This window comes from Bradyrhizobium sp. AZCC 1577 (assembly GCF_036924575.1).
GTDB lineage: Bacteria > Pseudomonadota > Alphaproteobacteria > Rhizobiales > Xanthobacteraceae > Bradyrhizobium.
The window spans coordinates 171,487-399,902 of the sequence record NZ_JAZHRQ010000001.1 but is presented as its reverse complement, the minus strand read 5'-3'; the positions used below and the strand labels follow the sequence as shown (position 1 = coordinate 399,902).

Here is a 228,416-nt window from a genome sequence, read left to right as displayed (position 1 = left end):
TATCCGCGTTCCACCAGGCGTTAACCTCTACCGTCGTCCGCGCGAAATCGACGGCGTTCTCCAGGATGTTGCCGACGCCATACAGAATCGCCGGGTTCCGGGCACCGACAGGTTCCCGGGTGGCTGCGACAGCAAGCCGCACCCTGATCGTGACGCCAAAATCGCGGTGTGGCGCCACCACTTCCTCGATCAGCGTAGACAGCGGCATGAGGTCGAACGGCGCCCCGGACGAGGATAGCTGGGTGATCTTGGCGAGGATGTCGCGGCAGCGCTGCGCCTGCTCGCGCAGGGTCTTCAGATCGGAGGCCAACTGGTCATTGCTCTCGACAGTCTTTTCCAGCTCCCGCGAAATCAGGAAGATCGTCGACAGCGGCGTGCCGAGTTCATGCGCGGCAGCCGCGGCCAGCCCGTCGAGCTGGGTCAGATGCTGCTCGCGCGTCAGCACCAGCTCGGTTGCGGCCAGCGCGTCGGAAAGTTTGCGCGCCTCCTCGGTCGCCTGGAATGCATAGAGACTGGTGACGCCGATCGCGAGCACGATCGAGAGCCAGACGCCGAACAGATAGATCGGCGGCAGCACCAGCGGGTCTTCGCTGTCCCAAGGGAGCGGCAGATGGAAGAACACCAGCGCCGAGGCGCAGGCGACCGCCAACAGCCCGAGGCCAGCCGTCATCCGGATCGGCAGCACCGTCGCCGAGATCAGGACGGGGCCGAGGAACAGAAATGAAAACGGGTTCTGCAAGCCGCCGGTCAGGAACAACAGCGCGGCCAATTCGACGATGTTGAGCGCGAGCAGCGTCGCCGCATAGACCGGTTCCAGCCGTTGCATCGGGTTGAAGGCAACCTGCAGCGCAAGATTGAGCAGCGCCGAGATCCCGACGACGGCCACGCAGGCAACAACTGGAAAGTCGAACTCCAGTCCATGCGCCACGATGAAGATCGCGGTGAGCTGGCCGAGCGCCGCCAGCCAGCGCAGCCGGAGGATCGTATCGAGACGGACATAGCGGTGCGGATGGCGGAAATCGGAGGCTGCGACGTCGGACATTGCTGGAGTTTAGCTGTCGCGGCGCGCGATCACAAATTCGTTGGATCGCGTGGGGGAGGGCCTCATGGCCACAAAGTTCAAAGCCTTGCGCTCATCCCCGCGATGGCCCAATGAACGGATTGCATGACGACAGGTGACGCCACGCCAGCGCAATCGCCCGCGGCCGGGCCGCAAGGTCCCGCCGCGATCGAGGTTGCGCATCTGATAAAGCTCTACAGGACCACCCGAGCGGTCGACGATATCTCGTTCCGGATCGCGCGTGGCAGCGTCACCGGGCTGCTCGGCGGCAATGGCGCCGGCAAGACCACGACCATTGCCATGATCATGGGGCTGGTGCTGCCGACCTCGGGCCGCGTCCAGGTGCTGGGACACGCGATGCCGGAGCAGAGCGCCGAGGTGCTCGGGCGGATGAATTTCGAGAGCCCGTATGTCGACATGCCGATGCGGCTCACGGTGCGGCAGAATCTCACCATTTTCGGCCGGCTCTATGCCGTGGAGAATCTCGCCGAGCGCATCGAGCAGCTCGCCTCGGACCTTGACCTGAAAGATTTTCTCGATCGCGCCAATGGCAAGCTCTCGGCCGGGCAGAAGACCCGCGTCGCGCTGGCAAAGGCGCTGATCAACCAGCCGGAGCTGCTGTTGCTCGACGAGCCGACGGCCTCGCTCGATCCGGATACCGCCGACTGGGTGCGGCAGCATTTGCAGAACTATCGCAGGACCCATGACGCGACCATCCTGCTGGCCTCGCACAACATGCTGGAAGTGGAGCGGCTGTGCGACCGCGTCATCATCATGAAGCGCGGCCGCATCGAAGATGACGACAGTCCCGACCAGATCATGGCGCGCTACAACCGCACCACGCTGGAAGACGTGTTCCTCGACGTCGCGCGCGGCCGGGTGGCGGAGACCGCGCCATGAGCGCTACCGCCACCCATCACGGGATTTCCGCGCACCGCATCCAGGCGATGGTGCTGCGCTACTGGTATCTCCTGATGTCGTCGTGGCCGCGGCTGTTGGAGCTGATCTACTGGCCGGCGCTGCAGATCATCACCTGGGGCTTTCTGCAGAACTACATCGCGCAGAACGACAATTTCTTCGCGCGCGCCGGCGGCACGCTGATCGGCGCCGTGATCCTGTGGGACATCCTGTTCCGCGGCCAGCTTGGCTTTTCGATCTCATTTCTCGAGGAGATGTGGGCGCGCAACCTCGGCAACCTCATGATGAGCCCGCTGAAGCCGATCGAATTCCTGATCTCGCTGATGATCATGAGCCTGATCCGGCTCGCGATCGGCGTGATTCCGATGACGCTGCTGGCGCTGTTCTTCTTCGATTTTAATTTCTTCGCGATCGGCCTGCCGCTGATCGCGTTCTTCTGCAACCTGATCTTCACCAGCTGGTCGATCGGGATCTTTGTTTCCGGCCTCGTGCTGCGCAACGGGCTGGGCGCCGAGAGCATCGTCTGGACGGTGATGTTCGGCCTGATGCCGCTCGCCTGCGTCTACTATCCGGTCGCGGTGCTGCCGGCCTGGCTGCAATGGATCGCGTGGATGCTGCCGCCGACCTATGTGTTCGAAGGCATGCGTACGCTTCTGATCGATCACGTGCTCAGGATCGACCTGATGGTCTGGTCACTGGCCATCAACGCGGTGCTGTTTACCGCTTCCTTTGCGATCTTCCTCGCTCTTTTGCGCAGTGCCAAACATCACGGATCTTTGCTCGGGGGTGGCGAATAAGTCACAGTTTCCCGTGGTTTTCCGGGGTTTCTACGCCTTTTGGCGCGTGGACAGGCCCCTTCGGCGCATTGACGCATTATTTTGCATTCTGCACTATGCTGCGGCGCAAACAGAAGGTCAGAAATAAAATGCCGATTGGTGAGTTTGGCGGCGCACCGCCGCTGGTGGCCGAAGGCAGTCCGGCGCTCACGACGCCGATGTACTGGATGTACGAAATGGGCCACGCGTCGCTCAATCCGGCACGGGCCGTGACCGACGCCACCAAGATCCTGTTTCAAAACCCGCTCAATCCGTGGTCGCACACGCAATTCGGCAAATCGATCGCGGCGGCCTGCGAATTGTTCGAGCGCACCACGCGCCGCTACGGCAAGCCCGAATGGGGGCTCGACTTCACCGAGGTTAACGGCATCCATACGCCCGTCGAGGTCCGCACGATCTGGGAAAAGCCGTTCTGCCGTTTGCTGCACTTCGATCGCAAGCTGACCCGGCCGCTGCGCGCGCCCCATCCGCGCGTTTTGATCGTGGCGCCGATGTCCGGCCATTACGCGACGCTGCTGCGCGGCACGGTCGAGGCGTTCCTGCCGACGCATGAAGTCTACATCACCGACTGGTCCGACGCGCGCATGGTTCCCCTCACCGAGGGCCGCTTCGATCTCGATGACTACGTCGATTACGTCATCGAGATGCTGCATGTGCTCGGTGGCAACATGCATGTGATCGCGGTGTGTCAGCCTTCGGTGCCCGTGGTGGCGGCGGTCTCCGTGATGGAAGCCGTGCGCGATCCCTTCGTGCCGCTGTCGATGACCTTGATGGGCGGCCCAATCGATACCCGCCGCAACCCGACCTCGGTGAACAACCTTGCGGCCGAACGCGGCATCGACTGGTTCCGCAACCATGTCATCACCAAAGTGCCGTTCCCGCATCCCGGCGTGATGCGCGACGTCTATCCGGGCTTTTTGCAGCTCTCGGGCTTCATCAGTATGAACCTCGACCGCCACACCGACGCGCACAAGGCGCTGTTCAACAATCTGGTGAAGGGCGACGGCGACATGGTCGACAAGCACCGCGAGTTCTATGACGAGTACCTCGCGGTCATGGATCTGACGGCGGAGTATTACCTGCAGACCGTCGATCTCGTGTTCGTCAAGCACGCGCTGCCCAAGGGCGAGATGACTCATCGTGGCACGCCGGTCGATCCATCAAAGATCCGGCGCGTGGCGCTGATGACGGTGGAAGGCGAAAACGACGACATCTCCGGGCTCGGCCAGACCGAAGCGACGCACGCTTTATGCCCCCATATTCCCGATCATCGCCGCGTCCATTACGTGCAAAAGGGCGTCGGACATTACGGCGTGTTCAACGGATCGCGATTCCGTTCCGAAATCGTGCCGCGCATCTCCGATTTCATGATGTCGGCGACGAATACCAATGAGTCAGCGGCTAAGATCAAGCCAACATTGGTCCGTGCGGCCGAATAGTGCGCCGGCGGCACCGATTCCGTGTCGCCCATAAGTTGCTGGGAAGATTCAAACAATCCGGATTTCGGTCGAATCAAGGGGTGAGTTCAGACTCACTCCTTGAGACCGCTTTTGACGTCCGGTTCCAACCGAAATTTTGAGTTCCAGGCCCATCCCCTAGGGGCGATTCGTCGCCAAGCCCCTGTATATTGGGCAAATGATTTGTTTTTTGTGCCGAGCAATTTAGATGCGATTTCCCTGGCGGCGGATATGGCAGAATCCGGGCGAACTCCTGCTCCCCGGACTCCAAGAAATGGCTACTCGCGCCCTCCTTTATCGGCGGCCCGCCGAACCCGCGACTCTTTTGGTCAAACACTGCTCGCAAGTCTTTGCGATCAGGCTGCGCCGACATCGGCGGGCGCGGCGTTACACCTTACGCATTCACCCAACCGATCGCGAAGCCATCCTGACGATGCCGCCGCGCGGCACGCTCGCGGAAGCCAAGGACTTTGCGCAGCTTCACGGCGGCTGGATCGCCGCCCGTCTCGGCCGTTTGCCGAAGGCTGCGCCCTTTCAACCCGGCACGATCGTACCGTTGCGCGGCGTGCCGCATCGCCTGGTGCATCGCGCCGGCGAACGCGGCACGGTGTGGACTGAAACCCGCGACAGCGGCGAGAGGATTCTGTGCGTGGCCGGCGGCTACGATCACATGGACCGGCGCGTCCACGACTTCCTCAAGCGCGAAGCGCGCAAGGATCTGCACAAGGCATCGCTCGCCTATGCCGCGGAACTTGGCGTGAGGGTCAGGCGCGTGTCGATCCGCGACCAGTCGAGCCGCTGGGGTTCGTGCACCTCGGCCGGGTCGTTGTCGTATTCCTGGCGATTGATCCTCGCGCCGCCCTATGTGCTGGACTATCTCGCCGCCCATGAGGTCGCGCATCTCGTCGAGATGAACCATTCAGCCAGGTTCTGGAGGGTCGTCGACCGCATCTGCATTCATGTCGAACGCGCCAAGCGCTGGCTCGACACCCACGGCAACGATTTGCATCGCTATGGGGTAGAGGATTAGGTCCCGTCGCCCCTGCGAACGCAGGGGCCCATAACCACAGCAGTTCGTTGCGCGTAAAGGCGTCTACCCCATCGCCTACCCGACAGGCCGCGGCGTATGGATCCCTGCTGGATCCCTGCGTTCGCAGGGACGACGGATTGGTTTGCGGCTCGCTACCTTCCAAACAGCCGGTCCACCAGCCAGCCATCGAGTCCTGCAGCCGCCTCGGGGCGCGCATTTGGATTGGGGGGCGGCGCGGAGGTTCGTGCCGGCGCAGGCCGATATCCGCCGCCTGATGGGACCGGCGCGGACTGCGGCGGCTGTGCACTGACCTGCGACGCGGTCTGGAACATGTTCGACAAAAATCCGCCCCGCTGCGCGTTCGGCAGGCCTGCCACCGGCACGCCCTGATGCGCGGAGCGCATGAAGCGGGTCCACACTTCCACCGGCAGGCCGCCGCCGGTCGCCTTCTTGGTCGGCGAGTTGTCGTCATTGCCGAGCCAGACGCCGGTGACGAGATTGGCCGTGTAGCCGATGAACCAGGCGTCGCGGAAATCCTGGCTGGTGCCGGTTTTGCCGGCGGCCATCCAGCCCGGAATCTCCGCTTTCCGCGCGGTGCCCGAGAGCAACGTCTCCTGCATCATCGCGTTCATCATCGCGACATGGCGCGGCTCGATCACCTGCCCGAGCGGGTCGGCCGTGCGCCTGTACAGCACTTTGCCCTCGTTGGTGCGAATCTTCGTCACCACATACGGGGACACGCCGAGCCCGCCATTGGCAAACGGCGCGTAGGCGCCGACCAGCTCAACGACCGAGACTTCAGAGGTGCCGAGCGCAATCGAGGGATTGGCCTCGAGTTTTGATGAAATCCCGAGCCGGTGTGCGGTCCGCACCACGTTCTTCGGCCCCACTTCCAGGCCGAGCCGCACCGCGACCGTGTTGAGCGACATTGCCAGCGCCTGCGTCAGCGTCACCGAGCCGAAATATTCATGCGTATAGTTCTCCGGCCGCCAACCTTTCAGGTCGAGCGGCGCGTCCTGTCGGATCGTTTCCGGCGAAAGCCCGCCCTCGATCGCGGTCAGGTAGATGAACGGCTTGAACGCCGAGCCGGGCTGGCGTTTGGCGGTGACTGCGCGGTTATACTGGCTCTCGGCGTAGTTCCGCCCCCCCACCATGGCGCGCACCGCGCCGTCGGGCGTCATCGCCACCAGCGCGCCTTGCGTGACATGGAACTTCACGCTCTTGGCCGCCAGCTCGTCGATGATCGCGGCTTCCGCCACGCTCTGCAGCTTCGGATCGATCGTGGTCTCGACCACGATGCTCTGGTCGATCTGGCCGACGAGATCGTCGAGCACTTCGCCGATCCAGTCGGCGACGTAGTTGATGGTGCCGGCGCCGGCCGGCTTCACGTTGTAGGAGGGATGTCCGATCGAGGCCTTGGCCTGGGCGTCGCTGATGAACTTGGCTTCCGCCATCGCCGCGAGCACGATTCCGGCGCGCGCTTCCGCGCCTTCGGGGTTGCGGTTCGGCGCCAGCCGCGACGGCGACTTGACGAGGCCGGCCAGCATCGCGGCTTCCGCGACGGTGACGTTCTTCGCCGACTTGCCGAAATAGCGCTGCGCCGCGGCCTCGACGCCATAGGCGCCGGAGCCGAAATAGACGCGGTTCAGGTAAAGCTCGAGAATTTGGTTCTTGGAATGCTTGCGCTCCAGCCATAGCGCGAGCTCCACTTCCTGCAGCTTGCGCGCAATCGTCCGTTCCTGGGTCAGGAACAGGTTTTTCGCGAGCTGCTGCGTCAGCGTCGAGCCGCCCTGCGAAACGCCGCGATGCAGGATGTTGGCGACCGCCGCGCGTGCAATACCCACGGGATCGATGCCGTAATGCGAATAGAAGCGGCGGTCCTCGATGGCGATGAACGCCTTCGGCAGATAGGGCGGCAGATCCTTCAGCGCGACATTGGCGCCCGGCGCTTCGCCGCGCGAGGCCAGCACGCTGCCGTCGATGCCGACAATCTGGATGGTCGGCGGGCGCTTTGGAATTTCCAGCGACTGGATTGCCGGCAGATGCGCGCCGACCCAGACCACGACGCCGATGATCGCGATCGCCGCCCACAGGCCGAGCACCGCGCCCCAATAAACGAGACGGCCGAACCTGAAGCGGCGTTTCGAGCGCCGCTTCGCGCCGCTTTTGGCGCCACGCGGCTTGCGCTCGCGCGGCGGCTCGTCCTCGTCGTCTTCGTGCTTGCGCTTCGGCACTGGCTTTTTCGGTTCGTCGTCGTCGGTGGCAGCCGGAATGCGATCCTCGGGCGAGAGACGCAGCTCCGCGAGCGCTGCCGGAAGCCCGAACAGCGGCTCCTTGCGTCCGCCGCTCCTTTTCCGTCCCCACGCCATGCCAAACGCCGTTCACACCCGTCTCGCCGCACGCTAGCGGTCGCTGTTTAAGGGTCGGTTACGGAAAGGTTAATGCGGGATTAGGAGGTGCGGCGGGGCCGTATTAGGATTGACGCAAACGGCAGCGTTCTAAGGAGAAAGCGGCATGGGCCACATCGATCCCACCAAGGAAGTGTTCGCGCAATTCAAAGCCAATGACCGGCCGGGTCCGATCCACATGCTCAACCTCGTCCGGCTGCGCGTCGAGGCGGCCTATCCCGACGGCCGCAAGGCGACCGGCGCGGAAGCCTATGCTGCCTATGGGCGCGAAAGCGGCCCGGTGTTCGAACGGGTCGGCGGACGGATCGTATGGCAGGGCAGGTTCGAACTGATGCTGATCGGGCCGCAAGACGAGCGCTGGGACCATTGCTTCATCGCCGAATACCCTGATGTCGCAGCGTTCGCGGAAATGATCCGCGATCCCGTCTACCGCGAGGCGGTGAAGCACCGCCAGGCCGCAGTCGAGGATTCCCGCCTGATCCGCCACGCTGTGCTGCCGGCCGGCAAGACGTTCGGGGAGATTCCGAAGTGAGTGCCCACCCTACAAAAAATCGGCGGTCCCCGAAGGACCGCCGATCGCTCTTCCGCCGATCGTTCTCTTCGCTCAACGGGCCGCCTAACCCGCCGCGCCCTTGTCCTCGAGGATCGGGCCGAACATTTCCCAACGCTCGCCGTTGAACTTCATCATCTGCAACTGCTTGTTGACGCGGTAGTCGGTCGGCGTGGTGCTGACCGAGATGCCTGGCAGCAGCAGGTCGAGCTGAACGTTCTTCAGGTTGGTGGCCTGTTTCAACACGTTCTCGCGGGTCAGATTGTCGCCGCATGCCTTGAGCACATGGATCAGCAATTGCGTGGTCATGTAGCCATAGGAGTTGAAGCTCGAATCCTTGTCGCCTTCAGGATAGTACTTCGCCATGAACTCGAAATACTTCTTCATGCCGGCGTCGTCCTTCCAGGTCGGATCGAGCGGATCCTTACCGTAGTTGACACTGATCACGCCCTTGGAAGCCTCGAGGCCTGCCGGCTTCATCACCGCGCCGACCGAGGTGGCGTTGATGTCGAGGATGTGCACCGGCTTCCAGTTGAGCTCGGCGATCTTCTTGATCGCCTGCGCCGCCTGCTTCGGTGTCGACGCCGAGAAGAACAAGTCCGCGCCGGCGTCCTTGATCTTGAGGATCTGCGAATCGATGGTCGGATCGGAGACTTCGTAGGAAGCTTCCGCCACGATCATCTTCGCCGCCTTGTCGCCGAGGCCGGCCTTGATGCCGTTCAGATAGTCCTTGCCAAGGTCGTCGTTCTGGTAGAGCACGCCGATCTTGGCGTTCGGATGTTCTTTCAGGATGTACTGGCCATAGATGCGCCCCTCGACGAAGTAGTTGGGGTTGAAGCCCATCGTCCACGGAAAATTCTTCGGATCGGTGAACTTCGACGCGCCGGTGGCCGCGAATAGCTGCGGCACCTTCTTCGCGTTCAGATACTTTTGAACCGCTGCGTTCGAGGGCGTACCGAGAACCTGGAAGGTGAGCAGCACCTCGTCGCTCTCGACCAGCTTGCGTACCTGCTCGACCGCTTTCGGCGGCGAATAGGCGTCGTCATACTGAATCAGATTGATCTTGCGGCCGTTCACGCCGCCCTGATCGTTGATCATCTTGATGTAGGCCGCCTGGGTCTTGCCGATCGTGGCATAGGAGGAGGCCGGTCCGCTGAATGGATTGGTCTGGCCGATCTTGATCTCGGTGTCGCTTGCGCCGGTGTCGTATTTTTTCTGCGCCGACGCCGTCGAGACCGACAGCGCAAGTGCGAGCGCCGTGCCGGTGGCCAGATGGAAAATACCCTTCCTCATAATGCTGCATTCCTCGTGTGTTTTATGATTGGCGCTGATCTGTCCGCCGGCCGGTCCGGCCGCACGGATGTCGTCGCTGCCACAATAGTGGCGGAAGCCATGTTGCAATGCAAGGCATCCAAAAGCCGGGTTTCGGGCGTCAGGTTCCGTCTGCTCAAAAAGAATCCATTGCTTGTGTCAGCCGCAAAATGATGCACGGCCGCGCGGCCGTTGCGTGGCCCAAACAAGCAAAGGCCGCCGGCATCGTGTGATGCCGACGGCTGCTGTCTTGAATCGGGGCAGGCGCTAACCGCTGGGTCCGGTATCCTCGATGATCGGGCCGAACAGTTCCCAGCGCTCGCCGTTGAACTTCATCATCTGCATCTGCTTGTTGATGCGGTAGTCGGTCGGCGAGGTGTTGGTGACCATGCCAGGTAGCGACAGGCTGCCGGTGACGTTCTTCAGATTGGCGGCCTGCTTCATGATGTTTTCGCGCGTGAGGTTGTCGCCGCATTGCTGCAGGATCTTCACCAGCAATTCCGCGGTTCCATAACCGTAGACGTTGACGGTATTGAGCTTGTCGCCCTCCGGGTAATATTTGTCCATGAAGGCGAAATAGGCCTGGATGCCGGGATCGTCTTTCCACTGCGGATCGCCCGGATCCTTGCCGTAGTTGGTCGAGATGATGTCCTTGGAGATGTCGAGACCCGCCGGCTTCAGCGTCGCCGAAACCGGGCTCGCATTGATGTCGAGGATATGGACCGGCTTCCAGCCGAGGTCGGCGACCTTCTTGATCGCTTGCGCCGCAAATTTCGGAGTCGAGGCGTCGTAGAGCAGGTCGGCGCCGGCGGCCTTCAGCTTGACGATCTGCGAGTCGATGGTCGGATCGGTCAGCTCGTAGGAGACTTCGGCGACGATCATTGACGCGGCCTTGGAGCCGAGCCCTTCTTTCAGGCCCGTGACGTAGTCGCGGCCGAGATCGTCGTTCTGATACAGAATGCCGATCTTGGCGTTGGGATGATTTTGTAGAATGTATTTGGCGTAGATGCGCCCTTCCGACTGGTAATTGGGATTGTATCCCATCGTCCAGGGAAAGTTCTTGGGGTCGGTGAATTTCGAGGCGCCGGTCGCGGCGAGGAGCTGCGGCACTTTTTTGGCGTTGAGATATTTCTGCACGGCGGCGTTCGAGGGCGTGCCGATGATCTGGAAGGTGAACAGCACCTCGTCGCTCTCGACCAGCTTGCGCACCTGCTCGACGGCTTTCGGCGGCGAGTAGGCGTCGTCATACTGGATCAGGTTGATCTTGCGGCCGTTGATGCCGCCTTTTTCGTTGATCATCCTGAAATAGGCGGCCTGCGTCTTGCCGATGCCGGCATAGGCCGAGGCCGGGCCCGAGAACGGAACGGTCTGGCCGATCTTGATCTCGGTATCGCTCGCGCCGGTATCGTATTTCTTCTGCGCGTTGGCGGGTGACGCCAGTGCGATCGCGACCGCCGTGCCTGCGATCAGATGAAGAACGCCACTTCTCATATAGTTGCTCCCTTCCCTTGATCTCGACCGATGATCCTGTTCCGGTCATCCGTTCGGAAGGCCGGACGTCATCGTTGGGAGCGAGTGTGGCGGAACGGTTTTGTCAATGCAAGGCAGTACGGGAGAGGCCGTTACGCCGGCCAGAGCAGCACCAAGGCGAGCGCCACGGGCGCCGCCTGCACGCTGAGGATCCGGCCAACCGGCAGCGGAATTCGGGTGGACACTAATACGCCGCAGGGGAAAAGTGCGGATCGCTTGCCGATATCTTTGTAGGGATGACGATGCCAGAGAATTTCAACCTCGACCGCCTGCCAACGCCGATCGGCACGGCGCTATTGGTCACCGATGCGGACGGCCTGCTCCGCGCGCTGGACTGGGAAGACTATGAGCCGCGCATGAAGCAGTTGCTGCGTCTGCATTATGGCGAGGTGAATTTGAACAACGGGCGGGCGCCGCGTGGTTTGCGCGCCGCCTTGACCGGCTATTTCAAGGGCGACCTCGACCGCCTCGCGGCAATCGAATGGCGCGTCGCCGGCACGCCGTTCCAGCAGAAGGTCTGGAACGCGCTGCCGAAGATCGCGGCAGGGACGACGATGAGCTATGGCGCGCTCGCCGCAAAACTTCGGATGTCGCGCGCCGTCCGCGCCGTCGGCCATGCCAACGGTTCGAATCCGATCAGCGTGGTCCTGCCCTGCCACCGCCTGATCGGCGCCAATGGTTCGCTGGTGAAGTACGGCGGCGGGCTGGAGCGCAAGCGCTGGCTGCTCAAGCACGAGGGCGTGGAGATTGCGTGCTCGGGAACAGGAAAGGCGGATCGGCTGGGCGCGTTGCGCTCGGCGTCGTCACCCGTTTCAAGTCAATCGGGGTCACGGGGCGCGTTTCGCATGTCGCGAAGGATATAGATGAATACAATCAGCAGAGGCCCCCACGCCAGTAACGCGCCCACCAGCATCGCATTTACTGTTGCCATGCTGGCTCCTCCGCGATCACCGGCACGATAGATGGTCTCTGTGCGCCGCAGATTCCGGCACCTGGTAGAGCCACTTCCAATAGGTCCGGTTGCGCTCCAGTTGACGCTTGTAGATCTCTCGGCACTTCGACGAACAAAACTGCTGGAAGTACCAGCTACGCCGGACCAGCCCGAAGGGTCGCTTGCATTCCGGATTTCCGCAACAATTTTTCATGACGCAATCTCCGCATCGGCACGCCGTAACCAGCGAATGAAACTCTCGTGGCCCTTGTCGAGACAGAAGCGCCCGCAGTAGCGCTCGCGCGCTGGATTTCGCAGAGAGATGATTTTGGGGCCTTCGCTGTCACACTCGGAGCAACGCGGTTCTGTACGCATGGCGACCTCCTTCCGGGGAATTGCCATTTTCCGATCAAAATGTGTGATGCTTTGCGCCCTTCGTTTCTCGAAGGGTGATGCGAAGTCTGGCGTGGTCGGGGCTTGTCTGCAATTCGTCCAGATGTTTGGCGAGATCATCCTTACGTATGCTGGCTCGCCCTGGAGCGTTTTCCAGCGAAGTGGACACCGGTTCGCGTCAAGAAAACGCGTCAAGACAAGAATCTAGAGCCCGGTTCTGATTCAATCAGAACCGAGAGGCTCTAGGGCCGGATCGGTTCATTTGGTTGCCGCCGCGCCATTTGGCGCCAGCGCGGCTTCGAGGCACTTGATCAGCGCTTCCCCATCGCACGGCTTGCTCAAGAAGCAGGTCGCTCCCGCCTTCATGGCCCGGGCGCGGTCGCTTTCGACCGAAAAGGCCGTGACGAATATGAAGGGAAAGCGATGGCCGGTGGCGAGTAGATGAGCTTGCAGCTCCAGCCCGCTCATGGCGGGCATTCTGACATCCGTTATCACGCACGAAGTGTCATTCAGATGCGGCGATTGCAGGAACTCCTCGGCCGATGCAAATGAATGGACGACGTAACCAAGCGACCTGACGAGATTATGGGTCGCGGCGCGAACCGACCCGTCGTCGTCGATGATTGATATGGCCCGATTGGACAAGGCGATCCTTTATCTGGAGACGACCAGAGGATGTCTTTTGCTGTGCCGCCGCGTCTTGGGAGAGTGCGCTGCAAATCAGCGAGGGAAAATCATACTTAGGTTTGCGACCGGCCGGATGCAGGCCCGGTCCCGAGTAGCTCGGCCATCCGTACCAGATCGGGCAGCGACTTCGCTCCCATTTTCCGCATGATATGCCCGCGATGTATCTTCACGGTGATCTCCGCCAGGCCGATTTCGGCTGCGATCTGCTTGTTCATGAGCCCCGACGTCACCAGCGCCATCACCTGCCGCTCGCGGGGAGTTAGTGTCGCGAAAAGCGCTTGCAGCTCCGAGAGAACCATCGCTTCGCCGCGGCTGTTGCGGTCGCGCTCGATTGCCGCGGTTACGGCATCCAGCATGTCCTGATCGCGGAATGGCTTGGTCAGAAAATCGACGGCGCCGGCCTTCATTGCGCGAACCGTCATCGGAATATCGCCATGACCGGTCATGAAGATGATCGGGATGTGAATGTCGGCCTTGGCCAGTTCGGCCTGAAAGTCGAGGCCGCTCAGCCGGGGCAGCCTGATGTCAAGAATCAGGCAACTGGGGGCATTCGGAAGCTTGTACTGCAGAAACTCGTGAGCCGAACCGAACACCTCGACGCGCAATCCCACGGAGCGAAAGAGATTGCTCAGTGACTCACGTACCGATGCGTCGTCGTCGATGACGAACACGACCGGTTCCTCGACGCTTGCGAGGCTGGAAGGCGATGCCGGCCGCGCGTTCACGCTGCATCCTCCTGAGTTAACGGCAAGGTGAACTGGAATGTCGCGCCAGGGCCGGCATTTCCGGACGCGGACAGCCGCCCACCATGAGCGCCGATGATGGAGCGGCAGATCGACAGGCCCATTCCCATGCCGCTGGATTTGGTGGTGAAGAAGGCGTCGAACAGCCGGCCAGCGTTCTCGGCTGCGAGGCCAACGCCGCAATCCTTCACCGTCACCACGATCTGCCCGTCTTCGTCCTGGCCTGTCCGGATCACCAGTTCCCGCGGCCGGTCCGTGACCGGCTGCATCGCCTCGATGCCGTTGATGACCAGGTTGAGAATGACCTGCTGCAACTGGACCCGATCGGCGATGACCAGCGGCAGGTCGGGCGAGAGCTCCAGCCGCAACGATACCTGGTGGCTGAGTAGCTCATGCTGCACCAGGCTGATGACCTCGTTGATGACATCGTTAATGTGAAGCGCTGTCTTCTGATCGGTCGCCTTGCTCACGAGCGCGCGGACCCGCTGGATCACTTCGCCGGCACGATTGCCGTCCTTGATGATCGCCTCCACGGTCCCGCGCGCTTCCTTCAGATCGGGAGGCTCGCGGTCGAGCCAACGCCGGCATGCGGCGGCATTGGTGACCACGGCAGCGAGCGGCTGGTTCACCTCGTGCGCGATCGAGGCGGCAAGTTCGCCAAGCGCAGTCACCCGCGTGACATGCGCAAGCGTCGCCTGCGCTTCATGCAATTCGATCTCGGCTCGCTTGCGCGCCGTGATATCGGTTACCGCCCCAACGAATTCGATGCTGCCAGATGCATCCTTCACCACATGCGCGGTGGCGTGGACATGCTTGATCGAGCCATCGGGCATCAGCAATCTATAGCTATGCGCGAAGCCCTTGCCCTCGCTGGACGCGCGGTCGATGGTCCGTTGCACGCGTCCGCGATCGTCCGGATGAATGCGTTGAATGACGGTGGCGAGCTTGACGGAGGGGGCCTTTCTGAATCCAAATATTCTGAACGTCTCTTCCGACCAGATGATTTCGCCGCTGGCGACGCGCAAGCCGAAGCTGCCGGTGTGGCTCAATCGCTGGGCTTCGGCCAAATACATTTCGCTCTGCCGCAGCGCATTTTCAGCCTGCTTGCGCTCCGTGATGTCCTCGCACGCGATCAGGACGATCAAACGGCCGTCCAGCCGCCGCACGGCCTTGGCGTTCTCGCGAACCCAGAGGGTTGAGCCGTCCTTGCGAACCTTGCATATCTCCCAATTGTGGGTCTGGCCGATATTCTCCAGGCATATGGCGACGTTGCTCTGGGCGGCAGGTTGCTCTTCGGCCGGAAAGACTTTCAGCACGGATTTCCCGAGCAACTCGCTGACGGAGTAGCCAAGTTGTGCGGCGCCGAATGTGTTGACGGACAGCACGGTTCCGGTCGCATCGACCATGAAGTACATCACCGGGTTATGCTCGAACACCTCCTTCCATTGCGCCTCGCTGTGGCGCAGCGCCTCGATCGCGCGCGTTTCGGCGCTCAGTCGGCCCTCAAGCACGGCTTCCATCTGCCGTCGATTACGCCCCACCAGGCCCATCATGACCAATGAGGCGGCAAGCGAAGCAATCAGCAGCACGAACGCAATGAAATGAGGCGCGGCCATCGGTACTGGGCCGAGCAGCAGCCAGATTCCGGCCACCGCTCCCAACGCCAGCGCCATGCTGCCGAGCAGCCATTGCTCGGCCGAGCTCCGGGACTTTGTCGTCGGCTTACGCATCATCAGCACCGACACTCGGCCATCGCGAGCGGCGCTGCGTCGCCAGGTGTTCGCGACCATCAGCGGCGACAACGTCGCCCTCCTAACGGGCTGGATACTAGCAGCTTTTCGGATTTCCGGCGGGTAAAATCGGCTGATTATCCGCGGCTCTTTAACGTTCGGGCGCGCGATCTTTCGTGGGCGAGGGCCAGATTGCGATCCTAAACCTCGGTATGATCCGCCCAACCGAATGGAATGTTTGGATCAACCTCCGTTCAATGGTCCGCTCCCCCTCGACGATTACGCTGATTGGCTATCCGGATGGCGGCAGAGCGCAGGTTTTGCCATGCGGGAAGAGTGTTACGGAAAGGCCCAACGACCTGACCCCTTGCCGGCCTGTCGCCGTGGTCAAACCCGCTTCGTTGGGGATCACCGACCGAACTCAGGGGATTGATATGCCGAAAGCACATTTGCATTTGATCCGTTGCTCTGACGACATCGAACCCGCAACAAATCGCCGCGACCGTAGGTTTCAGCCTATCGTTATCGATGGAGGCCGGCGAGCAAACGTCGTCCCGGTAGAGAACCCGTGGGAACGCCTATTTGACCTGTTCGATCTGGGCATCCTGATTGCGCAGGCAGGCTATCTTACCTTCGTCGCGGCGAGCTTGGCCGCACTCGAGTCTCACGCTCGGGCTGCGGCAGAACGGACTACTTAGCAGCGCAGGGTGGGCAAAGGCGCGCATGCGCCGTGCCCACCATCTCTCGACGATCGCACTTCTCTGATGCGCGTCGTCCCTGCGAACGCAGGGACCCATAACCACCGTACTTCGTTGTTGAAGCAAAGCCGTCTCGCCGTGTGCCATTTCCGCGGGCCGCGGCGTATGGGTCCCTACGTTCGCAGGGACGACAGTCGAGTATTGCGTTGCTAGTTCCGCGTCATTGCGACCCGTTGGCTCGCAATGACGGCTGGACCGCCGCGAGAGCAACGACATATCACGCCGCCGGCTTGGCCACGTTGTCTTCGGCAGAGAGCAGATGAAGCAGCGCGCTCTTGATCGCGGCCTGCCGGGTCGGCGCGTTGATCTGGGCGCCGAGCAAATCAGTGACGTAGAACACGTCGCGGGCGCGTTCGCCGAAGGTCGCGACATGGGCGGAGGCGATGTTGAGGTTGAGCTTCGAGATTGCGGTGGTGAGCTGATACAGCAGGCCCGGGCGATCGAGGCCGGAGACCTCGATCACGGTGTAGCGATCCGACCACTGGTTGTTGATGATGACCTCGGGCTCGACCGCGAATGCACGCACCTTGCCGCGGTTGGCGGCCTTGCGCGCCACCACTTCGGGCAGCCGCAATTTGCCTTCGAGCACGTGCTCGATCATCTCACCGATGCGGGTCGCGCGCCGTCCCTCGTCCTCGTCTCGGTCGTATTCCCTTGATATCGCGATGGTGTCGAGCGCGCGGCCGTCGGTGGTGGTGTAGATTTGCGCGTCGACGATGTTGGCGCCGGCGGACGCACAGGCGCCGGCGATGATCGACAGCAGCCAAGGATGGTCGGTGGCCAGTATCGTCAATTCGGTGACGCCGCGCGCCTCATCGAAGCCGACATTGATCGCGAGCTGATGTCCGGCCTGTTCGCTGGCGCGGATAAAGCGCGCCTGGCGGATTTTTCGCTGCAGATCGACCTTGAGCCAGTAGGCGGGATAATGCCGCGCAATGTAGGCATTGAGCTCCTCCTCCGGCCATTCGGTGAAGGCGGCGCGGAATTCGGCCTGCGCCACCGCGATGCGCTGGGCGCGGTTCACTTCCGAGAAGCCGCCGGTCAGGACCGGCTCGGTTTCGTAATAAAGCGTGCGCAGCAATTGCGCCTTCCAGCCGTTCCACACGCCGGGGCCGACGCCCCGGATATCTGCGGTGGTCAGGATGGTCAGCAGCTTCATCTGTTCGACGGATTGCACGACGGCGGCAAAATTCTCGATCGTCTTGCGGTCGGAGAGGTCGCGCGACTGCGCCACCGTCGACATCGTCAGATGCTCTTCGATCAGCCAGGCCACCAGCTCGGTGTCGGCGGTGTTGAAGCCGAGCCGCGGGCACAGTCGCCGCGCCACCCTGGCGCCCGCGATCGAATGATCCTCCGGGCGGCCCTTGGCGACGTCGTGCAGCAGGGTCGCGACATAGATCACCGCGCGATGTTCGGGCTGAATCTTGCGGAACAGGTCGCTGGCGACCGTGAACTCGTCATTGCCGCCGCGTTCGATCTCCTGCAGGAAGCCGGTGCAGCGGATCAGATGCTCGTCCACCGTATAATGGTGGTACATGTTGAACTGCATCATCGACACGATCTTGCCGAAGGCGCGGATGAAGTGACCGAGCACGCCGGTCTCGTTCATCCGCCGCAGCACGGTCTCGGCGTCGTTCGACGTCAGGATCTCCATGAACAGCCGGTTGGCTTCCGGATTTTCGCGGAGCTGGCTGTTCACCAGTTTCAGCGAGCGCGTCACCGTCCGCATTGCGTCGGGGTGGAAAGCGAGGTTGTTCTTCTGCGCCAGATGGAAGATCCGGATCAGGTTGACCGGGTCGTGCTTGAAGACGTCGGGCGCGGCGAGGTTGATGCGGTTGTTGTCGATGATGAAGTCGTCGCTGTCGGGCACCCGCCGGCGCTTGGGGGCCGGCCGCAGCCGCGCCACCATTCGGCTCAGGACCGGCGCGGGCTTGGCCTGCTCCTCTTCCAGCTTGGCGCACAGGATCGCCGTGAGGTCGCCGACGTCCTTCGCCACCAGGAAGTAGTGCTTCATGAAGCGTTCGACATCCTGCATGCCGGGGTGCGAAGTGTAGCCGAGGCGGACTGCGATCTCGCGCTGCATGTCGAACGACAGCCGCTCCTCGGCGCGCCCCGAGACGAAATGCAAATTGCAGCGCACCGACCACAGGAAATCGGCGCAGCGGCGGAAGGTGCGGTATTCCTGCGCGTCGAACACGCCGCGCTCGACCAACTCCCCGGTCTCGCGCACGCGGTAGACGTATTTGGCGATCCAGAACAGCGTGTGCAGGTCGCGCAAGCCGCCCTTGCCGTCCTTGACGTTGGGCTCGACCAGATAGCGCGATTGCCCGGCGCGGCGGTGCCGCTCCTCGCGCTCGGCGAGTTTGGCGGTGACGAATTCGGCAGCCGTGCCCTGCACGACGTCCTTGTCGAACCGGGCGACGAGTTCGTCATAGAGCGGCCGGTCGCCGGTCAAGAACCGCGTCTCCAGGATCGCGGTGCGGATCGTCATGTCGCCGCGCGCCTGGCGGATACACTCATCGACCGAGCGCGTGGCGTGGCCGACCTTCAATCCCATGTCCCACAGGCAATAGAGAATGGCTTCGGCGACCTGCTCGCCCCAGGCGGTCTGCTTGTAGGGCAGGATGAACAACAGATCGATGTCGGATTCCGGCGCCATCAGGCCGCGGCCGTAGCCGCCGGTGGCGACGACAGCCATGCGCTCCGCGCCGGATGGCACGTGCGAGCGATAGAGATGCCGCGTCGCGGCCGCATAGAGAATGCGGATGATTTCGTCCTGCATGAAGCAGAGCCGCTCCGCGCAGCGGCGGCCATGGCGATCCTTCAAGAGCACGGCCTGCGCGGTGGCGCGCGCCGCGATCATCTCGGCCTTGAGCAATTGCGCCAGCGCCGAGCGGAACACGTCCTCGCGGCCGGCATGTTTTTCGGCCAGCGCATCGACCGCTGCGGTGATCCGCGCGGTATCGAAACGGTCATCCGCACCGGCGCGGTCCTCTGTCACGATGCTGTCCATGATCTCCCCGATATCGGACGGCGCAGGGGCTGTCACGGGCGATTGTACGGTCAACGCAAAGCTATGCCGCCGCCTCGGCGAATGCCAGCCATAACCCGTTGGAAAAGTGGGGATTTCCGATGGAGCATGCGGGCAGCCACGAGGGTGTGTGATGACAGCGCGTCGATAGCCCAGTATATCCGATGCACAAAAAAATCCGGGAGTAGAAAATGGACGCCGCCGAACTCCGAGCGATGCAGGCCCCGATCAAGGAACGCTACAAGTCCGATCCCTCGGCCGCGGTCATTACCCTCAAAGCCAAAGGCTCGATCGACCAAGAAGGCATCGCCTGCAAGGTCGAGACCGGCCGCGCGCTGGCAGTTGCGGGGCTGCACCCCGCCACCGGCGGCTCCGGCCTGGAACTCTGCTCCGGCGACATGCTGCTCGAAGCCCTGGTCGCTTGTGCCGGCGTGACGCTGAAGTCGGTTGCCACCGCCACCGATATTCCCCTGAAGACCGGCAACGTCATCGCCGAAGGCGACCTGGATTTCCGCGGCACGCTCGGCGTCGACAAGGAGGCCCCGGTCGGCTTCGAGGAGATCCGCCTGCGCTTCGAGGTCGCAACCGACGCACCGCAGGACAAGCTCGATCTGCTGCTCAAGCTGACGGAGCGCTATTGCGTGGTCTACCAGACCATCAAGAACGGCCCGAAAGTCTCGGTGTCGATGAAGCGGGTGTGAGGCACATTGCTCGACGTCGTCCCTGCGAACGCAGGGACCCATAACCACCGAAGTCCATTGGTGAGGAAGTAGAAGAGCCGCACCGCCCATAATCGAAACGCCGCGGCGTATGGGTCCCTGCGTTCGCAGGGACGACAGGTAAATGTCCCCCGAACTCGCCTTCCTCCTGACGCTCGGCCTGCGCATGGCGATCACCGCGGCATTCGTGGTGACGGCTTCCATCGTCACCGAACGCTCGGGCCCCGTCATCGGCGCGCTGATCGCGACGCTGCCGATCTCGGCGGGGCCGTCCTACGTATTCCTCGCGCTCGATCATGACGCGGCCTTCATCGCCGAGGGCGCGCTGGCGAGCCTGCCGATCAATGCCGCGACGATCTTCCTCGGGCTGACCTACGTCGTGCTGGTGCAACGCCACGGCGCGCTGCTCAGTTGCCTTGCGGCGGTCGCCGTATGGCTCGCGTTCGCCGCGATCATCCGCTCGGTGCAATGGTCGCTCGCCGGCGGTCTGATCGTGAACGCCATTGCGTTTGCCATCTGCGTCCCGCTGCTTGCCCGCTACCGCCACGCCAAAATGCCGCCGATCCGGCGGCGCTGGTACGACATTCCGCTGCGCGCCTCGCTGGTCGCAACCTTGGTGGCGACGGTGGTCACGACATCTAGCTGGGTCGGTCCCAAGATCAGCGGCATGATCGCGCTATTCCCGATCGTGTTCACCTCGATGATGCTGATCCTGCATCCGCGCATCGGCGGCCCGCCGACCGCGGCGGTACTCGCCAACAGCGCCTGGGGCTTGATCGGGCTCGGGATTGCGATTGCGGTGCTGCATGTCGCGGCACTGCGGTTCGATTCGGCGGTTGGGCTGAGTCTCGCGCTGGCGACATGCGTGGGGTGGAATCTCAGTTTGTGGTGGCTGGGGCGGAGGAAGGCATTGCGAACTTAACTGTGCTCCGCCTGGGAGTTCGATGTCCTCGGATGTCTCAACAGGAAGTCTGCTCTCGATCGCACCAGCGAACTCCGATCTGTCACCAGATGGGCAATGAGCGGTCCCTCGTCAGGTATCTCTGATCGCACAGCGATCATCGCGTCTGCGGCGACCTTCCTCACGAAGGGTGATTTGTCACGGATGCCTGTTTCGACGAAGTCGGCAGGAGGACGATCTCTCTGAATGGTCCGCGTGCGCAACACCGGCGTACGTCGTCGCAAGCCGTATACCTTGTCGACCCAGGTCCATTCGAAGCCGACGGGCCAGATAGCCTTACCGGAAATTAGACAGCGGTAGGCGGTCGCTCTGACGGATGGTTGCGCGGCCGCCTTTGCCAGCCGCGGGGAGGTGCTGATCCATGCCGGGATATCGCAAGGCATGGCGAAGACAGGCTGCGAGAGGACCGGTTGACTGCTTCTGCAGGCGTGTCGCCAAGGCGGCAAGGACGTCATCGCGCGTAAGCACCAGATCGAGGATATTTGCCTCATCACGCCACCGGCCCCAGACAAAGCGCCGCTCGAGCAGGTATACGGCCGCATCCGCCGCAACGGCTGCTGCGAGATCAAGCGCGATACGCTTGACGCACCGCTTCGCGGCCTGACGAACTGGTTCAGCCCAGTCGTTCAGTCGCCACGCCAAAGCCGCAAGGAAGAATGGCGAGGTCGGTGGTGTGGTTATGTGGTTGAGCGCCGCCTCCCTGAGGTAACCACTTGGGTGGAACAGGAATAACCACGCAAGATCCGCATTTGCGGCCAGCAATTCTCGGTCAGATGGAAACGGGAGAGACGATTTCGGCCAAAACCGGTCTCTGACCTGTTGGAAAAAGAGGATTGCTCGGTGAGTTGGGATGACTTGCCGTGGCCGCTTATCCGGCTGCCACCAGCCAAGACCTGCGTGGGTCGCGATTTCCCGGCTGGCTCGTACGACAAGATGTGCCGGCAGCGCTGCGAGTTCGGTAAGGATGTCGTCCAATTCGCGATTGGTCGGCGGTCGCGTGGCAAGAGCGGCAAGCTTGGCCGAAAGCGATGGCGAGAGGATGGGGCGGGCAGGCGATGACATACCGCAGCTTGGCAGCATTCTCCGGTTGTTGGAAGCCGCGCTAGCCTACTTCGGCAGCGTCGCCTTCAGCGCATACAGCGCCTCCAGCGCCTCGCGCGGCGACATCTCATCGGGATGCAAGGCCTTCACCGCTTCCACCAGTTGCTCCGCCTCGCTCGGGGCTACGGCTTCGGCGGCGGCGCGGGAGGGGACGGCGAACAGCGGAAGGTCGTCGGCAAGGGCGCGGGCGGTCTGGCCGCGGTCCTGCGCCTCGAGCTTGGCCAGCACCGACTTGGCGCGCGCGATCACGGCCGGAGGCAGGCCCGCGAGCTTCGCCACCTGGATGCCGTAGGAGCGATCGGCCGAGCCCGGCAGCACCTCATGCAGGAATACGACATCGCCCTGCCACTCCTTCACCCGCACGGTGGCGTTGAACATCCGCGGCAGCTTGGCGGAGAGCGCGGTCAATTCGTGATAATGCGTGGCGAACAGCGCGCGGCAGCGATTGGCCTCGTGCAGACGCTCGATCGCGGCCCACGCGATCGAGAGGCCGTCGAAGGTGGCGGTGCCGCGGCCGATTTCATCCAGGATCACCAGCGAGCGCTCGCTGGCCTGGTTCAAAATCACGGCGGTCTCGACCATCTCGACCATGAAGGTCGATCGTCCCCGCGCGAGATCGTCGGCCGCGCCGACGCGTGAGAACAGGCGGTCGACGACGCCGATCCGGGCGCGCGATGCCGGCACGTAGGAGCCAATCTGCGCCATCAGCGCGATCAAGGCGTTCTGGCGCAGGAACGTCGACTTACCGGCCATGTTCGGGCCGGTGATCAACCAGATCTGACCCGACTTCTGGCCAGGCCCCGGCGAGAGGTCGCAGGCATTGGCAATGAACGGCTGGCCGTCGCGCTTCAGCGCCTGTTCGACCACCGGATGCCGGCCGCCCTCAACGGCGAAGCCGAGCGAGCCGTCGACCTCTGGCCGCACGTAATTGTCGTCTGTCGCAAGCTTCGCCAGCGCGGTCGCGACATCGAGCAGCGCGAACGCATGCGCCGCGGCGCGCAGATCGTCGCTGGCGGCCAGCGCCATGGCGCAAAGCCGCTCAAAAATTTCCAGCTCCAGATTGAGGGCGCGGTCGCCGGCATTGGCGATCTTGGCCTCGATCTCGCCGAGCTCGGACGTGGTGAAGCGAACCTGCCCCGCGAGCGTCTGGCGGTGGATGAAGGTCGCGTTCAGCGGCGGCGCCATCAGTCTGTCGCCGTGCTGCGCCGTGACCTCGACGAAATAGCCGAGGACGTTGTTGTGCCGGATCTTGAGCGCCTTGATGCCGGTATCGTCTGCGTAGCGCGCCTGCATCGCGGCGACCACGAGGCGGGAGGCATCGCGCAGGTTTCGGCTCTCGTCGAGCGCGGGCTCATAGCCCTCGCGGATGAAGCCGCCGTCGCGCTTGACCAGCGGCAGTTGCTCGGCGAGTGCGCGTTCGAATTCGCGCGCGAGATCGCGCGAGGGGCGGCGCAGCGCCTCCATCACGGCGATGATTTCAGCCGGTGCGGCTTCGAGCTGCGCGAGGCGCGCCAGCGCCTGGTCTGCCGCGAGAATGCCGTCGCGCAAAGCGGCGAGGTCGCGCGGGCCGCCGCGACCGACCGACAGCCGCGCCAATGCACGCGACATGTCGGGTGCAGCGCGCAGCGTGGTCCTGATATCGTCACGTGCGGCGCCATCGGTAACAAATGTCGCGATCGCATCCAGCCGCCGTGCAATCGCGGCGCTGTCGGTGAGAGGCGCGGCGAGCCGTTGCGCCAGTAGCCGGGAGCCTGCGGCGGTAACCGTGCAGTCAATCGCATCCAGCAGCGATCCGCGCCGCTCGCCAGCGAGCGTCCGGGTCAGTTCGAGATTGGCGCGGGTGGCGGGATCGATCGCCATCGTCGTGCCCGCAGCCTCTCGCGATGGTGGCGACAGCGGCGGACGCTTGCCGACCTGGGTGCGGTCGATATAGGTGACGGCGGCGGCTGCAGCGGTCGCCTCCAGCCGCGTCATCGCGGAAAGACCATCCATGGTCGCGACTGCGAAATAGTCACAGAGGCGCCGCTCGGCGGTGGCGCCGTCGAAGACGTCGCGGGTCAAGGGCGTCACTGACGGCAGTTCGCGCAGCAGCGGCCCTAAATCAGGATCGCCATAGAGCGCGTCGGTGACGATGGCCTCGTTCGGATTGATCCGCGCCAGCGTCGCCGCCAGTTCCGCGGTCGAACATTCCGTGACCATGAACTCGGAGGTCGAGATATCGATCCAGGCGAGGCCAATGCGGTCGCCGCCGGAGGAGGCGCGGGCGCGCGCGATTGCCAGCAGATAATTGTTGGTGCGGGCATCGAGCAGGGTGTCTTCGGTCAGCGTGCCCGGCGTCACCAGCCGCACCACGCCGCGCGCCACCACGCTCTTGTTGCCGCGGGCGCGCGCGGCGGCCGGATTCTCGGTCTGCTCGCATACGGCAACGCGATGGCCGGCATTGATCAGGCGATGCAGATAATCCTCGGAGCGTTCCACCGGCACGCCGCACATCGGGATATCCGAGCCCTGATGCTTGCCGCGCTTGGTCAGCACAATGCCGAGCGCCTTCGAGGCGATCTCGGCGTCCTCGAAGAACAGCTCGTAAAAATCGCCCATCCGGTAGAACAAGAGCAGCCCGGGGTGGGCAGCCTTGATCTCAAGGTACTGTTCCATCATCGGCGTGACGCGCGAAGGTGCATCGGTCGCCGGCGTGGCCTCGGGAGCTGCGGGGGCGGGGATGGATTGCTGGATGGTCATGCGGGCGGCAAACTACAGAATTTCGTCGCTCGGTCCTATTCCCTTACCTGCGTTGTCAGAGTTTTCCACGCCTGGGCCGCTCGACCGATTATACGCCCGGAGCATGACGGCCCCTCCGCGAAAGCGCCGCGGGGCAGCCATGCCTCAATTGACCTGCCGCGGGTGCGCTCCTAAAACTCGCCATTAAATCTGGGTCAACGCCTAAAGCACGGCATTCAGGGAGAGATTCTATGCGTGATGTATTCATTTGCGATGCCGTCCGGACCCCGATCGGCCGTTTCGGCGGATCGCTCGCCAAGGTGCGTGCCGACGATCTGGCCGCAGCCCCGATCAAGGCGCTGATGGCGAAGCATCCCGATCTCGACTGGTCGCAGGTCGACGAAGTATTTTTCGGCTGCGCCAACCAGGCCGGCGAGGACAACCGCAACGTCGCGCGGATGGCGCTGTTGCTCGCGGGCATGCCGGAATCGGTTCCCGGTCAGACGCTGAACCGCCTCTGCGCGTCGGGTCTCGATGCGGTCGGCGCCGGGGGCCGCGCGATCCGCGCCGGGGAAATCGATTTCGCGATTGCCGGCGGCGTTGAATCGATGACGCGGGCGCCGTTCGTGATGGGCAAGGCGCCGGAAGCGTTTGCGCGCTCGGCCGAGATTTACGACACCACGATCGGCTGGCGCTTCATCAATCCCCTGTTGAAGGCGCAGTATGGCGTCGATGCGATGCCGGAGACCGGCGAGAACGTCGCCGAAGAATTCCAGGTATCTCGCGCCGACCAGGATGCGATGGCGATCCGCTCACAGCAGCGCGCCGGTGCTGCGATCGCCTCGGGCTATTTCGCCGAGGAAATCACGCCGATCCAGGTGCCCGGTGGCAAGGCAGGTCCCATCACCGTCGACAAGGATGAGCATCCGCGTCCCGAAACGACGCTCGAAGGATTGGCAAAGTTGAAGCCGATCGTGCGCAATCCCGGCACGGTGACGGCGGGCAATGCATCCGGCGTCAATGACGGCGCGGCGGCGATGATCCTTGCCTCTGAGCTAGCTGTGAAGAAGCACGGGCTGACGCCGCGGGCGCGCATCCTCGGGCTTGCTTCGGCCGCGGTGCCGCCGCGCATCATGGGCATCGGTCCGGTGCCGGCGACGAAGAAGCTGATGGAGCGGCTTGGCATCAAGATCTCTGACTTCGATTTGATCGAGCTCAATGAAGCCTTCGCTTCCCAGGGCATAGCCTGCCTGCGCCAACTGGGCGTCAAGGACGATGCCGACTTCGTCAACCCGCATGGCGGCGCGATCGCGCTCGGCCATCCGCTCGGCATGAGCGGCGCGCGGCTGGCGCTGACGGCGGTGCACGGCATGGAGAAGCGGGGCGGAAAGCTTGCCTTGGCAACCATGTGCGTTGGCGTCGGCCAAGGCGTCGCGGTCGCGATCGAAAAGGTCAATTAAGACAATGGCTTGGGAAGGTGAAAAATCGCTCTTTCCCAAATTAGTTATGTCATATAATGATCCGGCGGCGCGGCTCAGCGACAAAATCGCAAAGCATTTTGCGCGGCGACTGCGATGCGAGGGAGGAATTCGTCATGACATTGGTCTATCCAGTGCAAAGTCTCGCGGCGCATCCGCCGCGGCTGTCTCCCGCCTACAAAAGCACGGTCAAGCGTTCGCCCTCCAAGCCGCTGATTCCGATGCGTCATACGCTGTCGGAATTGACCGGGCCGGTCTATGGCCACGAGACCGTGCGCGCGAACGATCATGACCTCACCGTTCACGGCAAGGGCGAACCGATCGGCGAGCGCATCATCGTGCACGGCCATGTGCTCGATGAAGACGGCCGCGGCGTGCCGAACACGCTGGTCGAACTCTGGCAGGCCAATTCCTGCGGCCGCTATGTCCACGTCGTCGACCAGCATCCCGCGCCGCTCGATCCGAATTTCACCGGCGCCGGCCGCGCGCTGTCCGACGCGCAAGGCTACTATCGCTTCGTCACCATCAAGCCCGGCGCCTATCCCTGGGGCAATCACCACAACGCCTGGCGGCCGGCCCATATCCACTTCTCGGTGTTCGGCCACTCCTTCGTCTCGCGCCTGGTGACGCAGATGTATTTCCCCGGCGATCCGCTATTCCCGTTCGATCCGATCTTCAACTCGGTCACCGACGAGAAGGCGCGCAACCGGATGATCTCGTCATTCGATCTGGAGAACACCAAGCCGGATTGGGCGCTGTGCTACCGCTTCAACATTGTGCTGCGCGGGCGCAACGCCACGCCGATGGAGAACAGTTAAGTGCCTCAGACCAAACCGGACGGCATTACCCCGTCGCAGACCGTCGGTCCGTATTTCGCCTATGGCCTGACGCCGAATGGCAAATACGACTGGAACGATGCGTTCAACAACAATCTGGTGACGCCGGACACCTCGGGCGAGCGCATTCGCGTCGAGGGCACAGTGTTCGACGGCGACGGCGTGCCGGTGCCGGACTGCATGCTGGAGATCTGGCAGGCGGACGCGCAGGGCCGGTTCTCCGATCCGCAGGACAAGCGGGCATTGCCGAATACGTCATTCAAGGGATTCGGCCGCATCGGCACCGATGCCAAAGGCGGCTATGCGTTCGACACGATCAAGCCGGGCGTGGTGCCCGATCCCGACGGCAAGCCGCAGGCGCCACATATCGTGCTTGCGGTGTTCGCACGTGGCATGCTCCTGCATAATTACTCGCGAATTTATTTCGACGGCGAGGCGGCCAATGCCGCCGATCCGGTGCTGGCGCTGGTCCCGGCCGAGCGCCGCTCCACGCTGATCGCGACGCGCCAACCGGGCAGCGGCAATGCGATCTATCGTTTCGACATCCATCTGCAGGGCGATAACGAGACGGTGTTCTTCGACGTGTAGCCGCGACTGCATCGCAGGAGCGGCGCGACAGGCAAGACTTCGCACATGATGACGCTTCGCCAGGTCGAGGTGATCCGCGCCGTGATGGTGACCGGCACGATCGGCGGAGCTGCGAGACTTCTGAACGTATCCGCGCCGGGCATCAGCCGGCTGGTAAAATATACCGAGAAGTCGCTGGGCGTCCGGTTCTTCCAGCGCCAGAACGGGCGCTATTTCCCGACAGCGGAAGCCCGCAACATCTTCGAGCAGATCAACGGCGTCTACGAGAAGATGGATGATCTCTCCGAGATCATCTCCAAGATTGGACGCGGCGACCTGTCGGAGCTGCGCATTGGCTCGGTGCCGAGCATCTCGCAGGTGATGGTGCCGCGCGCGATCGAGCGGGTGCGGCGCCGCTATCCCGAATTGCGGATCGACATCAACATCCTCAAGATCGAAGAAGCCGTCGACTACCTGTTGCTCGGCCGCGGCGATTGCGTCGCCATGAGCTACCGGCTCGAGCATCCCGGCCTCGACTTCCTGCCGCTGGCCTCGGGCGAGTTGTTCTGCATCGTGCCGGCGGGACATGAGCTTGCGGGATGCAAGCAGGTCTCGGCCAAGGAAATCATCCGCTATCCGCTGATCGGCATCGATCCCAACGATCCCTATGGACGGATCATGGCGGAGATATTTGCGCGCAACAAACTCGACTACGACATCACCATCCGCGCGCGCTTCGGCACCACGGTGTGCGCGCTGGTGAAAGCCGGCCTCGGTATCGCCGTGATCGACCAGTTTACCGTCGCGCATGGCGGCTATCCCGGCGTCGAACTATTGAAGATCGTCGAGCCGACCAGGTTCGACACCTACATCGCGGTAAAGCGCGGCGCGCCGCTGTCGCTGCACATCGAGCATTTTATCGGCTGCCTGCGCTCGGAAATGCGGGCGGTGGGGCCGGGCAAGGCGGCGCTGCGAAAGCCCGATTCCAAGCCGCGCAAGAAATAACATGATGTTATCTATCTGGCATAAATGGGTAATTGTGTTAGGTCGGCAAAGCGCTATCGTTCGGCCGGATCGGGACGTTCCCGAGCCGTCCGCTGGCCCTTACGCGCATTTGCGCCCGACGACGAGATCATGAGCCCTGCCGCCCGCCCGATTGCTCCGGCCGATCGCCGTTTCCTCACCGGCCTGATCGGCGCGCCGATTGCGCATTCAGCATCGCCTGCGATGCATGAGCGGGCCGCCGAAGCGCTCGGCGCTCATTGCCACTACCAGCTTATCGAAGTTGCCGGTGCAGGCCGCGAAGAGTTGCGGTTGCTGCTCGACGGCGTGCGGCGCCTCGGCTTTGCGGGCGTCAACGTCACCTTCCCGTACAAGGAAACGGTGGTTTCCCTGCTCGACGAATTGTCGCCCGGTGCGCGCGCGATCGGCGCCGTCAACACCGTCGTGGTCCGGGATGACCGGCTGATCGGGCACAACACCGACACAACGGGATTTGCCCGGGCGATCACCGAACTCGTCCGCGATCCCGCGCAGAGCGTTGTCGCCGTGATCGGCGCGGGCGGTGTTGGCAAGGCGATTGCCTTTGCGCTTGCCGGAATTGGCGTGGCGGAAATCAGAATCTTCGACACTGATGCAGCCAAGGCAACGCAACTTGCCGGCCTGATCGAGAGCCGTGGCAGCACAAAGGTTGCCGATAGCGTCGAGGAAGCCATGCGCGGCGTCAGCGGCGTGGTCAATGGCTCGCCGGTCGGCATGCTGCCGAACCGTCGCACGCCTGTGCCGGATGCGCTGCTGCACAGGGATATTTGGGTGGCGGACGCGGTCTACACGCCGCTCTGGACGCCGCTGTTGAATGCCGCCAAAGCGAAGGGCGCCGAGGTCATGACCGGACGCGAGCTCGCGATCTACCAGGCGGCGGACGCCTTCGAACTGTTCACGGGACTGAAGCCATCGGCCGTCGAGATGGGAAATGCATTCGACGCCGTGATGGCCAAACGCTACGCTAAAGTGAATGCGGCGTAACAGCACGGCCGCTTACAAGGCCGTCTTTTTGAAACAACAAGAGGGGATGGAAATGAGATCTGGAATCTTTGCCGGGCTATTGCTCGCTACCGTATCGGCCGCAACCGCATTTGCGCAGGGAGCACCGATCAAGCTCGCCGATGTCGCCGAACTGTCGGGCGGCGGCGCCACCGTCGGCAACAACTGGAAAAACGGCATCGATCTCGCGATCGAGGAGATCAACGCCAAGGGCGGCGTGCTCGGCCGCAAGCTCGAAGTCACGCATGCGGATTCGCAATCGAATCCCGGCGTTGCGCGCGCGCAGGTGCAGAAGGCGCTCGACAATGAGCCCTACGTCCTGCTCGGGCCCGGCTACTCGGGCTCGGTCAAGGTTACCTCGCCGCTCGCCGCGGAAGCCGGCATCACCCAGATCATGGGGGGCGAGGCGGCTGAACTGACACAGGGCGGCAACAAGTTTCTGTTCCGCACCTCGTTCGGCCAGCAATCCTCGATGCCAAAAGTCGCGAAGTACATCAACGATGAGCTGAAGGCCAAATCGGTCGCGATCGTCTGGGTCAACAACGACTTCGGCAAAGGCGGACGCGACGTCATCACTAAGGAATTCGCCAAATACAACATCAAGGTCGCGGCAGACCTTTCCACCGAAGCGGGGCAGGCCGATTTCGCCGCCGACGTCAGCAAGATCAAGGCCGCGGCGCCCGATGCGGTCTTCGTCTACCTTAACGAGGAAGAAAGCGCGCGCATCCTGAAAGAGCTGAAGCGCCAGGCAGTCGCGGCGCCGCTGGTGGGCGAGACTACCCTGGTTGGTCAGAAGGTCGTCGAGCTGGCTGGAGACGCCGCCAACGGTGCCCGCGGTCACGTCGGGCTCACCACCGACGCACCCGTCGATCTGGTCAAGGCCTTCAGGGAAAAGTTCGTCAAGAAGTACAACTACGTGCCTGATCACAACGGACTCAAGGGCTATCTCGCGATCTACATGGTCAAGGCGACCACCGAGAAGATGGGCAAGGTCGATCCCAAAAAGTTCGCTGATACGCTTCACGGCCTCACCATCAAGGCCGCGAGCGAGCCTGGCATCCTGATGGATGTGACCTTCGATGAGAAAGGCGACATCGATCGCCAGGGATTCCTGGTCGAGATCGTCGAGGGCAAGCAGGTCGTCAAGCAGGTGCTGCCGAAGCTGAATTGAGCTACGGCGACGGTGGCGCGCGGAGGGGCGCGTCACCGCCGCGATCAGAAATTTCGAAACAGCATTGATATCGTCCGCGTCTGACGGGTGAGGGAAAAGTATGTCCAATCTGCTCGATCTGCTCGTGGCCGGCCTTGCGACCGGGGCGATCTATGCCCTTGTCGCCGTCGGTTTCACGCTGCTGTGGCAGACGTCGCAAACCATCAATTTCGCGCAAGGCGAATTCGTGATGCTGCCGGCGTTCCTGATGCTGGCGGTAATGCATGCGGGCGCGCCGTTCTGGCTCGCCATCATCCTTGGCATCCTGCTGTCGCTGCTGCTGTTGGGGCTCGGCTTTAAGCTGCTGCTGGTCGACCCGATGCTGCGGCACGGCGTGCTGCCACTCGCGATCGCAACCATGGCGCTCGCGATCGGCATGAAAGAGGCGGTGAAGCAGTTCTTCAGCGCGGAAGCCTCGCCATTCCCCTCTATCGTGCCGGTCGGTGATGTCTGGATCCTCGGCCGCGTGGTCTCGTTGCAGAGCCTCGGCGTGCTCGCGCTTGCGATCGCCGTGGTGATCGGCCTGACTGCGCTGTTGAACCGCACGTCGATCGGTCACCAGATGCAAGCGACCGCACAGAATCCGACGGTTGCCCGCATTGTCGGCGTGCCGGTCGAACGCATGATCCTGCTGACGTTCCTGATCAACGCGTTTCTGGTGGCCTTGGCGTCGCTGCTGATTACGCCGATTTATCTGGCGAAATTCTCCTCCGGCGAAGTGCTGGGACAGGCGGCGTTCATCGCGGCGATCGTCGGCGGCTTCAACCAGGTGCGCGGCGCCATTGCCGGCGGGCTGTTGATCGGCGTCGTCGACAATCTGGCGGCGGCCTATGTATCGACGCAATACCGTGCCGCGGTGCCGTTGATCCTGTTGATCGTCATCATCCTGTTTCGTCCGCAGGGGCTGCTCGGCCGGCCCGAGGAGCGCACGGTATGACCGCGGCAGGGAAATATTGGCGCATTGCCCTCGGCGTTGCCGTCATCGCCGCGCTGATTATCGTGCCGATGAATTTCAACCGCTATGGCCTCTACATCCTGAGCCAATGGGCGGTGATGACGATTGCCGCAATGGGACTCAATCTGACGCTGGGATATGCCGGCCAGGTTTCGCTGGCGCAGGGCGCCTTCGTCGGCATCGGCGCCTACGCGGCAGCGATCATGACCACGCAGGGCATGCCGCTGATTGCGGCGCTCGGCGTCGCGATCGTACTGTGTTTTGCGATCGGATGGATCCTGGGCTATCCCGCGTTACGCGTGCAGCACCATTACCTTGCCTTCGTGACGCTGGCGTTCTCGACGCTGGCCTTCCTGGTGTTCCGCAACGAGGACTGGCTCACCAAGGGCATCTACGGCATCTCCAATATTCCGCGGCCGAATGTCCTTGGCTTCGCGACCAACCGGCCGCTGCCGTTCTATTACTTCTGCCTCGGCTCGCTCGGCATCGTCTCGCTGGCGATGTGGTGGCTGATCCGCTCGCCCTGGGGCCGCGCGTTCGTGGCGCTGCGCGAAAATCCAGTGCGGGCGCTATCGCTCGGCATCGACACGCGCCGCTATACGCTGATGGCGTTCGCAATCGGGTCGGCGCTGGGCGGCGTCGCCGGCACGCTTTATGCGCCGCTGACGCAATATATCGATCCGGTTCCGTTCAACCTCTCGCTCTCGCTCGATCTATTGATGATGGTGATCGTCGGCGGCTCCGGATTCTTCTTCGGGCCGTTCCTCGGCGCAATGATTGCGGTGCTGCTGCCGGAATGGCTGCGCTTCACGCAAGGCTACTATTTGATGCTCTATGCGGTCGCCGTGATGCTGCTTCTGATCTACTCGCCGACCGGCATTCTCGGCATCCTCGATCGCTATCTGACCGAACGTCGCACCAAGGCGGCCTCCGCCTTGCGGGCAGTGGCTAAATCCCGGCTGGAGACGGCGCCATGACCGCAGTCCTCGAAGTCAGCAACATCAAGAAGAGTTTTGGGGGCATCAAGGCGGTCGACGGCGTCAGCTTCGACGTGCAGGAGGGTGAGATCCTCGGGCTGATCGGCCCGAACGGCTGCGGCAAGTCCACGCTGTTCAACTGCATCCTCGGGCAACTCACGCCGACCGATGGCGAGGTAAAGGTCGACGGCAAAACCGTCACGGGATTGCGGCCGTCCGAACTGAATCGTCTGGGCGTCAGCCGCACCTTCCAGCTTCTGCAGGTATTCCCGAAACTCTCGGTGCGCGAAAACCTGATCCTTGCTGGCCAGGAGCATCAGGGCAACATGGTGTCGCGGCTGTTCGGCCCCTCCGATGCCGGGCTGAGCGCGGCGGCCGACCAGATCATCGGCTTCTTCAAGCTCGACCATCTCGCCACCGAAGCCGCAGGCGGGCTGTCGTACGGCCAGCAAAAGCTGCTCGACGCCGCGATGGCGTTCATGGGTGGCCCGCGGCTGGTGCTGCTCGATGAACCGGCCGGCGGCGTCAACCTCACCATGCTCGGGGATCTCAAGGAACGGCTGGCCGCGATCAACCGCGAGAAGCGCGCCACCTTCGTCGTGATCGAGCACAACATGGAATTCGTGATGTCGCTTTGCACCCGCGTCATGGTGATGGCGGAAGGCAGGCTGCTGGCGATGGGCACGCCTGGCGAAGTCCGCGCCGATCCTGCCGTCATCGAAGCCTATCTCGGCCACTAAAGGGATCGATCCATGAGCGATGCTATCCTGGATGTTCAAGGCCTCATCGGCGGGTATGGCAAGATGACGATTCTCAACGGCACCAGTTTTTCGGTGCCGGCGGGCTCCATCACCACCGTAATCGGCCCGAATGGCGCTGGAAAATCCACCGTGTTCAAGGCGATCTTCGGCCTGTTGAAGCTGCGTGAAGGCAGGATCGTATTCAAAGGGCGGGACGTTACCGGGCTGAGGCAGCGCGAATTGCTGACGTCGGGCATCTGCTACGTGCCACAGGGACGCAACATCTTCCCCGAATTGTCGGTGCGCGACAACATCCAACTCGGCGCCGTCGTCGCCGGGCGGGACATCACCGATCTGCCCGCGCGGATCGAGGCGGCGCTCGACAAGTTTCCTGCGCTGCGCAAAAGGGCAACGCAGCAGGCGTCCACGCTGTCTGGCGGCGAGCAGAAGCAGCTCGAAATCGTCCGCGGGCTGCTGCTCAATCCGCAACTGGTGCTGATCGACGAGCCCTCGATCGGGCTATCGCCGCTGATGGTGCAGCAGACCTTCAACATCCTGAAGGAATTGCGCGACCGCGGCGTGTCGATCCTGATGATCGAGCAGAATGCGCGCTCGGCGCTGGAGATTTCTGATTACGGTATCGTGCTCGAACTTGGCCAGACCCGGCTCGTCGATAAAGCGGAGCGGGTGCTGAACGATCCCCGCATCGGGCAATTGTTCCTGGGTGGCGCCATGACGGAAACTGCAGCATGAACAAGCGCTCGATCGCTACCGTTTCGCTCAGCGGCGCACTAGACGAAAAGCTTCGCGCGATCGCTGCGTCCGGATTCGACGCCGTCGAGATCTTCGAGAACGACCTCTTGTCGTTCGCAGGCAGCCCGCGCGACGTCGGCCAGATGTGCCGGGATCTCGGGCTGTCGATCTGCGCCTTCCAGCCATTTCGCGACTTCGAGGGCATGCCGGAGCCGCAGCGAGGGCGCAATTTCGCCCGCGTCGAGCGCAAGTTCGACCTGATGCAGGAACTGCAGACCGACTTGATGCTGATCTGCAGCAACATCTCGCCGGCCTCGATCGGTGGCATCGACCGCGCGGCGGCCGATTTTCGCGAACTGGGTGAACGGGCCGCCGCGCGAGGCTTGCGCGTCGGCTATGAGGCGCTCGCCTGGGGACTTCACGTCAACGATTATCGTGACGCTTGGGAGATCGTGCGGCGCGCCGACCACAAATCGATCGGCATCATCCTCGATAGCTTTCATGCGCTGGCGCCGTCGTTCCCGACGCTGCCGATTCAATCGATCCCGGCCAACAAGATCTTTCTGGTGCAGCTCGCCGACGCGCCGAAACTCGGCCTCGACGTACTGTCCTGGAGCCGGCACTTCCGCTGCTTCCCGGGGCAGGGTGACCTGCCGGTCGCGCGCTTCGTGGAAGACGTGCTCGCTACCGGCTATGCCGGCCCGCTGTCGCTGGAAATATTCAACGATCAGTTTCGCGCCGGCTCGGCGGTGCGCACTGCGACCGACGGGCTGCGCTCGCTGATCCTGCTCGAGGATGACGTCCGTAGCGCCGCCTCGAGCGCTCCGGCAAAGCCACTGCCGCCGAAGGCGCGCAGCCGCGGCGTCGGCTTCATCGAATTCGCCGTCAGCGAACAGAAAGCCAGCGACCTCGCGGCGCTGTTCGGCCAGCTCGGCTTTCGCAAGACGGGTGCGCATCGCAGCAAGGACGTCGAGCGTTGGTCGCAGGGCCAAATCGATCTCGTGATCAATTGCGAGCCGGACGGCTTCGCCCATTCGCATTTTGTCGCGCACGGTCCCGGGGTGTGCGCTATCGCTGTTGATGTCGACGACGCCGGCAGCACCATGGCGCGCGCCGAAGCGCTGCAGGCGCGCACCTTCTATCAGCCGGTAGGGCCGGGCGAGCTTGAAATCCCGGCGATCCGCGGCGTCGGCGGCAGTCTGCTGTATTTTCGGGAGCAAGCCGGCAAGAACTGGGAGCTCGATTTCGAGCCGCTGCGCAGCGATGCGGCTACCGATCGTCTCGACGCCGTCGACCACATCTCGCAATCGATGCCCTACGATGAGATGCTGTCGTGGCTATTATTCTATACCGGCATTCTCGATCTGAAGCGTCTGCCTCAGTTCGAGATCGCCGATCCGGTCGGCCTGGTGCAGAGCCAGGCGCTGATCAACGCCAACGAAAACCTGCGGGTGGTTCTGAACGGTTCATCGGCGACACGCACGCTGTCGGCCCGCTTCATCCACGAATTCTTCGGCTCCGGCGTCCAGCACGTCGCGTTCTCCTGCCGCGATATCTTTGCAGCCGTGGCCGACATGCGCGCGCGGGGTGCAGATTTCCTGAAGATTCCCGACAATTACTACGACGATATCGAGGCCAAATACGGCCTCGACGCCACGACGATGGCGGCGCTGCGCGACAATCAGATTCTCTACGATCGCGAAGGCGAGGGCGAATTCTTCCAGGCCTATACCCATGCTTTCGACGAGCGGTTTTTCTTCGAGATCGTCGAGCGGCGCGACTATCATGGCTTCGGCGCTGCCAACGCCGCGATCAGGCTCGCCGCCCAGACCCGGGAATCCCGGCCGTTCACCATGCCACGGGCTTGAGCGGCCGCGAATTCTGCGGCCACAAGAAACCCGCGGGAACGCGCGCGGCTTCGGAAAGTTCACCTCTGGGAAGGCTGTCGACGCCGTTCCGGAGGATCATGACCGATGAAGCGGGGGTCGGCCCGGCTGGCACTGTGGGTTATGCTCGTCGTGGTGCTGACGGCCACGTTGGCCGAGGCGGCCGAAGACGCCACGCGTCCCTCCGAATTCATCCTCATCCTTCAGATCGTGCTGTTGATCACGATCGGCCGCGGGCTCGGCGAGATCATGCAGCGGATCGGCCAGCCGTCGGTGATCGGCGAACTGCTCGCAGGGCTGCTGCTCGGCCCGTCGCTGTTCGGATGGGTCTGGCCCTCGGCGCACGCGGCGATTTTTCCGCCCTCCGCTGAGCAGAAGGCCCTGATCGAAGGTCTCGCCCAGTTCGGCATTCTGTTGTTGCTGCTGCTGACGGGAATGGAAACCGATCTGAAACTGGTCAGGAAAGTCGGCAGGGCCGCGATCATCGTTTCCATCGCCGGCATCGTCGTTCCCTTCCTGTGCGGCTTTTTGCTCGGGCAAATCCTGCCCGATAGCCTGCTTCCGCATCCGGAGGCACGCCTGGTCGCCTCGGTGTTCCTGGGCACGGCGCTATCGATTTCCTCGGTGAAGATTGTCGCCGTCGTCGTTCGCGAGATGAATTTCATGCGCCGCAATGTCGGCCAGATCATCATCGCGACGGCGATCATCGATGACACGATCGGCTGGATCATCATTGCGGTGATCTTCAGCCTTGCCGCGCAGGGCACGTTCGACCTGGTCTCGGTGGGGCAGGCGGTGCTGGGGACGCTGATCTTCCTGGCCGTCAGTTTCACGATCGGGCGGCGGCTGGCATTTCGGTTGATTCGCTGGGCCAACGATACGCTGGTCAGCGCCTCCGCCGTGATCACGGTGATCCTCCTGCTGATGGGCGGCATGGCCCTGATCACCCATGCGATCGGCGTGCACACAGTGCTCGGCGCGTTTGTCGCCGGCGTGCTGGTCGGCGAATCGCCGATCCTGACCCGGCAGATCGACGAGCGATTGCGTGGGCTGATCACCAGCCTGTTCATGCCGGTATTCTTCGGTCTGGCGGGATTGAACGCGGACCTGACGGTTCTGAAGGATCCGAATTTGCTATCGCTCACGGCGCTGCTGGTGCTGATTGCAAGCATTGGAAAATTCGGCGGCGCCTACGTCGGCGGCAGTCTCAGCGGAATGAACCGCTACGAGTGCTTTGCGCTGGCAAGCGGCATGAATGCGCGAGGGTCGACGGAGGTCATCATCGCCAGCATCGGCCTTTCCATGGGCGTGCTGAGCCAGAACCTGTTCTCGATGATCGTCACCATGGCGATCCTGACCACCATCGCCATGCCGCCGATGCTGCGCGCCGCGCTGTCGCGGCTTCCCATGAAGGCGGACGAGAAGGAGAGGCTTGAACGAGAGGAACTGGAAGAGAAAGGATTTACCGCAAATCTGGAGCGTTTGCTGCTCGCGGTGGACGAGAGTGCCAACGCGAAGTTTGCATCCCATCTCGCCGGCCTCCTCGCGGGCGCGCGGGGTATTCCGATCACCGTGCTGCATATCGGCGCCCGTGCGAAGCGTCAGGAAGGAAAGCGCGACGAGGAAGAAAGCCCTGAAAGCGCGGTGAGGAGCGCGGCAAGGAGCATCGTCGATTCCGGCCCGGACGAGGCCGCGCGTGAGATCGACGTCACGACGCGCGCCAAGAGCAAAAGGCCGGCGGATGCCGTCATCGACGAGGCCCGGAAGGGGTTCGATCTGCTGATTGTCGGAATGGAAAAGGTGATCGGGACCAGGAACGGGTTTGATGAAAGAATCGAGAACGCTACATCGGGCTTCGATGGCCCGCTCGCCATCGTCGCCGCGAGGGGCAGCCATCTCAAGCAGCCCGCGGCAAGCTCTTCATTCAGGATTCTGGTCCCCGTGTCGGGTAGCGGCATCTCGCGCCGGGGTGCCGAAGTGGCAATTGCGCTGGCCCGTCCGGGTTCGACATCGGTCCGGTTCATCCATGTCGCTACGACCAGGGATCGGGGAGGACGTGGCGGTGCCAATATTTCATTGCCGCAACGGGAGGCGATCCTGAAAGCCGCCGGCTCGCTTGCTGCACATTACGGCATCGAGGCAACGACGGCGATCCGCGCCGGCGTATCACCCGAGCACGCAATCCTTCGCGAAATCGAAAGCAGCGGCGCTGATCTGGTTGTCCTGGGAGTCGACCGCATACAAGGCGAGACTCTCAGCTTTGGAGGCGTTGCATCTGCCGTTCTGAAGAACTCGAGCGCCTCGGTCTTGCTGATATCAACCTAAGTAGCCGGCCGGAACAAAGATCAAGAACCGCCGCGTGTCCAACGCGGGCGGTGAGCCATGGCTGCCCGGTTTCCAGATTTCATCATTGACATAACAGAAGAATTATATAATATATCAGTTATATAACTAACTTGAGATCCACGATGTCGAACCTTGATGCTGCCTTTTCCGCGCTGGCCGACCCGACTCGCCGGGCGATCCTGGCGCGCCTTGCGCTAGGCGAGGCCACCGTCATGGAATTGGCTGAGCCGTTCGAGATGACGCAGCCCGCCATCTCCCGTCACCTCAAGGTCCTCGAAGGCGCCGGCCTTATTCTGCGCCGCGTCGAAGGCACGAAACGGCCATGCCGGCTAGCGCCTGCGGCCGTCGCCGAGATCGACCAATGGCTTGCGATGCTGCGGCAGACGCTCGCGGCAAACTACAACCGGTTGGACGACGTGCTGGCCGAAATGAAAACCAAAGAGTGAAAGGCAATCCCATGAGTAAGTTGACGCTAAAGACCGAAGGCGACACCCACGTCGTGGTTACCAGGCGGTTTACCGCCACGCCGGAGGCGGTGTTTCGCGCGCACACCGAGCCGGCGCTGATCCAGAAGTGGCTGCTTGGTCCGGAAGGCTGGACGATGCCGGTCTGCGTCAACGAGGCACGCCCGGGCGGCAAGATCCGGTACGAATGGAGTGACGGCAAGGGCGGCGGCTTCCACCTGACCGGCGAATTTATCGAGGTGGTGCCGTTTAGCCGCCTCGTACATGTCGAACGGATGCATCTGCCGGACCCGACACCTGACAATCACGTCGAAACCAACTTCGCGCCGGACGGAGCCGGCACCTTGATGACCATGCGAATGACGCTGCCAGATGCTGCGACGCGGACCATGATGCTGTCGAGCGGCATGGAGCAGGGAATGGAAGCGAGCTACGTCCGGCTCGAGAGCTTCATTAATTCGCTCCCTCGCGCCTAGCTGCCGACGCATCAGCAGCGACGCTCATCCCAGCAACATTTCAATGAGGGCACGCCGTGATCGAACCACTTCGTATTCTTCAAACCACCCCGCAGCTCACGGCCTCCATCCCGATCAAGGTGCCGCGCGAGGACGTTCGCAAGGTGATGGGACCCGGGCTCGCCGAATTGAAGGCTGCCGTCGCCGCACAGAACGTCGCAGTCATCGGGCCATGGTTCACACACCATATCCGCAACCCCGGCGAAGTCTTCGATTTCGAGATATGCCTTCCGGTCGCCACGCCCGTGGCGCCGGTCAATCGCATGAAGCCAGGGCAATGGCCCGCCATGAATATCGCCCAAACCACCTATCATGGCGGCTATGAAGGGCTCGGCAGCGCCTGGGGCGAATTCCTCGGCGCCATCAAGGCCGCAGGACACAAGACTGCAGACGGCCTTTACGAGTCCTATGCGGTTGGCCCGGACATGAGCGCTGATCCCTCTGCGTGGCGGACGGTGCTCAGCAAGGAATTGCTGGCGTCCTAGAGCGTTTTCAAGCGAAGTGGACACCGGTTCGCGTCAAGAAAACGCGTCAAAACGAGAATCTAGAGCCCGGTTCTGTTTCGATCAGAGCCGAAAAGGCTCCAGATCCTACTCCATCACCGCATGATCCGGCGCAGTCGATTGCTCGCGCAGGGTTGCCTTGGACGAGCCGATCATGATGGCAAGCGGGATGGCGCAGGCGGTGAAGATCATCACGAGCTGGTAGTCGTACGAGAACGCGATGATCTGCGCCTGTATTTTCACCATCATATCCGCCATGGCGCGGCCCTTGTCGGTGGCGAGATCGATCATGCCGCTCACGGCGGGCATCTGCAGGGCGTGATTGAAGGGGTTGATATGCTCCGACAGGACCGCGTAGGTGTAGCGCGTGCCTTGCGTCAGTTGCGAGATCACGAGCGATATCCCGATCGAGCTGGCGACATTGCGCATCAAGGTCAGCATCGAGGTGCCGTCGGTGCGCAGATGATTGGGTAGCGTCAGGAACGCCACCGTGGAGAGCGGCACGAATACCAACCCGAAGCCAAAGCCCTGGACCACGCTGATGATCACGATCTCGGTCACGCCGGTCTGGTCGGTCCAGGCAGTCATGTAGAACAGCGACAGGCAGGTAATGCCGAGCCCCGAGACAATCAGCGTCCGCGCTTCGATATGGCGCATCATGCGGCCGACCAGCATCATCGCCACGAACGTGCCGCAGCCGCGGGTTGCCAGCAGAAGCCCGGCGGTGATGATGGGATAGCCGATCACGTTCTGCAGGAACGGTGATGACAGCGCCATGGTCGAGAACAGCACCAGCCCCATCACGGCCATGAACACGCAGCCGCCGACGAAATTCTTGTCCTTGAACAGTGCGAACTGGATGAACGGATGTTGCGTCGTTAGCGAATGCGCCAGGAAATAATAGAAGCCGACGGCTGATATAATGAACTCGGCGATGATCTCGTTGGATTCCAGCCAGCCGAGCTGCTCGCCGCGGTCGAGCGCAAGCTGCAGCGCGCCGATCGCGATTGCGAGCGCGGTGAAGCCGAACCAGTCAAACCGCAGCTCGAGGTCCTTCTTGGTCTCGTCCATGAAGATGACGAGGCCAAGCACGGTGATAATGCCGAACGGCAGGTTGACGAAGAACACCCAGTGCCAGGAATAGGTTTCCGTCAGCCAGGCGCCGAGCGACGGGCCCATGATCGGCCCCATCATCACCCCCATGCCCCAGATCGCCATCGCCTTCGCGCGTTCGTGCAGTGCGTAGGAATCGAGCATCACGGCCTGCGACAGTGGCACCAGCGCCGCGCCGAACACGCCTTGCAACAGACGAAACACCACCATCTGGCCGATGTCCTGCGCCAGCCCGCACATCACCGAGGCGATGGTGAAGCCGGCCGAACAGATGATGAAGATGCGCTTGCTGCCGAAGCGGTTGGCGATCCAGCCGACCGGCGCGGTCATGATCGCAGCGGCGACGATATAGGACGTCAGCACCCAGTTGATCTGGTCCTGCGACGCGGACAGTGTGCCCTGCATGTAGGGCAGCGCGACGTTGGCGATCGTCGTATCCAGTGCCTGCATGATCGTCGCCGTCATGGCGCAGATCGTCACCATGTTCCGGCGCAGGCCCGGAACGGATGCCGATGGCTGGCCCGGCGTCGCCATGGCGCTAATCGTGGTCCTGGTTCGCCGTCGCCGGCGACAGGCCGAGCAGGGCTGAGAGCGAGCGCCGATGGTTGGTGTCGATGGTGGCGTAGACGCTCATGCCGGCCTTCAGCTTGCGGACGAATTTGTCGTTCTTGTCGAAATAGATCCGCACCGGCACGCGCTGCACCACCTTGACGAAATTGCCCGACGCGTTCTGAGGCGGCAGGATCGCAAACTGCGCACCGGTGCCGGGCGAGAGCGAGCCGACCGTACCCTTGAAGGGGTGATTGGGGAACGCATCGACCTCGAGCGTGACCGACTGGCCGACCGCGACATAGGTGAAATCTGATTCCTTCGGGTTGGCGTCGACCCACGGGTTCGAGGTGTCGATGATACTGAACACCGGCGTACCAGCCGTGACGAAGCGGCCGAGCTGGATCTGCTCGACCTGCGTGGCGATGCCGGCCATCGGCGCGCGCATCACGGTGTGGTCGAGATTGCGCTGGGCCTGGTCGAGCGCCGCCTTGGCCTGGGCATAGGGCGGGAATTCCTCGAGCGGCAGATCGGGATTGCCGAGCAGTTGGGCCTTTGCGGTCGCAATCTTCTGCTGCAGCAACTGATACTGCGCGCTCGCGGTGACGAGGGCGGTCGACGCGTTGTCTAGATCGAGCTGCGAGCCGAAATTGTTCTTCACCAGCGCCGACTTGCGCTCCACGTCTCGCCGCTTCAGGTCCATGCCCTGCTGCGAGAGTTCGCTCATCTGGCCATAGATTTTCAGGTCGGCGATCAGATTGTCATAGGTGACCTTGGCTTGCGCGAGGTTGGCCTTGGCCTGCGCCACGGCGAGGCGGAATGGCACCGGATCGATCTCAAACAGGATGTCGCCTGGATTGACCTGCTGGCCTTCCTTCACCACGACCTTCTCGATCTTGCCGGAGATGTCGGGCGTGATCAAAACCTTCTGCGCGCCGACATAGGCGTCGTCGGTGGTCACGTAGCGGCCACCGTTGAGATAGAACGTCACGCCGGCGACCAGCGCAACCAACGGCAACACCACCAACAGCAGGAAGCGCCGGTAGCGCCGCATGCCGGCCATCAGCCGGCGGCGCGGCTCGGCCGCGAGTTTCGGCCGTGACGGCGCCCCGGGTGCGCCCTTCTGCTCGGGCGGGAATTTGAGGACCGGATCAGCCATAGCGCTGCTCCTTTCTGGGAGGTTCGCCGGCCGGATTCTGGATCGCGTTGCGAACGTTTTCCTTGATCAGATCGAGTTGGTCGAGCAGGCGGTGGGCATCAGTGGGATTGATGCCGTCGAGCGCGGTCGCCGTCAGTTCGGAGCGAAGCCCGGCGAGCTTGCCGAGCAGCGGCCGCGCGGCCTTGCGCAGATAGAGGCGGTTGACGCGCCGGTCATTCTCGTCGCCGCGGCGTTCGATCCAGCCATTGTCGCAGAGCTTGTCGATCAGCCGCGTCAGCGTGATCGGCTGCATCTCCATCTGTTCGGCAAGTTCCGACTGCTTGAGGCCCTCGGTGCGCTCGACCTTGGCCAGCACCGCCCATTGCGCACGGGTGATGCCGTAGCGCGCGGCCTGCCGGTCGGCATAGGCGCGCACCATCCGTTGCACCTCGCCAAGCGTAAACAGAAAGTTCATGTCCACGGAACCGCGCATGCCCAAGCCTCCATAAGCCTGCAATACAATAAGCTTGCTTATGAATTCTGCACGGCGAGTTAATAATGGCCTGATCCGCTTCCAGCACATGGCTGGGAGCCAATGCGTGCGCGGGCTTTAGGATTGGCCCTCAAACTGGTACAAGGTCTGACATGAGCCTGACAAAGCCGACATTTCCTGCGCCCGGCCACGATCACGGCCGCTGCACTGCGGAAGCGATCGCGCATGCCGAACAGGTTTGCGCGCGGCGGGCGCAAAAATTTACCCCGATCCGGCGTCAGGTGCTGCAGGCGCTACTGTCGAGCCACCGCCCCCTCGGGGCCTATGAGGTGATCGACGAGCTCGCCAAATCGATGCCGCGGCCGGCGCCGATCACGGTCTACCGCGCGCTCGATTTCCTGATGGAAAACGGCCTGGTCCACCGCATCGAGAGCCGCAATGCGTTCCTTGCCTGCGCGCATGACCATGACGAGACCTCGATGGTGGCGTTTTTGATCTGCGAGCTCTGCGGCTCGGTCGGCGAAATCCCCGCAGCCCCTGTGGCACAAAGCCTCAATGCGGCGGCGCGGGCCTCCGGATTTGCGCCAAAACTCTCCGTCGTCGAGATTGCCGGCATCTGCGCGCATTGCCAGAAATAACGAGAACACGGCGCCAAGCCGGCCACGAGGATTAATGTCGTCCAAGCCATTAGAACCTTCCGCCGGGCGTGCGCTCACCCCGGGCGCCATCGCCTTGATGCTGATGTTGTGCCTGAGCTGGGGCTTCAACCAGATTGCGGTGAAGCTAACGCTGCCCGATGTGCCGCCGATGCTGCAGGCCTTGATCCGCTCGGCCGGCGCGTTGCCGGTGATGCTGCTGGCCGGTTGGCTGCGCGGCGTAAAATTCTTCGAGCGTGACGGCTCGCTCGGTCCCGGCCTGCTGGCGGGCACGCTGTTCGGTATCGAATTCGTGCTGATCTTCAGCGGGCTGGTGTTCACATCGGCGTCGCGCGCCGCCGTGTTCCTGTACACTGCACCGTTTTTCGTCGCGCTCGGCTCCTACCAGTTTCTCGGCGAGCGCCTGAGCATGATGCAATGGAGTGGGCTGGGCCTCAGCTTCGCCGGTGTCGCGCTGGCAATCGGTGTGCCGCAGGCAAATGTTGACGCAAAAGTGTTGCTGGGCGACCTGCTGGTGGTCGGCGGCGGCGCGCTGTGGGGCGCGACCACGCTTATCGCCAAGGGCACGAAACTTCGTAACGCGGCTCCGGAAAAGGCGCTCGGATATCAGGTGGCCGTATCGATCCCGATCCTGGGCTGCGCATCCCTGCTGTTCGGCGAGAAGATCACCCACATGCCGAGCGCGCTGTCGATCTCGCTGTTGGCTTATCAGGCGATCTGGGTGGTGGGCTGCACCTTCGTGCTGTGGTTCGCGCTAGTGAAGACCTATTCAGCCAGCAAACTATCGTCGTTCACCTTCGTCACGCCATTGTTCGGCGTCGTCGCCGCCTATTTCATCCTGCACGACACGCTGACCATTGCCTTCGGCGTTGCAGCGCTGCTTGTCATCGCCGGGCTCTATCTCGTCAACAAGCCGGATCCGAAGGTGGTGCCGGATCCGAACGTGCCGGCGTGATTCTTTCCGTCATTCCACAGGTACGCAAAGCACAAGCCTTCATTGCGAGCGAAGCGAAGCAATCCATCCTTCCGCGCGTTGAAAGATGGATTGCTTCGTCGCTGCCGCTCCTCGCAATGACGTGGAAGGAGCGCGGGTCTATGTTCTACCCCGTCTCGACCGGCAGCGACGCATCCTTGGCCCATTCGCTCATCGAGCCATCGTAAAGCGTGAGGTTGTCGTAACCGAGCTGGTAGAGCAGGAACAGGTCGATCGTCGCCGAAATGCCGCCGCCGCAATAGGCGACGACCCGCTTGTCCTTGGTGATGCCCTGCGCCTTGAATTTTGCTTCCGCCTCGCCAAGCGGGACGAACGCCTTGGTTTTCGGGTCGAGCAGTGTGGCCGCCGATACGTTGCAACTGCCGGGAACGCGGCCGGGCCGGCCATAGCGGCTGGGCTCGAGGCCTTTGTGAAATTGCGGGCCGAGCGCGTTGACGATGACGGTGCCTCGCTCGGACGTAGCGGCAAGCGTTTCGTGCTTGTCGACGAAGAAACCTCGCCTCGGATTGGCCGTGAATGTTGCCGGCTCGTATCCCTTCGCCGGCCCGGTTTCGAGCGGGCGGCCATCGAGCTTCCATTTGTCGAGACCACCGTCGAGCACTGAAGCATTCTCGAAACCGAGCGATCTGAGCATCCACCAGAACCGCGTCGCCCACATCGGCGTGCCGATGCTGTACAGCACGACCCGGCTTTGATTTGAAACGCCATGGCGGCCGAACGCCCGTTCGAGCCGCGCCACATCCGGCATCATGAAGCGAAGTTCGGTATCGGGATCGGAGAACTCGCTCGGCAGATCGAGAAAGTCCGCGCCCGGAATATGTCCGGCCTCGAAGCTGTGCCGGCCCGGCACGGTGAGATAAGGTAGGCTGGAGCCCTCAGGGGCGGGTTCGAGGTAGGTGGTGCAATCGAACAGGCGCAGATCGGGCTGACTGAGAAGGTCAGTGAGTTCCGCCGTCGTGATCAGCTCGTTTCGCGCCGGCATACCCGCCTCCCATTATTTATGTTTCGGCGATGCTAGGGCTCGCATCGGGCCATGAAAAGGCCGCCAGACGCATGCTCGCCCTTTCAATTCGGCGATTCCTGTCCAATATAGCGGTTAACGAAGACTGAGGTCTTTTGCCCTGCTTTCGGCCGCTGCGGCTGGCCTAAGCTGTTGAACACACAAGATAAAAATCCGCTATGTGACAAGGCGCACACTGCCTTCGCCGCCCCCTTGGTACATGTCACCAAAACCTGATATTCGAGGCCCCATGAACAAGCCCGAAATAATCCCACAAGACGACGTCGCCGGCCCGAAGGCCCGGCACAAAACCACCCAGGTCATGGTCGGCAATGTTGCCGTCGGCGGAGGGGCGCCGATCGTCGTGCAGTCGATGACCAATACCGACACCGCCGATGTCGAAGGCACAATCGCGCAGGTCGCTGCGCTGTCGCGCGCCGGATCGGAGATGGTGCGCATCACGGTCGACCGCGAGGAAGCTGCTGCCGCTGTTCCGCACATCCGCGATGGCCTGCGCAAGCGCGGCATCACCACGCCCCTGATCGGTGATTTCCATTATATCGGCCACAAGCTGCTCGCCGAATATCCGGCATGTGCCGAAGCGCTCGACAAGTATCGCATCAATCCCGGCAATGTCGGCTTCAAGAACAAGCGCGACACGCAGTTCGCCGACATCATCGAGATCGCCAACAAGAACAACAAGCCGGTGCGCATCGGCGCCAATTGGGGTTCGCTCGATCAGGAGCTGCTGACCAAGCTGATGGACGAGAACACGGCCTCGGCCAACCCGCGCGATGCGCGCGCGGTGACGCGCGAGGCCATGGTGCAGTCGGCGCTGCTGTCGGCCGCCCGCGCGCAAGAGCTCGGCATGCCCAAGAACCGCATGATTTTGTCGGCAAAAGTTTCCGCCGTGCAGGATCTGATTGCGGTCTATCAGGAGCTGGCGCGCCGCTCGGATTATGCCATCCACCTCGGCCTCACCGAAGCCGGCATGGGATCGAAGGGCATCGTGGCTTCATCCGCCGCGCTCGGCATTCTGCTGCAGGACGGCATCGGCGACACCATCCGCATTTCGCTCACGCCTGAGCCCGGCGGCGACCGCACGCTGGAAGTTCAGGTCGCGCAGGAATTGCTGCAGACCATGGGCTTCCGCACCTTTGTGCCGCTGGTCGCGGCATGCCCGGGCTGCGGCCGCACCACCTCGACGACATTCCAGGAGCTGGCGCGCTCGATACAGGATTTCATCCGCGAAGAAATGCCGGCCTGGAAAACGCAATATCCCGGCGTCGAGCAGCTTAACGTCGCGGTGATGGGCTGCATCGTCAACGGCCCGGGCGAATCCAAGCACGCCAATATCGGCATCTCCCTGCCCGGCACCGGCGAAGCGCCGGCCGCGCCCGTGTTCGTCGACGGCAAGAAGTTCCGCACCCTGCGCGGGCCGACCATTGCCGCCGATTTCAAGGCGCTGGTGATCGATTACATCGATCAGCGCTACGGCAAGGGCAACAAGACGCCCGAGAACGCGGTGACCGCGGCGGAGTAAGCTTTCTCTGCCTGTCGTCCCTGCGAACGCAGGGACCCATAACCACCAGCCTGCATTGTTGAAACGCAGCCGTCGCCCCGCGTACCATTCCGCCGGCCGCGGCGTATGGGCCCCTGCGTTCGCAGGGGCGACATGTTGAGGGGTTCTCGCCTCTATTCCGTCGTCCCCGCGAACGCGGGGACCATAACCACAGGTTTTTGTGGTTTATGCCGCGCTGTAGCTCCAGCCCCTACAACAACAATCTCTTGTGATTATGGGTCCCTGCGTTCGCAGGGACGATGAGCTACTGCATTGCGCTCCGCATCGCCTGCGCTACGATGCGTCCCAATCAAGAACGATCGGGAGAAACGCCCATGTCATCGCTGTCCGGCAAGCAGGGACCGCGCTACCGGCACGTCGCCGACGAAGCCGAACCTTACGAGACCATTGCGGTCGAGAAACTCACGCCCATCATCGGCGCGGAAATTTCCGGCGTCGATATCGGCAAGCTCGTCTCGGACGACGCGCGCTCCAACCGGCAGATGGACGAAATCCATCGCGCGCTCGCCGAAAACCTCGTCATCTTCTTTCGCGACCAACATATCACTCCGCAGCAACATCTCGCTTTCGGGCGCAAGTTCGGTGAACTGCATGTGCATCCGGCGGCGCCCAACGAGGGCGACCCGGCGCTGATGAAGATCTATGCCGACAAGGATTCGCCGCGCGCCAATGGCGAGGGCTGGCACACCGACGTGTCCTGCGACGTCGAGCCGCCGATGGGGTCGATCCTCTACATCAAGCAATGCCCGCCGCGCGGCGGCGATACGCTGTTTGCCAACATGTACGCCGCCTATGACGCGCTGTCGGACCGAATGAAAACCTATCTCGACGGGCTGACCGCATTGCACGACGGCGAGCAGACCTATCGCGGGCTCTACGCCAACTATGGCGTCGCCGACCGGGTGGAATATCCGCGTGCCGAACACCCCGTGGTGCGCACGCATCCCGTCACCGGCAAGAAGGCGCTCTACGTCAATCGCGGCTTCACCCGCTATATTGTGGGTATTCCCCGCGATGAGAGCGATGCCATGCTCGCCTATCTCTACCAGCACGCGGAGAACCCGCTGTTCCAATGCCGCTTCCGCTGGACGGAAAACGCCATCGCGTTCTGGGACAACCGCTGCGCCCAGCACCGCGCGATGTGGGACTACTGGCCGCACACGCGGTCAGGCACGCGGGTGACGGTGAAGGGCGAGCGGCCGGTGTAAACGGTAACTCGCGGTGTGTTTTAGCCGGCGCAATTCGCGATAGCTGATCGAGCGGGGCTCGAACTAACCACCAACAGGCCAACTCGTATGGGCTAGCTTAGATATTCGGCGACGCTTGGGACGAGCATGTCCCTCCGATCCCAATGTATCCGTTGATGATGCATCAATGGAAAGGAGACCGTCACCATGCCTTCGACTTAAAGGCAGGTCACTTCAACTTATCGACCAAACTTTGACAGAATCGATTGTCGGGCTCGCGTTCTAAGCCGATCTCTGCCACCCTCAATGCGCGCTCATTGTCGCCAGCGTGCAGCCATAGCCATGCCAGCCGCGATAGGTCAGTTGCTGACGCGACAGGCAAATGGCTTTCGAGCAATCTTGCGATCGGCTTAAATAGGTCGCCGCGTTCCACAACCGACATCCTATCGATTATCTCGCGTTCACTATTGAGCCAATGAGCCATGCTAGCAATTTGGTGAAGTGGCGGGTCTCTGATTTCAGCGGCTCTTAGAAATGCGCTACAGCCACCGATTACGTTGCCCGTCGCCCGGTAGATCGCGATAAGCTGCTGCCAGGCTTGCTGCGATTCTTCCGCGAAAGGATTTTTCTCGAGGAAACGACGGAGATAGCCAGCTGTACTTTCGATGCCGTCTTCGCCCTCGCACTCTCGATTGATCTGAGCAAGCAACAGCCAAGCTGGATGATAACTTCGTGCTACATATTCGAGGATTGGGCGCATTTCTCCGAAAGATGCGGTGCCTTCACTGATTCGTCTTGCAACTTTCTTGAAGAGTGCATCCATTCGTGGGGCGATACCCTCCTTGAGACCCGTTGAGGCCGTGGCGCCAATGTCTTGTAGAAAGCGAACGTCGCTCTCGATCAACTGCCGATGAGGATGAACATTGAGTTTCTTTGTTCCGAAGAGTGCAGCAGCAAGAGGAACGACCAAAAAAATAGTATTGTCTGAAGCTCGTGTTCTATCCACGAGAGACATCCGAACAAGTTCGTCGATTGCATGTTCCGGATCTGTGCCGCCTCCATGATGTCGCAATAGCACGGCTTCGACCGCCAACTGCGGCACTAGCGAACGCCATCCGCTGAGCGTCAAGAATGTGTGAACCGCTAAGGGAGAGAGATTGGCATATGTTCGCTCAAAGAGAGCTTCGAGTATCTCGTCTTTGCGAACCATCATAGAACTGGGTTTGCTAAACGAATGAGTGTTGGCAACTTCTCCTAGAATTATTTTGATAATGTACGGATGTCCGTTGGACTCTTCTATAATCTGGTCACGGTGTTTCGAAGAGATCAAATGGCTAATACCAAGCTTCTGAGCGGTTTGAGCGATTAGATTTTCAGCTTCCTGAGGCTCCATGCCAGAAACCTCAATCGGGAAGTCCGCCTTAAATTCGCGAAAACGGCTAGTGATGAGAACCTTGTTTGGCAGTCGAATGTTTGCGTCGATCCACTGGAAAAGATCAACCGGATTTCGAACAGTTTCAAAATTGTCAAATACGAAAAGGGTTGGGCCAATGGGGCACGATCGCATGTGCTCCGCCATTATGGTAACTGCGGATTTCTTCGCGGACAGATCGCTATCCAAGCCACCGACAAGAGAAACGTATTCGGCAGCAATATCCTTCTCGGCCATCACTCTTGGCTGGACTACCTTGGGCCCTTCTGAAGTCAAATCGATGTCGCGCGCGCTGAACCAAACAATTGCCTGATATCGGCCAGTAGAGGCCATTTCGTGAAGAATTGCGAGGACCAGCGAAGTTTTGCCTGTGCCGCCTCGGCCAACCAGCGTGACTATCGCATGACGATCATTGGCGATTATTGAGCTCGCTTCCGCCTCCAATCGTGGTCGTCTTACGTAGCCGCTAGGCACAGATGGCAAGTTCGTGAATACTTCGCCTAAGACGTCCAGTTCGCGCGTGCCTTCTGTTTCGCTCGGGGGTCGATTGTTCGCCACGGCGAGGTAGGGTCGTGCATCGCCAGTCAGACGGCTATCAGTAATAAGTGAGTGGAGCTCATAGGACTTCCCATTGAAGGCGCCGTTTGGAAGGAAGAAGTCCGACAGGCTTACGTCGCTTTGAATTAGCTCGACAGGACGCAGTCGGTTCGCGGAAATATATACGCCGTTTGCCAGATTCTCCCCCAAAGCGGCATTCGTTGTTAGCCCGCGAAAGGCCACAGTGTCGCCGCCGATCATGACAACATTATATTTTCCCGACAGATTTCGGTGAAGATAAGCCCAAGATCGTTGGAAGATTGGATTGTTGCTTATCACTAGGTCGATCGAAGATCGAAACGCAGCCACGACTTTTGCGCAGGTGGCAGGGGTAATAGCTCCATGGCCGCGCGTTTTGTTTCTTAGCTCGGCAAACGTCGAAAACCATGTGCGTAAGCTTACCTTGTCGCCGATTGGTTGGGCCGTAGGATGTATTCCAATCAAAACAGTGCTTAGCTGACGTACGGCTTGATATTGCCATGAGTCTTCACCAAGACGCTCCGTAAATATGCGCCTATCCGAGACCAACTCGCTTGCTAAGTGCTGCGTCGCCGGACCTACCAAGGCTTCTTCCAGTTTACTTGCCCACTCTCCAATGCCGTCGGCGCGCACGAGTGCGTGGAGAAGCTGATATCGATGCCCTTCGCGGTCGTTTTCGATACAAGCGACAAAGGCGGCCGTGGTAATCTTTACGATTAGTTCTCCAACATAGAGCAACTCCATAAATAGTGTAAAATCCGAATCACTGTTTCGTTCGGCACGAGAAACAACTCGGTCAATTGGTGCGAAAGCCATTTCTCGACGACCTGTTATTGCAATGCTTCCCGCAGGGATAGAATTCTACTATGCACCGAGATCTGCCCCGAAAACAACCAGGCAGAGAAAATTGGCTGGGCTCCGCTAGGCGAAGAAGCCGACAAGCATAGCCGGTGTCCAGTGGGACGTGAGGGCGCTCTGGTTGACGTCTTTCCGCTCTCGCGTCAATCTTCCGGAAAAACAAGCCGGGAGGACGCCCCATGCTCCGCGCCGAAGACAACAAATTCCTCACCGAGAGCGGCGCCGGCACCGGCATGGGTGAATTGCTGCGCCGCTTCTGGATTCCGGTGCTGCTGTCGGAAGAGTTACCTGAGGCCGACGGCCCGCCGAAGAAGATCGTCGTCATGGGCGAGGAGCTGCTCGCCTTCCGCGATACAAGCGGCGTGGTCGGCGTCATCGATCAATATTGCCCGCATCGCGGCGCCAATCTCTGGCTTGGCCGCAACGAGGAGTGCGGCATCCGCTGCGTCTATCACGGCTGGAAGTTCGACACCTCGGGCGCTTGCGTCGATATGCCGACCTCCTATCCCGACCTCAACGCCAAGGACATGATCCGCATCAAGTCCTATCCGGTGCGCGAGTGGGGCGACATGATCTGGGCCTATATGGGTCCCGCCGAAGAGGTGCCCGAGCTGCCCGATCTGGAAATGGCGCTGGTGCCGCCCTCGCATCGCTACGTTTCGAAGAAATGGCAGGACTGCAACTGGGTGCAGGCACTGGAAGGCTCGATCGACACCGCGCATTTTACCTTCGCGCATCTCTCCTTCGAAAAGGAAGAGAACGAGATCCTCGATATCAAGAAGCACTTTGTGAATCCGCTTGTGCGCGTGGCCACCGATCACATGCGCTGGATCGCGGAAGATCCGCGCCCCGTCATCAAGATCAACCCGCATGACGCCGGGCTGACGATTGCCGGCGGGCGTCTCACCGGCAGCGATAGTATCTACTGGCGTATCGCCCAGTTCCTGATGCCGGTGCATGCCTATGCGCCGAGCGCGATGCCGGGCGAGAACATCTTTGGTCAGAGCTTTGTGCCGGTCACCGATACCAATTGCTGGATCTATACTTATGCCTGGAATCCGGAACGGCCGATTACGGATGCCGAGCGTGAGGCCTACGATCGCGGCAACGGCGTCATTGCGGAAGTCGACGAGAACTATGTGCCGCTGCGCAACAAGTCGAACGACTACCTGATCGATCGCAAGCTGCAGAAGACCCAAAGCTACACCGGCATCAAGGGCGTGTCCGAGCAGGACGCCGCCGTGCAGGACAGCCAGGGCCCGATCGCCGACCGCACGCGCGAACATCTCGGCCCGACCGACCTCGGCATCATGCATTTCCGCAAGCTCGTAATGGACGCCGCCCGGGCGCTGCAGAAGGGCGAGGCGCCGCCGCACCTGAAGCATCAGGACCGCTACGCCGTGCGCTCGGGCGCCTGCGTCACCAGCAAAACCAAGGACCTCACCGCTGTCATGATCGAGCGGTTCGGCGATGCGGCCGGCTATGTTGGCGGTCCCGGCAGGAACGCGGCGGCAGAGTAGGGGCAGGCCTGAGCAAATATTACTCGCGCAGATCGTAGCGGTAGGATTTCGAGACGATTTTCCAGCCGTCCCGCAGCTTCATCGCCACCAGATAGTCGGTGAAATAGCGCGGCGGCAACTGGCAGCGCACTTTGATGAAGGCGGTCTGATCATCCGAGCGATCGATCGTCACGATGAAATCCTCGCGCGGCTTTCCTTCAGCCTTGGCGGAGGGCCGCTTGCGTACCCGGTCGAGCCAGTCCGGTACGGTCAGCACCTGCAACTCGCCCTTCTCCAGCCAGCGCAAATCGGCGCTTGCGTCGAAGATCGCGCCGAGCTTGTCGGCATCGCCCTCATAAAGGCCATCGAAATAGGTCTGCACCACGGCTTCGACGGTCGATCGGTCTGAGCTCACGGCTATTCCTCCCGGACAAGACAGAAATCATTCGGGGTGAATTTAGTCATGGACCGGCGGATTGCGCTATTGAGAAAAGGCGAACGCTCGCATCGTTGCCGAGGAATGCACCTGTCCCGCGGGCTGCGCCGGGAACCCCGGTGGAAACGGGCAATAGCGGTGGCCGAACCTGCGGGCCTGTTCGCCTGACTAAGAATATAGCGAGGGGCGCGATTCACGTCTCCGTGGTTCGTGACCTAACTCACAAAGCCCGCCTGATCCTTCTGATAGGCAGACCGGTGTGGTAAAAAAGTACGAGGCTCCGGAGGAGTCATGATGATGTCTGGATCGCTAAAATTGTGCCGATGGGTACTTGCAGCCGCCGCCTTCCTGCTGGTGAGCGAGCCGGCCTTTGCCGAGAAGCGCGTCGCGCTGATCCTCGGCAATTCCGCCTACCAGAATGTCGCACCCCTCACCAACCCGGTTAACGACAGTTCCAAAATCGCGGCAACGCTGAAGGACGCCGGTTTTGACGTCGTCGATTCCCGCCGTGACTTGCCGGCGGCCGAGACCCGTCGCGCGCTGCGCGACTTCGCCGATCGTGCGCGCGATGCCGATATCGCCGTGGTCTATTACGCCGGCCACGGGATCGAAGTTGACGGCGCGAATTACCTGATTCCCGTCGATGCGAGGCTGGAACGCGATACCGACATTTATGACGAGGGCCTCTCGCTCGATCGCATCCTGATCGCAATCGAGCCGGCCAAGAAGCTGCGGCTCGTGATACTCGACGCCTGCCGCGACAATCCGTTTGCCCGCACCATGAAGCGTACCATCGCTTCGCGCGCGATCGGGCAAGGCCTGGCCAAGGTCGAGCCGACCAGCCCCAACGTCCTGATCGCCTATTCGGCCAAGGCCGGTTCGACTGCGGCCGACGGTGACGGCAAGAACAGCCCGTTCACGTCGGCGTTGTCGAATCATTTGACGAAGCCCGGGCTCGACGTCCGCCGCGCGTTCGGCTTTGTCCGCGACGAGGTGCTCAAGACCACCAATAATCGGCAGGAACCCTTTGTGTATGGTTCGCTCGGCGGTGAAGACGTGCCGCTGGTGCCGGCGCGTCCGGCGCCTGCGGCGGCAGCTCCTGCGCCAGCCCTCAGTGCGCAGGCCGAAGCCCGCCGCGATTACGAACTCGCGCTGCAGATCGGCAACAAGAGCGCGCTCAACGCCTTCCTTGGGCAATATCCCGACGGCTTCTATTCGAGCCTTGCAAAACTTCAGCTCGACAAGATCGCGGCCGAGGAGGCGCGCGTCGCGGCGACCGAGAAGGCGCGGCTCGCCGAGCAGGAACGGGCCCGGCTCGCCGCCGAGGGCGCCCAGAAGTCGCAGCAGGCAAAGGCCGAAGCGGAAGCCAAGGCCGCCGAGCAGGCGCGCATCGCGGCTGAAAAGGCCAAGCAGGTGGCGCAGGAGCAGGCGGCCGCGGCCGAGCAGAAGCGCGTCGCCGCCGAAAGCGCTGCCGCCGACAAGGCGCCCGCCCCGGCATCCGCTGACAAGGACAAGACCGTGAACGTTGCTGCCCTCACGTCAGGGCCGCCGCAGGCCGACGTCACCAAGTCGGTACAGGCCGAACTGCAACGCGTCGGCTGCCTGACCGGCAACGCCGATGGCAACTGGAATCGCGCCTCGCAGCGGTCGCTGACCCTGTTCAACCGCTACGCCGGAACCAAGCTCGACACCAAGGTCGCCAGCGTCGATACGCTCGATACGATCAAGCTGAAATCGGCGCGCGTGTGCCCGCTGGTCTGCGAGCACGGCTTCAAGGCCGAGGGCGAGCGCTGCACCAAGATCACCTGCGCGGAGGGCTCGTACCTCAACGACGACAACGAATGTGAGAAGCGTGGCGCCAGGAAGCCGGTGGCCAAGCGCGAGAAGCCCGAACCGCGGCAGGCGCTGGAAGCCAGGCCGTATCAGGTGCCGCGGGGCAGGCAGGCCACCGCCGGGCGTTATCAGGGACGGGATCCGAGCATCGGGGCCAGTGGCCGCCCGCTCACCGGCCTCGAACGCCAGCAGGGCTGCAATGGCTACCAGGCCATCATGTCGGGCGTGTGCCCGTAACGGCGGCCGGCATCAGATCAAGTCCACATTGGCGCCGCGACAGCGGGGCCAATTGCTTTTCAGATCACGCTCGCCGCGATATTCACCATCAAGGCCAGCAGCGCGGTGTTGAACACGAACGAAATGATGCCGTGCACGGTCGCGGTGCGACGGATAATCCTGTCGGTAATGCCGACGTCGGAAACCTGCGCGGTCATGCCGATCACGAACGAGAAGTAGACGAAATCCCAGTAATCCGCATCGTCGTGTGGGGCGCCGCTTGGAAACTGCAGGCCGCCGGGCTTTTTGCCGCGATAGAAATCATGGGCGTAGTGCAGCGCAAAGGCGGTATGCACAAGCGCCCATGACAATGCGATCGTCGCCGTCGCCAGGATGAGCCCGGCCGGATTGCCTTTCGAGGCGCCGAGCTCGAGCACGATCGCGCCAAGGCTTGCGAGGGCGCCGAACGCGGTCACTAACAGGATCAGGAAACGCCCGTCATCCTGCAACACCGCGCTGCGCCTTATGTGGCCGACGTCGCAGCGCAGCATCATGATATAGGCAAGCACGAGATACAGTGCGGCAAAGACATCCCAGCCGACGATGAGACGTGTCGCCAGCCGAAACGTATCAGGCACCAGGAAGAAGACGGTCACGCCAACCGCGAGCGCGATAAAGGTCCGCGGCCTTCCGTAGACGACGCGGACCGGCATCGGCAGGTTCTGGAAGCGAACAAGGTGTTTCTCGAATTCCTTGTCCATCCGCTGGCCTTCGATACGCGCTATAGCGTTTTCGAGCGAAGTGGATACCGGTTCGCGTGAAGAAAACGCGTCAAAACATGAATCCAGAGCTTCGGTTCTGATTTCAATCAGAGCCGAAGCTCTAGTTCCTGCGCTCCGCGACAAAGCGCGCGGCTGCCCGCAATATGTCGCCCTTCGCGCCGAAGATCGACAGTGCGGAATCGGCGCGCGCCAACAGATCGCGCACGCGCTGCTTGGCGCCGTCGATGCCGAGCTGGGTGACGAAGGTCGTCTTGCCCAGCGCCGCATCCTGGCCGGTCTGCTTGCCGAGCGCTGCGGCGTCGCCCTCGACGTCGAGCAGGTCGTCGGCGATCTGGAACGCCTCGCCGAGCGCGCGGCCGTAGTCGTCGAGCGCCTGGTATTCCTTCGGCGTGGACTGGCCGAGGATCGCGCCGGCGATGCAGCCATAGCGCAACAGCGCGCCGGTCTTCATCTGCTGCAGCCGCGCCACGTCGACCGGCTCGCGGTCGCCGAAGCGGCCTTCGCCGGCGAGGTCGAGGATCTGGCCGCCGACCATGCCGCCGATGCCGGAACCGCGCGCCAGTGCCCGCGTCAACAAGAGGCGCACATTGGCGTCCTTGTGGATCTCGTCGCGGGTGACGATGTCGAACGCCAACGTCAATAGCCCGTCGCCGGCGAGGATCGCGGTGGCGTCGTCGGTCTTCTTGTGCAGCGTGGGCCGGCCGCGGCGCAAATCGCTGTTGTCCATCGCCGGCAAATCGTCATGGATCAGGGAATAGCAATGGATGCATTCGAGAGCCGCGCCGACCAGCAGTGCGGCCTCGCGCGGGACGCCGAACACCGCCGAGCTTTCGACCACCAGAAAGGGCCGCAGCCGCTTTCCGCCGCCGAGGCTGGAATAGCGCATCGCGTCCATGAGCCGCTTCGGCCGCGCGATCTCGTCGGGCAGCAGCGTATCGGACAACAGCTTCGCCAGCAGCGCTTCGGTGTCCTCCGCGGTTTGGTCCAGTCGTTTGGCAAAATCGGCAGTGGCGGTGGTCATTAAGAATAGCTCCAGATCAATTTGGCCCGGACAATGTTTGATGGCGGGCGCTTCGTCAATTCCATGACCCCCGTCACAAAAGCGCTGGAAAACGCCCGAAATATCATGGAGATGTCACATGGGTGGGGCCTGTTCAGCGGTCCCGGCGGGCCTAAGCTGAACCGGAAGCATCCAATTTGCGCATTGTCCGAATTTTCGTGCTGATCCTGCTGGCGGTGCTGTTGCTGCCCTATCTGGTGACGCCGTTCTACCGCACCGGGCATCCGGTCTCGGCCCTGATGGCCTGGCGCTGGCTCAAGGGCGCGCCGGTGTCGCGGCAATGGATCGATTTCAAGGCGATTTCGCCCTACCTGCCGCGCTCGGTGGTCGGCTCCGAAGACGCCAGATTCTGCAGCCATCGCGGGGTCGATTGGGGCGCGCTGCAGGACGCAATCGACGACGCCGAGGACGGCGAACCCACCCGCGGCGGGTCGACAATTACCCAGCAGGTGGCGAAAAACCTGTTCCTGTGGCCGGGCCGCAGCGTGGTCCGCAAGGTGCTGGAACTACCGCTTGCGATGTGGATCGATCTGGTGCTGCCCAAGCAGCGGATCCTGGAAATCTATCTCAACATCGCTGAACTCGGCCCGTCCGGGCAGTTCGGGGCGGAAGCCGGTTCCCTCTACGCCTTTGGCCGTTCGGCCTCGACCCTGTCGCCGCGCGAGGCCGCCTTGCTGGCGGCGATCCTGCCCAACCCTGTCAGGCGCAGCGCCCGCAACCCCGGCCCCGGGGTGCGCCGTCTGGCCGCCACCTACATGGCGCGGGCCAATGCCGCGGCGCTACAGCGCTGCTGGAGCGAGAATCGCGCTTTTTGAGCCAATTTTCGGCCGCTTTTACCGCAACCTGCCCTAGCTTTACGCCGGCCCATCCTCTATAAGCGCGGCCTTATCGGCATCGCAGCCCGTGCGCGAAGCGCTGGGCGGTCTGGTTTCGGACGGATGCCTCCGACAAAACACCCCTAGAGGACTGTTATGGCCGTTCCCAGAAGAAAAACATCGCCCTCGCGGCGTGGCATGCGCCGCTCGGCGGATGCACTGAAGAAGCCGACCTATGCCGAGGACAAGGATTCGGGCGAGCTGCGCCGTCCGCACCACCTCGACCTGAAGACCGGCATGTACAAGGGCCGGCAGGTGCTGAAGAAGAAGGAATCCTGACCGGATAGGGGATTAAGGCACCGCTTCCAGTGGCGCCTGCCCGAATTTGGCCAACGAGTGGGCCAACGGTTCCACAGGGCGAAGCGATGCTTTGCCCGGGGACGTTTCCGGTTTTCCTAGCAAGGCGCGATACCCATGGTCGGTTTTCCGCTGCTTCTGATTCCGCTCGCGATCTACAACATCATCGTCTTCCTGATGCCGGAGGTATCGTTCACCGATCCGCTGGTGAAGCTGACCTTGATGTCGGGTGCGGAATGGACCGTGACGCTGAGCGACGTGCTGCTCACGCTCAGCATCTTGCTGCTACTCGCCGAAGTCATCAAAGGCGCGCGGCCCGGCGCGAAATATCTCACCGACCATCTGCTGTCGCTGATCGTGTTCGGAGCGGCGGCGGCTGAATTCATGCTGTGGCCGAAGTTCGGCACCTCGACCTATTTCCTGATGACAGCCCTGTCGCTGGTGGATTTCCTCTCCGGCCTCGCATTGCGGACACGACGCCGTGCCGTCGTCGCAGCGGCGGCGCCTGCGCCTACGCCTCCAGCAAAAGACGCCGAAAAGGCCGAGGCCCCGGCAGCCGAGCCCAAAATTGAGCCTGCACCGGCAGCAGCAGCACCTTCGCCTGCCCCTGCTACACCAGCGGCAGCCTCTGTTGCTGAATCCGTGTTGAAGGATCGCGCCGAGCCGAAACCGGTGCAGCCCGCCGCCGCGCCCGAGGCGGCTTCAACGGCAACCCCGTCGCCCGCAGTGTCGTCATCGGAAGTTCCTGCGCCAGAAGCCCCTGCACCCCAAAACCCTGCACCCCAAAACCCTGCACCCCAAAACCCTGCACCCCAAAGCCCTGCACCCCAAAGCCCTGCACCCCAAGGCCCTACACCCCAGGGCCCCACGCCCCAAGGCCCTACGCAAGGCCCTACGCCCCAAGTCTCGTCGCCAGGACTGCAGCCGGGCTCAGGCCCTCCGCCCTCGGATAAGCCCGATACGCCTCAGCGCTGATCCTCTAGATGGATTGCCGCGTCCGGAAGCCGGTGCTGCTACACCGGATCTGGCTGGCGCCATAGGCCGTCTGCGCATCCGCCAGCGATGCCCGCCTCAGGCCGCGGGTTTGCGGTGTCTGATCGGCGGTCGCGATCAACTGCGCGAGGAAGGTCGGATCGGGCCGCGGCATCGCCCCTCTCTGTGACCAGTGTACGGACTGGGCGACCGGCACCAGCTCGACGCAGACCGGCTCGTCGAGGTTGACGAACTCGCCGTCCAAAATTTCCTCTGGTCGATCGATATCCACCATCGCGCACCGCAACCGGCTAAAACTGTCACGTTTCGGGACGAAACGCCCCACTGTGATCTGACCTCGCAAGGCCTATGCCGCTCCCTTCCGCTTCGTTCCCGGCTAACCCGGAAAGTCCGTGAAACATGGTTTCCGGATTATTTATCAACTTAGCCTAGCCTCTCGTTCGAAACAGCCACTATCCTCAAGGCCCAAGGGAATCACCAGGGAATCACCCGGCGGTGTCCCGAATCGAGGCGATCTAATGCCCCCTGTCCCGCAAGCCTCCAGCATTCTTGCCTCGCTAGGCCAGGCAGCTTTCGTTTGGGACCTGATAGCGGACACCATCGCCTGGAGCGACAATGCCGGCGCGGTTTTCACCGACATTCCGGCGGACGCGCTGGCGAGTGGCGCCGGGTTCGCCGGGTTGATCGAGCCCTCCCGTTCGATCCGGACGGACGCCCTCACTCGATCGCCACCGCCGCAGGGCGGCGAAGGCGTCGCCTACCGGGTCGAATATGGCGTGCGAGCCTCAAGCTCCGCGCCGGTACTCTGGATCGAGGAAACCGGTTGCTGGTTCGCAGGGCCCGACGGCAAGCCGGTGCGCGCGCAAGGCATTGTCCGCATCAACAATGAGCGCCGTGCCCGCGACCAGCAATTGCTGAAGCTCTCCATGCACGATCCGCTGACCGGTGAACTCAATCGCACGCATCTCATCGCCTCGCTGGCGGAAGCGATCGAGGAAGCCAAGCGTCTCCGGTCGACCTGCGCCTTCATGCTGATCGGCATCGATCATTTGGCGCGCGTCAACGACGCCTTCGGCTTCGATGTCGCGGACGCCGTGATTGCCGAAGTCGGAAAGCGCATCCGTGCCAAGCTGCGCGGCGGCGACGTGCTTGGGCGCTTCTCCGGCAACAAGTTCGGGCTGATCTTGAGGAACTGCAGCGTCGACGACACCAGTATCGCGGCCGAGCGCTTTCTGGCGGGGGTCCGAGACGAGGTAATCCCGACCAAATCCGGTCCCGTTTCGGTGACTGCCTCGATCGGCGCGATCAGCATCCCCCGTTACGCCCGCAATGCCGATGAGGCCGTCAACCGCGCCCAGGAAACGCTCGATGGCGCCAAGCGCCGCCGCGCCGGATCATTCGCGCTGTGGAAGCCGAACGTCGAGCGCGACGCCCAGCGCCGCGTCAACATCCGCGTCACCGACGAGATCGTCACTGCATTGAACGAGCGGCGGATCGTCACCGCCTTTGAGCCCGTGGTCGAAGCGCGCTCGCGGCAGCCGGCGTTCTATGAATGCCTGGTACGGATGGAGCAGGAGGACGGGCAGGCGCTGCTGGCGCCCGATATCGTTCCTGTCGCCGAACGATTGGGCCTGATCCGGCTGGTCGATCATCGCGTGCTCGAACTCGCGGTCGTCGAACTCGCGGCGTCGCCGAACGTGCGGCTCAGCCTCAACATCTCGCCCGACACCACCATGGACCCGGACTGGTGGACCGGAATCGAATCGCTGATGCAGGCGCATCCCGGTGCCGGCGAGCGGCTGATCGTCGAGATCACCGAAACGGTTGCGATCCAGGACATCGACGACGTTCGCGGGTTCGTGACCCGCTTGAAGAATTTCGGCAGCCAGATTGCGATCGACGATTTCGGCGCCGGCTACACCTCGTTCCGCAACTTGCGCAAGCTCGGCGTCGATATCGTGAAGATCGACGGCGCCTTCGTGCAGAACATCGCACGCTCCGCCGACGATCGCGCCTTCGTGCATACGCTGATCGATCTGGCCAACCGCCTGCAGATCAAGACGGTAGCCGAATGGGTGCAGGACGAGGAAGCCGCCGTGATGCTGCGCGAATGGGGCTGCGATTACATCCAGGGCCGCCTGATCGGACTGGCATCGCCGCAGCGGCCGTGGGCTACGCAAACTGAGACGATATTGCCGGCAGCGGGCTAGCTCTCTCCGCCAGTCGTCCCTGCGAACGCAGGGACCCATACGCCGCGGCCCATCAGCGGGGCAATCGGGTAGACGGCTTCACTAAACAATCAACGCTGGTGGTTATGGGTCCCTGCGTTCGCAGGGACGACAGTAGAGATAGTGAAACGAAGGAGAGTTCTACTCTTCCTTCTTCGGCTCTTTCGACATGCGCTCGAGGCGTTCCTGCATGTCCTTCATCTGGCGGCGAAGATCGTCGATATTGTCTCCGTCGGTCGAGGGCTCCGGCACCTTCTCCGGCTCCGGCGAAGTCGATCCGGCGCGCGGCGGCACGAACGGCTTGAACATCGAGAACGTCTGCTGAAACAATTCCATGTTGCGGCGGACATGTTCCTCGAGCGGCGCGAACGGCGTGCCGCTGAAGGTATTGGTGAGCTGCTTGCGGAATTTTTCCTGCTCGCGCGTCAGCGTATCGATCGACTGCTCCAGATATTTCGGCACCACCAACTGCATGCTGTCGCCGTAGAAGCGGATCAACTGCCGCAGGAAAGTGGTGGGCAACAGATTTTGTCCGGCCTTGTTTTCCTGTTCGAAGATGATCTGCGCCAGCACCTGACGGGTGATGTCGTCGCCGGTCTTGGCGTCATAGACGAGAAAATCCTCGCCTTCCTTCACCATCGCTGCGAGATCCTCGAGCGTCACATAGGTGCTGGTGCCGGTATTATAGAGCCGCCGGTTAGCATATTTCTTGATGGTCGTAGGTTGGTCTGACTTTGCCATAAGCTCACACATCGACACCGAGAGCAGGGAACCCGGCGGCTTCGCCGACGGGCAGACGAGCAACGCAAACGCAGCAAAGTAAGCATTTTCAATGCGGTTCGGCTACCGTTTTGTGCGGCACGGTTAATTCCAAGGCATAGACGCTGCTATGGAAACCCCCGGGGGATCAATTTGAATGCGCCGCGGTAGGATTTTGGGCGCCGGCCGATTGACATGGGTCAACGAGGTTAACAACATAAGGTGAGAGACAGGCACGCCACCCCGGCCGCCCGCCGTCCAACCAACTCAAGCCCAAGAAACCCCATAAGGAGATGTCCATGTCAGACGATGTCGTCATCGTCAGCGCCGCCCGCACTCCGGTCGGCAGCTTCAACGGCGCGTTCGCCACCACCCCGGCCCATGACCTCGGCGCCATCGCCATCAAGGCTGCGCTGGAGCGGGCGGGTGTCGAGCCGGGCCAGGTCTCCGAAGTCATCATGGGCCAGATCCTGACCGCGGCGCAGGGCCAGAACCCGGCCCGCCAGGCCTCGATCAACGCCGGCATTCCGGTGGAGAGCCCGGCCTGGGGCGTCAACCAGCTCTGCGGCTCGGGCCTGCGCTCGGTCGCGCTCGGCTACCAGGCACTGCTGAACGGCGATTCCTCGATCGTGGTCGCGGGCGGCCAGGAATCGATGAGCATGGCGCCGCATGCGCAATATCTGCGTGGCGGCGTGAAGATGGGCGGCCTGGAGCTGGTCGACACCATGATCAAGGACGGCCTGTGGGACGCCTTCAACGGCTATCACATGGGTAACACCGCCGAGAACGTTGCCAAGCAGTACCAGATCACCCGCGCCCAGCAGGACGAGTTCGCCGTTGCCTCGCAGAACAAGGCCGAGGCCGCGCAGAAAACCGGTAAGTTCAAGGACGAGATCACGCCGGTCACCATCAAGACCCGCAAGGGCGACGTCGTGGTCGACACCGACGAATATCCGCGCCATGGTGCTACCCTCGATGCGATGGGCAAGCTCCGCGCGGCCTTCGAGAAGGACGGCACCGTGACCGCCGGCAACGCCTCGGGCATCAATGACGGCGCCGCCGCCGTGGTGCTGATGACCGCCAAGGAAGCAGCCAGGCAGGGCAAGAAGCCGATCGCCCGCATCGTCTCCTGGGGCCAGGCCGGCGTCGATCCCAAGATCATGGGCACCGGCCCGATCCCCGCGTCGCGCACTGCGCTGAAGAAGGCCGGCTGGAACGTCGGCGACCTCGACCTGATCGAGGCCAACGAGGCGTTCGCGGCGCAGGCCTGTGCGGTGAACAAGGATCTCGGCTGGGACACCAGCAAGGTGAACGTCAATGGCGGCGCGATCGCGATCGGCCACCCGATCGGCGCATCGGGCGCGCGCGTGCTGGTGACGCTGTTGCACGAGATGCAGAAGCGCGACGCCAAGAAGGGCCTCGCCACGCTGTGCATCGGCGGCGGCATGGGCATCGCGATGTGCGTTGCACGCGACTGAACTAAAGGCAGAGTGAGCGGTTGAATGATGAAAAGATCATCTCGCAACCGCGGCTCGAATTGGTAAAGATGAAATGCCCGGTCTTCGTGCCGGGCATTTTCATCTTGTGGGTGCGTTTCCAAGAACGCTTTCAAAAAGATTGAGACTCGTCAAAAGACCGGGACAATTCCGGCGTACTAAGCGATTACCAAGGAGGACTACGACATGGCACGTGTTGCATTGGTTACGGGTGGTACGCGGGGCATCGGCGCTGCGATCAGCAAGGCGCTGAAGGCTGCGGGCTACAAGGTCGCGGCGAGCTACGCCGGCAATGATGCCGCCGCCGAGAAGTTCAAATCCGAGACCGGCATCCCCGTCTACAAATGGGACGTCAGCTCCTTCGATGCTTGCGCCGAGGGCATCAAGAAGGTCGAGGCCGATCTCGGGCCGATCGACGTGCTGGTCAACAATGCCGGCATCACCAAGGACGGCGCCTTCCACAAGATGACGCTCGAGCAATGGAACGCGGTCATCAACACCAATCTCGGCTCGCTGTTCAACATGACACGTCCGGTGATCGAGGGCATGCGCGCCCGCAAGTTCGGCCGCATCATCAACATCTCCTCGATCAATGGCCAGAAGGGACAGTTCGGCCAAGTCAACTATTCCGCCGCCAAGGCCGGCGACATCGGCTTCACCAAGGCGCTGGCGCTGGAGAATGCCAAGGGAGGCGTGACCGTGAACGCGATCTGCCCCGGCTACATCAACACCGAGATGGTGCAGGCGGTGCCGAAGGACGTGCTTGAGAAGAGCATTCTGCCGCTGATCCCGATCAATCGTCTCGGCGAGCCCGAAGAGATTGCCCGCGCGGTGGTGTTCCTGGCTGCCGACGAGGCCAGCGGCATCACCGGCTCGACCATGACGATCAACGGCGGCCAGTACTTGGTGTGATGATCGTCGCGTCATCGCGCGAAGCCGTTGCGTGCAGCAGCGACCAGTAAAAAGTCGTCATGCCCGGGCTTGTCCCGGGCATCCATGTCTTTACAACTGGCGGCAAGAAAGACGTGGATGGCCGGGATAAACCCGGCCATGACGGAAGAAGCTGAACACTTTTCAACGCATGACCTCCCGCACCGCTACCCTGATCGGACTGACCGCGATCCTGATGTGGTCGCTGCTGTCGGTGTTGACGGTCGCGACCGGAAAAATTCCGGCGTTCCAGCTCGCCGCCATGACGTTTGCGATCGGAGCTTTGGTCGCCTTCGCAAGTTTTCTGTTCCGGCCTTCTGCGTTTGCAGCCTTAAAGCAGCCAGCGGTCGCCTGGGTCGTCGGCGTCGGCGGATTGTTCGGCTATCACGCGTTGTATTTCCTCGCGCTGCGCTACGCGCCGCCGGCCGAGGCCGGCCTGCTGAACTATCTCTGGCCGCTGCTGATCGTGCTGTTCTCGTCGCTGCTGCCGGGCGAGCGGCTGGCGCCACACCACATCATCGGTGCGCTGCTCGGGCTTGTCGGCACGGTGCTGCTGTTCGCCGGCAACGGCGCCAGCTTTGCGCCAGGCCAGATCCCAGGGCTGGCTGCGGCCTTCGTCGCCGCCTTTGTGTGGGCCGCCTATTCGGTGATGTCGCGCAAGCTCAAGGCGGTGCCGACCGATGCGGTGGCCGGCTTCTGCCTCGCCACCGCGCTGCTCGCCGCGCTCGTCCACGCCATGGTGGAGAAGACGGTCTGGCCGGAAACGATCGGGCAGTGGCTTGCCGTCATCGCGCTCGGCGTCGGCCCTGTCGGTGCTGCGTTCTTCGTCTGGGATATCGGCATGAAGCGCGGCGATATCCGCGTGCTCGGAGCGGCATCCTACGCGACGCCGCTACTATCGACCTTGTTTCTGATCCTCGCCGGTTTCGCGCAACCGACGGCCACGATCGCCGTCGCCGCAATCCTGATTGCGGGCGGCGGGCTGATCGCGGCGAAGGATATGGTGTGGCGGAAATCTTAGGCCGCCGGCTTCCAGCCCGGCGGCTTGTACATCGCCTCCGGAATCTGCCCAAGCTCGGAGCGTTGCAGCTTCTCCGGCATCAGCCCGTAGAACTGCTGGAAGCTCATGATCAGCGGCCGCCATTTGTCGGGATCGATACGGTTGGGCTCGTCATCCATCATGATTCCCGGATGCGCATGCACGCGCGTGATGCGCACCTCGATCGCGGCAAGATGCCGCGCCAGACCGCATCCTCCTCGGCCATCCCGTGGACGCGTGCGACCTTGGCTTCGATCTGCACCGGGCATTCCAGCGCGCGCGGCGCCGCGACGGTTTCGCCCGGCATCGCGCTCAGGCCGCACAGGCTAAACTTGTCACGCGCGTGCCGATAGCCGCGCATCCGCTTGCCCGGCGGCACCGGATCCGAGCCGGTCGTGCGAGCCAGACGATCGACCGCGCCGACCAGTGCGGCCGACGGCAGATGAGCACGCACTCGCCTGTCCGGATCATGTTCTCGGTGGTCTTTGAGTTGGCCGCTAACCCCAGCATGCAGCGCCAACCAACCCACCATGCCGACGACATCGGCGCGAGGTTGAATGAACCGTCCTCATTGGTCGAGCCGATCAGAACCACCGGCGTGCCGAAATAGAGAATCGCCGGTTCGATCTGGATGTTCGAGATTTCAAAAGTGCCGTGCATTTGTCCGCTCCTCTTGATGCGAGCGGAAACTATTGACGCGAATGCGCGGAACCCACCCGATTCCCGATCGCGATTTTTCATTGCGGCGGGAACGAATGACGACTAGGTCGGCTCCCAGCCCTTCGGCGCCAGCTCGAATTTCGCAAACTCAAATCCTGGCGCCACGGTGCAGCCAACCAAAGTCCAATCGCCGTTGCTCTCGGCGGCCTGCCAGGCGTGCGGCGGGACGATCGCCTGCGGCGCCTCGCCGGCGGCAAGATTCGCGCCGAGCTTCACGCTGCGTTGCCCATCATTATCAGCGATCCAGAGCGTCAGCGCCGCGCCCGCGTAATAATGCCAGGTCTCGACCGCATCGATGCGATGCCAATGCGAGCGTTCGCCGCGTGCCAGCAGGAAATAGATCGCGGTGGATCGCGAACGCCCGGCGGCGTCCACGCTTTCATCGCGAAACGTCTCGCGAAAGTGCCCGCCTTCGGGATGCGGCTTCAGGTCGAGCCGCGCGATGATCTCGGCGGCTTCTCGCGGCAGCGCCATCAGGACTTGTTCTTGCGTTCGCGGAGTTCGCCGAACACTTCGACGGCGCTGGCGCCCTTCATGTGCAGCTTGGCTGCCACCGACGGCTCGTCGGCGCGCAGGAATACGTTGGCTTTTTTCTCCTCGCCCAACAGCACCGGGATCGTCGGCTTGTTGTCCGCGCGCAGCCGCGTCACTTCCTCGGCGCGCGCCTTGAGTGCGGGGTTGTCGCCGTCGACGGTGAGAGCGAACTTGACGTTGGCGGCAGTATATTCATGCCCGCAATAGAGCTTGAAATCGTCCGGCAGCGCACGGAGCTTCAACAGCGAATCCCACATCATCGGATAGTTGCCCTCGAACACCCGGCCGCAGCCGATCGAGAACAGCGTGTCGGCGGCAAACACCGCCTTTTCGGTATCGAATACGTAGGAGATATGATCGAGCGTGTGCCCCGGCGTTTCCAGCACCCGGGCCAGCAGGCTTCCCACCTTGAGTACGTCGCCATGGGCAGCGCGCAGGTCGACATTGGCAATCTTGGTGGACTTGTCGTGCGGTGCAACGACGCGGCAATTATATTTCTGCTTCAGCTCGGCAACGCCGCCGACATGGTCGTGATGGTGATGAGTGACGAGAATATCCGTCAGCGCCCAGCCTTCGCGCTCCAGCGCCTTGATGATCGGGGCGGCTTCCGGCGCGTCGATCGATGCGGTGGCCTTGGTCGCGGGATCATGGATCAAATAGCCGAAATTGTCGTTGAGGCAGGTGAAGGTACGAATTTCCGCGGCCATGACAGCTCCGTGGTTAAGGCTTTCAGCCCCGTCAATCCGAAAGAAATATGGCGTTAACGCTTGCGCGGCAATGCCATTTTCGGCGCGCCGCAATGAAACACGGTATGGTAGATTGTGCCCATGACCATCGACGTCATCGATCTTCGGGATTTCTATTCGCAGCGCCTCGGCATCGTGGCGCGGCAGTTGATCAACCGCGGCATTCGGGCGCGCTGGTCCGACGCGGCGGGGCAGCGGGTGCTCGGGCTCGGCTATCCGACGCCCTATCTCGGGCTGTTTCGCGAGGATTCGGAGCGCTGCATCGCTTTCATGCCGGCGGCGCAGGGCGTCCTGAAATGGCCGACGGGGCGGCCGGCGCTGGCATCTCTGATCGATGAATTCTCGATGCCGCTGCCGGACGCCGCGGTGGATCGGATATTGCTGGTTCATGCGCTGGAGATGTCGGACGATCCGGAGCGCCTGTTGCGCGAGGTGTGGCGGGTGCTGGCGCCGTCCGGGCGGCTGATTGCGGTGATTCCGAACCGGCGGGGCGTGTGGACGCGCACCGACAATACGCCGTTCGGTCACGGCCGGCCCTATTCGCGCGCGCAGATCACGCAATTGCTGCGGCAGACTTGGTTCACGCCGGCGGCGTGGGGCGAGGCGCTGTTTCTGCCGCCGGTCGGCAATAGTTGGTTTCTGCGCTCAGCGATGGCGTGGGAGCGTGTCGGCGCCGCGCTGTCGCTGCCGTTCGCCGGCGTCCATATCGTGGAAGCGACCAAACAGGTCTATCGCGCGATCCCCGCGGGCCGCGAACGTGCGCGGCTGATTCCGTCGCTGGAGCCGGCGCTGGTGCCGTCATCGACGGCAACGCGGGATAAGGCGTAGTCTCTCCGCGGGTCGTCCCCGCGAACGCGGGGACCCATAACCACTGGCGGTATTTGTTTGAAAGATCGTCGAGCCACGTGCCTCAAATGAAGGCCGCGGCGACGCGATGAGCGCAATTGCGCTCACGCTCGGGGTCCCTGCGCCGAGTGCGCGATTGCGCACGGAGGCAGGGACGACGATTGTGGGTGAACTACTTATTCATTCCCCGGATTGAAATCTTCGCTTGGCGCGGCGGGCGCGGCCATGCTGTCGGGGCGCGGGCCGTGCGGCCGGCGACGCCGGCGCGGGAAACGCTCGCCGCGGCCCTCTTCATATCCGCCGGGCGCACCGTTCACCTGCGGCTGCGGGCCGGTGATAAAGGAGGGCAGGCGGTCGACGCCGCCGGTATCGGCAATCACCGGCTGCGGCTGGGCTTGCGGCTGATATTGCGGCTGCGGACGGTGCTCGCGTTCGCGATGGTGTTCGCGCGGCTGTTGGTCGCGCTGGTAGGGCTGGTTGTCGCCGCGCTGTTCGCGTTCGCGCGGATTGTTGTCGCGAATGTATGGCTGCGGCTGCTGCGGGACGAAGCCCGGCTCCTGGCCGAAATGCGAAAAACTCTCGCCGTCGTCGTCACCGTCTTCCGTCGGCTGCATTTCGGTGTCGATGCGCGGCTGCGGCTGGTTCTGCCGGAATTGCTCCTGCGCGGCAGCGATCAGGCGGAAATAATGCTCGGCGTGCTGGTAGTAATTCTCGGCCGCGACTGGGTCGCCCGAAGAGCGCGCGTCGCGCGCTAGCTGAACGTACTTTTCGGCAACGTGCGAAGCGGTGCCGCGGATCTTGATGTCAGGCCCGTTGGATTCGAACACCCGGGTCATCGGGTTCTGACCGCGCCGGCCATCGTTCCGGTTACTGCCTTGGTTCCGGTTACGCATCCGCTTGTTGTTTTGACCGTTTCTCATGTCTCGCCTTTATTCCAGCCCTGATGTTTTGCAGTTGCCGTCGTAGCCTGATCCGACCCGGCGCGCACTCAGGCGCACCGAATCACGATGCCGTTCAAACTCATGTCGTCGATTTCGCCAACCCTCGCGTTCAGCAAAGACGCGTTCCCCAGTCGGCGGCGTACATTTGCCGCCGGATCAAATCATTCAGCCTGCCAAAACCAGTCTAACCGTCTTGCATGACGGCTTCGCGTGACTGGCTGTTGCGTAAGTCTTCAAGCGCAATATCAGGCTTTCGTTCGCTTTACGGTCGAGAGCAGCACAGCTCCAGCTATTGCGCTCGATTCGACCTGCGTTTGGAACCTTTCACCCGGCGGGCTCTCGTTTCGAGAAACTCTGGCCTCACCCGCATGATCTTACGGGGCCAGCAACCCTGGACCGATGTTATGAGCGGAACGTAGTCGCTCCGGGGGAATATTCCAAGGGGTTTTTTTGCGTTCCAAAAGGACTTTATCGGGCCATTTTGTGGCCCGCGACCGCCCTCGGAATGCCCGCCAGATCGGCCTTGGGCGCCGTTGCAGGCATCAAGCCTGCGCTCGTCATCAGGGCCTGGATTGGGCCGCTTTGGCCCTCTCCAGCCTCCACGACCAAGGCTGCACCCGGGGCGAGGAGGCCGGCCGCCTGAGGGATCAACGCGCGGTAGGCGTCCAGCCCGTCGGCGCCACCATCGAGCGCGGCGAGCGGGTCATGATTTCTCACCTCTACCGACAGCCGGTCGATATCCGCCGACCGGATATAGGGCGGATTCGAGACGATCAGATCGAATGAACCGGATAGTCCACGCGCGTAATCGCAGGCGATGAACATCGCGCGCTCCGAGAGGCCGGCGCAGGCGGCATTGGCCGCAGCGGTTTGCAGCGCCGCTTCGGAGATGTCGGTTCCGAATCCCTCGGCCGCCGGCAATTCGGACAACAGCGCGAGAAGAATTGCGCCGGTGCCGGTGCCGAGATCGGCGATACGCATCGGACGAGCGAGATCGCCGCCGGCGCGTAGCAGTTCCAGCGCCAGTTCGACCACCGTCTCGGTATCGGGTCGCGGCACCAGCGTTGCGGCTGAGAGTCGTAAGGGCAGACCCCAAAATTCCTTCTCGCCGATGATGCGGGCGACCGGCTCGCCTGCGAGACGTCGGCGGGCGAATTCCTCAAGGCGTGTCGATTCGTCCGGCGTTAGTTGGCGCTGGGCGGCCGCGATCAGGCCGGTCAGATCGAGACCAAGCGCGTGACCGATCAGAAGCCGCGCGTCGAGCGCGGCGGAATCGATGGCGGCGGTTTTGAGTCTCGCTGTGAGCGCGCGCCGCGCGGCCTCGACGGTCTGGCCGACGAAATCCGTCATGCGGCGAGCCACAATCTCGACGTCGTCCCTGCGAACGCAGGGACCCATAACCACCGGCCTTTATTGTTGCGAGAGGTCTCGACCCCCACCGCCCACATTGCGAGGCCGCGGCGTATGGGTCCCCGCTTTCGCGGGGACGACAGCCGGATGTTACTCACGCCGCCGCGCCCTGTGCGGCGAGCTGGGCGGCCTGGTGCTCGGTCGTCAACGCGTCGATCAGTTCGCCTAGCGCTTCGCCCGAAATCACCTGCGGCAATTTGTAGAGCGTCAGGTTGATGCGGTGATCGGTGACGCGGCCCTGCGGGAAATTATAGGTGCGGATGCGCTCGCTTCGGTCGCCGGAGCCGACCTTCTCCTTGCGGTCTGCGGAGCGCGCGGCATCGGCGCGCTGGCGCTCGGCGTCGTAGATGCGCGAGCGCAGGATGTTCATCGCGGAAGCGCGGTTTTTGTGCTGCGAGCGGCTGTCCTGCATCATCACCACGATGCCGGTCGGAATGTGCGTGATACGGATCGCGGATTCAGTCTTGTTGACGTGCTGGCCGCCGGCACCTTGCGCGCGCATGGTTTCGATCCGCAGATCTTCATTCTTGATGTCGACATCGACGTCTTCGACCTCGGGCAGTACCGCCACCGTTGCGGCCGAGGTGTGAATCCGCCCCTGTGTTTCCGTGTCGGGCACGCGCTGCACGCGGTGCACGCCGGATTCGAATTTCAGCTTGGCGAACGCGCCGCGGCCCTGCACCTCGGCGATGATTTCCTTGTAGCCGCCCACGGTACCTTCCGAGGCCGAGATCACCTCGACCTTCCAGCCCTGCAAGGCGGCAAACCGCTCATACATGCGGAACAGGTCGCCGGCGAACAACGAGGCCTCGTCGCCGCCGGTGCCGGCGCGGATTTCCAGCATCACGTTGCGGTCGTCCATGGCGTCCTTGGGCAGCAGCGCCACGCGAATCCTCTGCTCGAGGTCAGCAACGCGCGCCTGCAGCGTTTCGAGCTCGGCTTCGGCCATGCTGCGGATTTCGGGATCGGTACCGGCATCAGCCAAGAGCGATTCGGCGCCCGCAATCTCGGCCCGCGCCGTCCGATACGCCTTGACCGCATCGATCAGCGGATTGAGCTCGGCGAGCTCGCGCGTGATCTGGACGTATTTTTCCGAATTCACCTGGTCCAGCAACTCGGCCTCGAGCGAGGCATGATGGGCGAGCAGGATATCGAGTTTAGCTTCGGGCAACATGGCGTATTTCTCAGGCAGCGGATACGGAAAGGTGGCGTTGTCGGGACAGAGCCTCGCTACAACGACAGCCCCTCGGCTTCCGCGAATTCCGTCAGCTTCTGCCGGATCGAGACGCTGCCGGCTGGCGCGTCGAGCAGCGGCATCAGGACAGTTTCCGCCTTTTTGGCGTCGAGGTCGAGGATCATCGCCTTGACCGGGCCGTGCGCGGTGGCCGACAGCGACAGCGAGCGGTAGCCGAGCGCGATCAGCGCCAGCGCGCCGAGCGGCTTTGAGGCCATCTCGCCGCATAGCGAGGCCATCTTCTTCGCAGCTTGCGCTTTCCGCACGATATCGCGCAGCGCGCGCAGGATCGGCACCGACATGGTGTCGAACCGTTCGGAAACTTTTGCGTTGCCGCGGTCGACCGCAAACAAGAACTGGAACAGGTCGTTCGAACCGACCGAAACGAAATCGACCTTCTTCAAGAGTTCGTCGAGTTGATAGAGCAGCGCCGGCACTTCCACCATGGTGCCGACGTCGATACGTTCCGGCAGCGCGTGGCCGTGCTGGCGCAGGTATGTCAGTTCGCGCTCGACGATGGCCTTGGCCTGGTCGAATTCGGCGACATCCGAAATCATCGGAAACATGATCTTCAGCGCCCGGCCGCCGCCGGCCCGCAGCAGCGCGCGAATCTGGCCGCGCAATAGTCCGGGACGGTCGAGCCCGAGCCGGATCGCACGCCAGCCGAGCGCCGGGTTTTCCTCGATCACGGTCTCCATATAGGGCAGCGCCTTGTCGCCGCCAATGTCGAGGGTGCGGAACGTGACCGGCTTGGAACCGGCGGCGTCCAGCACGGTGCGATAGAGCGCGAGTTGGTCGGAAGCGCGCGGCAGGCTCTGGCCGACCATGAACTGCAGCTCGGTGCGGAACAGCCCGATGCCGGCGCTGCCGGTGTCGTCGATATGCGGCAGGTCGATGACGAGGCCCGCGTTGATCATCAGTTCGACCGGCTGGCCGTCCTTGGTCACACAGGGTTTGTCGCGCAGCGCGGCGTACTGCGCCTGCCGCCGCGCGCGGAACCGCACCCGCTCGGCATACGCCGATTCGATCTCGGCCGAGGGGCGGACATAGATCGAGCCCGAGGTGCCGTCGACGATGATGGGATCGCCGGGGTCGGCAATGCCGGGTGCGTTCGGGACTTCGCCGACCGCAGGGATTCCGAGCGCGCGCGCCACGATCGAGACGTGGGAATTCGCGGTGCCTTCCTCCAGCACCAGGCCGCGCAGCCGCTTGCGATCGTAGTCGAGCAGCGCCGCCGGTCCCATCGCGCGCGCGATCAGAATGGCGTTTTCGGGAAGCTGCTCGCGCGAGGGCGCGTGATCCTGGCCGACCAGTTGCCGCATCAGGCGATGGCCGAGATCTTCCAGGTCGTGCAGGCGGTCGCGCAGATAAGGATCGGTCGAGCGCAACATGCGCGCACGAGTATCGGACTGCACGCGCTCGACCGCGGCTTCCGCGGTGAGGCCGGTGGCGACCGCCTCATGCAGCTTGTGCGACCAGCCGTGGTCGTTGGCAAACATCCGGTAGGCTTCCAGCACCTCGCGGTGCTCGCCGCCGTCGGCGACGTCGCCGCGCTCCAGCATGCGGTCGAGGTCGGCGCGCAGCTTGGTAAGCGCCGCGTCAAGTCGTTTGATTTCCTTCGGCAGGTCTTCGGCGATGTAGTTGGTGATGACGACGCGCGGCTCGTGCAGCACGACATGGCCGAGCGCGATGCCGTCGGAGAGGATCGCGCCGGTCTTGTGCAGGGAATGCCGCGCCGCCGGTTCCGCGCCGGGCTGCGCCAGCGCTGCCAGTTCGCCAGAGGCGATCATCTCCGCCAGCACCATGGCGGTGGTCTGCAGCGCCTCGACCTCTTCCTCGACATAGGTGCGCTTGGCGCGGTTCTGCACCACCAGCACGCCGAGGGTGTTGCCGGCGCGCAGGATCGGGACGCCGAGGAACGAATGGTAGATTTCTTCGCCGGTTTCCGGGCGGAACGAGAACGCCGGATGGCTCTGCGCGTCCGAGAGGTTGAGCGGGCTGGCCTCGCTGGCGACGAGGCCGACGAGACCCTCATGCGCGTTCAGCACGGTGCGATGCACCGCGTCGCGGTTCAGACCCTCGGTGGCGTAAAGCTCGAGCGTGTTATCGATGCGCAGCACGTAGCAGGAGCAGACCTCGGCCACCATGTTGGCCGCGATCAACACCACGATCTTGTCCAGGCGTTCCTGCGCCGAGACCTTCTCCGCCATGGTTTCGCGGAGCCGTCTCAACAAGACGCGGGGACCTCCCGACGTGCTCCGCATGTATCAATATCCTCCCCCGCAAAGCCAGCCTGCCGGGTGGCCGGTCGCTGGCGTGAAACGCACGAAACGCTACGATTATATTCATTCGGCGCCGCCGCTGGCCACCGATCCAGGCCGAATCGAGATCGCCCGTGGTGCAGTTTGCGGCAACGCACCTCACAGGCCGTATAGCCAATCGAGGCTTGCTTTGCCAAGCAAAACGCCTGCCAGAAGCAATAACGTGTGGGTCAGGGCCGATGCTGCGCCAGCGAAACGCATGATCCGCCAAACCAAGCCGGTCTGGGATCAGACCATGCGCTAAATTTGAGAGAAAATCGTTCTAAGTCTGATCGAGCCCGTAGAGCGTGTGCAGCGTGCGCACCGCTAGTTCGGTATAGGCGGCGTCGATCAGCACCGAAAACTTGATCTCCGAGGTGGTGATGGCGCGGATATTGATGTTGCGCTCGGACAATGCCTTGAACGCCTTCGCCGCGACGCCGGCATGGCTGCGCATGCCGCTGCCGATCACCGAGACCTTCGACACGTCGGTGGCGCTATCGAGCCGGGCATAGCCGATCTTGCCTTTCGACGAGGTGATGGTGTCGCGGGCGCGGTTATAGTCGGAGGCGGGAACGGTGAAGGTGAGATCGGTGGTCTTGCCGTCCTCGGAGACGTTCTGCACTATCATGTCGACATTGATATTGGCCTCGGCCAGCGGGCCGAAGATCGCGGCGGCAACGCCCGGCTTGTCCTCGATCTGGCGGAGCGAAATCTGGGCTTCGTCCTTGGAGAAGGCGATGCCGGTGACGACGTGGCTTTCCATCATGATTTCCTCCTCGCTGCAGATCAGCGTGCCCGGCGGTGTGCCGTGCGGGTCGATATCCTCGGGCCTGTCGAAACTGGAACGAACGAACACAGGTATGTTGTGCACCATGCCGAGTTCCACAGAGCGCACCTGCAGAACCTTGGCGCCCAGCGAGGCCAGTTCCAACATGTCCTCGAAGGCGATCTTGTCGAGCCGGCGCGCCTTGGGAACCACCCGCGGATCGGTGGTGTAGACGCCGTCGACGTCGGTATAGATGTCGCAGCGGTCGGCCCGGATGGCGGCGGCGATCGCCACCGCCGAGGTATCCGAACCGCCGCGCCCGAGCGTGGTGATCCGGTTGGTCTGCGGGTTGATGCCCTGGAAACCGGCAATGACGGCGACTTCCTGGCGATCCTTGAAGCGAGCGGTGATCTCGCTGCCGTCGATCTCGAGAATCCGCGCCGAGGCGTGAGCGTCGGAGGTCTTGATTGCGATCTGCCAGCCCTGCCAGGAGCGGGCCTGGATGCCCATGCCCTGCAGCACGATCGCGAGCAGGCCGGCGGTCACCTGTTCGCCGGATGCCACCACGGCGTCATATTCGCGCGCATCATGCAGCGGCGAGGCGTCGCGGCACCACTCCACCAACTCGTTGGTCTTGCCGGCCATGGCCGACACGACGACGGCGACGTCGTGCCCGGCGTCGACTTCGCGCTTGACGTGACGCGCGACGTTGCGGATTCGGTCGATGTTGGCGACGGACGTGCCGCCGAATTTCATCACGAGGCGGCCCATGACGACGCGTGCATTCCCTGTGAGGATAAGTTAGGTGACCCGCACGGAAAGTGGAGCGCCCGGGCCGAAAGCGGCGTATACATAGCGACGCGGTCCGGGGCAAGCACCCCCGGTTCCGTTTTCGACCCAAAAGTGACGGAAATTACTGTAGTAGCGGGTTAATTCAGGGCGAGCGTATGGGGCGTTATATCGATGATATCCTGCAGCCCGGCGAGAGGGTGCTGTATTCGACCAATGCGCACTGGATCTTCTTTTTGCCGGCGATCATCGGCTGGATTGTAGCGGGCCTATTCCTGGTGATCTCGGGTATGGTGCCAGCGGGCTCATCCGTACTGATCTGTCTGTCGCTGGCGGCGATATCAGCCATCGCTGCGTTGTACAAAACGGCCACCGCCTGGTTCCATCGATGGACCACCGAGACCGACGTCACCAATTTCCGTGTCGTCCACAAGACCGGCTTTGTTCAGCGGCAGACGTTCGAGATGAGTGTGGACAAGGTCGAGAGCGTCGACGTCAACCAGAGCATCCTCGGCCGCATCCTCAACTACGGCGACGTAACGGTCTCGGGGGTCGGCGAGGGTGGCAAGACCCTCGACACCATTGCTTCGCCACTGGCGTTTCGCAATGCCATCACGGCACGACCGGCCGGTACGTAACTCATGGCCATGCAGCAAAACGCTTCCGCCGCCACAGGCTCCACCGTCGACCCGGCAGAGGTCGCGAAATTTTCGAAATTGTCGGAGGAGTGGTGGGACCCCAAGGGCAAGATGGCCCCGCTGCACAAGATCAACCCGCTGCGGCTCGCCTATATCCGCGACGCCGCCTGCCGCAAGTTTGAGCGTAACGCCAGGAGCCTGAGTTGCCTCTCGGGCCTGCGTATCCTCGATATCGGTTGCGGCGCTGGCCTGTTGTGCGAGCCTTTGACGCGGCTGGGCGCGCAGGTGGTCGGGATCGATCCGTCCGCGACCAATATTGCGGCTGCCAAGCTGCACGCCGACAAGGGGCATCTGTCGATCGATTATCGCTGCACCACCGTCGAGCAGATGGACCACCGCGAGCGGTTCGACGTCGTGCTGGCGATGGAAGTGATCGAGCATGTCACCGATGTCGGCGCGTTCCTCGCCCGCTGCGCGGCGATGGTCAAGCCGGGCGGGATGATGGTGGTCTCGACGCTGAACCGCAACTGGAAGAGCTTTGCGCTCGCGATCGTCGGCGCCGAATATGTGCTGCGCTGGCTGCCGCGCGGCACCCATCAATGGGACAAGTTCGTCACGCCGGACGAACTCGCCCGGCATCTCGCCAGCAACCGCCTCACCATCACCGAGCAGGCCGGCGTGGTCTACAACCCGCTCGCCGACCGATGGAGCATCTCGTCCGACATGGACGTGAACTACATGGTGGTGGCGGAAGGGGTGTGACTGACGGCGGCACTTTTACCGCATCACCAGTGTCGTCCCTGCGAACGCAGGGACCCATAACCACCGGCTTACATTGTCGAAGCGCAGCCGTCGCCCCGAGTGCCCATCCGCGAGGCCGCGGCGTATGGGCCCCTGCTTTCGCAGGGGCGACATGCTGAGAGGTTCTCGCCTCTATCCCGTCGTCCCTGCGAACGCAGGGACCCTAACCACCAGCTTACATTGTTGAAGCGCAGCCGTCGCCCCGAGTGCCCATTACGCTGGCCGCGGCGTATGGGTCCCTGCGTTCGCAGGGACGACGGCGTGTTTTTGTGGTATCGCGCAATCCTGTCATGACGCCGGTTCTGTTGACCTGACGCATCGCGCCCGGCACGGTGCAGCAGCATCCCGCCGGTATTTCCCATGCTCTCCGTCGCCACGCTCTGGATTCCCTTCACCATCATCGCTGCGCTGGGCCAGGTCGCGCGCAATGCGATGCAGCGGTCGTTGACGGGACCGCTCGGGACCTGGGGCGCGACCAATATCCGCTTCCTGTTCGGCTTTCCGTTCTCGCTGGTCTTTTTCGCGATCGTGATCGCTGTAACAGGCGATACCGTGCCGTGGCCGACGGCTGTGTTCTGGCCGTGGCTATTGCTCGGCGCGCTCAGCCAGATCGTCGCCACCGGCCTGATGCTGCTCGCGATGAACGATCGCTCCTTTGTCGTGACGACGGCCTACCTCAAGACGGAGGCAATCCAGGCCGCGATCTTCGGCTTCATCTTCCTCGGCGATCATCTGACGCTGCTGAAAGTGGTCGCGATCGTGATCGCGACCGTCGGCGTGGTCATCACCGCGCTGCGGCCGGGCGGCGAAAAGGGCTTTGCGGAGTTGAAGCCGACCATCATCGGCTTGGTTGCAGCGGGCTGCTTTGCGCTGTCGGCCGTCGGCTTTCGCGGCGCCGTGATTGTGGTGCCCGGCGTCTCCTTCGTCACTGCAGCGTCTTATACGCTGGTGTTCAGCCTGTTTGTGCAGACGCTGGTGTTGACGGTCTATCTGCTCGCCCGCGCGCCTGATGTGCTCAAGGCGATCCTCGGACTGTGGCGGCCCTCAATGCTCGCGGGCTTCATGGGCGCATTCGCCTCGCAATTCTGGTTTCTGGCGCTTGCGCTGACGGCGGCGGCCAATGTGCGCACGCTGGCGCTGGTCGAGGTGCTGTTCGCGCAGGCCGTGTCGTATTATTCGTTCAAGCAGCCGATGTCGGCGCGCGAACTGTCGGGAATCGTGTTGATCGTGGTGGGCGTCGCGCTGCTGGTGGCGGTGTGAGAATTTTGCTCCAACCGTCATTGCGAGCGAAGCGAAGCAATCCATTGCGCAACAAGTTGAAAGCTGGATTGCTTCGTCGCTTCGCTCCTCGCAATGACGAGGGACTTGGCACGCTCCGCATCAATTCCTATCTTCCGGCAGCACCGGCAGCGGGGAGACCTCGACGCCTTCGTCGATCAGCGCGCGCGCCTCATCCGGCGTGGCCTCGCCGTAGATCGGGCGGTGCTCGATATCGCCGTAATGCATCTTGCGCGCTTCGTTGGGGAAGCGCTCGCCGACATTGTCGGCATTCTTGACGATGTGATCGCGCAATTCCTTCAGCTTGGCGCGCAGCTCGCGCTCCTGCGCCATCAACAGCGGCGTCGATTCTGATCCGGTTGCTTCCGCAGGCGCGGTCGGCGCAGGCGCGGCTTGCTCGCGGCCCTTCTTGCTGACGATCTGCGGAGCCATGATGGCGCGTTCGACCTTGACCGAGCCGCAATTCGGGCAGCTCACCAGTCTGCGCTTTTCCTGGGTCTCGTAAGCCGCGGAGCTTTGAAACCAGCTTTCGAAAGCATGGCCCTTCTCGCAGCGAAGGTTGTAGCGGATCATGCCGAGCCCCGAACCAGGTGCAGATGCTCGGGGCCGGCCTTGGGATCGGCAATGCCGAAGCGCCTGCCATGCTGCAGCGACGGCACGGCTCTCCGAGCCGTCTCGACCCTGGATGTGTCGATCTTGGCGAGGAATACGCCAGGCTCGACGCCGCCCTCGGCGAGGATCTCGCCCCAGGGGTCGATGATCAGTGAATGCCCGTAGGTCTCGCGCTTGTTCTCATGCATGCCGCCCTGCGCCGCGGCGAACACGAAGCAGCCGGTCTCGATGGCGCGGGCGCGCAATAGCGTGTGCCAATGTGCCTCGCCGGTTTTCCTGGTGAAGGCCGAGGGCACGGTGAGGAACGACGCGCCGGCCTCGGCCAGCGCGCGATAGAGCGCCGGAAACCGCACGTCGTAGCAGATCGTCAGCCCGATCCGCCCCCACGGCAGATCGGAAATCACGGCAGTTTCGCCCGGCTGGTAGTTGGCGGATTCGCGATAGCTCTCGCCGCCGGGCAGGTCGATATCGAACATGTGGATCTTGTCGTAGCTGGCGAGCAAATTACCGTCGGGCCCGATCAGAAACGAGCGGTTGACGGCGCGCTCGGGCGAGAAGCGCAGCGCCAGCGAGCCGATGTGAAGATAAATCTTCAGCTCCGCGGCCAGCGCGCGATAGGCTTTCAGCGAGGGGTCGTCTGCTTCCGATGCAAGATGCTCGAACAGCGCCTTGCGGTTCAGTTGCATCATGTTGCTCACCTCGGGCGTGAGCACGTAGTCGGCGCCTTGCGCTGCGGCCTCGCGGATCAGGTTGATGCCCTGTTCGAGGCTCGGTTCGGGCAGCAGCCCGGTGCGCATCTGCACCATGGCAGCGGTGAAGGTGGAACCGGCGCTCATGAGGGGGCCTTTTCTCCCGCCAGCAAAGCGTCGAGCTTGCCCGCGCGGTCCAGTGCATAAAGCTCGTCACAGCCGCCGACATGGGTTTTGCCGATGAAGATCTGAGGGAAGGTCGAACCGTGGCCCGCGCGGTCGTACATCTGCTCGCGATAGCCCGGGTCGGTGGCCACGTTCAGTTCGGTGAACGCGGCGCTCTTGCGCGTCAGCAGCGATTTGGCTGCGGTGCAGTAGCCGCAGCCGGGGCGGGTATAGATTTCAATGGCAGTCATGGCGCGCTCTGATTGGCAAGTCTTTGAATTACAAGTCTTTGAATTATATGGGAGCCCGGTGGCTGTCCACAACCCGCGCGAATACCAGCACGTCGACCTGCGCGGCCTTGGCGCGCAGTAGCGCCCGAGCGCAAGCGTCGGTCGTGGCGCCTGACGTCAGCACGTCGTCGATCAGGATGACGCGGCGGCCCTGGACGTCGGCCGCGCGGTCGGCGGCGACCTTGAAGGCGCCCTGCATATTGCTGGCGCGCTGTGGTCGGGACAGCCCGATCTGCTGCTCGGTCGCGCGAATGCGGCGAAGCGCCTCAGAGGCCAGTTTGACGCCGGTTTGGCGCGAAATCACCCGCGCCAGCGCGCCGGATTGGTTGTAGCGGCGGCTCCAACCGCGCCGCCAGTGCAGGGGAACTGGGACCAGCACGTCGGCCTCATCAAGCAATTCCTTGCCCGCACGGGCCATCCAGCGGCCCATCGCGGGCGCCAGATCGGTGCGATCCTGGTACTTCAGCGCATGAACCAGGGTTCGCGCGACGTCGTCATAGCGCACCGCGGCGCGGGCGCGCTGGTAGGCCGGCGGATTGGCGATCGCCTCCATGGACAGCAGTTCGGGGCCGGGATCATAGACGAAGGGGATGCCGAGTCGCGGACAGAACGGTGGTGCGATGAACGACAGTTTCGCCCAGCATGCCGCGCAAACGCCCTCGCCATGGACCGGTTCGCGGCAGGAAACGCACTGCGTCGGCAGTGCGATGTCGAGCGCGAGCCGCGGCAGATGCGCGAATGCGTCGCGGCAGGCGCCGAGCGCGCCGCGAAGCTGGCTGGAAATGGAGCGTGATGGTGATGCCTCGGCGTCCATGGCGTGAGGCTAGCGCCGTGTCGCGTGCGGCTCAAGCACGGCATTGCCAGAGATAGGCAGCCAGCGTACCAACCGGCATGGCTTCGAACCCGGCCAGCGCGCCCATCCTGTTCGACCGTGCGCTCTTGCGCGCGCGGCTTGACCGCGCGCGGCGCGGCGGGCCGGCGACATTCCTGCTCGATCGTATCAGGGAAGATTTCGAAGAGCGGCTGCAGGCGGTGACGCGAAGTTTTGCCGATGTGGCCGATATCTGGACGCCGGGCGAGCTCTTGCGAAAACCATTGGCCGATCGCTTCTCATCCATCACCCGCATCGATGTCGATCAATCCGAAACCCTGCATTTGCCGCCGCAATCGCTCGATCTCGCTGTTTCTGCGCTGGCGTTTCAGTTCGTCAATGATCTGCCCGGCGTGCTGGCGCAGATCCGCCGCGCGTTGAAGCCGGATGGGCTGTTGCTGGCGGCGATGATCGGGGGCGATACGCTGACGGAGCTCCGGCAGAGCTTTGCCGCGGCGGAAGCCGAATGCGAGGGCGGGGTATCGCCGCGCGTCGCGCCGTTTGCGGATCTGCGGGATATCGGCAGCCTGCTGCAGCGCGCAGGGCTCGCGCTGCCGGTCACCGACGTCGATCGCGTCGTGGTGCGCTACGACAGCGCGTTCGCGCTGATGGTTGATCTCAGGCGGATGGGTGCGACCAATTTTTTGATCGAACGGCGACGGACGCCGACCCGGCGCACCACCATGTTGCGGATGGCGCAGATTTACGGCGAGCGCTTCGCCGATCCTGACGGCCGCATCCGCGCGACCTTCGACGTGATCTGGCTGTCCGGCTGGGCGCCGCATGAGAGCCAGCAGAAGCCGTTGAAGCCCGGCTCGGCGAAAGCAAGCCTGGAAGCGGCGGTGAAGAAAACTGCTCCCAAATAGACAACCCAAAGCGGGATGAGATCAGGTTGGGCCGTGACGACGGACCATTTTTCTTCTCGTGCCCCGGACGCAAGCAGCACGCGTGCGGCGAGCCGGCCCCATTCTACTTTGCATGGGGTTGTTTTCGCGATTTTGTGATTTTGTGTCTGGGCTCTGCGTACGCAGCCGCTTACATCAACAGATCGATCAGATGCGGGATCAGCGGAATGTCCGCGGGCGGCATCGGGTAATCGCGCAGTTTGTTGGCGCGGACCCAGGCCAGTTGCTGGCCTTCGCGCGCCATCACCATGCCTTCCCAGCGCCGGCAAATATAGAGCGGCATCAACAGATGAAAGCTGTCATAGGCGTGGCTCGCAAACGTCAGCGGCGCCAGACATGGCTCGCTGACGTCGATGCCGAGCTCCTCATGCAGTTCGCGGATCAAGGTCTGCTCCGGCCGCTCGCCGGGCTCGACCTTGCCGCCGGGAAATTCCCACAAGCCCGCGAGCGCCTTTCCTTCCGGGCGCTGCGCGATCAGCACGCGCTTGTCGGCATCGACGAGGGCGCAGGCGACCACGAGAGTAAGCTTGATGTCAGCCATGCGCCGCTTTCTCGCTTACGACCGGTAGTCACCGTTAATCGCGACATATTCCTTGGTGAGGTCGCAGGTCAGCACACGGTCGCGGCCCTTGCCGAGGCCAAGCGCAACCTTGATCTGGATCTTCGGGTTCTTCATCACCTCGGAAACCTCTGCCTCGTTGTAGGACGGATCGCGCGCGCCGCTCTTGGCGACGCGAATGCCATTGAACGAGATCGAAAGCTTGTCGCGGTTGGCGGGCTCGCCGGCCTTGCCGACCGCCATCACCACACGGCCCCAATTGGCATCCTCGCCAGCGATCGCCGTCTTCACCAGTGGCGAATTCGCGATCGACATGGCGATCTTGCGCGCGGAGTTCTTGGTGGTCGCGCCTTCGACGATAACCTCGACCAGCTTGCGCGCGCCTTCGCCGTCGCGGGCCACCTGCTCGGCAAGGTCGGCCAGCACACCTTGGAAGGCCTTGGCAAACGCCTTCAGGCGCGGATCGCTGGCGCGGCTGATCTTTGGCGCGCCATCGTCGGCGGCCGCGCCGGTGGCGAAGGCCAGCAGCGTATCCGAGGTCGAGGTGTCGCTGTCGATGGTGATGGCGTTGAAAGTGTCCTCGACGCCGCTCTTGAGCAGCGACTGCAGCACGGCGGACGACAGCGGCGCATCGGTGAACACGAAGGATAGCATGGTCGCCATATCGGGCGCGATCATGCCGGCGCCCTTGGCCATGCCGTTGATCGTGACCTTGGCCTTGCCGAGCTTCACCGTGGCGGTTGCGACCTTCGGAAAGGTATCGGTTGTCATGATGGCCTTCGCCGCGTCCATCCAGTGGTCGGACGTGGCGGCATCCGCCAACGTCGCCAGCACACCGTCGAACTTGGTGGCGTCGAGCGGCTCGCCGATCACGCCGGTGGAGGCGAGGAACACGTCGCCGGTGGTGCAGCCAACCGCCTTCGCGGCGGTTTGCGCGGTCAGCGCCGTCGACTGCTTGCCGGTCTTGCCGGTGAATGCGTTGGCATTGCCGGAATTCACCACCAGCGCGCGGGCTTGTCCCCGGCCGAGCTTGGCGCGGCACCATTCCACCGGCGCGGACGGGCATTTCGATTTGGTGAACACGCCGGCGACCGTGGTGCCCTTGTCCATGACGGCGAGCAGCACGTCGGTTCGCCCCTTGTAGCGGATGCCGGCGGCGGCGGTGGCGAGCTTCACACCCGCAATCGCGGGCATCTCGGGAACATCGGTCGGGGCGAGGGGGGAAACGGCGGCGGACATGCGAGCACCTTCTTCAACCAGATCAACCATCGCCGGACCTGCGCCGGCATCGACGTCTTCAGGGCCTGACAACCGGTCCCCGGACATGGAACGGCCGGGCGCTTCGGCCCGGCCATGACGATGGTAGATACTATCGGTCTCGAAGAAGTGACAGCGATTTTTTACTTCTTCGTCGGCGCCATCTTGGAATCCGAGGGCTTTGCTGCATCCGGCTTGGTGGCCTCGGCCGGCTTATCCATGCGCTCGACCTTGGCGGCTTCGCGCAGCTTGGCGACGTATTCGGCCTGCGCCTTGCGCGTCACATAGGTTTCGATCTGGGCCTTGACCTGCTCGAACTCGGGCGCCTTGCGGGCGCGCTTTTCCTCGACCTTGATGAGGTGCCAGCCGAATTGCGACTTGACGGGGTCGGAAATCTTGCCGGGTTCGAGCGTGAAGGCGACGGCGGAGAATTCCGGCACCATCTGTTCCTTGGTGAAGAAGCCGAGATCGCCGCCATCGGAGGCGCCGGGGTCCTTGGACTTCTTCTTTGCCAGTTCGGCGAAGTCGCCGCCCTTCTTCAGCTCTTCCGCGATCGCCTTGGCCTCATCCTCGGTCTCGACCAGGATGTGCCGGGCGTGGACTTCCATTTCCCCCGTGATCTGCTTGGCGGCCTCCTCATAGACCTGCTTCATGGCCGCTTCGCTGGTCGCGGCCTTGCCCTCGGTGGCGAGCAGGCTGTCCATCAGCAGGCGGCTGCGCGTGAACGCCAGGCGCTTCTTGAAGTCTTCGGAATTCTCGACCTTCTTTTCCTCGGCGGCCTTGGCGACGATCTTCAGGTCGATCAGGAAGGCCAGCACGTTGTCCTTCTTGGTCGCCGGGTCCATTTGCGCGAGGCTGGGGCCGAGTTCCTCTTCCGCGAGCGCGACGTCGCTCTGGCGGATCTCCGCGCCGTTAACCTTGGCAAGAACGGGGTTGTCCTGGGCGCGAACCGGCAGGCCGGCGGCAAGAAGCGCAGCCAGACAGGCCATTACGGCCAAAGAACCCCGTGAGCAGGCCGTGCCGAAGCGCAGGCCGGTTTTCGTTTCCGGGAACGAGGTGGTCATGGAAAATCCTTGTCTTGAAGAGGGGCGCCAAAGGCGGCGGGACACTCGCCCAATCATGCGGCCTTGGCAACGCGAAAAGTCTGTCAAAATGATGAATTCCTTGACATATGGACCCACGTTGACAAGGCCCGAACCCGGCCATATCTGTGCCGGATCGTACAGCGGCGATAGCGCTTATTTTGCTGCGTTTTTTGCCGTTGAACCTTGGATTGCTTAATTCCCACTCATTAGGCGGATGACGCCCCGGAACGGGGTATTTGCCGCCGTGCGTCACGGTGAGTTGATAGGCAACTTGGTGGTCCATCACGGCTTGCAACGCAAGTAACGGCAAAGGCAGGAATTGGCATGATCGGCGCGCTCGCCCGCAAGTTTTTCGGCTCCGCCAACGACCGGCGGGTGAAGGGATATCAATCCCGCGTCAACGCCATCAACGCGCTTGAGCCCGAGCTCGCGAAACTCTCGGATGAGGCGCTGAAAGCCCGCACCGCCGAATTCCGCCAGCAGCTCGCCGACGGCAAGACGCTCGACGACATTCTGGTTCCAGCCTTCGCGACCGTCCGCGAGGCCGCCAAGCGCACCCTCGGCCAGCGGCATTTCGACGTCCAGTTGATCGGCGGCATGGTGCTGCACGAGGGCGACATCGCCGAGATGAAGACCGGTGAAGGCAAGACGCTGGTGGCGACGCTCGCGGTCTATCTCAACGCGCTGGCCGGCCGGGGCGTCCACGTCGTCACCGTCAACGACTATCTCGCCCGCCGCGACAGCGAATGGATGGGCCAGATCTACAATTTCCTCGGCTTGACCGTTGGCGTCATTGTTCATGGTCTCGATGATGGCGAGCGCAAGGAAGCCTATTCGCGCGACATCACCTACGGCACCAACAACGAATACGGTTTCGACTATCTGCGCGACAACATGAAGTACCGGCTGGAGGACATGGTCCAGCGCGGCCATTTCTACGCCATCGTCGACGAAGTCGACTCGATCCTGATCGACGAGGCGCGCACGCCGCTGATCATCTCCGGCCCGCTCGACGACCGCTCGGATTTCTACAACACCATCGACACCTTCTTCCCCAAGCTCGACAAGACCGACTACGAGGTCGACGAGAAGCAGCGCACGGTGACGCTGACCGAAGCCGGTATGGAGAAGATCGAGACGCTGCTGCGCGATGCCGGCCAGCTCAAGGGCGAGTCGCTCTACGACGTGGAGAACGTCTCGGTCGTGCACCACATCAACCAGGCGCTGCGGGCGCATTCGCTGTTCACCCGCGACAAGGACTACATCGTCCGCGACGGCGAAGTCATCATCATCGACGAGTTCACCGGCCGCATGATGCCGGGACGGCGCTACTCGGAAGGCCTGCACCAGGCGCTGGAAGCCAAGGAGCACGTTCAGGTCCAGCCGGAAAACCAGACGCTGGCCTCGATCACGTTCCAGAACTATTTCCGGATGTACGAAAAGCTCGCGGGCATGACCGGTACGGCTGCGACCGAAGCCGACGAATTGTTCGACATCTACAAGCTCGAGGTCGTCGAAATCCCGACCAATCTGCCGGTGGCGCGTCTCGACGAGGACGACGAGGTCTACCGCACCCAGACCGAAAAATACGCCGCCATCCTGGCCGAGATCGAGCGCGCCAATGCGCGGCTGCAGCCGGTGCTGGTCGGCACCGCCTCGATCGAAAAGTCGGAAGTGCTGGCCGACTATCTGAAGAAGCACGGCTACAAGCAGATCGATTTCGGCAACGACGTCGCGCTGGAGAAGCTCTATGCCGCCGCGCGCGCCGGCAAGCCGGCAAAACTGTTTGCGGTGCTGAACGCGCGCTTCCACGAGCAGGAAGCCTATATCGTTGCCGAGGCCGGCGTGCCCGGCGCGATCACGATCGCGACCAACATGGCCGGCCGCGGTACCGACATCAAGCTCGGCGGCTCGCTCGAGATGCGGATCCTTCAGGAGACCGCCGACATCACCGACGAGGCCGAGAAGGCCAAAAAGATCGAACAGATCAAGGCCGACATCGAGCGCTTCCGCGAGATCGTGCTGAAGGCCGAGGAAGTGGTGGAGCTCGAGCCTGCCAAGGGCTCAAAGGCGGCCAAGACCGTGACCAAGCCCGGCGGGCTCTACATCATGGGCTCGGAGCGTCATGAATCCCGGCGCATCGACAACCAGCTCCGCGGCCGCTCCGGCCGCCAGGGCGACCCCGGCCGCTCGAAATTCTTCCTGTCGCTGGAAGACGATCTGATGCGGATCTTCGGCTCCGACCGGCTCGACACCATGCTGCAGCGGCTTGGCCTGAAGGAGGGCGAGGCCATCATCCATCCCTGGATCAACAAGGCGCTGGAGAAGGCGCAGCAGAAGGTCGAGGCGCGCAACTTCGATATCCGCAAGAATCTGCTCAAGTTCGACAACGTCCAGAACGACCAGCGCAAGGTGATCTTCGACCAGCGCGTCGAGCTGATGAGGAGCGACAGCGTGGCCGAAATGGTCACGGACATGCGTCACGACTTCATCGACGACATCGTCGCCAAGCACGTGCCCGAGCATGCCTATGCCGAGCAGTGGGATGTCGCCGGCCTCAAGGAAGAATTGAAGCGCGTGCTTGACATCGACCTGCCGGTCGATGAATGGGCCAAGGAAGAAGGCATTGCCGACGAGGAACTGCTGACGCGGATCGAGCAGCGCGTCGACGAGCATATGGCGGCCAAGGTCGCGCAATGGGGCCCCGACGTGATGCGCTACGTCGAGAAAACTATCCTCTTGCAGACGCTCGACCACCTCTGGCGCGAGCACCTGATCATGCTCGATCATCTGCGTCAGGTGATCGGCCTGCGCGGCTATGGCCAGCGCGATCCCTTGCAGGAGTACAAATCGGAAGCCTTCGGCCTGTATGAGGCAATGACCGCGCATCTGCGCGAGGCGGTGACGGCGCAATTGATGCGCGTCGAGATCGTGCCGCCGGAAGAGCAGCAGCCGGTGCTGCCGGCGATGGAAGCGCACAAGTTCGATCCCAATACCGGCGAAGACGAGATGGCCTTTGCCAACGCCTCGCTGGTGCCCCAGGCTCCGGCCGCCGATCGCGATCCGAAAAACCCCGCAAGCTGGGGCAAGGTCGGCCGTAACGAGGATTGCCCTTGCGGAAGCGGCAAGAAGTACAAGCACTGCCACGGCAAGTACGCTTGAGCGCAACGCAGCGCGGCTTCCGCACATGCAAATGTCTCGGAGTACCGGACGCCTCGCCTTCGCGGGCGATGACGATCAAATGCGTACGCGAATTTAGCTGACCGCTGCGAAGGCGCGGATCATCCTCTAGTTCGAGCTGTCGATCAGGCTCTCGAGCAGGCGCTTGAGCTCGTTGGTCGATTTGTCGCCATAGCTCTCGACGATGTGCTCTTCCTGGCTCACCGCCAGCGAGTTCAGCCGCTTGCTCAGCGCCTTGCCGCGGTCGGATACGAACATCAGGACCTTGCGGCGGTCCTTGGGGTCCTGAACGCGGTAGACCAGCGCGTCTGACACCATGCGGTCGACCATCTTGGTCAGCGTGGGATGGTTGAGCAGCACCGCGTCCGCAAGCTCGCCCATCGAATGGCCGTTGCCGTCGGACAGAACTTTAAGGATGCGCCATTGCTCGACAGGTACGCCTTCCTTGCTCAAGCGCATTTCTAGCTGCCGGTTGATCTCCCGGTTGGCTTGCGCGAGCAAATAGGCGAGGTGTTCTGTGATGGGGGAATTGTCTTTCGGCGGTTTGGCCACGGCTGAAACTTCGTCTTGATCCGAATGTGAGTGAATGTCCGGCAACGAGTGCCGTTTCTATATGCACTTCAATTGTTGAATATTCAATATTTTCCAATAAGCTATTTCTCCAACTAAGAAGGGCGGATGCCGCGGCCGCCCGCGGGATGTGTTTTGGTCTGGTGCCAGACAGGAGTTGGCGTGCGTTCGACGGTAAACTTCCCGGCTTCCGGCGGCCCTACGTTTCCGCCGCAGTTGCTGTTTCGAAACCTGTCGGCGGCAGCGGATGATCGCGCCTTGTCGCCGGACGATCATGCCTTCTTCAGGCGGCGCGGCGCCGGGAACAGGCTTCGGATCGGGGGCTTCATATGCTGCACCGGCTCTCCCGGGGTTTGGGGCCCATCCGCCACGAGCAGTGCGCAGCTTGCGGTCGCGGAGATCAACAAGCGCGGCGGTATCCTTGGACGCGAGATCGAGCTTTCGATCTACGATGCAGGCGGGCCGCTCGACGACGTCCTGCGTCGCGCCGAGCAGGCAATCGGGTTCGACGAAGTCGATCTCATCGTTGGCTTGCACACCAGTGCAGTCCGCGTGGCTCTGCGCAAGATTACACGTGGCCGCGTGCCCTATGTCTACACCCCCGTTTACGAAGGCGGCGAACAGACGCCGGGCGTGATGGCGATCGGCGAGACGCCGCGCTGGCAGATCCGACCGTCGATCCATTGGCTCAGCGAGGTCAAGAAGGCCGCGCGCTGGTATCTGATAGGCAGCGACTATGTCTGGCCCTGGCAGTCGCATCGCGCGGTGAAGCGGTACATCAAGGAAGCCGGTGGCCACGTTGTCGGCGAGGAGTTCGTCCCGCTCGGTGAGGACAATCACGAGCCGCATCTGGCGCGCATCCGCGCCGCGCGGCCCGACGTTGTGCTGATCTCCCTGATCGGAACCGACAGCATCACCTTCAATCGCGCCTTCGGCGAATCCGGGCTCGCCGCCACCATGCTGCGGTTCGCCGGAGCGATGGACGAAACCGTGTTGCTCGGCATCGGCGCCGACAACAGCGAGAACCTGTTCTGCGCGTCCGGCTACTTCCCCTGTGTCGGCTCGCGCGCCAATGACGAATTCATGGGCGGCTATCGCGCGATGTTCGGTCCGAATGCCCCGCCGATCGGCTCGCTCGGTCAATCGAACTATGAAGGGTTGCGATTTCTTGAAGCCGCGGCCAACCAGGCCGGCACGCTGGCGATGGCGCCCTTGTTCGCGGCGGGGCGCAATGTCGTTTATAGCGGCGCACGCGGACCGGTGATCGTCCGTGATGGTCGTGTTCGGATGCAGATGTATCTCGCCGAGGCCGATGGCCTCGATTTCAAGGTGATCAAGGCAATCTAGCAACGACGGAACAATCTTATTCAGTCGAAATCCGAAATAATGCTTGAAAAGGAAAATATTTCCGTTTTGAATACCTGCGCAAAGGCCACGGTTCGCACGCGATAAGCGGGCCGCCGGCTGCACGCCCAGGGATCAAAAAGCTTCAGGAGAGCGTCGTGTCAGTCGTCCTTCCAACACCAACGCAACTTCGCGCCGTCGCCGAGCAATGCGGCCTGTCACTCACCGACGAGGACGTCGCTTCGTTCCGCAGTCTGATGCAAGGTTCGATCGATGCCTACAATCTCGTCGCAGCGATGCCGGACGAGCTGCCGGAAGTGAAGTATCCGCGCACCCCCGGCTACCGCCCCTTGCCGGAAGAGAACCCGCGCAACGCCTGGTACCGCAAGTCGACCGTGAAAGGCGCCGCTTCCGGCAAGCTTAAGGGCAAGACGGTCGCGCTGAAGGACAACATCATGTTGGCCGGCGTGCCCATGATGAACGGATCGGCCACGCTGGAAGGCTACGTGCCCGATTTCGATGCCACCATCGTCACGCGGATGCTGGACGCGGGCGCCGAAATCGCCGGCAAGGTTCACTGCGAATCCTTCTGCATGTCCGGCGGCAGTCACACCAACGCGGTGGGACCTGTGCACAATCCGCACAAGATGGGCTATTCGGCCGGCGGCTCTTCGTCGGGTAGCGGCGTCGTCGTTGCGCTTGGCGAGGTCGACATGGCGATCGGCGGTGACCAGGGCGGTTCGATCCGGATGCCGTCCTCGTTCTGCGGCACATACGGGATGAAGCCGACCTGGGGACTGGTTCCGTACACCGGTATCATGCCGATCGAAATTTTCGTCGACCATACCGGGCCGATGACGGCAACGGTGGCCGACAACGCGTTGTTGCTGGAGGTGATCGCCGGCGACGACGGCTACGATCCGCGCATCAAGGCGCCGAAGGTCGAGGAGTATACCAAGGCACTCGGCGGCGGCGTCAAAGGGATGAGGATCGGCATACTCAAGGAAGGTTTCGAGCAGCCAATGGCGGAAGCTGCGGTGAATGAGAGCGTGCGCGAAGCGGCCAAGCGCTTCCGCGATCTCGGTGCCTCGGTCGAGACGGTCTCGATCCCGATGCATTTGACCGGCCCTGCAATCTGGACGCCGATCGGCACCGAAGGCATGACGCAGACCATGATGTATGGCGACGGCTACGGGCTGAGCCGTGGCGATCTCTATTCGACGTCGCTGATGGATTTCCATCGAGGCTGGCGCCGGCAAGCCGACTCGCTGTCGGAGACCACGAAGCTGTTCCTGCTGCTCGGCACCTACATCAACAACAATTTCGGCCCGCGCTACTATGGCAAGGCGCTCAATATCTCCAGGCGGCTGACCGCTGCCTACGACAAGGCCTTCAAGGACTACGATCTGCTGCTGCTGCCAACGACGCCGATGAAGGCGACGCCGCTGCCGCCGGCCAATGCCAGCCGCGAAGACTACGTCGCCCGCGCGCTGGAAATGATTTCGAACACCGCGCCATTCGACATCACCCATCATCCCGCAATGTCGTTGCCCTGCGGCATGGTGGACGGTCTTCCGGTGGGCTTGATGCTGGTCGGCCGGCTGTTCGAGGAATCCACGATCTATCGCGCCGCGCACGCCTTCGAGCAAATCGGCGACTGGAAGAAAATGTGAGCGGCGTTTTGTCGCGGGCCGGTTGGATCGCAAGGCATGGCTAGCACCTTCGTTGCGGCGTTCGAGATCCTGAGTTTTGGCGCGATCATCGTGCTGGTCGTGCTCGGGCTCGGGATCATCGCCAGCATGATGGGGATATTCAACTTCGCGCAGGGCGAGTTTGTCCTGCTCGGCGCTTACGTTACCTATCTGGCGCATAGCCGCGGGATTCCGATCTGGGTGGGCATGGCGGCTGCGCCATTCATCGTTGGCGGCCTCGGCTTCGTGCTGGAGGCGCTCATCATCCGGCGCTTCTATGCCGCGCCCATCGTGGCGATGCTTGGCACCTATGCGCTCGGCCTGATCATCCGCGAAAGCGTGCGCGGCCTGATCGGCGGTTTCTATCTGACCGTGCCGGAGCCGATCGGCGGCTCGATCGATATCGGCACGATGCACATTTCGACGTGGCGCTTCACGATCATCGTCATCACGCTGCTGGTGATGGGCGGCTGCTATCTATTGCTGTCGCGGACCAGCTTCGGCCTTCGCGTGCGCGCGACGTTGGAAAATCCGGCGCTGGCGCGGGTGTCGGGAATCTCGACGCCCCTGATCTACGGCGCCACGTTTGCCTTCGGCGCCGCGCTGGCGGGGCTTGCTGGCGCGTTGATCGTGCCCGTGTTCAGCTTGTTCGCCGACCTCGGTATCCGGTTCCTGATTCAGGGCTTTGTCGCCGTCATGGTCGGCGGCGTCGGATCGTTTATCGGGCCGGTCGCCGGAGCCGGCTTGATCGGAACGCTCAGCGCGGCGCTACCCTGGGTCATGGCGCCCGTGGTCGCCGACGTTCTCGTCTTCGTACTCGCCATCGTCTTCATCAAATTCCGGCCGCAAGGCCTCATCGCTGGAAAAGGGGTTTAGTCGCATGTTTGCCGATCGCCTTGATTTGACGCGCCGTCGTTTCCTCAGCGGCTTTGCTTTCACGACCGGCGCGATTGCGACCGGGATCGGTAGCTGGGTGGTCAGGCCCGACTGGGCCAATGCCGCCGAAGGCCCGATCAAGGTCGGCATCGCAACCGACCTGACCGGCCCGATCGCTTATGCCGGCAATGCTGACGCCAATGTCGCCAAGATGGTCATCAAGCAGATCAACGCTGCCGGCGGCCTGCTCGGCCGGCCGCTCGAGCTCTACATCGAGGACACCGCCTCCAACGAATCGGTCGCCGTCGGCAACGTTCGCAAGCTGATCCAGCGCGACAAGGTCGACATGGTGCTCGGCGGCATCACCAGTTCGATGCGCAACGCGATTAAGGATCCGATCGTGGCGCGCGGCAAGACGCTGTACATCTATCCGCAGCTTTACGAGGGCAAGGAATGCACGGCCAATCTATTCTGCACCGGCCCGACTCCGGCGCAGCAATGCGACGAGTTCATACCCTGGCTGATCAAGAACGGCGGCAAGAAGTTTGCGCTGCCAAGCGCGAACTATGTCTGGCCGCACACGCTCAACGTCTATGCACGCAAGGTGATTGAATCCAGCGGTGGCGAGGTCGTGTTCGAGGAGTACTACCCGCTCGACCAGGTCGACTTCTCAGCCACCGTCAACCGCATCATCTCCAACAAGGTCGATGTCGTCTTTAACACTGTAATCCCTCCCGGTGTCGGTCCGTTCTTCAAGCAGCTCTACGAGGCTGGCTTCCTGAAGAATGGGGGACGGCTGGCCTGCGTGTACTATGACGAGAATACGCTCAACATCAATCAGGCCAGCGAGATCGAGGGTCTTGCAAGCTGCCTTGACTACTTCAAGGCGCTGACCAAGGACGATCCGGTCAGCGCCAAGATCCAGGCGGCCTACGAGAAGGATTTCCCCGGCAATTTCCTGTTCGCCGCCGGCAGCGCGGCGACCGGCACCTATCGCGGGCTGAAGCTATGGGAAGCGGCGGTCAAGGAAGCCGGCAAGATCGACCGCGATGCGGTGGCCGCGGCGCTCGATCATGCCAAGATCGCGGAAGGCCCGGGCGGACCGGCCGAGATGGTGCCGGGCAAGCGGCACTGCAAGATGAAGATGTATACCGCTGTTGCCAAAGGCGGGAACTATGAGATCGTGGGCCGCAGCGACGGCCTCGTCGATCCCAAGGAGTGCTGAGTGATCCATGGGTGCAGCAAAGCAGGCCCTTCGCGCAACGTGAGTCGGGGGCCCGACGTTTCGATGGCTGACGGTGGATTGGATCAAGCATTGCCGGCGCGACTGGCGGCGGGACGGAAGGTGCTCCCGATCGTGGAAGGGGCGGTGCTGATCGCTGCGCTGATCCTGCCGCTGGTTCTGCAGGACTACCTCACGGTGTTCGCTACCCGCGTCATTATTCTGGCCCTGTTCGCGCTCTCGTTCGATCTGGTGTGGGGATATGCCGGCATCATGAGCTTCGGTCAGGCGCTGTTCTTCGGGTCGGCCGGTTATGGCGTTGCACTGATGGCGCGCGACCTCAACATCACCTCGATCTTTCTCGTACTGCCGGCGGGAACGCTGATCGGGCTCACCACCTCGCTGCTGCTCGGTGGCTTTCTGCTGCTCGGCCGGCATCCTTCCAGCGTGATCTTCGTTGCACTCGGTACCCTGACCGGATCCTACGCGGCCGACCGCCTGGCGCGCGGCTGGTACTATCTCGGCGGACAGAACGGCATTCCCTCGATTCCGTCGATGTCGCTCGGTAACTACGACGTTACCGAAGGACCGGTCTATTACTATTTCGCGCTCGGCACTCTGGTTGTCGTCTATCTGCTGTGCCGCTTCCTGGTGCGCTCGCAGTTCGGCCTGGCACTGGCGGGGCTTCGCGAGAACGAGCAGCGCATCGCCTTCTTCGGATACAAGGCGCAACACCTGAAGGCGATTGTTTTCGCCGTGGGCGGCACCATCGCAGGCCTTGCAGGTAGTCTCTACGCATTTCACGAGGGCTTCGTCTGGCCCAATATGGTCGGCGTGGTAATCTCGACGCAGGTCGTGCTTTACGTTTTATTCGGCGGATCGGGCACATTGATCGGCGCGGTTATCGGCGCCGTTATCATCGAGGGCGTCAGCTTCTGGCTGTCGGACAATTATCGCGACATCTGGCCTATCCTTCTCGGCGTGTTGCTGCTGCTGGTGATCCTGTTCCGCCCGCTCGGGCTGATCAGCTTCGTGCTCGGCGAACGCGAGCGCGTCGGCAGTTTTGGGGCGGGACCGAAGGAGAAGCGCAATGCCGCTCCTTGAGGCGACCGGCATCGTCAAGGTGTTTGGCAAGCTCACCGCGCTCGATGGTGCCGCGCTGACGATAGGCGAAAACGAGTTTCACGGCCTGATCGGGCCGAACGGCTCGGGAAAAAGCACCCTGATGAAGTGCGTCGCAGGCGCCGAGGTGCCGACCCAAGGCAAGGTCACCTTCATCAACCGCGATATCACCCAGTTGTCGCCGACCGAGCGAGCCCGCGCCGGCATGAGCCTGAAATTCCAGATCACTAGCGTGCTGCCGACACTGACGCTGTACGACAACATCCTGCTGGCGCTGCAGGCGCAATCCTCGCTGTTCGATCTGGTGTTCTCGCGCACGCGCGGCGTGCTGCACGATCAGGTAATGATGATGCTGAGCCAGTTCCGCCTCGCCGATCGCGCGCATGATGCTGCCGCGGCGCTGTCGCACGGGCAGCAGCAATGGCTGGAAATCGCTATGGCGCTCGCAGCCAAGCCGCGGCTGCTGCTGCTGGACGAGCCGACCGGCGGCATGAGCCTGGAAGAACGCCGCGTCACCGGCGAACTCCTGCAGCCTATCAAGCAGCATTGTTCGCTTGTGATCGTCGAACACGATCTGGATTTCATCCGCGATATCTGCGACCGCCTGACCGTGATCGACCAGGGTCGTGTGCTCGCGTCCGGAACGGTCGCCGAGATCCAGGTCAACAAGAGCGTCCAGGAGATTTATCTACGTCGTGCCTGAACAGACATTTCTCGACGTACGACATCTCGAAGCCGGTTATGGCCGCAGCCAGGTCCTGTTCGATGTCAACATCGGCATTCCCTGGCGTGGCGGCGTCGCGGTGCTCGGCCGTAACGGAGCCGGCAAGACCACACTGATGAAGACGATCGTCGGCGAGCTTGCGAGCTCGAATGGCGAATTGTTTTTCGACGGCCGTGACATCACCCGGCGCCGGACCGAGGAGCGGGTCCGCTCGGGCATCGGCTACGTGCCCCAGGAACATTCGGTGTTCGCTCGGCTCTCGGTGCGCGACAATCTCGCAGTCGGCTCGCTGTTCAACGTTGATCCGACGGCGGTCGATCGGGTCCTGAGCATCTTCCCGAAGCTCGGGCGGCGGCTCGACCAGCCGGCCGGCACGCTGTCGGGCGGCGAGCGCAAGATGCTGGCGATCGGACGCGCGATGCTTGGCAATCCCAAATTGCTGCTGCTGGACGAGCCGACCGAAGGCGTGTGGGTCGGTGTGATCGAGGAGATCACCGAGCGGCTCATCGAGTTGGCCAAGCAGATCGCGATCGTCATCGTCGAGCAGCATCTCGATCTCGCGCTGCGCGTCGCCGATTATGCCTATGTGCTCGATCGCGGCAGGGTGGCGCTGCAAGGCGCTGCTGGCGAGGTGCGGAACGATCCGGAATTGTTGCGCTATCTCGCACCGTAGCGTCCGCCGAAGGCGCATCGGCGTCGATGGCTGATCCGGCTATGAAAGTGTTGCCGCGCCTTACTTCACCGCCCCGAAGCGGCTGTCGAACGAGTTCGTGGACATGATCGGTGCAGAGCCTGCGACTTGATTGTCCTTGGCGGCAGGTGCCGGGCCATCCGACACTGACGGTTTCAGCGGCGGGCGGCTGGCGGCGGCGTGTTTGACGTCGGGCTTCGCTGCCGTCGTCTTCGGCGCAGCGGCTTCAGGACGCGGCGGCTGCTTGGCCTCGGTCGCCGCCTTCGGCTTGGACGGTGGCGTGCTGGCGGTGGCGTCGGCTGCGCCGCCCAGGCCAACCTTGCGGGCGAGGCTGGAGAAGAAACCGTCATTCTGCTCAGTCGGCGGCGCCGCATTGGCGACCCGCGTCGAAGTCGGGGCAGAGGCAGGAGCAGCAGCCGGTACTGCGGCCAGTTTCGGCTGCTCCGGCGGACCCATCAGCAAGTTTTCGGACGGAGCTTTGGGCGGATTGACGTGGGAGGGAACGGTGCCTGGCGCGCGTGCCATCAGCGACAGGCTTGAGCCGTCGCCGGGCTCCGAAAGCCCGGTGCTGCCTTCGGGGACGCGGGCGGCGAACACCTTGTGCATGCCGCCGTCGATGCCGGTGTTGATCCGCGCCATCGGCGTTCCCTTTGCGATCAGCCGCGCGGTCTCGGCAATATCGGTCGCCTGCTTCTCGCGCACGGCGTCGGCGATTTCATCTGATATCGCATAGGCGGGACACTTGGAGGATGCCTCGAACACCGGGTCCTTGGTGGCGCCCGGCGGCTTGACCGCATCGAACACGTATTTCTTTTCGCAGAAATCGACCTTCGGCTCCTGCCGCGTCACCTCGAAATGATCATTGCCTTCCTTGATCATTTTCCAGAACGGCATGTGCGGGTTGTTGCGGTGCTTGGCCATATTGGCCGGCGTCATCCGGAACGGGTAGGCCTGCAACTGGAACGACTTCTGGCCGCCAAAGAAGGATTCGCGGCCCAGCGAATAGATTTCCGCAATCTGCTCGTCGGTCATCGCGTAGCAGCCGCGCGAGGAGCAGTCGCCATGCACCATCAACTGCGAGCCGGTGCGTCCCAATGCTTTGTCGAACGCATTGGGATAGCCGGTGTTGAAGGAGAGGTAATAGGCCGACTGCGGGTTCATCTGCGCCGGCGAGATCGAGTAGAAGCCTTCCGGCGCCTGGCGGTCGCCTTCGCGAACCTTTGGGCCGAGATCGCCCGACCAGCGGCAGATCGGATACGTCTTCAACAGCGCGAAACGGCCGGAGCGGTCCTGCTTCCAGACCTCCAATTCGGCTTCCTGCTTGAACAGCCGGACCAGGATCGGGGACTGCAGGTCCATGTCCTTCGCCGTCATGTCGGCGATCAGTTTTGGCGGGACTGGCTGGTTGGCCTTGGCGTTGTTGGCCAGTGAGATGCCGTCACTGTTGCAGCCGGCCATCAACACGCCTGCGCCCACGAGGACAGCCGACGTGACGAGCGCGCGAACCAGCGAGCGGTTAATCAAAGGCTAAGCTCCACACCCACCGGGCATTCTCGCACCCCAAATCAACAGCGACATGCCCTGAAGCCATTGTCTAAAATACTACCCATTGCCCCCCTGCGCCGCAACCCGAACGACGCCATCCAGCGGCTGCCGCGGCAGGCATGGTCAACAAAAACTAAAGACTGGGCTCGGGGCCTAATTGCGGCCGAATCATGCGCGCTGGCGAAAATAATGGCCGTTTAGAGGTCGTTAATCCATTGGGGCGAGTAGGCTCGAGCGAACTTACCGAGGCGGCGTAGACACGGACGAAGCGATCAGCCGAGCTTGCGGCCGATATCGAGGAATTTCTGCCGCCGATGCCGGCGGACAGCATCCGCGTCGAGATTGCGGAGATCATTGAAGGCCTCCGCGATGGCATCGCCGGTGGCCGAGATCATGGCGGCAGAATCGCGATGGGCGCCGCCGGCGGGCTCTTTCAGGATCTGGTCGATCACGCCGAATCGCAGCATGTCCTGCGCGGTGATCTTCATGCTGGTGGCAGCTTCCTGCGCCTTGGTGCCGTCGCGCCACAGGATCGAGGAGGCCGCCTCCGGCGAGATCACGCTGTAGATCGCGTGTTCGAACATCAAGACCTTATTCGCGGTGGTGATGGCGATCGCGCCGCCGGACATGCCTTCGCCGGTGACGATTGCGACATTGGGTACGCCGAGCGACAGGCAGGCGTCGGTGGAGCGCGCGATGGCTTCCGCCTGGCCGCGTTCCTCGGCGCCGATGCCAGGATAGGCGCCGGCGGAATCGACGATCGACAGCACGGGAATGCCGAAACGATCGGCCAGCTCCATCAGCCGCACGGCCTTGCGATAGCCTTCAGGCCGGGCCATGCCGAAATTATGCTTGATGCGACCCTCGGTCGAGGCGCCCTTTTCCTGGCCGACGACGCAGATGCTCTCGCCGCGGAAGCGGCCGAAGCCACCCATCAGGGCCTCGTCCTCGCCGAATTTGCGGTCGCCGGCCATCGGCGTGAAGTCCGTGATCAGCGCATTGACGAAATCGGTGAAGTGCGGGCGCTGCGGATGGCGTGCCACCAGCGTCTTCTGCCACGGCGTCAAATTGGCGTAGAGATCGGCCAGCGCCTGGGACGCCTTGTCCTCGATGCGCGCAATCTCGTCGCCGATGTCGCTGCCGGACGCCGCCAGCGCGCGCAATTCGTCGATCTTGGACTCGAGTTCGGCGACTGGTTTTTCGAAGTCGAGATAGCTGCGCATCTGTTCCGGCATCAAGACAATATAGGTAACAACGCGCTGTGAGGCGAAGCGGTTTTCGATTCACCCCAGGAAAGCACGCATCTTCAATGATTTAGCGCATATCTCGGTCCGGATAACCCGGTTTGCCGAAAGCGCGCCAAACAAGGCCACGGGCGGGATGGCTGTTTCGGGGGAGAAGCCGCGGAAGTCAAGGCGGGAGTTCATTTACCTGTCATCCCTGTGTTTCGCAGGGACGACTACGACTTCTCCGCCAGCGGATGCAGGTCGCGCACCAGGCTCTTCAGCCGTTCCTCGACCACATGGGTATAGATTTGCGTGGTCGAGATGTCAGTGTGGCCGAGCAGGGTCTGCACGATGCGCAGGTCCGCGCCGTTATGCAGCAAATGGCTGGCAAAGGCGTGGCGCAGCACGTGCGGCGAGACCAGCCGCGGCGCCAGGCCTGCCGCCGCTGCCAGTTCCTTCAAGTCGCGCGCAAAGTGCTGGCGCGTCAGATGGCCGCTCTCGCCGAAGGAGGGAAACAGCCACTTCGATACGGCGGCGTTTTTCTTCTTCTCGGGCCTGAGCGCTTCCATGGCGGCGAGGTAATCTGCCATCGCCTGCCTTGAGGCTTCGTTGAGCGGCACCAGCCGTTCCTTGTTGCCCTTGCCGCGCACCATGATCATGCGGGCATCGCGCCGTGCGGCCGATAGCGGCAGCGCCACCAGCTCCGAGACGCGCAAGCCGGTGGCGTAGAGCACTTCCAGCAGGCAATACAGCCGCATCGCGCGCAGCCGCTGTTGCGGCGAGGCGTTCTCGGCCTCGGTCAATTGCTTGGCTCGCGTCAGCATGCGGTCGACATCCGATATCGACAGCACCTTCGGCAGCCCGCGGCCGCGCTTCGGGCCGGACAGGATCGCCGCCGGATCATCGGTGCGGATGCGCTCGTTGAGCAGGAAGCGGAACAGATGCCGCATCGCCGACAGCCGCCTCGCCACGCTGGAGGATTTGAAGCCGCGGGTGTCGAGATCGGCGAGGTAGTCGCGCAGCACGTCGGTCCCGGCACGGGTAAAGTTCTGGCCGGCTTGCCCGAGAAATTCGGAGAAATCTGTGAGGTCGCGCCGATATGCGTCGAGCGTATTGTCGCCCGCCCCCTGTTCCGCCGCGAGCATGTCGAGGAACAGGTTGATCAGTTTCGCGTCGGAGGGTGTCGTGCGCATTCGCTATGATACCGCATGATCCGGGCAGGACGGAGGCTTTTCAAACACGCGCCTGGACGCAGCGTTCGGAAGGCCAGACCGTTTTCAAGCGAAGTGGACACCGGTTCGCGTTAAGAAAATGCGTCAAAGCAGCCCGGTTCTGATTCAATCAGAACCGAAAGTCTCTAGGACATTTGACTGATCGCCGTGGCCTGCGACCAGACGACCATCCACCGCCCGTCGCGATATTCGTAAGTGTCGGTGTGCCAGTATTCGCCGGGTGCGACCTGGTGGCCACCGAACACGATCTCGAGCCTGGCGCGATACCGGATCACGGCATGGCCCTTGTGCTGCCGCACGGCGATAGGTCCGGGTTCCCACATGAGATATTTGATCTGGCCGCTCGTGATCGCACCCAGATATTCGTCCTTGGATAGCGGCATTCCGATCGGCGTAATCAACTGGAACTCCGACGCATGAAGCGGCCCTGCCGCCTCCATGTCGCCGGCGACGAGGGCGCGAAGCCGGGACCGTTCGGCGTTGCGGATGTGCTCGGCTTCCGGCGAGCCGTCCATGTCGGTGGTGTGCGTTGGCATCGGTGTTGTCCAATTCTGTAAGGGGAGGATTAGAATGCGTTGCGACGGCGCAACCTGCGGGTTGACCCTGATTGCGCGAGTAACGGGGCTGCCGCTCTACGCCTTGGTGATCAGGCCATAGTCGATCAGGCTTTGTGCGCTGGCGCGAATGCAGTCCTCGTCGGGCCGCGGTCTCCAGTTCAGCACGCGATGCGCCTTGGCCGCGCTTACGCTGAGGTCGCGATCGAGTTCATGAATGATCATGCGCGAACGCGGGCTAAACGGAGCCATTGCCCTCACCATCCAGTTCGGCACTTCGCCGCCGGGCAAATCGGGAGCATAGGCTGGGAACGATTTTGCCAGCACGGCGGCCAGTTCTCTCAACCAGAAAAATCCTCCGCCGATGATGAAGCGCTGGCCGGAGGCATCCGGACAGGTCATGGCGCGGATATGGGCATCGGCCGCATCACGCACGTCCACGACCGCGAAGCCGAAGCGCGGGACGCGCTTCAGCTTGCCGCTCATCATTTGCTGGATCAGCCCGACCGATGTGCCGTATTGCGGACTAAGCAGCGGACCGAAGATCATGCCCGGGTTGATGACGGCCAGATCGAGTCCGGTCTCCTTGGCAAAGGTCCACGCCGCCTGTTCGGCCAGCGTTTTCGACCTGTAGTAAGGCGTGGCCCGCGCGCTGGTCGGATTAGTCCAGTCGCTCTCGGTATAGGGAGCCTGACCGTTGCCATGATTGGTAGCGGCGATCGAGGATGTCAGCACCACACGCGCGACACCGGCATGATGGGCCGCGCGCAGCACTCGTAGCGCGCCGTCTCGCGCGGTCTCGATCAATTCTTCCGCGTCCCTTGGCAGGCCCGCCGGGAACGGCGAGGCGGCGTGGATGACATAGCGGCACCCATCTACCGCGGCATCCCAACTGGCATCGGAGCAAAGATCGGCCTGAACAAAGCTGAGCGCCTCGGCGTGAGCGGGCGCGGCGACACCAAGCTGGCTCCTGATCCGGTCACAGGCGGTAAGGCTACGGACGGTGCCGCGAACGCGACAGCCGCTCGCCAGCAATTGCCTCGCGATATGTCCGCCGAGAAATCCGCCGATGCCGGTGACGAGCACCGTGGCGGCGGCCGCGGGATCATTCAACTTGTTAGGCATGTCGATTCGATCCTTTAGGGCTACCGATGGCCGTTAGACAGGTGGACAGTTGTTGTCTAATCGTCTTTTGACGGATTAGACAAATGCTGTCAATCTGTCTCGGATGAATCAGAGCGACCAAAAATCTGAGGCTATTCTCGACGCGGCGCTCCCGGTCTTTGTCCGTCACGGTTTTCGCAAGACGTCTATGGCCGACATCGCGCGCGCCGCGGGCATGTCTCGCGCGGCGCTCTATCTAAGCTTCAACAGCAAAGAAGAACTGTTTCGGGCGGGGTCGGCGCGGGCGCACGCCCGGGCGATGCGAAAGGTGGAAGCCGCGCTCGCTGGTGACGGCGATGTTTTCAGTCGGATTGAGGCGGCAATTGCCGCCTTCCAGCGCGAGTTAATCGCGCCTTTCACCGGCAGCGGCGACGCGGCGGAACTGTTCGAAACAAACATGGCGTTGGCCCGAGACGTCACGCTGGCGGCGCGCGCCGAGTTGGTGGCCCTCCTTGCCCAAGCGCTAACCAATGCGCAGGCGACAGGTGCGATCACCTTGGATGCTCTGCATGCCACGCCTGCCGATGTAGCCGCCATCATTGTTGCGGCCATGGAGGGTATCAAGGACGCGCAAGTGGCGGGCCACGATCTGCTCGAAGATACGCGGCTGTTCCTGCGTCTACTGCGCAAAGCGCTGAGTCGCTAACTTGCTATCTCTTGAGGAACTTGTCTGCGGGAATGGTAACCGTCATTTCCCGGGGGCTTGGATTGACGAAATTCGCCAGCGCGAAAACCACGCCATAGATCACCCCGGCTATCACGCCGACGACCGTCAGAAAGCGGAACAAGCTGGGCATAGGGGGCTCAGGGCGGCGAATTAACCAATGAAATCATCCAACATGTTCCCTTCGCCGTGGCAAGAGTCTCTGGCAACTGCGTCAGTCGGGGTAGTATAGGTGTCACGAAGCGGTGGAAATCCGCAAAACCACAGAGCTTTTTGATGTCCGAGACCGTCGCACCGGCCCAGGCGAGCGCCCCCCAGGAGGCCGACATTATGTCGGCCCTGGGACGGCGTTCGGTTGTGCTGGTTGGCATGATGGGGGCCGGCAAGTCGACCATCGGCCGCCGGCTGGCGGCGCGGCTGCGGCTGCCATTTCTCGACGCCGATATCGAGATCGAGGCGGCCGCCGGGATGTCGATTCCGGATATTTTCGAAACCCACGGCGAGCCACATTTCCGGGACGGCGAGGCGCGGGTGATTGCGCGGCTGCTCGACAGCGGCCCCGCCGTGATCGCCACCGGCGGCGGCGCCTTCATGCGCGAGGACACCCGCAATCGCATCCGCGACAAGGCGGTCTCGATCTGGCTCAAGGCGGACGTCGACGTCATCATGAAGCGCGTGAGGCGCCGCGCCGACCGGCCGCTGCTGCAGACCGAGGATCCGACTGCCACCGTCAGCCGTCTGCTCGAAGCGCGCGAGCCGGTCTACCGGAGCGCCGACGTGACCATTCTGTCTCGCGACGTGCCGCACGACCGAATCGTCGACGAATGCATCGAGGCCCTGCGCGCCCGGCTGTGTGCCGGCGCCCCGGCCGCCCAGCCAACAACCGACGGGATGAACGTCACGCCATGACTGCGCCGCTGAAACATTCCGCCGACATCACGGTCGACGTCGCCCTCGGCGACCGCGCCTATGACATCGTGATCGGCCGCGGCGTGCTGGGTACGCTCGGCGCGCGCGTTGCTGCGCTGCGTCCTGGCGTGCGAACCGCCATCGTCACCGACAGCACCGTCGCAAAGCACTGGTTGGAGCAAACCGAGCGCTCGCTTACCGAAGCTGGCATCCCGATGTCACGCGTGATCGTCGAGGAAGGCGAGGTGTCAAAGACCTATGCCGGTCTCGAAAAGGTCTCCGAAGCGCTGATCGCGGCGAAGATCGAGCGCAACGATCTGGTGATCGCGCTCGGCGGCGGCGTGGTCGGCGATCTCGCCGGTTTCGCGGCGGCGATCCTGCGCCGCGGTGTCGATTTCGTGCAGGTGCCGACCTCGCTTTTGGCCCAGGTCGATTCCTCGGTCGGCGGCAAGACCGGCATCAATTCGCCGCAGGGCAAGAATTTGCTTGGCGCGTTTCATCAGCCGGTGCTGGTGATCGCCGATACGTCGGTGCTCGACACGCTGTCGCCGCGCCAGTTCCGCGCCGGCTACGCCGAGGTCGCCAAATATGGCGTGCTCGGCGATGAAGCCTTTTTCACCTGGCTCGAAGCCAACCATGCCGACATCTTCTCCGGTGGCGCGGCGCGCGAGCACGCGATTGCAACCTCCTGCCGCGCCAAGGCCGCGATCGTCTCCCGCGACGAGCGCGAAAATGGCGAGCGCGCGCTGCTCAATCTCGGCCACACCTTCGGCCATGCGCTGGAGGCCGCGACCGGCTTTTCCGACCGCCTGTTCCACGGCGAGGGCGTCTCCGTCGGCATGGTGCTGGCGGCGGAGTTTTCAGCGAAACTCGGCATGATCTCCGAGGTCGAGGTCACCCGGGTCGAACGCCATCTTGCTTCCGTTGGCCTGCCGACCCATTTGCAGGACATCGCAGGCTTCGCCCAGGAAGGGCTGGCCGATGCCGACGCCCTGATGGCGCTGATGGCGCAGGACAAGAAGGTCAAGCGCGGCAAGCTGACCTTCATCCTGCTGCAGGCGATCGGCCGCGCGGTGGTTGCAAACGACGTCGAGCCGGCGCTGGTTCGCGATTTCCTGCAACAGAAGTTGTCGGGATGACGGGATTATCGGGCGGCTTGACGCAAGCGTTGCGCGGGGCCGGGGCCGTCACGAGGAACATATGAGTTCGACCGCGTTCAATCTGCTGCTCGCGATCTTGCTGCTCGCCGCCAACGCGTTTTACGTGGCCGCCGAGTTCGCGCTGGTCAAGAGCCGCGGGTTTCGCATCAAGGCGATGGTCGAGCAGGACCGGTTCGGCGCGCACTTGCTGCATGGCATGATGGGCAATATCGAGGCCTATCTCGCCTGCTGCCAGCTCGGCATCACCATGGCTTCCCTCGGCCTCGGCTGGGTCGGCGAGCCCACCGTCTCGGCGCTGCTCGAACCGCTGCTCGTTCCGCTCGGAATGTCGGAACGTACGCTGCACTTCGTCTCGTTCCTGGCGGGCTTTTTGGTGTTCTCCTCGCTGCACATCGTGATCGGCGAGCAGGTGCCGAAGACATTTGCGATCCGCCAGCCGACGCCGGTCTCGCAATGGATCGCGTACCCGCTCTATTTGTCCTATCTGGTGTTCTACCCGCTGAACTGGCTGCTCAACGCCGCCTCCCGCGGGATCCTGCGCATGTTCGGCGTCAAGGAATCCTCCCAGCACGAGATCCTCACCGATTCCGAGATCGAGGGGCTGGTGGAGGAATCGGCCGTGCACGGCGGCATCGAAAGCGGCGAGGCCGAGTACATCCACAACGTCTTCCGCTTCGGCGATCTCGCCGTATCTGATGTCATGGTCCACCGCACCGCGATGGTGATGATCAACGCCGACCTGCCGCCGGACGAACTGGTGCGCGAGGTGCTGGCGACCGAATACACCCGCATCCCCCTGTGGCGCGACAAGCCGGAGAACATCATCGGCGTGCTGCACGCCAAGGACCTGCTGCGCGCGATCCGTGCGTCCGAAGGCGACACCTCGCGCATCGACGTTTCGGCGATCATGCTGCCGCCCTGGTTCGTGCCGGAGATGCGGCCCCTGTCCGAACAGTTGAAGGCGTTCCGCCGCCGCAAAACCCACTTCGCGCTCGTCGTCGACGAATATGGCGAGGTCGAAGGCATGGTGACGCTGGAAGACGTTCTGGAAGAGATCGTCGGCGACATTTCCGACGAGCATGACGTCGTGGTTGCCGGCGTCCGCGTCCAGGCCGACGGCTCCGTCGTGGTGGATGGCTCCGTGCCGATCCGCGACCTCAATCGCGCCATGAACTGGGATCTGCCCTACGAGGAGGCGACGACGGTCGCCGGCCTCGTGATTCACGAGGCGCGCTCGATCCCCGAACGCGGCCAGAATTTTACCTTCCACGGCTGCCGTTTCCGCGTGCTGCGCCGCGAGCGCAACCGTATCACGGCGCTAAAGATCACGCCGCTGCCGCGCGAAACCGACGCGGAGTATCCGAAGCCGAAGCGGGCAGGGACGGCGTTCTGAACGTCGGCGCCATAACGGCGTCAGCTATTCAATATCGATGGTGACGCCGCTGAGCTTCCATTGGCCGTCGGAGGGAATGAAGCCGAGCTGGTACTTCACCTTTTTCGGCGTGGTGTCGAAGCGGCCCTTCAGGCGCAGCACGCCCTTGTCATCGATCTTTGCGTCCTCCTCCGGAATGACCGGGCTGGCGACGATCGCGTCGAACACGGCGTGCTTCTCGACCAGGTCCTTGAAGACAGCCCGCAGCTTGTCGGGCGGAAACTGATCGCGGAACGGCTTTGAAATCTTGGCGTGCAGGACCGTGAAATTGTCCGATGCCACCGCGTCGTTGAGCGTCACGAGAATGCTCTTGATCAGCACTTCCTGGACAAAGGGGCTCGGCATGTCCAGCGCGTGTGCCTTGGTTGACGAGACTGCAACCAGGACTATCACGGCCACGGCCCATCTGAAGCGTACCCAATGCTGCATCGGACGACCCTATCGAGCGGCGATGGGATTGGGGCCGCTACGGCCCGGTTCGGATGGAACTGCGCCCATCGCCCTGGCAGTCAACAGATAGATCAAAACGGTTGTGCCGTCTGCGCGATCTTGAGCAAAAGCCACAGGTCTTCGGCCTGTCGGCGCACTTCAAGATCGGGTTGGGTTCTTCAGCCCTGACCTTCCCGGGGCGCCTGCGCCTTGATGGCGAGTGCATGGACGGAGCCCTTGAGTTCCGCGTCAAGCGCCGTGTTTACCATGCGGTGGCGTTCAACGCGGCTCTTCCCTTCGAAGGCCGGAGACACAATATAAACCCTGAAATGCGTCTCGCCTCCAGGCCTGTGGCCGGCGTGGCCCTCATGCAGATGAGATTCGTCCGCGACGTCGAGGCTTTCCGGCAAGAAAGCTTCACGCAACTTGTTTATGATAATGTCCCTGGTGCTCATGATGGTGGCAGATAATTCTGTGTCGGCTTCCGGTCAATGGCGCATCCGAATAGAGGTATTCGCAATGTCAAGACTTGAAGCCTTGCGCATTGCGTAGTCAAAGTCAGCCATGCCGATTGATTCATCCAAGTTCTTCGATTCCATTCGCATCAAGCCCAACAAGCTGAGTGCGAAGCAGCAGGCGCAGGCGCGCGAGGAAGCCGCCATGTGCGAGTGGGCGGGCTGCCAGAACAAGGGCCCGCACCGGGCGCCCAAGGGCCGGGAGAATTCCCGCGAGTACTGGCACTTCTGTCTCAACCATGTGCGCGAATACAACCAGTCCTACAATTTCTTCCAGGGGATGAACGCCGATGCCGTCGCGCGCTACCAGAAGGATGCGCTGACCGGCCATCGCCCGACCTGGAAGATGGGCGCCAACACCGCCGGCAAGAAGGGCAAGCAGCCCAGCGCCGAGGACTTTGACGGCGCCGCCGATCCGTTCAGCATGTTCTCCGAGCTCAACGGCCGCGGCCGCTGGCGACCCGGCCCGGGCGCGCAGGCCAAGGCCGAGACGCGCAAGGTGATGAACGCCGAGCGCAAGGCGCTGCAGGTGATGGGGCTTTCCGCCGAGGCAACGCTCGATGACGTCAAGGCCAAGTACAAGGCGCTGGTCAAGCAGCACCATCCCGACGCCAATGGCGGCGACCGCTCCACCGAGGACCGCCTGATCGAGATCATCAAGGCGTATAATTATTTGAAGACGGTGGTACGGGCGTAGCGCGCTATTCATCGTCGCCCCTGCGAACGCAGGGGCCCATAACCACCGGCACTAATCGATAGAGAAAGCTGTCTACCCGTATGCCCTATCCACGGGCCGCGGCGTATGGGTCCCTGCGTTCGCACTAGTGGATGCACACATGTTGCAGTGCGATTCAGGCTTCATATGCAATTTTAGAATCGAAGATGCGAGCTCATCGAAATTTTGGAATCGAGGCTGGCGTTTTCGCGCAAGATCGGAATCCAGCGCTTCGGTGGGGTGGAGAGCGCGCGCAGCAAAACTACGTCGCAACACTTGAGAAGTGCAAAAACCCTTGGCTTTTCATGAGTATTTGCGGCGCAACAAGTGTGCATGCCCTAGTGCGTTCGCAGGGACGACAGCGGAGATTTTGGCTCCGCTGCTGCCTTGTACGAAGTTTTGGTCCCGCTCACCCTGGCATCGGCCCGACATACGCCGAACTCGGCCGGATCAGCCGGCCGCCACGCTGCTGCTCGCGGGCATGCGCGGTCCAGCCTGCGGCGCGCGCCACCGCAAAGATCGGCGTAAACGCCTGTCGCGGAATTTTCAGCGCGTCGAGCAGGATTGCGGTGAAGAATTCCACATTGGTGTCGAGCGGGCGGTCGGGGTTTTTCCGCCGCAATGCGTCGCGGATGTAGGCCTCGACCTCGCCCGCGAACGGCAGATCGGTGCCGCCTCCTGCGAGCCGCTCGATCGCGCGCTTGAGCACGTCTGCGCGCGGGTCGCGGACGCGATAGACGCGGTGGCCGAATCCCATCAACCGCTCGCCGCGGGCCAGTGCGCTGTCGACCCACGGCTTGATGCGCTCGGTCGAGCCGATCGCATCCAGCATCTCCAGCACCGGCTCAGGGGCGCCGCCATGCAATGGCCCGGTCAGGGCGCAATAGCCGGCCGTGACGGCTGCGAACAAATCCGCTTGCGTCGAGGCTACGACGCGCGTCGTGAAGGTCGACGCGTTCATGCCGTGGTCGCACACCGTGACGAAGTAGGTGTCCAGCGCGGTGATCTCGCGCGGTTCGGCTTTGCGGCCGCGCAGCATCGACAGCGTGTCGGCGGCATGGCCAATGGTCGGGTCGGGCGCGATCGGGTCCTCGCCTTTGGCCCGCTGCAGCAGCGCGCCGGCAATCACAGGCAACGCGCCGACGATGGTCGCCTCGTGCTCAAGTCCGTTTTCGCCGCGCAGGCCGGCAACGGCTGCGCGAAAGCCGTCGACAATCGACATGCCACGCGTTGCCGGCAGCAATTCGGGTAGCCGAGCGAATGAGCGTTCCCGTGCCGCGCCGAGCCTTGAGCGCACATTGGCTTCGTTGAGCGAGGTTCCCATTGCGGCGTTCCACAGCCGCGCGGTGACGCCTTCGAAACTCGACTTGCCCGCGAGGTCGCCGACCCGTTCGCCGGCGATGATCAGTTCGCCGCGCTCGCCGTCGACATGGCTGAGGACGGTTTCGGCGGCCGGAATGCCGTCGAGGCCGATCGGGGTCTTGGAAATCTGCATGTTCATGAGGGCTCTCCTTTGCCTCCTGCAAAGGTCGGGTCCCTCGACAACTTGATCAATCTTGATTATGTAAATCAATATGAAAAAATCCTCCGGCCTTTACCTCTCGGCCCGCGAGGCCTCCGCCGAACTCGCGATCTCCCAGGCAACCCTCTACGCCTATGTGAGCCGTGGCTTGATCCGGTCGGAACCAGCGGAGGATTCTCGCAGCCACCGCTACCGGGCCGAGGACGTCCGCACGCTGAAAGAGCGGCGCGCGCCGTCGCCGGAGCCGCGCGGCCTGCGCAGCTTCGACGCCGATCTGCCGGTCATGGACTCAGCCGTCGCAACCATCACCGAGGACGGCGCGATCTATCGCGGTGTCAACTGCATCGATCTCGCCGAGCGCGACACGCTCGAACATGCCGCGACGCTGTTGTGGGATGTGACGGGCGTCGATCCCTTCGATCAGAACAATTGTCCCGTTGTGTCGGACGAAATGCGCGCAGTGGCCGAGGCCGCACGTGGGGCTAATGCGATCGATCGCGCCATCGCCGTGCTGGCGCTCGCCGCCAGGGCTGACCCGCGGGCCTTCACCCGCGCCGACGAAGAGCGCGCGATGCTGGGTGGCCGCATCATGCGCCTCGTGGTCGCGACCATGCTGAACGCCAAATTCTCGGCAAAGCCGCTTCACTTGCAGATCGCACGCGCCTGGGCGCCGGAGCACAAGCACGCGGCCGATCTGATCCGCCGCGCGCTGGTGCTGCTGGCCGATCATGAGCTGAATGCCTCGACCTTCACGGTGCGCTGCGCGGCCTCGACCGGGCTAAATCTCTACGATGCCATGATCGCCGGTCTCGTCGCGCTGAAAGGCCCGAAGCACGGCGGCGCCGGCGTGCTGGCGGCGCAGCTTCTGAAGACGCTTGCCAGTGGCGAGGTCGCCCCCGTCATCCGCGAGCGCGTCGCGCTCGGCGAACGCTTCGCGGGCTTTGGTCATGGGGTCTATAAGCATGGCGATCCCCGTGCGTGGGCGCTCTTGGAGGCGTTGGCACGCTCGGGCGCGGACCGCAAGTTTACCCACGAAATCCCGGAGCGGATCGCCGAAGCGACCGGCGAGTTCGTCAATATCGACTATGCCCTTGCGGTGCTGGTGCACACACTCGGCCTGCCGACCGGCCATGAACTGGTGTTGTTTTCCATGGCGCGAACGGTCGGATGGATCGCGCATGCCTGCGAGCAATTGCGTCATGGCCGGCTGATCCGGCCCCGCGCGCGCTATGTCGGCCCCGCACCGGGACGGAGCCCCGTCCGCGCCTGACGGCGGCGCAGCGTCCAGACGCCGAGCGCGATGATCGCCGCCGCGAACACGGCCAGAATCCACAGATGCTTGCCGGTGTGTTGGTGATGCGGCAGACCGGCATATTCATGTAACGCCGAGACCGCGAGCACGCCTGGCAGTACATGTGCCAAAGCCCAGGCGAGTACCGCGGGAATATTGACGCCGAAGAAAACTGCCGGCGACATCCCGAGCGCGCCGGCCGTGACCGGTACGAAGGCGCGGATCGGCGGCACAAAGCGCGCGAACAACACCGCCAGCGTTCCCCAGCGGTGGAAGAACGTCTCGCTCTGCGCCATCACGCCTGGATATTTCGACATCGGCCAGGCGCCCAGAATTTCGCGTTGCGAGCGATGGCCGGCCCAGAACGCCGAGCCGTCGCCGAGTATGGCGCCGGCGATCGCGGCCGCCAGCACGCCCCACAGCTTCAGTTCGCCGCCGGGCACCAGCGCACTCAGCGCAAGGATGATGGTCGAGCCCGGCACCAGCGCGCCTGCGACCGGGATCGCTTCCAAAAAGGCCCGCCAGAAATAGCGTCAGGTAGGCCAGCCACGGATGGGCCGATACGACTGCAATCACGGGATCGAGGAATGAAGTCACAACCTTGCTGTCCGATAGGTGGGCTGAACTCAGAGCTACCAAGCCCGGGCAGGGGTTGAAAGTGCCGGTTATGCGCTTGGCGGGTGGCCAAGGCGGCAAAAGTGCGGCGTGATTCGCAGAGCAGCCCTCCAAAAACCTGAGAGATGGCTTATCTCAATGATAAGGCAATGGAACTTTGATTGCGCCGCGGGCTTCTGCCGGCCCCTGCTCTCTGCTAGGTTCGCGTTAGCCCCCATCCGCAGCCATTCGACAGATCTGGTTTCGGGAACGCCCGGGACCTCGGAGGATTGATGACGACCGCCGCCATGAGCAAAGTTTCGGAGCCCGTCGGACTGCCCGACATGAAGGTGTCGGTCCGGCAGGTTTTCGGTATCGACAGCGACCTCGAAGTGCCGGCCTATTCCGAAGTCGACCCGCATGTGCCGGAAGTGGATTCGGACTACCGCTTCGACCGCGCCACCACCCTCGCGATTCTCGCCGGTTTCGCCAAGAACCGCCGCGTCATGGTCACCGGCTACCACGGCACCGGCAAATCGACCCATATCGAGCAGGTCGCCGCAAGGCTGAACTGGCCGTGCGTGCGCGTCAACCTGGACAGCCACATCAGCCGTATCGATCTGGTCGGCAAGGACTCGATCGTCATCAAGGACGGCAAGCAGGTCACCGAATTCCGCGACGGCATCCTGCCCTGGGCGCTGCAGCACAACATCGCGCTGGTGTTCGACGAATACGACGCCGGCCGCCCCGACGTGATGTTCGTGATCCAGCGCGTGCTGGAAGTCTCCGGCCGCCTGACTCTGTTGGACCAGAACAAAGTGATCAAGCCGCACCCGGCGTTCCGCCTGTTTTCGACCGCCAACACGGTCGGCCTCGGCGACACCTCGGGCCTCTATCACGGCACCCAGCAGATCAACCAGGGCCAGATGGACCGCTGGTCGATCGTCACCACGCTGAACTATCTGGCGCATGACGAGGAAGTCGAGATCGTGCTGGCCAAGGCGCATCACTACCGCACCCAGGAAGGTCGCGATATCGTCAACAAGATGGTGCGGCTGGCCGATCTCACCCGTAACGCATTCGCCAATGGCGATTTGTCGACGGTGATGAGCCCGCGCACCGTGATCACCTGGGCCGAGAACTCCGACATCTTCGGCGATATCGGCTTCGCGTTCCGCGTCACCTTCCTCAACAAGTGTGACGAACTGGAGCGGCCGCTGGTGGCCGAATTCTATCAGCGCTGCTTCAACCAGGAGCTGCCCGAGAGTTCGGTGAACGTGGCGCTTTCGTAGCTGTCGTTCCCGCGAAAGCGGAACCCATACGCCGAGGACTTTCGATGGAAGGATGCTGCCAACGTCGGGTGAATTGACGACCGCTGGTGATTATGGGTCCCTGCTTTCGCAGGGACGACGGGTGATAGAAACGTAATGACGACGTCGAACATCAAATTCCGCACCGGATCCAAGGAAGCCCCGACCGAACCGTTCAAGCGCGCGGTGACCTCGTGCCTGCGCGCGATCGCGAAGGCGCCGGAACTTGAAGTGACGTTCGCGGCCGAGCGTCCCGGTCTTGCACCGGGCAAGGCGCGGTTGCCGGAACCGGCCCGCAAGATGACCAAGCGGGATGCTGCGATCGTGCGGGGCCACGCCGATTCGGTCGCGTTGAAGCTCGCCTGTCATGATCCCAAGGTGCATCGCAAGCTGATGCCGGGAAATCCGCAGGCGCGCGGCGTGTTCGAGGCGGTGGAGCAGGCCCGTGTCGAGGCCATCGGCTCGCGGCGAATGGCGGGTGTGGCGAAGAACCTTACCGCGATGCTCGACGATCACTTTCATCGTGGCAAATACGACGAGATCACCGACCGCGCCGATGCGCCGCTGTCCGATGCACTGGCGATGCTGGTGCGCGAACGGCTGACGGGCCTTGCGCCGCCGGCGGCTGCGAAAAAAATGGTCGATCTCTGGCGTCCGGCGCTGGAAGACAAGATCGGCACCCGGCTCGACAAGCTCAGCCGCGTCACCGAGGACCAGGCCAAGTTTGGCGATCTCGTGCACGACCTGTTGTCAGCGCTCGACCTCGGCGACGACCGCGATGCGGACGCCGATGACGACGAAAACGATGACGAGAATCCGGACGGCGAGAGCGATCAGTCCGGCGCCGAGGGCTCGCCCGATTCCGATGCCGCGCAGGAAATGAGCGCCGACCAGGCGCAGGCTTCCACCGACGAAATGTCGGAAAGCGCGATGGAGAGCGCGCAGGCTTCCACGTCAGATACGTTCGACGACGGCGAACTCGGCGACGACGAGACGCCGGGCGAAGCGACGCGGCCGAATATGCGTGGCGCCAACGAGCCGCGCGGCCCGGAATATCACGCCTTTGCCCCGAAATTCGACGAGGTCATCGCCGCCGAAGATCTCTGCGATCATGACGAACTGGAGCGGCTGCGCTCCTACCTCGACAAGCAGCTCGCGCATCTGCAGGGCATCGTGGCGCGGCTCGCCAACCGGCTGCAGCGCCGCTTGATGGCGCAGCAAAACCGCGCCTGGGAGTTCGATCTCGAGGAAGGCATTCTCGACCCCGCACGGCTGTCGCGCGTGGTCACCGATCCCTATCACCCGCTGTCCTTCATGCACGAGAAGGAAGCGACCTTCCGCGACACCGTGGTGACGCTGCTGCTCGATAATTCCGGTTCGATGCGCGGCCGGCCGATCACGGTGGCGGCCACTTGCGCCGACATTCTCGCGCGCACGCTGGAGCGTTGCGGCGTCAAGGTCGAGATTTTGGGTTTTACCACCCGCGCCTGGAAGGGCGGCCAGTCCCGCGAGGCTTGGCTCGCGGCCGGCAAGCCGGCCAATCCCGGCCGGCTCAACGATCTCCGCCACATCATCTACAAGTCCGCCGACGCGCCCTGGCGCCGTTCGCGCAAGAATCTGGGCCTGATGATGCGTGAGGGCCTGCTGAAGGAAAACATCGACGGCGAGGCGCTGGATTGGGCGCACAAGCGACTGCTCGGTCGCGCCGAGCAGCGCAAGATCCTGATGATGATTTCGGACGGCGCGCCGGTCGACGATTCCACGCTGTCGGTCAATCCCGGCAATTACCTCGAGCGGCATCTGCGCCACATCATCGAGGAGATCGAGACCCGTTCGCCGGTCGAACTGATCGCGATCGGCATCGGCCACGACGTCACGCGCTATTATCGCCGCGCGGTCACTATCGTCGATGCCGAGGAGCTCGGCGGCGCCATCACCGAAAAGCTCGCCGAGCTGTTCAGCGAAACCCACGGCGCCGCGCCTGCCACGAGCCACCACCGGCCGCGCCGCCTGCATTCGTGAGCGCATGCCCCCGCTCATAGGCCGCCGCCGCCTTTTGAAATATGCAGCGGCGGGGCTTTCCATGGCTGCCGTGCCCGGCGCTGCATTGGCGCAGACCGCCGTTCAGCGGCCGCCGAGGCAGACTGTTCCCGACGAGTTCTCGGTCAGTGCGCCGGTCTCGATTGAGGTCAATGCAAGGCCGCTGCAGTCGTTCGATACCCGCGACCGCTCGCGTGTGCGGTTCGGCGAACTCGAATTTCGCAGCGGGCTGATCCTGACGTCGCGGTTCCGCGGTTTCGGCGGCTTGTCCGGCCTGCGGCTGGATCCAAAGGGCGAGCGCTTCATCGCCATCAGCGACAAGGGGGGCTGGTTCACCGGCCGCATTGTCTACAAGGGCCGCGAGATGACCGGACTCGACGATGTCGAGGCCTCACCGGTGCTTGGCCACGACGGCAAGCCGATCACCTCGCGCGGCTGGTACGACACCGAGGCGCTCGCGCTTGACGGCTCGCTGGTCTATGTCGGCCTCGAGCGCGTCAATCAGATCCTGCGCTTCGACTTCGCCAAGGGATTTACGCGCGCGCAGGGCGAATTGATTCAGTTGCCGCTGGGCGTGCGCAAGCTGCCCTACAACAAGGGAATCGAGGCGCTTGTCGTGGTGCCGAAGGGCTTGCCGCTGGCGGGAACGCTGATCGCGATCTCCGAACGCGGGCTCGACGCGCAGGGCAACATCACGGCCTTCCTGATCGGCAGGACGCTGGGGCTGTTCAGCATCCGTCGCAGCGACAATTTCGATGTCAGCGACGCGGTGCTGCTGCCGTCCGGCGGGCTGCTGCTGCTCGAACGCAAATTCTCCTGGCTCGGCGGCGTCGGCATACGCATCCGCCGCATAGCACTTGCCTCTATCGCCCCCGGCGCGGTGATCGACGGCCCCGTGATCTTCGAGGCCGACCTCGGCAGCGAGATCGACAATCTGGAAGGCATCGACGCCCATGTCACGCCGGAGGGCGAAACGGTCCTGACGCTCGTCTCCGACGACAATTTCTCGATGATCCAGCGCAATCTGCTGCTGCAATTCGCGCTGGTGGAGTAGGGGTGGGTTGCAGCCGGCGCGGGTTGAGGCGACAGGGCCGGCTCGTTACACCATAAGGCTCGCTGTCCTCCAGTCCGGATAATGTCCCCATGAGCGCTTTGTTTACCCCGATCAAGCTGCGCGGCCTTAACCTCGCCAACCGCATCATGGTGGCGCCGATGTGCCAATATTCGGCCGTCGACGGCGAGGCCAATGACTGGCACTTCACCCATATCAATTCGCTGGCGCTGTCGGGGGCGAGCGTTTTCTGTATCGAGGCGACGGCGGTGGAGCCGACGGGCCGGATCACGCCGGGCTGCCTCGGCCTCTACAATGACGCCACCGAAGCCGCGCTGAGACCGATCCTGGCGTCCGTGCGCAAGCGTTCGAAGGCCGCCGTGATGATGCAGCTCGCGCATGCCGGCCGCAAGGCGTCGAGCCACACGCCGTGGGAGGGCGGGCAGTTGATCCCGGTGACTGAGGGCGGCTGGCGGGCGGAGGGGCCGTCGGCGATCCCGCACAAGGAGAGCGAGCCGCCGCCCGTTGCCTTCGATGCCGCGGGGCTTGCGCGCGTGCGCGATGCGTTCGTGGCGACCGCGAAGCGCGCCGAGCGCCTCGGCATCGACGCGATCGAGGTGCACTCGGCGCACGGCTATCTGCTGCACCAGTTCCTGTCGCCAATCGCCAACCGGCGCACCGATCAATATGGCGGCTCGTTGCAGAATCGCATGCGCTTTCCGCTCGAAGTATTCGACGCGATACGGGCGGCGTTCCCGCATGACAAGCCGGTGGGATTGCGCGTCTCCTGCACCGACTGGGTCGAGGGCGGCTGGGATCTGGCGCAGACCATCGAGTTCGCACAGGAGCTGAAAAAGCACGGCGTCGACTGGATCGACGCGTCCTCGGGTGGCGTGTCGCCGCTGCAAAAAATTCCGCTCGGCCCCGGCTACCAGGTGCCGTTCGCGCAAGCGATCCGCGAGGCGACCGGGCTGACCACGATTGCCGTCGGCCTGATCACGGAAGCCAAGCAGGCCGAGGAGATCGTGGCCTCCGGAAAGGCCGACATGGTCGCGCTCGCCCGCGCCATGCTCTACGACCCGCGCTGGGGCTGGCACGCCGCGGCCGAACTCGGCGGCGAGGTGTTCGCCCCGCCGCAATACTGGCGCTCGCAGCCTTCGACCCAGAAGGCGCTGTTCGGCGCCACGACATTCGGGACGCGGTAGCGCGCGCTCGCCGTCATCATGTTCCTCAACGCGGCGGCTTCGGCGCCGCGTCGACGGGACGGACCTGCCAGAAGCGCAGCAGGCGGCGGGCGCTCTCGACCGTCAGCTTGGCGTATTGCTCTCTCGCTTTCGCGAGCTCGTGCCGGCCCATCGAGCCGGCGGCGAAGCGGCTATCGAGCACGGCGGCCACCGTGTCCCAGTTCAGCCCGGCGACGCGGCAGGGGATCAGCACGCCGTCGTCGCGCAGGCTCTGCATCACCGGGCGGATCACCTCGACGCTCGAGCCCGATAGTTCGGCGAGCGCTGCGACCGTCTCGGCGTATTTCCGCTCTCTCGCAAAGGCCAAGAGCGCCGGCTCGTTCAGTTTGCCGTGTTTGGCGAGCGCGGCGACGAAGCGGCGGGCGGCGGTGAAATCGCGCGTGCGCGACATTTCGCGGCTGGCGCCGGTCGAGGCGGCGGCGATCGCGTTCCGGATCTCCTCGAACAGATGCGGCGGCGCGCGCGACAACAGCCGCGTGCGCACGGCTTCCGTTGCGTTCTGCAGCAGTTGCCGGCGCTGTTCGGCCGGCAGGTCGATGCGGATGCCGGTCTCGACCGCCAGATCTGGATCGCTCTCCGCCTGCTTCAGCACGATCGCAAAACCGCTCGCCGACATTCGCGCGCCTGGATTGGTGACGAGGCGCCGGCTGACGGAAGGATAATGCCGCTTCAACAGCGCGTCGGTGACGATCTCGGTCAGCCACCAGCGCCCGGAGATCGCCAGCAGATGCTGTTCGCCCTTGGTCTGCGCCAATTCCACCAGATCCTCGGCCGTCAGCCGCGCCGATTCGGTCAGCACCGGACGCGCGATCGTAATCTCGTCATTGTGCGCGAGCCGTCGGACCACGCGAGGCGGCGCCTGCTTCGCGGACGCGAGCTGCGTGCTCAATTCGGCGAGCGCAATGCGCGCGGCGACGTCGGCCAGCGCCCGCAGCTCGATGGTGCGGATCAGCCGTTCCAGCACGTCGCCGAACAGCTCGATCTGCTCGCCGGAGTAGCCGTCGGCGGACAGCAGAAACAGGTCGGTGACCTGCCTCAACGCATCCAGATGCTTTTCCGCCGAGCCGGCCTGGATGGCCGCCTCGACCTCCTCGGTGATCGATCGTTCCAACATCGCTCGTCCTGAGCGTTCAAGCCGGTTCTGGCGCCAGATAGGTGAGATTAGGGAGCAGAGTTGAACGATTCGTAAACCATTTGGGTTCCGCGGCGGCAGCAATGCGGCCGTAAGGTTGCGGCGGTGCTAGGCCAGTGGCCGAGTGATGCGCGCGGGATGGGTGGACTATCGGTTCGATCATCGCTGCCCGCCCCACAAAAGGTGCGTCCCCTCTCCCCTTGCGGGAGAGGGTTAGGGAGAGGGGTGGCGGCATCGGCGGTGCGTGTTGTGACTAGAATCGCACTGGCAAGACTGTCGGCAATCTGGCCTGTCTGTGCTCGTGGAGAGAACCCCTCTCCCCAGCCCACGAGCGAGCTTCGCTCGTCTCGGACCCCGCAAGGGGGGAGGGAGCTCACCGCCCGTGTGGTGACGGTGTGCGCATGATCCGCGGTCTACGCTTCCGCCGCGACGTCCTCCGCGCTCGCATGCGCCGGCGGTATCGGCATCGGGAATTTCTCGTACTGCTTCGGCAGGTTCACCGGCCGATAGCTCGGCAGCGCGTCTATGCGCTGCAGCGCCGACTCGTGGATCACAGCGCCGTCCGGGATCAGCCGCGGCTCGGCGTCGGGGATGTAGTAGCCGAAATGGCTCTCGCGTGCCGGCCATTCCTTGTATGTCGCGCGCTTCGGCAGGTATTCGAGCAGCCACCACGCCCCGCGCAGCGACTCGTGCGCTTCGCCGCGCACGTCAGGCGCGACATAGGAGAACGGGCTGCCCTTGCGCTGGATGCCCCAGGCGAGCTGGTTGACGGTGGCCTGGTTCACCTTCAGCCCGCATTTGACCGCCTCGTCGATCATCCAGAGCAGCGGATATTTTGAAAGCCCGCTTTGCTTTTCCCGATAGCCGCCGCCGATATCGGCATGGACGCCCGAGAACCACACCTGCAAAATATCCTGCGCGGTGGCGTGGACGTCGTTGAAGCGGACGGGTTTATAGGTTTGCGGATCGTCCCACTTTTTCAGGCGGAACATGCGGCGCCTCTCGTCGATCGAGATCGCCTGCCGGAACGTCTGCACGCTCGGGTTCGCAGTGGTGAACGCCAGCTCCTCCAGGCTCGGCCAATAGAAGCGATCGGCCCGCGGCACGATCACGCTCGCGACCGCATCCCAGACGCCGACGAAGCGGATCACAGGCCAGCGGGTCGAGGTGATGCGCGCGAATTGGGCTGCATTGTCGAACGCGGTCTGCGGCAGCGGCCCTTGCGCGTCGCCGGCATCGCTGAGCAGCTTCATCTCGCGGCGCAGCTTCGGCGCTTCATCCGAGGAGAACTGCTTGTAGGCGATCAGCCCCGAACCTGCGAGATTGACCTGCTCGGGCGAGATCAATCCAATCTTGTGCACCAGCCCCGCCAGCACCCGCACGGTGTAGGCGCCGCGGGAAAAGCCGAACAGATTGATCTGATCGCCTTCGCGATAATGCTGGACCAGGAAGCCATAGGCCGCGAGCACGTTGTCATCGAGCCCATAGCCGGTGGCGAGCCCCAGGATGGCGTTGAAATCCTGCTTCAGCTTGTGCCACGGGTCCGGCCGCTCCAGCGTGCCGACGCCGGGATCGTAAAACACCATCTGCCGCGGCTCGGTCTTCTCCGTCTTGCGCAGGCAGCGATAGAGCTTGAGCACATTGGAGATGTTCTCGGAAATCTCGTTGCCGGTGCCGTCGCAGCAGATGATGATGTTGCGCATGGTGGACTCGCGGGGGTAGGGTAGTGCTACCTTGGCGAGTATAGCGGGTTTTTGAGAGCTGACCAATTCCGAGGGGAGACGGCGAACGCGCCAAGAAGCCTCGCGAATTAGAAGAAGAAAGAGCTTGGCTGCTGGCGAATGATACCCACCGAGTCCTGTCACCGGGAAGGTCGAATTTGTGATGCCCATTGACTATCTGTCAGATTTTCCGATCCCAGTGGCTATTTTGCCCGAACGACTCCGGGCTCTTCTTGAGCCTGTAGGCAATTCATCTCGTCAGATGGTTGAAGTTACGTCGCGTTATGACTTCGACTCGCACGGCCCCCAGCGCGAGTACGTTCATATGGTTATGGCCGTCGTTCCAGATGATGGACCGGAGGTAACGCCCTTGCTCGACGAGTGCGCAGATGGCGTCGTCTCATTCTCCAAGCCGATGGACGATAGAAAAGGGAATGCTAGAGAGACCTCGCCATCCATCTCAGGGTTCGATTATGTAATCGCATCGTGGGGAGATGGGTCTTTTTACACCTACAACCTCGCTGAGAAAGTGTGGATGGTGTTGGGACTCTCACCTCGCTGTGTTGGAAATGATAATCAGCGAGTGATCTATGACGATCTATCATTGCCAGAATTTGGAGTCGCAGAAGGTGAAGTTTCGAACGAGTTCTACTGGACGGCCTCGCGCGACGTCAGTTGGAAAATATCAAACGAATATCTACGCAAGTATCTATGGTTACGCAGCGCTTATGGAGTTCGGGTCTTCCATTATCAAGCGCTACGACCCGACGGCGCCGAACTTCGCGTTCTGATGAATGGAAGAGCGCACGTTCAGATCAAGCCAGAAGGCGGTTGGTATGAACTTGACCTGCGCGAGTTCAAAGGCGGCCTTTTAATTCAGGTCTGGGGGACCGTAAAAGCCATTGCACCGGAGCTCTGTCCAGAGTTGAGTGCCGATGGTATTGACTGGCCCGATGTGACCGGTCCAATGACCCATGCCCGTGCCGACGCGCTTATCAGCCTCACGAAAGTTCTTCTCGACGACAAATTTCTACAACGCTATGAACAGAGCAGCTTCTACGACACTACGCCTGTCAACTTTGATGGAAGGTGGGAGTGCAGCCCATCCTACAGAGGGCAATGGAGCTTCACAGAATGCATCCGAGTGGGTCGAAACTTAATTAGCGTTCCCATGCGAGAGCTCTATAAGGCGAAGCCTGATCGCGAAATTCTTCATGCCCGGGCTTTCGCCCTCTCCGCGCACGATGTCGCGCACTTCGACTTGCAGGAAGAACATATCGTCTCGAAGACAAACCGCTTTTTAAATCAGCTACTCGATCTAGGTGACCATCTCTCCGCATTGGCAAAAACTGTAGGGATTCAAAAGGCCGCATCAGAACTCATTGGCTTTTCCCGAGCAGAAATTACCGCGAATGGTTGGACTTCATATCCACGGCTCTGTCGGCTAGCGCAAGTCGCCCCACTCGACATGAGTCAGCAAGAGTTTCTGTCGCGGTGCAAAAGTCTACACGAAATCTGGCAACGAATACCCGATGGATTTCTAAAATCTCTGCTTGAGAAGGCCGGCTGTCGCCGCGAGTCGATCAAGCAACTAGGGAGTCTGAAGCTCCTTCAGGCTCTGCTGAATATCGCCACAAAGCTGAACCTTAATGAGGAATCCAGTGACGCTTTCCAGAACAATGCCGAACCGGACGGGTGGTCGACCAGAAACGAGGCGATGGCGGCCCTATTTCTGAACAATGACCTTAGGATCGCCGATGCTCACGAAGTTGAGCAATGTCTGGAAACGCTTCAGAATCTTGGCTTTGACACCGCAAATGTCAACAGGGGGTACGGACACGCCCTGGACTTCGTGATGGACGGCGTCATCGATTCGCTTGCTGCACTGAATGCAGAGATTGCAGCACTCTTGGCACGAGCGTAAGCCGACCTAAACGCAGCTCAGGCAAGAACTTGGTTCAATCATCGGCCGCGTATCCTGTGTTGTGGCTTTCTTGGTGCCGATTAAGTGCGTCCAAGTAGTGGCGAGCTCGGCACCGGCTTGGGCAACGAGCTTTCTTTCGACGAAGAAATAGACGCCTGGTCAATGCGGCCCCTTTAGCGCGGTGACAATGCGGTCAAACGCATCGTCGCACCTGGCACACAGGGCGCGGAAATGCGCGGGTAGCGATCCGTGCTCTCTCAAAGCCTGCGCTTCGAGCTTTACTCTTTCTCCGGTGTGATGGCTTGGAACTTTGCTTCTTAGGTGATGAAGCTCTCTGAGCGGTTCTAAGGTTTGATCCGCTGTAAGACTATCTTTGGTACGAAGGATTTCCTGAATGAGCTTCAGGCTCTGCCATGAAGTTTCAAACTTTACGCTGCAAGTATCAGCTAGCTTGCGAAGCTCAGTCGCCACAAAACCCTCTACGACCATTTGGTCTAAGGCCAACAATTCGTCGGCCCATTCTTTGGATGATGTTGTTATCGGATAATGTACTCTGTCACGCACCTGAGATCCGCGCGGTCGCCACCAAGAAGGAGGGGCACGGTCCAGTTCTGATACAGCATTGCGCAACGATTGAAGAGGGTCGCTCTCCGACGAGTACTCGCCCTTGAAGTCAGTATCAATGGCGCGCTTCGAGATGCCAGCTTTGGGCCACTCATTGTGAAGCTTCCAGTATTGCTGCTCCTTAAAGGGGAGGTTTTGCAGGTAGCCGATGTAGGTGTGGACTTGCCCAGCCTCGTTGACATCAAAGGTCTTCAGGTGCCAGGAATTACGGCAGGTGATGGAGCGGTCTCTTAGATCGTATTTGTCCGGGTCGGCTTTATATTTTGTCAAGACGTCCGGGCTAAAGAACGCAGGCGATATCTCAAACGGTTTGTCGGATTTCGTGAAGTAGTTGCTTAGTGCGGACGGTGCGCAGGACCACTCGACTAGCTTTTTGTTTTTCCAGTCATGAATTTTAAAAGTCTCGTACTGGCGAGCATCCGGGTCTTCTTCACGTTTCCAATTTTGGATAAGTTCCTTAACGGTAACGCGCGGCCGAAGAATTTGCCCGCCATGAATGTAGCTCGCGTTTCCACCTGACAGTCCCGCATTGTAGAAGAGGTCTGGTGCATCAAAGTGCCGTTCGGCGCTTTCCCAATGCGTGAACGATCCGGGGACGAATCTAGTGACATCGAACTTCCGATAAAGTCCGAAGCCGCCTACCGCCATGAATTCCGCAAGTTGCTGAGCCTTGATTAAAATGAGCGTTCGTCTGCGGTCAAAGTCGCCGGAGCCGGCGTCGTGAAATATGCGAATGACCTCTTCGAAATCTCCATCCGAATCGAGACGGCAATATGCGTTGCGTTCAGCGACGAAATGCAGCCCGAGCGAATGTACCAGCTTCTGACTTATCTCTATGGGCGGATCGTAATTGGACATTCCTTCAAAGTGTCGTCGAAACACTATCGGCTCTGCTCGATGGAGCGGATGCCCGCGAGGAAAATCGAGAGGAGCCTCGAGGTACATCCTATGCCCGCGACCTCCACCCCAAGCTTTCTGAATGCACCAAGCTTCGTCAACGTAAAAGCTGCTATTGTACAACTTGTCTTTGTCCGGAGTGACCAAGTTTCGCGCCATTCCGAAGACCGAAATAATCAGCAAGCTCTGAAAGCTTGCGTAGAGGATCACGTGGTCATGCTCCTCTTGTGTTAGTAGGTGCACGCCGTCTCGTTCCGCGTTGACCAGCCACTCAGTCGGTGAACCTCCAGCAGGGATCACGTTGGCAGCGCTTAGGCGCTCAAAGAATTGGCGTTCTCGCATTGGTGTCCTCGATCCAACGAGTCATCCCGATCAACCCTGATTTTTAGGAGCCTCTTGCTTCTACGCAAGCCATGCGAGAGCCCCTACCTCTCAGGACAGGAGATGTGGATGGCCGGATCGAGCCCGGCCATGGCGGGGAGGCAGTAGGGCGCCCTCCCAAACAAAAACGGCCGGGTCATCCGACCCGGCCGCTCCAAACTTCGATCCGCCGATTTAAGCTTCGCTCAGCTCGCCTTCTTCACGAACGCGGGCTTGCCGACCTTCTTCTCGATCGCGCGCTTCAGTTCGAGGGCGCGGGGGGAGAGGACGTCGGCCTTGGCCTTCAGGAGATAGGCATCGAGGCCGCCATTGTGGTCGACGCTCTTGAGCGCATTGGTCGAGACGCGCAGGCGCACGTTGCGGCCGAGCGCGTCCGAGATGAAGGTGACGTTGGCCAGGTTCGGCAGGAAGCGCCGCTTGGTCTTGATGTTGGAGTGGCTCACCTTGTGGCCCACCTGGGGGCCCTTGGCCGTCAGTTCGCAGCGCCGGGACATTTCGAAAAATCCTCTTCCGTCCCCGCCATAGCCGAGCCGCTTCTCGCAGGCGCCCGCGGGGGTCCAAAATCGCGTCCATTTCCAGGAACCGCGGACGTATAGGGGGAGACGGCCACGGGGTCAAGGTTCTTGGGTTGGTAAAGTCAGCTGTAACGGCTGGTTTACCAGGGGTTCCAGCCACTTAAGGGATCATATAAAGGGCGTAATCCGCGCCGACACCATGGCTTTCGAAAAGAACCGGCCCCAAGCCCCCGCAAGCGGTGGGAGGCCAGGGAGAGGTCGGGTAGAGGCGTGGTTTTCGCGATAACCCGCGTTGTTTGCCGGATATTTTTGCCTAAATGAACATCAGCTCGCGCCGATCCCGGGATTATTCATTCGTGACTGCCAGATGCGCCGTTTCGCGCCAATCTCTTTCCGCCAGGCTCGGCCTCGTCGTCGGCCTGTGTGCCGCCGCGTGGGGCTTACTCGCGCCGCAACAGGCCTCCGCGCAGGGGCGGCTCGATGCCCATTATGAGGCGACGCTGGCGGGTATCCCCGTCGGCAAGGGAAGCTGGATCATCGAAATCGGCGACGATGTGTTTTCGGCCTCCGCGCAGGGCGGCACCGCCGGGCTGTTGAAGGCGTTTTCCGGCGGCACCGGCTCCGGCGCCAGCCAGGGCCGCATCGTGAACGGCGCGCTGGTCGCGAACGCCTATACCGCGACCACCACCACGCAGAAGAAATCCGAGACTATCCGGATTTCGCTGGCCAATGGCGGCGTGAAGGAATTTTCGATCGACCCGGCGCCGCCGGTCGATCCCGGCCGGATTCCCGTCACCGACGCGCACCGCAAAAGCGTGCTCGATCCCATGACGGGCTCACTGCTGCGCGTGCCCGGCAATGGCGAAGTGCTGGCGCCGGATTCCTGCCGCACCGGAGCCGGGATTTTCGACGGACGCATGCGCTACGATCTCAAGCTCGATTACAAGCGCATGGAAACGGTCAAAGCCGAAAAGGGCTATCACGGGCCGGCGCTGGTCTGCGCGATCTATTTCAACCCCGTCGCGGGCTACATCCCCGATCGCCCCGTGATCAAATATCTCGCGAACGAACGGCGGATCGAGATCACCTTCGTGCCGATTGCGGGGACGCGCGTGTTGGTTCCGTTCCGAATGACGATCCCGACGCCGTTTGGCCTGGCGATGCTGGAAGCGACGTCGTTCGTGACATCAGCCATGCCGCCACGGGTGGCGAAGACGAATTGAGGCTTTACCGTCGTCCCTGCGAAACGCAGGGACCCATACGCCGCGGCCGTGTTAATTGAGGGACTCGGAGTTGCAGCCGGCGCGAACATGAGCGCTTGTGGTTATGGGTCTCTGCGTTCGCAGGACGACGGGAGAGCTGAATCCGCCTTGACTCTTCCCCGCTTCTGATTCGACTCCGTCGCCCTGATCTTTTTAAGAAATTAGTCCCGAAACCGTCGCTTGTGGAGCCGTCGTAAACTTGATCTAGTGCCACCGGGTGCGCTTCAACGCGAGATGTTGCGGTGAACGTATCGGGTCTCGGGAGGAGTCAGCGATTCGGACGCGATTCGTTCCAGACTCGTTCCAGAGCTTAAGCCGCGACCGCATCACCGTCGCAAAGTGAAACAGAATCGGCGCAGTTGGTTGCAAACGAAAGAGAAACTCCGCGTTTTTCCGTCATTGCGAGGAGCGAAGCGACGAAGCAATCCATACCTCCACACGTGTGGCGCTATGGATTGCTTCGCGGAGCCTGTCATCCGGCGGCGCTTTGCGCCGACCGGGTGGCTCGCAATGACGGGTTGGGCGCTCGCACCTAAATAAGAAAACACCTGCACAGAATGGCTTTCTCTCCTTCCACGTTCGCATCCGATCGCGCGCCCGGCGCGGGCGTTACCGCCGTGCTTGGGCCGACCAATACCGGCAAGACGCATCTGGCCATCGAGCGGATGCTGGGGCACTCGTCCGGCGTGATCGGGCTGCCGCTGCGGCTTCTGGCGCGCGAGGTCTACAACAAGATCGCCGATCGCGCCGGGACTGAGGCGGTTGCGCTCGTCACGGGTGAAGAGAAGATCAAGCCGAAGAACCCGCGCTACTGGGTTTCCACCGTCGAGGCGATGCCCAGGGATCTCGACGTCTCGTTTCTCGCCGTCGACGAAATCCAGATCGCGGCCGATCTCGAGCGCGGGCATGTCTTCACTGACCGCATCCTGCACCGTCGCGGCCGCGACGAGACGCTGCTGTTAGGGGCCGCCACCATGCGGCCGATCATCGAGCGGCTGCTGCCGGGCGCTTCCATCGTCACGCGTCCGAGGCTGTCGCAGCTCGAATTCGCCGGCGACCGCAAGATCACGCGCCAGCCGCGCCGCACCGCGATCGTCGCGTTCTCGGCCGATGAAGTCTACGCGATCGCCGAATTGGTCCGCCGCCAGCATGGCGGCGCGGCCGTCGTGCTCGGCTCGCTCTCGCCACGTACACGAAACGCGCAAGTCGCGATGTTCCAGAACGGTGACGTCGATTATCTCGTCGCCACCGACGCCGTCGGCATGGGCCTGAATCTCGACGTCGACCACGTCGCGTTCGCCTCCGATCGCAAGTATGACGGCTATCAGTTCCGCAGGCTCAATCCGGCCGAGTTCGCGCAGATCGCCGGCCGCGCCGGCCGCGCGACGCGAAACGGCACCTTCGGCACCACGGGGCGCTGTGCACCGTTCGAGCCGGAACTGGTGAACGCGCTGCAGAACCACACCTTCGACAGCGTCAAAATGCTGCAGTGGCGGAATTCGAGGCTGGATTTCTCCTCGCTCGGCGCGCTGCAGGTGTCGCTGGCGCTGCCGCCCGGGCATGACGCGCTGACCCGCGCGCCGATTACAGAAGATCTGCGCGTGCTCGATCATGCGGCGCGCGATGGCGAGGTGAGGGACATGGCCCACGGTGCGGCGGCCGTGGAACGGCTGTGGGACGCCTGCCAGATCCCGGATTACCGCAAGATCGCGCCCGCTGCCCACGCCGAGCTCGTGACCACGCTTTATGCATTCCTGATGAAGAAAGGTCGGATACCCGACGCATGGTTTGCCGCCCAGGTCGACCAGGCCGACCGCGTTACCGGCGATATCGACACGCTGTCGGGCCGGATCGCGCAGATCCGCACCTGGACCTTCGTCGCCAACCGGCCGGACTGGCTGTCCGACCCCGACCACTGGCAGGGGATCACCCGTGAGGTGGAAAATAAATTATCCGATGCGCTGCATGAACGCCTTACGGAGCGTTTCGTTGACCGGCGGACCAGTGTATTGATGCGCCGCCTGCGGGAGAACTCAGTTTTGAATACGGAAATTGGCAAGACCGGCGAAGTGATTGTGGAAGGCCACGCGATCGGCCGGCTCGATGGATTCACCTTTGCACCCGATGCGGCGGAAGCCGGCTCGGACGCGAAAGCGTTGCAGGCGGCCGCCCAGCAGGTGCTGGCGAGCGAGATCAACGCGCGCGCGGAAAAGCTCTCAGCCGCGCCCGACGACCAGTTCGTGCTGACTTCCGACGGCACCATCCGCTGGACCGGCGATGCGGTCGCAAAACTCGTCGCGGCTGACGATGCGCTGCATCCGCGTATCCGCATCATTTCCGATGAGCGGCTCTCCGGCGCGCCGCGCGAGGCCGTGCAAGCGCGGCTCGATCTGTGGCTGAAGACGCATATCGAAAAGCTGTTGGGGCCGCTGTTCGGGCTGTCGAAGGCCGAGGACATCACGGGTATTGCGCGCGGCATCGCATTCCAGCTCGTCGAAGCGCTCGGTGTGCTGGAGCGGAGCAAGATCGCGAGCGAGATGAAGGATCTCGACCAGGCTTCGCGCGCGACGTTGCGAAAGTACGGCGTGCGGTTCGGCGCCTATCACATCTATTTCCCGGGGCTTCTGAAGCCCGCGGCGCGCGCGCTGGCCTCGCTGTTGTGGGCCGAGAAGCAGGACAATGTCGATATGTCCGCGCTGTCGGGCGCGCAGCATCTGGCGAGCTCGGGGCGCACCTCGTTCCCGGTCGACAAGGCGTTACCGCGCGATGCCTATCGCGTGCTCGGCTACCGCCAGTGCGGCGAGCGTGCAGTGCGCGTCGACATCCTGGAGCGTCTCGCCGATCTCATTCGTCCTGCTTTGGCGTGGCGCGAGACGTCGCCGGGCGAAAAGCCCGCCGGCGCGTTCGACGGCCGCGGCTTTGTGGTGACGCAGGCGATGACCTCGCTGACGGGATCCGCAGGAGAGGATTTCGCCTCGATCCTGCGCGCGCTCGGCTACCGCATGGACCGCCGCCCGCAGCTCGCCCCGAAGCCCGCGCCCGAGGTCGTCGTCGAGACGGTCTCCGCCGAAACGCCGCCGGTCGAGGCGAGCGCTGAGACGACTGCTGATGCGCCGGCGGAAGAAGTCGCGGCCGAAGTGCCTGTCAGCGACGCGCCCGCGCCGTCGTCGGCCTCGCTGCTGCCGGATGTGACCCCGGTGGCCGCCGAACAACCCGCTGCTGCGGCGGAAGCTGCGCCCGCCGAGACCACACCGGCGGAAGCCGCGATCGCGGATGCGCCTCCGGAACAGGAGACGCCGGAAGCGGTCAGCGCTGCAGAAGCGGCGGCCGAACCCGAAACCGCGAGCGAAGCGCCTGCCGAAGCCGAAGCGCCTGCAGAAGCAGCGCCCGTCGAAGCTCCGGCAGCCGAAGCCAAGTCCGAGACACCGGCAGAGCCTGCACTCGTCGAAGTCTGGAGGCCCGGCGGCCGTTCCGACGAGCGCCGTCCGCATCACGACCGCAGCCGCCAGCGCCATCGCGCGGGCGAAGGTGCGCAGGCCGCTGCCGGAGAAGGCGAGGGCGCGCAGCGCGAGCAGCGCCATCGCCGTGGTCGTCGCCACGAGTTCAGAAAGCCGCGCGAGGGCGCACCGGCCGATGCTACGGCAGCGCCGCCCGCAGAAGGCGCGCCCGCGGCAGAAGCGCGTCCGGACCGTCCGCCGCGCGAGCGTTTTGAGGGCAAGGGCCGCGACCGCGAGGAGCGCCGCGACAAATTCGATCGCAACAAGGGCGAGCGCAAGGGTGGCCGCGACAAGGGCGAGCGCGGCGGCCGTGATTTCGGCGGACGCGACAAGGGCGGTCGCGACAAGCGCGACTCTGGCCCCTCGCACCGTCAATGGGCGACGAGCGCGAGCCCACGCGACCGCGACCGGCCGATCGACCCGAATTCACCGTTCGCAAAATTGGCGGCGCTGAAGGAACAGCTTGCCGGCCGTAAGGAATAGTCGAGCAAATATTTGGAGCGGCAGCGTCTCGACAAATGGCTGTGGCACGCGCGGGTGGTGAAGGCCCGCACCTCGGCTGCCGCCCTCGTCGAGGCCGGTCACGTCCGCATCAACGGCGTGCGTGAAATGGCGCCGGGACATTCGGTGAAGGTCGGCGACGTCTTGACGATCGGGCTCGACCGCACCGTGCGCATCCTGAAAGTGGTAGGATTTTCCGAGCGGCGCGGTGATGCTGCGGCGGCGCGCGTGCTCTACGATGATTTGCAGAACGACAAACAATAACTATCTGGAAAGGGCACGCAGGGACGCCTGAAAAACGGCCGCTAGAGGCCCGCTGCTTCCCTTGCGGCAGCGCACCGCATGCGCTACGCAAACCCCGGAAAACTGATCCGTTTCGGAGCGTTGGATGACTTACGTCGTCACTGAAGCCTGCATCAAGTGCAAATATACCGACTGCGTTGAGGTTTGCCCCGTCGACTGCTTCTACGAGGGCGAGAACATGCTGGTCATCCATCCCGACGAATGCATCGACTGTGGCGTCTGCGAACCCGAATGTCCGGCGGATGCCATCAAGCCCGACACCGAGCCGGGCCTCGAGAAGTGGCTCGAGGTCAACACCGAGTACGCCAAGAGCTGGCCCAACATCACCCAGAAGAAGGACGCCCCGACGGACGCGAAAGAATTCGAAGGTGTCGAGGGCAAGTTCGAGAAATATTTTTCCAAGGAACCCGGTAGCGGCGATTAAGCCTGTGGATAAGTTGCGGGTTCGTCGAGCCTGATTTTAGCCCCAATCTGAACCGAACGCGGTGAGCGGATTTAACCCTGTTAGCGGTCTTATGACGGAAACCGCCCCGTAAGGGCCCGGAACCCGGCGTAAATCATTGATTTTTGCGGAAAATGTGCTATATTCGGCACATATAAGCCGATCCCGGCCATGCGTATCCTGTGGCCCCGGTGGGTTTTCGTAAAAACATCGAACAGGGGCGTGGCAGTTCCGCGCGCAGGCTGTGTCACAGAAAACGCGTAAAAAGAGTGCTTCCAAGACGACGAAAAAAGCCGCTCCGGCCAGCCGCAGCGCAACCAAAGGCCGTGCCAAGGCGCCCATGAAGGACGCCAAGAAGGTTTCGGCCACAAAGTCCTCAAAGAACAAAAGAAGCGCAATGCCAGAAAAGACTGCCAAGACCGCCGCGAAAGCGACGGGTTCGAAGACCACTGCGTCGAAAGTTGCTGCCAAGCATCCCGTCAAGACCCCTGTGAAGGCTGCTCCCCCGAAAGCCGCCGCGCCGAAGGCTGCTGCCAAGCCGGTTGCCGCCGCCCCGCGCGTCGAGGAGCCGAAGAAGGTCGTGACCCAGCGTCAGGGCTTCAAGGCCAATGAATTCGTGGTCTATCCGGCTCACGGCGTCGGCCAGATCCTGGCCATCGAGGAGCAGGAGATTGCAGGCGCCAAGCTTGAGCTGTTCGTGATCAATTTCATGAAGGACAAGATGACGCTCCGCGTGCCGACCGCCAAGGTCGCCAATGTCGGCATGCGCAAGCTGTCCGAGCCGGCGCTGGTCAAGAAGGCCCTCGAAACCCTGAAAGGTCGTGCGCGCGTAAAACGCACGATGTGGTCGCGCCGGGCGCAGGAATACGAAGCGAAGATCAATTCGGGCGACATCGTCGCGATCGCCGAAGTGGTCCGCGACCTCTACCGCTCGGAATCGCAGCCTGAGCAGTCCTACTCGGAACGCCAGCTCTATGAAGCGGCGCTCGATCGGCTGTCACGCGAAATCGCGGTCGTGCAGCATTCGACCGAGACCGAAGCGGTCAAGGAAATCGAAAGCCAGCTCGCCAAGAGCCCGCGCCGCGGCGCCAAGGCCGAAGCCACCGAAGCTGATACTGAGGCCGACGAGGCGGATGTCGACGCCGACGGCGACGACGCCGCCGTGGCGGACGAAGCCGCCTGAAAGAATCCCAGGGATTGAAACGAAAAGCCCGGTCGAAAGACCGGGCTTTTTGTTTGGCTGCATTGCTATAGCGAGCGATTGCCGTCGCCCCTGCGAAAGCAGGGGCCCATACGCAGCGGTCGGCGGAATGGGCACTCGGGGCGACGGCTGCGCCTCAGCAATGTAGGCCGTGGTTATGGGTCCCTGCGTTCGCATGCGTTCGCAGGGACGACAGGACAGAGGCGAGAACCTCTGAACGTGTCGCCACTGCGGAAAGCAGGGGCCCATAACCACAGGGCGGCGTTGTTGATGCAACGGCGACAAGTCGCTTGTGCGGGACGACAAGAGGCAGAATAGGCTAAACCTTGCAGTCACTTACGCGGAAAGTGGCCCAATTTTCGACTTTTTGTGACCAGAATCGGGGGAGAACCTCCCAGCCACATCCAGATCTACCGCAAGGGGGATTCGATGAAAGGGCAGGTTCAGTCAGTCTTTCTCGCCATTGTCATGGCCGCGCTGCTTCCGATCAGCGCGCCGGCCGCGCAGGTCAGGGAATGCAGCGCCGCGGTGCCGTCAAGCGCGCAAGGGCATTGGTCCTGGCGCCTGATCGATGGGCGCAAATGCTGGTACGCCGGCAAGACCGTGATTTCGAAATCGTTATTGCGGTGGCCTGCCGCGGCGCCTGCACCCGCGCAAGCGAAGGCCGAGGCCGAGCCGGTAAGCATCGTCACTGAGAAGCGCAGCGAGCCCATGGATGCGCAGGCGCGGATGCTTGACGATGACAATAGTTTTGAGTCGCGGTGGCGTTCGCGCGTGACTATCGAGTAGCGTCGGGAGAGATCGCCGCGAAAGCAGGGGCCCATAACCACAGGGCGATGTTGCTGCGTTAGGGCGCTTGGCGGATTGCGCTATTACAGCGACCGCGGCGTATGGGTCCCCGCGCCCCGTGCGCAATTGCGCACTAGGCGGGGGACGACGACGCAGCGGCGTGCTTCCCCACTCAATCCACCACGATCTTCACGCGATCGCGCGGCTTGACCTGGGCGTGCTGGTCGAGGCCGTTGAGGATGCGGAAGCGCTCGGTGGGGCGGTCGACGCCGGTCATGCGGTGGGACAGCGATTCCACGGTGTCGCCAGGCTGCACGGTGATGACCTTGATACGCAATGGGCGCGCGGCTTGGATTTCTTCCAGCGTCAGGCGGCGGAACGAGTTGACGGTCTCGCGCGCATTGCGCTCGCTTTCGGTATTGCGCTGCTTGGCGGCGAAGATGAAGCGGTAGACGTCGCTGCCGTAACGTAGCGCATAGACCTTGAACTGCCACTGATCGCCATTCGCCGACGCCGCAGCCACCGGGAAACCGTTGATCATCAGGGCTTCGGTCGAGCCCTTGTCGACACCTTCCATCCAGCCGGAATTGAGGTAATCGGCGAGCGACTGTTCGGCCGGCACGCGCACCACGTCGAAGCGCATCGCCTGCGTGCCGCCCTCGCGCACGCCGATCACGGCCTGCGCAGTGTTGTCGAGCGTAAACGTCTCGGGCGCCTGGAAGGTGAAGCCGAGTTTCGGATGCAGGAAGCGACGCCCGCGCACAAAGCCCTCGCTGGGGTCCTCGCCATAGACGATGTTGTCGATGGCGGCGAGATAGGTCTCGCGGTCGCGCTCGCCGCTCTGCGGCGAGGTGTATTGCCGCGCGCTGGCCTGCGCGTTCTGCACGCGCTCGGGCGTTGCCGGATGCGAGGACAGAAAGTCCTGCGCGCGCGGATCGAGCGAGGTCTTGCCGGCCTTCAGCGCCGCATTGCGCTCCATCGCGGCGAGGAAGCGCGCCGCGCCATAGGGATCGAAGCGGGCGCGGGCCGAAATGCCGACGCCGATGCCATCGGCCTCGAATTCCTGCTGCCGCGAGAAGCTCGCCATCGTCAGCTTGGTTTTCGCCAGCGCCAGCGCGGTCAGATCCGGATCGTTGCTCATGTCGGTGACGACGCGCGTCACCACCGCCGCCTGCCGTGCCTGGTCTTCCCGGATCGAGGCGTGCTTTGCGATGACATGTGCCATCTCGTGGCTCAGCACCGAGGACAGTTCCGAGGTGTCGCTGGCGAGCGCCACCAGCCCGCGCGTCACATAGAGCTGGCCGGTCGGCAGCGCGAAGGCGTTGACCGCGCCGGAATTGAGGATGGTCACCCGGTAGGCCTGGTCCGGACGGTCGGACGCCGCCACCAGCCGGTCGACTGTCTTGCCGATCAGGGTTGCGAGTTTCGGATCGTCATAGGCGCCGCCATAGGAGGCCAGAATGCGCTCGTGCTCGCGCTCGCTCGCCGGTGTCTGCGCGACAGTGCGGCTCGGCTTCGGCGCGGGCACCGTCGGTGCGGCGGTCTCGATCTTCCCGAGATTTCCACAGGAAGAAAGGATCAGCGCCACGCACAACAGCGCCGGCGCAGCCAGAAGGCGGCAGCCCGTGTTTCCTTCGCGCCGTTGTGCACGATGCGTCAAATCAGCCACTAAGATCACGATCCGACCAGGATCCTTGATCTCATCCCCTCTTGTTTGCGCGTGATCCCAGCGAAGACCGATGCCAGCCCTCGAATCAAACGCTATTTCCCGCCCACCACCTCAATCTGCCCCACCCGAAGCAACTCAATTCGCGGTCCTCCCCGCGACGAGACAACGCCGCGGACACGAATCCGTCGGTTTTCGAGCGACTTAGGTCCAAGGCCGGCGCTCTCGAACGCCGGTATGATGCGCCTTGAAATAGTCGCAGCAAAGTCCCGTGTCCAGTTCCGCCCGAAATTCAGGTAGGTCATTGCCCCCGCCTGCCGAACGGACAGCACTTTGCCCTCGACCACCGTAAAGTGCCCAATCGTGGCCAGAATATCGCCCGGACTTTCCGTGTTTTTTATGGCAGTTGAACTTGCCCAGATTCCCAATTTGGCATTTCTCGCCACGCCCTCGGCGGCGGACAGCGCTGCAGCGCAATTTTTGTCGGATATATCGCTCGAAACCAGGGCCTCGCCGCGGCGTAGCAGCTCGCTTTGCACCGATTGTTCCGAACCGGTCACGAACACAAAGGCCGACTGCCGGCCGTACCGATCCGGCGTGTCATCCTCGCCATGCAGGGTCACGTCGCGGCCGGTGATGATAGCCGACAATGCGGCCCTGCCGCTGGCCGCCTCGGTTCCCGCGCGCTCGATGCCGGCGAGGCGAATTTCGCGGCCGTCGTCGAGGCGAAAGCCACGTGCATCGACCACGGCGGCGACGCGCCCTTCGCCCTGCCGCTCCAGCACGCAGTCGGCGGCGTCGGCCTCGCCAGCGGACGCCAGCGCGAGAAACAATGCGGCGGATGCCGTAAGCGCAGCTCTGTAACGCAATGCCGGACCGGTCATAACGCTGCTCTCTGTCCCGCTCGTTCCTGTATGCTCGATCAATGACAGCAATACTACCTGAGATTGCCACGTGGGGGGAGACAATGGAAGTCAACGGCATTGCCCATATTTTTCTCACCGCCTCGAATTACGAACGCTCCCGCGATTTCTATCGCAAGCTGCTGCCGTTTCTCGGCTTGAAGCCGGTCATCGATAGTGAGACGACCTACTACTGCGTCGGCGGCCGCACCGCGGTCGGCATCAGCGCGCCGTCGCCAGAGCACGAGGGCGCCGCGTTCGAGCAGCAGCGCGTCGGCCTGCACCACCTCTGCTTCCGCGCCCGCGAACGCGCCGATGTCGATGAGTTGCACGGCTTCCTGAAGACGCTCGGCGCCAAGATCATCCGTGCGCCGCGCGAAGACCAATGGGCGCCGGGCTATTACTCAATCCTGTTCGAGGATCCCGACGGCATCCGGCTCGAGCTCAATCACGTGCCGGGCAAGGGGTTGTTGGCATGAGTGGCGTTCCCCGGATGCTGCGCAGTGCGCCGCATCAGCGGCGTAATGCGCTGCCGATCCGGAGTCCATGTTGTGGCGGTAGGTCCCGGCTCTGCGGTGCACCGTCAAGAGACGCTGCACCGCGTCCGGGACACGAGACATGCGGGGAGAAAAATATGAAACGTCACTTGTGCTGGTTTGCATTGCCACTTGCGCTCGTTGCCGGGTTGTCATCGGCAATCGGCCAGGAAGCGGCGAGAGCGGCTGGCGATGCCGTCCTTGGGCCCGTATTTTCAAACACCGGACCGAATGCGGATATCTACGGTGCTGCGGCAGGGTTTCCGGTTGGCGACCGCGCGACTGCGGGTCAACCTCATTACCTGGTCGGGACTTACAGCCATTTTGGTGACGTGTTTCCGTCGCGTCTGGTGCGACGAGCCACGACACCCTGGCAGTTCAAGCGGGCGCCCGGGCCCTCGATTTCCTACAACTTTCGATCGGAACGGCTCTCGATCGAGAATTATCTCGCCCGCAATCCGATCACCGGGCTGTTGATAGCGAGGGGCGACACGATTTTGTACGAGCACTATCAATATGCACGCACTGATCGTGACCGATTCCTCTCGCAATCGATGGCGAAGACGATCACGGCGATGCTGATCGGCATCGCTGTCTCGGAAGGCAAAATCAAATCGATCGACGATCCCGTCTCGACCTATGTCGCCGGCCTCTCGGAGACGGAATACGGAAAGACCTCGATCCGGGACCTGCTGCATATGTCCTCGGGAGTCGCCTTTAAGGAAATCTACGACGGAAATGATGACATCGCTCAGCTCTCGCGTGATCTGTTCGGTGGCTCGGGGAAGGACGCCGTCACCAGCGTTGCCCAATTCAACACGCGCGTCGCTCCTCCCGGCACCAGATGGCATTACGCCAGTGTCGAGACCGAAATTCTGGGTCTGGTGTTGCGGGCTGTCACGGGCGGACCGGTCGCAGACTATCTTCAAGACAAAATCTGGCAGGCGATTGGCGCAGAGTCCGACGCGTCGTGGGCCATCGATAGCACCGGACAAGAAATTACTTTTTGCTGCTTCAACGCGGTCCTGCGCGACTACGCGCGGTTCGGCCGTCTCTTGGCCCATGACGGCGCATGGGAGGGACGTCAGGTGATTCCGCGGCAGTGGATGTTGGACGCCACGACGGTGCAGCCGGCCGTTGCCTATCTCGCTCCCGGCACTGCAACACCGTACTTTGGTTACGGATACCAGGTCTGGCTTCTGCCCGGCGAGGCGCGCCGGTTCGCTCTCCTCGGAATCCGGGGGCAAATAATCCTAGTCGATCCCGTCTCCAAACTTGTCATGGTGCACACTGCCGTTCGCCAGAAGCCATCGGAGCCGTCCTCCTATGCAGAGACGCTCGCGCTGTGGTTTAGCGTGCTCGCGCAGCTTGGAAAATAATCGGTACGTAGGATGCGGTGGAGCGAAGCGACTTATGCGCCAAAGTGCCGTAGGATGGGTGGAGCGAAAGCGATATCCATCATGCTTCCGCGTTGGGATTGATGGGTATCGCTATCACTCTACCCATCCTACAAGTTCATTCCGCTTAGCGGAAATCGCGCGCCTGGCGGCGTCTTTCTCTTCGCCTTGCCGCTGCTGACCCCATGCGGCATGATCCTGCCAGAGCCAAAAATTCAAAGTCGCAGGCAATGCGGCGCGTGCACAGGGAGAACTCCATGAAGAGAGCAATCACAGCCGTTTTCGCCGCCGCGCTGGCGATGTCGGCGAGCGCGGCAATGGCGCAAAGCAAGCCGCCGCTCAAGCTTGGCGGCATTCTCGATATGTCCGGGCTTTACGCAGACATCACCGGTTCGGGTTCGGAGACCGCGGCGAAGATGGCGGTGGAGGATTTTGGCGGCGAGGTGCTCGGGCGCAAGGTCGAGATCGTCGCGGCCGATCATCTCAACAAGGCCGATCTTGCCGCCAGCATCGCGCGCGACATGCTCGACAATCAGGGCGTCGAGATGCTGTACGACGTGGCGGCTTCCGCGACCGCGCTTGCCGCCGGCGAGATCGCGAAGGCGCGCAACAAGATCGTGATGTATAGCGGCCCCGCCTCGATCCGGCTGAGCAACGAGGCCTGCGGCCCCTACACCGTGCATTATTCCTACGACACGTTCGCGCAGGCCAACGTCACCGGGCTCGCCACCGTCAAGAGCGGCTTCGAGACCTGGTTCTTCCTCACCGCCGACTATGCGTTCGGCCAGGACCTGGAAAAGGACACCAGCAATGTGGTGGTGAAGGCCGGCGGCAAGGTGCTCGGCAGCGTCAAGCATCCGCTCAATACGTCGGACTTTTCCTCGTTCCTGCTGCAGGCGCAGAGCTCGAAGGCCAAGGTTGTCGGCCTCGCCAATGCCGGCGGCGACACCATCAACGCGATCAAGCAGGCGGCGGAATTCGGGCTGACCAGGAGCGGCGGACAAAAGCTCTCGCCGCTGCTCGCCTTCGTCACCGACATCGACAGCGTCGGGCTGGAGACGGCGCAGGGCCTGCTGCTTGCCGAAGCCTTCTATTGGGACCTCAACGACGACACCCGCGCGTTTTCAAAACGCTTCATGGAGCGCGTCAAGCGGCCGCCGACCGCGGCGCAGGCCAGCGTTTATTCGTCGGTCCTGCATTACCTGAAAGCGGTCAAGGCCGCGGGCACCACGGATGCGGCCGCGGTGATGAAGGTAATGAAGGAGACGCCGGTCAACGACATGTTCGCCAGGAACGGCAAAATTCGCGACGACGGCCGCATGGTGCACGACATGTATCTGTTCGAGGTCAAGAAGCCGTCCGAGTCGAAGACGCGCTGGGATTATTACAAGCTGCTGGCGACCATCCCGGGCAACGAGGCATTCCAGCCGCTGGAGGCCTCGCGCTGTCCGCTGGTGAAGAAATAAGACCGCTGCTTCCGCGTCATTGCGAGGAGCGTAAGCGACGAAGCAATCCATAGAGCGGCAAAGAAAGTATGGATTGCTTCGCTTCGCTCGCAATGACGGGGAGAGGCCGGAATTCCATCTCAACCAACGAACGAAAGCACCACCCATGAGCGCAAACGAAATGGTCCTCCAGAAGCTCGACGCTGGGCTACTCACCATCACGATGAACCGCCCCGACCGGCGCAATGCGCTCAATCCGGATATGACGCGCGGGCTGGTGGAGGCGGCACGGCGCGCGGCGGAGGATCACGAGGTGCGCGCGGTACTCTTGAAGGGCGCCGGCGGCACGTTCTGCGTCGGAGGTGACGTCAAGTCGATGGCGGAGGGCAGGGCGCCACTCGGCTTCGAGGCCAAGATGGCCAATCTGCGCCGCGGCATGGAAGTCTCGCGCATCCTGCACCAGATGCCGAAGCCCGTCGTGGCGCAGCTCGATGGCGCCGCCGCGGGCGCCGGTCTCTCCATCGCACTATCGTGCGACCTGCGCGTCGCCAGCGCCTCCTGCAAGATCACGACCGCGTTCGCCAAGGTCGGATTGTCAGGAGATTACGGCGGCACCTATTTCCTCACCCAGATGCTCGGAGCTGCGAAAGCGCGCGAGCTCTATCTGACCTCGCCGGTGCTGAGCGCGACCGAAGCCTACAATCTCGGCATGGTGACAAAGGTGGTGCCGGATGCCGACATCGATACGGAAGCGCGTGATCTCGCGATGTCTCTGGCGCAGGGACCGTCGGTGACGCTGGGCTACATCAAGCGCAACATCAACAATGCCGAGACGATGTCGCTGGAGGCCTCTTTTGACGCCGAAGCCATCCATCATTCGCGCTCGGGCGACACCGCCGATCACAAGGAGGCGGCAAGGGCGTTTGTCGAGAAGCGCAAGCCTGTATTTCAGGGGCACTGAGATGGCCGGATACCTCAGGCTGCGGCAGATCTGCCTGGTGGCGCCGCATCTGGAGCCGGTGATCTCGGACATTTCCGAGATCATGGGCCTCAACGTCTGTTACCGCGATGGCAATGTCGCCAAGTACGGACTGGAGAACGCATTGCTACCGGTTGACACGATCCTGCTCGAAGTGGTGGCGCCGATCCAGCCGGGCACCGCGGCGGGGCGCTTCCTCGACAAGACCGGCGGCCGCGGCGGCTACATGGCGATCTTCTGCTGCGACGATCCCGACGCACGCGGCCAGCACGCCAACGCGATCGGCGTGCGCACGGCGAACGTGATCACGCACGCGCCTTATCACGGCGTGCAACTGCACCCGCGCGATTGCCGCGCCGCGTTCATCGAGTTCAATCATACCGATGGCAGCGACGACGTGCTGGGACCCTATCCGCCGGCGGGGCCGAACTGGCAGAAGGCGATCCGCAAGGACGTGACGGTGGCGCTGACGGAAGTCGAGATGCAGAGCCCGGATCCGCAAGGGTTGGCGGAGCATTGGGGGAAGATTTTGGGTCTCGCCGTCAGCAATGGGGCAGGCGGTGAGCCGGTGTTGAAACTGCCCAATGCCAGCTTCCGATTTGTGAAAGGCGCGAGCGATCTAATGAGCGGGCTGACGTTCAAAGTCGCTGATATCGCCAAGGTGCGCGACGCGGCCAAGTCGAAGGGCTGCAAGGTGTCGGGCGATGCGTTCGATCTTTGCGGCGTGATGTTCAGGCTGGTGGCGTAGCGAAATCCATCAACACGTCGTCCCTGCGAACGCAGGGACCCATAACCACCATTGCTGATGGTGAAGGAAGCCGTCTCCCGTTATGCCCTTTCCGCGGGCCGCGGCGTATGGGTCCCGGCTCAAGGCCGGGACGACGCGTTGAGAGAGCGGAGTGACGTTTCGGCTGATTTGCATGAGCGTGGATGCGGCGGTCTTGTAGCGACGAGGCTAACCTTCACCGTCGTCCCTGCGAACGCAGGGACCCATAACCACGTTGCCCATCGCGAACGAAGCCGTCTCCCCTTGTGCCCTTTCCGCGGGCCGCGGCGTATGGGTCCCGGCTCAAGGCCGAGACGACGGGGTGAGAGAGTTGTGCTAGGTCACCGTCCCTTGAAGTTCGCCGCCCTTCGTTCTGCGGTGGCTTTGACGCCTTCCTTGAAATCTTCCGTGGCGCGGAGTCTGGTCTGCTCGGCGAGCTCGTGGTTGGTGGCGGCCATGACGCGGTCGGCGAGGCCGGCGCGCATGGTGGCGCGGGTCGAGATCAGGCCGAGCGGGGAGCATTCGGCGATTTCGGCGGCAAGCTTCATGGCCTCGGCGCGGACCCGGTCCTGCGGCACGCAGACATTGGCAAGGCCCATTCGCGTGGCTTCCTCGCCGGTGATGCGGCGGCTGGTGTAGAAGATCAGTTCGGCGTTGTTGCGGCCAACGAGTTCGGGAAGCGTCGTAGTCAGGCCGAAGCCAGGATGAAAGCCGAGTTTTGTAAAGTTGGCGGCGAAGCGTGCCTCGGGGCAGGTGACGCGGAAATCGGCCGAGACGGCTAGTCCCAGGCCGCCGCCGATGGCCGCGCCATGGACGGCGGCGACGATCGGCTTCTTGTTGCGGAAGATTCGCACGGCCTGGACGTAGAGATGGTTGATCGGCAGATTGGCGGCCGGATCATTCTGCGCGCTCGCTTCCTGCTCCTGCCGCCTCGGATCGGAAAAATCCGCGCCGGCGCAGAACGCCTTGCCTTGGGCTGCGAGCACGGAGCTGCGGATTTCGATGTCGTTGTCGAACTCCTCCAGCGCATCTGCAATCTGGTTGATCAGCGAGACGTCGAAGAAGTTCAGCGGAGGCTTTCGGATCTCGATCAGGCCGACATGGCCGTGCTTCTCGACGCCGATATCAGTGTATTTGCTCATGCGGTTTCCTCGTTGAATTAGCGCAAACCTAGCCCGCGAGCGATGATGCCGCGCAGCACTTCGGTGGTGCCGCCCTGGATCGTCAGCTTGGGCGCAGTCTTGATGGCGAAGTCGAGCTGCTTTTCCAGCGTCTCGCGGTTGGTCGCGGTTTCCTCGACAAAGGCGGCGAGCTCACGCACGCGATGCGGCAATTGCTGCTCCCAGATGGTACCGATGTCTTTCACGATAGAGGCCTCGACCACCGGCTCCTTGCCGGCCTGCAGCATGCCCGCGACCGAAACCGACATGCGCCGCATCGTGTGCACCTGCGCCACCAGGCGGCCGATGCCTTCGGCGCTGCGGGTGTCCGGGTTATTGCCGACGGCGCGGACCAGCTCGGTCAGGACGTAATAGGTCTCGAGGAAACGTTCGGGGCCGGACCGCTCATAGGCAAGCTCCGAAGTCGCCTGTTTCCAGGCGCCGTCGATTTCGCCGAGCACGTGATCGTCGGGAATGAAGTGATCGGTGAACACGACCTCGTTGAATTCATACTGCCCGGTGATCTGGCCGATCGGATTCACCTGGATCCCCGGCTGCTTCATCTTGACCAGAAACTGCGTCAGGCCGTGGCGGCGGTTTTCTTTGGTCGGCGGTGACGTTCGAAAAATCGCGATCATGTAATCGGCGATATGGGCCGAAGAGGTCCAGATCTTGGTGCCGTTGATCAGATAGCCGCCGTCGGTCTTGGTCGCGCGGGTCTTTGCCGCGAACAGATCGGAGCCTGAGTTCGGCTCGCTCATGCCGATCGCAAAGCAGATCTCGCCGCGGCAGATGCGCGGCAGGATTTCCATCTTGATGTGCTCGGGTGCGTATTTCAAAAGCACCGGGCCGCTCTGGCGGTCGGCGACGAAGAAGCGCCGCGTCGGCGCATTCGCCACCCGCATTTCCTCGGTCACCACATAACGCTCGAGGAACGAGCGCTCATGGCCGCCATATTTCTTCGGCCAGGTCATGCCGAGCCAGCCGCGCGCGCCGACCTTTCGGGAAAATTCCGGCACGTCGGTATCTTCGCGGTTCGGCTTGTGCGGATCGAAGGTGCCGGCGGCGATTTCTTCCGCAAGGAAGGCGCGGACTTCCTTGCGCAACTGCTCGCATTCGCTCGGCAGGCGGATCGGATCGAAACGTAGGGCTGCAGTCATTGTTGTTCTCTATGCAGGCAAATCGAGATGATCTCAGCGCGAGGCCACGAGCGGCCACAACTCATCGGCGCCTCTTCGCGCCACGAGCTTGCCGAGCTCGACCGCCCAAAAACTCTCGGAGCCGAAATCGTCGCGCCATGCCAGTGCACGCAGCGAGTAGCGATGCAGGATGTGCTCGATGGTAAAGCCGATCGCGCCGTGCACCTGATGGGCGATGCCGCCGCCTTTTTCCGCCGCCTCCGCGCAGCGGATTTTCGCCGCCACCGCTTCGAGAAACACTTCGTCGTTAAAGGAGGTCGCGTTGGCAATAGCGTCCGCGGCCGAAGTGGCCGCGGCAAGTGCGGCCGCCGACTCGCCGGCGAGCCGCGCCAGATTGTGCTGCACCGCCTGGAATTTCGAAATCTTCTTCTCGAAGGCGACACGCTCATTGGAATAGCGCACGGAGATATCCAGCATCGATTCCAGCGCGCCGGCGATCTGCAGGGATCGGGCGACGCCGCCCATCAGCATCAACCGGGCCTGGTCGAAACCTGCTGGCGCCGGCTTGATCGCGGCCGGCTGCACCTTGTCCAGCGTCACGACATCAGAAGGATCGCCGCCGAGATTGAGCCCGTTCTCGATCCGGCACTTGCCGGCGTCGACCAGCGCGATGGCGAAATCACCCTTCGCATTGCTGGCGAGCACCGCGAAGTATTTTGCAACCTTGGCAAACGGCACGCCTCGCGCCCTGCCCGAGAGGCTGCCATCGGCATTGACGGTAATCCGGTCTTTCGGGCTCGCGGGCACTACCGTCATCTCGCCGCCGGGCGAAGTGATCTTTGCCTGCGCCAACAGCCAGCCCGCCAGCATGGTTTCGGCCAGCGGCACCGCGACCGCAAAGCGCCCCACGGCGCTTAGCACGCTAAAGCCTTCGGCGAGAGAGGCGCCCGAGCCGCCGCAATCCTCCGGCACCCAGGACAGCGGCAGGCCGGCATCGCTCAGCGCCTGCCAGAGCGGGGCTTTCCACTCGCCCTTCTTGTCGCGATTGATGGCTTGGGCGTCGGCCAGATCGGCGAAGATTTTCTCCGCGGTCTCGGCAACAATGTTCTCACTCTCCGCCACAGCGTTCCCCGATTTGAAATTGGCATGCCAATCCCAACTGACATGGCCGGGTCGGCTGCGGTCTTTTCTTGCGCTTTATGATGGGCAAAAGCCATAGCCGTGACAAGCGCTGTCCGCAGGGCCGCATGAGGCGGCGGCATGAAGGTCGCGGCGCAAAGAATAAATTCCGCGCAACGGACTTCTTCGGATTTGCACGCCGTTGGCCGCGCGATATGGTAGCGCTCAGCCACGCCAGCGGGCGGTCAAAACTTTAATTCAAGAACAACAAAGGGAATGCGGATGTCGAAGGATGGTTTGTGCGCAATTGTCACCGGTTCTGCGTCCGGCTTGGGAGCGGCGACCGCGGCCATTCTGGCAAACGGCGGCGCGCGCATTGTCGTCAACTATTCCAACAGCAAGGCGGAAGCCGAAGCGACCGCCGATCTCTGCCGCAGCGCCGGCGCCGAAGTCGTGGTCGTGCAAGGCGACGTGTCGCGCGATGAAGACTGCAGGAAGATCGCTGCCGCGGCCGTGCCGTGGAGACGCCTCGACGTGCTGGTCAACAATGCCGGCACCACCAAGCACGTGCCGCATCACGATCTCGACGGGCTTTCGGCCGAGGACTTTCAGCGCATCTATGCCGTCAACACGATCGGCCCGTTCCAGATGATCCGCGCGGCGCGCGCGCTGCTCGAAGCGGGCGCTAAAGTTTCCGGCCAGCCGTCCGCCGTGGTCAACGTGTCGTCGGTCGCCGGCATTTCCGGCGGCGGCTCGTCCGTCGCCTATGCCGCAAGCAAGGGCGCGCTCAACACCATGACGCAATCGCTGGCGCGCGCGCTGGCGCCGCTGATCCGCGTCAACACGGTATGTCCCGGCTATATCGATACGCCGTGGTTCACCAAGGGCCGCGGCGAAGCCGGCGCGAAAGCAGTGCGCGACGCTGTCGTGGCGAAGGTGCCGCTGAAGGTCGCCTCCACGGCCGAGGATATCGCGCAGCTCGTCTGCTTCCTCGCTTCGCCCGCGTCGAGCAACATGACCGGCGAGTTCGTGCGCATGGATGCGGGGATGCATCTGGTGTTGTGACGACGCATTCATCTCCGTCATGGCCGGGCTTGATCCGGCCATCCACGTCTTACTTGCTCTTTGGAGACAAAGCGCGTGGATGCCCGGGTCAAGCCCGGGCATGACGAAGGAGAGATACGAGCCGGATCTTACCTGTTCCCCGGATCCGAGATCACGCCGCGCGCTACCAGCCTGTTCCAGATGAACAGCACCACTAGCGCGCCGATGGTGGCGGTGATGAAGCCAGCGCCCTGATCGGGGCTGTAATGGCCGATCGCCTGGCCGACGAAGGTCGCCAGGAACGCGCCGGCGATGCCGAGCACCGTAGTCAGGATGAAGCCGGTCGGGTTGTTTTGGCCCGGCGAAACGATGCGCGCGATGATACCGGCGACGAAGCCGACGACGATGATCCAGATAATGCCGCCCATTTCCGTCCCTTTCCAATGCGTCGATGGTGAAGCGGCGCGGCACCTCTCGGGCGCCGCGCGTCTCGCGGCGTCAGATCCGTTCCGATATCTCGTTCTCGTTCGGCAGCCGTCCGTCCGGCGTCAGATGATTGACTACGTCGGGCAGATACTGGCTGAGGCCTTGCAGCAAATCGTCGCGCGACAGTCCGCTTTGCGCCGAGAGCTGATCGATCTGGTCGGCGCCGAGCGCATTGGCGAGATCGCCGGGCGAGACCTGTTTGTTCGGACCGTTGCTGACCCAGGAGTCCGCCTGATCGCCGAGGCCCTTCTGCTGCAGTTGATTCAGGAGGTCGCCGAGGCCGCCGCTCAAAACGGTGCCGGCCGCGCCTCCAGCAAGAAGCCCGCCCAAGCCGCCTTTGAGCATGTCGCTGAGTCCGCCGCCCATGCCGCCGCCGGGCATGCCGGCATTCACGTTGCCCGGCGCGGGCGCCGGTTGCTGTGCCGAGCCGGTCTGGTTGCCGCTGAAATGCTTGATGCCTTTCCAGGCCAGCAGCGCCAGGATCGCCATGGTCAAGGGCGACATTCCGCCGCTCTCGGATTGTGAACTGGGGCGGCTCGGGCCGCGCGGCCCATTCATCATGCCGTTGAGGACGTCGAGTAAACCCATGGTTGTCTCCTCTGCGTAGCCCCGCGTGGAACATAACGGTAGCACATGACGGTTACAAGGCGCGGGCGGTGCCACCTGCGATAGGCACAGTCCGCGCGCTCTGCTATTCGAAGCCGGTTGCAACGCGGTAGGTGACAAATGGTTTCGCGCCAAACGATCGGTATCGCAGGCGCCGGCAGCATCGGCTGCTTCGTCGGCGGCATCCTGGCGGCCGGCGGCTGCCGCGTGGCGCTGCTGGCGCGTCCGCGCGTGATCGCCGAGATCGAAGCAGGCGGCTTGCGGCCGACCAGTTTTGAAGGTTTTGACCAGACCGTCGCGCGCGATCGGTTCGTATTGTCGGAAAACCCTTCCATTTTTGCTGACGCCAGCGTGGTGCTGGTCACGGTCAAGAGCGCGGACACCGCTGCGATGGCCGAAATCATCGCTCACCATGCGCCGTCCAATGCCGTCGTCGTCAGCCTGCAGAACGGCGTCGGCAACGCCGCCGTGCTGCGCAACCGCCTGCCGGGGCGGCGCGTGCTCGGCGGCATGGTGCCGTTCAACGTGATGGCGCTCGGCAACGGGCGGTTTCATCGCGCCACCTCGGGTGACATCGTCATCGAGCAGGACGAAGCGCGCACCGCGGAGAAATTGTCGGTGCCGGGATTGACGATGCGGCCGACCGGCGACATCGACGGCGTGCAATGGGGCAAGCTGCTGTTCAATCTCAACAACGCGCTCAACGCACTGGCCGATCTGCCGCTGCGCCGGCAGCTCGCAGAACGACCATGGCGGCAATTGTTCGCCGATCAGCTCGCCGAAGCTCTCGCGGCGATCAAGGCCGAAGGTATCAAGCCGGTGTCGCCGACGCCGATCCCGCCCGCCTGGATGCCGGCTTTGTTACGCCTGCCGGACTGGGTCTTCGAAACCTTGCTGGGGCGGACGATGAAGATCGATCCCGAGGCGCGCTCGTCGATGTGGGAAGATCTGCAGCGCGGCCGCCGCACCGAAATCGATTATCTGCAGGGCGTCATCACCGAAATCGCCGAGCGCCGCGGACTTGAGGCGCCGCTCTCGCGCCGGATCGTGCAATTGATCCGGCAGGCTGAAAGCAGCGGCAAGGGCCCGCCCGGCCTGACGCCGGAGCAGATTCGCCCCCAATATTAATTTGCCTCGGCGCCGGTCCCGCGCGAGTTTCGTTCAGGTGAGCTGATGGGAGAAGCGACATGAAACGAACGCGCCTCGCGCTGGTAGCGGTTGCCGTCCTAGTTTTCTGGGCGTCATTGCTGCCCGCTTATGCCGTGCCGCCAACGGCGACGCCATCGCCGGGCTATGAAGCGAGGCTGCAGGAGCAGCGGGCGGCGTCGCGTGCTGTTGTCGCGCCGGTCGTCAAGCCGCGTCGGGTCAAGAAGCCGCGTGCCCACTGATGTCGATGTCGCCGCGTGAGCACGCCTCTCCCCCACGTCGTCCCTGCGAACGCAGGGACCCATAACCACCGTCGCCAATTGTTGAAGGAAAGTCGTCGACCATCGCAGCAAGACAACATCCGCCGCGGCGTATGGGTCCCGGCGGTTCGCAGGGACGACAGAAGGATCTAGCCCTTCTTCTGCTTGGCCGGCTGCTGCTGTTGCGGATTGAACAGCCGCTTCAGTTCGTTGATGCTCTCCGAGAGCCGCGGCCATTCACACGAGAATTGGCTCTTGGCGCATTGGGCCGCCTTGATGCGTGCGGCCTGCTTGACCGGGCTCGCCACCGGTATCGGCACTCTTTCGGTTTCGACCAGCGCAGGCGCCTGCTCCGTGCGCAGCGAGACCTGTTGGATATCTTGTATTCCCTGTGCTGGCGGCGGCTCCGGCTGTTGCTGCTTGGCCGCCGCCGCTGCGGCGATGTGGTTGCGCCGCTCGCGCTCGAGATAGGCAGTATATTGCTCGTCGATCTTCTTCTGCTCTTCCGGCGTCGGGTTGGGTCCCGCGATGTCGAACGTCCGGTCCTGCATGAAGTCGTAATAGGTGTAGCCGCCGCCAGGCTTGCGGCGGCCGGCGAATTTCGCGTTGCATTCAGCAAGTTTCGCCGTCTTTTCTTCTTTGGTCGCAGCCTTCTCGGCCACATCGGCGCAGGATTCGAAATCGTACGGCGCGCTACGCCACCACTGCGCATCTGAAGCCACCGGCGCGAGCACGAACAGCCCTCCGATTGCGGCAAAAACCAATGACGATGCACGTGAGGCGATCACGGACGATTTGCTCCAGTCGAATTCTTGGGAACTTTGATTGAGTCGATTGTCATCATTTTGGCAGCGCTGTCACGCCGAAACTGCACGATGTTCCCGCTGGCGTTGTGACGTTACCCGGTTCATGTGACCGACGGAACACAGTGCCAGATCGTTAAAAATCTTGAAGAAATTCAACAGCAAGGCAAGTTCCCGCAAACGATGCCTGTAGCGATTCTAGGTGCACTATCTGAGGGCGAGCGGATAAGCATGCCACATTGTGGCAAGAATCAGTCAGCGCCTCTCGCGCGAGCCAGCGTGCGCGATGCCGTTTCATGGAACACCGCGCGATAGAGTCTTGCGAACTCGCCCATGTGATGGAAGCCGTTGGCTCGGGCGCACGATGTCACGGTGATGGCGTCGAATCCCTTCACGAGCTGCGCGCGCGCCGACCAAAGCTGCTTGAGGCGCAAATAGCGATGCAGGCTCATGCCGCGGACGCTCGCCACCGCCGTGCCCAGCGTCCTCACCGACACGCCGCATTGTTCGGCGAGGTCGGCGCTGTAGATCGGCGCGGCGGAATGAAACGCGACATACTCGTCGATCATGCGAACGAGGCGGCAGTAACCCCTGCTTGCAATCTTGCCTGCCACTTCCGGCGTTCGGCCGCTACGGAACATCTCGTCGATGGCGAGCAGCAGGCCTTCCTGGAGGACCAGCGCCGAACGCCGCTCCTGCAACAGTTCCGGCCTGGCGGAAGCCGTCTGCAAAATACCTGTCGTGACGGATCTGACCGTTGCGAGGGCCTCGGGGTCCGGCATGAACGGGCATGGCCGGTCCGGCGTATCGAACCATTCCCGATCCCGCAGGCCGGCGCCAAGGGTGACGATCGCGTGCAGCGATCCACGGGGTTCGACGAACTGCAAATCGACGTTGCCGCGCATGCCGACAAAAGCCGGACGATCCACGGACATGCCGTTGACGGCTACGTCGTAGTCGTCCTCGATCTGGAAGATGACGACGCCATGCGCGGCGCGATAGCTGACATCGACGATACGTGGAAACGAGCGGAGCATCGTGATCTGGCAGCAGGGCAACTGCACCGCCGCGCGCGCGGTATGGAAGTTCGCAAGATTCAGCGGGACGCTGCGCGCATCGGCGACGAACTCGACCGGCCGGAAGGCGTCGATGTCGGAAAACCGGATGATCGAAAGAGCCGGCGAGGGGGCAAGGTTCTTAAATAGCATTGCAAGACAACTGGGCGGCGCGAATCTTCGCAGCCAGCGTCGGCCGGTCTGGTTAACGCCGCATTAAGAAGTTTGGCCGAGGCGAAGATTTCGAAAGCACCGACGTGACGTGCGGGGCCCCCGAGCGAGCCGCCCCGGACCCATCCAAATCCATTATACCTGCTCAAGCGGAATGCTAATTGTTTTGCAGCCACCCAAGCCATCATGTGACGGCCAATCTGGAACCCTCGCGCCGAGCGGGCCGGAGCCGCAAGAGGAAGAGGAAACAGTCTCTATGACCATCACCACGGCCATGACGAGCGTGCCGAAGCCCGCGCCTGAGCTGATCGACGCGTTCAGGAACGCGCCGACCTCGATCATTAGCGACAACCTTGCCCGGCTGCCGGGCGCCGTAGGCCTGCGGCCGTTTCATCGCGCCGGCCGGCTGGTCGGAGCTGCTTTCACGGTGCGGACGCGGCCCGGCGACAATCTTGCGATTCACCGGGCGCTTGAACTGGTCGGGCCGGGCGACGTAATCGTGGTTGATGGCGGCGGCGACGAGACGCGGGCGCTGGTCGGCGAGATCATGAAGAACATCGCCGAATACCGCGGTGCCGCGGGCTATGTGATCGACGGCGCCATCCGCGACGTCGCGGCCTTCGCTGCCTCCGACTTTCCCTGCTTTGCCCGCGCGGCGATCCACCGCGGCCCGTACAAGAGCGGACCCGGCGAGATCAACGTGCCGGTTTCCATCGGCGGCTCGGTGATTTCTCCTGGCGACGTCGTGGTGGGCGATGAGGACGGCGTGGTATCGTTCCCCGCTGCTGTGGCCGCCACATTGCTCGAGGCGGTCCGCGCCCAGATCGCGCGCGAGGAAGATACGCTGATCGCAATTCGCGAAGGCCGCTACCAGGGCAGCTACGGCAAGTCCTGATGGGGCGCGACAGCACGCAAGGAGGAACGATGAGTCAGAAGGACGAATTCCACAATCTGGATAACCCTGGCGACGGCCTGCTTCGCGAACTCGCCGCCGGCGTCACCTCACGCATCTTTTCCGGCGAGCACGCCATGCTGTCGGTGGTGACGCTGGCGCCGCATTCGCAAGGCACGCTGCATCATCACCCCGAAGAACAATGGGGCGTGCTGCTTGAGGGATCGGCGATTCGCGTTCAGGGCGATGAGGAAATTCCGGTCAAAAAGGGCGATTTCTGGCGCACGCCCGGTAACGTGCCGCACACCATGCGGGCTGGACCGGAAGGCGCGCGTGTGCTTGACATCTTCAGCCCGCCGCGCCCCGAATACAAGAAGGCCGGGTCTGGCTTCGGCACCTAGAGCATGATCCGGAAAAGTGGGAACCGGTTTTCCGAAAAGATCATGCTCAAACAAGGAGAGGAGATCATGATGCGATTCCGCCTAATCGCATCATGATCTAAGACAAGTCTGCGAACAAAAACAAAAAAATCGCGGGCGATAACGGGAGGAGAGTTCTGGTGAAGATTACAAGACGCAACTTGCTTGCGGCGACGGTCGCGTTCGCGGCCACGCCGGCGCTGGCGCAGCCGGCCAAGAACATGACGCTGGTAGTGCCGTTCCCGCCAGGCGGATCGACCGACGCGCTGGCGCGGCTATTGCAGTCTCATCTGCAGACGAAGCTCGGCCGCACCGTGCTGGTGGAGAACAAATCCGGCGCGGCCGGCTCACTCGGCGCCGTGCAGGTTGCCAAGAGCGCGCCTGACGGCGCGACGTTCCTGGTGACGTTCGACTCGCACGCGGTTATCCCATCGATCCTCGAAAAGCCGGGGCTGGATGTCGAGAAGGATCTGGTGCCGGTATTTCTGGTCGGCACGGCGCCTTATGTCGTCGCCGCGAATGCCGAGCGGCCGTACAAGACCTTTGCCGACGTGGTCGCGGCCTGCAAGGCAAATCCTGGCGCGGTGAAATATGCCTCCGTCGGCATCGGCACGCTCGGCCATCTGGCGATGACGGTGCTGGGCAAGAAGGCCGGCGTCGAGATCACGCATGTGCCCTACCGCGGCGGCGGCCCGGCGATGAACGACGTGCTCGGCGGCCATGTCGATCTCATCGTGGGATCGGCGGCGCTGATTACGGCGCAACTCGGCACCAACAGGCTGCGGCCGATCCTGCAGATGGGCCGCGAGCGGATGCCCGTGCTGAAGGATACGCAGACCGCGATCGAAGCGGGCTTTCCCGATTTCGAGACGCTGGCCTGGTGGGGCGTTTTCGCGCCGAAGGGAACGCCGGAAGATGCCGTCGCCGGCATGGCGAAATCGGTGAAGGAGATTCTGAGCGAACCGGCGGTAGCGGCGCAGTTGCGCGATACGCAGAACATGTCGCTGCTGCTCGCCGACGGCAAGGATTTCGGCACCTTCTTCGCCAAGCAGGTGAGCATCTGGGGACAGGTGGTCCGCGAGAACAACATCAAGGCGTAGCGGCAAGCGGGAAAACAAACGTGTCCCGGACGCGGTGCAGCGTCGCTTGACGATGCACCGCAGAGCCGGGACCTACGGCAGCCGCATCATGGACCCCGGATCAGCAGCGCACCACGCCGCTCACGCGGCGCGCTGCGCAGCATCCGGGGAACGCAAAGCTGTAAGGTGGGCAGAGCGTGGCGAGAGCTACGCGACAAAGGCCCTCTTGGCCCGCAAAAGGGGCGGCCCGGAGGGGCTGGCGATGCCACGCCTGCTTTGCTATGAAGCGTCCCAAGCACCTGCCTTGCCATGCGGGTCCGCGGTCCCGTAGCTCAGCCGGATAGAGCGACGGTTTCCTAAACCGTAGGTCGGAAGTTCGAGTCTTCCCGGGATCGCCAGTGCTCACGCGGCGCTTAGCGTAATAAAATCAACGACTTCCGATACGTCCTCAATTTGTTCGTCGCCGAGGATTCGCGTTGCATCACTGATTCCGTGGGCTCCGCGGGCTCCGTGCATTTACAAGGGGTTACGCAGCATCCCATTTGCTCCATGCAACATCGATGCAACACGCACCAACCCTCTTGTTCGCGGTTCGTCCGAAGATAGTAGATTGCGATCAAGTCGAATGGCGGCACGAGAGTTGATGGGGTAGCGCGCCTGTCGTGCCTACAGATTTCGCGTGTTTTCTAACGATTGCCAAACCACCGCCGCCACCCGGTAGGATCGCGACCTAAGCAACGCTTTTGCGCGACTCGTCAACGCCGCTCATGACTCGGTTTTCGATTCTTTTCAGAGCTTCCTTGTCGTTGTCTCTAAGATCAAAGAGATACCCGTAGGTGTCATAGGTCTGCACGATCGATGCATGGCCCATATACGTCTGGACCCGTTTCGCACTGTAGTTCGCTTCAATCCACAGCGAGGCGCAGAAGTGCCGGATCGCGTGGAGGCCATACTTAGCTCTTTTCCCAATGGTCTTTTTTCCTCCCTCTTCCAGCTTCACGACCGCAACGTAAATGCCCGCTTCGATCTGCATCAGCCGGAAATACCGGGTCATGATGTTGCTTTGGTTTTGAACCGTTCCACGGCCGGAGGGAAAAACGAGGTTCAATCTGCTCGAAGGGCAGCGCGGTTTCCAGGCCATGAGAGCGTCCCGGACCACCTGCGGAAATGGAATCGTACGCGTCCCGGCTTTCGATTTCGGATGCCCGACCCGACCCCAGCGATCAGCACGGCGCATGACGGTGATCGCGTCGTTCATGAAATCAACGTTGCTCCACGACAGTGCTCGGACCTCTGATGCGCGCAGTCCGCAGAAGACGAGGACCAGAATGAAGGCAAGCCAATCCTCCCAGGCCTGCAGCGTGCGCGCGATCATCTTCTGTCCTTCTTCCATCGTGGGCATTTCCGGGCGCTTGGCGTTTCGTTCCGAGAACTCGAAAGACGTTTCGTAAATGACGTTCTTGCCCACCCAGCCCTTGCTCTTTGCGTAGTTGAGCACTGCGCCGGCGTCGATACGCACGCGACGGACCATGTCCAGGGTCCGGTCGCCCTCAAGCAGATCCTCATAGAGAGTCTGCGCGCTTACCTTGTTAAGGTCATTCAGCTTCTTGTCCTGCCACAAGGGATAGAGATGATCGTCAAGGTGCTGCTGGTAGGAGATGATCGTCGTCTCTTCCAGCCGTCGGCGGCGGCAGTTAGCGATCCACGCCTCGCCCGCTTCCCTGAAGGTAATGGTATCGCGGGCGGCGACATGGGTGCCTTCGGCAATTTCGGCCCGCGCATTGACAAGCCACTCGTCGGCATCGCGACGCCTGCCGAATTGTTTGTGACGCCGTTTGCCCTTCAGATCCTTGTAGTCGACCTGCCAGGCGACCTTGCCGCCCTTCAGCAGACGCTTGCGAATGCTCGCCATTGCCTCTTGACCTCACTATCGGTATTTAATACCTTTAGCAGGCGAGCGCCCCCTGATGGCGTAAGATGGAGGGATTGGTTAATGCCGACGTCCGTCGAGTTGGTGGACACTGTCGCTGCCGCGCTGAACTGGGAGCGAACCGAAGTTTTCCACCACGCCCGAAATCTTCGGGAGGCCGGCCTCATGACCAAAGGGGGACGAGGAATTACGGCCCCCCAGATGAATCTCTCGGACGGCGCCAACCTGATTTGCGCCGTCCTCGCGGCCAAGCGCGTGAAGGAGAGCAGTGAGGCCGTGAAAGGCTTGGCGGGACTGAAAGGAGTCCGGCAGGCATTTCGCTTTCCAGAAAACAACGCTTGGCGCTTCTATCCATTGATTGATCGCGATGGCCTGCTTCGCCTTAAGCCGGGACATAACGTGCAGGAAGGCATGGCAGCCCTTCTCGACCTGTTCGCTCGTGAGGACGACTTAAAAAGGAAGTGGGCCCAGCACGTGCCTCACATTGACGTTGAGTTGACGGCCGAATTTATCGTTTACTACCCGAAGTACTACGCGAGCATCTCCGTGCGGATCGAGGGCGTCGTTTCGGAGAGTTGGACTTACTCGCTGCCACGAATGGGAAGACGAAAAGGCACCTCACACAGAGAGGGGCCTTCCTGGAAAAGCGGCGGCTGCAATGAACAGGCCTTCCGCAAGATCGCCAACGAGTTCGGAGTTTCCGGTGGCAAAGGATAAATCTCCATCTCGAGCAGACGTGACAGGGATGTCCGCCAGTCAGCCTGACAAGTTGGACCTGCTCGTCGGCGCCGAAGCCATCGCGATGTTCATGTTCGGCGATCCCGATGCGACCCGTCGCATCTATCACGCATGGGAAGCCCACGGCCTTCCCGCCTTCAAGGTCGGCCAGGCTCTTTGGGCCCGCAAAGGTGCGTTGGTGGCATGGGTCGATGCCAAGGAGTTAGAAGCCGCCCCGCCTTCGGATCCCCCGGCAATGTGAAGCATGAGGGGGTGAGAGTCCCTCCCTCTCCGCCAAAAAGCCGCGCGAGCGAGCCCGTCTCGCAAAGACGGGAGAATCGACTAAAGGTTAGCGCGATTGCGCTTGCCGTCAGATTCAACCCATGAGACGATTCTGCTGCATTCAGGGGCAAGGGTTCGGGAAACCAAGCCAGAGTTCCAGGCGGCGAAACTCGCACCGGAGAAAAACGGAATTCCTTTCGACGATGTCGGCGGGTAATCAAGTGGCCTTGGAGGACAACATCACCGCCTTCAAGATTTTCTAAAGCCGCCAGGAATGATTGGAGAAGCGAGCCATAAGGCAAAGCGACTCTAGGGGGTAGGGCAGGGTTCATGTTGGTTGGAATTTTCTGCGGATGGCCGGTACCCGGCGTTCGCACTAGGTATCGCTCGCGCGTTCTGGCGGCTTGCAGCGCCGTCACTCATGATCTCCGCGGTTCGGAGGTCGATGCAGGTGCCTAGCTATCTGGAATTCTTCGCTGGAGGTGGAATGGTGCGAGCCGGTCTGGGCGGCCGGTGGAAGTGCCTGTTTGCGAACGATTTCGATCCGCTCAAGGTCCAGATCTACGCGGACAACTGGGGCGAAACGGAAATTCTTGAGGAAGACATCCACAAGCTCAAGGTGGAGGATTTGTCTCGCAGGGCAGATTTGGCCTGGGCGTCCTTTCCCTGTCAGGATCTTTCGACGGCGGGCAACGGTCTCGGGATCGGCCAGGCTGGCGGCACCCACCGGACGCGGTCCGGGACATTCTGGGCATTCGTCGATCTCATGAAGGAGCTCAAAGCGAGCGGCCGCCTGCCCAAGATTATCGTTCTTGAGAATGTCCTTGGTCTCCTGACAATCAACGGTGGCGAAGAATTCAAGGCTGTGATCGCGGCGCTGGACAGGTTGGGCCTGCGCGCCGGCGCGGTCGTTCTCGATGCGCGACATTTCCTGCCGCAGTCCCGGCCGAGGGTGTTCATCATCGCGGTATCGAAGGCCGCGAAGGTGTCCGATGACCTTGTACGGGCCAAGCCGCATCCGACCTGGCATCCGGATCCACTGGTCAAAGCCGTGGAGAAGTTGTCGCCCCATTCTCGCGACCATTGGCTGTGGTTCAACCTGGGCTCGGCTCCGGAACTCAAGAAGACGTTGGGCAAGATCGTTTCTGATCGGCCCGTCGGAGTGGAGTGGCATACGGGGGCCGAGACCAAGCGGCTCATCGGCATGATGTCGGACGTGCACAAGCAAAAGCTGGCCGAGGCGAAAAGGACCGGAAAGCGGATGGTCGGTACGCTGTCGCTCCGGATGCGCCCCCAAAACGGAAAGACGGTGCAGCGCACTGAGATCTGCTTCCGAGGATTGGCGGGCTGCCTCCGAACTCCGAAGGGAGGTGGATCCCGTCCTCGTATCATCGTGGTGAAGGGCTCCGAGGTCCGGACGCGACTGCTTTCGCCGGGGGAGGCGGCGTCCCTGATGGGGCTGAAGCCATCTTACCAACTGCCCGAAGTGTACGAGTACGCCTTCAGGGTGATCGGCGATGGCGTAGCCGTACCGGTCGTTTCGTTTTTGCGGGCGAAACTTCTGACCCCGTTGCTGCGGTCGGTAAAGAAGTCCCGCGCGGTGACCGGGCGAAAGCCGGCGCGCGCCAAACGCGCTTCCGAGATGCGCAGCTTGCGCGATGGACCGGAGCTTCGGGTCTAAGATGACGGATACGTTCCCAACCACGTATCTGGAATGGGAGACCGTGTTGACGCGTCATTTTCTGTCGATCGGCGAAGGCGACGCGTCGCCGCTCCGCTCATTCGAGGTGACGGACTTCACTCTGACCGATGCGCTCGGGCTCGAGTACGACTTCAGGGAGCGAGTGGTCGAGGCCTTTCGTGCGATGTTCGCCGAGAGAGAGGCCAGCCTGGTTGCTGCGCTTCAGCACGCCGAATATCGTAGGTATTCTGGCGACGAGATCCCGGGCTGTTTCGCCTATCTCGCGCTGACGATGCTCGTCGAAGGCATGATCGACCCCGACGCGAGCGGACACGAATTCCGGCCCAAGCTGGCTTCATTCCTCAAGTTGGACCGCACCTTCTCGAATCTGGCCGGCATCAATCGGATGTGGCTGGAGCTCGAGAAGTGGCTGAACGTACGCGCACGGAAAGGACTGCCTTTCCGCGCGCTCGAGCTTCCGCCCGTGGAGGAGTGGCGCAAGCAGATCGGCTATTCGGTGCGGCTGTCTTTTCCGTCGCGAAAGGACAAATCGGTCGTCCAGCATTTCCTGGACGACAACGATGGCGTTCTCGGCAGCCCACTGGAGTTTCTGAACAGGTTTCGGCGGGTCGCGGACGGCTCGAAGTCGTCCGCCTATCTGAAGTCGGCCTACCAGGATTTCCTGCGCAGCTACCTCACTGGACACCGCGCGCTCGCAGACCATCGCTTCTGGCGCCTGGTCCAGGCCATAAGCCTCGGCAGAAAGACGACGGTGCCGTTCGAGCTTTCGCTCGAGATGCTGCGGGACGAGGACGACCTGTGGTCCTTCGCGGTGTCGGACGCGACGACCGGACAATTGCTCGGATCGTACGGCACGCTCGCGCAGGCGATCGCGGTATGCTCTGCCAGGGAAGGTCACGAACTGATGCGCGCCGTCGACCTGGGCGTCATCTTCTTTCGGCAGTCCGGACACGCGCGCTGGGAGGCGATGCCGATCCTGGCCGAGGGACTGAGCAGGGTCATCGTCGGCCTGTCGCCGCGCGTCGCCGGCAAGATCGGCGCGAAGCTCGGACCGCTCGAGCGGAGCGGGGACTGGTCGATCTCGCGGATCGTCCCGGCGGGCAGCGCGCAGGACCGTCTGGGCGCGATCGTGAAACTGCCGAAGCCCGAAGAGCAAATCCGGAACGTCCGCATCTTCGGCGGCGTCCGCAGCGCTGGCGAATGGCTGGGACGGACGAGTTTCCTGCCAAAACTGGCGGCCGACGCTTCGGGCCTCACCATCGCGCCCCGGGCCGGCGAGAACGACGGCATGATACGATGCGAGGAGGAAATCGCCGGCACCTACGCAATCCGGAGCGAGAAGCCGCTGGACGGTCCGTACCTCGTTCAGCCTGCCGCAGACGAGGACCGCGCGTCGCCGTCATGGTCCCGCAGCTTGACGTTCGTGCGGGACGCGCACGTTCACCGAGCCTTGAGCGCTGTGAAGGGATCTCCGGTCACCGAATGGACCGAAGTCGCGAGCATGCGGGACACGGTCGCGCCTCCCGTAGACGGTTGGAGCGAACTCGATCCCAAGCTGGGCGATCTGATCGAAGCGGTCTACGCCGGCGGCGCCTCCGGCTGGGACGAAAGTGAGCTCATTCCAATGCTCTCGGACATTCTTTCGGGGAAGGCGAGTCCGTGGGACGTGCTGCGCGGCCTCCAGGAAGCCACGATGCTCGAGCCTTTCCTGAAGCCGGCCTGGAAGGGACGGACCTGGATGCTGCGGCGTCCTATGCTGGCTCCGCTGGGTTCGCCCGAGACGATGCTTGTCGTCGTCGATGGTTGCGTCGGGGCTCGCCTGACCGAGGATTTCCGCGTGGCCGTCGCCGCGATGGGTGGCAAAGCGTTCCGCTCGAGCGGCGCCGCGAAGTGGTCGCCCCCGCTCGTCGGAGCGACCGGCGTCGAGCCCCAAGAGTTGGCGTCGAGGCTGCGTTGGGGCCTCGGAACGGTCGGCGTGCCCGGCGACGCGCCGACGTCCTTCGTCCTGACGCCCATCAGTCATGAATTCTACGCGACGGCGTCCCATTGGTCGTGGAAGCGACGGCATTTCGTCACGGCGCGCGACGACGACGGGGAGTCCGTGCGCGTCACGCGGTGGAGAAGCAATCGGGACCACGACGTCTACGTGGTCGTGGCCCGCGGGCAGGAGTTTAGGCACCTGTCGAGGCAGGCCGCGATCGTGCATGCGCACGTCGCGCGCGGCGCCTCGATGTTCGATTTCGACGACGGCAAGCTCGTCCGTTCGACGGGAGAAGGCGCGCTGCCAATCCCCGTCGCCGCATGGCTTCGATATCGCAATCTCGGCAACGCGGGCCCGTCGGGACGACGACATTACGCGTACTCGGCGCGAGCCGCCGATTTGGCGAAGCTCCAGAGGCTTCTTCCGGGAATCCTCCAAGGCGATGGGGCCCAGTCGGCGTTCGAGGCGGCGAATGTCTGCCGCCGGTCGGGAGGAGCCGCGCGACTGCTTTGGATCAACGACAGCGTAAGGGCGGCGCGCGTATTGCCGCCCGTTGGATAAGGGTGCCGACGTGACGAGCGACAGCAGCAATTTCGTGGTGGGAGTATGCACGAGGACGCAGGGACCGTCGTCCTTCGTCGAGGTGCGGGCGCAGTCGATCGAGGGCGCGATCACCGACATATCCTCGTCGTCGCACAACCTGTTCGGCAACAACGGCGAAATCGAAGTCAGATCGGCGCGGTCCGCGATCAAGGTCGGCGACTGGGTGCTGGCGCGCCCGACGCTCGAAGGCCCACCGAAGCGGCAGCGGTATGTCGCCTCTTCCGGCAGACGGCTTCTGCCGTTCGAAGACCTGTCGGGCCTCTACGCGCCGGAGGCGGCGCGCAGGCTGCTGGTGGAGACGGGACGACAGGACGGCTTCGCCGGCGAAAAGGTGTTCCGGATCGGCGCGTCCGACGTCATCGAAGTGCGGATGGTGGTCTCGCCCGACGGCCGATCGCGGATCGGTCAGCCCGACGATCTGACGGCGCTGCCGGTCTGGCCGTACCAGCCCGAACGACATGTCCGAGTACCGACCCAGGCGGGCTTCGTCGATCTGTACGCACGAGACGCCGGCGCCGTCCAGAGCGGGGTCGTCAACTGGTGTTCCGACGTCGATTTCGTGCGTCACGTCATAAGCAGCTTCGCAGATGAGAACGCTGACGACGGCGTTTTGAAGCAGGCGGCGGTCCTTCTCTCCGGACGCGTCGAAGCCCTCGAAAGCAAGCTCTCCGAGGCGGAACGCCTCGACCCGCGCGTCGGGCAGGAGATTATGCGCTCCCGCAGATTGGCGGATCTCCTCAAGTCGCGGGACGACATGCTGAAGGACTTTATGAGCGTCCTGCGCAGCGATCCCGAGGTCAAGGCGCAATTGGCCGAGCGCACCGAGCAGCTTGCGAACGAAGCTGCCGCGGTCCGGATCGAAGCGTTGGTAGGCGAACACACGGCGTCCCTGCAGGCGGACATGCAGGGGCGGCGCGCGCGCGGACAGACGGAGCTCGAGGAGACGCTTCGGGATCTCGAGGCGACCGAATTCGCGTCGATGACGGCGCGGCTGAAGTCGGCCGAGGAAGCGGCTCTCGCCGACATTTCCCGGAAGAAGACGGAGTTGGAGAGCGAGATCGGCGCGCTGACGGGAAGGCGCGCCGAGATCGCCGCGCAGTCGGAAGCGGAAGGCAGTCGTCTCGCCGAAGCCCGGGCGCGTTTGACAGACCTGGAAAAGGAGCTCGCGAGCCGGAAGGACGAGATCGACCGCATCATCCGGATGGAATCGCTGCTGCAGGATCGCGGGCCCGCGCGTGCCGACCACGGCAGGCCGCGGGTCCCCGGCTTCAGGGCGGCCGATCCGCCGGCGAGGCCCATCGCGGTCGGTGAGCTCGCGTCCTGGGTGAAAGCCAGCAACGTGCTGTCCGCGAGCGGCAAGTCGCAGTGCGTTCGCGCGCTGGCCCACGTGATGGCGGGGGGACTTCCGGTTCTGAGCGGCGACCGCGTCGACGACTTCGTCGCGGTGCTGGCCGCGGCCCTCGGAGGCGGAAGGCACGTGTCCTTCGACTGCGATCCGGCCGTCATCACGTTCGACGACCTGTGGGTCCGGCCCGGAAGCGGATCCGCGACCGCCCTCGGCCAGGCTCTGGCCGATTGCGATGAGAAAGAAACGGTCCGTTTCTGCGTGATAGGGAACGTCGATCGTGCGGCCGCGCATCTTTGGCTCGACACTCTGGCGGACAAGGTTCGTCGGCGAGAGGTTCCCGACAATATGCTGGTCTGCCTGACGCTCGCCGGCGCGCCGGGCGAGGCGCTGGCAGAGATCCTCAAACGACTGCCGTCGATAGACACATCCGGCTCGATTGAAAAGGCTGCCGCGGTCGCGGCATTCTCCGGGCGGTCCGACGAGAGCTTCGAACGCCAAGTCGACCTCACCACGATCGAGCGCGCCTCCGCGTCCGCGACGGTCGAATCCGCCGCAAAGCTCATGCTCAAGGACGTGCACGTGGGCTTCGCCGACGCCGATTGGTTCGGCCGCGTCGTCGCCGTGGCCAAGGCCCTTCTGAAGGAAGAGGCCGACGACTTCATCCTGACCGCCGCGAAGAGGAGGCTGCCGGCCTCCCATGGTGGCGCGCCGAGCAACGGGAAGCCGGGGCTAAGGGTAATCGAGTCCGGAAGCTCGTCGAATGCTTGATCCAGTCGGCGGCTTCGGGCGCATCAAGGACTTCTTCATCTCCTACGTCGAGACGGCGTTCCGCATCTCCGACAAGAGGACTGCCGCGGCGCGCCGCGCGCTGCTGGAGTCCGAGGGAATGCTCGCGACGGTACCGTTCGTCGAGCCCGTGCTGCGCTACCGGACGGCCAATGAGCCGATCGAGAAGCTCATCGACGATCCGGCGCTGGGGCGCCTTTCGCGGGCTGGCAAGGTCGCCTTCGCCGAGCTCGCGCTGTCCGGCCTGTTCGACGGCGAGCCTGCAGACGGGGAGATCAAGCGGAAGTCCACCTTCCCCCCGTACATCCATCAGAAGGACATGCTGCTGCGGGGCGTGCAGCCCGGAAGGCCCGGCATCGTGACGTCGGGCACCGGCTCGGGGAAGACGGAGAGCTTCATGCTGCCGTTGCTGGCGCAGCTTTCCGACGAGGCGGTGCGGTGGGCGGCTCCGGGACCGGGCTATCTGCAGAACCGCTGGTGGACCGGGACCGATCGCTACAGGGCGCAGCGCGGCGGCGAGGCCAGGCCCGCCGCCATTAGGGCGCTCGTCCTCTATCCAATGAACGCGCTCGTCGACGACCAGATGGTGCGTCTGCGGCGAACCCTGGACTCGGACGGAGCGCGGGCCGTCATGGACGACCGGTTCAAGGGAAACCGGATCTTCTTCGGACAGTACACCAGCGCCACGCCGGTCACGGGATACGAGCGTCATCCACGCCGGTTCGCCGACAAGGTGGAGCAGAAACGCCGCGCGAGGCGCCTCGCCAAGCTCAGAGCCGAGATGCGTTCGTTCGAGAAGAGCCAGAACGCGGCGCGAGCGCACGACGTGAAGAAGGCCGCGGACGCGGCGGCGGGCATCGGATCGCCCGAAGATCCCACGCGCTACATCTTTCGGAGCGTCGACGGTGGCGAGATGGTCAGCCGCTGGGACATGCATGCCGCGCCTCCGGACATCCTCGTCACCAACGCCTCGATGCTCGGCACGATGCTATCGCGCGAGGTCGAAGAGCGGATGTTCGACCAGACCCGCGACTGGTTACTGAGCGACGATAATGCGTATTTTTACCTCGTGATCGACGAACTTCATCTCGTGCGCGGCTCCGCCGGCACCGAGGTGTCGTTCCTGCTGAAGTCGCTGCTGCAGCGTCTCGGTCTCGACGATCCGGCGCACATGTACAAGCTGCGCATCCTGGCCTCGAGCGCCTCGCTGCCGTTGGACGAGGCGCGTGGCCCTCAGAGCCTAAAGTATCTGCGGGACTTGTTCGCGCCGTTCGGCACCTGCGTAGATGCCAGCGATCCGGGAAGCACGGAAACGGAGCTCTGGCGCAGCTGCGTCGTGCCCGGCGAGGCGAACGTCTTGAGATGGGACGGGCGGCGTCTGTCGCCCGGGCCTTTCGAGCGCCTGCTCCGAGCTTGCGATCCGGACGCGCACGGGTTCGTGGCGACGATCGAACCGACGGACGATGTGCGATCCGCGCTCGACGACGTCCTGACCGATCTCGGAATCGCGCACGGCGCCGCGGATCGCGTCGTGCAGGCGGCCGTGACTGCCGCCGCGGCGCTGACCGCGTCCTGCGCGAGCGGCGACGGCGTGCGCGCGACTTCGGTCGCCGACATCGCGGAGCGCTTGTTCGGAGAAAAGACGAAGATCGACGCCGTCCGCGGACTCATGCTGGTCCGGGCTCTGCCCGAAAGCAAGAGCGACGAATTCAAGGCGAAGCTGCCGGATGGCGTGCCTTCCTTCCGATTCCATGGATTCATACGGAACGTGGAAGGGCTCTTCGGATCGGTCCGTGCCGTCCCGGGTGGCATCGAGATTGATGACCTGACGATGGAGCGAGGCGTCTCGCACGGCGAGAAGTTTGGCGACGAGGCGAGGGGCCGCCGCCTGTTCGAGCTTCTGTACTGCGAGGCTTGCGGAGAGCTTCTGATCGGAGGACAGCGCGGCGACAAGGATTCCCGCGCCGTCGTCGAGATGCTGCCGTCGGCGGCGGACCTGGAGAACATTCCGGAGAAGGGCGTCTCCGAATACTACGACAAGATGCTGTTCGACCAGTTCGCGGTCTTCTGGCCGAGGCGGGATGACTGGAACGGGTCCGAGAAGAAGTTCGATTCCTGGGAGCAGGCTTCCCTCGATCCGAAGACGGGTGTCGCGACGCTCGGTAGCGACGTGCCCCCGGGTCACATCGGCGGCCATCTCTATTTCCAGACCGACGCCGCGGTGACGGTGAAGAAGAGGGTGGCGTTCCCGAAGACCGCCCAGCCTTTCTGCTGCCCGAAATGCTCCACCGACTATTCGGCTCGACCCAGGGAGAGCAGGTCGCGCTCCCCGATCAGGGCGTTCCGGACCGGCGTCGGAAAGGCGTCGCAGATGGTGGCGACGGAGATGTTCGAGCTCCTTCACGCTATCGGCGCGGACCCCAAGAGCATCGTCTTCAGCGACAGCCGTCAGGACGCCGCGAACCAGTCGCTCGAGATCGAGCGCCTCCATCTTCGCGACCTGCGTCGGGAAATCCTCGTCTCGGTCGCCAGAGCCGCGTTGAGCGAGGCGGAAGCCACGTACCTGACCGAAGATCAGCAGAACGCGATGATCCAGGAGATGGCGAAGAGCAATCCTGGCGGCATCGCCGCGATGATCGACGGCTGGAGGAGGAACTCTGGCGGCGGCGCGATCAGCGTGCCGACCCGCAAGGTTCGACTCGATCACCTGCTGCAGTTCTCGGTCAACAGCACGAGCGTCTCGCGCATCACCTCGGAGCTCGTCCGCCTGGGCATCCATCCCTTCGACGAGTTCGGAAGGAAGCGGTTCAACCGGCAGCCGTGGTGGCAGGCGTTCAGTGAGACCGCCGAAGAGGTGGCGTTCTCGAACGCGCTGACGCCCGTCCTGCGGGGCGATCTCTCGCAAGAGATCATGAAGAGCCAGTACGAGCTCATCGAGGACGTCATCTTCGCGAACAGCTTCTTCGCGATCGAGGAGACGGGCCTCGCGTATCCGTCGCTTTCGGCAGCGGAGGGCAACGCGGCCGACGAGATGGACGCGTGGCTGCGCGTCTTCGCGAGCGGAAATCGGGTCCAAGAAGGACAGTATTTCGACCCGAATGACTTCAAGCAATGGCATTCCGCGCACGACGTGCAGGAGTCCAACAAGGTGCGCCGCTTCGCCGACCATATCTTCGGCGCGCAATGGCAGATCGGCCTCGATGACGTGCTGAGGCGGCTGACTGCCGAGCATCAGCTTGGCGGCACCATCCAGGTCGGGAAGCTCTATCTGAAGATTGCCCGGGCCGACGATCCGTATTGGCGCTGCACCGCATGCGAGCGGGTTCACATGCACCGCGGCGTCGGTCGATGCACCCGCTGCTATGCGCCGCTTCAAGCGTCGAGGACGGGCCCGGTCGAGGAGCTCTGGAATTCGAACTTCCTGGGACGCCGCATCGTCCGCGGGCATGACCAGAACATTCCGCGCTTCAGGCTAAAGTGCGAGGAACTGAGCGGCCAGACTGACGACTTCTCGGACCGGCTGAGGCGGTTCAAGGACATATTCGTCGGTCAGGACAACCTAGTCGGGCAGCACGCGCAGGAAATCGACATGCTGTCCGTGACGACGACCATGGAGGTCGGCATCGACATCGGCTCGCTGCAGACCGTCTATCAGGCGAACATGCCGCCCCAGCGCTTCAACTATCAGCAGCGCGTTGGCCGGGCAGGCCGAAGAGGGCAGGCGTTCTCGTTCGTCACCACCTTCTGCCGCGGACGCAGCCACGACGCGTTTTACTTCCGCCATCCTGAGTCCATCACCGGCGACCCGCCGCCGGCGCCTTTCCTGGCCGTCGATCACAATGCGATCCCGTTGCGCCTGCTGCGGAAGGTCTGGCTGAGGAAGGCGTTCGCGCTCGTGCGCGACGAGTGCATCTCACAGGGGCTGCCGTATCCCGGCGACGACCTCACGCCGCCGGACGTTCATGGCGAGTACGTCCCGACCGACGAGTTCTATGACGCGGGCTCGGTCTGGCCGGGCAAGCTCAGAAAGGCGCTCGAAGACAGCGACGACGTCCGGCAGCGGTTCATCCGCACGGCCATCCTGAAGCCTGAGCAACGTCGGCAGCTGCTAGACATGTCGGAGCCGTCGGTGCTCATGGCGGAGATCACGGGGCTCGCCGCGCAGAAGCCGCGCGTGCGCGGCGGACTGGCGCAGTTCTTGGCGGAGCAGGGGCTGCTTCCCATGTACGGCATGCCGACGCGCGTGCGGAATCTCTATCTCGGCGCCAGGCGCGAGGCTGGCGTCGTTCCGGAGGAGTACGACTGGAGCGTCATGGATCGCGACCTGGAGATGGCGATCTACGAGTTCGCGCCCGGTGCGGTCCTCGTGAAGGATAAGGCGCGGCATCGCGCCATCGGGTTCACCGGGCCGCTCCCCGAGCCGGAGCGCCGCGGCAGGGACGTCGTCGTCGACCCGCCGAAGTCCGACTGGTTCGGCGAGGCGACCTACGTCGCCTGGTGCGGATCCTGCGGCGCAGCCAGCCACAGGGCCGATCGCCCCGGCGCTCCCATCCAATGTGGGGACTGCGGCGTCGACGTCCCTGAGGACACCTTCAACTACTACGTCTCGCCCAGCGCGTTCCGGACCGACTTCCGGCCTACCGCCAAGGACGTCGAAACTCCCGGTCAGATGGCGATCAGGACCGTCGCGACGATCCAGCGTGAGGGCGTGGAGAACAGGATCGGCAGCCTGACCGTGCACGTCGGCGCTGGAACGACGATCATGAACCTCAACAGCGGCGTCGAGGACGAGAACGGCCAGGCCAAGTTCTTCGGAGCCGACGTCGTCACCGACAACGACATGTTGGGCTGGCAGAAGAACGTCACGTTGGCCGAGCAGGCCGTGGATCCGGACATCGAGAGGATTACCGGCAATCCGAGGTGGACGGTAACGGCGCCCGTCGCGATGAGGTTCGGCTTGCTCGCGCGGAAGGAGACGGACGCGCTGTTCCTCGAGGCAACCGGCTTCAACAGGCGCCTGAACCTGGATCTCGTCGCGCGGCGCGGCGCGCGGTCCAGGATCGGCACCCGGTCCGCCGCGGTCAGCGCAACGCATCTCCTGGTGCAGAAGGCCGCGCTCGTGCTCGACGTGGCGCCGGACGAATTCGAGGCGTTGGAGCCCCGGCTCCGAGGCGACAGCCCGATGCTTCAGATCGCCGACACACTGCTCAACGGATCCGGCCTCTGCCGGCGTCTCGGAGAGGTCGGGCGCGACGGCCGACCGGAGATCGCCCGGCTGGTTGACGAGGTCGTGGGAGATCGCGGGCAGTGGCCTCTGAGGGACTTTCTGGACGAGCGCCACGTCACGCGCTGCTCGACCTCGTGCTACGCGTGCGTCCAGCAGTATCAGAATCGCAGATATCATCCGCTCCTCGACTGGAGGCTGGCGATCTCCTATCTGCGCGGAATGATTGATCCGCGGTACGCATGCGGTCTCGACGGAAATTTTGACGCCTATCCGGAGCTCCGCGGCTGGCTCGAGAAGGCTCATTCGCTGGCGCAAGCGGTCGTGTCCATGCGGCCCAGGACGCTGCGGTACGGACGCGCCGGGGCGGGCGGCCGTCTGCCGTGCATCGAGGAACGAACCGTCGATGGCCGCCTGGAAAGGCGCTACGCGGTCGTCCATCCCCTGTGGAGGCTGGACCAGGCGTCTATCCGGGAGTTTGGGATCGAGCCTAACGGCAATCCGTTGTGCTTCGTCGATACGTTCGACCTGGAGCGGCGGCCGCTGAATGCGTTGAGGTTCGCCGCGGTCCGCCCCGAAGACGAGCCCTTGACGCGCTGAAGCGCAGCCGCGGGCGGTTCAGGCGGTTATTTGCGCGCCTTGGCGACGACGTTGCGGCGGAGAATGCCAGCGAGTGCTTTTGGGCCCTTCGTCTTGTATTCCCAGTTGACGACGACCGGGATCGCGCAGGACGTCAGGTGATGCGCTCGTCCTGCTGAGAAGTCGAAACCGTCGCTTCCCTGAAGCTTCCGTGTTTGATCGAATTCGATGCGAACCGCACGCGGGTTCGGCGACTGCTCGTTATCCACCCTCTCTGGAGGTTACCTGCAACACGCTCAGGAACCTGGCGTGAGCATCGCCGGCGTCCCGACGGTGCCGATCGACACCTTCAACCTTGAACGTCGCCCTCTCAGGTCCCTTGATCCCGATAACCAGCGCGAGCCGGCCCCCGCGATGCAGCAGTGAGCTATTGCCTGGGCGTCGCTACTCGGCGCAGCTTCGACGTCAGCAGGGCGGCCTTCTTGCTTTCGCACTCCCATATGACGATGATGCGCCAGCCAGCCTTTCGCAGCGACCGGATGTTGTCACGGTCGCGCTGAACGTTTCTGTCGAGCTTGCGTCTCCAGTAGACGTCATTTGATCGCGGCACGCGAGCGCGGTTGCATCCTTCATGGCAATGCCAAAAGCAGCCATTGACGAAGACGGCGACTTTCCACCTCGGGAAGACAATGTCAGGTCGCCCGGGTAGATCCTCGCGGTGAAGCCTGAACCGGAGACCCATTGCGTGCGCCGCTCGCCTGACCACCATCTCGGGAGTGGTGTGCTTGGATTTGACCTGCGCCATCGTCCAGGAACGATGAGCGAAATCCTCCTTGCGCGGCCTGCTCCGTCTCCCGTCGTTCAATGGGTGAGCAGTGACGCGCTTTCTCACGTCAGTCCGTTGTGCACTTGTTCGGCGAGTTGCTCCGAAATCGCCTGCCATCCCGCTTCAGAGTACCTAGCGGAAAAGCTCTGCTCGAAGCCGTCCATGATATGGTCGAGTGCGTCGATCAACTGCGCGTTTTGATAGTTTGGAAACCGTTCGTAGGCCTCGGAGAACAGGCGCTCGCGCTCGTCGCTGTCGTAGAGCCGCAAAGCCTCCGCTTCGAAATCAATCGTTCCATATGGAATATCGGCCATGGATGCTTCCTCTGCTACTAGCCTATACCACATTGACCCGCAACTTCGGAGCGTTAGCTCTCCTGGGCTTCACGGAGTTGCAGATCAATGCACTGGAAGCCAGCGCTATCTCAGCGCAGCAAGAAAGGCCGAAGCCGTCAATAACAGCGGTTCCTCCAGGGGAGGGGCGACTTCGAACATCTGGGCGCGGTTGCGGAAGTGGAACACTCGCCGGATCCGGTAGGTGCCAGTGTTTTCTGAAGCGACGTCGATCTCTCGTCTAGTGAGCCAGAACGCTGTGCGCTCATGGCCGCACGTTGTTTTGATTTCTAATAGGCGTTCCTGGCCATCCGGCTCAAAGGACCTGACATCATACCCGAAGCCATCCCCGTCCAAGTCTGAAACCCACCGCACGTCTTCGGCCAGGTCGTCGCGTCCAGCTCTCCGCAACCGGTCTCGCTCGAACTCCACGACGAAATGCTCGCCGGCTTTTCCCAGGTCGCGGTTTCTAGCGTCTCGCTCGGCCGGGTCGAATTTGCCGACAAGCCGTTGAATGGCGGGTGTCAGCGTCTCGTCCGGATCACGCAAGGCTGGCGCTGGCACCAAGATGGCGCTTTCTGCTGTCGGCAGCGGTGTGCCTACGCTCCCAGGGTCGAGAAGACGAGGCTCCCGTGCGACGGTGCGCGCCACGGCTTCGACTAGGGCGTCCTGGTAATGCGCCAGCGGCTTGTACCCGTTGATCCACTGAGCGCCCAGCACGTCCAAGACAGCAGACACATTCTGGAGCTTGCGTTCGATCGATCCCTCCGACCGGCTGACAACCTCCATTAACCGACGTCGATTTTCGGACTTGTTGTAGAGAGTGCCCGCCTTCTCAAGAGCCAGCATCCGGAAATAGCTCTTGACCACAGCGGAGACCTCGTCCTCCGACCATGGCTTCCCAGCTATCTCGTCCCGGCTTGCGTTCAATTCTCTGCTCCCCAGCCGACGGTAGCGTACCAGGCAAGCAATCGTTCGCAACCATGGTCACTGGGCTTGGAATCTAGTCGACGCGATCCGGACGCTGCGCGGCTGGGCGATCTGCGTGCTGCAGGAGGCTCACGCGATCCGCGAGTGCGAGCAACACGGCTGGGTGTCGGATCGCGCGGATCGATCTGAAAGCACGGCCGTCAGTAAGACGAGGGTAGACGCTCCCACTAGCTCCCCCGCGGCTACCCTTTTCCGCTGTGTGAGGTTTTTCGGACGAGGCTAACAGCATCCGCAAAGGAACGGATAGAATCCCTAGGGAATGCTAAAAATCTTTATTCTACAACTACATACAGCATTATGCGTTCTTATTTGCATATTCGCTTGACATGGAGCGATAACATTTGGCATACATGCGGACATGCACTTCATTTCGCATGTAGGGAATAGAGATGGCTCGTTTTACCCAAGCTCAAATGCTCGACGAACTCCGCACGATTTTCCTGTTCGAAGCCGATCACGTGCTGATCTCATCAGGGCCAGCCAAGGCGGAAGCGTTCATCGGCTTCCGAACGGAGGACGAGTACTGCCACGAACCAACGACGAAGGTTGACCTGTCTTTGTTTGCGGACATCACTGGCTCCTTCGAACGTAGTTACCAGTATGCGTTCAATCCGAGCCTCCTGAACACTTTCCAGGATCACGAAATCCAAGACCTGCACACGTTCCTGCAAGGCACACCTCGCATTGGGGGTGCCGCATCCAGCGAAACACACCGGTTCATGACTCCCGACGGCTACTGCCAGATGGTCGCGGATACCGCCTTGGCGCGATGGAAGCTGGAGTGGATTGCAGACGGCACTCAGACCTTCACCACCCGAGAGCTTGCTCTCCTGGCAAATATGACGGAGGGCGCCGTAAGGATGGCCATCTCTGATAAGTCCGACGCGCGGCTGAAGACCATCCAAGGATCAAAGCCGGTGTCCGTGAGCTTCGCTGAGACAAAGCGATGGTTGGCTGGACGACGAGGATTCGTGCCCTGTCCATCGGTACCCAAAGAAGATCACTTTCTTTCGCTCGCGATGCGGGAAGCCGAAAGTTCGGTTGAACTTAGCAGGTTGGTCCAAAGAATCCTTAATTTCGAACCTGCTGAGAAATTGGCTCAAAAAGCAGGGATGGATATCGACGAAGCAGAGCGATGGCTGAACGGCAATTTCACTTTCGATCTTCCGCAAGCCCGGGCAGTCGCAGAGTGCCTGAACGTGGACGTTCCTCTCTTTATCGGCAAGGCGCTCGAAGTCTCGCTCCGGCGTCAAGGAGAAACGGAATGAGCGAGTTTGCGCTGTCAACTCATGCACGTAAGAGAATGCAACAGCGGGCAATTCCACCTTTCGTGCTTGATATGCTCTTCGATTGCGGTTCGGTGTCTCGCTGCGGCGGTGCTGACCGCCTAACATTCGATAGGGCGGCAATTCGGCGTCTCCAACGTGAGATAGGAGGACAGCAAGAGCTCAAGCAGTTCGAGCGTTGGCTAAGCGTGTACGCAATCGTCGGTGACAATGGCGAAGTTGTCACCGCGGCGCACCGAACGCGCCGGTTCCGTCGCTAAAATCACGGATCTTGCATTATCATGGAGAACTATCAGACATGGATACGGCACTCGCAACGTTATCGACCTTACCTGCGCATGGCCGCATTGCCTGTCGTCGCTGCTTCAGCGGCGATGGCCCGACGCAGATGATCGGCAAGTGGCAGATGGTGAATGATCCCGCAGCTTGGGGATCAGCGGCGCCGCGTATATTGATACTTGGTTTCTCAAAGGGCTTTACCCAGGCGAACGCCTTTCGGTCCGGCCGTTTCGAGGATATCCCCTTCAAGGACATGCGCAGTCGCCTAACCGAAGAACTGCGGCTGCTCGGCGTGATCGAGAGATCGGAAGTCGTTGACCAGAAGATGGTGGCCTCGGAAACTGAGATCGGCTTCGGGTCGCTGGTGCGCTGTAGCCTTTCGCGCATCAACAAGGGGGGAGTGTTAGCGTGCACCGGCGAGGTCATGCCGAAGGCATTCACCGAAGAAATCTCCACAAGCGTGCGGACGTGCACTGAGACCTTCCTCGCCGACCTTCCGTCCTCCGTTCGCTTGGTTCTGCTGCTCGGCACCACGGACAGCTACATCAAGGGCTGTCGCGGAGTAGTCCGCTCACTGTACGGCTCGCGTTTTTCAGACATCAACGAGATCAGCTATCGCGCCGGAGACGTGGTTTGGGTTCACGTCAGTCATCCATCCGGATTGAATGGTCATCACCCTGTCTGGATGACAGGCGATCCTTCGACGAAGCCCGGGCGCAAGCGCGATCTTGCGATACAAGCAATCCGTTTGAGTGGAGCGATTCGGGAGAACTGAAATGGGATACCCTGTCGGACCGCTCTTGGCGGCATTAGCTGATCGTATCTTGCACAACCTCGATCTCGTCGAGTCCTTGGCCCCGAAATGGGGCAGTCCGGAACAAGATCAGCCACCCTTCTCAGACACGCAACTGCTTATGTCGCTCCTTGGCGTGTTGGTGTTTCCACACGAAAAGGCGCCGGGCGCACTGGGCGAGATCATGAGGGGATATGAGCCAATAGACCGTGTTCTTAACGTCGTCTACTCGCGGCACGGTGGCGGGCGGATCGAAATGACGGGTGCGGAAGGCGAAGCAGTGATGGTGGACCCCACCCGACTGTCCAATCTCCCGAGACTGCTACGCAACAGCTTGGCTCATTTTAACATCCTTCCAATCAACAAGGAGGGCCGCTTCGCAGGTATTCGCATTTGGAATCGTGACTGGGGCGAGCAGATCACGTTCGTCGCGGACGTCGACTTTGACGAAATGAGGACTTTGGCACGCCATGTGCTGAAAGTACTTCGGGAGCAGCAGTCCGACCTTAATCTGCAGGATCCCGAAGACCCTATGGCCGAGGTTGGGGCCGAGCGCGCGGAGTCAATGGAGCGTTCGCGCAAGATGCCGCGTCTCAATCGAGATATCTGGGAACGCCTCCTCGACGCACACGGTGGAGATGCCGGCAAAGCGAAGACGACGCTGGATCGCTTGGTGAAGCGGGAAGCGGATAGGCTGTTCGCGGCGGTCAAATGATGAGAATCTGCCGCGCCAGATCGAGTTCGCAAGCATGGAACATCCTCACCCGATCCATCCTGCCTCTGCCGCCATCACTCGCGTAGCGGGCAAACCATCATGCCGGACGACCGGCTCGACCGGCGTTGAAATATAGCCAATTCCCACAGCCCTACCCGGTACCGTCCTTTAGAAGCGCGAGGGCAGGCGAGGCGGGCGCAGGATAGGGGGCGGTTTAAGAACCTCCTTTATTGTCTCTACAGGCTTTTCGAGAGGCTTTTCTGGAATCTGGGGTGTAACAGCTTCGAGCGGCTTCTCTTTCAATTGTTTTGCCTTGTCCTCGAGATCCTGAATTGCTTTCTTACCCTCATCGACTAACGTTTTGCCAGGATCCTTGATCAGTTTTCGAATTTTCTCCAAGGCTTCGGCAGCCCTGTTATGTAACTCGGCAACCTTCTTGAGTTCTGCGCCAAAGGCCTGTCGTAAGGCTGTCTCTGCGGTATTCTCTTTCGTTGAGGGGCTACCTTGCTCCAGATACATCCGCCCGACGAAAGAACAATCCCAATACATCGTGTCGAGCCATTCGCGCTTGCTGGTGTCACGTTCCCATGACCATTGTCGGCGCAGTCGTCGCTTGTCGGACGATTCAGCGGGACACTCTTCGAGGATATCTGCAAGCATCCGCTGTCTGCTTTCCTTGCGGTATGCCACAAATTGAAAAAATGGATTGAGCGGCTCGTCTTTTGCCACCCGCCGCGCTTCTGCGTTCATCCATTTGCGTCCAAGACCCCAATCTTCGAGCATCATAATTCCAACCAGTGCATTGTGGCGCGAATAGCCACGATCATTGACGCGGGCGGAAATTGTCTTTTCCAACTGGGAGATCAAAAGGGTCTCAACGAGCTCTGCCTCCAGTTTTGTGCGCAGTTGTTCAAGCGGCTCCACCGCCTTCTGATAGGCCGCAAGCGCCTTGTCGAAGTTCTTTCGAAGCAGCTCGAGGCCGGGAGCTTTGGCGGGCAGCTTACCTACAGTTTCGTCATAGGTGTTCTTCAAGGCCTGCGCGGCATTGGTTACGGTTGGAAGGGGATTGAACGGATCGGCTTTGCAAAATGGCACGCCGACATTCATTCGTGCCCCGAGCAGCAGGAGCGTTTGGCAATCACCGAACCTCAGTGCGCATCGATCGTTCTTGCAATAGCGCGGTGTTGTGCCGGGAGGCAAACCGCCACACCAAGTCAGGCAGCGTTCATTGGAATCTATCCATTTGATCCACTGCGCAAACGCATCCCGATCTCCTGTGTGCCCGAAATAAACGAATAAACCGGCCGCATGATCTCCACTGAACGTAGTTTGGCCGTCTTTAAGACCGGAGGGCTCTGCCGGCCGCAAGCGCTGCTTTTCAGGTGATCGCCAGAAGCGACCGTCCTTGTCTTGGGATAGCTTTACAGTGTTGCATCCGCGCGCGTCTCCTGATCGACAAAGCAATGCGTTGAACATGGCGGAATCACCGTCATCACAAGCCGGAGCGCCTCCATCAGATTCCTTGGAAGGGAAAGCACCCGAAGGGGACGGGCAGTAGAAGTACCGGCTTTCCCAATACGCCATTCTGCGTTCAAGTTCTGAAACGTTGGCCGGTTGCCTCTTCCATACGGAGCCATTGTCCCAAGAAATCGTGTTGTTGTCGGCGCTAATGCCACCACCAAGATTCCACTGGGTGGCACGAATGCGGCCGGGAGTGAACTCCGCGGCAGACTCATTGCCACATTGATTTCGGAGGACGCCCTCTTGCTTGCCGCCGGGGGCGATTCGAATCGCGATGGACGCATACTTTTGAGGGGAAGCAGGCGCGCAATTGCATCCGGCTTGGCAAATCCAGCTTCCCTTCATGGTCGCGAGATCGCGAGCGATTGCAGTCAACGGAAAGGCCAGAACGAAAAGGGAGAAAGCAATGAGGAGACGTTTCATGGTATGGCTCCGAGCCAAACGTCAGTCGTGAAAATCGATAGCGCTAAGATGGGTACAATACAGTTCAATCCTGACCCGTTGCCGACCGACGTTCAAGTGTAAGTTGTGGCTCGGGTGGGGTCTGGAGGTGTAGCCCCAGCGCAACCTCAAGTATTGGTCAGTTTTCCTGTCGTTCTCTTTGCAACAGGGATTCTCGATTGCATCGAGCGTGATGTATCGAGTTAAGCAGGGCAAACAGAGTTTGAAGGAAGTAGCGCACTTATACATCGGGCTTCGCCCGATAGGTGCCGGCCGAGCGGCAAGCCGTAGTGGGCGATCATACGCGCCCACCGCCATCGGACGCATGCTAGGTGAGATTAAATAACAGGATGCGACCAGGTAGGGTACCTCCGGCGATTTCAGTATCCCCGTTTTTCTCCGGAGTTCTTCGTGCTTCGTGATCTCGTCGATCCGGCGATGGGTTTTGTCGAAGTCTTTGATCCAAGCCGTTCGTCTCATGGTGAGGCAACCCCTACCGCCCTGAGGAACGCCGCGTCGGCAAGCACATTCGCGATGCGATACAGCCTCTCCGCGGGCATTCCGGCGCGAAGCGTCAGGTCGCGCCGCGCGCGGAGTTCCTGAAGCGGACGCATCGAACATGGGGCGTCTGCTTGCGCTCGCACAGGAATGGACGGAGGCACTGTCTTCCAGCTCGAGAAATTTCGAGGAGTTTCTCGCAAAGACGAAAACTATCGTAACCGGCACGTGCGTCGGCTTGGGGCAAACACGCGTTCGCATAGATCAGGCGGACTTTGATTGGGTCATTGTCGATGAGGCGGCACGCTGTACGCCGGGCGAACTCGCGGTTCCTCTCCAATTGGGCCGCCGGGTATTGTTGGTCGGCGACCACTTTCAGCTCAAGCCGATGGTCGACGATGTCGTCACACGGGAACTGTGCAGGGAGTTTTCGCAGGCTCAGATCACCGATATCCAGCGGAGCGAGTTCGAGCGCGCATTCGTTTCGTCCTACGGCATAAAGGGCGGGCAAGTTCTGAACGAGCAATACCGAATGGCTCCGCCGATCTGCGATCTCGTCTCCGACGTTTTTTACAAGCCCCGTGGCGTCGTGCTCGTAACTTCGGAGGAACGCAACGGAGACGTCTTCTTCACGAGCGCCGCCGCCAAGAAGCTGTTGCCGTCCTGCGTGACTTGGATAGACACGTCCTCCGAGAAGTCCCATGTCGAAAGGCCGGACGAACGAAACCCTTGGGACATTGCCAACCTCGCGGAGGCGAATGCAATCGTCAGCTTGTTGAAAAGCATACAGCAGAATCATGAATTCTCGGACCACCTGGCTGATCTGGCCGATGACCACCCGATCGGTATAATTTGCATGTACAAGGAACAGCGCGTCCTTCTGGAACGTTTGCTTGCCCAGAGCGACCTTCCGTCAACGTTCAGAGACCTGGTCCGACTGGATACGGTGGACTCCTACCAAGGCAAGGAGAATGCTATCGTTATCGTCTCGCTCGTGAGGTGCAATGCCAAGGGTACGGTCGGTCACGTCGGGAACATGAATCGTTGCAATGTGCCATGTCGCGCGCGAAAGAGCGTCTCGTCATCGTCGGCGCCACGAGAATGTGGAGCCGGGTTGGAAAGAAGAGTCCGATGCGTCGCGTGCTGGAGTACATCGACGGCATGGAAAGGCCCGCAGGAGAGATCATCAAGGCAGGGGCGCTATGATGAAACGTTCCGGCGGCAGCGCGGACCGGATTCTCGTCGATGCAGTCGGCTGCAGAATACCTTGCCGAAGATTTTCGTTCGTCCTCAACGTATCCCGTGACCGTCGACTGCCTGTCGTCGACGAATTCGTGCTTCGGTTGCTGAGGATGTTCGAACGCATACCCGTCCAGAGAATGCGGACGTTTTTTGGATTTTCTGTGAGGGAAATGGAGATCGTGCTCTCGGATCTGGTGGCGCGAGGCCATGTTCTCTTGGAGGGAGAGTTTGCATCACTGCAGCCGGCGGCGGATGAGCTCTTTTCTTCGTCTCCCGACGGCATGCCCAGGATCGTTTCCGTCGAAACGTGGAACGAGACCGTTTCGTTCGACATGGTGGCCAGCACTATCCTGCCCTCGGAGAGGTCTTTCGGTAGCCGCCATCTAATCGAGCTGAGGCCCTCCGCCCTATCGAAGGAGGTTCCGCGTCGGTTCGCCGAGGAGGCATTTACGTCGAATTTCCGAGACTTCGTACGAGCGCAAAAGGGCGCTGGAGACGCCGACTCGACACACCTGTACTCGATAGGTCACGTCGAACCGATCGGTTACGGCTGGTCGACCTATCGAACCTCCGATTTTCTCGATCTCTCGGAGGGTCCAAAGGTCGAGATCGATTTCGGGGTAGGAATCGAAAAGTTCGTAAGTTTTCGGCCGCTTCTCGAAGGCATGTCGTCGGCCCGAAACGCGCAATTCTCCCCGGCACCTGATTTTCTCACGCTACAGTTCGTCGATTCGATATTCGGAGACGCGCGGTTTTCGAGCTTTATTCGGAAAGACGGGTACTTCGACATCGAAAGGTGGATCGAGCGCGAACAGCCGTCCGGCACGCCGCAATCCACTCGCGGCATCGTGGGCTCAATCTATCTTTCCGATAACATAGGTGCGATTGCCCTTTTGGCGTCACGTCAGAAGTCTTCCGCCGAGAAGGGCTCCTTCGACGTTATTTGGGCCAGAGGCGCAGGTTCGGCTTGGGGAGCGTCGCCCGATCTACCGCCTGCCGTTTCTACTATGCGTAACTCAATGCGTGGTGAGGAAGGCGAGAGCACGGTTACTTCCACATTCTTGGACGTCCACGGGACCGATAACGAAATCATGCGAAAATTTCGGCATCTGTTTGAGCGCGGACGATCGATGCGTTCGCGAAGCCTTCCTAGAAGCATGGAATTCGTGAAGGCTGGAGCTACGCTCGCGTTCACGGTCCGGATCGGTATCGCACCAGGATCGACGTTGCCGGTCGGCTTCGCCACGACTGATACTCGATTGGTCGACCGATTTGAGAAGGCGATCTCAAAGGCGCGGGTCGACCACGTGACCATGGTCTCCGCCGTGACGCTTGCCTATTCGGCGATCGAGGAGATGCAGCTCGAGCCGCGGCCGCACGGCAAACGGCCGGTAATGAAGGATGGCGTGTGGGACGAGGAATCCTACCGCGATCTGCGCCAACGTCTCGACCGGGCCGGAGTGCGCAGCGCGGCGCCGGTGATCTGGAACGTGCGCGGCACGCCGACCCGCGTGCATAGGGCGGAGCGGGCCCCGAAGGGCGAACGCATGTCGTGGACGAAGGGCCAGGTCCGCGACCGAGGGGTTTCGGTCGAGGATGCATTGCTTGCGGCGAGCTGGCTCCGCAGCAGATGCACGACCCACAAGTTCGGCAAGGCCACGACGTCGATTTCGATGTTCGACGTCTTCAACGTCCAGTCGCTGACGCGGCGCCTCGTGCTGGAACGAACCGGAATCTGGGAGGACATCCTGCCGAATGCCGGCCCGGTCCGTCATGCCCGGAAATCTCGTGAGTCTCGCAAACGGAGCGATCCCGTCACACCGGGAGAAGGGTCGGCGCAATAGTCGTCATGCTGCGTACACGGCGTGTAAGCTTTGTTTTTACCGGATAATTCGGCGTGTGGTCCGGCGGGGAGACCAAGTACCGAAGGTGGGACTTGACAAATCTGGGAGCAAATAGGAGAAATTAGGACCTATTTTATGGAGGATAGATTGCATGTCTGCGCGTGCACCGCTTTTCGAGGCGAAAGCAGTTCAATCGGCTCCGAGGATTTCGCTATTGGCCGATGCCTGCCCCACCTGCGACCAACCGATTCCCCACGATCGCTACGACGAGATCAAGGCGCGGATCCAGTCGCGCGAGCGCGAACGGTCGGACGAGATCGCCGCGCAACTCAAGGAGCAGCACGCGCGCGACAAGGAGCTGGCGTTGGAGGAGGCGCGCAAGCTCGCGGACGCGAAAATCGCGGAAGCTTGCGAGACCGCCCGCCGCGCAGCCGAGGCCCAGGGGGCCGAGCAGATCGCCGCCATGGACCGGGCCAACATCGAAGCTCAGGCTTCGATCCGCGCCGAACTCGATGCCGCACGCGAGGCAACGGCTTACGCCACGGTCGTAATCGAGCGGATGAAGCAGGCCGCCGCCGAACGGGAGCAAGCGATCCGCACGGAAGCTCTCGGCTTGGCGGAAGCTGCAGCGCGCGAAAAGATCGAAGAGAACGAGCGCCGTCTGAAGGAGATCGAGACCGCGCTCAATCATCGCATCGAGAGCGCGGACGCCGCCAAGGCCGCAGCCGAGACCGCCACCGCCGCCCTTGAGGCCGCGTTGGCAAGCCAGCGCGACGACCATGCCGTTGCGCTGGCAAATCTGAAGTCGGCGGCCGCTGACCGCGAAGCCGAGATTCGCAACGAGATCGAAGTCGCCACCGCGGACGCCGCGCGGGAGCGAATCGAAGGCCTCGAAAAGGCCAAGGCGGAGGCGGAAGCCGGCGCCGCCTCGGCGACGCGGCAGGTCGAGGCGCTGCAGCAGGCGCACCAGGCTCAGCTTCAGGAACAACGCGACGTCTGGCAGAAGGCCGTCGACGACGCCGTCAACGCCGAGAAGGCGGCCTCGTTCGAGGAGCGCCTCAAGGTCCAGACCAAGTTCGAGGAACTGAAGCGCGCCTACGAACAGAAGACGGCCGAAGAGTTGGGCGAAGGCGCCGAGATCGATCTCTACGAGGCCCTGAAGGCCGAATTCGAGGGTGACCGGATCGAACGGATCAACAAGGGGCAGCCGGGCGCCGACGTCCTGCACACCGTGATGCACAACGGCAAGGAATGCGGGAAGATCATCTACGATTCCAAGAATCATAACGCATGGCGCAATGACTTCGTGACCAAACTCGCCTCGGATCAGATGGCGGCCAAGGCCGAGCACGCCGTGCTCTCGACCAGCAAATTCCCGAAAGGCGCGCGACACCTTCATGTCCAGGACGGCGTCGTCCTGGCCGGACCCGCGCGCGTGGTGGCGCTGGTGCAGGTCATCCGCCGGCATCTGGTCCAGACCCACACCCTGCGTCTCAGCAACGAGGAGCGCGCGCGAAAGACGGCGGCGCTGTACGATTTCATCACCTCGGAACGCTGCGCCGGATTCCTCGCCAGGATCGACACCCACACCGACGATCTTCTCGAACTGCAGGTGAAGGAGAAGAAGGCACACGATGCCACCTGGAAGCGCCAGGGCGAACTGGTCCGTTCGGTGCAACGGGTTCGTGCCGAGTTGACGACCGAGATCGATGCGATCGTCGGCACCGCCGATTTCGGCGGGCGCGCCGATGACTAGCGCGGCCGAAGACCGTAACGTCGTCGTCAACCTTCAGGAGCGCAGGCTCGACCGGACCGTGTTGCGGACATACCGCACTAGGGCGGACATCGAGGACATCGTCCCGAACGAGAAGCAACCGCGCCTCGGTCCGAAGATAGACGAAGAGCTCCAGCGGCAGATCGAAGCGAACGGAGGTCTTTTCGAGCCGTTGCTTGTCGAGCCGCACCCGCACCTCCCGAGGAAATTCCGCATCATCGACGGCGACCGCCGATGGTCGAACTCGAAGGTGCTCGTCGAGCAAGGCAAGGAAGAATATCGGCAGATTCCGGTGGAAGTGACGGACCGGACGCTGAGCGACGAAGACCGGCTGCGCGTATGGATCTACATTCACCGGCAGCGCAAGGAGTGGGACGCCAAGGAAAAGGAGATGGTCGCCTACAGTCTCGTGGATCTTGTGGGCCGGGCCAGCGCGGCCAACATCCTCGGCATCACGGTCCGCGAGCTCGACAAGCTGGTCGAGGTGTTCGATCTCTCCGAAAAATTCACCAGTCTCCGCGACCCCGGTGCGGCCATCACGTGGGCGCGGGAACTGATGGGCGTCAGCAAGAAGCTTCTGACGCCGAGCGTGGTCGAGGCCGTCGTCAAGAAGGTCAACCAGAAGCGCATCACCAATTCGAAGGATCTGCGCAAGCTGCGCGCCATCCTGCCGGACCCCGTCGCCAAGGCTCACTTTCTCGCCGACGCAGGAGATCTCGAGTCGGCGGCGCTTCGCCTCGGAACGGTGAAGAAGAAGGGCGACGACAGCCTGTCCGGAGAGCTCGACGCGGTCGTCGAGGCGGTCAAGGCGGTGCCCTGGACCGCACTGCAGGAGTTGAAGGGGGACGCCGAACTTCTGAGGAAGATCGACGACGCCGAAGCCATGCTTCGCTCGCTGCGGAAGGCGCTTTCCTGACCATCGTTCCGGCGGGGCGCATGCCGTGCGGCGTTATCCATTGGCCGAGGAGCCAAGCGGGCGGGATGTCCTCACGGCGAAGGCGATATGCGCTGAAACCTAGTTGCGGCCCGCGTTGATCTGGGCAGCAATCTCTTGGCCGACGATGCGTAGCGCGGCCGAACGCGCAGCATTGGATGTCGGAACGGGCTGCCGCGGGACCTCTCCCATAGCGGCGTCGATTTCCGCGAGGTTTGCGGTCGAGCGCGCGCTTGCACGCCTTGCCGTCGGGACGACGTCGCGGGGCTTGAGTCCGAGGTAACGCGCGGTCTCTCGCCAATCGCCGTGCCCCAGGAATACGCGCGCCGCTTCGATGTCCTTGTGCTCGTCGTAGATGCGACGGCCCGCGGTGCGCCGCAGATCGTGGACGATGGCGTCGGGAATGCTGGCTTTTTTCCAGATCGCGCACATGCGGGTATAGAACAACCGCGACGACACCAAAATCTGATCGCCCCTTCTTCGCCGCTTCTCGTCGAGCCAACCGTCCCTGTCCAGCGGCAGCGTGAAGACGAATTCGTCGTGGTATCCGAGCCGCTTGCGGCGGTACAGGATTTTCATCGCTTCTGGAATGCACTCGATCTCGCGCCAGTACGGATCCATCCCGGTCGCCTTGACTTCGACCGACACGCGGTTTCGCGACCAGTTGATCTTGTCCCAACGGACGCCGCAGAGTTCGTCCGCCCGGATCCCGGTCAACAGGTCGAACTTCCACATGTCCTTCAGGTCCGGATCGCTGAACGCCTCCATCTTCTTTTCTTCGGCCTCGCTGAAGTGGCGCGAGCGCTGCACCACCTTCTCCTTCAGCTTTACCATTTCCTTTCTGGTAGGCCGGCGGGCAAAGCTTGTGGTCAGCTTTCTCTCCGCCTCTCGGAGGATCGTGAGCATCAGCTCGAGGTAGTTGTTGATGGTCTTCGGTGCGTACTTGCCCTTCCGTTTGGTCGGCCGGCCCCGATTGCAGGTTCTGAGCTCGGTGCGGACCCGCTTGAACTCGTCGTAGCCGAGATCGGAGCACATTTCGTCGGGCCCGACCTGGAGCACCAGTCGCTTCATCATGCCCTTGATCTGCTTCGACTTGCGGGCGAACTGGGCGTCGGTCTGCCAGTACATATAGGCGGCCTGGTTGAAGGTGCAGTCCTTCGCGCCCTCCGCCGCCATCGGGGGGGCTGCGCCGGCGGCCCGAAGCCTTTCCTTGTGGCTCCGTTCGATTTCCAGTGCTTCGGTTTCGTTTTCGGTCCGCGAGGAATAGCAATGGCGGACGCCGAACATCTGGAAGTCGATCTGAAAGAACCGGCTCTTGGCGCTCGGCGGTATCAGTGACATGGTTTGCTGCTCCGGTTCCTTGGCAGCGACACGGCGCCGATCCTCTCTTCGTGTGCGAGAAAATCGGTGAATCCCATGATGCCGCCCACTGCCTTTACCTTTCGGGGCGGCGCCACGCTGCCGGCAGCGCGCTTGGCGTTCCGTTCGGTCCGCCCTTCGTAGAACCGCTCGAGGTCCGTCAAGGAGAATTCCCGTCTCTTGCGTGCGGAACCGGTGCCGGTAACGCGATAGGAAATTCTACCGTCGGCGACATGCCGTCGCAACGTTTTCGGGTCCATTCTCAACACCTTAGCCGTTTCCTCGAACCGCAAGGTCGGGCGGCCGTGGAACGCCGCGGCAAGCGCTTCGCGGATCGCTCCGTCGATCGCTTCGGAAATGTCACTCATGGCCGACCTCCGGGTGCTCTGCCGTCGGTCCCGCCGGCGGCCGGGTCTTCGCTTCCGGCGCCAGGCGGAGAACCGCCGAGATCGATCCGGACGCGGGCAATCGTCTGGGTATGGCTCACCGGCTTGGCTCCTGAACTATGATGCGGCATCGGTGTGAAAACTATGATGCGGCATCGGTGTGAAGACGACGCAAGCCCGGCATTGTGCACGTTGTGAGCACGTGTGCATCAGGAGCGTATGTTTAGGGTTAACGGCCGTTAGTTAATGGCGGTTAAGGGTTCAACCTACTCCTCCTGCCGTAGGCGTGCGATGTCTTCGCCAAGGAAGCTGGGTCGCGCTATTTGCGGCGTTTGCCCCAGCCGTATCCTTCAGGGGCCTTGACGACGGGCTCCTCGGGATCGGCGGCGTCGCGCTTCAGCCTCTGGTTCAGCCAATTTTTCTTGAAAAGCAGGATGTCCTCGCCGAGCGCCCCTTCGATCTCGGCGACATCCATCGGTCCGGGCGCGCGCTCCAGTATCTGTTTGGCCTTTCGGTAGACGAGCTTGCCCAACTGGACGACCAGCGCCTCCAGCGTATCGCGCGCCATGTAGTCCGGTTGTGTCGGACGCGGCGGCGGGTCTTCGCCGGCGAACCAGTACAGTCCCGCCTGACCGGTTTCGGCCCTGACGATCCGCGAACCTTCGAGTAGCGGGGGCAGATCGCGATAGGGGCGCTTCGGCCTCCAGCTCATGCTCTTGCCGAGTTCGTCGCAGATTTCCTTGGGGCCGAGCGGGTAGCCGGTCTGCCGCAGCAGGTGCGCAGCCTTTTCGGCGACCAGCGGGTTGGCGGCCTTCTCCCAGTCGGACTTGCGGACGGGTTTGGTCGCCGCGGCCAGGGCGGGAGGGTCGAGCTCCGCCGACAGTTGTTCCAGCCGCCGCAGGACCCGCACACGTCGGGTCTCCCGGTCGAACGTCGGCCGTTCCGGCAGGGGCTTGGCTTGCTTGACCGCTCCCGCGGCGGCCGGCTTCTTCTTGGCCACCCTGATGCGCTTGCCGGCCGAGGCGGGGCGCGCTGCCCGGGATCGCGCCGGTGCAGCATCGGCCTCATCCTCGATGGCCTCCAGAAAACCCGGCATGTCCGGCGAAGCGTGCGCGACCTCCGTCCGGCGGACCGGCACGCCCCGGTTGCGGGCCGATGGCAGCGGGGTTGCGCGCGCGGGAGCGGTTTGGACTTTGGATTCCGGGCGGGATCGGCGCGGCCCGCCGTCCGGCTCCGGCTCGGGGCGTCGCGTCGATCGCGGTGCCGCCGGCGGCGCGGCGGCCGCCGCCGAGGCCGGGTCGAGGGTGATGCGGGACAGGATCCAGATGTCCTCGGCGAACTCCTGCGCCATCCGCCGCGCCGATTCCGGCATGCCGGTGGCGAGCGCGCGGCGCTCCGCCCGCCACCCGGTCAGCAGACGGCCGACGTTCAGCTTGCGGCCGGCGACCATCGTCAGCACGTCGGCCAGCAGCACCTTGGAGACCGAGCCGTGCGCGGCGAGCAGCCGGTCGGCCGCGTCGGAAACGGAGGCCCTGTCGGCCTTGGGCTTCGCCATGCGGATGGGCCTGTTCGAAGGAGGGTTCGAATCCTTCCTAACGGCAATTGGTTTGCAACCGCCTAAACTTGGCTCCCCCGCGTACCGGTATGGCGGGAGCGGGCACGTTCCCGGCGGGGTTACGGAGTTTCTCCCGGAGTTGGGTGGCTTGGCTAAAAATCTCCTTTGATTGCAATTTCTTGCCGAAAAGACGTCAAAGGAGCTGGACTGTAACGGCCTAGCGATTCGGCCATGCGCCGTGCTCGCGGAGCCCCGCCGGATAAGGCTTTTCCAACAACGGCTTGCCTAATGGTGGCACTTGGCAACGCGGAAGGACCCGATCGGGAACAAACGGGATACGACGGGACGGTCAGGGACCTAGAGTCCCGGAGTTTCCCGGGAGCGGAACCCTCGCGTTCCCGCCATCGTCGGTCCGGTCCCCCGTCGCTTGGTGATGGACGCCGAGACCGCTCGCGTTCCCGGAACCGCAATGTTCCCGGAACCGGAGCGTTCCCGTGACGCGCGGGACCCGCCGCCGCCCGAACCTCCGGCGGCGAAGCCGCGCAGGACGTCTTCTTCGGACAGTACTAAGGATTGATTGGGTGACGCGCACCCGACGGCCCCGCGATTCGGTGGGCGCGGGCACCACCGCCGGGACTCCTCGACCCCGCTTCCTGCCGCGCCCGTTTTATCGAGGGCGACCCGGGCCGCCGCCGCATCGATGGCGTTGGCCCCGCGCAGACGTGAGGCGGCCGGCCCCGAGGGAAGGAGCTCCGCCGGGACGATCTGACGAAGCTAAGGATTCGGCGCTGCCGGCGACGCGTCCGGGCCGGTCCCTTCGGGGCGAACGCCGCGACTCGGAGCCACGTCCACAGCGTCGTCGAAACGTCGCAATTGATTCCGGGCCGGGAGCCCCAACAACTTCTGATAGGATTGGGAATCCGCTGCCTGCGCCGTTCGCGGGCGGCCTCCCCGGGCCGTCACATTCTCGGGGGAGCGGGTGGACAAGTCAGCATCAAGCCGCCGCGGCGGTGACCGGTCAACTGTTCCGATGCCGCTACGCGCTGTTGGTGGGTCCAGTCCGGGATCTCTGAGGATTGTCGGCCCGCTGGACCCTCTTTGTCTTTGTCTCAGTCGTCTCGCTGTTTGGAGATTCGCGGCTTCCTTCCGCGTTTGTCGCCTATCGTGCGTGCGTCGAGAATCGCCTGGCTTATCCTCGCTTCGCGAACCCGAATGCCAACTCCGATCTTCGGATCCTTCTCGTCCTCCAGAAATTCGACGCCCATCTCCTGAAGGGATTTCACGAGCGCTTCGAGCGTTCGGTTGTGCAAAACGCGACCGCCTTTTTCGAGATGGGCAATCGTACGGGTCGCGACACTGGCGTCTAGGCCAAGTTCGGATTGGGAGATGCCGAGCCATACGCGCGCGGCTGCGATTTGCCGTCCGTTAACCATGAATGTGCATTCCTGATGCACTTGTGCATTCCTGCGCTATAGTTCTCGTCGTCGAAACGAGATGAGGACATGGATCACCGATGACCGCACACCACACCAAGCTCGAAGCTCTCCTTGAGAAGCCGCCCAAGGGCATGAACGGGACCGATGGCTGGGCGAGCATTCCGGGATTTCCTGGCGGCGTCGTCGAAGACTCGGCGCCGGCTTCAGGCGCGAGCGATTCGGTAGGCTACCCAACCTACATCGGCAGCCACGCTTGGAAAACCAATCAAGGTCGGCTCGCCGAGCTGCGTGCCTCCGGTTATCGCTGCCGCATCTGCAACGCGTCCCGGGCAGAGGCCCGCCTTGAGGTCCATCACCGCACGTACGAAAATCTCGGCCGTGAACGCATGGCCGATCTGACGACGCTCTGCGCGCCATGCCATGTCGTCGTCACCTGCGAACTCCGCGCGCGGAGGTATGCGAACCAGCCGGTGGCGGCGACGGCGGACTTCGTTCCCTCCGCGGATCCGGCACCGCTCTTCGACTCCACCTATGCGACGGGGGGCGTGTGATGAGCGTCGAGCACATCAAACTGCGGCTGGTGGGCGTCGGCCCGATGCTGATGCGTTCGTCGAAGCTCGCCGATCCACTCGACAAGACGGCGAAGGCTCTCGCCAAGGTCACCTCGAAGCGGAAGAAGACGGACGCCGACCACATGAGGATCGCCGAACTCGAGTACCGGGGCGCCCTCTGGCTGCACCACGGAATGCCCTGCCTGCCGCAGCAGACCGTCAAATCGGTGGCCGTCGACGGAGCAAAGAAGACCAAGATGGGCGAGATCGCGAAGGTCGCGTTCCGGTCGGAGGGAGCCGCGCTGCTGCAATACGACGGTCCGAAGACCGCGGACGAACTCTGGGCGGCCGAGCGCTTCCGGCACCGTGCCGTCGTGCGGGTGCACGGTTCGTTGACCGTCCGCACCCGCCCGCTGTTTCCCGAATGGAGCGCGTTGATCCACGGCACGTTTTTGCCGTCCATGCTCGATCGCGACGAAATCATCGGCTTCTACCAGACGGCCGGCTTGTTCGGCCTCGGCGACTACACCCCGGAGTTCGGCCGCTTCCTCGTCGAGGAAGTGAAGCTGGAATAGAGCTAGGCGTGCTGGGGCGTGGCCCGGCGAGGCATGGCATGGCCCGGCGTGGTTATCCACGAGATGCGCCGGTCCGAAAGGAAATAGCGAAAACCGCCGTGAATGTTCAGACGCGCACCGTCTGCGCGAACGATGGAGTGCGACCATGGATAAAGACCGCCACCGCGGCAACGACGAATCCCCGGATGTCGACAACGCTGCGCCGGACCCGCTTGCCTGCTGGCGGAAGTTCGGTGCGGAGAGCTTTGACGAGAGGCGCATCGCCGAAGTCGAGGATTTTGTCGCGCGCATCTCGTCGACGATCCCGGAGTGGCGGAAAACCATCGAAGGAGATGCCGCCGCTGCCGCCAATGAAGCTGCCGCTCGTGCCGCTGCCGCGATTGGCGCCCGCAGAACGGAACGTTCTCGGTGACCGTGATCGAGTAATCGGCTCGCAGGCGGGCGTGGTCCGGCGAGGCAGGGCACGGTCCGGCGTGGCGAGGCGAGCCAGGGAGGAGACGCCGGCTCAGTCCGGCGTCTCCGTCAAATTCAAGACGACGGCGGTTGTCCGGCGCGCGGCCCTTCGCGCGAACCGGGGAGGCTTGCCGAAAGGAAGGAATGATGAGTAACGAACTGGAACGACGGCCGGACGGAGTGTTGGGCGCCGCGACGACGACTATCCACCGTCGCGCAATGCGGCGACCGCCGACGGCGTGGTGGCGCTCCATCGGCTCGAAGGGCTTCCATAAGATGGCCCTCTGGGAGATGCGCCGCTCGATCGAGAAGGTCGAACTGCTCGGAGAGCCCCGCTGGCGCGACGCCGTTGCTGGCGATGCGGCAGCCGCCATTGGCATCGTGCTTTCGATGCGACCGGAAGACTCCTCCCGCCAGAAGTTCGACTTGGCCATGACGGCGCTCGTCGTTTGCGCGTGCGGGGGGAGCGCCGCGGCGTGCATCGTTCTAGCGAATGTAATCAGGCGCTTGCCGAGCGCGGGTAACGCCGAGGCGCGGATCGCCACCTCGTGGAGGGTGCGCGCCTTCCGATCCTTAGTGGACTGCAGCCGATTAGAGAGGCCGAGATGAGGGTCCAGATCATGAGCGACCTTCACGTCGACTTCCCGGGCGCGCGCGGCATCCCGCCGTGTGCGGCGGGAGCGGACCTCGTGGTGGTGGCGGGCGACACCTGCCAAGGACTCGTGAATGCGATCGAAGCGTGTCGCCGCGCGTTTCCGAACGTCGACGTGGCGATGGTGGCGGGCAACCACGAATACTACGGATACACGCTACGTGACGAACTGGAGGCCGGCCGCGTTCGTGCCCGCCAACTCGGCGTCCATCTTCTCGAGAGCAGCATCGCGTACTTCGGCAGCAAGCTGTTGGTGGTAGGGGCTACCCTGTGGACGGACTACGGGCTGTTCGGCGAGACCCTGCGGATTCCCGCGATGCGGACCGCGGCCGACGTCATGCGCGATCACAAGAGGATCAAGTGGCAGCGAAACCCGTGGATGCGATTCAGGCCCGAAGAGGCGAGGGCGCTTCACCTGCAGTCGCGCGCGTTCATCGAGACAGAGCTCGCCAAGGCGCAGGACGGCGTCCGGAAGGTCATGGTGCTCACGCATCACGCCGCATCGATTGAGGCTGTAAATCCCCAGTTTCAGCGCAGCATCGTCTCCGCCGCCTACGCCTCGGAACTCCTTCCGATCATCGATCGCTACCAGCCGGCGTGGTGGGTGTCGGGGCATACGCATCACTCGATGAGCTTCCTGCGCGGGCGGACCCGCCTGCTCAGCAATCCGCGCGGCTACGCCGACGAAAACCCCGTGTTCGATCCCTCCTACACCATCGAGGTGGACAATGACTGATCTACGAAGGCTCGTCGCCATACTGGTCTTGGAGAAGGTGCATCCGCCCTAGTGCGCCGCCGCGCCGACCTCGGAAATCGATGCAACGGGACCATGGAAATGACGGACGATATCTACACCGCGATGATGATGGCGGAGCGCCCGCCGCACGGCAGTCGCGAACGTACGGCTGAGGCGCCGGATCGCGCGACGGGCAGCGTGGTCGGCAGGACGCCGGCGGGGATGGGACCGCTCGAACTCGAGCAGTACAAGAAGGAGTGGCGTGCGAGCTATCGCTTCCGCAGCGCCGTGGCCGAGGTCGCCGCCGAACGCGCGATCGAGCTCATGAGAAAGAAACTCCAGGACGAGGCGCTCGCCGCCGCCGAGAGGGCGATGGGGCAGGAGCACCGAGTTGCCGGCACTCGGGGGTTGGCGAAGCTGCGCGAGGCGGCGCGTCGATCGCAGGAGGACGACGACGAAGAACGCCTTCCGTCAAAGAAACCCGACTCGAAATTAGAAACCTACGCCATCAGCGCGGGCGAGGTCGCTGCGAGCCTCATCTTCGCGAGACTGTTTGACAAAAGGCCGCAACTGCTCGCCGCCGTTAGGAGCGCCGCGCCCACCGTTGTCCTCGACATCCCGGATGTCGAGATGCTCGGCCGCGTCGGCGCGATGTGGCAGAGTGTCCTGTATCCGGACCCGGACCGCCTGATGGACGTACAGCGCGATACCGCGGGCCGCCGCGCCCGCTACGACGCGGTCTATCTCTTGATCAAGGAAGTTCCGAAAGGAAAGGACAAGCCAGCGGCCGAAACCGCGGCGCTGTCCGCGCTGACGCTCGCGCTTCCATTCTTCGCGTTGTCGCCTCTCGGCACCACGCATCTGCCGCAAACCGTCCTCAAGGCGGCGTGTGAGCGCATCGAATTTCCGCCCATGGACCCGGCGACGATCGCGCGCGTCATCCGCATCATTACCGGCAAGCCTTGCCGCGAGAATATCGCGCCCGACCTCGCCGCTAGGACGAGCGTCTCGGACCTGATCGTGGCCGTCAGGTTCGACCGGAGCCCCTCCCAATGTCTGGCCGAGCTTCGCCGCCTGGCCGCGGCGAAGGACACCAACAAAAAATCGCGCGATCTCACCCTTGCGCAGCTTCATGGACTCGGTGAGGCAAGGGCGTGGGCGGAATCCGCCATCGCCGACATCAAGGCCTGGAAGGCCGGTGAGATCGGCTGGGACGCGGTCTCCTCTGCTGTGGCGCTAACCGGGCCCCCCGGCACAGGCAAGACCACGTTCGCCAAGGTGTTCGCGGCCGAGGTCGGTCTCGCGCTGATCACCGCAACGCTGGCAAAGTGGCAATCGAGCGGGGACGCGCATTTGGGACATTTGTTGCGGGCGATGAGGCAGGACTTCGACGCCGCGCGTACGCAGGCGCCGTGCGTCCTCTTCATCGACGAGGTCGATAGCTTCCCTGACAGGGCAAGCCTGACGCACTCGCATAAGGACTACGTCATCGAAGTGGTCAATGCTCTCCTCGAGCAGGTCGATGGCATTGCGGGCCGCGAACGCGTGATCGTGATCGGGGCGAGTAACGACCTTTCCCGCTGCGATCCCGCGTTGCTCCGCTCCGGGCGTCTCGACAAGGTCGTGAGGATCGGCCTGCCCACTCAGGACGAACTCGAGAAGATGCTCCGCGTCAGGCTGGCCGGCGCACTCGCGGATGCCGACCTTCGCCCGATCGTCGAACTCGCGGTGGGCATGACGGGGGCCGACATCGAGCGCGTCGTCAAGGACGCCAGGCGCGTCGCGCGGCAAGCGAGCCGCGCGGTGACGCTCGAAGACCTGCGCGGTGCGCTCGTCGAGGAGGACCCGCGTCCGCCGGAGTTACGGTGGCGTGTGTGCGTGCACGAGGCCGCGCATATCGTGGCGGATGTCTTGAATTTCGGTCCGGACGACGTCTTTGCGACGTCGGCATACATGGGTTCACGCGGCGGCATCTCGGTCCGCACGAACCTGACCCCGCAGGCTGGCACCTACGACGACTACCATAAGCGTCTACAGGTCATTCTCGCCGGCCGAGTTGGCGAGGAACTTCTGCTCGGTGCCGGTTCGCATGGTGCCGGCGGCGAACCGGACTCCGATCTGGATCAAGCAACCAGGATCGCGGCGGCCATGGCCGGAAGTCTGGGGCTCGCAGGACCGACGCCGCTGACCTTTCGCGGTCCGAAGCGCGAGGCGCAGGCTTTCCTCGCCTTCGAGGAAATCCGCACGGCCGTTAACGGCGAGCTTGCTAAAGCGGCGTCAGCGTGCCGCCTGACTCTCGACGCCAACCGGGATGCCCTCGAGGCCGTCGCGATGGTGCTCTTCGAGCGCGGACGCGTCGACGGTGCGGAAGTTGCCGAGCTTCTCCGGTCTCACCCAGGTGGGAACCCCGGGCCGGGGCGCCCGAACGCCATAAAGCCGGTCACCGCGACGATCGAGAATAAGGCCGATCGCAATATCGTTGGCGGAGCCAAGTAAGGGTACGCAATCGAAGCAGTTGCGAGATGTGTTCGTCCTAGCCACGTTTCCCACCCGACAGGCGGAGCGTCACCCTCTGAAAGATCGCGCAGGTCCGGCTTCTTTCCAATCGGCGTTACAAAGAAGCTTCTAAGTAGGCGTTCTTCTTAAGGACGATCAGTCAACGGCGCTCCTTCAGCCACTTAGAAGGGCGGCATGCAAAGAAAGGCGCCAGACTCGAGCGCTTTGTAAGTCGCTCAACCGTGACCCAGGCGCTCAGGGACAGGTTCGGCAACTGGAGGGCTCAGTTTTGTCCAGCTCAACCCCATCCTCATATTCAAGTTACTGATTTACGATATAAATTAGGATCATGCTTGAATGTAGACGGGTGGTTGTATTTTGTCCAGATTGGGACTATATCCATATCCGACAAAGGAGCGATTCATGTTGAAGGCCCGTAAGTCGAGCCCGGCCGAGCTCAAAAAGGGGCCGCCCCGGCTCGATAACTCGCGCCTCATGCCCGCCAGCCGGCGGCGGCTCAGCGCCCCTGCTTTGCGGACTTTCCTCGCCATTGCGGATCTGTGGGGGTTGACGGAAGAGCAGCGCCTCCTGGTCCTCGGATATCCCTCTCGATCCACGTATCACAACTGGTGCAAGCTGGCGCGCGAGCATGGCGCCTTCACCCTCGATGTTGATGTCCTCACGCGCATCTCGGCAATACTCGGGATTCATCAGGGTCTCGCGATTCTGTTTCCGACAGAGCGGCTTGGTGTCGAATGGCTGCGAAACCCGCACAGCGCGGTCGTCTTCGGCGGGCGACCGCCGCTCGAGCTCGTGACCAGCGGCTCTCAGGACGGGTTGCTTACGGTGCGCCGTTTCCTCGACGGCGCGCGCGGCGGCCTCTACATGCAGCCGAACACCCTTGACGAGGCGTTCACGCCTTACGACGACGCGGAAATCGTCTTCCGGTGACGGACGCTTTCGCCCCCTCGCCACGGCCCGCCCATCGTCTGATCCCGTCGCAATTTCCTCCCATCGGGCTGTTCGATACCGTCGCGACGGCGGCCGATCTTGCAGCGGTGATGGAGCTGGTCGGTTGGACCAATGATCGGCTCGTGGCCGATCGCATCGACCGGCTGCCGCGGCGTGAATGGGTCTATGGGGTGCCCAATGCCAGCATCGTTATGGCAGCTTTCTTGCACGTCGCTCCCGGCGGGATGCGATTCAATGGTCCCGAGCTCGGGGCGTGGTACGCAGCCGACGATATCCGGACCGCGGCTGCGGAAGTCGGTCACCACCTGCGGCGCGAAGCGGTCGCCCGCAGCGTAGCCACCATGACCCGGACATACAGGGCCTATGCCGCAACGTTGTTAGGCGACTATCTCGACATCAGGGGGCAGCAGACCGCGCACTCTGAGGTTTATGCGAGCGACCGTTATGACGCCTCGCAGAAGCTCGGCGAGGAGGTTCGCGCGTCAGGTGGCGCAGGACTGCTCTACGACAGCCTGCGACGGCGGAACGGAATCAACGTCGTTGCGCATCGGCCGCGCAACATCACAGACATTATCCAGACAGATCATTTCGAAATTTCAGTCCTGGCGACGTCGCGCATGATCGAAGTCCGTAGGCTGTAGCATCCTAGAGCAATCAACGATCCTGGCGGTGAGCTGAGCGAAGAGCGGCAGCTCATGCGGCTTCGAAGACGATGAGGTCAAGCAGCTTCCCAAGCTGCATATGAGGGTTCGATTCCCTTCGCCCGCTCCAGCTTAGCAAGTCTCGTCGAAACCTGGCTACCGCCGCTCTTCGACGGGTGCGCGAGCCAGCCCAGGACTCTGCTTCCGTCGATGAGCCCCTTGTCCGCAGCGAAGGCGAGCGCTGCCGCTGGGGTCGGGCCCAGCCCAATGAAATAGGCGTCGCGACGAAGATGACGCAGCGTGGGGAGGAAGTTGCGCTCGAAGCTACGACGCAGCACCTCGACACGCTGGACTTCCTCGAACGACCCCGCGAAAGAGTTTTCCTCTGTCAAACGCTGCATGAGGCACAACCGACGTTGCGTGAAGGAGATGAGCCCGTCCTTGCCAAAGCTCCGAGGCGCGACCGCCTCCCAGCAAGCTCATGGTGCCCAAAGCATCGATCATGCGTTCAAGATTGGGGCGCATGGTCGGTCCGCCGAACGCTGCAAGCCTCTTGACCCTGCGAAGGATCTCATCGTCCGGCAAACCCCGCCTCAATAGCCGACCCGCTTCCTCGCACGCCTCGTCACGCTGGATCGGGCCTGGCGTGATCCCCACGATCACAAGTCTGGCCTCAACGTTGATATGCTCGAACGGCACATATTCGAGCGAGTACCTGCCGTCGGAGTCGACGGTCAGCGGTGCGGCGCCCTTACGGAACGGTGCGTTTTAGCCTTCCTGGCAGCGCGGACGCTGATTAACAGACTCGATCACTCTCGATGCCCGTGTCGGCGCGCCACTTTGGCGTCGTACCTCTCCGCTAAACTGGCCAAGACCACATCGAGCTTCGGAGCCGCGGTCGATAGATTGATCCCAAACATTTTCTCGAGAAGCTCGGTTCGGGGCCGAATTTTAGGCGCGTTTGGAAAGCGCTCTGAGCCTTGGACTATCTGAGACTCAAGAAGGGTGGTCGCGCCGTCCTAGGGCAAAAGGATTGCTCAGAACGTAAGTCGCTTGGCCCCTATGAACGGATCAGCTCTTTCTCCACCCATTGAATCACGGAGCTATGAGTCGGCTTCCAGCCGAGTTCGCGGCGTGCTTTTTCGCCTCGGACGCGGCTGTTGGAGCCAAGCGCGAACACGGCAAGCTCGCGGCCCCACTTGGCGATGGCGTCCTCGGCTGACCAGGATTGGGCCGGTCCCAGTCCCAGCGCCTTGCCGATCGCGCGGACGAGATCGCCAAATGACGCCTCGCCGTTCTCCACGTAGTAGAAGCTGCCGGCGGGGGCCTTTTCAAGGGCTCGCATATAGAGATCGGCCATGTCGGCAATGTGGACATTCGACCAGATGTTGAGGCCGCGTCCGATATAGCGCGAGATGCCGCTTTCCCGGGCTTGCGCCACAAGCGGAGGGATCTGCACGCTCTGCGCCGCCGGGCCGAGCGTGCGGCCATAGATCAGGCTGTTGCATAGCACGATGGTGCGCACGCCGGGCGCAGCATCAACGATCAGCTTATTGACTGCGACGCGGTGCTCCTTGTCGGGTTCGGGCTTCACCGGCGTGTCCTCGGTGAAGATCTTGTCCGACGGCTCGCCCATTGCTTCGTCGCCGACGAGGCTTGTGCCGCTTGTGTGGATGAACGGCTTGCCGGAACCCACAAGGCCAGCGAGCGTCGCTTCGACGGCACCTTTGTGGTCGCTGTCGGCGGCATTGATCACCGCGTCCGCGGCTTTCGCTTCGGCGGTCAGCAAGGCCGCCTCGTCGAGGGTCCCGACGACGGGCGTGATGCCCTTGGTGCGGACGCCGTCCACTTTGCTCGCGCTGCGGACGAGGCCACGCACCTGATGCCCCTGCGTTGCAAGGAGGGTTGCCACCGAGCCGCCGATATAGCCGCTCGCCCCTGTCACGAAGATCTTCATGCTACGCTCCTTTCGTCGTTGTAGGTCGGGTAGTCGGTATAGCCGTTTGCGCCGCCGCCATAGTGGAGCGCGCGGTCGACCGCGGCGAGCGGCCAGTTATTGCGTAGCCGTGAGACAAGATCGGGATTTGCGATGAACGGCTCGCCGAATGCGGCGATGTCGATCAGCCCGTTGTCGAGGAGCTTTTCGGCTTTATCGCGCGTCATGCCGCCAGCGAGAATGAGGACACTCTTGTAGTGTGCGCGGAATTTCCCGAGGAAGTCGACAGGAATGGTGGAACTGCCGCGTGACTTCTGATCCATCAGATGGACGTATGCGAGGTTGCGCTTCGTCAATTCGTCGGCGAGATGAAGATAGGTTTCCTCGATCTCGGGATAGTGTCCCATGTCGAACAGGCTGCCGTAAGGAGAGAGGCGGATGGCCGTGCGTTTCGCGCCCACGCGTGAAATGACGGCGTCCACAGCTTCGAGTAGGAAGCGCGTGCGGCCTTCGAGCGTATCGCCGCGATAGGCATCCGTGCGGTCATTGACGAGGGGGTTAAGGAACTGCTCGATTAGGTAGCCGTTCGCGCCATGCAGCTCGACACCGTCAAATCCGGCATCGATCGCGTTAGCCGCGGCCTCGGCAAAATCGGCGATGACGCCGCGTACTTCCGCCGTGGACAAGGCGCGTGGCTTGGAGACATCGACCGCACCGGGGGTGCCGTCGTCCTTCAGGCCCCAGGCCTGCGAGTTGTGCGCGATCTGCGCGGTCGAGCTTACAGGAGCGATACTGCCGGGCTGGTTCGACACGTGGCTGACGCGGCCGACGTGCCAGATCTGGGCGAAGATGGTCCCGCCCTCCTCGTGTACAGCGTTGGTCACCTTGCGCCAGCCTTCGACCTGCTGCGGCGTATAGATGCCGGGAATAAAGAGAAAGCCCTCGGCGGTGCGCGAGATCGGCGTGCCTTCGGTGACGATCAGGCCGGCGCTGCTGCGCTGCCGGTAGTAAAGCGCAGTCAGGTCGTTGGGCACGCCATCCGGATTGCGCGAGCGGGTCATTGGCGCCATGGCAATACGGTTGCGAAGCGTCCGGCTGCCGAGGGTGAATGGTTCAAAGAGCTTGTTCATTTCGAATGTACTCATGCTGTGGATTCGGTTTTAGCGGTCCCACACCGGGGCCAGTCCAGGCGGGCTGACGATTCGCCCATCGGGCTGCGCCAGCGCGTGGAGCGCGGCCATTTCCTCGGCGATCAGGTTGAAATCGAAGATCGTGAAATTCTCAGGCACGCGTTTCGGGTTGGCGGTCTTGGACAAGGCGATGACGCCGTCCTGCTGGACCAGCCAGCGCAACACCACCTGGGCGGCGCTCTTGCCGTATTGTGCGCCGATCGCCTGGATCAGGGGATCTGTGATCACCTTGCCGTCAGCCATGGCGTGGTAGGCGGTAAGAGCGAGGGTCGATTTGCGTATGGCGTCGAACAATACTGACTGATCGAGATAGGGGTGGTACTCGACCTGGTTGGTCACGAGCGGCGCCTTGCTCAGCGAGATCGCCTCTGTCATCAGTTTCGTTGGCAGATTGCTGACACCGATGTGACGGGCCTTGCCGGCGGCCCGTACAGCGTTCAGCGACTTGATCTGATCGGCAAGCGGCACGTTGTCATTCGGCCAATGGAGCAGCAGCAAGTCGACGTAGTCGGTGCGCAACTTGTCGAGGCTTTCATCGACGGAGGCCAAGAATTTTTCGGCCGGATAGTTGTCGACCCAGACCTTCGTGGTGAGGAACAATTGATCGCGTTTCGCGCCGGCCTTCTCCAACGCGCGACCAAGATCGGCCTCGTTCTGGTAGATCTGCGCAGTATCGAAATGGCGGAAGCCGACATCGAGTGCTACAGGCACAACCTCTTCGACTTCCTTGCCCGACATGCGGAACACACCGAAGCCGAGCGCGGGAATCGAGGCTCCGTGAACTGTGACGTGATGCATCGAGTTGTCCCTTCGAGTTTCTGTCAGGCGGCTTTGACCGTTGGTGCGGTCGCGCCTAGGGCGGGAAGGATTTCGCTGGCAAGCTCATCGAGCACTTCGTCGATCGGACGTGATGATCGGCGCAGCAGCACTGCGAGATGGTCGACGCCGACGCGCCGCAGGGCCTCAAGATGGTCGAGGAAACGATGTCGGCCGATCCGCGCGCCAAAGTGATGGGGCGTCGCGCCTTCATCGGGATCGTCGGCCAGGTCGAGATGGAAGGCGCTGATGAATGCGCCATCGGACCCGCGCGCCGCATGCCACGCGCCGGCCTGAGCCGTGAGCTGGGTGATGTCGCCGGGATAGACGAATTGTCCATCCATGTTCGCGGCGATCCATTCGTCGGTTTGTTGCGCTCGACCCGCCACGACGAGAGGAATTGCGGCCTGTGCTGGACGTGGAAGCAGATCGAATGTCGGCTCCCGCTGATTGTCGCCGACCGGCAGTCCGCCGGGCTGCCACGCCGCGCGCAGATAAGCGACAGACTCGCGGAAGCGTGCGCCGCGGCTTTCAAAATCGAGACCAAGGAGCGGATATTCGATCGGCCGGTCGCCTGACGCGACACCCAGGATCAAGCGGCCGTTGGACAGCGCGTCCGCCGAGGCGGCGGCCTTGGCGATCATCAGCGGGTGACGGATCGGCAGCACCACGGCAGCCGTGCCGATGGCGACGTTCTGCGTGATTCCCGCAAGAAAACCGAGATATGTGAAGATGTCGTAGACCGAGCCCGCATCGCCCATGCGCACGCTGTCGAATACAGGGACGTCGCGCATCCAGATCGCGGCGAATCCCGCCGCATCCACCTTGCGCACATATTCGGTATGACCGCTCAGGTCCGGAACGCCCCGCGGGCGGCCGTCGGCGCTCCGTTTCGCTTCACCTGCGACTGACCAGTCATTGTCGAGCGGAAGCTCGATGCCGAGCGTCAAGCCGCTGGGTCTGCATATAAGGTCAAGTGCGGAGGGTTGGGCGGCCATGTCGTGTCCATCAGCGGCAAAGCGACAATCGTTTGTTGCCCGGAACATGAAGGCATTGCCGCGGCTTGATAATTCGTCGGGAGTCCACATAATCTGTGATGCAATTTCACAAGTGGGGTTTAGATGGACAATCGAGCTGGCGAGATGCAGGTGTTCGTCAGGGTCGTGGAGGCGGGCAGCTTCTCGGAGGCAGCGCGGGTCTTGCTGATGACCCCATCTACGGTGAGCAAGCTGATCGGCCGCATCGAGGAACGATTGGGTGCGCGCTTGATCGAGCGCTCGACGCGTCGTCTCTCCCTCACAGACGAAGGTCGACTTTATTATGAGCGTAGCGGCGCTCTGCTCGCCGAATTGGACGACATCGAGCGAGAAATGACCCACGGTGCCAGTCATGCCGGTGGCACAGTGCGGGTCAATGCGTCGGTGGCGTTCGGCGTTCTGGGGATCGAGCCTCTGCTGCCAACCTTTTGGGAAAGGTATCCGAACATTGTGGTCGATCTCTCGTTATCCGACGAGATCGTAGACCTCTATCTCGACCGGACCGACATCGCGTTCCGGGTAGGTGCGCTGACGGACTCCAATCTAGTTGCGCGCAAAATCGGCTTGGCCCGACGCAAGATCGTCGGCTCACCTGCCTATCTCGCACGTCGTGGTGCGCCACAGTCGTTCGAGGAACTCGACAATCACAATTGCCTCGGCTTCAACTTCCGCCGTGCGGCGCCGGTCTGGCCGCTACGGCAAGGCGGCCGCATCGTTGATCGGATGGTTCACGGCAGCCTGCTCGCCAACAATGGCGAAACCGTACGACGCCTCGCCATCGGAGGCGGCGGATTGGCGCGCCTCGCCGACTATCACGTCGCCGCCGACATCGCTGCCGGCCGTCTCGTCGAAGTCTTAGCGGATGACGCCTACAGCGACGCCGAAGAGGTGCATGCACTCTATCTCGGCGGACCGAGGATGCCGCAAAGGGTGCGGGCCTTCCTCGATTTCACGGTCCCGCATCTGCAGGCGTTTATGACAGGCGATTGAGTACGGCCGGCGCGCGGTCAGTCCCGCTCGAGAAGGCTTTTAAGATCGGCCAGGCCCCGGCTGTAGATCGCCTCAAAATGCGCAACCGCTTCTGCGGCACTCCAGCCTGCCCCCGTGAAGCTGCTTGACCAAGTGACGCGTGATTTTCCCACGGCGACGTCATTGACGATCATCGTCGCCACATAGTCGGTGACCTGATCAGGCGCCGTCACGTGGGTATAGGTAAAGCGTTTGGCGGCCTCTTCGAAGCTCAGCAACCGCTCGACGATGACCGAAGCGTCACCCGTAACAAGCCGCCGGACGCGGCCGCCATCCTCAAGGGTGCTGCTTGCGACGACCTTCAGCCACAGCGGCAGGTTGTCGAACCCTCCGACAATTGACCAGACCGGCTCGGTTGGTGCAGCAATTCCGGTGCTGATGGATGCGTTGGCCATTGTTGTCTCCTGTCGAGAACCGGAATCCGCTCAGCGGATCGCGACCGGATTGATGTTGACTTGGGTTGAGCCGACATACAGCGGCTGGCCGAGCACAAACAGGAATTCCCAAGCCTTGTCGCGGACGAGCGCGCGGCTGTCGATCAGTTCGAGATTGTAGATACCGTTCTTGGCGAGCATGAACTGGTTAACCGGGAACTCCTGTCCGTCCTTCGCCGGATAAATTTCCGATGCCCAGGTGTCGCCGCCGAAGGCGACGATACCCTGTTCGGCGAGCCAGCGGGCGGCCTCCATGCCGATGCCGGGCTCAACGGCAAGGAACTTCTGATTGTCCTTTCCAATCAGTTCCAGCCAGCCGGTGTTGAACAGCACGACGTCGCCCTTGCGGAGCGTGATGCCCTCCTTCTTCAGCACTGCCTTGATGTCGGCGACGGTGAATTCAGTGTCGGCCGGCACGATCGGCTGGCCGTAGTGGGCCACCATGTCGACCACAACGCCGCGCGTGACCATCGGCGGGACCTTCTCGATGCCAAGCTTCCTCACACCTTCGACCGTCACGAAGTCCTGTGCTCGGTTGCCGTTGTAATAGACATTGTCGATGCCGATATGGCCGATGCCGTTGAGCTGGGTGCCAACGCCTGTCCAGCCGACTACCAACTCGTCGTTGAAGCTGAACTTGTTGGGGCCGTAGGTGGCGCCGCCGGCTTCGCCGGGCTGCGTATTGGTGAGACGGAAGCTGCGATGACGAAAGGCCGGCAGATTCTTATCGATCGGTACAGCGAGCGGATAGGCTTTGCCGGTCTTGACGAGCTTCGTTGCGTTCAGGACCACATCAGGGGTCAGGATATTGGCGGCGCCCATCTCATCCTTGAGGCCGTATTTGGACGGAAACCAATCCGCAGCAAAAGCAGGTGTGATGAATGTGAGCGCCAGGGCGGCGGCGACGCTGCCATACCTCCGTACGTTCATGTTATTCTCCTTTTTACTCAACCTTTAAAGCGATGTGGCTAGTGCTGACAGGCAAAGCGGCACGGATCGGATTCCGCAGAGACACGCGCTTCGGTGCCGCCGATCCGCCTTTGTGGACGGGCTGCGCCAGCCGGTTCTTGCGGTCGTTCCAGGCGACGCAAGTATTGTGATAGTGAGCGGGGGTCGGGGTCATAGACGCGAAAGACGCGCGCGCCTGGGTTAATCGCGTATCGACGAGCAACGTGCCCGACGCTCGGGGAAGCTCTTGACGATCGCGTCGAGATTGAAAGCCGCATGAGGCGCAGCCTGGACCAATTTTTTCCGTGCCCGCTTTGGCCATGGTCGGATCCCTCGTCGGTGAGCTTGAAGCGATTTTGTCGCCGTCACGCTTTAGGATATCGCGGCCGAACCGACTTTTGGAATGACCTACCGGATCAAAGGATTTGAGAAGAAAAGGAATGAATCGCGCCGCGCCGGCTCTCAGCACGATGTGTGACGCAGAAAGTTCAATGGTTCGACTGTGCCAGCCAATGCTTGAGCACGTTCAATTCCGCTACGACCACTCCGGTCGCCACTTCGTGCGTTGGATCGTTAATCGCCGGATGACGCCGCTTCCGTCCAACCATTGAGAAATTCGAGCAGCAGAGTGGTGACGGTCTGATGCTGTTCCTCGTGCGGAAGGTGACCGCATCGCGGGATCGGCGCGACACGCAGGTTTTCGGCCATTTCGCTCCAGACCGATTTCATGTCGAATAGTTTGCCGATCGCTCCGAAATCTTCGCCCCAAATTGAGAGTACCGGACACGCGATCTTTTTGGCGGCGTCGGCGGTGTCCTGCGCAATGTCCTCGGCGGCGCCCGATAGTCCGACAACGCACCTCTCACGCCGCCCTCGGCGGCAGACGCCCTCACGTACGTCTCGATGGCTTCGTCGGAGATGCCTTTTGGATCGTGGCACCAATCGGTGAAGAAATGGCGCAGCCAGACGCCCTCGCGTCCTGCGAGCAGGGCTTCCGGCAGATCGGGAATCTGGTGGAAGAGGAAGAACCAGTACTCACGCGCAATCTTCGTGTTCATGTCGCGTGCCACGATCCGGGTCGGTACATTGTCGATGACGACGAGCCTATCCACGAGATCAGGATGATCCTTAGTAAGCCCAGTCGCCACTCGTGCGCCTCGATCGTGCCCGACCAGCGCGAAGCGCTTTACACCGAGCGCCTTGGACAACTCGACGATATCGTTGGCCATCATCCGCTTGTCGTAGCCGCTCGAGGGCTTGTCGGTTTCGCTGTAGCCGCGCAGATCCGGAGCGACGACGCGGTAATTCTTTGCCAGAACCGGAATCTGGAAACGCCACGCGTAGCTCGTTTCGGGAAACCCGTGCAGCAGGATGACCGGAGGTCCTGAGCCGGCCTCTCGATAGGACTGCCGGATGCCGTTGGCCCGGATCGTCCCATGTCGCGTTCCATCCATCGGCATGCATCCCTAGGGGTAAGTAGTCGCACGGTGGAGCGACGCGCTCAGTACCGTCGCGGCGTCCCGTTACTCTGATCATCGGGATTGTCCATGGACTGAATGGGCAAAGATTGCAGATTTTCGCGGCCGGTTGGACGGTTTCGCTTGCCTCGTTGCGAACGGCGCTGAGCGATTTCTTCCTTAGTCATGAGATTGTCGCGCTAAAGTCCAAGACGGATGGATGGTTTAGGCCGTTTATAGCGCTATCGGCCGTCGAATTCCGGCCGAGAAATATGAAGGGGAAATGTCTTGACTGGGGCTTTTGTCGGCCGCCGACTTGGTTGCATTGCCATCGCGAGGTTCTCCGCTGCGAGCGCTCAGTCCGCTTGTTCCGGAGCCGTTGGCCGCGGGTCGCCGCCTCATTGATCACACGGATTTAGGAAGTGACCTCGCGAGGAATCCATCATCTCACGACGATCATCGGCGAGGCTCCTCGTGTCGCGTCCTTCTATTCCGACATTCTGGGGCTGAGACGTGTCAAAAAGACCGTTTGCTACGACGATCCGGGAAGTTACCACATCTACTTCGGCGATATGGTCGGTAGTCCGGGCACCATCATCAGCGCTCTCGCGTGGCAAAGCGTACCACCCGGAATGGTAGGGGTAGGCGAAGTCGTACAGACGGCCTTCCGCGTTGCTGCAGGATCACTGGATGGGTGGGCAGAGCGCCTAAATGAAGCCAAAATTGTCTTCCGGCATGATCGATCTCCGTCCGGGGAACCTATGCTTTGTTTTGCCGATCCTGAAGGCACCTCTCTCGCCCTAGTGGATCCAAAAGTCGACCAAATCGTTGGAGCGGCCTCGAACTCCCATTGGTCGGTATGTGGGCTGCATGAAGTGACCCTTAACGTGCGGGAGGCAGACGCCACCGTCGGTATCGTTCAAGACGTTCTGGGATTCGAATGCGTTTCTAACGAACGAGGGCTGATGCGCTTCGTCGCCCATGACGGGCCGGGTGGATTGCTTTCCTTGCGCGAGATCGGTCCCTCGTCCCGAGGGCGGTTGGGTGGCGGAACGATACGGCACGTGGCCTTCCGCGCCGCTGATATCGATGATCGTTCGGAGATGGTTGAAAAGCTTCGGAAGGATTATGGAATCGCTGTTACCGATCCTATCGAACGTACGTATCTGAACGCGGTAGGCTTTCGGGCGCCATGTGGCGTTCTTTTCGAAATTGCAACCGACGGGCCTGGCTTCGCGGTCGACGAGGCTCCAGAAAGCCTTGGGGCCAACTTAAAGCTTCCGCCGTTTCTGGAAGGACGGCGCTCCGAGTTGGAAAGCATACTTCCGCCGATGAAATGAAGGCGCTCTGAAAGATTTCTTCCATGTCTTGACCCGCTGCAACGGCTTGCTGGCGGTAGAGACTGTCAAGGGCCGCAGACTCCCCTCGGTAATGCTTCCAACTTCCAGGACAGAGAGAAGAACCGGATTTCGCCGATATACACTCAACCTACCTGTGAAACTAGTTCACAGATGATGTGAAAGGCAAGCCGATTATCAAGTTCGTTATCCATCACGTATTGTTAGTCATCGTTTTTTTCCGATCGCGTTTCCGATTAGCACGCCGTCGCAGGTAGCTGTCGAGGTCGGCAACTTGAACGAAGACGAAGATGCCGATTATCTTTCCGTGGGGAATTCGATAAACGCTATTGGTGCTTCGGGCCGATATCGAGACCTTATCGAATGACGGATAGCTTGGACGCTTCAATGAAGGAACGCTCTGATACTGCGACTGAAGGCTTTTATGGTCGCCGTTTCAGTCAGCATCTCGGGATGGAGGGCGATTGTCTGCTGCGGATCAATCGCGAAGGACAGTTGGCGCTCGCGGTAACACGTGTGACTTGTTCCCACTTCATTCGAGAGCGGACCGCCGCGATTCCTTCGGAGCCCGCCTTCAGCATCCTTCACCAGCTCGGCGATCTCGAAAGGCATTCCTGCTGGCTCGCCGGACAACCGAAGTATTCAGGAGCTTTCAGTGCGGGGACGGTTAGCGTAATCGACCTTCGCGATAACCCACAATGCGAATTCAAGGGGCCGTTCGACGCCGTCCAATACTATGTACCGAGGGATGCTCTCGACGAGTTCGCTCGCGCGCACGGCGCCAAGCCGGTGTCAACACTAAAATGGAGCAGGGATCAGCGCGATCCCTTCCTGTCGACGCTGTCAAATGTTCTGCTCAGCGCGGTGGAGCAGGATCCGACGACAAACCAGCTCTTCATCGACCAGATCGGGTTGAGCCTGCTCGCCCATTTCGCGCAGACCTACGGCGGCATGCGCCCGCGCGACGGGTCCTCAGGCGGAGGCCTCGCCCCTTGGCAGGAGCGACGCGCCAAGGAGATCATGCGGACGCGGCTTGCCAGCAACCTGACGATCGCTGACGTCGCCGCGGAATGCAAGTTGACGCCGAGCCACTTCGCGAGGTCGTTCCGGCGCAGCACGGGCGTCGCCCCGCACGAATTTCTATCCCAACTTCGCATCGACGAGGCCAAGCGCCTGATGCTGAGCACGAAGCTTCCGCTCGCCGACATCGCGCTCATCTGCGGCTTCGGCGACCAGAGCTACTTCACCAGGGTGTTCTCCCGCAGCGTCGGAGCCAGCCCCGGAGCCTGGCGAAGGGCCCGCTCACGAGGCTGACTCGAACCAACGTCTCAGGCGGGTCGGATCATGTCGCGGGCGTAGGCCAGGCCGATCCCGTATCCTCCAGCATGGGATTCGACGATGGCGCGTGCGCTATCGTACGTTTCGTGCCTCGTCCAATCGCGCTGCATCTCGAGCAGGACCTGGATCCACGAGGTCAGTCGGGCGCCGGCGGCCTGCATCCGGCCGAGAGCCAGTTCGTGGCTTGCGGTCGTCAGCCCTCCGCAGGCATCGCCGACGACGTAGACTTCCAAGCCCGCCGACAGTGCCGAAAGCACCGCGAACGTCACGCACGCCTCGGTAAGCAGGCCCGAAACGATCAAGCGGTTTCGACCGGTGGCGAGGATGACTTCGCGTGCCTTGTCGTCCTCCCACACGTTCATGCTGCGCCGGTCGATCGGCTCGATTCCGGGCAGCGCCGACTTGACCGCCGGCATCAGCGGCCCACTGTACACTTTCGTCGCCGAGGTGGAGGCGACCACAGGGAGACCGAACACCGTCGCGGTTTTGGCGAGCGCGACGACGTTGTTCATGAGAACCTGCCGATCGATCGAACCCACGCCGAATGCCAGGCCGGCCTGTTGGTCGACCAAAAGCAGAGCGCACTCCTTGGGCTCGAGCAGACGAAGAGGATTCGGGGCCATCGACTTTCTCCGGCTAGGCCTTCAGGAACGCGAGGAGGTCAGCGTTGACCTGATCGGCATGCGTTGTCGCCGTCGCGTGCGGAGCGCCCGGGTAGGTCTTCAACTTGGCGCCTTTGATCATCTCGGCAGCCAGCTTACCCGTATAGGGGAATGGTACGACCTGGTCGTCCTCGCCATGGATCACCAGCGTTGGCACGTCGATCTTAGCCATGTCGGGCCGGAAGTCGGTTTCCGAAAACGCGGTCACGCAATCGAGCGTCGCCTTGATCGACGCCTGAAGCGCGATCTGAAGCGTCTGCTTGAACACGCCCTGAGACACCTTCATGCCGTGGTTCGTTCCGTAGAAGAGGGGGCTAAAGTCGTCGAGGAACTGCGGACGGTCCTTAACCAACCCGGCCTTGATGCCGTCGAACACCGACTTGTCGACACCATCGTGGTCCGCGGTCTTGACGAACAGCGGCGTGACGCAGCTAAGCAGCACGAACTTCGATACGCGCGCAGAACCGTGTCGCGCCACGTAGCGAGCGATGTCTCCGCCTCCCATGGAGAATCCGACGAGCGTCACATCCGTCAGGTCGAGGTGCTTGACAAGATCGGCGATGTCGTCGGCGAACGTGTTGTAGTCGTAGCCCGCCCAGGGCTGGCTCGACCGGCCAAACCCCCTGCGGTCGAATGCCACCGTTCGGAAACCGCGCTCGGCGAAGAAAAGCATCTGCGCGTCCCACATGTCCGCGCTGAGCGGCCAGCCATGGCTGAACAGGATCGGCTTTCCGCTTCCCCAGTCCTTGTAATAAAGCTCGGTACCGTCCCGCAATTTAAGCAAGGCCATCGTTCGCTCCTGTGACGAGATTATGAAGACCGGGACGTCATCCTGCGAGATGGTTCGGCCCTCCTGCACGCAAGGTCGCGGATGGAGCGCGGGTTGGCTTGGACTATCTGCGCGTCCTTTGGACATGCTGGCGATCTCTGAAAGGCCGCCGACGGGCGCTCGACAATTCGTCGCACTTGGATGAATCGTCGGGCCGGAGTCCAACCCACGACGAAATCGTCCAAGCGTTGGCCGGCGTTCAGGGTTCACGATGCAGCCGCTTGCACCATTCCCTTTCGCTCGATCGCCTATGCCGATCGCAGGAGAACTTCTCGATGTCGAAACTCGATATGCTCACCCCCGACAACAGCGCCATCGCACTGATCGACTATCAGCCGGCCATGTTCCAAGGTGTTCAATCGCATGACCGCTTGGTCACGATTAACAACGTCCAGATCCTCGCAAAGGCCGCCAAGCTTTTCAAAATCCCGACCGTGCTGACTACGGTAGCGCGTGATTCGTTTTCCGGGCCGTTCATTCCGGAAGTCACCTCGTTGTTTCAGAAACATGACGTCATCGACCGCACGTCCATGAATTCCTGGCTCGATGCGAACTTCCGAAAGGCGGTGGCTGCCACTGGTCGCAAGAAATTCGTGCTGGCCGGTCTTTGGACCGAGGCGTGCGTGATCTTTCCGACCTTGGACATGCTCAAGGAAGGCTACGAGATCTACATCGCGGCCGACGCCTGCGGCGACCTTTCGCTCGAGGCCCATAACCGCGCAATGGAGCGCGCCATCCAGGCAGGCGCGGTTCCCATAACCTCTTCGCAGTACGCCTACGAGCTTCAGCAGGACTGGGCGCGCAGCGAGACCTACGAAGGAATGATGGACATTCAACGCGCGCATTCGCCTTACGGAATCCAGATCCGCTTCTCGAAGTGGGCGCTCGGCGAACACGCCTCGGAAGGCGGCGCGAAGGCGGCCGAATAGCGCTCGTCGTGCTCGCAACCAGGGGATCAAAGATGAAGATCTACCTTCTGTCGCTTGGCGCCGGCCTTTTGGTCGGCGTCATCTACAGCCTGATCAACGTCCGTTCGCCGGCACCGCCGGTGGTTGCGCTGATTGGCCTTCTGGGCATCCTCGTCGGCGAGCAGCTGCCGCCGCTGGTGCGGAGCCTGCTGAACAAGGAGCCTGCCGCGCACGCGTGGCGGCATCAGGTCAAGCCGCACATGTTCGGTGATCTGCCGAAAGGTGCGCGCCCATCGGCGCCGCTCGTTTCTCCGGATGCGAAGGACACAGCGTGATGCCAACGCGACGCACATTCATCGGGGCGGCCTCTGGGCTGGTGCTGCCCGGCCTTTCATCAGCTTTTGCCGCAGACGACACGTCTTCAAAAGGAGCCAACCGCGTGAGTGCCGATCTGATCCTTCACCATGGCCTCTTCACCACTCTCGACCGCTCCAAGCCTGCGGCAAGTGCCGTAGCAGTCAAGGATGGCGTTTTCCTTGCCGTCGGCGGTGAAGAGGACGTGATGCCGCACGCCGGTCCCAACACCCGCGTGATCGACCTCAAGGGTCGCCGCGCTCTGCCGGGACTGATCGACAATCATCTTCACATCATCCGTGGCGGCCTCAACTTCAACATGGAGCTGCGCTGGGACGGCGTGCGTTCGCTTGCGGACGCCATGAACATGCTGAAGCGGCAGGTGGCGATCACGCCGCCGCCGCAGTGGGTCCGCGTGGTCGGCGGCTTCACCGAGCATCAGTTCGCCGAGAAGCGATTGCCGACTATCGACGAACTGAATGCCGTCGCGCCGGACACGCCCGTGTTCCTGCTGCACCTTTACGATCGCGCGATTCTCAACGGTGCAGCATTGCGCGCCGTCGGCTACACCAAGGACACGCCGAATCCGCCGGGCGGCGAGATTATCCGCGATGCAAACGGTAACCCCAGCGGCCTGCTGCTGGCCAAGCCGAATGCGGGTATCCTCTATTCAACCCTTTCCAAGGGACCGAAGCTTCCGTTCGAATATCAGGTCAATTCCACGCGCCATTTCATGCGCGAGTTGAACCGGCTCGGGGTCACCGGCGCCATCGATGCCGGCGGCGGATTCCAGAATTATCCCGATGATTACGCTGTGATCCAGAAGCTGTCTGACGAGGGCCAGCTCACAATCCGCCTTGCGTATAACCTCTTCACCCAGAAGCCCAAGCAGGAGAAAGAAGATTTCCTGAACTGGACGCAGACGTCGAAGTACAAGCAGGGCAACGACTACTTCCGTCACAACGGGGCTGGCGAAATGCTGGTGTTCTCGGCTGCTGACTTCGAGGATTTCCGCCAGCCGCGTCCCGATATGCCGCCGGAAATGGAGGGCGAACTCGAAGGCGTCGTGCGCATCCTAGCCCAGAACCGTTGGCCATGGCGGCTTCATTCCACCTACGACGAGACGATCTCCCGGTCCCTCGACGTGTTCGAGAAGGTCAATCAGGATGTTTCGCTGCAAGGCCTGAACTGGTTCTTCGACCATGCCGAAACGATTTCCGATCAGTCCATCGACCGGATCGCGGCGCTCGGCGGCGGCATCGCCATTCAGCACCGCATGGCCTACCAGGGTGAGTATTTTGTCGAGCGTTACGGCTTCGGTGCCGCCGAGGCGACGCCCCCGGTGGCGAAGATGCTCGCGAAAGGCGTGAAGGTGTCGGCAGGCACAGACGCCACCCGCGTTGCATCGTACAATCCGTGGGTGTCGCTGTCGTGGCTTGTCACCGGCAAGACCGTTGGCGGCCTGAGGATCTATCCGCAGCGCAACTGCCTGGACCGCGAGACCGCGCTGCGGATGTGGACCGAGAACGTGACGTGGTTCTCCAACGAGGAGGGCAAGAAAGGCCGCATCGCCGTGGGCCAACTCGCCGATCTCATCGTGCCGTCGAAGGATTTCTTCACCTGCTCTGAGGACGAGATTTCGCATCTTACCTCGGATCTGACGGTGGTGGGCGGCAAGGTTGTCTATGGTGGTGGCGAATTCTCGGCGCTCGACGAAAGCGAGCCGCCACCCGCGATGCCAGACTGGTCGCCGGTGCGAACCTTCAAGGGCTATGCTGCTTGGGGCGAACCGGAGGGTGCCGGAAAGAACTCGCTGCAACGTATGTCCGTCAATCTCTGCGGATGTGCGAACAATTGCGGCGTTCACGGCCACGACCACGCGACGGCGTGGTCGAGCAAGTTGCCGATCTCGGATCTCAAATCGTTCTGGGGCGCACTCGGTTGCGCCTGCTGGGCGGTCTGATATCGGCAAGGATAGGAGAAGCGGGATGAAACCGCGCAACGCTATCAACACAAGGCTGGCGGCCATCGCGCGTCCTATCCTGACCGCGCCGGTTGTCCGTTGGATCGCGTTGCTGGGCCTTTGCGCAGCCTATCTGCAGGGCGGGCTGAACAAGATGTTCGACTTTCCGAGTGCGATCGCCGAAATGATTCATTTCGGATTGGCGCCGGCCGCGCCGCTGGCGGTTGCGACCATCGCGGTGGAGCTTGTGGCATCGGTGCTGATACTAACCGGATTCTATCGTTGGCTCGGTGCACTTGCGCTCGCGGGCTTCACCTCGTTTGCGACTTTCGTCGCACTCCGGTTCTGGGAAATTGCGATGCCCGAGCGTTTCCTGGCCGCGAACTCATTCTTCGAACATCTCGGACTTGTCGGTGGTTTCCTGCTGGTGGCATGGCATGATCTCAATGACCGGCAGAACTCGCAAGCATTGCATGAGGCGGGACAAGCGTGACGCACAACACAGAAGCTGACGTACCACGGTCGAAGTTACCGTCCAGCGGCTTCACACCGCTGCGACAGCCGGTCTTTGCGGTGCTGTGGGCGGCTACCATTCTCGGCAACACCGGCAGTTTTATGCGCGACGTCGCGAGCGCGTGGCTTGTGACAGATCTGTCCGCTTCGCCGGCGGCTGTGGCCATGATCCAGGCCGCCGGTACCCTGCCGATCTTTCTTCTGGCGATCCCGGCCGGCGTGCTCTCGGATATTCTCGACCGGCGCAAGTTTCTGATAGTGATCCAGGTGCTGCTTGCATCGGTCAGCGCGTCGCTGATGCTGTTGTCCTATGCCGGTCTCCTTACGGTGAGTTCGCTGATCGGCCTGACCTTCATCGGCGGCGTCGGCGCGGCGCTCATGGGTCCGACATGGCAGTCGATCGTACCGGAGCTTGTGCCAAGGCAGGATCTCAGAAGCGCGGTTGCGCTCAATTCGCTTGGCATCAACGTCGCGCGCGCAATCGGACCGGCGCTGGGCGGCATTCTGCTCGCGGCCTTGGGCGCAGCGGTCACTTACGGCGCCGACGTTCTGAGCTATCTCTTCGTGATCGCCGCATTATTGTGGTGGAAGCGCGCGCCGCAGGCCGATGACGTCCTGTCGGAACGTTTCTTCGGGGCGTTCCGGGCCGGATTACGCTACGCGCGCGCGAGCCGTGAGCTCCACGTTGTGCTGCTGCGCGCCTTCGTCTTTTTCGCCTGCGCCAGCGCGGTCTGGGCGCTGTTGCCGCTGGTCGCGCGCAATCTGCTCGGCGGCGATGCCGGCTTCTATGGCATCATGCTGGGTGCAGTCGGGGCCGGCGCCATCGGCGGCGCGCTCGTGCTGCCGGAGCTGCGTCAGCGGTTCAATGCCGACGGTCTGCTTCTCGGTGCCGCGATCGTCACGACGATCGTGCTTGCCGGTCTTGCTCTGGCGATCCCGCAATGGGCCGCCATCGTGATCATGCTTGTGCTCGGCGCGGCCTGGATTGTCGCGCTGACATCGCTGAACGGTGTCGCTCAGGCGATTCTTCCGAACTGGGTGCGCGGCCGTGCGCTTGCCGTCTATCTCATGGTATTCAACGGTGCGATGAGTGCCGGCAGCCTTGGCTGGGGGCTGGTGGCGCAGCAATTCGGCGTTCGTGCCGCGCTTCTTTTTGCAGCGGCGGCCCTTCTCGTTGCGGGCTTTGTTTTCCACCGCATCAAGCTTCCGGCCGGCGAGGCCGATCTCGTGCCGTCAAATCACTGGCCGGAGCCGCTCACTGCCGATCCCGTCGAGCATGATCGCGGGCCGGTTCTGATCTTGATTGAATATCGCATCGCCAAGGATAGACAGTCGGCGTTTCTTCAGTCTCTCGATCGTCTGTCGCAGGAGCGGCGCCGCGACGGAGCCTATAGCTGGGGCGTGACAGAAGACGCCGCCGATCCGGAGCGGATCGTGGAGTGGTTCATGGTCGAGTCATGGGCCGAGCACCTTCGCCAGCACAAGCGGGTCTCGAAGGCGGATGCGGACCTGCAACGGGAAACAGCCAGCTTTCACATCGGTCCGAATGCTCCCGCAGTTCGGCACTTCCTGACCTTGCAAACCGGCAAGCCGTCGCCCGGCGGTGCCGATCGCACATCATGATTTATGTTCGCCGCGCGCGCCGCGACGCTAGGCTGCTGCTGCGCGGCGCGGCCTTGGCGCTCCCGGTCGTGTCCTGCGCTGCCGTGGGCCAGCCGGTGCTCGCCCAAGACACGCCTGCCGCGCCCGCGTTCACCAACACCCGCTACGACGAGAACTATCAATATCTGGCGAACCCGGCGGCGCGCACCGGCGCGCCGTGGGAAGCCTTCAAGTACGTTCCGCTTGACGCAACCGGGACGAACTTTGTCACCTTCGGCGGCGACCTGCGGCAACGCTTCGAGAGCTACACCAACAATCTCTGGGGCAGCGGGCCTAAACCGAACGAGACGTATGGCTGGACGCGAATCATGCCCTATGCCGACCTGCACCTAGGACCGAATTTTCGAGCATTCGGTCAATTGATCGGCGCATGGTCCAATCGCGATCCGCTCACAAGGGGCCCGATCGACGCGACGGGTGTCGATCTGATGCAAGGCTTTGCTCAATTGCGCGTGCCTGCGGACTCGGCGACGTTCACGGTCCAGGCGGGACGGCAACTCGTGGCTTACGGGTCCGAACGCCTGATCGGATTGCGCTTTGGACCGAACGTACCGCAACCGTTTGACGGCGGCATCGTGCGCGCTGAAGCCGGAAACTGGCGTGTCGATGGCTTCTATTTCAAGCCAGCCTTGATTAATCCGGGGAATTTCGATGATCGCCCCGACGATGGCCGGGAGATCTGGTCTCTCTACGCGACGCGGCTCCTCCCGGAACTCGGAAAGCATACAGGGTTTGACGCCTATTACATCGGATATCACCGGGATTCCGCGCGTTTCGATCAGGGCACGGGAGCGGAAACGCGCCACACGCTTGGCAGCCGCTTCTTCGGCCAGCACGGCCCCTGGAGTTGGGACGATGAACTCTTCCTGCAGTTAGGCACTTTTGGAACCGATCGCATTCTGGCGTGGTCGGTCGCGACGTCGACGCGTTACACCTTCAAGGACACGGTGTTGACGCCTTACGTCGAATTAAAAGCGAATGTGATCAGCGGCGACGCAAACCGGAATGATCACACACTGGGCACGTTCAACGCCCTTTTTCCGAAAGGAAAATACTTTGGCGAGATCGGTCTCATCGGGCCGTACAATCTCATCAACCTTCATCCCACCGTCGGCGTCAGTCTCGGCTCGGGCTGGGAGCTTCACGCCTCTGCCGTGTTCTATTGGCGGGAATCGCTGGGCGACGGCATCTATGGCACGCCCGGAAATCTCTTGCGCTCCGCGGGGACGAGCGAGGCTCGGTATATCGGCACGCAATTCGAGACGGTTCTGAGCTGGCAGGCGACTCGCAACACTTCCATGGCGGTTTCTTATAGTTTGTTTGAGCCGGGCCGTTTTATTCAGGAAACGGGACCAGCCAAGCTTGTCCATTTTTTTGGAACGGAGATTCAGTTTCGATTCTAGCCGCGACGAAAACGTCCAAGCGTTGGCATTCGATCAAGTTCAGGCTGCGCGAACTCACGCAACGTGAAGTTTCGGACACTGTGCTTCGTCTTGTCCCCCTCTGATCGCGTTGCCAGCGGTCTTTCTGGCAGCGCCTGAGACGAAATGAAGTCCAATAGCGAATGCGAGCCTGAGCATTTTCGACCAACAACAGACAAAGGAGCCCTGCGATGCACGATCGTTCTCCCGAAGCCACTCGACTGGTACCGCTCCGAACTCCGTCGGACCTCGGCGACAACGCTACGACCGACATCTCCGCTGCGCTCACCGGGCTGCTGGCCGATATGTTCGCGCTCTATCTCAAGACCAAGAACTTCCATTGGCACATGTCTGGGTCGCACTTTCGCGATTATCATTTGTTGCTCGACGAGCAGGGAGATCAGATCTTCGCGACCACCGACGTTATCGCCGAGCGCGTTCGCAAGCTCGGCGGCACGACCCTGCGATCGATCGGTCATATCCATCGACTTCAACGAGTCCTTGACAATGACGCGCCGTACGTGACTCCGGAGGATATGCTCGCCGAGCTTCTCGAAGACAACAAGCGGATGACGACCTCGCTGCGTGAGGCTCACGCGCTCTGCCAAGAGCACAATGACGTGGCATCGACGAGCCTCATCGAGAACTGGATCGATGAGGCCGAACGAAGAACCTGGTTCCTTTATGAATCCACGAGAGGACGAGCGTAGCCGACGCCCAAGACGCTCGCGTTCGGCGACCCGCAAGGATGAGGGATCCACCGGATCGCCGAATAAATGCTTCGGCAAGCGTCGCCGATCAGATGGCTGCTGTGTCGTGCGTCGCCTCAGCCGTCCACTTCCGGGCCAACGCGATGTCCGTCTGCGAAAGCTGATGTCCCGCCGGGAGAACCCGATGGTTTACCTTGGCTCCCGCCTTCGAAAGCATGGTGTACAGCATGTCCGCATTGTCGGCGGGAACGATCGGATCTTGCCTTCCGGACAAAATCAAGACCGGCTTTCCGCCAAGATCAGCGTCTGGAGGATCCGTCAGCGGGACCATAGCGCGGAGCAGAACCGCGCCGGCCAGCGCCCGAGGCCTCATCAACAAGAGCGCTGCGGCAATGTTGGCGCCGTTGGAATAGCCGACGGCGACCGGTGCGTCGATGCCATAACGGTCGCGAGCGCCTTGGACGAATTCTCCAAGTTCGAGCGCGCGATAGCGAACGTCTTCCTCGTCAAACACGCCCTCCGCGAGGCGACAAAAGAAGCGAGGCATACCGTTTTCGACAACGCGGCCGCGAGGCGACAGAAGCGGGGATCCCGGCGAGATCATTGCTCCGAGCTGCAGCAGATCGTTCTCGTCGCCGCCGGTGCCGTGAAGGAGCAGCAAGGGCGGCGCTCCCGTCCGAGTGCCTGGTTCAAAGCGATAGATGAACGGAGACTTCGCGGTCATGACACAGCTCCTTGAAGTTCGGGTAGGACGCCCTCGATTTCCTTGCGATGGGCTTCGAGGAACTTTGGCAGCTTCAGATCCTGACCGAGCGTTGCCACGGGTTCGTCCACCGCGAACCCCGGAATGTCCGTCGCGATCTCGAAAAGAACGCCGCCCGGCTCCCGGAAGTAGATCGATCGGAAATAGTTGCGGTCCTTCTGTTCGGTGGGATGCAGTCCATGATTGCTGACGAGCTTCTCGGCCATGCTTCCCTGTTCGGCATCGTCCTTTGCCCGGAATGCGATGTGGTGCACCGAGCCACGGCCCTGTCTGCCGCGCAGGAAGCCTTTCGCCTCATAGATATCGACCACGTTTCCCTGCGCGTTGCCGGGCGCCTTGAACCGGATTACGGAGCCTTCGCGAGCAGCCTCGCGAAACCCGAGCACGTCGGTGAGGACCTTTGCGGTACTGGTCGCGTCGTTGAGCAGGAGCGTGACGCCCTGGAAGCCGCGGATCGCGTGCTCCACCGGCACGTCGCCGTTGCGCCATGCCGGTTCGTCCTCGGCGCCGGCGACGCCGACGAGGGCAAGCGCCATGCCGTCCGGATCAGAAAAGGCGAGCACGGATTCGCCGGAGCGCTTTTCGAGCGCCTCGAACTTGATGCCCTTCTCCAGGAAGCGCTGCGTCCAGTAACCGAGCGAGCGCTGCGGGACGCGGAAAGTCGTCTGATGGGTTTCGCCGACTCCGCGACGGCCCTCCGGAGCTCCTTCCCACGGGAAGAAGGTGAGGATCGTGCCCGGCCGGCCGGCCTCGTCCCCGTAATAGAAATGGTAGGTGGCCGGATCGTCGAAATTGACCGTCTTCTTGACAAAGCGCAGGCCGAGATCCCGCGTGTAGAAGCCAAAATTCTTGTGCGGGTCGCCTGCGATGGCGGTGACGTGATGAATGCCTGACATCTTGCCCTCCGGGTTCGAAAGAGCCGCTTGGCTCTGCCGGAGATATCGGATGGCTTTGAATCGAGAACAATCCATGCTTTTATGGCATCTCTGTCTACGATTTGGCGACAATCTGGCATGGACAAGCTGGCCAGTCTGAAGGCCTTCGCGAAAGTGGTGGAAACCGGCAGTTTCTCGGAGGCGGGCCGCCAGTTGCGCCTGTCCAGGTCCGCCATCTGCAAATACGTCGCGGAGCTGGAGGAGAGCCTCGGCGTGCAGCTGCTCGACCGGACGACCAGGCACGCGAGTCCGAACGAGAACGGTCAGCTCTATTTCGAGCGGGCGCTGGTGATCCTCTCGGAGCTCGATGCCGCCGATCAGGCGGTTACGCATTTGCAGTCGACGCCGCGCGGCCTTCTGCGCATCAATGCGCCGATGTCCTTCGGCACGATCAGACTGGGGCCGGCGCTCGCCGACTTCATGATCAAGTATCCGGAGATGCAGCTTCAACTTGTGCTGAGCGACGACCTCGTCGATCCGGTTCAGGATGGATTCGATGTGACGCTCCGGATCGCCGAGCTCGAATCGTCGAGTTTGATCGCGCGGAAGATCACGCCGATGCCGAGAGTGATCTGCGCTTCGCCGGACTACCTCAAGCGGCACGGTACGCCGCATCACCCGCAAGACCTCCGCGATCACGTCTCGCTGACCTACGGCTTCCTGCTCACCGGCAATCAGTGGAAGCTGACCGGTGCCGATGGGGAGCACTGGATCCAGCCCGCCTGGTCCCTTTGCGTCAACAACGCGGAGGTGCTGCGCGATGTCGCCGTCAAGGGAAGGGGTGTAGCGTTGATACCCGAGTTCATCGCCAGAGAGGCACTGCAGAAGGGACGATTGAAGGCGATTCTGAAAGACTTTTCGGCGCCGCCGCTTACGCTGTACGCGATCTATCCGCCGACCAGACATCTGTCGGTGAAGGTCCGGCTCTTTATCGATTTTCTCGTCGAGCGCTTCGGGCGCGAAGTCGATGAGCGAGGAAATTGAGATGACCGGCAGCACTCCCGATCCATCGCCGCGATCCTATCCCTCGTCGGTCTCGTTCGTGCGTCGGGCCGGCCCCCTCGCGGTCTCTTCCGGCAGCATGGACACCTTCGCCGAGATCGAAACATGGCTTCTGGAAGAGGCCTCCGCGGAACGGCAGATGATCGATCTGCTGGTTAAGCTGATCCGTCGGATGAAGGCCGCCGGCTCTTCGGTCGATCGACTTACACTACACATCGGCACGCTCCACCCCCAGCTTGTCGGATTCGCATGGGTCTGGAACGCCGATGATGGCTTGTGCGACGAGGTGCGGGTCGCTGACGCTGTGATCGATTCCGATGCCTACAAACTCAATCCGCTGCAGCGTATCGTCGAGACCGGCGAGACGATCCGGCGAGCGCCGAAAGAGTCGTGGGCACAGGCGGAATTTCCCATCATGTTCGAGCTCGCGGCCGCCGGCATGACCGACTACGTGGCAATTCCCTTGTCCGGTCTGGATACACGTAACGTGGTCACCATCGCGACGAAAGCGGCCGGCGGTTTCGCCGAGGCCGAGATAGATTCCTTGACCCGCCTCTTCAAACTATTCGCCTTGCATGTGCAACGGCATAGCGAGTTGAAGATCTCCGAGAACGCGTTGGGCGCGTACCTTGGTTACGGCGCCGCCACCAAGGTGCTCGAAGGTGCAATCAAGCGCGGCGCGGTGACTCGATCCGCGCCGTGATTTGGGTCTCGGATCTCAGAAATTTCACGAAGATGTCGGACGTTCTGGCTCCGGCCGACATGCTGGTGCTGCTCAACGCCTACTTCGAAGCGATGGTCAGCGCCCTCGCTCACGGCGGCGAAATTCTCAAGTTCATCGGCGACGGCATGCTCGCCGTCTTCCCGGTGACGGTCGGCGTCGCCGAAGCGTCGCGCGCGGCCGTCTCGGCGGCGAGGGAGGCGATCACGCGACTCGAGGTTTCCAATCGGACTATCCGCGTTGCGTCCGACGCCGAAGGCCGCCACTTGCTGCGGGCGGGCATCGTCCTTCACGAAGGTGAGGTCTTTTTCGGGAACATCGGCGCTCCGGATCGCCTGGACTTCACGGTCATCGGCGCGGCCGTCAACGAGGCCTGCCGAGTGGAAGCCCTCACCAAGAAGATAGGTCGGGATCTCCTCATGACGGAAGCCGTTGCCCGACATCTTTCTCATGATGTCGAGCATCTCGGTGAGCACCAGTTGCGGGGCGTTTCCGCCCGGATGTCCGTGTACGGACTGGCCGGATGAGGACTCCAACGGTGGAGTTGCCCCTCGTCGGCAGAATGAGCGGTTGGGAGGGCTTGAACGAATTCAGGCAGCCTCAATTCTCGCTTTCGGGCTGCTCGTCGTCCTACGGGTCCTTTTTGCCGACGACAGTCGATTTTCATAGGTCGCTCAGATCGTCGGGTACGTCGCCGAACTAAGTCCTTCGGGCAACTTCCGTCGCGTTCGACTCGAGGCTCGGATAGTCGAGATATCCGAAATCCGAACCACCACATACTCCGAACGGCTGCGGCGAGCTGTAGGGACCACCAGCTCGAATCCGCGCCGGAAGGTCCGGATTAGCGAGAAAGAGGCGGCCAAAAGCGACTGCGTCCGCCTCGCCAGAATTGACGATCTTGGCGGCGTGCTCAGGGGTGATGCCCGCATTGACAATGAGAGGTCCGCAATAGTGTTCGCGGAATATCGCAAGCATTCTCTGGTAGTCAGGCGCTCCGGTCCAGGCGTTGGTGTCGGCAAGGTGCAGGTATGCAAGCCCGGCAGTTTGCAGCCAGAGTGCGAGCCGACCGTAGGTGTCTTCCGGCTTCGGGTCTCGCGTGCTGTTGTAGTCGGCGAAGGGCGACAGCCTCAGTCCTATCCGCGATCGCGGCATGACATCAGAAATCGCCGAAACGATTTCCAGAAGCAATCTGGTGCGTCCTTCGACGCTCCCACCATAGTCATCGGTTCGCTGATTGATCGTCGGAGAGAGAAACTGATGAACCAAATAGCCGTTGGCACCGTGAATCTCCACGCCGTCGAACCCTGCGCGAACGGCATTGGCGGCCGCCAGTCCGAATTCGTTCACGGCGCCCTGGATCTCCCCAAGAGTCATGGCGCGCGACGGCGTAGCGGCGATGCGCACATAAGCGCCGTTGGCGAGGAGCGCCCATACCTGCAGCCGATCCAGATCGTCATTCACACCCGACGGCGACAGCGGTTGCTTGTCGGACAGCAGGCCACGCGCGCTCGCGCGCCCGCCGTGCCAGAGCTGCGCGACGATGCGACCCCCCTTGTCGTGGACTCGATCGACGACCGCTTTCCATCCTTGGGTCTGTTCGTCGGTCCATAGGCCAGGCGTTCGGTCAAAGGCGTTGGACATCGGTCCTACGTTAATGCCTTCGCTTAAGATTAAGCCGGCGCTCGCGCGCGCTGCGTAGTATTCCGACGCGGAAGGATTAATGACCCCGCGCTCGTCGGCGCGCGAACGCGTCATCGGCGCCATGACTATCCTGTTTGTAAGATTAAGATCGCCTAAAGCTGTCGAATGAAAGAGACTCGCCATGTATCTCACTCCTTCTAGGTTCGTATTTGGCGCCAGCTAACCGAGCTGGTCGGTGCCTCTTTCGCGTGACCAGCGATTGCCGAGCGCGAGGCCATAGAGAGTGGCCTCAGTGATGTGATGCCTTGCCGGTCCGAGACAACAGCGTCGGTAGCTGCAAAAGCAGGCCCGCTGTCGCAAGCGCAGCCCCATAGCCACAAACGCCGAGCCATGACAGATGCGCATATGCCCAGCTCGCACCGAGGGATCCGAGAGAACCGCCAATGAACATTGCCGTCATAAACACGGTGTTGAGCCTGCTTCGTGCCTCCGGACGGAGGGCGAAAATCAGGTGTTGATTTGAAACGAGCGCTGCGTTCACGCCCACGTCGAGCAACACCACGCCGACGATCAGTCCCGCGACGGCGTCCCAGCCCGCGAAAACAACCCAGGAGGAAAGCGAGATCGCGGCAGCAATCGCAATCACCAGGTGAGGACCCTGCTTGTCGGTTACTCGACCTGCAAGCGGCGCAGCGAGTATTCCCGACGCACCGATGACGCCAAACAGGCCAGCGATCTCGGGACCGAGTCCAAACGCCGGTTCCTGCAGATGGAGAGACAAAACCGTCCAGAAGGCGATGAATGAGGCAAACAGCATCGCTTGCGTCGCTGCGGCCAGTCGAAGCGCCGGCTCCTCGATGAGCAGGCGGACGAGCGAACGCAGCGCGGCAGCGTATCCGATGCTTTGCGTCGCATGGTGGCGGGGCAGGATCAAACGGACCAGTGCGGCTGCACCGAGCGCCAAAGGGACGCCAAGCCAAAACATCTCGCGCCATCCGAAGTGCGATCCGACGAAACCGGCTATCGTGCGGCTGAGGAGAATGCCACCGAGGATTCCGCTCACCACCGTTCCAACCGCGGCGCCCCGCGTCCGGTTATCGGCAAGCGTCGCAGCGAATGGGACGATCTGTTGGGCCACAGTGGCCGCTACGCCCAGCATGAGCGACGCTGCGATCAACGCCAGCGTGGACGGAGCGATGGCAGCGAATGCGAGAGCCGCCGCCAAGACAATGAATTGGACGGCGATGAGGCGCCGCATCTCGACGAGATCGCCCAGGGGCACCAACAAGAGGAGACCGACCGCGTAACCAAATTGTGTGGCCGTGGGTATGAGACCGATGGCCGAGGAGTTCGGATAATTTGCCTCGATCAAGCCTAGCAGAGGCTGATTGTAGTAGATGTTTGCGACCGCGATACCCGCACAAACCGCCATGGCAAATGTGCGTGCGCGGGTGAGTTCGGGGGCCTGTTGGTCCGTCGTGAACGTCGACAAAGACATGGCTGCAATCCTCGTTCGTCGGCGCGCAGCTTCGGTTCGCCGCGTCCGACACTTGACCTCAAGCAGGATCGACAGTTAATTATCAATCGATAAATAACAAGAGGTCGTTAAAGATGGAGAGCTCCTATTGTGCAGGTGGCGGCGTCGGTACGTGGCTGCAGTGATTGTTCTTAGCGAATCGCAACAATAAGTGCCTTGACCGCACGTTCGTTTTCCAGGTGTGAGCTTCCTCGTCTGACCCCTTACGCCGCAGACCAGCGCGCGTATTGGACTCCATGCGCACGCTTTGGATTACTTCTCGATTTCAATGCCGCGGGGAAGGCGCAACGCGTTGTGGCGACGGAAGTATGGTCGAAAGTGAAGATTGCAGCGGCCCATTGCTCGTCGGGCAGGCGATCGAGAAGCAGTTCGCGTCGAGCCGTGATCGGGAGATTGTGCAAGTGCCGCATGAAACTGAAAAGATGGCGCCTGTACCCACCTGATATGGGCGTTTCCGTTCGGGAGGGGAGGGCGATGAAGCTCAAGTCCGTTCTGCTCGCACTGCTTTCCGTTGGGGCGATCGGCGTAACAGCGGCACTTCTCTATGCCTGGGAATCGCCAATTCCTCCCATCGATCCACGGTCAGTCGGGGCCCCGGATCGCGCTAAGGCGCGTCGTGGAGCGAGCCTTGCGCTGCTCGGAGACTGCGCCACGTGTCATACGGCACCGGGCGGAGTCCCATACGCCGGAGGGCTTGCGATGCCGACGCCCTTCGGAAAAATCTACTCCACCAACATCACGCCCGATCCTGAAACCGGCATCGGGCGATGGTCGGAGCAGGCGTTCATTCGCGCTCTGCGGTCCGGCGTGGATCGTGAAGGGCGCCACCTTTACCCGGCATTCCCATACGATCATTTCACGCGCGTGTCGGATGATGATGCGAAGGCTTTGTATGCCTTCTTCATGTCGATTGATCCGGTCAAATCGTCGGCGCCGCCAAATGAACTTCCGTTTCCTCTCAATGTGCGCCTGACGCTGGCCGGCTGGAAGCTGCTGTTTCTGCGTCAGGTGCGTTTCGTCGCCGACCCCTCGAAGGATGAGAAGTGGAATAGGGGAAAATATCTGGTCGACGGGCTCGGGCATTGCGGCGCCTGCCATTCTCCGCGCAATCTGCTAGGGGCGGAAATGGCATCGGCCAGTTTCGAAGGAGGCGAAGCCGAGGGTTGGCGCGCCTATGCGCTCGGTCGGAGCTCGCAATCGCCCATCCGATGGGACGAGGCCGCCCTCACGGATTATCTCGCGCGTGGCTCGCATCCCCTGCATGGGACGGCTCAGGGGCCGATGGCGAACGTGGTTGACAATCTGTCCTCGGTCGACCCCACCGACGTAAGCGCAATGGCCTCCTATCTTGCCTCGCTCGGCAAGGGTGAAGGGCGAAACGATGTGAAGATGCCGGACCCTTCAGGTCCAGGACGTCTGCCGCAGGTAGCCGGCGCTCAGGCTGCTACGCCGTCTATCTCGTCCGACCCGGGCGGAGCGATCTACGCCGCCGTTTGCGCGTCGTGCCACGAAAGCGACAGACCCTTGCCGCTGGGCGGCGTAAGACTTGGTCTCTCCACCGCCGTTGCAGGCGAGACGCCCACCAACCTGGTCAATCTTGTGGTGCGGGGAATACCGGCATCCACCGGCGGCTCTGCGCGTCCGATCATGCCCGGCTTTGGCGATGTTCTTGGCGACCGGCAGATATCGGATCTCGCCAACTATCTGCGGACCCAATTTGCCGGAAAAAGGCAGTGGGATGGGATAGCCAAAGCGGTCGCGGAAGCAAGAGGAAACCGGCGAGTCGGGCTCGACAACAAAGAGCAGAAGGTTCGGTGAAACACCATGAAAACGCTGACGGTTAACGGCGAGAGCCGATCCATCAAGGCGAGCCCGGACACTCCGCTGCTCTACGTTCTCAGGGACGAACTCGGGCTGAATGCTGCAAAGTATGGTTGCGGACTCGGTCAATGCGGGGCTTGCACCGTCATCGTCGATGGCAAGGCCATTTTCTCCTGCATAACGCCGGTGATGCTGTTGGAAGGGCGGACGATCACCACGCTCGAAGGACTTGGGAGCCTGGACGCGCCTGGACCGATGCAGCGCGCCTTCATTGCCGAGCAAGCGGCACAATGCGGCTATTGTATTCCCGGCATGATGATGCGCGCCCAGGCGCTGCTGAGTCGCGATCCGCACGCCACAGATGAGTCGCTCAGGGCCGAACTTCAGCCTCATCTCTGCCGATGCGGAACACATATGCGGATTCTGCGTGCGATCCGGCGTGCCGCGGAAGAGATGAGGCCGAAGACTGTCGACGCGAGGACAGGACGATGACGCGTGCTGTCTCTCGGCGCAGCGTATTGGGGGGCGCCGGCGCGCTCATCGTCGCCTTCCGGCTTTCCGGTGCGTATGGACAAACCGAAACGGGAACGGGTAGCGGACCCTCGAAACACGGTTTGCCGGGAAGTCTCGACGACACGCCAAACATCGACGCCTGGATTCGCGTCGACGCATCGGGCGCCGTTACGATCCTCACCGGAAAAGCCGAGCTTGGCCAGGGTCTCAGGACGGCGCTGCTCCAGGTCGCGGCAGAGGAACTCAAGGTGTCGTTTGATCGGCTATCGCTGGTCACGGCAGACACCGCACGGACGCCTAATGAAGGCTACACGGCTGCAAGCCACTCGATGCGGGACTCCGGCACAGCAATTCGGCACGCGGCGGCGCAGGCGCGCGAGATACTCGTCGGTGAGGCCGCCTTCAGGCTCGGCGTGGCAGCCACCTCGCTGCAGGTTCGCAACGGCGAGATATTCGGCCCTAACCGCGTTCGCCTGGGCTACGGCGAATTGGTTCGCGATCAACTGTTGTCGGTTGACGCGAAGCCGACCTCGCGTTTGACCTCGCCGGCAGACTTCACCGTGATGAACCAACCCATGCCGCGGATCGATATTCCGGCCAAGGTGACAGGGGGAAGCGCCTACGTTCAGGACATGCGCCCTGAGGGGATGCTGCACGGCCGTGTTGTTCGCCCTCCAAGTTACGGGGCCACCATGCGAGACTGTGATATCGCTCAGGTCGAGCGGATGAGCGGGATCGTCAAGGTCGTGCAAGACGGCAACTTCCTTGGCGTGCTTGCAGACCGGGAGTGGGCCGCCGTTCAGGGACTGCGAACGCTCGCAGCGACCACGACCTGGATCGAACAGCAAGCGCTTCCGGACAGCGCGGACTTGCCAGCCGCTCTGATGAATCTGCCTTCGCGCGACACGACGATTCACGAGACGGGAAGTCCGGGCAAGCCGGGGATCCTGGTCGAAGGGACCTTCAGCAGACCCTATCTTACGCACGGCTCGATCGGACCGTCCTGCGCGATTGCGCAATTCCGGGACGGGAAGCTCACGGTTTGGACTCATACGCAAGGCGTGTTTTTCCTTCGCGATGCGATCGCCGGCATGCTGCGGATGCCCGCCGAGAACGTGCGCTGCATCCACGCAGAGGGCGCTGGCTGCTATGGCCACAACGGAGCCGACGACGCGGCGGCTGATGCGGCGATGCTTGCCCTGGCGACGCCCGGTCGGCCGGTCAAGGTTCAGCTGATGCGTGAACAGGAGCACGCGTGGGATCCATTCGGGCCCGGCATGGTGGTCAAGCTCCGGGCGACGGTCGGAGCAGACGGTACGATTGCGGATTGGCACCACGAGGTTTGGAGCCAGTCGCATATGATGCGGCCTGGCCCTCCGGGGACGCTGATAGCTGCTCGACTGAAATCCGACGCCTTTCCGCCCACGCCGCCCATTGCGCTGGCCCAGCCTGAGGGCGGCGGCGATCGGAATGCCATTCCGCTCTACGCGATCCCGAACTCCAAGGTGATTAGCCACTTCCTGCCTGACATGCCCTTGCGCGGCTCCTCCATGCGCTCCCTGGGAGCCTATCTCAACGTCCTCTCGATCGAGAGCGTCCTCGACGAATTGGCGGCTCGCTCGGGCCAGGATTCCGTGACGTTTCGGCTTCGGCACACCGTGGATCCCCGTGCGTGCGAGGTCATCGAAACGGCAGCATCGCGTTTCGGCTGGGCCGCGCGGGTCAAGCGTTCAGAGAGCACCGGATTCGGGTTTGGCTTTGCACGTTACAAGAATCTCGAAGCCTGGTGTGCAGTGGCAGTCGAGATCGAGCTTCCACGCCAGAGCGGCGTCGTTCGCGTCCGTCGCGTCGTGGCGGCGGTGGACACGGGGCAGGTTGTGAACCCGGATGGTATCCGCAATCAGATCGAAGGCGGCATTTTGCAGTCGATCAGCTGGACGCTTTTCGAACAAGTGACGTTCGATCGCACCCGTGTCACATCGGTGGATTGGTCAGCCTACCCGATCATGCGATTTGACAGTGTCCCGGAGTCGGTCGAAGTCCATCTGATCGATCGGCCCGGCGATGCCTTCTATGGTGTGGCAGAGGCCGCCCAAGGGCCGACAGGAGCCGCGATCGCCAACGCGATCAGGGATGCGACCGGGGTTCGGATGTATGAACTTCCGTTCACTGCGGCCCGGATCAAGAGAGCCATTGCGATCTGACCGGAAGGAATGATTGGAGGTTTGAAGGCGTGGTAGATGTACGGCGCACCAATACACCCACGGCTTCCAATTTGCTTTTCGAAGAAGACGGCAGACGTACCTACCGGACCTAGACTAGCCCGTTGCTTTCGCCGGCAGAACGGAGCGAACGCCACTGAGGAACGTCGCTATCTTTGCATCGATGATCGAATTGACATCCGCTTCGAGGGGCATCGAGTAGATGAATTGACGCACTCCAAGATAGAAGATCGCGGCGTGAAGCCCCCATACCATCTCGATTTCGAGAACGGAAATCGGGAGTTCGCCGGTCGAGGGACGTCCATACTCGATCCTGATCTCCTCGATTATTTTTTCGAACGCGCGCTCGCGCAGCATTTTGAGATAGCGGGCGTTCAATCCGAGATCCTTCAGGCCCGCGAACATGAACAGGCGGATCCACTCGTATGTGAGAATAACCTCGGCATACTCGCGATAGAAGTGGATCAGCCTCGCTTTCAGAGGGACCGAGCGATCGGTGATGATTTTCTCCCAAGATGGCCTCCAGCGACCGACGAAAACTTCCTGATAGACCCGCTCGATGAGAGCTTCCTTGCTCGGAAAGTAGCGATAGAGCAGGGGCTGGGTAATGCGCAGCCGCTTTGCGAGTTCACGGGTCTGCCCCTCGAACCCGTATTCGGCGAAAAACGAGACCGCTTCTCGCGCGATAATGGCTTCCCGCTCGGACGGGTCCAGCCTCTGCTGCTCTCGGATCGGCGTTCGGGGACGCGCTCTGCTGGGCTGCTTCACACTGATTCGTCGGTTTGAGTGCACTTCTGCGACTTCATACACCGATTTGCCGCCCCAGCCGATCAAGCACGAGGTCATCACATTTTGTTTATCAGTTGATAAATAGATGTTGACTTGCATCAATGACCTTCCGATAATTGATCAAACGATAAATAACGGCGTCTGCAAGGGAAGGGAGGCTGCTCGTGAGTGACCATCGTTGGAGGCGCGAGGCGCAGCCGAGAGCGCTCGTGGTTGGAGGGTCCATGGCCGGACTGTTCGCTGCATTGCTGTTGCGGCGAGAAGGCTGGAACGTCGAGGTATACGAGCGCATCGGCGCCGAACTGGCAGGTCGTGGTGCGGGCATAGTCACCCATCGCGAGTTGTTCGAGGTACTGGGCAGGGCCGGCATCGATACCGAAGCCGCCGCCGTCGGCGTCGTCGTCCCGGGACGGCGTGTGCTGGACCGGAGCGGCCGTATCGTGGGTGAACTTGGGCTGCGGCAGGTCCTTACTTCGTGGGGACACCTCTATGGGCTTTTGAAGGCAGCGCTCCCGGCGGAACACTATCATCACGGCAGGAACCTGGTGGAAGTCACGGAGCTTGGCGATCGCGTGGTGGCGCGCTTCTCCGGAGGCTCTGAGGTCTCGGGAGATCTGCTGATCGGCGCGGACGGCATATTCTCGTGCGTCAGGGCACAGCTTGCGACCGACGTCCGTCCTGCGTACGCCGGCTACGTCGCTTGGCGGGGCCTCGTCAATGAGCGGGACCTATCGCCTCGGACCCGCGCCGAATTGTGCGACTGGTTCGCCTTCAGCCTCCCTCCCGGCGAGCAGATGCTAGGCTATCCCGTCGCCGGGGCCACCGAAGAGATGGATGTCGGCGAGCGCCGCTTCAATTTTGTTTGGTACCGCCCAGCCGGCGCCGATCATGGGTTGGCAGATCTCCTGACAGACACCGATGGCGTCCGGCACGAATTGTCGATTCCGCCGAACAGGATTCGATCCGAGGTGATCGCCTCAATGCGTCGGGACGCGGAGCGATTGCTTGCGCCGCAATTTGCCGAGATCGTTCGCCTCACGCCTCAGCCGTTCATACAGGCCATTCTGGATCTCGAGACGCCACGGATGGCGCTCGGATCCCGAACGGTGATCCTGGGCGACGCTGCTTTCGTGGCCAGACCCCACGTCGGAATGGGCGTAACGAAGGCTGCGGCCGACGCGGCTGCTCTGGTTGATGCATTGCGAGCGCATCCGGCCGAATTGCCCGCGGCGCTCGCGAAATTCGAGTCGACCCGGCTTCCGTTTGGAGCTGCGGTTGTCCGTCGTGCCCGCGATCTCGGCGCATACATGCAGGCGCAAATCGCCACTGCCGAAGAGCGGGCGATGGCGGAGCGGCATCGCAGCCCCGAGGCGGTGATGGCGGAGACCGCCGTCGCGACGGGGATCGCCGCCTAACCGGCTTCAAAAGGGAGGACAGAAAACCAATGGACCTGAAAACTATCCAGGACCATCCCGCGTTCAGACAGCTTGCGCGCGAGCGCGCACGCCTTGGCGTGGGTATGTCGATCGTCATGGCTGCCGCCTACTTCGCTTACATCCTGACCATCGCATTCTCGCCCCGGTTGCTCGGGCACCCGCTGTGGGATGGCACCGTGATCAGCTGGGGCGTGTTGATCGGCGTCGGTCTGATCGCGCTCGGCTTCGTTCTCACGGCCGTCTATGTCCGGCGAGCCAATTCCCGTTTCGATCAGCTTAGTCAGCTTCTTCTGGAGGACCTCCGATGATGTCGCGCGCGGCTTGCGGAGCCTTGTTCGCAACGGTCTTCACCCTTCTTTCCGATCCCGCGGCGGCCGACGCGCTGACTTCCGCGCCCGGCACGCGGCAATCGTTGAACGCGACGGCGATCGCCATGTTCCTCGGCTTTGTCGCAGTCAGTCTTGCGATCACATGGTGGGCGGCGAGACGGGGCACGAGCACGGCCAAGGACTTCTATGCCGCCGGCGCCGGCCTCACGGGCGTTCAGAACGGGTTCGCTATCGCCGGTGATTACACCTCGGCGGCGACATTCTTAGGGGTCACGGCGCTCGTCTATACCTCGGGTTACGACGGCATGATCTACGCGATCGGCTTCCTCGTCGGTTTCCCGATGATCCTGTTCCTGATTGCCGAGCCGTTGCGCAATCTCGGTCGCTACACGTTCGCCGACGTCGCGGCATATCGGCTGTCCGAGGTCCCGGTGAGGGCCGTCGCTGGTGTGAACACCCTCGTGATTGTGGTCTTCTATCTGATCGCCCAGCTGGTGGGGACCGGCAAGCTGATCCAGCTGTTGTTCGGACTTCCCTACGTCTACGCGGTTGGCATCGTAGGTGGGCTGATGATGGTCTATGTGACTTTCGGAGGCATGCTCGCGACGACCTGGGTGCAGATCATCAAAGCTGTGTTGTTGATGTCAGGCTCGGTGCTGATGTCGATCTTGATTCTCGGGCACTTCGGCTTCAGTCTGGAGGCTCTCTTCCGAGAGGCGGTCACGTTGCACCCGAAGGCCGACGCGATCATGGCCCCCGGTGGACTGGTCAAGGATCCGATATCGGCGATCTCTCTCGGATTGGCCCTGATCTTCGGTACGGCCGGGCTGCCGCACATCCTCATGCGCTTCTTCACCGTGAGCGATGCCCGTCAGGCTCGCACGTCGGTGCTAGTCGCGACGGGGTTCATTTCCATCTTCTATAGCCTGCTGTTCGTGCTCGGCTTCGGCGCCATCGCGATCGTTTCGGCGAACCCCCAGTTTCGGGATGCGTCGGGTGGGCTGCTTGGGGGCGTCAACATGGTGGCCCTGCATCTGGCCGACGCCGTTGGCGGGTCGCTACTGCTCGGGTTCATCTCCGCAGTGGCGTTCGCGACCATCCTCGCCGTCGTATCCGGGCTGACGCTCGCGGGCGCTTCGGCGGCGAGCCACGATCTCTATGCCCGCGTGGTCCGCAGGGGCCGTGCGAGCGAGCAGGAGGAGGTGCTTGTCTCGAAGGTTGCCGCGGTCGCAATCAGCCTGCTTTCGATCGGCTTCGGCGTCCTGTTCGAAAACCAGAATATCGCTTTCATGGTCGGGCTGGTCTTCGCGATCGCTGCGAGCGCGAACTTCCCAGTGATACTTCTGTCGATCATCTGGCCTGATCTCACGACGCGAGGTGCAGTGAGCGGATCGCTTGCCGGCTTGCTGGCTTCGGTGGGATTGGTCGCTCTTAGCCCGGGAGTATGGACCGCCACGTTAAAGCTCGGGCCTGCACCGTTCCCTTACGACAATCCGGCCCTGGTCTCGGTTCCGCTCGCCTTCGCGGTATCGTGGGCAGTGTCGGTGTTGGACCGCAGTGCGGCGGCCGCTTCGGTCCGCGCATCGTTCAGCGCGCAGCACGTTCGCGCCCAGACTGGGCTGGGCCTCGAATGACACAACCTGGATAACTCATCTTAAGGAGGCACCACAGTGACCGCTAGTGTGACGGAAAAGGGTAGGGCCGCGTGGCCCGATTTCATTCGCAAAGAGTTCGATGCCAATCAGTTCAATGGGCGGGTCGGCACGCGGCTCCTGTCCGAAACGGAACGTGTGCGCGTCTGGGAAATCCGGCTTGCTCCGGG

General features: G+C 62.5%; 204 protein-coding genes, 2 tRNA genes and 4 pseudogenes (2 of these 210 only partly in view). 125 read left to right on the top strand and 85 right to left on the bottom strand.

Annotation, left to right across the window (positions count from 1 at the left end; genetic code table 11):
- Positions 1-1,042, bottom strand: partial view of an ActS/PrrB/RegB family redox-sensitive histidine kinase gene (locus V1278_RS01825; RefSeq protein ID WP_334379512.1) — the 5' portion only. The gene continues 284 nt to the left of window position 1, outside the view; 1,042 of the gene's 1,326 nt are visible here — the first part of the coding sequence; its start codon is at positions 1,040-1,042; the stop codon falls past the left edge of the window.
- Between the two features lie 123 nt (positions 1,043-1,165).
- On the opposite strand from V1278_RS01825, the gene V1278_RS01820 reads away from it, so the two are divergent.
- The 4 genes from V1278_RS01820 to V1278_RS01805 all read left to right on the top strand — a co-directional run bounded on the left by V1278_RS01820 (position 1,166) and on the right by V1278_RS01805 (position 5,301).
- Complete coding sequence (locus V1278_RS01820) at positions 1,166-1,960, top strand: ABC transporter ATP-binding protein (RefSeq protein WP_334379511.1); 795 nt, start codon at positions 1,166-1,168, stop codon at positions 1,958-1,960.
- Positions 1,957-2,775 carry an ABC transporter permease gene (locus V1278_RS01815; RefSeq protein WP_334379509.1) on the top strand — a complete coding sequence of 273 codons (819 nt, stop codon included), beginning with the start codon at positions 1,957-1,959 and terminating at the stop codon, positions 2,773-2,775. Before V1278_RS01820 ends, V1278_RS01815 begins: the two co-directional genes overlap by 4 nt.
- 128 nt (positions 2,776-2,903) lie before the next feature.
- Positions 2,904-4,253 carry a polyhydroxyalkanoate depolymerase gene (locus V1278_RS01810; protein WP_334379508.1) on the top strand — a complete coding sequence of 450 codons (1,350 nt, stop codon included), beginning with the start codon at positions 2,904-2,906 and terminating at the stop codon, positions 4,251-4,253.
- Between the two features lie 226 nt (positions 4,254-4,479).
- On the top strand, positions 4,480-5,301 hold the full coding sequence (locus V1278_RS01805) for a M48 family metallopeptidase (protein ID WP_334366027.1): 822 nt from the start codon (positions 4,480-4,482) through the stop codon (positions 5,299-5,301).
- A 152-nt stretch (positions 5,302-5,453) separates the two neighbouring features.
- On the opposite strand, the gene V1278_RS01800 is transcribed toward V1278_RS01805, so the two are convergent.
- Positions 5,454-7,670 carry a transglycosylase domain-containing protein gene (locus V1278_RS01800; protein WP_334379507.1) on the bottom strand — a complete coding sequence of 739 codons (2,217 nt, stop codon included), beginning with the start codon at positions 7,668-7,670 and terminating at the stop codon, positions 5,454-5,456.
- Between the two features lie 145 nt (positions 7,671-7,815).
- Here V1278_RS01800 and V1278_RS01795 point away from each other — a divergent pair, with 145 nt between their 5' ends.
- Entirely contained in the window at positions 7,816-8,241 is a 426-nt protein-coding gene (locus V1278_RS01795) for a DUF1330 domain-containing protein (protein WP_334379506.1), read from the top strand.
- Positions 8,242-8,325: 84 nt separating this feature from the next.
- Here the strand turns inward: V1278_RS01795 and V1278_RS01790 are convergent, their stop codons facing one another.
- On the bottom strand, positions 8,326-9,552 hold the full coding sequence (locus V1278_RS01790; RefSeq protein ID WP_334366030.1) for an ABC transporter substrate-binding protein: 1,227 nt from the start codon (positions 9,550-9,552) through the stop codon (positions 8,326-8,328).
- 107 nt (positions 9,553-9,659) lie between these two features.
- Between V1278_RS01790 and V1278_RS01785 the strand changes: the two genes are divergently transcribed.
- Positions 9,660-9,803 carry a hypothetical protein gene (locus V1278_RS01785; protein ID WP_334379505.1) on the top strand — a complete coding sequence of 48 codons (144 nt, stop codon included), beginning with the start codon at positions 9,660-9,662 and terminating at the stop codon, positions 9,801-9,803.
- 34 nt (positions 9,804-9,837) lie between these two features.
- Here V1278_RS01785 and V1278_RS01780 read toward each other — a convergent pair whose 3' ends face one another.
- On the bottom strand, positions 9,838-11,061 hold the full coding sequence (locus tag V1278_RS01780) for an ABC transporter substrate-binding protein (protein ID WP_334366031.1): 1,224 nt from the start codon (positions 11,059-11,061) through the stop codon (positions 9,838-9,840).
- A 275-nt stretch (positions 11,062-11,336) separates the two neighbouring features.
- Between V1278_RS01780 and V1278_RS01775 the strand changes: the two are divergent.
- Positions 11,337-11,849: pseudogene (locus V1278_RS01775) on the top strand (methylated-DNA--[protein]-cysteine S-methyltransferase); the annotation flags it as partial.
- An 833-nt stretch (positions 11,850-12,682) separates the two neighbouring features.
- Here the strand turns inward: V1278_RS01775 and V1278_RS01770 are convergent.
- From V1278_RS01770 to V1278_RS01760, 3 genes are all read right to left on the bottom strand, one after another.
- Complete coding sequence (locus tag V1278_RS01770; protein WP_334366032.1) at positions 12,683-13,069, bottom strand: response regulator transcription factor; 387 nt, start codon at positions 13,067-13,069, stop codon at positions 12,683-12,685.
- A 95-nt stretch (positions 13,070-13,164) separates the two neighbouring features.
- On the bottom strand, positions 13,165-13,836 hold the full coding sequence (locus V1278_RS01765; protein WP_334366033.1) for a response regulator transcription factor: 672 nt from the start codon (positions 13,834-13,836) through the stop codon (positions 13,165-13,167).
- The gene (locus V1278_RS01760; protein ID WP_334379504.1) at positions 13,833-15,656 is read right to left on the bottom strand and encodes a PAS domain-containing sensor histidine kinase; all 1,824 of its coding nucleotides are present in this window, start codon (positions 15,654-15,656) and stop codon (positions 13,833-13,835) included. The genes V1278_RS01765 and V1278_RS01760 overlap by 4 nt, the downstream gene beginning before the upstream one ends.
- Positions 15,657-15,760: 104 nt before the next feature.
- Here V1278_RS01760 and V1278_RS01755 point away from each other — a divergent pair, with 104 nt between their 5' ends.
- Entirely contained in the window at positions 15,761-16,282 is a 522-nt protein-coding gene (locus tag V1278_RS01755; protein WP_334379503.1) for a hypothetical protein, read from the top strand.
- 277 nt (positions 16,283-16,559) lie between these two features.
- Here V1278_RS01755 and V1278_RS01750 read toward each other — a convergent pair whose 3' ends face one another.
- Complete coding sequence (locus V1278_RS01750) at positions 16,560-19,355, bottom strand: [protein-PII] uridylyltransferase (RefSeq protein ID WP_334379502.1); 2,796 nt, start codon at positions 19,353-19,355, stop codon at positions 16,560-16,562.
- Positions 19,356-19,564: 209 nt separating this feature from the next.
- On the opposite strand from V1278_RS01750, the gene V1278_RS01745 reads away from it, so the two are divergent.
- On the top strand, positions 19,565-20,074 hold the full coding sequence (locus V1278_RS01745) for an OsmC family protein (RefSeq protein ID WP_334366038.1): 510 nt from the start codon (positions 19,565-19,567) through the stop codon (positions 20,072-20,074).
- Positions 20,075-20,216: 142 nt separating this feature from the next.
- Positions 20,217-21,014 (top strand): hypothetical protein, encoded by a 798-nt coding sequence (locus V1278_RS01740; protein WP_334379500.1) that lies wholly within the window; start codon positions 20,217-20,219, stop codon positions 21,012-21,014.
- 315 nt (positions 21,015-21,329) lie between these two features.
- On the opposite strand, the gene V1278_RS01735 is transcribed toward V1278_RS01740, so the two are convergent.
- Together V1278_RS01735 and mutS are read right to left on the bottom strand one after the other, a co-directional pair.
- A complete protein-coding gene (locus V1278_RS01735) occupies positions 21,330-22,115 on the bottom strand; it encodes a hypothetical protein (protein WP_334379499.1) in 786 nt (261 codons plus the stop codon).
- A gap of 45 nt (positions 22,116-22,160) precedes the next feature.
- A complete protein-coding gene (gene mutS, locus V1278_RS01730) occupies positions 22,161-24,893 on the bottom strand; it encodes a DNA mismatch repair protein MutS (protein ID WP_334379498.1) in 2,733 nt (910 codons plus the stop codon).
- 230 nt (positions 24,894-25,123) lie between these two features.
- Between mutS and pcaF the strand changes: the two genes are divergently transcribed.
- From pcaF to V1278_RS01655, 15 genes are all read left to right on the top strand, one after another.
- On the top strand, positions 25,124-26,332 hold the full coding sequence (gene pcaF / locus V1278_RS01725) for a 3-oxoadipyl-CoA thiolase (protein WP_334379496.1): 1,209 nt from the start codon (positions 25,124-25,126) through the stop codon (positions 26,330-26,332).
- A gap of 134 nt (positions 26,333-26,466) precedes the next feature.
- On the top strand, positions 26,467-27,168 hold the full coding sequence (gene pcaH / locus V1278_RS01720) for a protocatechuate 3,4-dioxygenase subunit beta (protein ID WP_334366042.1): 702 nt from the start codon (positions 26,467-26,469) through the stop codon (positions 27,166-27,168).
- Positions 27,169-27,774: a protocatechuate 3,4-dioxygenase subunit alpha gene (gene pcaG / locus V1278_RS01715; RefSeq protein WP_334366043.1), complete on the top strand. Its 606-nt coding sequence runs from the start codon at positions 27,169-27,171 to the stop codon at positions 27,772-27,774.
- Positions 27,775-27,819: 45 nt separating this feature from the next.
- On the top strand, positions 27,820-28,758 hold the full coding sequence (locus tag V1278_RS01710) for a LysR family transcriptional regulator (RefSeq protein ID WP_334379495.1): 939 nt from the start codon (positions 27,820-27,822) through the stop codon (positions 28,756-28,758).
- 129 nt (positions 28,759-28,887) lie between these two features.
- The gene (locus tag V1278_RS01705; protein WP_334366045.1) at positions 28,888-29,778 is read left to right on the top strand and encodes a shikimate dehydrogenase; all 891 of its coding nucleotides are present in this window, start codon (positions 28,888-28,890) and stop codon (positions 29,776-29,778) included.
- A 52-nt stretch (positions 29,779-29,830) separates the two neighbouring features.
- Positions 29,831-30,967: an ABC transporter substrate-binding protein gene (locus V1278_RS01700; RefSeq protein WP_334379494.1), complete on the top strand. Its 1,137-nt coding sequence runs from the start codon at positions 29,831-29,833 to the stop codon at positions 30,965-30,967.
- Between the two features lie 100 nt (positions 30,968-31,067).
- On the top strand, positions 31,068-31,943 hold the full coding sequence (locus V1278_RS01695; RefSeq protein ID WP_334379493.1) for a branched-chain amino acid ABC transporter permease: 876 nt from the start codon (positions 31,068-31,070) through the stop codon (positions 31,941-31,943).
- Positions 31,940-32,938, top strand: a complete 999-nt coding sequence (locus tag V1278_RS01690) for a branched-chain amino acid ABC transporter permease (RefSeq protein WP_334379492.1) — start codon at positions 31,940-31,942, stop codon at positions 32,936-32,938. The genes V1278_RS01695 and V1278_RS01690 overlap by 4 nt, the downstream gene beginning before the upstream one ends.
- Positions 32,935-33,678: an ABC transporter ATP-binding protein gene (locus tag V1278_RS01685; RefSeq protein WP_334366049.1), complete on the top strand. Its 744-nt coding sequence runs from the start codon at positions 32,935-32,937 to the stop codon at positions 33,676-33,678. The genes V1278_RS01690 and V1278_RS01685 overlap by 4 nt, the downstream gene beginning before the upstream one ends.
- A 12-nt stretch (positions 33,679-33,690) precedes the next feature.
- On the top strand, positions 33,691-34,431 hold the full coding sequence (locus V1278_RS01680) for an ABC transporter ATP-binding protein (protein WP_334366050.1): 741 nt from the start codon (positions 33,691-33,693) through the stop codon (positions 34,429-34,431).
- Positions 34,428-36,299: a bifunctional sugar phosphate isomerase/epimerase/4-hydroxyphenylpyruvate dioxygenase family protein gene (locus V1278_RS01675; RefSeq protein WP_334379491.1), complete on the top strand. Its 1,872-nt coding sequence runs from the start codon at positions 34,428-34,430 to the stop codon at positions 36,297-36,299. Before V1278_RS01680 ends, V1278_RS01675 begins: the two co-directional genes overlap by 4 nt.
- A gap of 105 nt (positions 36,300-36,404) precedes the next feature.
- Positions 36,405-38,642 (top strand): cation:proton antiporter domain-containing protein, encoded by a 2,238-nt coding sequence (locus V1278_RS01670; RefSeq protein WP_334366052.1) that lies wholly within the window; start codon positions 36,405-36,407, stop codon positions 38,640-38,642.
- A gap of 143 nt (positions 38,643-38,785) precedes the next feature.
- Complete coding sequence (locus V1278_RS01665) at positions 38,786-39,109, top strand: ArsR/SmtB family transcription factor (RefSeq protein WP_028347718.1); 324 nt, start codon at positions 38,786-38,788, stop codon at positions 39,107-39,109.
- Positions 39,110-39,120: 11 nt separating this feature from the next.
- A complete protein-coding gene (locus V1278_RS01660) occupies positions 39,121-39,603 on the top strand; it encodes an SRPBCC domain-containing protein (protein WP_334366053.1) in 483 nt (160 codons plus the stop codon).
- 56 nt (positions 39,604-39,659) lie between these two features.
- Complete coding sequence (locus V1278_RS01655; protein WP_334366054.1) at positions 39,660-40,127, top strand: GyrI-like domain-containing protein; 468 nt, start codon at positions 39,660-39,662, stop codon at positions 40,125-40,127.
- A 105-nt stretch (positions 40,128-40,232) separates the two neighbouring features.
- Here V1278_RS01655 and V1278_RS01650 read toward each other — a convergent pair whose 3' ends face one another.
- From V1278_RS01650 to V1278_RS01640, 3 genes are read right to left on the bottom strand one after another with little or no spacing between them, the layout of a single operon-like run.
- A complete protein-coding gene (locus V1278_RS01650; protein ID WP_334379490.1) occupies positions 40,233-41,792 on the bottom strand; it encodes an MDR family MFS transporter in 1,560 nt (519 codons plus the stop codon).
- A gap of 4 nt (positions 41,793-41,796) precedes the next feature.
- Positions 41,797-42,966, bottom strand: coding sequence for an HlyD family secretion protein (locus tag V1278_RS01645; protein ID WP_334379489.1), 1,170 nt, complete (start codon positions 42,964-42,966; stop codon positions 41,797-41,799).
- Positions 42,959-43,438, bottom strand: coding sequence for a MarR family winged helix-turn-helix transcriptional regulator (locus V1278_RS01640; RefSeq protein ID WP_035726713.1), 480 nt, complete (start codon positions 43,436-43,438; stop codon positions 42,959-42,961). The genes V1278_RS01645 and V1278_RS01640 overlap by 8 nt, the downstream gene beginning before the upstream one ends.
- A 152-nt stretch (positions 43,439-43,590) precedes the next feature.
- Here V1278_RS01640 and V1278_RS01635 point away from each other — a divergent pair, with 152 nt between their 5' ends.
- Together V1278_RS01635 and V1278_RS01630 are read left to right on the top strand one after the other, a co-directional pair.
- The gene (locus V1278_RS01635; protein WP_028347712.1) at positions 43,591-44,076 is read left to right on the top strand and encodes a Fur family transcriptional regulator; all 486 of its coding nucleotides are present in this window, start codon (positions 43,591-43,593) and stop codon (positions 44,074-44,076) included.
- Between the two features lie 34 nt (positions 44,077-44,110).
- The gene (locus V1278_RS01630; protein WP_334379488.1) at positions 44,111-45,049 is read left to right on the top strand and encodes a DMT family transporter; all 939 of its coding nucleotides are present in this window, start codon (positions 44,111-44,113) and stop codon (positions 45,047-45,049) included.
- A gap of 145 nt (positions 45,050-45,194) precedes the next feature.
- Here the strand turns inward: V1278_RS01630 and V1278_RS01625 are convergent, their stop codons facing one another.
- Positions 45,195-46,070 (bottom strand): sulfurtransferase, encoded by an 876-nt coding sequence (locus V1278_RS01625; RefSeq protein ID WP_334379487.1) that lies wholly within the window; start codon positions 46,068-46,070, stop codon positions 45,195-45,197.
- 268 nt (positions 46,071-46,338) lie between these two features.
- Between V1278_RS01625 and ispG the strand changes: the two genes are divergently transcribed.
- Positions 46,339-47,631 (top strand): flavodoxin-dependent (E)-4-hydroxy-3-methylbut-2-enyl-diphosphate synthase, encoded by a 1,293-nt coding sequence (ispG, locus tag V1278_RS01620; RefSeq protein WP_334379486.1) that lies wholly within the window; start codon positions 46,339-46,341, stop codon positions 47,629-47,631.
- A 353-nt stretch (positions 47,632-47,984) separates the two neighbouring features.
- The gene (locus tag V1278_RS01615) at positions 47,985-48,878 is read left to right on the top strand and encodes a TauD/TfdA dioxygenase family protein (RefSeq protein ID WP_334379484.1); all 894 of its coding nucleotides are present in this window, start codon (positions 47,985-47,987) and stop codon (positions 48,876-48,878) included.
- A gap of 208 nt (positions 48,879-49,086) precedes the next feature.
- Here V1278_RS01615 and V1278_RS01610 read toward each other — a convergent pair whose 3' ends face one another.
- The gene (locus V1278_RS01610; RefSeq protein WP_334379482.1) at positions 49,087-51,681 is read right to left on the bottom strand and encodes an NB-ARC domain-containing protein; all 2,595 of its coding nucleotides are present in this window, start codon (positions 51,679-51,681) and stop codon (positions 49,087-49,089) included.
- Positions 51,682-51,902: 221 nt separating this feature from the next.
- On the opposite strand from V1278_RS01610, the gene V1278_RS01605 reads away from it, so the two are divergent.
- Positions 51,903-53,243: a Rieske 2Fe-2S domain-containing protein gene (locus V1278_RS01605; protein ID WP_334379481.1), complete on the top strand. Its 1,341-nt coding sequence runs from the start codon at positions 51,903-51,905 to the stop codon at positions 53,241-53,243.
- A 19-nt stretch (positions 53,244-53,262) separates the two neighbouring features.
- On the opposite strand, the gene V1278_RS01600 is transcribed toward V1278_RS01605, so the two are convergent.
- Complete coding sequence (locus tag V1278_RS01600) at positions 53,263-53,637, bottom strand: nuclear transport factor 2 family protein (RefSeq protein ID WP_334366063.1); 375 nt, start codon at positions 53,635-53,637, stop codon at positions 53,263-53,265.
- Positions 53,638-53,955: 318 nt separating this feature from the next.
- Here V1278_RS01600 and V1278_RS01595 point away from each other — a divergent pair, with 318 nt between their 5' ends.
- Positions 53,956-55,728, top strand: a complete 1,773-nt coding sequence (locus tag V1278_RS01595; RefSeq protein WP_334384076.1) for a caspase family protein — start codon at positions 53,956-53,958, stop codon at positions 55,726-55,728.
- A 59-nt stretch (positions 55,729-55,787) separates the two neighbouring features.
- On the opposite strand, the gene V1278_RS01590 is transcribed toward V1278_RS01595, so the two are convergent.
- Entirely contained in the window at positions 55,788-56,468 is a 681-nt protein-coding gene (locus V1278_RS01590; protein WP_334379480.1) for a DUF1345 domain-containing protein, read from the bottom strand.
- Between the two features lie 121 nt (positions 56,469-56,589).
- Positions 56,590-57,510 (bottom strand): polyprenyl synthetase family protein, encoded by a 921-nt coding sequence (locus V1278_RS01585; RefSeq protein ID WP_028347703.1) that lies wholly within the window; start codon positions 57,508-57,510, stop codon positions 56,590-56,592.
- Between the two features lie 176 nt (positions 57,511-57,686).
- Here V1278_RS01585 and mtgA point away from each other — a divergent pair, with 176 nt between their 5' ends.
- The 3 genes from mtgA to V1278_RS01570 all read left to right on the top strand — a co-directional run bounded on the left by mtgA (position 57,687) and on the right by V1278_RS01570 (position 59,696).
- A complete protein-coding gene (gene mtgA / locus V1278_RS01580) occupies positions 57,687-58,364 on the top strand; it encodes a monofunctional biosynthetic peptidoglycan transglycosylase (protein WP_334379479.1) in 678 nt (225 codons plus the stop codon).
- 156 nt (positions 58,365-58,520) lie between these two features.
- Positions 58,521-58,703, top strand: a complete 183-nt coding sequence (rpmF, locus tag V1278_RS01575) for a 50S ribosomal protein L32 (protein WP_028347701.1) — start codon at positions 58,521-58,523, stop codon at positions 58,701-58,703.
- A 135-nt stretch (positions 58,704-58,838) separates the two neighbouring features.
- Entirely contained in the window at positions 58,839-59,696 is an 858-nt protein-coding gene (locus V1278_RS01570) for a hypothetical protein (RefSeq protein WP_334379477.1), read from the top strand.
- Between the two features lie 4 nt (positions 59,697-59,700).
- Here the strand turns inward: V1278_RS01570 and V1278_RS01565 are convergent, their stop codons facing one another.
- The gene (locus V1278_RS01565; RefSeq protein ID WP_334379476.1) at positions 59,701-59,988 is read right to left on the bottom strand and encodes a hypothetical protein; all 288 of its coding nucleotides are present in this window, start codon (positions 59,986-59,988) and stop codon (positions 59,701-59,703) included.
- A gap of 244 nt (positions 59,989-60,232) precedes the next feature.
- Between V1278_RS01565 and V1278_RS01560 the strand changes: the two genes are divergently transcribed.
- Positions 60,233-61,924, top strand: a complete 1,692-nt coding sequence (locus tag V1278_RS01560; RefSeq protein WP_334379474.1) for a putative bifunctional diguanylate cyclase/phosphodiesterase — start codon at positions 60,233-60,235, stop codon at positions 61,922-61,924.
- Positions 61,925-62,083: 159 nt separating this feature from the next.
- Here the strand turns inward: V1278_RS01560 and phaR are convergent, their stop codons facing one another.
- Positions 62,084-62,683: a polyhydroxyalkanoate synthesis repressor PhaR gene (phaR, locus tag V1278_RS01555; protein WP_334366071.1), complete on the bottom strand. Its 600-nt coding sequence runs from the start codon at positions 62,681-62,683 to the stop codon at positions 62,084-62,086.
- A gap of 317 nt (positions 62,684-63,000) precedes the next feature.
- Between phaR and V1278_RS01550 the strand changes: the two genes are divergently transcribed.
- From V1278_RS01550 to yddG, 3 genes are all read left to right on the top strand, one after another.
- Positions 63,001-64,179 (top strand): acetyl-CoA C-acetyltransferase, encoded by a 1,179-nt coding sequence (locus V1278_RS01550; protein ID WP_334366072.1) that lies wholly within the window; start codon positions 63,001-63,003, stop codon positions 64,177-64,179.
- Positions 64,180-64,383: 204 nt separating this feature from the next.
- Positions 64,384-65,109, top strand: a complete 726-nt coding sequence (gene phbB / locus V1278_RS01545; protein ID WP_334366073.1) for an acetoacetyl-CoA reductase — start codon at positions 64,384-64,386, stop codon at positions 65,107-65,109.
- 169 nt (positions 65,110-65,278) lie between these two features.
- A complete protein-coding gene (gene yddG / locus V1278_RS01540; protein ID WP_334379473.1) occupies positions 65,279-66,148 on the top strand; it encodes an aromatic amino acid exporter YddG in 870 nt (289 codons plus the stop codon).
- Here the strand turns inward: yddG and V1278_RS01535 are convergent.
- From V1278_RS01535 to gloB, 3 genes and pseudogenes are all read right to left on the bottom strand, one after another.
- Positions 66,145-66,826 (bottom strand): annotated as a pseudogene (locus V1278_RS01535) (flavin reductase family protein). The gene yddG and the pseudogene V1278_RS01535 overlap by 4 nt on opposite strands.
- 102 nt (positions 66,827-66,928) lie before the next feature.
- On the bottom strand, positions 66,929-67,360 hold the full coding sequence (locus V1278_RS01530) for a cupin domain-containing protein (RefSeq protein ID WP_442893695.1): 432 nt from the start codon (positions 67,358-67,360) through the stop codon (positions 66,929-66,931).
- Entirely contained in the window at positions 67,360-68,127 is a 768-nt protein-coding gene (gene gloB / locus V1278_RS01525) for a hydroxyacylglutathione hydrolase (RefSeq protein ID WP_334379472.1), read from the bottom strand. The genes V1278_RS01530 and gloB overlap by 1 nt, the downstream gene beginning before the upstream one ends.
- A gap of 120 nt (positions 68,128-68,247) precedes the next feature.
- Here gloB and V1278_RS01520 point away from each other — a divergent pair, with 120 nt between their 5' ends.
- Positions 68,248-68,994: a methyltransferase domain-containing protein gene (locus V1278_RS01520; RefSeq protein ID WP_334366076.1), complete on the top strand. Its 747-nt coding sequence runs from the start codon at positions 68,248-68,250 to the stop codon at positions 68,992-68,994.
- A 194-nt stretch (positions 68,995-69,188) separates the two neighbouring features.
- Here V1278_RS01520 and V1278_RS01515 read toward each other — a convergent pair whose 3' ends face one another.
- The 5 genes from V1278_RS01515 to V1278_RS01495 all read right to left on the bottom strand — a co-directional run bounded on the left by V1278_RS01515 (position 69,189) and on the right by V1278_RS01495 (position 76,437).
- Complete coding sequence (locus V1278_RS01515) at positions 69,189-69,932, bottom strand: DUF4167 domain-containing protein (RefSeq protein ID WP_334366077.1); 744 nt, start codon at positions 69,930-69,932, stop codon at positions 69,189-69,191.
- 489 nt (positions 69,933-70,421) lie between these two features.
- Entirely contained in the window at positions 70,422-71,303 is an 882-nt protein-coding gene (gene prmC, locus V1278_RS01510; RefSeq protein WP_334379471.1) for a peptide chain release factor N(5)-glutamine methyltransferase, read from the bottom strand.
- Between the two features lie 154 nt (positions 71,304-71,457).
- Positions 71,458-72,537, bottom strand: coding sequence for a peptide chain release factor 1 (prfA, locus tag V1278_RS01505; protein ID WP_334379470.1), 1,080 nt, complete (start codon positions 72,535-72,537; stop codon positions 71,458-71,460).
- A 56-nt stretch (positions 72,538-72,593) separates the two neighbouring features.
- Positions 72,594-74,861 carry a phosphoenolpyruvate--protein phosphotransferase gene (gene ptsP / locus V1278_RS01500; protein WP_334379469.1) on the bottom strand — a complete coding sequence of 756 codons (2,268 nt, stop codon included), beginning with the start codon at positions 74,859-74,861 and terminating at the stop codon, positions 72,594-72,596.
- A 319-nt stretch (positions 74,862-75,180) separates the two neighbouring features.
- The gene (locus tag V1278_RS01495; protein WP_334366081.1) at positions 75,181-76,437 is read right to left on the bottom strand and encodes an aspartate kinase; all 1,257 of its coding nucleotides are present in this window, start codon (positions 76,435-76,437) and stop codon (positions 75,181-75,183) included.
- A gap of 176 nt (positions 76,438-76,613) precedes the next feature.
- Here V1278_RS01495 and V1278_RS01490 point away from each other — a divergent pair, with 176 nt between their 5' ends.
- From V1278_RS01490 to V1278_RS01480, 3 genes are all read left to right on the top strand, one after another.
- Positions 76,614-77,093, top strand: coding sequence for a PH domain-containing protein (locus tag V1278_RS01490; protein WP_334366082.1), 480 nt, complete (start codon positions 76,614-76,616; stop codon positions 77,091-77,093).
- A gap of 3 nt (positions 77,094-77,096) precedes the next feature.
- Complete coding sequence (gene ubiG, locus V1278_RS01485) at positions 77,097-77,855, top strand: bifunctional 2-polyprenyl-6-hydroxyphenol methylase/3-demethylubiquinol 3-O-methyltransferase UbiG (protein WP_334379468.1); 759 nt, start codon at positions 77,097-77,099, stop codon at positions 77,853-77,855.
- A 399-nt stretch (positions 77,856-78,254) separates the two neighbouring features.
- Positions 78,255-79,154: an EamA family transporter gene (locus V1278_RS01480; RefSeq protein WP_334366084.1), complete on the top strand. Its 900-nt coding sequence runs from the start codon at positions 78,255-78,257 to the stop codon at positions 79,152-79,154.
- Between the two features lie 120 nt (positions 79,155-79,274).
- Here the strand turns inward: V1278_RS01480 and V1278_RS01475 are convergent, their stop codons facing one another.
- The 4 genes from V1278_RS01475 to V1278_RS01460 are packed head-to-tail and all read right to left on the bottom strand — an operon-like array spanning position 79,275 to position 81,742.
- The gene (locus V1278_RS01475) at positions 79,275-79,745 is read right to left on the bottom strand and encodes a DUF1178 family protein (protein ID WP_334366085.1); all 471 of its coding nucleotides are present in this window, start codon (positions 79,743-79,745) and stop codon (positions 79,275-79,277) included.
- Positions 79,742-80,620, bottom strand: a complete 879-nt coding sequence (locus tag V1278_RS01470; RefSeq protein ID WP_334379467.1) for a carbon-nitrogen hydrolase family protein — start codon at positions 80,618-80,620, stop codon at positions 79,742-79,744. Before V1278_RS01470 ends, V1278_RS01475 begins: the two co-directional genes overlap by 4 nt.
- The gene (gene grxC, locus V1278_RS01465; RefSeq protein WP_334379466.1) at positions 80,617-80,889 is read right to left on the bottom strand and encodes a glutaredoxin 3; all 273 of its coding nucleotides are present in this window, start codon (positions 80,887-80,889) and stop codon (positions 80,617-80,619) included. The genes V1278_RS01470 and grxC overlap by 4 nt, the downstream gene beginning before the upstream one ends.
- A gap of 43 nt (positions 80,890-80,932) precedes the next feature.
- A complete protein-coding gene (locus V1278_RS01460; RefSeq protein WP_334379465.1) occupies positions 80,933-81,742 on the bottom strand; it encodes a ComF family protein in 810 nt (269 codons plus the stop codon).
- Positions 81,743-81,819: 77 nt separating this feature from the next.
- Here V1278_RS01460 and V1278_RS01455 point away from each other — a divergent pair, with 77 nt between their 5' ends.
- Entirely contained in the window at positions 81,820-82,665 is an 846-nt protein-coding gene (locus V1278_RS01455) for a methyltransferase domain-containing protein (RefSeq protein ID WP_334379464.1), read from the top strand.
- Positions 82,666-82,834: 169 nt separating this feature from the next.
- On the opposite strand, the gene V1278_RS01450 is transcribed toward V1278_RS01455, so the two are convergent.
- The 3 genes from V1278_RS01450 to V1278_RS01440 all read right to left on the bottom strand — a co-directional run bounded on the left by V1278_RS01450 (position 82,835) and on the right by V1278_RS01440 (position 85,584).
- Positions 82,835-83,245: a (deoxy)nucleoside triphosphate pyrophosphohydrolase gene (locus V1278_RS01450; protein WP_334366090.1), complete on the bottom strand. Its 411-nt coding sequence runs from the start codon at positions 83,243-83,245 to the stop codon at positions 82,835-82,837.
- A gap of 15 nt (positions 83,246-83,260) precedes the next feature.
- Positions 83,261-84,502, bottom strand: coding sequence for a bifunctional glutamate N-acetyltransferase/amino-acid acetyltransferase ArgJ (gene argJ, locus V1278_RS01445; protein ID WP_334366091.1), 1,242 nt, complete (start codon positions 84,500-84,502; stop codon positions 83,261-83,263).
- A gap of 161 nt (positions 84,503-84,663) precedes the next feature.
- Positions 84,664-85,584 (bottom strand): peptidylprolyl isomerase, encoded by a 921-nt coding sequence (locus V1278_RS01440; protein ID WP_334379463.1) that lies wholly within the window; start codon positions 85,582-85,584, stop codon positions 84,664-84,666.
- Between the two features lie 345 nt (positions 85,585-85,929).
- Here V1278_RS01440 and secA point away from each other — a divergent pair, with 345 nt between their 5' ends.
- Positions 85,930-88,767, top strand: coding sequence for a preprotein translocase subunit SecA (gene secA / locus V1278_RS01435; RefSeq protein ID WP_334366093.1), 2,838 nt, complete (start codon positions 85,930-85,932; stop codon positions 88,765-88,767).
- 126 nt (positions 88,768-88,893) lie between these two features.
- On the opposite strand, the gene V1278_RS01430 is transcribed toward secA, so the two are convergent.
- On the bottom strand, positions 88,894-89,337 hold the full coding sequence (locus tag V1278_RS01430; RefSeq protein WP_028347666.1) for a MarR family winged helix-turn-helix transcriptional regulator: 444 nt from the start codon (positions 89,335-89,337) through the stop codon (positions 88,894-88,896).
- Between the two features lie 180 nt (positions 89,338-89,517).
- On the opposite strand from V1278_RS01430, the gene V1278_RS01425 reads away from it, so the two are divergent.
- The 7 genes from V1278_RS01425 (at position 89,518) to V1278_RS01395 (ending at position 97,007) form a co-directional block, all read left to right on the top strand.
- Positions 89,518-90,702, top strand: coding sequence for a substrate-binding domain-containing protein (locus V1278_RS01425; protein ID WP_334366094.1), 1,185 nt, complete (start codon positions 89,518-89,520; stop codon positions 90,700-90,702).
- A gap of 155 nt (positions 90,703-90,857) precedes the next feature.
- Positions 90,858-92,372 carry an amidase gene (locus V1278_RS01420; protein WP_334366095.1) on the top strand — a complete coding sequence of 505 codons (1,515 nt, stop codon included), beginning with the start codon at positions 90,858-90,860 and terminating at the stop codon, positions 92,370-92,372.
- A gap of 36 nt (positions 92,373-92,408) precedes the next feature.
- A complete protein-coding gene (locus V1278_RS01415) occupies positions 92,409-93,266 on the top strand; it encodes a branched-chain amino acid ABC transporter permease (RefSeq protein ID WP_334379462.1) in 858 nt (285 codons plus the stop codon).
- 4 nt (positions 93,267-93,270) lie between these two features.
- A complete protein-coding gene (locus tag V1278_RS01410; RefSeq protein ID WP_334366098.1) occupies positions 93,271-94,491 on the top strand; it encodes a substrate-binding protein in 1,221 nt (406 codons plus the stop codon).
- 63 nt (positions 94,492-94,554) lie between these two features.
- The gene (locus tag V1278_RS01405; protein WP_334379461.1) at positions 94,555-95,592 is read left to right on the top strand and encodes a branched-chain amino acid ABC transporter permease; all 1,038 of its coding nucleotides are present in this window, start codon (positions 94,555-94,557) and stop codon (positions 95,590-95,592) included.
- On the top strand, positions 95,579-96,313 hold the full coding sequence (locus V1278_RS01400; RefSeq protein ID WP_334379460.1) for an ABC transporter ATP-binding protein: 735 nt from the start codon (positions 95,579-95,581) through the stop codon (positions 96,311-96,313). The genes V1278_RS01405 and V1278_RS01400 overlap by 14 nt, the downstream gene beginning before the upstream one ends.
- A complete protein-coding gene (locus tag V1278_RS01395) occupies positions 96,306-97,007 on the top strand; it encodes a branched-chain amino acid ABC transporter ATP-binding protein (protein ID WP_334379459.1) in 702 nt (233 codons plus the stop codon). The genes V1278_RS01400 and V1278_RS01395 overlap by 8 nt, the downstream gene beginning before the upstream one ends.
- A 60-nt stretch (positions 97,008-97,067) precedes the next feature.
- Here the strand turns inward: V1278_RS01395 and V1278_RS01390 are convergent, their stop codons facing one another.
- The 5 genes from V1278_RS01390 to V1278_RS01370 form a co-directional block, all read right to left on the bottom strand.
- Positions 97,068-98,549, bottom strand: coding sequence for a murein L,D-transpeptidase family protein (locus V1278_RS01390; RefSeq protein WP_334379458.1), 1,482 nt, complete (start codon positions 98,547-98,549; stop codon positions 97,068-97,070).
- 293 nt (positions 98,550-98,842) lie between these two features.
- Complete coding sequence (locus V1278_RS01385) at positions 98,843-99,805, bottom strand: acetyl-CoA carboxylase carboxyltransferase subunit alpha (protein WP_334366103.1); 963 nt, start codon at positions 99,803-99,805, stop codon at positions 98,843-98,845.
- Positions 99,806-100,029: 224 nt separating this feature from the next.
- On the bottom strand, positions 100,030-100,989 hold the full coding sequence (gene xerD, locus V1278_RS01380; protein WP_334379457.1) for a site-specific tyrosine recombinase XerD: 960 nt from the start codon (positions 100,987-100,989) through the stop codon (positions 100,030-100,032).
- Positions 100,990-101,153: 164 nt separating this feature from the next.
- A complete protein-coding gene (locus V1278_RS01375; RefSeq protein WP_334366105.1) occupies positions 101,154-101,564 on the bottom strand; it encodes a nuclear transport factor 2 family protein in 411 nt (136 codons plus the stop codon).
- Positions 101,565-101,660: 96 nt separating this feature from the next.
- The gene (locus V1278_RS01370) at positions 101,661-102,707 is read right to left on the bottom strand and encodes an SDR family oxidoreductase (protein WP_334379456.1); all 1,047 of its coding nucleotides are present in this window, start codon (positions 102,705-102,707) and stop codon (positions 101,661-101,663) included.
- A 103-nt stretch (positions 102,708-102,810) separates the two neighbouring features.
- Between V1278_RS01370 and V1278_RS01365 the strand changes: the two genes are divergently transcribed.
- Entirely contained in the window at positions 102,811-103,392 is a 582-nt protein-coding gene (locus tag V1278_RS01365; RefSeq protein ID WP_334366107.1) for a TetR/AcrR family transcriptional regulator, read from the top strand.
- 4 nt (positions 103,393-103,396) lie between these two features.
- Here the strand turns inward: V1278_RS01365 and V1278_RS01360 are convergent, their stop codons facing one another.
- A complete protein-coding gene (locus V1278_RS01360) occupies positions 103,397-103,543 on the bottom strand; it encodes a histidine kinase (protein WP_334366108.1) in 147 nt (48 codons plus the stop codon).
- 143 nt (positions 103,544-103,686) lie between these two features.
- Here V1278_RS01360 and V1278_RS01355 point away from each other — a divergent pair, with 143 nt between their 5' ends.
- From V1278_RS01355 to V1278_RS01345, 3 genes are all read left to right on the top strand, one after another.
- A complete protein-coding gene (locus V1278_RS01355) occupies positions 103,687-104,319 on the top strand; it encodes a shikimate kinase (RefSeq protein WP_334366109.1) in 633 nt (210 codons plus the stop codon).
- Positions 104,316-105,458 carry a 3-dehydroquinate synthase gene (gene aroB, locus V1278_RS01350; RefSeq protein ID WP_334379455.1) on the top strand — a complete coding sequence of 381 codons (1,143 nt, stop codon included), beginning with the start codon at positions 104,316-104,318 and terminating at the stop codon, positions 105,456-105,458. The genes V1278_RS01355 and aroB overlap by 4 nt, the downstream gene beginning before the upstream one ends.
- 61 nt (positions 105,459-105,519) lie before the next feature.
- Complete coding sequence (locus tag V1278_RS01345) at positions 105,520-106,872, top strand: hemolysin family protein (RefSeq protein ID WP_334379453.1); 1,353 nt, start codon at positions 105,520-105,522, stop codon at positions 106,870-106,872.
- Positions 106,873-106,896: 24 nt separating this feature from the next.
- Here V1278_RS01345 and V1278_RS01340 read toward each other — a convergent pair whose 3' ends face one another.
- Positions 106,897-107,310, bottom strand: a complete 414-nt coding sequence (locus tag V1278_RS01340) for a hypothetical protein (protein ID WP_334379452.1) — start codon at positions 107,308-107,310, stop codon at positions 106,897-106,899.
- Positions 107,311-107,519: 209 nt separating this feature from the next.
- Positions 107,520-107,795, bottom strand: coding sequence for a BolA family protein (locus V1278_RS01335; protein ID WP_334366113.1), 276 nt, complete (start codon positions 107,793-107,795; stop codon positions 107,520-107,522).
- Positions 107,796-107,904: 109 nt separating this feature from the next.
- On the opposite strand from V1278_RS01335, the gene V1278_RS01330 reads away from it, so the two are divergent.
- Complete coding sequence (locus V1278_RS01330; RefSeq protein WP_065746619.1) at positions 107,905-108,552, top strand: J domain-containing protein; 648 nt, start codon at positions 107,905-107,907, stop codon at positions 108,550-108,552.
- Between the two features lie 427 nt (positions 108,553-108,979).
- Here the strand turns inward: V1278_RS01330 and V1278_RS01325 are convergent, their stop codons facing one another.
- Complete coding sequence (locus tag V1278_RS01325) at positions 108,980-110,071, bottom strand: citrate synthase/methylcitrate synthase (RefSeq protein ID WP_334366114.1); 1,092 nt, start codon at positions 110,069-110,071, stop codon at positions 108,980-108,982.
- Between the two features lie 73 nt (positions 110,072-110,144).
- Between V1278_RS01325 and V1278_RS01320 the strand changes: the two genes are divergently transcribed.
- Positions 110,145-111,362 (top strand): citrate synthase family protein, encoded by a 1,218-nt coding sequence (locus V1278_RS01320; protein ID WP_334366115.1) that lies wholly within the window; start codon positions 110,145-110,147, stop codon positions 111,360-111,362.
- Here the strand turns inward: V1278_RS01320 and V1278_RS01315 are convergent.
- Positions 111,320-111,980 (bottom strand): annotated as a pseudogene (locus V1278_RS01315) (DedA family protein). The gene V1278_RS01320 and the pseudogene V1278_RS01315 sit on opposite strands and share 43 nt — an antisense overlap.
- A gap of 290 nt (positions 111,981-112,270) precedes the next feature.
- On the opposite strand from V1278_RS01315, the gene cobS reads away from it, so the two are divergent.
- The 4 genes from cobS to V1278_RS01295 all read left to right on the top strand — a co-directional run bounded on the left by cobS (position 112,271) and on the right by V1278_RS01295 (position 117,583).
- Entirely contained in the window at positions 112,271-113,269 is a 999-nt protein-coding gene (gene cobS / locus V1278_RS01310) for a cobaltochelatase subunit CobS (protein WP_065746623.1), read from the top strand.
- 135 nt (positions 113,270-113,404) lie between these two features.
- Positions 113,405-115,309, top strand: a complete 1,905-nt coding sequence (gene cobT, locus V1278_RS01305; protein WP_334366117.1) for a cobaltochelatase subunit CobT — start codon at positions 113,405-113,407, stop codon at positions 115,307-115,309.
- Positions 115,310-115,313: 4 nt separating this feature from the next.
- On the top strand, positions 115,314-116,381 hold the full coding sequence (locus tag V1278_RS01300) for an esterase-like activity of phytase family protein (protein WP_442893696.1): 1,068 nt from the start codon (positions 115,314-115,316) through the stop codon (positions 116,379-116,381).
- 89 nt (positions 116,382-116,470) lie between these two features.
- The gene (locus V1278_RS01295; RefSeq protein ID WP_334366119.1) at positions 116,471-117,583 is read left to right on the top strand and encodes an NADH:flavin oxidoreductase/NADH oxidase; all 1,113 of its coding nucleotides are present in this window, start codon (positions 116,471-116,473) and stop codon (positions 117,581-117,583) included.
- Between the two features lie 25 nt (positions 117,584-117,608).
- Here the strand turns inward: V1278_RS01295 and V1278_RS01290 are convergent, their stop codons facing one another.
- The gene (locus V1278_RS01290; RefSeq protein ID WP_334366120.1) at positions 117,609-118,736 is read right to left on the bottom strand and encodes a DUF2336 domain-containing protein; all 1,128 of its coding nucleotides are present in this window, start codon (positions 118,734-118,736) and stop codon (positions 117,609-117,611) included.
- A gap of 431 nt (positions 118,737-119,167) precedes the next feature.
- Positions 119,168-120,457: a T6SS phospholipase effector Tle1-like catalytic domain-containing protein gene (locus V1278_RS01285; protein WP_334379451.1), complete on the bottom strand. Its 1,290-nt coding sequence runs from the start codon at positions 120,455-120,457 to the stop codon at positions 119,168-119,170.
- 181 nt (positions 120,458-120,638) lie between these two features.
- Between V1278_RS01285 and V1278_RS01280 the strand changes: the two genes are divergently transcribed.
- The gene (locus V1278_RS01280) at positions 120,639-122,399 is read left to right on the top strand and encodes a hypothetical protein (protein WP_334379450.1); all 1,761 of its coding nucleotides are present in this window, start codon (positions 120,639-120,641) and stop codon (positions 122,397-122,399) included.
- Positions 122,400-122,558: 159 nt separating this feature from the next.
- On the opposite strand, the gene V1278_RS01275 is transcribed toward V1278_RS01280, so the two are convergent.
- Both V1278_RS01275 and rpmB read right to left on the bottom strand, forming a co-directional pair.
- Entirely contained in the window at positions 122,559-124,262 is a 1,704-nt protein-coding gene (locus V1278_RS01275; protein WP_334379449.1) for a hypothetical protein, read from the bottom strand.
- Between the two features lie 224 nt (positions 124,263-124,486).
- On the bottom strand, positions 124,487-124,795 hold the full coding sequence (gene rpmB, locus V1278_RS01270) for a 50S ribosomal protein L28 (RefSeq protein ID WP_171579080.1): 309 nt from the start codon (positions 124,793-124,795) through the stop codon (positions 124,487-124,489).
- Positions 124,796-125,133: 338 nt separating this feature from the next.
- On the opposite strand from rpmB, the gene V1278_RS01265 reads away from it, so the two are divergent.
- From V1278_RS01265 to V1278_RS01240, 6 genes are all read left to right on the top strand, one after another.
- Positions 125,134-126,039: a DUF3108 domain-containing protein gene (locus V1278_RS01265; protein WP_442893697.1), complete on the top strand. Its 906-nt coding sequence runs from the start codon at positions 125,134-125,136 to the stop codon at positions 126,037-126,039.
- 596 nt (positions 126,040-126,635) lie between these two features.
- The gene (locus tag V1278_RS01260; RefSeq protein ID WP_334379447.1) at positions 126,636-130,058 is read left to right on the top strand and encodes a helicase-related protein; all 3,423 of its coding nucleotides are present in this window, start codon (positions 126,636-126,638) and stop codon (positions 130,056-130,058) included.
- 12 nt (positions 130,059-130,070) lie between these two features.
- Positions 130,071-130,340: an RNA-binding S4 domain-containing protein gene (locus V1278_RS01255; protein WP_057842041.1), complete on the top strand. Its 270-nt coding sequence runs from the start codon at positions 130,071-130,073 to the stop codon at positions 130,338-130,340.
- Between the two features lie 124 nt (positions 130,341-130,464).
- Entirely contained in the window at positions 130,465-130,803 is a 339-nt protein-coding gene (gene fdxA / locus V1278_RS01250; RefSeq protein ID WP_334366126.1) for a ferredoxin FdxA, read from the top strand.
- A gap of 415 nt (positions 130,804-131,218) precedes the next feature.
- The gene (locus tag V1278_RS01245) at positions 131,219-132,004 is read left to right on the top strand and encodes a CarD family transcriptional regulator (RefSeq protein ID WP_334366127.1); all 786 of its coding nucleotides are present in this window, start codon (positions 131,219-131,221) and stop codon (positions 132,002-132,004) included.
- A gap of 447 nt (positions 132,005-132,451) precedes the next feature.
- A complete protein-coding gene (locus tag V1278_RS01240) occupies positions 132,452-132,811 on the top strand; it encodes a hypothetical protein (protein ID WP_334379446.1) in 360 nt (119 codons plus the stop codon).
- 172 nt (positions 132,812-132,983) lie between these two features.
- Here V1278_RS01240 and V1278_RS01235 read toward each other — a convergent pair whose 3' ends face one another.
- Positions 132,984-134,471 carry a M48 family metalloprotease gene (locus V1278_RS01235; protein ID WP_334384074.1) on the bottom strand — a complete coding sequence of 496 codons (1,488 nt, stop codon included), beginning with the start codon at positions 134,469-134,471 and terminating at the stop codon, positions 132,984-132,986.
- Between the two features lie 101 nt (positions 134,472-134,572).
- Positions 134,573-135,361, bottom strand: coding sequence for a thermonuclease family protein (locus V1278_RS01230; protein ID WP_334379445.1), 789 nt, complete (start codon positions 135,359-135,361; stop codon positions 134,573-134,575).
- An 83-nt stretch (positions 135,362-135,444) separates the two neighbouring features.
- Here V1278_RS01230 and V1278_RS01225 point away from each other — a divergent pair, with 83 nt between their 5' ends.
- The 5 genes from V1278_RS01225 (at position 135,445) to V1278_RS01205 (ending at position 140,484) form a co-directional block, all read left to right on the top strand.
- Positions 135,445-135,858 (top strand): VOC family protein, encoded by a 414-nt coding sequence (locus V1278_RS01225; RefSeq protein WP_334366130.1) that lies wholly within the window; start codon positions 135,445-135,447, stop codon positions 135,856-135,858.
- A 155-nt stretch (positions 135,859-136,013) separates the two neighbouring features.
- Positions 136,014-137,294: a serine hydrolase domain-containing protein gene (locus tag V1278_RS01220; protein ID WP_334379444.1), complete on the top strand. Its 1,281-nt coding sequence runs from the start codon at positions 136,014-136,016 to the stop codon at positions 137,292-137,294.
- Positions 137,295-137,569: 275 nt separating this feature from the next.
- Positions 137,570-138,778 (top strand): ABC transporter substrate-binding protein, encoded by a 1,209-nt coding sequence (locus tag V1278_RS01215; RefSeq protein WP_334379443.1) that lies wholly within the window; start codon positions 137,570-137,572, stop codon positions 138,776-138,778.
- A 145-nt stretch (positions 138,779-138,923) separates the two neighbouring features.
- Positions 138,924-139,718: an enoyl-CoA hydratase gene (locus V1278_RS01210; RefSeq protein ID WP_334379442.1), complete on the top strand. Its 795-nt coding sequence runs from the start codon at positions 138,924-138,926 to the stop codon at positions 139,716-139,718.
- A gap of 1 nt (position 139,719) precedes the next feature.
- The gene (locus tag V1278_RS01205) at positions 139,720-140,484 is read left to right on the top strand and encodes a hypothetical protein (protein WP_334379441.1); all 765 of its coding nucleotides are present in this window, start codon (positions 139,720-139,722) and stop codon (positions 140,482-140,484) included.
- A gap of 359 nt (positions 140,485-140,843) precedes the next feature.
- Here the strand turns inward: V1278_RS01205 and V1278_RS01200 are convergent, their stop codons facing one another.
- From V1278_RS01200 to V1278_RS01190, 3 genes are read right to left on the bottom strand one after another with little or no spacing between them, the layout of a single operon-like run.
- The gene (locus tag V1278_RS01200; RefSeq protein ID WP_334379440.1) at positions 140,844-141,644 is read right to left on the bottom strand and encodes an enoyl-CoA hydratase/isomerase family protein; all 801 of its coding nucleotides are present in this window, start codon (positions 141,642-141,644) and stop codon (positions 140,844-140,846) included.
- A 17-nt stretch (positions 141,645-141,661) separates the two neighbouring features.
- Complete coding sequence (locus V1278_RS01195) at positions 141,662-142,822, bottom strand: acyl-CoA dehydrogenase family protein (protein WP_028347625.1); 1,161 nt, start codon at positions 142,820-142,822, stop codon at positions 141,662-141,664.
- A gap of 33 nt (positions 142,823-142,855) precedes the next feature.
- Positions 142,856-143,923, bottom strand: a complete 1,068-nt coding sequence (locus V1278_RS01190; protein ID WP_334379439.1) for an acyl-CoA dehydrogenase family protein — start codon at positions 143,921-143,923, stop codon at positions 142,856-142,858.
- 279 nt (positions 143,924-144,202) lie between these two features.
- Between V1278_RS01190 and V1278_RS01185 the strand changes: the two genes are divergently transcribed.
- Positions 144,203-144,985, top strand: a complete 783-nt coding sequence (locus tag V1278_RS01185; protein WP_334379438.1) for an SDR family NAD(P)-dependent oxidoreductase — start codon at positions 144,203-144,205, stop codon at positions 144,983-144,985.
- Between the two features lie 128 nt (positions 144,986-145,113).
- Here the strand turns inward: V1278_RS01185 and V1278_RS01180 are convergent, their stop codons facing one another.
- Both V1278_RS01180 and V1278_RS01175 read right to left on the bottom strand, forming a co-directional pair.
- Positions 145,114-145,392, bottom strand: a complete 279-nt coding sequence (locus V1278_RS01180) for a GlsB/YeaQ/YmgE family stress response membrane protein (RefSeq protein ID WP_334366138.1) — start codon at positions 145,390-145,392, stop codon at positions 145,114-145,116.
- Positions 145,393-145,462: 70 nt separating this feature from the next.
- A complete protein-coding gene (locus tag V1278_RS01175; RefSeq protein ID WP_334379437.1) occupies positions 145,463-146,038 on the bottom strand; it encodes a YidB family protein in 576 nt (191 codons plus the stop codon).
- Between the two features lie 138 nt (positions 146,039-146,176).
- Here V1278_RS01175 and V1278_RS01170 point away from each other — a divergent pair, with 138 nt between their 5' ends.
- Both V1278_RS01170 and V1278_RS01165 read left to right on the top strand, forming a co-directional pair.
- A complete protein-coding gene (locus V1278_RS01170) occupies positions 146,177-147,184 on the top strand; it encodes a 2-dehydropantoate 2-reductase (protein ID WP_334379436.1) in 1,008 nt (335 codons plus the stop codon).
- A 59-nt stretch (positions 147,185-147,243) separates the two neighbouring features.
- Positions 147,244-147,444 carry a hypothetical protein gene (locus tag V1278_RS01165; protein WP_334379435.1) on the top strand — a complete coding sequence of 67 codons (201 nt, stop codon included), beginning with the start codon at positions 147,244-147,246 and terminating at the stop codon, positions 147,442-147,444.
- A 167-nt stretch (positions 147,445-147,611) separates the two neighbouring features.
- Here the strand turns inward: V1278_RS01165 and V1278_RS01160 are convergent, their stop codons facing one another.
- Positions 147,612-148,250 (bottom strand): hypothetical protein, encoded by a 639-nt coding sequence (locus tag V1278_RS01160; protein WP_334379433.1) that lies wholly within the window; start codon positions 148,248-148,250, stop codon positions 147,612-147,614.
- A gap of 266 nt (positions 148,251-148,516) precedes the next feature.
- On the bottom strand, positions 148,517-149,473 hold the full coding sequence (locus V1278_RS01155) for a helix-turn-helix domain-containing protein (RefSeq protein ID WP_334379431.1): 957 nt from the start codon (positions 149,471-149,473) through the stop codon (positions 148,517-148,519).
- 274 nt (positions 149,474-149,747) lie between these two features.
- On the opposite strand from V1278_RS01155, the gene V1278_RS01150 reads away from it, so the two are divergent.
- The 4 genes from V1278_RS01150 to V1278_RS01135 all read left to right on the top strand — a co-directional run bounded on the left by V1278_RS01150 (position 149,748) and on the right by V1278_RS01135 (position 152,279).
- On the top strand, positions 149,748-150,386 hold the full coding sequence (locus tag V1278_RS01150; protein WP_334366143.1) for an RraA family protein: 639 nt from the start codon (positions 149,748-149,750) through the stop codon (positions 150,384-150,386).
- A 29-nt stretch (positions 150,387-150,415) separates the two neighbouring features.
- Positions 150,416-150,784 carry a cupin domain-containing protein gene (locus tag V1278_RS01145; protein WP_334379430.1) on the top strand — a complete coding sequence of 123 codons (369 nt, stop codon included), beginning with the start codon at positions 150,416-150,418 and terminating at the stop codon, positions 150,782-150,784.
- A 158-nt stretch (positions 150,785-150,942) separates the two neighbouring features.
- The gene (locus V1278_RS01140; protein WP_334379428.1) at positions 150,943-151,902 is read left to right on the top strand and encodes a Bug family tripartite tricarboxylate transporter substrate binding protein; all 960 of its coding nucleotides are present in this window, start codon (positions 150,943-150,945) and stop codon (positions 151,900-151,902) included.
- A 300-nt stretch (positions 151,903-152,202) separates the two neighbouring features.
- Positions 152,203-152,279 (top strand) — tRNA-Arg (locus V1278_RS01135).
- A gap of 332 nt (positions 152,280-152,611) precedes the next feature.
- Here V1278_RS01135 and V1278_RS01130 read toward each other — a convergent pair.
- Positions 152,612-153,793, bottom strand: a complete 1,182-nt coding sequence (locus tag V1278_RS01130; RefSeq protein WP_334379427.1) for a tyrosine-type recombinase/integrase — start codon at positions 153,791-153,793, stop codon at positions 152,612-152,614.
- An 81-nt stretch (positions 153,794-153,874) separates the two neighbouring features.
- On the opposite strand from V1278_RS01130, the gene V1278_RS01125 reads away from it, so the two are divergent.
- The 6 genes from V1278_RS01125 (at position 153,875) to V1278_RS01100 (ending at position 167,054) form a co-directional block, all read left to right on the top strand.
- Positions 153,875-154,528 carry a hypothetical protein gene (locus V1278_RS01125; protein WP_334379426.1) on the top strand — a complete coding sequence of 218 codons (654 nt, stop codon included), beginning with the start codon at positions 153,875-153,877 and terminating at the stop codon, positions 154,526-154,528.
- Positions 154,529-154,556: 28 nt separating this feature from the next.
- The gene (locus V1278_RS01120; RefSeq protein ID WP_334379425.1) at positions 154,557-154,790 is read left to right on the top strand and encodes a DNA-binding protein; all 234 of its coding nucleotides are present in this window, start codon (positions 154,557-154,559) and stop codon (positions 154,788-154,790) included.
- 441 nt (positions 154,791-155,231) lie between these two features.
- Positions 155,232-156,491 (top strand): DNA cytosine methyltransferase, encoded by a 1,260-nt coding sequence (locus V1278_RS01115; RefSeq protein ID WP_334379424.1) that lies wholly within the window; start codon positions 155,232-155,234, stop codon positions 156,489-156,491.
- A gap of 1 nt (position 156,492) precedes the next feature.
- A complete protein-coding gene (locus tag V1278_RS01110; RefSeq protein WP_334379423.1) occupies positions 156,493-159,054 on the top strand; it encodes a hypothetical protein in 2,562 nt (853 codons plus the stop codon).
- Positions 159,055-159,064: 10 nt separating this feature from the next.
- Positions 159,065-161,212 (top strand): hypothetical protein, encoded by a 2,148-nt coding sequence (locus V1278_RS01105; RefSeq protein WP_334379422.1) that lies wholly within the window; start codon positions 159,065-159,067, stop codon positions 161,210-161,212.
- 148 nt (positions 161,213-161,360) lie between these two features.
- Complete coding sequence (locus V1278_RS01100; RefSeq protein ID WP_334379421.1) at positions 161,361-167,054, top strand: DEAD/DEAH box helicase; 5,694 nt, start codon at positions 161,361-161,363, stop codon at positions 167,052-167,054.
- Positions 167,055-167,080: 26 nt separating this feature from the next.
- On the opposite strand, the gene V1278_RS01095 is transcribed toward V1278_RS01100, so the two are convergent.
- From V1278_RS01095 to V1278_RS01080, 4 genes are all read right to left on the bottom strand, one after another.
- The gene (locus tag V1278_RS01095; protein ID WP_334379420.1) at positions 167,081-167,302 is read right to left on the bottom strand and encodes a hypothetical protein; all 222 of its coding nucleotides are present in this window, start codon (positions 167,300-167,302) and stop codon (positions 167,081-167,083) included.
- A 158-nt stretch (positions 167,303-167,460) separates the two neighbouring features.
- Positions 167,461-167,976 carry a very short patch repair endonuclease gene (locus V1278_RS01090; protein WP_334379419.1) on the bottom strand — a complete coding sequence of 172 codons (516 nt, stop codon included), beginning with the start codon at positions 167,974-167,976 and terminating at the stop codon, positions 167,461-167,463.
- Entirely contained in the window at positions 167,922-168,173 is a 252-nt protein-coding gene (locus V1278_RS01085) for a hypothetical protein (RefSeq protein ID WP_334379418.1), read from the bottom strand. The genes V1278_RS01090 and V1278_RS01085 overlap by 55 nt, the downstream gene beginning before the upstream one ends.
- 105 nt (positions 168,174-168,278) lie before the next feature.
- Entirely contained in the window at positions 168,279-169,121 is an 843-nt protein-coding gene (locus V1278_RS01080; RefSeq protein ID WP_334379417.1) for a DUF3883 domain-containing protein, read from the bottom strand.
- Positions 169,122-169,161: 40 nt separating this feature from the next.
- Between V1278_RS01080 and V1278_RS36810 the strand changes: the two genes are divergently transcribed.
- The 4 genes from V1278_RS36810 to V1278_RS01065 all read left to right on the top strand — a co-directional run bounded on the left by V1278_RS36810 (position 169,162) and on the right by V1278_RS01065 (position 172,254).
- Positions 169,162-169,404 carry a hypothetical protein gene (locus V1278_RS36810; protein WP_442893790.1) on the top strand — a complete coding sequence of 81 codons (243 nt, stop codon included), beginning with the start codon at positions 169,162-169,164 and terminating at the stop codon, positions 169,402-169,404.
- A 166-nt stretch (positions 169,405-169,570) separates the two neighbouring features.
- Positions 169,571-170,449, top strand: a complete 879-nt coding sequence (locus tag V1278_RS01075) for a hypothetical protein (RefSeq protein ID WP_334379416.1) — start codon at positions 169,571-169,573, stop codon at positions 170,447-170,449.
- Positions 170,450-170,765: 316 nt separating this feature from the next.
- Complete coding sequence (locus tag V1278_RS01070; protein ID WP_334379415.1) at positions 170,766-171,521, top strand: hypothetical protein; 756 nt, start codon at positions 170,766-170,768, stop codon at positions 171,519-171,521.
- Between the two features lies 1 nt (position 171,522).
- Complete coding sequence (locus tag V1278_RS01065) at positions 171,523-172,254, top strand: HEPN family nuclease (protein ID WP_334379413.1); 732 nt, start codon at positions 171,523-171,525, stop codon at positions 172,252-172,254.
- A gap of 168 nt (positions 172,255-172,422) precedes the next feature.
- Here V1278_RS01065 and V1278_RS01060 read toward each other — a convergent pair whose 3' ends face one another.
- On the bottom strand, positions 172,423-174,198 hold the full coding sequence (locus tag V1278_RS01060; RefSeq protein ID WP_334379412.1) for a hypothetical protein: 1,776 nt from the start codon (positions 174,196-174,198) through the stop codon (positions 172,423-172,425).
- 610 nt (positions 174,199-174,808) lie between these two features.
- Between V1278_RS01060 and V1278_RS01055 the strand changes: the two are divergent.
- The 5 genes and pseudogenes from V1278_RS01055 to V1278_RS01035 all read left to right on the top strand — a co-directional run.
- Positions 174,809-175,096, top strand: a pseudogene (locus V1278_RS01055) (AAA domain-containing protein); the annotation flags it as partial.
- Between the two features lie 6 nt (positions 175,097-175,102).
- Positions 175,103-176,020 (top strand): AAA domain-containing protein, encoded by a 918-nt coding sequence (locus tag V1278_RS01050; protein ID WP_334384073.1) that lies wholly within the window; start codon positions 175,103-175,105, stop codon positions 176,018-176,020.
- Positions 176,021-177,122: 1,102 nt separating this feature from the next.
- Positions 177,123-177,800 (top strand): hypothetical protein, encoded by a 678-nt coding sequence (locus V1278_RS01045; RefSeq protein ID WP_334379411.1) that lies wholly within the window; start codon positions 177,123-177,125, stop codon positions 177,798-177,800.
- Positions 177,801-177,951: 151 nt separating this feature from the next.
- Positions 177,952-179,556, top strand: coding sequence for a DUF2130 domain-containing protein (locus V1278_RS01040; RefSeq protein WP_334379410.1), 1,605 nt, complete (start codon positions 177,952-177,954; stop codon positions 179,554-179,556).
- Positions 179,549-180,490 carry a ParB/RepB/Spo0J family partition protein gene (locus V1278_RS01035; protein WP_334379409.1) on the top strand — a complete coding sequence of 314 codons (942 nt, stop codon included), beginning with the start codon at positions 179,549-179,551 and terminating at the stop codon, positions 180,488-180,490. Before V1278_RS01040 ends, V1278_RS01035 begins: the two co-directional genes overlap by 8 nt.
- A 99-nt stretch (positions 180,491-180,589) precedes the next feature.
- Here the strand turns inward: V1278_RS01035 and V1278_RS01030 are convergent, their stop codons facing one another.
- The 4 genes from V1278_RS01030 to V1278_RS36805 all read right to left on the bottom strand — a co-directional run bounded on the left by V1278_RS01030 (position 180,590) and on the right by V1278_RS36805 (position 185,241).
- Complete coding sequence (locus tag V1278_RS01030; RefSeq protein WP_334379408.1) at positions 180,590-181,849, bottom strand: tyrosine-type recombinase/integrase; 1,260 nt, start codon at positions 181,847-181,849, stop codon at positions 180,590-180,592.
- The gene (locus V1278_RS01025; protein WP_334379407.1) at positions 181,840-182,235 is read right to left on the bottom strand and encodes a helix-turn-helix domain-containing protein; all 396 of its coding nucleotides are present in this window, start codon (positions 182,233-182,235) and stop codon (positions 181,840-181,842) included. Before V1278_RS01025 ends, V1278_RS01030 begins: the two co-directional genes overlap by 10 nt.
- Positions 182,236-182,572: 337 nt before the next feature.
- Positions 182,573-183,808, bottom strand: coding sequence for a hypothetical protein (locus V1278_RS01020; protein WP_334379406.1), 1,236 nt, complete (start codon positions 183,806-183,808; stop codon positions 182,573-182,575).
- 1,109 nt (positions 183,809-184,917) lie between these two features.
- A complete protein-coding gene (locus V1278_RS36805) occupies positions 184,918-185,241 on the bottom strand; it encodes a helix-turn-helix domain-containing protein (RefSeq protein WP_442893698.1) in 324 nt (107 codons plus the stop codon).
- Between the two features lie 80 nt (positions 185,242-185,321).
- Here V1278_RS36805 and V1278_RS01010 point away from each other — a divergent pair, with 80 nt between their 5' ends.
- From V1278_RS01010 to V1278_RS00970, 9 genes are all read left to right on the top strand, one after another.
- Entirely contained in the window at positions 185,322-185,795 is a 474-nt protein-coding gene (locus V1278_RS01010) for a hypothetical protein (RefSeq protein ID WP_334379404.1), read from the top strand.
- Positions 185,795-186,370 (top strand): hypothetical protein, encoded by a 576-nt coding sequence (locus tag V1278_RS01005; RefSeq protein ID WP_334384072.1) that lies wholly within the window; start codon positions 185,795-185,797, stop codon positions 186,368-186,370. The genes V1278_RS01010 and V1278_RS01005 overlap by 1 nt, the downstream gene beginning before the upstream one ends.
- 145 nt (positions 186,371-186,515) lie before the next feature.
- Positions 186,516-186,782: a hypothetical protein gene (locus tag V1278_RS01000; RefSeq protein ID WP_334379403.1), complete on the top strand. Its 267-nt coding sequence runs from the start codon at positions 186,516-186,518 to the stop codon at positions 186,780-186,782.
- A 188-nt stretch (positions 186,783-186,970) separates the two neighbouring features.
- The gene (locus V1278_RS00995; RefSeq protein ID WP_334379402.1) at positions 186,971-187,432 is read left to right on the top strand and encodes a hypothetical protein; all 462 of its coding nucleotides are present in this window, start codon (positions 186,971-186,973) and stop codon (positions 187,430-187,432) included.
- An 11-nt stretch (positions 187,433-187,443) separates the two neighbouring features.
- Positions 187,444-188,211 (top strand): metallophosphoesterase, encoded by a 768-nt coding sequence (locus tag V1278_RS00990; protein WP_334379401.1) that lies wholly within the window; start codon positions 187,444-187,446, stop codon positions 188,209-188,211.
- Positions 188,212-188,310: 99 nt separating this feature from the next.
- Complete coding sequence (locus tag V1278_RS00985; RefSeq protein WP_334379400.1) at positions 188,311-190,707, top strand: AAA family ATPase; 2,397 nt, start codon at positions 188,311-188,313, stop codon at positions 190,705-190,707.
- 495 nt (positions 190,708-191,202) lie between these two features.
- A complete protein-coding gene (locus V1278_RS00980; protein WP_442893791.1) occupies positions 191,203-191,658 on the top strand; it encodes an MbcA/ParS/Xre antitoxin family protein in 456 nt (151 codons plus the stop codon).
- Positions 191,655-192,320, top strand: coding sequence for an RES family NAD+ phosphorylase (locus V1278_RS00975; RefSeq protein WP_334379398.1), 666 nt, complete (start codon positions 191,655-191,657; stop codon positions 192,318-192,320). Before V1278_RS00980 ends, V1278_RS00975 begins: the two co-directional genes overlap by 4 nt.
- A gap of 32 nt (positions 192,321-192,352) precedes the next feature.
- A tRNA-Ser gene (locus V1278_RS00970) sits at positions 192,353-192,450 on the top strand.
- 930 nt (positions 192,451-193,380) lie between these two features.
- Here the strand turns inward: V1278_RS00970 and V1278_RS00965 are convergent.
- From V1278_RS00965 to V1278_RS00950, 4 genes are read right to left on the bottom strand one after another with little or no spacing between them, the layout of a single operon-like run.
- Entirely contained in the window at positions 193,381-194,277 is an 897-nt protein-coding gene (locus tag V1278_RS00965) for an NAD-dependent epimerase/dehydratase family protein (protein ID WP_334379396.1), read from the bottom strand.
- On the bottom strand, positions 194,274-195,386 hold the full coding sequence (locus V1278_RS00960) for an alkene reductase (RefSeq protein WP_334379394.1): 1,113 nt from the start codon (positions 195,384-195,386) through the stop codon (positions 194,274-194,276). The genes V1278_RS00965 and V1278_RS00960 overlap by 4 nt, the downstream gene beginning before the upstream one ends.
- A gap of 30 nt (positions 195,387-195,416) precedes the next feature.
- On the bottom strand, positions 195,417-196,244 hold the full coding sequence (locus tag V1278_RS00955; RefSeq protein ID WP_334379393.1) for an aldo/keto reductase: 828 nt from the start codon (positions 196,242-196,244) through the stop codon (positions 195,417-195,419).
- Between the two features lie 23 nt (positions 196,245-196,267).
- Complete coding sequence (locus tag V1278_RS00950; protein WP_334379392.1) at positions 196,268-197,260, bottom strand: TIGR03571 family LLM class oxidoreductase; 993 nt, start codon at positions 197,258-197,260, stop codon at positions 196,268-196,270.
- 123 nt (positions 197,261-197,383) lie between these two features.
- Here V1278_RS00950 and V1278_RS00945 point away from each other — a divergent pair, with 123 nt between their 5' ends.
- Positions 197,384-198,289, top strand: coding sequence for a LysR family transcriptional regulator (locus V1278_RS00945; protein WP_334379391.1), 906 nt, complete (start codon positions 197,384-197,386; stop codon positions 198,287-198,289).
- Between the two features lie 17 nt (positions 198,290-198,306).
- On the opposite strand, the gene V1278_RS00940 is transcribed toward V1278_RS00945, so the two are convergent.
- The 4 genes from V1278_RS00940 to V1278_RS00925 all read right to left on the bottom strand — a co-directional run bounded on the left by V1278_RS00940 (position 198,307) and on the right by V1278_RS00925 (position 201,164).
- Entirely contained in the window at positions 198,307-198,723 is a 417-nt protein-coding gene (locus V1278_RS00940) for an SRPBCC family protein (protein ID WP_334379390.1), read from the bottom strand.
- A gap of 30 nt (positions 198,724-198,753) precedes the next feature.
- A complete protein-coding gene (locus V1278_RS00935; RefSeq protein ID WP_334379389.1) occupies positions 198,754-199,692 on the bottom strand; it encodes a cyclase family protein in 939 nt (312 codons plus the stop codon).
- Positions 199,693-200,283: 591 nt separating this feature from the next.
- Positions 200,284-200,439, bottom strand: coding sequence for an alpha/beta fold hydrolase (locus V1278_RS00930; protein WP_334379387.1), 156 nt, complete (start codon positions 200,437-200,439; stop codon positions 200,284-200,286).
- A complete protein-coding gene (locus tag V1278_RS00925) occupies positions 200,436-201,164 on the bottom strand; it encodes an alpha/beta fold hydrolase (protein WP_334379386.1) in 729 nt (242 codons plus the stop codon). The genes V1278_RS00930 and V1278_RS00925 overlap by 4 nt, the downstream gene beginning before the upstream one ends.
- 425 nt (positions 201,165-201,589) lie before the next feature.
- On the opposite strand from V1278_RS00925, the gene V1278_RS00920 reads away from it, so the two are divergent.
- Complete coding sequence (locus V1278_RS00920) at positions 201,590-202,507, top strand: ring-cleaving dioxygenase (protein ID WP_334379385.1); 918 nt, start codon at positions 201,590-201,592, stop codon at positions 202,505-202,507.
- Positions 202,508-202,909: 402 nt separating this feature from the next.
- On the opposite strand, the gene V1278_RS00915 is transcribed toward V1278_RS00920, so the two are convergent.
- On the bottom strand, positions 202,910-203,137 hold the full coding sequence (locus V1278_RS00915; protein ID WP_334379384.1) for a hypothetical protein: 228 nt from the start codon (positions 203,135-203,137) through the stop codon (positions 202,910-202,912).
- Positions 203,138-203,314: 177 nt separating this feature from the next.
- On the opposite strand from V1278_RS00915, the gene V1278_RS00910 reads away from it, so the two are divergent.
- Positions 203,315-203,839 (top strand): AraC family transcriptional regulator, encoded by a 525-nt coding sequence (locus V1278_RS00910; protein WP_334379383.1) that lies wholly within the window; start codon positions 203,315-203,317, stop codon positions 203,837-203,839.
- A 14-nt stretch (positions 203,840-203,853) separates the two neighbouring features.
- Here V1278_RS00910 and V1278_RS00905 read toward each other — a convergent pair whose 3' ends face one another.
- Positions 203,854-204,486 (bottom strand): hydrolase, encoded by a 633-nt coding sequence (locus V1278_RS00905; protein WP_334379382.1) that lies wholly within the window; start codon positions 204,484-204,486, stop codon positions 203,854-203,856.
- 13 nt (positions 204,487-204,499) lie between these two features.
- Positions 204,500-205,315 (bottom strand): alpha/beta fold hydrolase, encoded by an 816-nt coding sequence (locus V1278_RS00900; protein ID WP_334379381.1) that lies wholly within the window; start codon positions 205,313-205,315, stop codon positions 204,500-204,502.
- Positions 205,316-205,629: 314 nt separating this feature from the next.
- Between V1278_RS00900 and V1278_RS00895 the strand changes: the two genes are divergently transcribed.
- The 7 genes from V1278_RS00895 to V1278_RS00865 all read left to right on the top strand — a co-directional run bounded on the left by V1278_RS00895 (position 205,630) and on the right by V1278_RS00865 (position 212,885).
- Positions 205,630-206,283, top strand: a complete 654-nt coding sequence (locus tag V1278_RS00895; RefSeq protein WP_334384071.1) for a hydrolase — start codon at positions 205,630-205,632, stop codon at positions 206,281-206,283.
- 32 nt (positions 206,284-206,315) lie between these two features.
- Positions 206,316-206,597 carry a XapX domain-containing protein gene (locus V1278_RS00890; protein ID WP_334379380.1) on the top strand — a complete coding sequence of 94 codons (282 nt, stop codon included), beginning with the start codon at positions 206,316-206,318 and terminating at the stop codon, positions 206,595-206,597.
- Positions 206,597-208,579, top strand: a complete 1,983-nt coding sequence (locus tag V1278_RS00885) for an amidohydrolase (RefSeq protein WP_334379379.1) — start codon at positions 206,597-206,599, stop codon at positions 208,577-208,579. The genes V1278_RS00890 and V1278_RS00885 overlap by 1 nt, the downstream gene beginning before the upstream one ends.
- Positions 208,580-208,604: 25 nt before the next feature.
- Positions 208,605-209,072 carry a DoxX family protein gene (locus V1278_RS00880; protein ID WP_334379378.1) on the top strand — a complete coding sequence of 156 codons (468 nt, stop codon included), beginning with the start codon at positions 208,605-208,607 and terminating at the stop codon, positions 209,070-209,072.
- Positions 209,069-210,715 carry an MFS transporter gene (locus tag V1278_RS00875; RefSeq protein ID WP_334379377.1) on the top strand — a complete coding sequence of 549 codons (1,647 nt, stop codon included), beginning with the start codon at positions 209,069-209,071 and terminating at the stop codon, positions 210,713-210,715. The genes V1278_RS00880 and V1278_RS00875 overlap by 4 nt, the downstream gene beginning before the upstream one ends.
- The gene (locus V1278_RS00870) at positions 210,712-212,157 is read left to right on the top strand and encodes an alginate export family protein (RefSeq protein ID WP_334379376.1); all 1,446 of its coding nucleotides are present in this window, start codon (positions 210,712-210,714) and stop codon (positions 212,155-212,157) included. Before V1278_RS00875 ends, V1278_RS00870 begins: the two co-directional genes overlap by 4 nt.
- A gap of 209 nt (positions 212,158-212,366) precedes the next feature.
- Positions 212,367-212,885, top strand: coding sequence for a Dps family protein (locus V1278_RS00865; RefSeq protein WP_334379375.1), 519 nt, complete (start codon positions 212,367-212,369; stop codon positions 212,883-212,885).
- 88 nt (positions 212,886-212,973) lie between these two features.
- Here the strand turns inward: V1278_RS00865 and V1278_RS00860 are convergent, their stop codons facing one another.
- Both V1278_RS00860 and V1278_RS00855 read right to left on the bottom strand, forming a co-directional pair.
- On the bottom strand, positions 212,974-213,609 hold the full coding sequence (locus tag V1278_RS00860; protein WP_334379373.1) for an alpha/beta hydrolase: 636 nt from the start codon (positions 213,607-213,609) through the stop codon (positions 212,974-212,976).
- Positions 213,606-214,544, bottom strand: a complete 939-nt coding sequence (locus V1278_RS00855; protein WP_334379372.1) for a ring-cleaving dioxygenase — start codon at positions 214,542-214,544, stop codon at positions 213,606-213,608. Before V1278_RS00855 ends, V1278_RS00860 begins: the two co-directional genes overlap by 4 nt.
- Positions 214,545-214,661: 117 nt before the next feature.
- Here V1278_RS00855 and V1278_RS00850 point away from each other — a divergent pair, with 117 nt between their 5' ends.
- The 3 genes from V1278_RS00850 to V1278_RS00840 are packed head-to-tail and all read left to right on the top strand — an operon-like array spanning position 214,662 to position 216,833.
- Positions 214,662-215,567, top strand: coding sequence for a LysR family transcriptional regulator (locus V1278_RS00850; protein WP_334384070.1), 906 nt, complete (start codon positions 214,662-214,664; stop codon positions 215,565-215,567).
- 1 nt (position 215,568) lies between these two features.
- A complete protein-coding gene (locus V1278_RS00845; protein WP_334379371.1) occupies positions 215,569-216,288 on the top strand; it encodes a hypothetical protein in 720 nt (239 codons plus the stop codon).
- Positions 216,289-216,320: 32 nt separating this feature from the next.
- Positions 216,321-216,833: an adenylate/guanylate cyclase domain-containing protein gene (locus V1278_RS00840; RefSeq protein ID WP_334379369.1), complete on the top strand. Its 513-nt coding sequence runs from the start codon at positions 216,321-216,323 to the stop codon at positions 216,831-216,833.
- A gap of 172 nt (positions 216,834-217,005) precedes the next feature.
- On the opposite strand, the gene V1278_RS00835 is transcribed toward V1278_RS00840, so the two are convergent.
- Both V1278_RS00835 and V1278_RS00830 read right to left on the bottom strand, forming a co-directional pair.
- Positions 217,006-218,130, bottom strand: coding sequence for an alkene reductase (locus tag V1278_RS00835; protein ID WP_334379368.1), 1,125 nt, complete (start codon positions 218,128-218,130; stop codon positions 217,006-217,008).
- Between the two features lie 106 nt (positions 218,131-218,236).
- The gene (locus V1278_RS00830) at positions 218,237-219,445 is read right to left on the bottom strand and encodes an MFS transporter (RefSeq protein WP_334379367.1); all 1,209 of its coding nucleotides are present in this window, start codon (positions 219,443-219,445) and stop codon (positions 218,237-218,239) included.
- A gap of 347 nt (positions 219,446-219,792) precedes the next feature.
- Here V1278_RS00830 and V1278_RS00825 point away from each other — a divergent pair, with 347 nt between their 5' ends.
- The 4 genes from V1278_RS00825 to V1278_RS00810 are packed head-to-tail and all read left to right on the top strand — an operon-like array spanning position 219,793 to position 224,022.
- A complete protein-coding gene (locus V1278_RS00825; RefSeq protein ID WP_334379366.1) occupies positions 219,793-219,927 on the top strand; it encodes a hypothetical protein in 135 nt (44 codons plus the stop codon).
- 31 nt (positions 219,928-219,958) lie between these two features.
- Positions 219,959-221,302, top strand: a complete 1,344-nt coding sequence (locus V1278_RS00820; RefSeq protein WP_334379365.1) for a cytochrome c — start codon at positions 219,959-219,961, stop codon at positions 221,300-221,302.
- Between the two features lie 6 nt (positions 221,303-221,308).
- On the top strand, positions 221,309-221,797 hold the full coding sequence (locus V1278_RS00815; RefSeq protein WP_334379363.1) for a (2Fe-2S)-binding protein: 489 nt from the start codon (positions 221,309-221,311) through the stop codon (positions 221,795-221,797).
- Positions 221,794-224,022 carry a xanthine dehydrogenase family protein molybdopterin-binding subunit gene (locus V1278_RS00810; protein ID WP_334379362.1) on the top strand — a complete coding sequence of 743 codons (2,229 nt, stop codon included), beginning with the start codon at positions 221,794-221,796 and terminating at the stop codon, positions 224,020-224,022. The genes V1278_RS00815 and V1278_RS00810 overlap by 4 nt, the downstream gene beginning before the upstream one ends.
- A 114-nt stretch (positions 224,023-224,136) precedes the next feature.
- Here the strand turns inward: V1278_RS00810 and V1278_RS00805 are convergent, their stop codons facing one another.
- On the bottom strand, positions 224,137-224,808 hold the full coding sequence (locus V1278_RS00805; RefSeq protein WP_334384069.1) for a TetR/AcrR family transcriptional regulator: 672 nt from the start codon (positions 224,806-224,808) through the stop codon (positions 224,137-224,139).
- Positions 224,809-224,993: 185 nt separating this feature from the next.
- Here V1278_RS00805 and V1278_RS00800 point away from each other — a divergent pair, with 185 nt between their 5' ends.
- The 4 genes in view from V1278_RS00800 to V1278_RS00785 are tightly spaced (at most 36 nt apart) and all read left to right on the top strand, a layout consistent with a single transcriptional unit that may run on beyond the window.
- On the top strand, positions 224,994-226,244 hold the full coding sequence (locus V1278_RS00800) for an FAD binding domain-containing protein (RefSeq protein WP_334379361.1): 1,251 nt from the start codon (positions 224,994-224,996) through the stop codon (positions 226,242-226,244).
- A 29-nt stretch (positions 226,245-226,273) separates the two neighbouring features.
- Entirely contained in the window at positions 226,274-226,573 is a 300-nt protein-coding gene (locus V1278_RS00795; RefSeq protein WP_334379360.1) for a DUF485 domain-containing protein, read from the top strand.
- Complete coding sequence (gene actP / locus V1278_RS00790; RefSeq protein ID WP_334384068.1) at positions 226,573-228,228, top strand: cation/acetate symporter ActP; 1,656 nt, start codon at positions 226,573-226,575, stop codon at positions 228,226-228,228. Before V1278_RS00795 ends, actP begins: the two co-directional genes overlap by 1 nt.
- A gap of 36 nt (positions 228,229-228,264) precedes the next feature.
- Positions 228,265-228,416 carry the 5' portion of a hypothetical protein gene (locus V1278_RS00785; RefSeq protein WP_334379359.1) on the top strand. 304 nt of this gene lie beyond the right edge of the window, so 152 of the gene's 456 nt are visible here — the first part of the coding sequence; the start codon lies at positions 228,265-228,267; its stop codon lies off the right edge, out of view.

Bases quoted from the DNA above. Each gene is read 5' to 3' on its own strand.
- V1278_RS01290 (WP_334366120.1), bottom strand. From the start codon at position 118,736: ATGTTGGAACGATCGATCACCGAGGAGGTCGAGGCGGCCATCCAGGCC.
- V1278_RS01260 (WP_334379447.1), top strand. From the start codon at position 126,636: ATGGCTTTCTCTCCTTCCACGTTCGCATCCGATCGCGCGCCCGGCGCG.
- V1278_RS01810 (WP_334379508.1), top strand. From the start codon at position 2,904: ATGCCGATTGGTGAGTTTGGCGGCGCACCGCCGCTGGTGGCCGAAGGC.
- V1278_RS00990 (WP_334379401.1), top strand. From the start codon at position 187,444: ATGAGCGACCTTCACGTCGACTTCCCGGGCGCGCGCGGCATCCCGCCG.
- V1278_RS01705 (WP_334366045.1), top strand. From the start codon at position 28,888: ATGAGCCCTGCCGCCCGCCCGATTGCTCCGGCCGATCGCCGTTTCCTC.
- V1278_RS01170 (WP_334379436.1), top strand. From the start codon at position 146,177: ATGGTTTCGCGCCAAACGATCGGTATCGCAGGCGCCGGCAGCATCGGC.
- V1278_RS00890 (WP_334379380.1), top strand. From the start codon at position 206,316: ATGAAGATCTACCTTCTGTCGCTTGGCGCCGGCCTTTTGGTCGGCGTC.
- V1278_RS01120 (WP_334379425.1), top strand. From the start codon at position 154,557: ATGTCCGCCAGTCAGCCTGACAAGTTGGACCTGCTCGTCGGCGCCGAA.
- V1278_RS01195 (WP_028347625.1), bottom strand. From the start codon at position 142,822: ATGACTGCAGCCCTACGTTTCGATCCGATCCGCCTGCCGAGCGAATGC.
- V1278_RS01060 (WP_334379412.1), bottom strand. From the start codon at position 174,198: ATGAAACGTCTCCTCATTGCTTTCTCCCTTTTCGTTCTGGCCTTTCCG.
- V1278_RS00810 (WP_334379362.1), top strand. From the start codon at position 221,794: ATGACGCGTGCTGTCTCTCGGCGCAGCGTATTGGGGGGCGCCGGCGCG.
- V1278_RS01280 (WP_334379450.1), top strand. From the start codon at position 120,639: ATGCCCATTGACTATCTGTCAGATTTTCCGATCCCAGTGGCTATTTTG.
- V1278_RS01450 (WP_334366090.1), bottom strand. From the start codon at position 83,245: ATGGCTGACATCAAGCTTACTCTCGTGGTCGCCTGCGCCCTCGTCGAT.
- V1278_RS01490 (WP_334366082.1), top strand. From the start codon at position 76,614: ATGGGGCGTTATATCGATGATATCCTGCAGCCCGGCGAGAGGGTGCTG.
- xerD (WP_334379457.1), bottom strand. From the start codon at position 100,989: ATGCGCACGACACCCTCCGACGCGAAACTGATCAACCTGTTCCTCGAC.
- V1278_RS00885 (WP_334379379.1), top strand. From the start codon at position 206,597: ATGCCAACGCGACGCACATTCATCGGGGCGGCCTCTGGGCTGGTGCTG.
- ubiG (WP_334379468.1), top strand. From the start codon at position 77,097: ATGGCCATGCAGCAAAACGCTTCCGCCGCCACAGGCTCCACCGTCGAC.
- V1278_RS01070 (WP_334379415.1), top strand. From the start codon at position 170,766: ATGGATACGGCACTCGCAACGTTATCGACCTTACCTGCGCATGGCCGC.
- V1278_RS01475 (WP_334366085.1), bottom strand. From the start codon at position 79,745: ATGATCCGCTACAACCTTCGCTGCGAGAAGGGCCATGCTTTCGAAAGC.
- V1278_RS01640 (WP_035726713.1), bottom strand. From the start codon at position 43,438: ATGCGCGGTTCCGTGGACATGAACTTTCTGTTTACGCTTGGCGAGGTG.
- V1278_RS01165 (WP_334379435.1), top strand. From the start codon at position 147,244: ATGAAACGAACGCGCCTCGCGCTGGTAGCGGTTGCCGTCCTAGTTTTC.
- V1278_RS01820 (WP_334379511.1), top strand. From the start codon at position 1,166: ATGACGACAGGTGACGCCACGCCAGCGCAATCGCCCGCGGCCGGGCCG.
- V1278_RS01215 (WP_334379443.1), top strand. From the start codon at position 137,570: ATGAAGAGAGCAATCACAGCCGTTTTCGCCGCCGCGCTGGCGATGTCG.
- V1278_RS00965 (WP_334379396.1), bottom strand. From the start codon at position 194,277: ATGAAGATCTTCGTGACAGGGGCGAGCGGCTATATCGGCGGCTCGGTG.
- rpmB (WP_171579080.1), bottom strand. From the start codon at position 124,795: ATGTCCCGGCGCTGCGAACTGACGGCCAAGGGCCCCCAGGTGGGCCAC.
- V1278_RS00845 (WP_334379371.1), top strand. From the start codon at position 215,569: ATGACCGGCAGCACTCCCGATCCATCGCCGCGATCCTATCCCTCGTCG.
- V1278_RS01690 (WP_334379492.1), top strand. From the start codon at position 31,940: ATGACCGCGGCAGGGAAATATTGGCGCATTGCCCTCGGCGTTGCCGTC.
- V1278_RS01665 (WP_028347718.1), top strand. From the start codon at position 38,786: ATGTCGAACCTTGATGCTGCCTTTTCCGCGCTGGCCGACCCGACTCGC.
- argJ (WP_334366091.1), bottom strand. From the start codon at position 84,502: ATGTCCGCCGCCGTTTCCCCCCTCGCCCCGACCGATGTTCCCGAGATG.
- V1278_RS00900 (WP_334379381.1), bottom strand. From the start codon at position 205,315: ATGGCCTTGCTTAAATTGCGGGACGGTACCGAGCTTTATTACAAGGAC.
- V1278_RS01385 (WP_334366103.1), bottom strand. From the start codon at position 99,805: ATGCCGGAACAGATGCGCAGCTATCTCGACTTCGAAAAACCAGTCGCC.
- V1278_RS36805 (WP_442893698.1), bottom strand. From the start codon at position 185,241: ATGGTTAACGGACGGCAAATCGCAGCCGCGCGCGTATGGCTCGGCATC.
- V1278_RS01360 (WP_334366108.1), bottom strand. From the start codon at position 103,543: ATGCCCAGCTTGTTCCGCTTTCTGACGGTCGTCGGCGTGATAGCCGGG.
- V1278_RS01645 (WP_334379489.1), bottom strand. From the start codon at position 42,966: ATGGCTGATCCGGTCCTCAAATTCCCGCCCGAGCAGAAGGGCGCACCC.
- V1278_RS00815 (WP_334379363.1), top strand. From the start codon at position 221,309: ATGAAAACGCTGACGGTTAACGGCGAGAGCCGATCCATCAAGGCGAGC.
- V1278_RS01175 (WP_334379437.1), bottom strand. From the start codon at position 146,038: ATGGGTTTACTCGACGTCCTCAACGGCATGATGAATGGGCCGCGCGGC.
- V1278_RS01585 (WP_028347703.1), bottom strand. From the start codon at position 57,510: ATGACCACCGCCACTGCCGATTTTGCCAAACGACTGGACCAAACCGCG.
- V1278_RS00960 (WP_334379394.1), bottom strand. From the start codon at position 195,386: ATGAACAAGCTCTTTGAACCATTCACCCTCGGCAGCCGGACGCTTCGC.
- V1278_RS01470 (WP_334379467.1), bottom strand. From the start codon at position 80,620: ATGAGCGCCGGTTCCACCTTCACCGCTGCCATGGTGCAGATGCGCACC.
- V1278_RS01125 (WP_334379426.1), top strand. From the start codon at position 153,875: ATGCCGACGTCCGTCGAGTTGGTGGACACTGTCGCTGCCGCGCTGAAC.
- V1278_RS00835 (WP_334379368.1), bottom strand. From the start codon at position 218,130: ATGGCGAGTCTCTTTCATTCGACAGCTTTAGGCGATCTTAATCTTACA.
- grxC (WP_334379466.1), bottom strand. From the start codon at position 80,889: ATGACTGCCATTGAAATCTATACCCGCCCCGGCTGCGGCTACTGCACC.
- V1278_RS01010 (WP_334379404.1), top strand. From the start codon at position 185,322: ATGACCGCACACCACACCAAGCTCGAAGCTCTCCTTGAGAAGCCGCCC.
- V1278_RS00880 (WP_334379378.1), top strand. From the start codon at position 208,605: ATGAAACCGCGCAACGCTATCAACACAAGGCTGGCGGCCATCGCGCGT.
- V1278_RS01635 (WP_028347712.1), top strand. From the start codon at position 43,591: ATGAGCCTGACAAAGCCGACATTTCCTGCGCCCGGCCACGATCACGGC.
- V1278_RS00860 (WP_334379373.1), bottom strand. From the start codon at position 213,609: ATGACCGCGAAGTCTCCGTTCATCTATCGCTTTGAACCAGGCACTCGG.
- V1278_RS01740 (WP_334379500.1), top strand. From the start codon at position 20,217: ATGTCCCCCGAACTCGCCTTCCTCCTGACGCTCGGCCTGCGCATGGCG.
- V1278_RS01330 (WP_065746619.1), top strand. From the start codon at position 107,905: ATGCCGATTGATTCATCCAAGTTCTTCGATTCCATTCGCATCAAGCCC.
- V1278_RS01115 (WP_334379424.1), top strand. From the start codon at position 155,232: ATGATCTCCGCGGTTCGGAGGTCGATGCAGGTGCCTAGCTATCTGGAA.
- V1278_RS01130 (WP_334379427.1), bottom strand. From the start codon at position 153,793: ATGGCGAGCATTCGCAAGCGTCTGCTGAAGGGCGGCAAGGTCGCCTGG.
- V1278_RS01355 (WP_334366109.1), top strand. From the start codon at position 103,687: ATGTCCGAGACCGTCGCACCGGCCCAGGCGAGCGCCCCCCAGGAGGCC.
- V1278_RS01320 (WP_334366115.1), top strand. From the start codon at position 110,145: ATGAAAAAATCCTCCGGCCTTTACCTCTCGGCCCGCGAGGCCTCCGCC.
- V1278_RS01035 (WP_334379409.1), top strand. From the start codon at position 179,549: ATGACTAGCGCGGCCGAAGACCGTAACGTCGTCGTCAACCTTCAGGAG.
- V1278_RS01200 (WP_334379440.1), bottom strand. From the start codon at position 141,644: ATGAGCAAATACACTGATATCGGCGTCGAGAAGCACGGCCATGTCGGC.
- ispG (WP_334379486.1), top strand. From the start codon at position 46,339: ATGAACAAGCCCGAAATAATCCCACAAGACGACGTCGCCGGCCCGAAG.
- V1278_RS01790 (WP_334366030.1), bottom strand. From the start codon at position 9,552: ATGAGGAAGGGTATTTTCCATCTGGCCACCGGCACGGCGCTCGCACTT.
- prfA (WP_334379470.1), bottom strand. From the start codon at position 72,537: ATGTTGCCCGAAGCTAAACTCGATATCCTGCTCGCCCATCATGCCTCG.
- phbB (WP_334366073.1), top strand. From the start codon at position 64,384: ATGGCACGTGTTGCATTGGTTACGGGTGGTACGCGGGGCATCGGCGCT.
- V1278_RS00825 (WP_334379366.1), top strand. From the start codon at position 219,793: ATGGTCGAAAGTGAAGATTGCAGCGGCCCATTGCTCGTCGGGCAGGCG.
- V1278_RS01415 (WP_334379462.1), top strand. From the start codon at position 92,409: ATGGCTAGCACCTTCGTTGCGGCGTTCGAGATCCTGAGTTTTGGCGCG.
- V1278_RS01210 (WP_334379442.1), top strand. From the start codon at position 138,924: ATGAGCGCAAACGAAATGGTCCTCCAGAAGCTCGACGCTGGGCTACTC.
- V1278_RS00865 (WP_334379375.1), top strand. From the start codon at position 212,367: ATGCACGATCGTTCTCCCGAAGCCACTCGACTGGTACCGCTCCGAACT.
- V1278_RS00985 (WP_334379400.1), top strand. From the start codon at position 188,311: ATGACGGACGATATCTACACCGCGATGATGATGGCGGAGCGCCCGCCG.
- V1278_RS01300 (WP_442893696.1), top strand. From the start codon at position 115,314: ATGCCCCCGCTCATAGGCCGCCGCCGCCTTTTGAAATATGCAGCGGCG.
- V1278_RS01050 (WP_334384073.1), top strand. From the start codon at position 175,103: ATGGTCGACGATGTCGTCACACGGGAACTGTGCAGGGAGTTTTCGCAG.
- mutS (WP_334379498.1), bottom strand. From the start codon at position 24,893: ATGACCATCCAGCAATCCATCCCCGCCCCCGCAGCTCCCGAGGCCACG.
- V1278_RS01410 (WP_334366098.1), top strand. From the start codon at position 93,271: ATGTTTGCCGATCGCCTTGATTTGACGCGCCGTCGTTTCCTCAGCGGC.
- phaR (WP_334366071.1), bottom strand. From the start codon at position 62,683: ATGGCAAAGTCAGACCAACCTACGACCATCAAGAAATATGCTAACCGG.
- rpmF (WP_028347701.1), top strand. From the start codon at position 58,521: ATGGCCGTTCCCAGAAGAAAAACATCGCCCTCGCGGCGTGGCATGCGC.
- V1278_RS01040 (WP_334379410.1), top strand. From the start codon at position 177,952: ATGTCTGCGCGTGCACCGCTTTTCGAGGCGAAAGCAGTTCAATCGGCT.
- V1278_RS01630 (WP_334379488.1), top strand. From the start codon at position 44,111: ATGTCGTCCAAGCCATTAGAACCTTCCGCCGGGCGTGCGCTCACCCCG.
- V1278_RS01370 (WP_334379456.1), bottom strand. From the start codon at position 102,707: ATGCCTAACAAGTTGAATGATCCCGCGGCCGCCGCCACGGTGCTCGTC.
- V1278_RS01230 (WP_334379445.1), bottom strand. From the start codon at position 135,361: ATGACCGGTCCGGCATTGCGTTACAGAGCTGCGCTTACGGCATCCGCC.
- V1278_RS01240 (WP_334379446.1), top strand. From the start codon at position 132,452: ATGAAAGGGCAGGTTCAGTCAGTCTTTCTCGCCATTGTCATGGCCGCG.
- V1278_RS01075 (WP_334379416.1), top strand. From the start codon at position 169,571: ATGGCTCGTTTTACCCAAGCTCAAATGCTCGACGAACTCCGCACGATT.
- V1278_RS01560 (WP_334379474.1), top strand. From the start codon at position 60,233: ATGCCCCCTGTCCCGCAAGCCTCCAGCATTCTTGCCTCGCTAGGCCAG.
- V1278_RS01745 (WP_334366038.1), top strand. From the start codon at position 19,565: ATGGACGCCGCCGAACTCCGAGCGATGCAGGCCCCGATCAAGGAACGC.
- V1278_RS01735 (WP_334379499.1), bottom strand. From the start codon at position 22,115: ATGTCATCGCCTGCCCGCCCCATCCTCTCGCCATCGCTTTCGGCCAAG.
- V1278_RS01155 (WP_334379431.1), bottom strand. From the start codon at position 149,473: ATGCTATTTAAGAACCTTGCCCCCTCGCCGGCTCTTTCGATCATCCGG.
- gloB (WP_334379472.1), bottom strand. From the start codon at position 68,127: ATGGCCGCGGAAATTCGTACCTTCACCTGCCTCAACGACAATTTCGGC.
- prmC (WP_334379471.1), bottom strand. From the start codon at position 71,303: ATGACGGATTTCGTCGGCCAGACCGTCGAGGCCGCGCGGCGCGCGCTC.
- V1278_RS00855 (WP_334379372.1), bottom strand. From the start codon at position 214,544: ATGTCAGGCATTCATCACGTCACCGCCATCGCAGGCGACCCGCACAAG.
- V1278_RS01480 (WP_334366084.1), top strand. From the start codon at position 78,255: ATGCTCTCCGTCGCCACGCTCTGGATTCCCTTCACCATCATCGCTGCG.
- V1278_RS01205 (WP_334379441.1), top strand. From the start codon at position 139,720: ATGGCCGGATACCTCAGGCTGCGGCAGATCTGCCTGGTGGCGCCGCAT.
- V1278_RS01495 (WP_334366081.1), bottom strand. From the start codon at position 76,437: ATGGGCCGCCTCGTGATGAAATTCGGCGGCACGTCCGTCGCCAACATC.
- V1278_RS01785 (WP_334379505.1), top strand. From the start codon at position 9,660: ATGCAAGGCATCCAAAAGCCGGGTTTCGGGCGTCAGGTTCCGTCTGCT.
- V1278_RS00925 (WP_334379386.1), bottom strand. From the start codon at position 201,164: ATGGATGGAACGCGACATGGGACGATCCGGGCCAACGGCATCCGGCAG.
- actP (WP_334384068.1), top strand. From the start codon at position 226,573: ATGTCGCGCGCGGCTTGCGGAGCCTTGTTCGCAACGGTCTTCACCCTT.
- V1278_RS00830 (WP_334379367.1), bottom strand. From the start codon at position 219,445: ATGTCTTTGTCGACGTTCACGACGGACCAACAGGCCCCCGAACTCACC.
- cobT (WP_334366117.1), top strand. From the start codon at position 113,405: ATGACGACGTCGAACATCAAATTCCGCACCGGATCCAAGGAAGCCCCG.
- V1278_RS01685 (WP_334366049.1), top strand. From the start codon at position 32,935: ATGACCGCAGTCCTCGAAGTCAGCAACATCAAGAAGAGTTTTGGGGGC.
- V1278_RS01520 (WP_334366076.1), top strand. From the start codon at position 68,248: ATGACCATCGACGTCATCGATCTTCGGGATTTCTATTCGCAGCGCCTC.
- V1278_RS00895 (WP_334384071.1), top strand. From the start codon at position 205,630: ATGTCGAAACTCGATATGCTCACCCCCGACAACAGCGCCATCGCACTG.
- pcaF (WP_334379496.1), top strand. From the start codon at position 25,124: ATGCGTGATGTATTCATTTGCGATGCCGTCCGGACCCCGATCGGCCGT.
- V1278_RS01670 (WP_334366052.1), top strand. From the start codon at position 36,405: ATGAAGCGGGGGTCGGCCCGGCTGGCACTGTGGGTTATGCTCGTCGTG.
- secA (WP_334366093.1), top strand. From the start codon at position 85,930: ATGATCGGCGCGCTCGCCCGCAAGTTTTTCGGCTCCGCCAACGACCGG.
- V1278_RS01030 (WP_334379408.1), bottom strand. From the start codon at position 181,849: ATGTCACTGATACCGCCGAGCGCCAAGAGCCGGTTCTTTCAGATCGAC.
- V1278_RS01440 (WP_334379463.1), bottom strand. From the start codon at position 85,584: ATGACCACCTCGTTCCCGGAAACGAAAACCGGCCTGCGCTTCGGCACG.
- V1278_RS01185 (WP_334379438.1), top strand. From the start codon at position 144,203: ATGTCGAAGGATGGTTTGTGCGCAATTGTCACCGGTTCTGCGTCCGGC.
- V1278_RS01570 (WP_334379477.1), top strand. From the start codon at position 58,839: ATGGTCGGTTTTCCGCTGCTTCTGATTCCGCTCGCGATCTACAACATC.
- cobS (WP_065746623.1), top strand. From the start codon at position 112,271: ATGACGACCGCCGCCATGAGCAAAGTTTCGGAGCCCGTCGGACTGCCC.
- V1278_RS00950 (WP_334379392.1), bottom strand. From the start codon at position 197,260: ATGGCCGCCCAACCCTCCGCACTTGACCTTATATGCAGACCCAGCGGC.
- V1278_RS01335 (WP_334366113.1), bottom strand. From the start codon at position 107,795: ATGAGCACCAGGGACATTATCATAAACAAGTTGCGTGAAGCTTTCTTG.
- V1278_RS01400 (WP_334379460.1), top strand. From the start codon at position 95,579: ATGCCGCTCCTTGAGGCGACCGGCATCGTCAAGGTGTTTGGCAAGCTC.
- V1278_RS01265 (WP_442893697.1), top strand. From the start codon at position 125,134: ATGAACATCAGCTCGCGCCGATCCCGGGATTATTCATTCGTGACTGCC.
- V1278_RS01530 (WP_442893695.1), bottom strand. From the start codon at position 67,360: ATGGCGCTGCCGCGAGAAGCCGCCGAGATCATCGCGCGGCTCGACCTG.
- V1278_RS01145 (WP_334379430.1), top strand. From the start codon at position 150,416: ATGAGTCAGAAGGACGAATTCCACAATCTGGATAACCCTGGCGACGGC.
- V1278_RS01375 (WP_334366105.1), bottom strand. From the start codon at position 101,564: ATGCCAACGCACACCACCGACATGGACGGCTCGCCGGAAGCCGAGCAC.
- V1278_RS01365 (WP_334366107.1), top strand. From the start codon at position 102,811: ATGAATCAGAGCGACCAAAAATCTGAGGCTATTCTCGACGCGGCGCTC.
- V1278_RS01615 (WP_334379484.1), top strand. From the start codon at position 47,985: ATGTCATCGCTGTCCGGCAAGCAGGGACCGCGCTACCGGCACGTCGCC.
- V1278_RS00840 (WP_334379369.1), top strand. From the start codon at position 216,321: ATGTCGGACGTTCTGGCTCCGGCCGACATGCTGGTGCTGCTCAACGCC.
- V1278_RS01455 (WP_334379464.1), top strand. From the start codon at position 81,820: ATGGCTTCGAACCCGGCCAGCGCGCCCATCCTGTTCGACCGTGCGCTC.
- V1278_RS01710 (WP_334379495.1), top strand. From the start codon at position 27,820: ATGATGACGCTTCGCCAGGTCGAGGTGATCCGCGCCGTGATGGTGACC.
- yddG (WP_334379473.1), top strand. From the start codon at position 65,279: ATGACCTCCCGCACCGCTACCCTGATCGGACTGACCGCGATCCTGATG.
- V1278_RS01025 (WP_334379407.1), bottom strand. From the start codon at position 182,235: ATGAGTGACATTTCCGAAGCGATCGACGGAGCGATCCGCGAAGCGCTT.
- V1278_RS01565 (WP_334379476.1), bottom strand. From the start codon at position 59,988: ATGGTGGATATCGATCGACCAGAGGAAATTTTGGACGGCGAGTTCGTC.
- V1278_RS01780 (WP_334366031.1), bottom strand. From the start codon at position 11,061: ATGAGAAGTGGCGTTCTTCATCTGATCGCAGGCACGGCGGTCGCGATC.
- V1278_RS01460 (WP_334379465.1), bottom strand. From the start codon at position 81,742: ATGGACGCCGAGGCATCACCATCACGCTCCATTTCCAGCCAGCTTCGC.
- fdxA (WP_334366126.1), top strand. From the start codon at position 130,465: ATGACTTACGTCGTCACTGAAGCCTGCATCAAGTGCAAATATACCGAC.
- V1278_RS00795 (WP_334379360.1), top strand. From the start codon at position 226,274: ATGGACCTGAAAACTATCCAGGACCATCCCGCGTTCAGACAGCTTGCG.
- V1278_RS01005 (WP_334384072.1), top strand. From the start codon at position 185,795: ATGAGCGTCGAGCACATCAAACTGCGGCTGGTGGGCGTCGGCCCGATG.
- V1278_RS01405 (WP_334379461.1), top strand. From the start codon at position 94,555: ATGGCTGACGGTGGATTGGATCAAGCATTGCCGGCGCGACTGGCGGCG.
- V1278_RS00930 (WP_334379387.1), bottom strand. From the start codon at position 200,439: ATGAAATCGGTCTGGAGCGAAATGGCCGAAAACCTGCGTGTCGCGCCG.
- V1278_RS00905 (WP_334379382.1), bottom strand. From the start codon at position 204,486: ATGGCCCCGAATCCTCTTCGTCTGCTCGAGCCCAAGGAGTGCGCTCTG.
- V1278_RS01700 (WP_334379494.1), top strand. From the start codon at position 29,831: ATGAGATCTGGAATCTTTGCCGGGCTATTGCTCGCTACCGTATCGGCC.
- V1278_RS01605 (WP_334379481.1), top strand. From the start codon at position 51,903: ATGCTCCGCGCCGAAGACAACAAATTCCTCACCGAGAGCGGCGCCGGC.
- ptsP (WP_334379469.1), bottom strand. From the start codon at position 74,861: ATGCGGAGCACGTCGGGAGGTCCCCGCGTCTTGTTGAGACGGCTCCGC.
- V1278_RS01625 (WP_334379487.1), bottom strand. From the start codon at position 46,070: ATGCCGGCGCGAAACGAGCTGATCACGACGGCGGAACTCACTGACCTT.
- pcaH (WP_334366042.1), top strand. From the start codon at position 26,467: ATGACATTGGTCTATCCAGTGCAAAGTCTCGCGGCGCATCCGCCGCGG.
- V1278_RS01610 (WP_334379482.1), bottom strand. From the start codon at position 51,681: ATGGCTTTCGCACCAATTGACCGAGTTGTTTCTCGTGCCGAACGAAAC.
- V1278_RS01065 (WP_334379413.1), top strand. From the start codon at position 171,523: ATGGGATACCCTGTCGGACCGCTCTTGGCGGCATTAGCTGATCGTATC.
- V1278_RS01675 (WP_334379491.1), top strand. From the start codon at position 34,428: ATGAACAAGCGCTCGATCGCTACCGTTTCGCTCAGCGGCGCACTAGAC.
- V1278_RS00820 (WP_334379365.1), top strand. From the start codon at position 219,959: ATGAAGCTCAAGTCCGTTCTGCTCGCACTGCTTTCCGTTGGGGCGATC.
- V1278_RS01590 (WP_334379480.1), bottom strand. From the start codon at position 56,468: ATGGACAAGGAATTCGAGAAACACCTTGTTCGCTTCCAGAACCTGCCG.
- V1278_RS01805 (WP_334366027.1), top strand. From the start codon at position 4,480: ATGCGATTTCCCTGGCGGCGGATATGGCAGAATCCGGGCGAACTCCTG.
- V1278_RS01550 (WP_334366072.1), top strand. From the start codon at position 63,001: ATGTCAGACGATGTCGTCATCGTCAGCGCCGCCCGCACTCCGGTCGGC.
- V1278_RS01660 (WP_334366053.1), top strand. From the start codon at position 39,121: ATGAGTAAGTTGACGCTAAAGACCGAAGGCGACACCCACGTCGTGGTT.
- V1278_RS01325 (WP_334366114.1), bottom strand. From the start codon at position 110,071: ATGAACATGCAGATTTCCAAGACCCCGATCGGCCTCGACGGCATTCCG.
- V1278_RS00850 (WP_334384070.1), top strand. From the start codon at position 214,662: ATGGACAAGCTGGCCAGTCTGAAGGCCTTCGCGAAAGTGGTGGAAACC.
- V1278_RS01795 (WP_334379506.1), top strand. From the start codon at position 7,816: ATGGGCCACATCGATCCCACCAAGGAAGTGTTCGCGCAATTCAAAGCC.
- V1278_RS01150 (WP_334366143.1), top strand. From the start codon at position 149,748: ATGACCATCACCACGGCCATGACGAGCGTGCCGAAGCCCGCGCCTGAG.
- V1278_RS00980 (WP_442893791.1), top strand. From the start codon at position 191,203: ATGCCCGCCAGCCGGCGGCGGCTCAGCGCCCCTGCTTTGCGGACTTTC.
- V1278_RS01800 (WP_334379507.1), bottom strand. From the start codon at position 7,670: ATGGCGTGGGGACGGAAAAGGAGCGGCGGACGCAAGGAGCCGCTGTTC.
- V1278_RS01695 (WP_334379493.1), top strand. From the start codon at position 31,068: ATGTCCAATCTGCTCGATCTGCTCGTGGCCGGCCTTGCGACCGGGGCG.
- V1278_RS01285 (WP_334379451.1), bottom strand. From the start codon at position 120,457: ATGCGCAACATCATCATCTGCTGCGACGGCACCGGCAACGAGATTTCC.
- V1278_RS00940 (WP_334379390.1), bottom strand. From the start codon at position 198,723: ATGGCCAACGCATCCATCAGCACCGGAATTGCTGCACCAACCGAGCCG.
- V1278_RS01220 (WP_334379444.1), top strand. From the start codon at position 136,014: ATGAAACGTCACTTGTGCTGGTTTGCATTGCCACTTGCGCTCGTTGCC.
- V1278_RS01815 (WP_334379509.1), top strand. From the start codon at position 1,957: ATGAGCGCTACCGCCACCCATCACGGGATTTCCGCGCACCGCATCCAG.
- V1278_RS00945 (WP_334379391.1), top strand. From the start codon at position 197,384: ATGGACAATCGAGCTGGCGAGATGCAGGTGTTCGTCAGGGTCGTGGAG.
- V1278_RS01595 (WP_334384076.1), top strand. From the start codon at position 53,956: ATGTCTGGATCGCTAAAATTGTGCCGATGGGTACTTGCAGCCGCCGCC.
- aroB (WP_334379455.1), top strand. From the start codon at position 104,316: ATGACTGCGCCGCTGAAACATTCCGCCGACATCACGGTCGACGTCGCC.
- V1278_RS00935 (WP_334379389.1), bottom strand. From the start codon at position 199,692: ATGAACGTACGGAGGTATGGCAGCGTCGCCGCCGCCCTGGCGCTCACA.
- V1278_RS00955 (WP_334379393.1), bottom strand. From the start codon at position 196,244: ATGCATCACGTCACAGTTCACGGAGCCTCGATTCCCGCGCTCGGCTTC.
- V1278_RS01245 (WP_334366127.1), top strand. From the start codon at position 131,219: ATGCCAGAAAAGACTGCCAAGACCGCCGCGAAAGCGACGGGTTCGAAG.
- V1278_RS01000 (WP_334379403.1), top strand. From the start codon at position 186,516: ATGGATAAAGACCGCCACCGCGGCAACGACGAATCCCCGGATGTCGAC.
- V1278_RS01180 (WP_334366138.1), bottom strand. From the start codon at position 145,392: ATGGGCGGCATTATCTGGATCATCGTCGTCGGCTTCGTCGCCGGTATC.
- V1278_RS01225 (WP_334366130.1), top strand. From the start codon at position 135,445: ATGGAAGTCAACGGCATTGCCCATATTTTTCTCACCGCCTCGAATTAC.
- V1278_RS01275 (WP_334379449.1), bottom strand. From the start codon at position 124,262: ATGCGAGAACGCCAATTCTTTGAGCGCCTAAGCGCTGCCAACGTGATC.
- V1278_RS01020 (WP_334379406.1), bottom strand. From the start codon at position 183,808: ATGGCGAAGCCCAAGGCCGACAGGGCCTCCGTTTCCGACGCGGCCGAC.
- V1278_RS01085 (WP_334379418.1), bottom strand. From the start codon at position 168,173: ATGGCCGATATTCCATATGGAACGATTGATTTCGAAGCGGAGGCTTTG.
- V1278_RS01090 (WP_334379419.1), bottom strand. From the start codon at position 167,976: ATGGCAGGCGATTTCGGAGCAACTCGCCGAACAAGTGCACAACGGACT.
- V1278_RS00870 (WP_334379376.1), top strand. From the start codon at position 210,712: ATGATTTATGTTCGCCGCGCGCGCCGCGACGCTAGGCTGCTGCTGCGC.
- V1278_RS00995 (WP_334379402.1), top strand. From the start codon at position 186,971: ATGAGTAACGAACTGGAACGACGGCCGGACGGAGTGTTGGGCGCCGCG.
- V1278_RS01515 (WP_334366077.1), bottom strand. From the start codon at position 69,932: ATGAGAAACGGTCAAAACAACAAGCGGATGCGTAACCGGAACCAAGGC.
- V1278_RS01750 (WP_334379502.1), bottom strand. From the start codon at position 19,355: ATGGACAGCATCGTGACAGAGGACCGCGCCGGTGCGGATGACCGTTTC.
- V1278_RS01680 (WP_334366050.1), top strand. From the start codon at position 33,691: ATGAGCGATGCTATCCTGGATGTTCAAGGCCTCATCGGCGGGTATGGC.
- V1278_RS00915 (WP_334379384.1), bottom strand. From the start codon at position 203,137: ATGCCTTTCGAGATCGCCGAGCTGGTGAAGGATGCTGAAGGCGGGCTC.
- V1278_RS01110 (WP_334379423.1), top strand. From the start codon at position 156,493: ATGACGGATACGTTCCCAACCACGTATCTGGAATGGGAGACCGTGTTG.
- V1278_RS01650 (WP_334379490.1), bottom strand. From the start codon at position 41,792: ATGGCGACGCCGGGCCAGCCATCGGCATCCGTTCCGGGCCTGCGCCGG.
- V1278_RS01345 (WP_334379453.1), top strand. From the start codon at position 105,520: ATGAGTTCGACCGCGTTCAATCTGCTGCTCGCGATCTTGCTGCTCGCC.
- V1278_RS01295 (WP_334366119.1), top strand. From the start codon at position 116,471: ATGAGCGCTTTGTTTACCCCGATCAAGCTGCGCGGCCTTAACCTCGCC.